Source organism: Polaribacter sp. Hel_I_88 (genome assembly GCF_000687935.1).
Taxonomy (GTDB): domain Bacteria; phylum Bacteroidota; class Bacteroidia; order Flavobacteriales; family Flavobacteriaceae; genus Polaribacter.
On the sequence record NZ_JHZZ01000001.1, the window covers coordinates 461,371 to 692,056 of the forward strand.

The following is a 230,686-nucleotide window of genomic DNA, read 5'->3' on the forward strand; positions in this document are numbered from 1 at the left end:
TCAAACTGCGTATTTAAAAGCTCATTATCCAGCAGAATATATGGCTTCTGTACTTTCAAATAATATGAATGACATTAAAGCTGTTTCCTTTTTTATGGAGGAATGTAAACGAATGGGATTAGCAGTTTTAGGTCCAGATTTAAATGAATCTTTCTTAAAATTTTCTGTGAATGCAGAAGGTGCTGTACGTTTTGGAATGGCTGCTGTAAAAGGAGTTGGTGCTGGAGCAGTAAGAGCAATTATAAAAGAAAGAGAAGAAAATGGCAAATATTCATCAATTTTTGATTTAGCAAAACGTGTAGATTTGAGAGCCGCCAATAAAAAATCTTTTGATAGTTTAATAAAAGCTGGTGCTTTCGATTCTTTTACGGATACACACAGAGCTCAATATTTTGCTACTGATGAAAAAGGATTGACATTTTTAGAACGTGCCATGAAATTTGGAAGTAAATACCAAGAAAACGAAAACTCTGCGCAAGTTTCTATGTTTGGTGAAGCATCTACAGTACAATTTCCAGAACCCGATATTCCTGAGTGTGACACTTGGGGAACCATGGAACTTTTATCACAAGAAAAAGAAGTTATTGGCATTTATATTTCTGCTCATCCTTTAGATGATTTTAAAAATGAAATGATTTTTTGCAACGCTTCTTTAAAATACTTTAAAGGTGATTTGGCAAAATTTGTTGGTATGAATTTGGCTTTTGCAGGTATTGTTACAGATGTACAACACAGAGTTTCTAAAGCTGGTAAAGGCTGGGCTGCTTTTACAATTGAAGATTATGGTGATAGTAATGAGTTTAGAATTTTTGGCGAAGACTATTTAAGAATGAAACACTTTTTAGTGCCAAATTCTTTCTTGTTTGTTCGTTCTACAATTCAACCTGGTTGGACAAATAAAGAAACAGGGGTTGCTGGAGAACCAAGATTAAAATTTACAGAAATGAAATTGTTACACGATATTATGGATGAATTGTGTAAAAAGATCACCATTAAAATACAACTAAACGAAATAAAAGAAAACACTATCTTAAATTTAGAAACTATTTTGAAAAATAATCCTGGCAAACAATCCCTAAATTTTACAGTTTGGGATGCTAAAGAAAAAATTGAGGTGAGTTTACCAAGTAGAAATACAAAAATTAATGTTTCTAATGAATTATTGGCAACTTTAGAGAGTCAGCAGATAGATTTTAAGTTGAATTAAAGAAAAAATCACACCTTATTTTAACAAAACACTTTTTAGATTTTATTGTTTTTATAGTTATTTTTATCAAATACCCACATAAATCAAGTATCATTACTGTTTTGATAAATAGTATGTACAAATTTTACATTTTACACATTTTGGTTTTTCTTAACACTATAAAAAACGAAATGACTGTAATTATTATGTAGTTTTGTTTAACCAAAAACAAATATCATGAAACAAAAAAACACTTGGGTAAGTTGGAACGAAAATGTACAACACAACTATTCATCATTATATAAAATAACATCAGAAGAAAAACTTAGTGAGGTAATCGCTGAAAATGACAAGATTCGTTTTTTTGGCAGCAAGCAATCTTCTGCAGACATTGCTGCAGGTACAGATGCTTTGATTGATATGACAAGTTACAACAAGATTGTTTCTTACGATTATAACAAAAAAACAGTTACAGTGCAATCTGGTTTAATTCTTGGCGATTTTTTAGAAGCTATTGAGGCTGTTGGATGGTGTATCCCTTGCTTACCAGACATCAACACCATTACTATTGGTGGTGCTTTAGCAACAGGAACTCATGGTACAAGTGGTAAATTATTATCTGAATATATGACCGAATGCACTTTGGTGCTTGCAGATGGAACCATAAAAACAGTTACTGAAGAAGATAATTTAATGGATGCTGTGAGAGTTTCTCTTGGAATGTTAGGTGTAATGTCTACCATTACTTTTAAATGCGAAAAAAGTTACACCCTTCATGTAAAAGAAAGACCAGAAAAAGATAGTGAATGGCTACCTAAAATTAAAAGTAGACTTAAAGATCACGATTTTTTAAGAATTTTATGGTTACCACATACTGATAAAGGGTATGTAATTACTGGAGATAAAATAAAACCAGACACAAAAATTATTGAAAATAATGGTCCTAAACATTTAAAACATAGAAGAAATGCATCTAAAATTTTATACAAATATTCTCATTTGTATCCTTGGATAACATCTATCGCAAATAAAATTTTAGCAAAAGCATTTTTCAGTTCTAAAAAAGAACATAAAGGAACTTTATACCAAGCTACTGTAACAAAATCTAGAGGATCTACTTTGGAATTAGCAGAATGGACTATTGCATTGGATAAATTTCCACAAGTTTTTGAAGAGATTAAAACAGAAATTAATAAGTGGAGCAATAAATCGTTTATTCATATTCCTATGGATGTTCGTTTTGTGCAAAAAGATAATTCTTGGTTAAGTTATGCGTATAAACAAGATACTGTAACCATGGGTTGTGTTTCTAGAAATGCAGCAACAGCAGATACGTACGAAGCTTTTAAAAGTGTAGAAAAAATATTTTTAAAACATGGTGGAAGACCTCATTGGGGAAAGCGTTTTGCTGCTAAAGATGCAGAATTATCACAAGTATATCCAAAATGGGAAGCGTTTAAAAAATTAAGAGCCGATTTAGATCCAACAAATAAATTCTTAAATCCTTATTTAACAAAACTAGTAAACGCAAAAGCAAAAAAAAGAGTGAATGAAGTTGCCTAAAGGATTTCTATTTGATTTTGATGGTGTTGTTGTCAATAGCTTTAAAAGTCATGGCAATGCTTGGTCTAGTGCTTTTAAAGAATTATTTAATCAAGAAATTGCCCCATTTCCTAAAAGTCATGCAGGTGGTTCACCTATGTTAATTGCCGAATATTATTGTAGCGTTATTGGTGAAGAAAAACGTGCTGAAGAGTTGTTTTTATTGAAAGATAAACATTTGGATGAGCAGTTTACTGTGCCTACTTTGTTGCCTGGTGTTAGAGAAATAACAGCTTTTTTAGCAGATAAAAATATTCCTTATGGAATTGCAAGCAACGCAACAAAACAGTTTTTAAAGAATAGTGTTCATCATTTAGAGTTAAATTTCCCTGTAGTTTTTGGAGTCCAAGATTACGAAAAACCAAAACCTGCTCCAGAAGCATACATTTCTTTAGCAACTGCTTTAGCTTTTACAGCGTCTGACTTTAAAGATATTTGGGTTTTTGAAGACAGTTTAGCTGGCACAACTGCTGCAAAATTAGCTGGAATGCAACCTATTGGAATCTTAACTCAATGTTCGGAAGAAGAATTAAAAGACGCTGGAAGTGTGCTGGTTTTTGAAAATTTGCTAGAAGCGTATCAATATTTGACAAAATAATATCTAAAATACTAAAAACGGCTACAATTAAAAATTGTAACCGTTTTTTTTATTTCTAAACTTTATGCTTCAAGTTTTCTTAGATTCTTTTTAGCCAAAATTTAAATTCACTTCGCTAGCGCTCGTTTTTAACGAGTGCCGTCAAAGATTTTAATTTATGGGTAATCGTTAAAAACGAGCACTAGCAGATTTAGGAGAAACCTCATCTAATTTGTTACAAAATTATGGGATTTCTCCTATCGTCGAAATAATAAATTTAACTAAAAACTAAAGTTTTAAATATAGTTTTAAGCAGTAACTTCTCTAAAAAGCGTTTCTAAATTTTTATTTTGAGCTGTTAATCCTAAAATTTTCAAGTTATTTTCTTGAGCGAAGTCGAAGATTTTAGAACGCATATCTTCATTAGAATTGAAGAATAATTGCCAAGTATTTTCTGATAAATTATTAAATGCTACTAAATTTTTAAGTTGATGAAATAATTTTTCATCAATCAACATATTAAAAGTAACTTCTATAACTTGCTGTTTATTTTCTTTTAAAGTTGATAGTTTTTTATCAACCAAAATCTCTCCTTTTTTTATAATGATAACTCGATCGCAAACAGCATCTACTTCTTGCATAATATGTGTAGAAAATAAAACGGTTTTCTCTTTGCCTAAGTCTTTTATCAATTGTCTAATTTCTACCAATTGATTTGGATCTAAACCTGTGGTTGGTTCATCTAAAATTAAAACTGATGGATTGTGCAAAATGGCTGCTGCCAAACCAACTCTTTGTTGATAACCTTTGGAAAGTTGATGTATTTTTTTATGAGCTTCTATTGTTAAACCAACTTTTTCGATGCAAATTTCTATCTGTTTTTTTGCTGTCATATCGAGCGCAGACGAAATATTAAAAATATTTGCTTGGAATTGTAAATACTCACGAACATACATTTCTTTATACAATGGATTTTGCTCTGGCAAATATCCAATTGTTTTTTGTGCTTCTAATGGATTTTTTAAAACATCAATTTCATCAACAAAAACTTCACCTGAATCTGGTTTTATAAAACCTGTTAAGATTTTCATCATGGTTGATTTCCCAGCTCCATTTGGGCCTAAAAAACCAATTATTTGCCCTTTTTCAGCTGCAAAAGAAACGTTGTTCAGTGCCTTTTGAGAACCATATACTTTAGAAATTTTAGAAACTTTAATAGACATTTTTAGTATTTAAAAAACACTTCGACAAGCTCAGTGTGACATTGTTAGTATGAATTGATAATGTAAAGTACAATTAATATTATACATGTAAGAAAATACATTTAATCTCAAAATGTCAGCCTAAACTTGTCAGAGACATTTTAATTTTCATGAAAAATTTACACTTAAATATAAAGAAATTTTTAATCTTAATCTTTAAAGAGCTAACTATTTTCTAAACGAATCTTCCTAATATTCTTCATGCGTTTCCAAGTAATTTTATGACGTTTTTTATATACCCATAAACAACCCAAATCTAATAAAAAATAAAACAAACTAATGCCACTTGGTGGGTTATAACTTGGCAAAAACGGAATCACATCAAAAGCTGTATTTGGCCACCACCAACATTGGTAATAGGTACCAATAATTTCTAAAACCGCTACTGAAATATACATGGTTACATAGAAAAGACGTTCTCTAGGTTTGTTTCTTAAAATTAGCAATGTTGCTATTGTCATTACAAAACCAAAAACATCATTCTCAAAAAATAAAAATGCACTTGCATAGATAAATATAGAAATTGCAAAAACTTTCTCTAATAAAATTCGATGTTTTTTTATAGATGCTGCTTTAGAAAAACACAAAACAGCAATGTACACAAACGCATGCCCAAAAGGAATATAAAGTGGCACATTACCCAATCTATAGGTATACATTCCTAGAAAAACGGAAAATAAATACTCCCCAAAAAAACCAATGAGCACTGCTGCTAGCATTTGTTCTTTTAATCGTTTTGGAACCTTAAAAAAAGTAATTACAAAAACTAAAAGCATCAATGAGTTTGCATAAAATTGAGCATTTTCAGTAATTTCTACCATGTAAAAACTATCTAAAAATAAGCCAATTACAAAAAATAAATACAACAAACCTAATGTTTTGTAAGTTGTATACATAGCAGATTTTGATGCAAATAAACTCATTTGGCTAAAATAAAAAAATGGCTCAAGATTGAGCCATTTTATATTTAAATATTTTTAAAAGAATTATAATTGATAACGTAATCTAAATGTAATCAACCTTGGTAAGATAAAGGTTTCGTTTATAGAGTTTGAAATATTTCCATTGTTCACTCTTATGTTAGATTCTGTTCCTAAAATGTTACTTGCTTCTAATTCATACTCCCATTTTGCATCTCTATCTTTTCTATAAGACATTGAGAAATCCCAAATTTTAAATGAATTTTGATGTTGACCATTTTGTCTTACTTCGTTATATGTAAAATCTGTTTTTACTGTTAACGAGTTCCAAATATAAGCATCAAAATTTAAAGAAGGTGCATGAGTAACAGTTTCAAAAGTAGAAATTATGCCGCTATTTAATTCTGTTCTATCTTGATCTGAAAATGAAGCTCTATAATTTAAACTTACATTTGGTGCTTTTCTAAAATTAGTTCTAATACTTGGTGTTAATGAATAATTTTTGGTATTTATTTGAGTTGTGGTTTGTCCAAATAGCTGAAAAAACTCAGCATCTGTATAATTAGCTCCTAAACTTGTTCTAATTTTACCAAAAGTTTTTGTTACACGTCCAAAAGCAGATATACTTTCTATATCAAAAGGTAAATTTAAATTGGTATTTGTAGAGACTATAGATCTTAAATTTGGATTATTTGCATCTGGCACAAAATCTGCAATTGTAGATATTTGCTCCATAGTTTTATTGTAAGTAAGACCCCCAAAAACAAATGTATTATTAAACAAATTAAAGCTTCTATAATTTAAACTTGCAGTTTGTACTCTAGCATTCATAATATCATTATTTCCAAAGAAAAAAGAACTGAAACTATTTGCTACAATACCTTGTGCAACTTGGTTTACATCTGTAAAATTAACTTGCTCTCTATAATTTAACTCTAAACTTTCGCTTTGTTTAAATTGAGCTATTATATTTAATTCAGGTAAAAATCTAGTAAAGCTATCGCTAAAATCAGGTGTTATGCCTGCTTGAGTATTATTCAAATTATAAGAATGTAGCGTAAATCCTGGTCTAAAGGTAAAGATTCCTGATTTTACTCTGTAACGCATTCCTCCATATAAATCTGTAAAATTATATTCTACATCATTGGTAGTACTGGCATTAGGTACATTTGGAATATTTAAACTTGGATTGAGAGTATTTTGATTATCTAATATTTGAAAAAATCTTGAGTCAAAGTTCTGTCTGCTTAAAATAGTCCCTCCAACAAAGTTAAAGTTACTCTTTTTATTAATGATGTAATAGTAGTCTAACTTCGCATCTAATTGATTAGACTTTACACGCCTGTCTTGTTCTAAAGTATAAAATTGTTGTGTTTTATCTAGCCCTAACACATCTGCTGCAGAATCAAATCCATCTGCATTATTATTTGGATCTTGGTCAAAATTTTCTAAAGAAGATACATAAAATGGATCTTCGTCTTGTATTTGATGCTGTACTTCTAATGCAAAAATGCTAGTTGCACTTGCTGTGTAAAAATAACTTAAATTCTGATTGATAGTAAATGGTGTTGCATTTTCATTTTCTAAAATTGGTACGTTATTACCAATCACTTGCGAAGTACCATTATCAGTTCTAAACTCATTTGTAAAACGTCCATTCAAATCATAATTTATTTGGTTATCTATATTTTTTTTATAAACTGATTTAAAATTAAATAATCCAGAATTACTAGTTTGATCTGTTGTATTATCTGTAACATCGTCTTGTATTGATGCATCATTATAGTTTATAATATTTCTATTACGTCGTCCATTAGAGTTTCCTGACCAAATTAAATATCCACTTAAATCTAACTTTGGATTTGGTGAATAACTAAAGTTTAACGCAGTTAACTTCGTCTCTATTCTATTTGCATTTCTGGCATTTGCAGTTAAAAAACCAATACCTGCACTAGCTAAATTAATATTTGTACCATTTGATGGACTTTGACTTCGAAAACCACCTGTAAAAGATCTTAAATCTCCTCTATCTAAAACAGCTTCTCCTATATTATTAATATCTCCAATAATATTAATTGTATATTTTGGAGTATAATAAAATAGTTTCGGTTGAAATAAATATAAACCATCATTAGGTGAGGCACCAGCCCCAGCATAAACATCACCAAACCAGAAATTCTTTTTACCTTCTTTTAGTTTAATATTGATAGCAACTCTGTTTTGATTGTCTTGTACGCCACTTAATTGGTTTACACTAGAAAAATTTCTTAAAACCTCAATTTTATCAACGGCATTAGAAGGTATGTTTTCTGTGGCTAACTTAGTATCTCCACTAAAAAATTCTTTACCATCTACCATTATTTTTTCTACAGGTTTTCCTTCAACTTCAATTTGACCTGCATCATTTATTTCAACTCCTGGTAATTTTTCTAAAACATCTTTTAGTTTTCTTTCAGACCCATTTTTAAAAGAATCTGCATCGTAAATAATAGTATCACCTTTTATTCTAACAGGCATTTTAGATACGATGTTAATACCATCTAGCATGTTATCTTCTACCATCGTATAAGTTTTAGTGATATTTTTATCACTAGTCCTTACAAATTCACTGATTTCTTTAAAACCGATATAACTTATTTTTATATTGTACGTAGTATTTTTTGCTAATTCTAGTTTAAAACTTCCATTAGCATCTGTAAAACCATAAGAAGCAATTCTTTTAGCAACAGTATCTAAAGCAATTACATTTGCCATTTCTAAAGGAGTACCAATAGAATCTTTAACAATTCCAGTTAAATTAATTTGGGCAGTTGAAACCCAAGACACCAAAAATATGGCGATTAGTAGTATTTTTTTCATGTGTAAAAATTAGTTGATATTTATATGTTTGGTTAAGAAGATTTAAAATCTACCTCTTCCACTACCTCTATTATTTTGAAAACGTTCTTTAAGTTCTTCTGTTTTTTCTTTGATAATGGCATTGTATTCGTCTCTATTCACTTCTTTACCTTTAGTAGGTTTATCAATTTCTACAGCATCTGAAGGGTTTAATACAATTTCTGTACATAACATTACAGTATCTCCAGCACTTAATTCTAAAATTAAACCAGGTAAGCCCCAATAAGATTCCGGACCTGAGCTTACAGGAATTTGTGGAGAATACCAAGCAGTAACGTTTAGTATCTTTTCAGCTTCTTTATCTTCTGTATTGGTAGTATCTTTTTCTTGATTTCTACCTCTTCTAAAAATTCCTCCCCAATCAATTTTTGTGTCAACAGTGGTCATTGTAGCTTTATAAACTGTGTACTGACCTATCTTTTTACTTTCTGTACCTAGTTCCCATTTTGGCTGCTCCATAGCTTCAACAATTAAAAAACGCTTGCTAAATTGCTCTACGTCTTCAATCATTTCACGGTCTTTTAAATTCTTGTAAATAGAACCTTGTCCATTACTAGCACCCCATCTTGAGCCTTGTGTTCCTGGAGCATCTAATTTTGCTTCTTCTTTAAAAGAAGATTCATTTTTATTAAATGTTAGAATGTATGTTTTTTCTAAAAAACTTTTCATACGCTCCATCATTTGTTTCTTTTGTTGCTCGCTCATTTGATTCCCAAATCTATTCATGTCCATTGATGTTTTAGACATATACGTAGCTTTACCTTGAAAATCTTTTTGAGCAAAGGTGGTAATCGTTAAGAATGCTATAAAGAATGTAAAAATTGATTTCATAAATTTTGTTTTAGTTTTCGTCAAAAATAATCTTATTACATAGGGTTAGACTTTGTAAAAGTAAAAAGTTACATGGACGTTTAAAACTTTAACACACTTTAACAAAATACTAGCCTCCCATCTTAATATTGATACCATTTCCTAAATCAATCCCTTTTCTACTTTTCATTTTCTCCATCAATTCGTCAGATTTTTCTTTTTGAATTTTTTTGTATTTCTTTAAAGAAACTACCTTCCCTTTAGTTGGTTCTTTAATTTCTGTTGCATTTTCTGGATTTAAAATAATCTCGGTACAAACAATCATGTTTTTACCATCGTTTATTTCTAAGATTAAACCTGGCAAACCTTGGTAATCAGCTGGTCCATTACTAATTGCAACTTGAGTAGTATACCAAGCAGTAGTAACTACGGTTTCTTTAGTTATGTTTTCTTTAGTTTTTCCATTTACCATACTTATCGTTTTATTTTCTACTTCTTTTGTATGAGTAGCTTTATAACAGGTATACTGTCCTATATTTTTTGTTTCAGATGATAATTCCCAATCATACTCCTTTAATTTATCTTTTACTAAAAAAGCTTTGCCCATAATTTCAGTTTTGTTTGCAAACTTTTTTTGTTTGATGTTTTTATAATAAATATCTGCGCTTCCTGAGCCTCCTAAAGAAATCATCTTAATTCCTGCAGAACCTACTTTTGTTTTTGGTGCTTCTAACTTTTCTTCTTCTTTGTAAATAGAAGTATTTTTATCAAAATTCAAAATAAATGTTTTTTGATTCATTTTTTGGAGTCTTTTTTGAAACTCCTCTCGCATTTTATCTGTTATTCCTTCTTGTCCCTCACCAAATTTTACATCTGATTTTTTACTGGTTTTATAAATTGCTTTACCTGTAAAATTTTGAGCATTTAATGCTGTAATAAAGACTAATGCTATTATTGTTATAATTGTTTTCATAATTTAGTTGTTTTCGTATTTGTTATATAATTTTATCAATCCGTTAATTCCTTTTTTAGATTTGGCAATTAAATCATCTATATTTTCAGATTTTCCTTCCACAGAAAATTTACTAGAAATAGATACCTTTTTATTTTCACTTTTTTTCAACTTTATTGCAAAACTCAATTTAATAGTTTCATCATCTTTATTACTTTCAAAGATAGTTTTTACTTCTTCCCAATTTATAGTTTCTAATTCTTTTACAGAGTTTACACTATAAGACATCGATGTTACTTTTACTTCTGTATCTGTGTTTAAAGATTCGCTAATTGCTATACTTTTATGTTGCCCAATAGTTATTGATGCAAAAAACAAGAGTACTAACGTTGCTAAATTTTTCATATTAAATAGTTTTTATTTGATTACACCACAAAGAAACAACATCAACTTACTTTTTAAGGTTAACGAACGTTAACGAGTGTTAACTAGCTAATTATTATAAATTTACTACTTATATTTGGCATATGGAAAATAAAAAATATTCTTGGATTTTCTACTTAATTGCTGTTACAGTGTTCACAACAATTGGAGTACAATTTTATTGGAACTTCAAAAATTACGAAGAAAACAAACAACGAGTTACTAACGAAATTCAGTTGAGCTTAGACAATGCTATAGAAGAATATTATGCAACGTTGGCTAAAAAAGACTTTTTAACCATTTTAAAACCAAGTCAAGATAAAATTGATATTAAATTTTCTTCTGAAGTGCCTTTTGACTCTTTAGTAAAGAACATAAAAAAAAATCAAACCCAAGGTATAAAACCAAAATTTACTATTAATGATATAAAAATAACTTCGGATGAAAATTTATCGCAAAAGCAATTAGATTCGATGATGTATGACATGAAGGAATTTGCAACCGAATTTAATGCGGATGATTCTCTTCGAAAAATCTCGAACAAAAAAATAGATTCTACCCTCTTATTTACCCAATTTACAGATGCTAAAAATGGTTTTAACATTAGTAAAACTGGGGTAAAAACCACTGTAAAATACTTTAAAGGAAAAAAATCTGCAGATAGTTTAAAATTGATTAAAGATTTAAAACCCATGTTTATATCTTTTTTTGACAGTTCTGTAGACTATCAAAAAATAGATTCCTTAATTGATGAACAACTTAAACAAAAGGGAATTGATATCAAAACTAGTTTTCATCACATAAAAAATGATACACTTTTTCACCAAACTAAAGACTCTATTTTAAATGATGAAACGTTTGTTGTAACATCAAAATCTACCTACGTAAAAGATGATCAAAATTTTAAATTGATGTATAACAATCCAAATTTTGAGGCTATTAAAAGAAGTTTTGGCGGTATTTCACTTTCACTTTTGTTATCACTTTTAATAATTTCTAGTTTATTTTATTTGTTAAAAATCATCAACCAACAAAAAGAGTTAGCCATTATAAAAAACGATTTAATTAGCAATATTACCCACGAATTTAAAACACCAATTGCTACAGTTTCTACAGCTATTGAAGCTATTGAAAATTTTAATGTTTTAGATGATAAAGAAAAAACCAAAAAATATTTAGCAATGTCTGGTGTACAGCTGAAAAAGTTACATCAAATGGTGGAGAAATTGTTAGAAACTGCTACTTTAGACAGTGAACAATTATTATTGAAAAAAGAAACGATAGATGTTGTTGAAATGACTGAAAGATTAGTTCATAAACATCAAATGTTGGCCAACAATAAAGAGCTCGTTTTTTCATCGAACTTAAAACCAATTTATTTGCATGTTGATGTTTTTCATTTTGAAAATGTGATTTCTAATTTGATAGATAATGCTATTAAATATGGTGGAAATAGCATTGAAATTAATATCAATTCCATTTTAAAATCTACAGAAATAACGATTGCTGATGATGGAAATGGTATTGAAAGAAATCAACAAGAAAAAATATTTGATAAATTTTATAGAGTCCCAAAAGGAAACACACATGATGTAAAAGGTTTTGGAATTGGTTTGTATTATTGTAAAAAAATAATCGATAAACATGCTGGAAACATCACTTTAAATTCTGACAAAAAACAAACCATTTTTAAAATAACAATGCCCCATGAGTAAGATAAAAGTACTTTTAGCTGAAGATGAAGCTAGTTTAGGAATGATAGTAAAAGAGAGTTTAGAATCTAGAGATTTTACTGTTTTTCATGCAGAAAATGGCGAAGAAGCTTTAGAAATGTATCAAACAAAAAAACCAGATATTTTGGTGTTGGATGTAATGATGCCCAAAAAAGATGGTTTCACTTTAGCTAAAGAAATCCGATTAGAGAATAAAGGAATTCCGATTATATTTTTAACGGCAAAATCGCAAACCTCAGATGTTTTAGAGGGTTTTAATCATGGTGGAAATGATTATTTAAAAAAACCTTTTTCGATGGAAGAATTAATTGTTAGAATAAAAGCGTTACTCAATAGAATCGAACTAAAAACAGACGTTGAAAATATTACAATTGGTGAGTATATTTTTAATTTAACAAAACAAACCTTAGAATTTTCATCGGAAACTGAACAACTTACCCACAGAGAAGCGCAATTACTTTTTTATCTCTATGAAAAGAAAAATGCGGTTTTAGATAGAACCTTTATTCTGAACAAATTATGGGGAAATGACGATTTTTTTAACGCCAGAAGCATGGATGTTTTTATTAGTAAACTCCGTAAAAAATTAAAGAAAGACAGTAACATTCAAATTTTAAATGTTCGAGGTTTTGGATATAAATTAATTTGTTAGCATTACAGAACTTATATTTTTTACTACTTTAGCATCTCTTTTAACCTTTTTAGAATTTAAGAATATGCACGTTGCAATTGCAGGTAATATTGGTGCTGGCAAAACCACCCTCACAAAACTTTTAGCCAAACATTACAAATGGAAACCTCATTTCGAATCTGTGGATGAAAATCCTTACTTAGATGATTTTTATGGCGAAATGGAACGTTGGTCTTTTAACTTACAGGTTTACTTTTTAAATAGTAGGTTTCGCCAAATTTTAGAGTTGAGAGAAACTGGTAAAAACATCATTCAAGATAGAACCATTTACGAAGATGCCAATATTTTTGCGCCCAATTTGCATGCAATGGGTTTAATGACCAATAGAGATTTTGGCAATTACAGTTCATTATTTGAGCTGATGGAAAACTTGGTAACTCCACCAGATTTATTAATTTATTTACGAGCGGATATTTCTACATTGGTTGGACAAATTCACAAACGTGGCAGAGAATATGAAAACTCTATAAGCATCGATTATTTAAGTAGATTAAACGAACGTTATGAAGCTTGGATATCAACTTACACCAAAGGAAAATTATTGGTAATTGATGTGGATCATTTAGATTTTGTGAAGAATCAAGAAGATTTAGGTTATATTATAGATAGAATAGATTCTCAAATAAACGGTTTATTTTAAAAAACCTATATTTTTGAGTATAAAATTGACAAACAAAAAACCAGTAAAATAAATTACTGGTTTTTTTAATTTTATATATTCTTGATGGTTTAAGCTTCGTCTTTGGTGTTTTTTACTAAACTAATTCCATAAACAAAAAAGATAAAACCTAAAATACCAACTACAATCATAGAAGTAATTGATCCTCCTTGCATTACTGTGTAACCTGTAAAAATTAATCCTGCAATTCCTAAAACTGTAAGAATTGTACCAAATGTTCTTTTTAAATTCATTTTTTTGTTTTTTAGTTAAACAAATGTATTTAAGTTAAACAGGTTTAATTTGCGCTAATGGTTTTATATTTAACTCAAAAAGTTAAGAATTATCGATTTTTTTATCTCTTGATGTATATATTAACCTTCACTTTTATCCACCAAAGTAACGTTCTGAAACGTTGGATAATTCTCTAAAATACTTCCTGCTCCTTTTTTATTTATTTTAAAAGTAAGATCTTTTGTAGTGGTAAAAAGCAAAACTGATAAAAATGGATTTTTAAGATGTGATTTCAGAATCGTAAAAGCTTCTTCTAAAGTATGTTCGGTTTCTGTATCTTCAGTTTCTCCAGATCTGTAGCTAAATTTCACCATAAGCTTTGCATCATTTTGAAAAGAAATTGGTCTTACAAAAATGTTTTTTAAATCGGGTTTGCCTATTGTTTTTGCCATGGTTAACTTGGCAAAACGATTTTCTTGAACGCTTTTTATAACTTCTTCCCAAAAAACAACAAAAACTTCTTGATATGATGACATTAAATGATGAACTGTTTTAAATTAATTTGATGAACTTAAACTTATAATATAAAATGTACTTATCCTTTAAACTTCATTCCTAAATGAACAACTTTTTTGGTTTCGAAAAATTCTTCATCAAAATAAGAAGGTAAATCGTAAATTGTTGCAGACGTATATTTTTGTAATTCTTCTGATAAATCACCACCTTTTAAATATAGAATTCCGTTTTTTAAATCGTGATTTTGTTTTTTTGCAATTCTTCCTTTTGTCCAACCCACAAAAGTTTCCATTTGGGCAACTGCTCTACTTACAATAAAATCGTACGTATCTTTTACTTCTTCTACTCTGCCATTAGTAGTTTTTACGTTTGTTAACCCTAAACCAGCCACAACTTCATCAACAACTTTTATTTTTTTTCCAATAGAATCCACCAAATGAAACTGAGTTTCTGGAAATAATATTGCTAAAGGAATTCCTGGAAAACCACCTCCTGTACCAACATCTAATACTTTAGAACCATTTTTAAAGCTGATGACTTTTGCAATTCCTAAAGAATGTAAAACGTGACGTAAATATAATTCATCAATATCTTTTCTAGAAACCACATTAATTTTTAAATTCCAATCTTGGTACAACTCTTGTAGTTTAGAAAACTGTTCGATTTGCGTTTCTGATAAATTTTTAAAATATTTGTGAATAATATCCATTTATGCTTATTTTTAGTGTTGCAAAAATAGTTATTTGAAATGAAACAATTCTAAACAAAAACTGACGTTTATCATTAATAGCAAAATTAAATAGATTATTTTTACACTTTTAAATTTTTACATGAAAACAATAAATTTCTCAAGAGTAGACAAAGCTAAGTTCTTTAGAACTCTAAATAAAAGAGTAAACAATTACTTTAAAGAAAACAACATTAAAAGAACTGGCAACTGGAAATTATATACAAAAGCTATCTTAATGTTTTCGCTTTTTTTAATCCCTTTTATTCTAGTTTTAACAGTTTCTATGCCTCAATGGGCCATGATTTTTTTAATGGTTATAACAGGAGTAGGAATGGCTGGTGTTGGTATGAATGTGATGCATGATGCCAATCACGAATCTTTTTCTAAAAGAAAATGGGTAAACAAATTAATGGGAAGTAGTATCTACATCCTTGCAGGAAACGTATATAATTGGAAAGTGCAACACAATGTTTTACACCATACTTTTACAAATATAGAAGGACATGATGAGGATATAGATGCTGGAAGAATTATTCGTTTTTCAGAGCATTCTTCATGGTTACCAATCCATAAAATTCAAAAATATTATTCGATTTTTTTATACGGATTATTAACAATAAACTGGGCAATTACTACAGATGTAAAGCAAATGCACAGATACTTAAAAAGAAAATTATCGTATGGTAAATTTCCAAATCCTACTACAGAATGGACTAAATTAGTAATATCTAAAATTGCTTATTACGCACTTTGGATTGTTTTACCTTTAGCTATTTTAGACATTTCTTGGTGGAAAGTTGTCCTTGGTTTTTTTGTAATGCACTATACAGCTGGTATGATTTTAAGCGTTGTTTTTCAATTGGCGCACATTGTACCAAATACAACAATGCCATTACCAGACAAAGAAGGAAATTTAGAACACACTTGGGCAGTCCATCAATTATACACAACCTCTAACTTTGCACCTAGCAATTGGTTGGTAAATTTTTATACAGGTGGTTTAAATCATCAAGTTGAACATCATATTTTTCCTCATATTTCTCATGTACATTATAGCAAATTGGCTAAAATTGTAAAAGAAACAGCAAGTGAATTTAATTTGCCTTACAACGAATACAAAACCATGAGTAAAGCATTTGTTGAGCATTTTAAACATTTGGGTGTTTTAGGACAAAAACCAGAATTAGCATAATTAAAAAGTTTTAGAAAAATGGCATATCCATTATCGGACAGAATTAAAAGTTTACCAGTTTCACAAACTTTAGCAATGGCTGCTAAAGCAAGAGAATTAAGAGCAGAAGGCAAAGATATTATTGGTTTAAGTTTGGGAGAACCAGACTTTAATACACCAGATTTTATTAAAGATGCTGCTATTGAAGCAATCAACCAAAATTATAATTCTTATTCTCCTGTAGATGGTTATGTAGAGTTAAAAGAAGCGATTTGTACCAAGTTTAAACGCGATAATAATTTGGATTACAAACCAAATCAAATTGTAGTTTCTACAGGTGCAAAACAATCGATAGCCAATGTTGCACAAGTACTTTTAAATAAAGGTGATGAAGTTTTATTACCTGCACCTTATTGGGTAAGTTATTCTGCAATTGCAATTTTAAGTGAAGCTACTTTTGTAGAAATACCTTCTACTATTGATACTAATTTTAAAATTACACCAGCACAATTAGAAGCTGCAATTACGCCAAAAACAAAAATGGTTTTCTTTAATTCGCCAAACAATCCTTCTGGTTCTATTTTTAGTGAAGCAGAATATAGAGCGTTGGCAAAAGTTTTAGAAAAACATCCACAGATTTATATTTTATCAGATGAAATCTACGAACATATAAACTACGATTGCAAACCTTTTAGTTTTGCACAAATCGAAAACATGTACGATAGAACCATTACTGTAAACGGTTTAGCAAAAGCATTTGCAATGACTGGTTGGAGAATTGGTTATTTAGGTGCTCCAGAATGGATTGCTAAAGCTTGTACAAAAATGCAAGGTCAAGTAACTTCTGGTACAAATTGTATTGCGCAAAGAGCTGCAATTACTGCTGTTTTAGCACCAGTTGAAAAAATTCAATTTATGGTTGATGAGTTTAAAACTCGAAGAGATATCATTATTGGATTGTTAAGAGAAATTGATGGTTTTAAAATAAACGTTCCTGATGGTGCTTTTTATGTTTTTCCTGATGTTTCTGCTTTCTTCGGAAAAACCATTGACGGAGTTACCATAGAAAACGCAGGCGATTTTTCTTTATTTATTTTAGAAAAAGCCAATGTTGCAACAGTTTCTGGAGATGCTTTTGGTGCACCTGATTGTATTAGAATGTCTTATGCAGCTTCTGAATTACAAATTAGAGAAGCCATTAAAAGAATAAAAGAAGCGTTGAGTTAAAACAAAACTATGCTTCTAAATTTATTTCAGAATCTAAAACAAGTTCAGATTGACAAACTCAAAAATTTATAAATTTAAAATCCATCTTTTTTAAGATGGATTTTTTTTATTTACGTTTAAGCCTATTTAAAAAGCAATCATAATTATTGCAAAAGCAAATAATGAAACTTGTAAAATTGTACCAGTTTGGCTTTGTACTTTTTCATGATGTCTATCAATGATAGATTTCATTTTATATAATGTTGTTCTTCTAGAGTTAGCAATATTTTCTCTAATTTCTCTTTTGTAGTTTGATGTTAAAATTCCTCTTTCAATAGTGTTAGTGTATGTAGTTTTCATAATGTTATATTTTGTTTGGTTATATAAGTAAGACGAAGTATAAATTATTTTGTTACATCCTAAAACCCTAACAAGCAAGGAACAAAAGGCATTTTTATAGATTTAATGGTTTACGACAATGAGAAAAAAAATTAAAAAAACTTTATTTTTCTTAAAATAAAACAAGAAAAAACCATCAAAAACTAAATTTTGATGGTTCTTTTTTTAGGGGTAAATTTTTATGAAAATCTCTTAAATAGGGAATTTTTTTAATTGATGAGTAATTTTTTAGGCTCATAGTTTCTGTAATCATTTGAGATTTTAATAAAATACAAACCTGATGATAATTCCTTTTTAAAGATTTCTATTTCATTATTTCCTATAAATGTTTCTATTGTTACCTTTTTTACTAAAAATCCTGCAGTATTATATACTTGAATTTTTGTTTCTGTTTCAATTTCTGAATAAAAACGAATAGCTGTTTTAAAATTCATAGGGTTTGGGTATAGTAGCGTTTCATTTTCTTGAATTATTTGATTATTTACACTTAATACCTTTTGAGTAAATTCTATATTTTCTATTTTCATTTTCTTTTCAATTACATCTGTTCCGTTTGAAGACATGGTAAAAACCATAGAAACTGCATCAGACAACTCTATATTTGTGCCATTTTTAGCTTTAAAAAACTCTAAAGGAATTGCATAGTGTGTTTGTGAGTCTGTTAATTTTATGGTTGTTTTAAATTGATTTTCCCAAACATCAATTCCTTCTTTGATGATTGCAATTTCTAAATCTCCTGTACCACTAGCATCTAATTCTAATACCTTATGTTCAGCTAGGTTTACTGCATTAAATTTGGGAGTAAAAGCTCTATAAGCTGCTACATATGTGCTTGTTGTTGCTTCTAAAGATATATTTCTTTCTACTCTATAACCACTTCCAGTATACATATTATCATTTTGAGAAATGGTAAAATCGTTTAACGTTGTTCCTTCAGAAGAATCATCTACTCCCCAAGGACCATCAGACATAAATAAATCATCTGGAGTTTGGTTGTTTTCGTTTTCTAATCTAAAACCAATATCAAAAATATTACCAGTTTCTATAACAATTGTACTTATGTAATTCCCATTTAATGGAATTGTGGCGTTAGAATATTCTGTTACTGAAGTTTCTGTTCGTTTAAAACCAGCATCAAAAGTTATGTTTTGAGTTCTGTTTTTATTAATAAGTACCAACTCTAAATTTCCGTTTTTGTAACTTCCTTTTTTTACAAAAACTGCTGGTGGTTCAGAATTATTATACGATGAAATTGCTCTTTGTGTATTTAACAAATCTAAAGCTTCTTCTCCTAAAGTAATTAAATCGTCTATACTGTTTGTCCAAATTTGAAAATTGTAAAAGGTTGCATTTTCTTCATATTTATCTATGTTCCAATGGCTTTCAATTTCAAAATTTGAATTATTATTGGTAACTTTTCCTGAAAAACTTAACACAAATTCTTTACTACCATCTGCGTTTTTTATAATCGATTTTATAAAAGTTTGCTCTCTAATTTCTATGGTTGAAACAGATAATAGTTCTGCTCCCAAAAGTCTATCGCAAATGTATTTTGTATGTTCATAAACGCCATTTTCTGTTTTAGTAGCTAAAACGACTGCTATTGTTTTATCATTCTTAATATAATCTACAGAAAAAAGTTCAGTTGCATTTGTAATGTTTATCAAATCAGTTGCAGAAGATTCTATTGCTTGCGTTTCAGGAATTACATCCATAGGAATTAAATCTTGAAGATTGAAACTACTGTTTTTAGAAACTGCTTTTTTATAGGATTTAGATTTGGTGATTTTTTTAGCATTTAACTTATTAAAAACATAGTTTGCTTTGCTTCTTAAATAGTTTCTTTTATTTATTTGGATTGATAAACGGTCGTTACTTTCCAAGCCTCCTGAGTTTCCTGTAGAAACTTGTGGTGCAATAATTGGGCAAGCTGCAATACCAGAACAAGCTGGATCATCACAATCTGACAAACCATCTCCATCATCATCAATTCCGTTTGCACAATCTTCTTGAGGAACAGGAGCTGTTGGGCATCTTGCTCCATCATTTGAAGCACTTGAAGGTCCAAAAGCAAATAAATTAGAATCCATTTGAGAATTAGGTTCTAAAGTTTGTACATTCTGAATAACATACACAGTTCCTGTTTGATTCGCAGAAACATAAAACCTTCCTGATTTATCAAAATAAACAGCACCATAGGTATAATTCAAACCTTTTAATACAGGAACTTCTCCTAAATCTGAGATGTTATTTGTTGTTGAATTAATTCTATATAAATGATTTGTTCTTTTCTCTACTGCATATAAATGGCCATCTACAGCATTAAAAGCCCAATCATGAATATTTAAAGTTTCAGATAAGTTTTCTTGACTTATAAATTGACCATAGTTTTCAGAATTTGGATTCAAATCAATTTTATAAATAGTTTTACCTCCTCCTTTTAAATAATAAATACCTTCTGAACTTACATCTCCAACATATCTATTAGTATCTGGTAATTCATCAATATAAAAAGTTTCCAACTGAAAATTTTTACCAATTTTCACAATTGTTTTAGCTGGCGTACTTAATGACGCCCAGATATAACCATCTTTAGGATTATAACCCACAGCATTTAAACTACCTGGAGCAATATCTTCCTTTACCAAATAAGAATTTCCTGAAGCTAAATCTAATGCATAAACGTCATTATATTGAAATAAATATGCGTTATAATCGCAATTAAATGGATCTTGCTGTGCATAACCAAATAAGCCTACTAATAAGATTAAAGATAAAATTTTAGTGCTTTTTGTAAATTGTAATATTGCTTTCATTTGTATGATTTTATACAAAAGTACTATGACACTTCAAAAAAATCGTGAAAGAACTGCCATCTTGCAAAAAGGTATCGATAAATGGTAAAATAATTATGATTAAGAGATTTTCTAAATAAATTCAAAAAAAAATCACATCCTTTTGAGATGTGATTTTTAAAAATTATAGATTTTTCCTTTAATCTACATTATCATGTAAAAAAGAATTGTTCGATTTAAAATCGATTCCATCTGAATCTTTATTTAAAATAGTTCTTGTTTTACTAATTGCACTATTTCTATCTAAATCTACCCCTTGTCTTTTATATGCTGGCTGACGCTCAATCTCGTCTATATTTTTGCTTAAATTTTCATTAAAGCTATAATTAAACTTCTTCATGTTTTTCCTTCTCTCTTCAGCTCTTTTTTGCAGTTCGCTTATTGTTAAATCTAAAGGAGAAACTTCTTCACTAAAAGTGTTTATATCATTTACTTCATCTTGAGACTTTTCAGTTCTTAACTCGAACTTAATTTCTTCTTCCATTACTTTTTTCTCAGTAATTTGAGAACTTTTTCTTATAGTAGGAGCCGAATCAAAATCTTCTAACACATAACGTGTTTCTTTTTTTTCTGCTATTTTTTGCGCTTCAAAATTTTCTGCATTGTGTACATTGTTAGAAATTGTATTTGAGTTCTGCTTTACTTCTTCCTCTTTTTTTATCTCTACAGATTGTTTTAAAGGTAAATCGAATAATAAATTTGCTTGGGTACTTTCAGGTTGCTCTTCGACTTGTGTTTCTTTTACAACATCAGTAATAATAAAATCTTCTTCAACAACTTTCGTTGCTTTCACTTCTTCGAAATTTACTGGCATGCTAGCAATAATAGGGTTTGTAGAAATCAAATCCATTTTTGGTGTTGAATCTGCAGTATCATCACTTAAAGTATGAACAATTTTTTGCTCAGTTTTATTTGTTAATGGAGTATCTAAAGACGGTGATTTTGTAATTGTTTTTTCACCAAAATTATAGGTTGCTTTTTGTTCGTCCTCTAAAGTATGTACTATTTTTTTCACCTCTGTATTGGTAATGGTACTTTGTTGATCTTTTGCAAAACCAGTTGCAACAATGGTTACAGCTATTGAATCTCCCAATTCTTCATCCTCTCCAATACCCATAATGATATTGGCATCATAACCAGCTTCATCTTGAATGTAGTCGTTAATTTCTCCAATTTCATCTAAAGTAACCTCACTTGTACCAGAAACAATTAGTAACAACACATTTTTGGCTCCTGTAATTTTATTATCGTTTAATAACGGAGAATCTAACGCTTTTACAATGGCATTTTTAGCTCTACTTGTACCTTCTTCTTTTGCAGAACCCATAATTGCTGTTCCACTATTAGAAAGCACTGTTTTAGCATCATGCAAGTCAATATTTTGCTTATAGTGATGTGTTATAACTTCTGCAATTCCTTTAGAAGCAGTAGATAAGACTTCATCAGCTTTAGAGAAACCAGCTTTAAAACCAAGGTTTCCATAAACTTCACGCAATTTATTATTATTGATAACAATTAAAGAATCTACATTTTGGCGCAGTTGATCAATTCCTAATTGAGCTTGAGATGTACGTCTTTTACCTTCAAAAGCAAAAGGCATGGTTACAATACCAACTGTAAGAATGTCCATATCTTTTGCAATCTTAGCAATAATTGGTGCAGCTCCAGTTCCTGTTCCACCACCCATTCCTGCAGTAATAAACACCATTTTTGTTTGGTTGTTTAGCATCTGCTGAATTTCTTGCATACTTTCTTTAGCTGCTTGTGCACCAATTTCTGGGTTTGCACCTGCACCTAAACCAGATGTAAGATTTGCTCCTAATTGTATTTTATTAGGGATAGGACTGTTTTCTAAAGCTTGTGCATCTGTATTACAGATTACAAAATCTACTCCATTAATGTGCTGCTGAAACATGTGGTTTACAGCATTACTTCCTCCTCCTCCAACTCCTATTACTTTAATAGTGTTCGATTGTGTTTTTGGCATTATAAAATCAATGTTATCAAAATCTGCGCTCATAATAACGTTTGTATTTTTGGTTGTTATTTTATTCTTTGTAATTCTTTACTTTTTTTTAATCTTGAAACTTTAGTCTTAACACTTATTCAGCATTATCTAAAAAATCCTTTAAGCCTTCTGTAAACTTTTCGAAAAAAGATTTTTTCTTTGGCTTTTTTGGGATTTCTACTTCAGGTTCTAACTCTTCTTCTTCATTTTCAATTTCTATATTTTCAGGAGTAATTTCCTCGACAACTTCTTCAGTTTTCGTAACTTTTACTTCTTTTTCTAAACTCTCCATTAACAAACCAACTGCTGTTGCATAAGCAGGACTTGATAATGCTTCTTCTGAGTCGCCAGCCAAATGCTCGTTTGGAAAACCAATTCTTGCATCCATACCAGTAATATATTCTACTAATTGGCGTAAATGTTTTAATTGAGCTCCACCACCTGTTAACACAATCCCAGCAATCAGTTTTCCTTTTTGCGTTTCATGCCCGTAATTTTTAATCTCTAAGTATACATGCTCAATAATTTCTTGAACTCTTGCATGTATAATTTTTGATAAATTTTTAAGCGTAATCTCTTTTGGTTCTCTTCCTCTTAAACCAGGAATTGACACAATTTCTGATTCTTTATTTTCTCCTGGCCAAGCAGAACCAAACTTAATTTTTAATAATTCAGCTTGCTTTTCTATAATTGAACAGCCTTCTTTTATATCATCTGTAATTACATTACCACCAAAAGGAATTACTGCTGTATGTCTAATAATTCCATCTTTAAAAATGGCTAAATCTGTGGTTCCACCACCAATATCGATTAATGCAACACCTGCTTCTTTTTCTTCTTGACTTAACACTGCTTCTGCAGATGCTAATGGTTCTAAAGTGATTTCGTTTAAATTTAAACCTGCACTTTTAATACATCTTCCAATATTTCTAATCGATGAAACTTGCCCAACAACCACATGAAAATTCGCTTCTAAACGACCTCCATACATTCCAATTGGCTCTTTAATATCTGATTGAGAATCTACTTTAAATTCTTGTGGTAATACATGAATAATTTCCTCTCCAGGCAACATCACTAATTTATGAACCTGATTTACCAAATTATAAATATCTGACTCTTCTATAACTTCATCTGCGTTATTTCTTGTGATATAATCACTATGATGCAAACTCCTAATATGTTGACCAGCAATTCCTACAACAACATCTTCTATCTTAATTCCAGAAACACTTTCTGCTTCATCTACAGCTTGCTGTATAGATTGTATCGTTTGTGTTATATTACTCACAACACCACGTTTTACCCCTAAACTTTTGGCTTTACCAATGCCAATAACTTCAATTTTACCATATTCGTTTTTACGACCAATCATGGCTACAATTTTGGTTGTACCAATATCTAAACCTACAGCTATTTTATTGTCTTCCATTTTAGGTTATTTAGTGCACACAACTTGGTTGTGATATTTTACATTTATTGTTTTATAAATCTGAATCGTTTCGTCTTCAAATGTTTTATTATAAAACGCTTTTAATTTTTTAAATTTTACATCAACTTCGGTTAATTTCCCAAAATCGATTTTATAATTTCCACTTCTTACGGAAAATTGATACTCATTCGCGTCAGATTTTGCAATTCCAACAACTTCTTTTCGCAAAAAATCATCCTTTAAAATTTTATCTATTAAAGGAATTATTTCACTTACATCATCGTCATTTTTTATGCCAGAAACCAACAATACTCTTGCTGAATAATTGTCTGACAAAGGCACTTTTACTCCCTGCTTATCAATATAATAAGAATCATTTTTGTTAATAACTCTTGCTATTGGAGTTCGCTGTTTTATCACAGATTTTAACACACCCTGAACTGTTAAAAAAACTGCAGCCTTTTCAACATAAGGGTTCTTAGAAACATTATTCTCTAGATTGTATAAATCTATTACAGATTTTGCTTGGTTTTGTACTGTTTCGTTATTTTGTATTAACAATTTATTAACCATTTCGTGCGTCAAAAAATTGTTTTCTCCATCTTCAAATTCAACAATTATTTCTGATACTTTTTTTTGTTGATTTCTGATAGATGTAAAACTATACAAAAAACCTAAAAAGCCTACTAATACTAGAAATAACGTGTATTTTAAAAACTTTTTAACCTTCATTTTCTTGTGGTTTTACAAGTTGATTTGTTACTTCATTTATCAGCACTCCAATATCACCTGCACCTAACATTGCCACTACTTTTGCTGATGATTTTTTAATATCTTTTAAAATAGTATGTTTTTGAACTAATTTTTTCTGCTTAAGATTAATTTTACTCAACAACCATTCAGAATTTACATTTGCTATTGGTTCTTCTCTTGCAGGATAAATATCCAACAACAAAACTTCATCAAATTTTGACAGAGCACTTGCAAAATCATCAATAAAATCTCTTGTTCTAGAAAATAAATGTGGCTGAAAAACAACCAGCACTTTTTCATCAGGATACATTTCTCGAATCGAATTTTCTACAGCATTTATTTCTGTTGGGTGATGTGCATAATCATCAATCAAAACCAAATTATCGGTTTTAATTTTATATGAAAATCTACGTTTTACACCTTTAAAAGTTGATAAACGCTGTTTGATATCTTCTAAAAAAACTCCATACACATCTGCCATAGCTAATGCAGCCAAAGCATTCATTACATTATGATTTCCTGGTAAATGAAACTCTATATTTTTTATAATTTCTGATGGTGTTTGTACATCAAAAATATATTTTCCACTTTCAATTTTTAAGTTGAAAGCTTTATAATCTGCTTCTTCATTTACAGCATAGGTTAATCCTTTTAAAGGCAAACCTTTGGCTACAATTAAAGTATCAGAAACTCTTTGTGAAAAATCAAAAAATGACTCATTTAAAGCTTCAGCTGCTCCATAAATATCCAAATGATCTGCATCCATAGAAGTAATACATGCAATATTTGGACTTAATTGCAAGAAAGATCTGTCGAATTCATCTGCTTCTACAACAGAAATTTTATCTTCTCCTAAAATTAAATTAGAATTGTAATTTTCTGCAATTCCCCCTAAAAAAGATGTTGCATTTACTGCTGCCATAATATGTCCTAAAATAGAAGAAGTAGTTGTTTTTCCATGTGTACCAGCAACTGCCAAGCAAAATGTACTTTCTGTAATTTTTCCTAAAACTGCGGCTCTTTTTAAAACAGTAAAATTATTATCTACAAAATAATTAAATTCGATATGATTTTTTGGAACTGCTGGTGTATAAACCACCAAAGTTGTATCCTTATTTAAAAAAGAAATCGGAATATTTTTTAAAGCGTCTTCAAAATGGATTTCCACACCCAAATCTTGCAAATCATTTGTAACTTGAGAAGGTGTTTTGTCATAACCAGCAACATTTTTTCCAACAGACGCAAAATAACGAGCAATTGCACTCATTCCTATGCCTCCAATTCCGATAAAGAAAATAGATGTAGCCCATCCTAAATCCTTCCCAAAAGGAAGGACTTTCTCACTGTTGTCTGTATGTTTGTTATTTTTTATCAATCTTATTTTCTCTTTATCTTCCTTACTCTTTTCTCTTTTCTCTTAGCTTCTTAATTATCAAAAAATAATTTATCCATAATATTATCTCTTCCCTTTATGAAAATTAAGATGGGACTTTTAATAATTTTTCAATTTCATTTACAATTGCGTTTGTTGCTCCAGGCAATGCTAATTCGTTTATATTTTCTGATAAATGCTCTTGCTTTCCTTTATCTTTTAACAACGTTTCAAAAACAATTGGAAACGTTTCTAATTCACTTTCTGGCAACAAAATTGCCCCATGTTTATCTGCAACTGATTTTGCATTTTTTGTTTGATGATCTTCTGCCACATTTGGTGATGGAATAAAAATTACAGGTTTCCCAACAATACACAATTCAGAAACAGAACCTGCACCAGATCTTGAGATTATAATATCTGAAGCTGCATACGCCAAATCCATCTTATTTATAAATTCATGTACTTGAACATGTTCTAAATTATCATATTTTTTATACTCTTCAAAATAAAATTTACCACATTGCCAGATAATTTGAACATCTTGCTTTTTAAAGAAATCTAAATTACTTTCTATTAATTGATTTATTTTTCTTGCTCCCAAACTTCCCCCTAAAACTAAGATTGTTTTCTTTTTTTTATCAATTTTAAAAAACTCTTTAGCTTCTTGAACCTTTGTATGAATTTGCAGTAAATCTTGACGAACAGGATTTCCTGTTTTTACAATTTTTGCAATCGGAAAAAAACGAGACAAACCATCATAAGCCACACAAATTTTATTTACACGTTTGCTCAATAATTTATTTGTAATTCCTGGATACGAATTTTGCTCTTGGATTAATGTTGGTATATTTCTTCTACTAGCCATTATTAAAGTTGGCCCGCTTGCAAAACCACCAGTTCCGATAGCGATATCTGGTTTAAATTGTCTTATGATTCTCCTTGCTCTCCATAAACTATCAATCATTTTAAAAGGAAAACCAAAATTTTTAGCGATTTGTTTTCTCTGAATTCCAGAAATCCACAAACCTCTAATTTCGTAACCTGCTTGAGGCACTTTTTCCATTTCCATTTTATCTTTTGCACCCACAAATAAAAAATTTGCATCAGGATAACGCAATTTTATTTCGTTTGCTATTGCAATTGCAGGATAGATATGTCCTCCTGTTCCTCCTCCAGAAATAAGTATATTATATGGTTTCATGCAAAATATCTAAAGGGTTATCATCTAAAATATCTTCTTCTGTTTCCTGCTTAGAAGCACTTACACTTAAAATCATTCCAAGTGCAAAACAAGTCATCCAAATAGAGGTTCCTCCACTACTAATTAGTGGCAACGTTTGCCCAGTTACAGGAAACAAATTGGTAGCAACTGCCATATTTATGGTTGCTTGAAATATGATTGGAAACCCAACTCCCAGAACCAATAAAGTTCCAAAAATTGTGGTTGTTTTTCTAACAACTACAAAGATTCTAAAAAGTAGTAAAAAGTAAATGGAAACAATTATAAATCCGCCAGCTAAACCATATTCTTCAATAATAATTGCAAAAATAAAATCTGAAGATGATTGTGGTAAAAAGTTTTTCTGAATACTTTTTCCTGGGCCAACACCAACTGCTCCTCCTGTTGCAATCGCTATTTTTGCTTTTTCTACTTGGTATGCTTCTTTACTATCTGCATCAGAAAAATTCTCAATTCTGTTTTGCCAAGTTTGTACTCTGTTAGGCATTACATCTGGAAAAGCTTTGGCTATCAACACAAAAAAAGCAAGTGCTAAAATACCAACTCCCAAAATAAATCCTAAATATTTTATTGGGTAACCTCCTACAAATGTCAGCGTTAAAATCATTGTAAAAATGATCGCTGTTGTAGAGAAATTTGCAGGTAAAATCAATATTAAAATTGCAAAAACAGGCAACCATAATTGCCATAAACTTTCTTTAAAGCGAATTTCTTTTTCTTTATTCCTTGCTAAATATCTTGCTACATAAACCATCAAAACCAAACCTGCCAAAGTTGATGTTTGAAAACCAATCCCTACAAACGGAATATGAATCCATCTACTTGCGTTTGCGCCACCAATTGTGGTTCCTTGCATCAATGTAAAAATCAATAATATAATTACTATTGGCAACATTAAAACTGATCCTCCAGAAAAATAGCGATAAGGAATTTTATGAACGCCATAAATAATTGCAAAACCCATTATTAATAAAACCATGTGTTTTATTAAATACCCAAATGTAGATCCAGAACCCACAACATACACCAAGTTTGTGCTTGCGCTATACACTGGCATAAAAGAGAATATTGCCAAAATAGCAACAATTGCCCAAATGGTTTTATCTCCTTTTATATGTTGAAAAATGGTTTTCATAAGCTTCTCTTAATCTCTCCAAAGGAGAGAAACACTCTTGTTTTTATACTCTTGTTTTATTACTCTTATGTCTAATTCATTAATTTTATCTAACCTCAAAATTGCTAGCTCCTTCCCTTTGGGAAGGTTGGGATGGGCTTTAAAGATTTCTAACCGCTTTTTTAAATTGACGACCTCTATCTTCGTAATTTTCAAATAAATCGAAACTTGCACAAGCAGGAGATAATAGAACAGCTTCTCCTCTTTCTGCCAATTTATGAGATACTTTTACTGCTTCTTCTGCTCCAGCAGTTTCCACAATAATATCTACTACATTACCAAATGTATTTTTAATCTTATCGTTATCAACACCTAAACATACAATTGCTTTTACTTTTTCTCTTACCAAAGGCAATAAATCAGTATAATCATTTCCTTTATCTACACCACCAACAATCCAAATGGTAGTTTTATCCATACATTCTAAAGCATAAAAAGTTGCGTTTACATTGGTTGCCTTAGAATCGTTTATATATTCTACATCTTTAATTTTAGCAACATTTTCTAAACGATGCTCTGCCCCTTCAAAATTGGACATGCTTTCTTTTATAAAATCTCTTCTAACGCTTAATAATTGAGCAGCCATTGCTGAAGCCATTGCATTTTTTGTATTGTGTTTTCCTTTAATTGATAAAGTTGATATTGGCATGTTAATTTTTTCTTTATTTAGGTTGATTATAATCTCGTTATTTTTAATATATGCTCCATATTCTAATTCTTTTTCAAGCGAAAACGGAACTAATTTTGCTTGTGTTTTATGTTCTTTTAACCAATTATTGATAGCTTCATCATCTGCATCATAAATTAAATAATCGGTTGCTTTTTGGTTTTTTGTGATTCTAAATTTCGATTCAATATATTTGTTAAAATCGTATTCATATCTATCTAAATGATCTGGAGTAATGTTTGTTAAAATCGCAATATGACTATTAAAATTTTCAATTCCATCTAATTGAAAACTGCTAATTTCTAAGACATAATTTTCGAAATTATTTTCTGCAACTTGTTTTGCAAAACTGTCTCCAATATTTCCTGCAATTCCAACATGTAATCCAGCATTTTTTAAAATATGATGCACTAATAATGTTGTTGTTGTCTTTCCATTTGATCCTGTAATTCCAATAATTTTAGCATTCGTAAATTGTGCTGCAAACTCAATTTCTGAAATCACAGGAATTGATTTTTTTAACAATTTTTGAACTAATTCTACTTTATCAGGAATTCCAGGACTTTTCATCACAACATCAGCAGCTAAAATTTTACTTTCTGTATGTTGATTTTCCTCAAAATCTATCTCGTTATTTAAAAGAACTTGCTTGTACTTTTTTGCTATTTCTCCTTTATCAGAAACAAAAACTTTAAATCCTTTTTGTTTTCCAAGAATTGCGGTTCCTACACCACTTTCTCCTCCACCAAGAATACAAAGCCCCCTTTCCCCCAAAGGGGGTAACACTGGAATCGTTTTGTTTTTTTCTTGGTTTTTCATTTTCTTTCTGTTCTCTTGTTTCTTGTTTATTAATTATAAAAATACTTTTCTTCACAAAATTGCTAATTCCCCCTTTGGGGGTTAAGGGGCTTCTACCTCAACTTCAACGTCACAATTGTAAAAACCGCTAGTAAAATTCCAACAATCCAAAAACGGACTACAATTTTACTTTCGTGATAACTTAATTTTTGATAATGATGATGCAAAGGCGACATTCTAAAAATTCGTCTTCCTTCGCCAAATTTCTTTTTCGTGTATTTAAACCAAGAAACCTGCATGATCACTGATAAATTTTCGATAACAAAAATCCCAGCTAAAATTGGTAGCAATAATTCTTTTCTGATTGATATTGCAATCACAGCTATAATTCCACCAATAGTTAAACTTCCTGTATCACCCATAAAAACCTGGGCTGGATATGTATTGTACCATAAAAAACCAATTAAAGCTCCTGCAAAAGCTAAAATAAAAACAGTCATTTCTCCAGAGTTAGGAATGTACATGACATCTAAATAATCAGCAAAAATGATGTTTCCAGAAACCCAAGCAAAAACAGCTAATGTTACTACTATAATTGCTGATGAACCTGCTGCTAAACCATCAATTCCATCTGTTAAATTTGCTCCATTTGAAACTCCTGTTACAATAAAAACAGTAATAAAAATGAAAATAATCCAACCATATTTTTCATAACCATCACCCAGAAAACTTAATGGTTTTGAGTAATCTAACTCGTTATTTTTAAAAAAAGGAACTGTTGTTTTTGTTGATTTATGCGCTTCTCCAAAAACTTGTGTTCTTCCATTTTCTTGAACAATTTGTTGATCAATTGGCAATTGCTCTTTGATAACAACATCGTCATTAAAGTATAACATAGATCCAACAATTAAACCTAAACCAACTTGACCTAAAATTTTAAACTTACCACTTAAACCGTCTTTATCTTTTTTAAATACTTTTATATAATCATCTAAAAAACCGATTAATCCCATCCAAACTGTGGTTATAATTAAAATGATGATATAAATATTATCCAATTTTGCTAATAAAACAGCAGGAATTAACGTTGCTAAAATGATAATAACTCCACCCATTGTAGGTGTACCAGATTTTTGTTTTTGACCTTCTAAACCTAAATCTCTTACAGTTTCACCAACTTGTTTTTTTTGCAAATAATTGATAATTCTTTTTCCATAAATTGCAGAAATTAACAAAGACAAAATAAAAGCTGCTGCTGCCCTAAATGTGATAAACTGAAACACACTTGCACCAGGAATGCTAAACTGACTCTCTAAATATTCGAATAAATAATATAGCATTCTAGTTCTTTTTTAGTTGATTGAAACAATTAGTAACTTCTTCTAAATCATCAAAATGAACGCGAACTCCGTTAATTTCTTGATAATTTTCATGCCCTTTTCCTGCAATCAAAATAATATCTCCAGTTTCTGAGATTTTGCAAGCAGTTTTAATGGCTTGCCTTCTATCTAAAACTGATAATGTTTTTTTATAATTTTCTGGAGAAACACCCACTTCCATTTCATCTAAAATAGTTTGTGCGTTTTCTGTTCTTGGATTGTCTGACGTAAAAATTGCTTGATTGCTTAATTGCGAAGCAATATGCGCCATTTTTGGTCTTTTCGTTTTATCTCTATCACCTCCACAACCTACAACAGTAATCACTTTTTCGTTGTTTGTTCTGATGTCATTGATGGTTTCTAACACATTTTTTAAGGCATCTGGAGTGTGTGCATAATCTACAATTGCTGTTATTCCATCCTCAGAAATAACGTATTGAAAACGACCACTTACACTCTCTAGCTGACTTACAATCGTTAAAATTTCTAGTTTTTCTAATCCTAGTAATTCAGCAGTTGCAATAATTGCTGTTAAATTGTAAATGTTAAAAACACCAATTAATTTAGTCCAAACCTCTGTACCATCCACAGAAATTAAAGTTCCAGAAAGTTGTTTTTCTAAAATTCTAGTTTTATAATCGCCAACCGTTTTTAAAGCGTAACTATATTTTTTAGCAACCGTATTTTGCAACATGAAGTTGCCATTTTTATCATCGATATTTGTTAATGCAAATGCCGATTTTGGCAAACCATCAAAAAACGCTTTTTTTACATCTCTGTATTCTGCAAACGTTTCATGATAATCTAAATGATCATGAGAAAGATTGGTAAAAATTCCACCTGCAAACGTTAAGCCTTCTGTTCTTTTTTGATGAATTCCATGCGAACTCACTTCCATAAAACAGAATTCTACACCAGCCTCTAACATCATATCTAAATATTTATTGATAGTTAAAGAATCTGGAGTGGTATGTGTTGCTTTAAATTCGGTTTCATCAACCAAAATTTTTACAGTTGATAGCAAACCAACTTTATACCCTGCTTTGTAAAATAATTGATATAAAAGTGATGCAATGGTAGTTTTTCCATTAGTACCTGTAACCCCAACAACTGGAAATATTGTAGAAGGATTTTCATAATAATTAGCAGCCATAATTGCCAAAGCAACATTTGCATCTGCAACTTGAATATACGTAACTCCTTCTTTTTTATCACTTGGAAAATCTTCACAAATAATTACACTTGCACCTAAAGAAATTGCTTTATCAATATATAAATGACCATCTACTTGAACACCTTTTTGAGCTACAAAAACATCATTAGGCTCAACTTTTCTAGAGTCGAAAACAATGTTATTTATATCAATATTTGTATTCCCAAATACTTGTTTGATGGCAACCTTATATAATATGTCTTGTAATTTTTTCAGTTTATGATAATTTTAAAATAATTGTGGTTCCTTTTACAAGCTTTTCGCCCTTTTTTATGGATTGTGTTTTTACTTTTCCTACACCAGAAAACTGAACTTTCATTCCTATATTTTCTAACATAGAAATAGCATCCATTCCATCCATTCCCTCTACATTTGGCACTTCTTTGTAATTCTTATACGCAACTTTATCGTACGCTTTGTATTGATTATCTAAAGTTGCATATGTTACTTTTTGATTCACAGTTTGATTATCAATAGGTGTGGTTGTATAAATTTTCTGTGCAATTTCTTTAAAAATTGGCCCAGCAACAGAAGCTCCATAATATCCCTTCTCTTTATCTGGGTCGTGAACTAAAACTATACAGGAATATTTAGGATTTTCTGCTGGAAAAAAACCTGCAAAAGAAGCTGCATATTTTTCTGTTGAATAATAACCACCTTCCCATTCGCCATTTTTATTTTTAACTCTTGGAATGTATTTTTTAGCAGTTCCTGTTTTACCTGCCATTGAAAAATTGGGAGAATAAATATTATCCGCTGTTCCTTTTATCACCACGTTTTCTAAAACTTTTCTTATTTTATTAATGGTTTCTTGTGATGCAATTCTTGGATTTACAACTTCAGTTTCAAAAACCTTTTCTGCTTTATCTTCTCTTCTTAATTCTCTTACAAAACGAGGTTTTACCATAACTCCATTATTAGCAACAGCATTGTAAAACATTAAAGTTTGCATTGGTGTTACAGAAATTCCATAACCCCAAGCCATCCATTCTAAAGAAATTTTACTCCAAGCTTTGTCAGATGGTTTTGGTATGTAAGGTTTTCCTTCTCCTTTAATTTGAAAACCAATTGGTTTTGTAAATCCGTATTTTTCTATTTTATCGATGAACTTTTCTGGTTGATGATCGTAATGTTTTTTAATCAACTTTACAATTCCAACATTCGATGAAACCTCAAAAACTCTTGCAGCAGAAATTTCTCCATAACCACCATGTTTTGAATCTTCAACTTTTCTGTTATTGACGTAAATTCTACCTCTTTCAGTATCTACAACTGTAGATGTATCAATATATTTATCATCTAAAACAGCCATTAAACTTGCTAATTTAAAAGTAGAACCAGGTTCATGACTTTCCCAAACTGCATAGTTTCTTTTCTCAAAATACGTTCCTTTTGATGTTCTTCCTAAATTAGAAATAGCTTTAATTTCGCCAGTGGCAGTTTCCATAACTACAGCACAACCATGCTCTGCATCAAAATATTCTAACTGACGCAACAAAGCATGGTGAGTAATATCTTGAATATTTACATCAATTGTTGTAATCACATCATGCCCATCAATAGGCTCTTTTTCATTAACATCAGAAATTGGTTTCCATTGATTTTTTGCGATTTTTTGTTTCCAACGCAAGCCATTTTCACCTTCCATAAAATCTGCAAAAGCACCTTCAATGCCAGCTTCTCCTCTAAAATCTGCATAGCCAATTGTACGTTCTGCAATTTTACCTATTGGATGCTCTCTTACTGTTTTATGCTCCGCAATAAAACCTCCTTGATAAACACCCAAATTAAAAATTGGGAATGATTTCATTTTCACGTAATCATTATACCCAACATTTCTGGCTATTAACAAATACCTGTTTTTACGTTTTTTTGCGTTTCTTAATTTTGTTTGATAATGGCTTGCAGAATAGCCAAACATTTTTGACAATTCTTTAGATAATGCTGCAATATTTTTTTCAAAAACAGTTCCATCTACTGCAACAACATCCATTCTAATGGTATATTTAGACATTGATGTTGCCAACAAATTACCATCCGCAGCATAAACATTTCCTTTATTCGCAGAAATTGTAAACTCTTTTACTGTAAGATCTGTAGAAAGTTTTCTGTATTTTTCTCCTTGAAAATATTGAATGTTTACCACACGAAAAATAACCGCAAACAAAATAAGCGTAATAAAACCAGCTACAATGTAGAATTTGGTAAGGATGCTTTTTTTGTGAGTTGCCAATTTGTTTTAGTCTTTATAGGTTACTTTTATTTTTTTTGGAGGATTTCCTGAAGGTTTCAGCCCTCTAGATTTTGCTTTTTCTCTAATGTTAGATTCCATCTTCATTCGCATTAAAATGGTTCCTGTATCTACATATTCTGCTCGTAATTCTCGTTTCTTTTTATTTAACTCCGATATTTCTATCACTTTTTTATCTGCACTGTGTGCGCTTGAAATCATAATTAACAAAAGCACAACTACGAATATGATGATTCGCCAATTTTTAAAAGCAGACTCATCTGTAAGGAAACTTCCTCGCAAAAAATCGTAAATACCTCTTTTAACTTTTGTCATACTTCTTTAATTCAAGGTTTAAGGTTTAAAATTCAAAGTTGATTGTGGAATCTGTACTTTTAAAATTTTATCTTGTTTCTTGTTTCTTGTTTCCTGTCTCTCTTTTCTTTACTCTTTTTCTTTACTCTTTATTCTATATTCTTCACTCTATTTTCTCTCTTCTTTCAAAGTTGCAATTCTTAATTTCGCACTTCTTGCTCTGTTGTTAATTTTGATTTCTTCTGGAGTTGGAATGATTAATTTCCCAACTCTTTTTAAAGGTTCATTAGATCTCCCAAAAGCATCTTTTTCTGGCTCACCCTTAAATAAACCTGTATGAATAAATCTTTTAACCAATCTATCTTCTAAAGAATGATAAGAAATAACACTCAATCTTCCTTCGTCATTTAATAAATTCGGAATTTGTAACAAAAACTCCTTTAAAACCTCCAACTCTTCATTTACCTCAATTCGGATTGCTTGAAAAATTTGCGCTAAAATTTTATGCTCTTTTGCGTTTGGTAAATATTTCTTTAAAATCGTTTTTAATTGAAAACTAGTCTCAATTTTTTCATTTTGTCTTTCTTCTACAATTGTTTTGGCAACATTCTTAGAATTTCTAATTTCACCATACATAAATAATATGTCTGCTAATTTTTCTTCTGAATAAGTGTTTACAACTTCTTTTGCTGATATTTTAGAACGTTGATTCATTCTCATATCTAAATCGCCCTCAAAACGAGTTGAAAAACCTCTTTCTGCTTCATCAAATTGATGAGAGGAAACTCCTAAATCTGCTAAAATTCCATCAACTTTTTTTATCCTATGGAATCTTAAAAACCTTGAGATATATCTAAAATTCTCTGGAATTAATACAAAACGCTCATCATCAATTACATTTGCTAAAGCATCAGGATCTTGATCAAAAGCGAATAATTTTCCGTTTTTGCCTAATCTTTTCAAAATTTCTTTTGAGTGACCTCCACCACCAAAAGTAACATCAACATACACACCATCTTCTTTGATAGCAAGTGCATCCACGCTTTCTTTTAATAAAACTGCATTATGATAACTCATCGAATTCTGTATTTCCCATTACTTCTTCAGCCAAATCTGCAAAATCATCTGCAGCATCGTCAATGGCTTTTTCGTACTTGTCTTTATCCCAAATCTCAACAATGTTTCCAGAAGACGACATCACTACTTGTTTCTGTATTCCAGCAAAATCGCACAAATCTTTTGGTATTTGAACTCTACCAGTTGCATCTAATTCCACCAACTTTACACCAGCCGTAAACCTTCTTATAAAATCGTTGTTCTTTTTTTTAAATTTGTTCAATTTGTTAATTCTTTCCATCATTATATTCCATTCTTTCATAGGATATAATTCTAAGCACTTCTCAAATACTGCTCTTTTCAACACAAAACCTTCTTGTAAAATTGGTTGCATTTGCTTTTTGAGAGCTGATGAAACCATCACTCTGCCTTTAGCATCTGCTTTACATTCGTATGTACCAATTAGGTTTATCACGTTTAAGAATTAATTAACATCAAAAATATGTAAATTTTACCACTTTTTACCACTTTTTACCACATTGTTAATAAAAACAACCAATAACCCTATTCTACATGAGAAAACCACTTGTTAACAACTGCATTCATGGATTCATGAAAACGATTTCCATCTAATAAAAAAGAATTACATTTGCCATCGAGAGCAATCAAACAAAATCAATGACTGACAAATTAAAAACCGAAGGTGATTTCACCTACGCAGAAGCTGGAGATGGACCTGCAATCATTGTTTTACATGGATTAATGGGTGCTTTGAGTAACTTTGGAGCTACTTTTGATCATTTTTCTAACAATGGATATAAGGTATTAATACCTGAATTACCTTTATACACTCTTCCACTTATAAAAACGAATGTTAAAAATTTAGCAAGCTATCTAAAAGATTTTTTAGAATTTAAGCAAATTGATAGCGCTATTCTTTTAGGAAACTCTTTAGGTGGCCATATTGCCTTGTATTTTACCAAACATTATCCTGAAAAAGTAAATACTATTGTACTTACAGGAAGTTCTGGTTTGTATGAAAAAGCAATGGGAGATAGTTTCCCAAAAAGAGGAAATTACGAGTATATTGAAAATAAAGCTAGAGAGGTTTTTTACGATCCAAAAGTTGCCACGAAAGAATTGGTAGATGATGTGTATGCTACTGTAAATGACAGAATAAAGGCTTTAAAAACCTTGTCTATTGCTAAAAGTGCAATTCGTCATAACATGAAAAATGATTTACCAGAAATGACACAACCTACGTGTTTAATTTGGGGAAAACAAGATGGAGTTACACCTCCAGAAGTAGCTGTGGATTTCCATAAATTATTGCCAAATTCAGATTTATTTTGGATTGATAAATGTGGACATGCTGCAATGATGGAAAGACCTGAGGAATTCAATCAAATTTTGTTTGATTGGCTAAAATCTAGAAATATATAAAACTTTTTTGTTGTGAAAATTAAGTCTGCTGAATTTGTAATGAGTAACAGCAATGTTATAAATGCACCCAAAGATAGGATTCCTGAATATGCTTTTATTGGGCGATCTAATGTTGGAAAATCTTCATTAATTAATATGTTAATGGAGCGTAAAGATTTGGCTAAAATTTCTGGTAAACCTGGTAAAACGCAATTAATAAATCATTTTAAAATAAATGATGAATGGTTTTTGGTAGATTTACCTGGGTATGGTTACGCATCTGTTTCAAAAAAGAAACGTGTAATTTTTCAGTATTTTATTGAAAACTATTTTAAGGAAAGAGAACAATTGGTTTGTACGTTTGTTTTGATTGATTCCAGACACGATCCTCAAAAAATCGATTTAGATTTTATGCAGTTTCTAGGCGAGAATCAAATTCCTTTTTGCATTGTTTTTACAAAAGCAGATAAATTAGGTAGTTCTAAATTGAACAAACAAATAACATCTTACAAAAAGAAATTACTACAACATTGGGAGTCTTTACCAATGAACTTTTTAACCTCTTCTCAAACAGGTTTAGGTAGAAAAGAGTTTTTAGATTTTATTGATGGCGTAAATAAAGATGTTGCCAAAGATTTTAAATAAAACTTTTCGACTGAGCTCAAAGTAACACGTATATGCATTCTACAAAACAAAACTTACAAGTACTTTTTGAAGATAATCATATCATCATCATTAATAAACGAGCTGGAGATATTACACAAGGTGATAAAACTGGCGATAAACCTTTAAGTGATGTTGTTAAAGAATACGTAAAAGACAAATACAACAAGCCTGGCAATGTTTTTATTGGTACTGTACATAGATTGGATAGACCAACATCTGGAATTGTTATTTTTGCAAGAACCAGCAAAGCTTTAGAGCGTTTAAATAAAATGTTGCGTGATAAAACCATCAACAAAACCTATTGGGCATTGGTTAAAAAGCAACCTAAAAAAGAAAGCGATAATTTAATAGATTTTCTAAAAAAAGACACTAAAAAGAACAAATCTTTTGTGTACAAAAAGGAAATTGAAGGCAGTAAAAAAGCGACCTTACACTACAAAACAATTAAAAAACTAGACAATTATACTCTGTTAGAAATTGATTTAGAAACTGGCAGACATCACCAAATAAGAACACAACTCTCTTATATTGGTTCTCCTATAAAAGGCGATTTAAAATATGGTTTTGATAGAAGCAACAAAGATGGCAGCATCAGTTTGCATGCTCGTAAAATTGAGTTTATTCATCCTGTTTCTAAAGAAAAAATTGCGCTAATTGCTCCAACTCCAGATGATGTAATTTGGAACGCTTGTAACTAAGTATTTTTTACTATTTTTAAGAAATATTTTTAAACAATGAAAGCGCTTAAATATTTCTCCATCTTAATTTTACCACTTGTCGTTTATATTTCTTTTACCAATAAGGGTTGGCTTACACATTTGCCTGCTTTGGTTTTCTTTGGCTTGGTTCCTTTTTTGGAGTTTTTCATCAAACCGAATAAAAATAATTTTACCAAAGAGGAAGAAATGGTTGAGAAAGAAAATAAACTATATACGTATTTATTATACGCAACTTTACCCATTCAAATTGTATTTTTATTTTTCTTTTTTGACGCCATTCAAGAACCTAACTTAACCAATTCAGAAATTTTTGGACGCGTTTTTGGGATGGGCATTATGTGTGGAGTTCTAGGTATAAATGTTGGGCACGAATTAGGCCACAGAAACAACAGATTTGATGAATTTATTGGAGAAATATTATTACTAACGTCTTTAAATACACACTTTTTACCTTATCATAATGGAGGACATCATTTTAATGTAGCCACTCCAAAAGATGCAGCAACAGCCAAAAAAAACGAATGGCTTTTTATTTTTTGGATTCGCTCTCACTTTTCAAGTTATTTAAAAGCTTGGGAATTAGAAAACAAACGAATAAACGAATCAAATCGTTTTTGGTTTCATCATCAAAATAGAATGGTTGTGTACACGATTTGTAATTTAACAATCTTGAGTTTGATTTACTTTTTCTTCGGACAATTTGTGTTATTTGCATTTCTTGGAGCTGCAGTTTCAGGAATTATTTTATTAGAAACTGTAAACTATATTGAGCATTATGGTTTGTTGAGAAAACAAAACGAACATGGGCGTTATGAACGTGTAAAAAGGAATCATTCTTGGAATTCAGATCATCAAGTTGGGCAGGTTTTGTTGTTTAATTTATCTCGTCATTCAGATCATCATTATAATGGTGCAAAACATTATCAACTCTTAAAAACAGTTCCAGAAAGTCCGCAAATGCCAACAGGCTACCCAGGCATGATGTTGTTATCACTCTTTCCTCCTTTATGGTTTTGGGTGATGAACAAAAAAATTAAACAAATCCAATCATAAATTATGTCCACAGAAAAAACGGTTTCTGAAGCAATTCATTATAGACGCTCAGTAAGAGTTTATGATGCAGAAAAACCAATTGATAAAAACATCGTAAAAAAATGTATTGAGCAAGCATCTTTAGCACCCAATAGTAGCAATATGCAATTGTGGGAGTTTTATCACATCACCTCAAAAGGCACTATTGCTAAAATTGCACCTTTTTGTTTTAATCAAAATGCAGCTAAAACTGCCCAACAATTGGTAATTTTTGTTACCCGAAAAGATTTATGGAAACAAAGAGCAAAAGCCAACTTACGTTTTATTGACAGTAATTTTGGCGCAAACAACCCAAAAACTGAACAAACTAAAAGAGAAAAAACAGCCAGAAGTTATTATGGAAAAATTATCCCTTTTGCGTATGCTGATTTTTTAGGGATTTTAGGATATTTAAAATATATGATGGTTTCCATCATCGGACTTTTTAAACCCATTTACAGACAAGTTAGAAAAAGCGATATGCGTATTGTTGCTCATAAAACCTGTGCTTTAGCTGCTCAAAACTTTATGATTTCTATGGCTGCAGAAGGCTATGACACTTGCCCAATGGAAGGTTCAGATACTTTGCGCGTAAAAAAATTGTTAGGATTGCCTTTTGGTGCTGAAATAAATATGATTGTTTCTTGTGGCATCAGAAAACCAGAGGGTGTTTATGGAGAACGTTTTAGAATTCCTTTTAAGGACGTTTATACCGAGGTTTAAAATTAATATATTTACAAAAAAAAACATGAAAAAAATTATAATTCTACTTATCCTTTTTTTACAATTCTCAACATATTCTCAAGAAGATTTTGAAGGTATTTTAAAATTCAAAATCAAAATACAAGATAAAACAGGACAAATGACTGACGAGCAAACTGATATGTATGTAGGTAATTTGCAAACATATTATCTTAAAGGTAAAAAATATAAATCAGAAATGAATGGTATGTTAAAAATGATGACATATCATGAAGGTAAAGACACTTTATTTACTAAAATGAATGGTGTAAACACATTAATGTATTCGTTGTCTGATGAAAGTGAAGAAAAAGTAATTTCTTACGAATTTAAAAAAACTGACAAAGTTGTTCTTGGCTATAAATGCGAATTACTTGAAGTAAAAACAAACAAAGGTTTTCATCAATATTATTTTAATAAAGATTTAAAAAATTCACCAACCGCTTACGAAAATCATAAAATGGGATTATGGGATTTTTTTACTGAAAAAACTGGTGGAGCGCTTTCTATTATTCAAATTTCTGATGTCGAAGATTTTAAAAGCTCTATTGAATTAATTTCTGTTGATAGAAAAAAATTAGACGACAGTACTTTTGTGAAACCTAACTTACCTATTGTTAAAATGCCAGAATAAAAAGTGAGAAATTAGAGGATTTGAAGGTGTTTATAGGGAATGTTTTAAAATTCCTTTTGAGGAAGTTTATTAAGAAGTTTAAATGGAAGAAATTTTTGGACTTGGAATTCTATGGTTAATATGTAATTTCATAGGTGGGACTTTAAGATGGATTTATGGTTCAGTTTGGAGAACTATTTTTAACAAACCTAAATTCAAATATAAAGAATATGTTTTTGGAGTCGAAAATACCAAAGATCATTTTGACGTTCATGGACATCATTTAAATAATATGATTATTACATTTATTTTTATAGGATTATCAGTTGCTATTCTTTCTTCAATTTAGCTTTTAGACTTCAACACCAACACATTTTCACTTCTTTTTATTTGAACCTGATTTAGTTTCATGTCTACAAATTCACCATTTACGAACTTTTGAGCTTGATCTTTATAATGAGGACTAAAAACATTGCCTGATTGTCCTGTTGGTACAATACCCAAACTATTTCCTATATCAGAAAAATCTATGACTCTTCTTGTAGATGGCCCAGCAGTAATTTTATAAACTCCTGTGCTATCTAATTTAAAAATTTGATTGTTGATGACTTCATTTCCACCAACAGTTTCAAAAGGCCCAACATTAAATATTGTACGCAAAACACCACCAGCTTTTCCAATAGCATGTTCATGTTCTACAGAAATTACTCTTTTCCAAAACCAATCATCCACATTTTTACCTAATTGATTTTCTAAAAACTCAAAACTACTTTTAAAAGAATTGGTTATAATTTCTTCTCTGTTTTCAACGTTTTCTAACGTAGAAACATCATCCCACCAAACAGAATTTGCTCTATTAATTTGAATTGGCAATGCTTGATCTTGCAATTGAGAGTTGATAAACAAATCAAAACTATTTCCTAATTCATCTTTATAGGTATTTGCCAAAACTTCATATAAAAAACGATTGTAAATTGTTGGAGCAACTGCCTCTTTCATATAGTTTCCATCCCATTTTTGTAAAATAGCAATCGCTTTTTTCTGTGAAACATTTAAATCAGATTCATTGATATTTTCAATTAAATCCGCAGCAATTTCAGAAACTGTAGATGATTTTACATCAAACATCATTTTTGCAACATCTTCTTTTGTAAAATCGTTTTTAGCCTCTAATAATTGCGTAATTCTTTTGGCTCTATCTTGTGGTTGATAATATCCAGGATACAATTTTCCTCTCACAGAATCTGGCTGATTATTTGCTGAATACACATAATTCCAACTTGGATTTATGGCTTGTGGATTTTCTTCGAAAGGTAAAAATTCAGTGATTTCATCTTTACCAGAAGCACCATCTAAATAGGTTTTAGAGGACACACTATCTCTTAATTGATACAATTTCGCAGAAGCAAACCAAGCCACATTCCCTTTTGCATCACCATACATTACATTTAAACCTGGAGCATGAATTTTAGCAACAGCATCTTTAAAATTGGTTAACGATTTTGCGTGAGACATTTCATAAGAAACATCTAATTGCTCGTTTTTAAGCTGCGTATACATCCAATTCATGGCAATGGGTCTGTCATCTTCTAAATGAGCAATAATGCCATTCATAATTGGCCCATGTTTTGAAACTTGCACTTGAAAAGTAGTATCTTTTTGGTCTTTTACGCTGATGGTTTTATCAATAATTGTATAATCTTTAAACCCATCTACAGTTTTATACTGATTGGAATTTTTAGAATTATTTTCTTCGATATAAAAATTTAAATCGTCGTTTGCCAACATTGTTAAACCATAGGCATACTCAGTATTATGCCCTAATAATGGAAAAGGCATCAATGCAATATTGAATCCATAAATTTCAAAATCGGGTGTTTTTATATGATTTTGATACCAAACAGAAGGTTGAGAAAACCCAATATGAGGATCGTTTGCAAAAATTACTTTCCCCTTTGCAGTTTTTTCTGGCGCAATTACCCAAGAGTTACTCCCAATAAACGTTGAAACAGGTAATTGATCCATCAACTTGCTAACAGCAGCAGACATTTGCCCTTTAATTTCTTTAGTTTCGTATTTGTTGATTGTTAAATCTCCAAAATCTGTAGTCATCACCTCATTAAAATAAGCATCTCCTAATTTCTCTTTTATTTCTGTTAAAAAAGGATCTGTTTTATGGGCGACTGCAAAGCTAAAAGCCATATAACCAAATACATTATATACGTCTTTTATGGTGTAATTTTCTTTTTCTACGCCTACTAAAGAAAATTCTAAAGGCGTTTTTCCATCATTTATATATTGATTAATTCCATCTAAATACGATTGCGTTAACATATAAGCTTCAGAGTTTTTATCCAAATTAGCAATTGTTTTTTCAGCAGCTTCTTCAATTCCTAAACCTGCAAAAAACACATCTGTAGCAAGCAAATCTTTGCCAAACATTTCAGACAATCTACCTGAAGCAATTCTTCTAATCAATTCCATTTGCCACAATCTATCTTGAGCATGCACATAGCCCAAAGCTACATAAGCATCTTTTTGGTTTTGTGCATTGATGTGAGGAACCCCAATTTCATCAAAATAAACAGTTACTTCTTCAGATAAATTTTTGATTTCTAATTCTCCATCATATTTTGGATGATAAGTCATGGAATACAACCAAACTCCAACAACCACAAGAACAATTACTAAAACTAAAAACTTTAAGGCTTTTTTGATAAATTTCATTTGAAAATTTTTGATGAGGCCAAAGATAAAATATTTATGTTGTATTTTTGATGTTTAACAATTTCATCATTTATGAAAAAAATTCAAATGGTTGACTTACAAAGTCAATATCAACAAATAAAAGAAACAGTAGATGCTTCCATTCAAGAAGTATTAAACACATCCTCTTACATTAATGGACCTTTGGTGCATGAATTTCAAAAAGATTTGGAAGATTATTTAGGAGTAAAACACGTAATTCCTTGTGCAAATGGAACTGACGCTTTGCAAATTGCAATGATGGGTTTAGGTTTAGAGCAAGGAGATGAAGTAATTACAGCCGATTTTACATTTGCAGCAACTGTAGAAGTGATTGCGCTATTAAAATTAACACCAGTTTTAGTTGATGTTGAAGCTGATACTTTTAACATTAATATTGAAGCGCTTAAAAAGGCAATTACTTCAAAAACAAAAGCCATTGTACCTGTTCATTTATTTGGACAAGTAGCCAATATGGATGCAGTTATGGAAATTGCCAAAGAACATAATTTGTTTGTAATTGAAGATAATGCACAAGCAATTGGTGCCAATTATACGTTTAAAGATGGTACACAAAAAAAGGCTGGAACTATTGGAAATGTAGGAACAACTTCATTTTTCCCTTCTAAAAACTTAGGGTGTTATGGAGATGGAGGCGCTATTTTTACCAATGACGATGACCTTGCACATACTTTAAGAGGTATTGTAAATCATGGCATGTACGAACGTTATTATCATGATGTTGTGGGTGTAAATTCTAGATTAGACTCTATTCAAGCTGGAGTTTTAAAAGCAAAATTGCCGAATTTAAACGATTATTGTAATTCAAGAAGAAATGCAGCTCGTTTTTATAATAATGCTTTTGCAAACAACCCAAACATTATAACTCCAACTGCAAAATCTAACAAAACAGCAAATTGTAATCAAATTTGTGATGTTTGTGATTGCCACGTTTTTCATCAATATACATTACAAATTACCAATGGAAAAAGAGATGAATTACATAAACATTTGTTAACGAAAGATATTCCAAATGCTATTTATTATCCTGTAGCTTTGCATTCACAAAAAGCTTACAAAGATGAAAGGTATAATGAAAGCGATTTCCCTGTAACCAATGAATTGGTAAAAACAGTAATTTCTTTACCTATGCACACAGAATTAGAGAAAGATCAATTGACGTTTATTACTGAAACCATCATCAATTTTTTAAAATAAATAACCCCAAATAACAAACAACCAATGAAGAAAATTTTAGTAACAGGAGGCCTTGGTTTTATAGGTTCTCACACAGTAGTTGAATTGCAAAACGAAGGTTTTGAAGTTGTAATTATAGATGATTTATCAAACACAACACTATCAGTTTTAGATAGTATTACAGAAATTACAGGCATTAAACCAACGTTTCATAAAGCTGATGTAAGAAATAAAAGCGAAATAAAAGCCGTTTTTGATGCGCATAAAATTGATGGAATTATTCATTTTGCTGCGTTTAAAGCTGTTGGAGAAAGCATTGCAAAACCTTTAGATTATTATGAAAATAATTTAAGCTCACTAATTTATATTTTACAAGAAGTTAGAGATCGTAAATTAGATAATTTTATATTTTCTTCTTCTGCAACTGTTTATGGAGAACCAGATTCATCACCAATTACAGAAAATGCTCCTGTAAAAAAGGCAGAATCTGTGTATGGAAATACTAAAAAAATTGGTGAAGAAATTATAAAAGATAGTAGTAAAGCTTATGGAATTAATGCAATTGCTTTGCGTTATTTTAACCCTATTGGCGCTCACCCAAGTGCAAAAATTGGTGAATTACCATTAGGAGTTCCTGCAAACTTAATTCCTTTTGTTACACAAACTGCAGCAGGAATTAGAAAAGAATTATCTGTTTTTGGTGATGATTACCCAACTGAAGATGGAACTGCAATTCGCGATTATATTCATGTTGTAGATTTAGCAAAAGCTCATATTGCAGCTTTAAAAAGGCTTATCAACAAAAACAATAAAAATACTTTTGAGTTTTTTAATATTGGAACTGGAAAAGGAACCTCTGTATTAGAAGTGATAAAAGCATTTGAAAAAGTTAACAATTTAAAGTTGAATTATAAAATTGTTGACAGAAGACAAGGTGATGTAATGACTTGTTATGCAGATACAGCACACGCAAATAAAGAGTTGAACTGGAAAACAGAAATTAGCTTAGAAGAAGCTTTACGTTCTGCTTGGAAATGGCAACAGAAACAATCTGCTTAAGATTAAAATTAACCATTAAAAAAGCTTCATAAATGTAATTTTATGAAGCTTTTTTAATTTTACGAAACTTTAATTTATCCTTTCACTGGCACTGAAACTATCGTGTTTCCCCAACCTAAATGCATAGTCGCATCTTCTTCTTCACCATCAAAAATAATAGAAAATGCTTCAATTGAGTCTTTAGATTTAGAAACTTTTCCAGAAACTCTTACAACATCTTCTTCCTTATCATAAAAATAAGAACCCCAAACATTTTTTTGGTTGCTTAAAATAAACGTCCAATCTGCATCTGTTGGAATTGTAAATAAAGTGTACGTTCCTGCTTTTACTGCTTTGTCTCCAAAAGTTACATCTTTATAAAAGGTAATTTCAGCAGCTTCATTTGCACCTGTTCTCCAAACTTTATCATTTGGCGCTAACTTATCTAGCGTTCTTCCTTTTAATTGCGGTCTACTATACACAACTTTTACAAGTTTGTCAGCATTTCTCCAATTTACTGGGTAAGATGCAGCATCCATAGGACTTTTATCCATTGGTGCCCATTCTTGAGCATTTGCATTTGTAGTGGAAATCAAAGCAATTGTAAAAATTGCAATTGATAAGATAGCGTTTTTCATATGATTTACTATTTAAATTTATTATGGATTATTAAGATTTCAAATTTATAAAACGTTAATTTCAAGATTCTTAATCTTCTGTTAAGATTTTAATGACAACCACAATCTGTACCACATTTGCTTTTTTTCTTAGCAGGAAAAAAATATTTCTTCACTAAAAAAGCGATTGCTACAAAAAGTAATATATATACAATAATTTCTTGCATTAACTTAAAATTTGATAGGTTAAAAAAGAGGCTAAATAAGCCAATAACCCCATACCAAACAATTGAATTAAAGGCCATTTCCAGCTTTTAGTTTCGCGTTTTACGATGGCCAAAGTTGCCATACATTGCATCGCAAAAGCATAAAAGACCATTAACGACATACCCACAGGAAAATTAAACAATTTTCCTCCTGAATCATTTACTTCTGCTGCCATTTTTTGTTTGATGGTTGTTGTGTTTTCATCATCTGCTTCTACACTATAAATAGTTGCTAAAGTACCTACAAAAACTTCACGAGCTGCAAAAGAGGTTATCAAAGCAATGCCTATTTTCCAATCATATCCTAAAGGTTTTATTGCTGGCTCTATAGATTTTCCCATAATGCCAATATAAGAATTCTCTAATTTTGCTGAGGCTATTTTTTGTTCTAACTCATCATCACTTAAATTTTGATTTACAACATTTTCTGCAACATTTTGCGCTGCATTTTTATAACTATCACCACCATTTGATGCTAAAAACCATAACACAATAGAAAGTGCTAAAATAATTTTACCAGCTCCAAAAACAAAAGCTTTTGTTTTTTCGACTACTTCATAAAATACATTTTTAAAAGATGGCAATTTGTAATTTGGCATTTCAATAACAAATAAAGATCTCGATTTTATTTGTAAAGTTTTGTGTAAAATATAAGCTGCTAAAATTGCGCTTACAAAACCTAAAGCATATAATAATAGTAAGACTAAGCCTTGTAAATTTAAAAATCCTAAAACCTTTTTATCTGGAATTACCAACGCAATTAAGATGGCATACACAGGTAAACGTGCAGAACAGGTTGTAAATGGTGTAACTAAAATGGTTATTAAACGCTCTTTCCAACTTGAAATAGTTCTTGTAGCCATAATTGCAGGAATTGCACACGCTGTTCCAGAAATTAACGGAATAATACTTTTACCATTCATTCCAAAACGTCGCATAATTTTATCCATTAAAAAAACAACACGACTCATGTAGCCTGTTTCCTCTAAAATAGCAATGAATAAAAATAAAATAGCAATTTGTGGGATAAAAATAACAACCCCTCCAATTCCAGGAATAATACCTTCCGTTAATAAATCTGTAAAAACACCAGCTGGTAAATTACTTTTTGCAAAATCTGATAATTGTGCAAAAGTACCGTCTATAAAATCCATAGGAACTGATGCAATATCAAAAATTGATTGAAAAATTAAAAGTAAAATCAGAAAGAAAAATAGATACCCAAAAATTTTATGTGTAAAAACTCTATCTAACCTGCCTCTTAAATCTTTGGCTTTTGTTTTATCAATTATATAGGTTTTCTTTAAAATTTTGTTGATTTCTTGATAACGAAAAATGGTTTCTTTATGCTGATATTTTTTTAATTTAGAAGTATCTTCTTTAAAAGCTAATAATGCTGCTTTTTCTTTTTGAGTAATGGTTTCTGGAAAATTATTTTGAGTAACCATTAACCATAATTCATACAGCGAATAATTAGGACTAATTTCTTTTAATTTATCAAAATAATCTGGATCTACTTTAGAATTTATGCCACATAAAGGTGATGCTTTTGCAGCAACATGACAACGAATAATCGCAGCTTTTACCTCATTTATACCTTCGTTTTTTCTTGCACTGATTAAAACAACTTCTGTATTTAATTCTTTTTTTAAAAGCGATAAATCAATAGAAATTCCTTTTTTATCCATTTGATCAACCATATTGATGGCCAAAACTGTTGGAATTTCTAAATCTTTAATTTGAGAAAATAAAAGTAAATTACGTTTTAAATTCTCTACATCAGCAACCACTAAAATTACATCTGGTGATGCTTTAATATCTTTATTTAACAAGGTTTTTAAAACAATACTTTCATCAATAGAAGTTGGATTGATACTGTAAGTTCCTGGTAAATCTGTAATAATTGCATTTTGAGTTGGCGATAATTTACAAACTCCTAATTTCTTATCAACAGTAATTCCTGGGTAATTACCCACTTTTTGGTTTAAACCTGTAAGTTGATTAAAGAGTGATGTTTTACCTGTATTTGGGTTCCCAATTAAAGCAACTTTTATATCGTTATTAGCCATTTACAAACTTGCTTTTAAGATTTTAATTAACGAAGCTGTCTCTTTTCTGATCGCTAAATGACTCCCATTAACACAAATATATAAAGGGTCTTTTAAAGGTGCAATTTGTACCAACTGCACTTCAGCTCCAGGCAAACAGCCCATTTCTAATAATTTTAAGGGAATAAAATCTAACGATTCTTCAGAAATATATCCTATTTCTCCAATGTATAATGTTGCTATTGTGCTCAAAGATTCTAATTTGGTGAGCAAAGATAATCATTTAGAATCATTCTAAACAAGTTATTTTCTGGTATATTCTTCTTTTAACAAAGCCACGTCTTTTTTTAACTTTTCCATGTCTTCTTTTTCGGTTCCATCATAATACCCACGAATGCGTTTTTCTTTATCAACTAAAATAAATTGCTCTGTGTGTATAAAATCGTCCTCACCTCCATCACCTTCTTCAATCACAGCAAAATAACTTTTTCTTGCTAGCTCATAAATGTGTTTTTTATCACCAGTTGTTACATTCCATTTACCATCAATTACCCCTTTATTATCAGCATATTCCCTTAACACAGCAACACTATCAATTGTGGGCGTTACAGAATGTGATAAAAACATAATATCATCATCATTTTTATAAAACTCTTGCAATTCGCTCATATTATAAGCCATCATAATACAGATGTTTGTGCATCGTGTAAAAAAGAAATCAGCTACGTAAATTTTATTTTCGTAGTTTTTATTGGTTACAATTTCTCCATTTTGGTTGATTAATTCGAAATCTTTAATCGTATGATTTTTAGTAACGTGCCTTAAATCCGTATCTACTAATTGAGGATTTACATCATTAGGATTGTAAATTTTTAATCTTTTATCAACCTTTACCAAATGATAAAAAACAGGAATAGAAATTGCCGAAAAAACAACTAAAAAGATAAGTGTTGCTTTACTTTTTTTAAAAAATTTTAAATCCATTAAAAAGATATTTTTGCAAATTTACGGCTTATAAAAATGGTAAAGAAATTGCGGAATCTAAAAAACATCTAAAATGTATGTTAAAATAAAAAGCTAGCTTTAATAGTTCTTTTTATACTCTCTATAAAAACGTACATTTGTGCGTTTTAAAAATTAAGATTTAACGCTGAATGGAAATATTAATAAAAGCATCACAATTTATTTTAAGCTTATCATTACTAATTGTTTTGCACGAAATGGGGCACTTTATCCCTGCAAAATTGTTTAAAACCAAAGTAGAAAAATTCTATTTATTTTTTGATTATAAATTTTCGATTTTTAAGAAAAAAATTGGAGAAACCGTGTATGGAATTGGTTGGATTCCTTTAGGTGGCTACGTAAAAATAGCAGGAATGATTGATGAAAGCATGGACAAAGAACAAATGGCTTTGCCTCCTAAACCTTGGGAATTTAGATCTAAACCAGCTTGGCAACGTTTAATAATAATGTTGGGTGGTGTTTTTGTAAATTTTGTTTTAGGAATTTTCATTTACATTATGTTGATGTGGTCTTATGGAGAAGAATATTTACCAAACGAAAACTTAACAGATGGTATTTGGGTGCAAGATTCTTTAGCGATGGATTTAGGCCTAAAAACTGGTGATAAAATTTTAACTGTTGATGGAGAAAGAATTAGAAAATTCAGCCAAATTACGTTAGAATTCATCAATGGAGAAAAATTTAGTTATGAAAGAAATGGAGAAGTTTTTGAGAAAAAATTACCTGTAGATTTCATCTCAAAATTAATAGATAGAAAGAAAAATGACGATGGCCCAATAGTTTCTGTGCGATATCCTTTTATGATTGGAAACATTCCTAAAGAATCTCATAATATTGATTCTCAACTTAAAGTAAAAGACTTAATCGTAGAAGTAAATGGTGCAAAAGCTGTTTATTATGATGAAATTGAAGATCGATTTTTAGAAAATAAAGGAAATAATATTACAATTTCTGTTAAAAGAGATAATGAAATTATTAACATTCCTGTAAAAATATCTGATGAAGGAAAACTTGGTGTAAATCCTGCTAATTTAAAATTAAGTGAAATTGGCAAATTAGGCTATTATGATTTGGCAAATTATCAATATACTTTTTCCGAGGCAATTCCTGCTGGTTGGAACAAATCTTGGAAAACGCTAACAGATTACGTAAAGCAATTGAAAAAAATATTTAACCCAAGCACAGGTGCTTATAAAGGTTTAGGTGGTTTTTATTCAATAGGTAAAATTTTCCCTTCCACTTGGAGCTGGGAAGCTTTTTGGAACATTACAGCCTTTTTATCAATCATGTTAGGGTTTATGAATCTTTTACCAATTCCTGCTTTAGATGGTGGACATGTAGTTTTTACACTTTGGGAAATGATTACAGGTAAAAAACCTGGAGATAAATTTTTAGAATATGCACAAGTTGTTGGTTTCATTTTACTAATAACCTTATTACTTTTCGCAAACGGAAACGATTTATACAGAGCTTTCTTTTAATTAAGAAAAATAAATAAGCTAAAGAGGTCGTCTAAAAAGCATTTTTTAGGCGATTTTTTATTTTGTTAATTTTTTCTTGCGATTTTTTAAGAATGATTTAAAAAATACTCAGATTTAAAAAAAGTATAGTTTTTCTAAATAGTTAAACTGTACTTTTTTAAGTTATGTGCCATTGCAATTAGCCCTATTTCAACATTTACTTTACGTGTTCCTCTTAGCATAAATCGTTTAAAGTTCATGTTTTGTTTGATATTTCCAAAAACAGCTTCTACATCCCAACAGCGTTGTTTTCGCTTTGCAATGCCTTGTTCAGAGTTGAGTAATATTTTAGCTTTTGATTTTAATCGTATTAAATTATAATTCCTTTCTATAACTCGATTTGTTTTTGATTTATGACATAGTGTTCTTAAAGGGCAACCTTTACAGTTTTGTGCTTGGTATCTGTGTATTTCTTGGATAAATCCGTTCTTAGTATTTCTTTTATAAGTATCTATAAGTTTCATTTCTTGTCCTATAGGACAGTAATAAAGATCTTTCTCTCTATTATAATGTAATTCATTAGGATGGAAAGGATTTGTTTTTCCTCTTTTTTTATCTAATTGCTCTTTATGGAAGTAATTGTATTTTACAAAAGCGGTAATTTCTTTATCTTCTAAATCTGTATAATTTTCTTCACTTCCATAGCCTGCATCTGCTGTGAGCGTCTCTGGAGTTTGGTCATAATTTTCGATATGATTGTTAAGGTGTTCTTTTAAAGTAGTGGTGTCTGCTGTGGTTTGTGCTAAAGTGTAATTGGTAAGGTATTGATTGTTGGTAGAGGCTTGTATATTATAGGCAGGTTTGAGTTGTCCATTTTGCATATGATCATCTTTCATTCGCATAAAAGTAGCGTCATTATCAGTTTTACTATAACTATTTCTACCCTGTAAAATAGCTTCTTGTTTTTCATATTTCGCTAAATTAGCTGGCCAGTTTTTCTTGGCATAATTCAGCTTCTGCTTTACTTTTTTATCAATTACTTTGCCTTGTAAAACTTCATTTATTTTATCAATTGTAGCTTCAACTTGCTCCGCATTTATCTGCTCAAAATCTGGTGTATTGGGTATATGTTGTTCCTCTTTGTAAACCTTCTCTACATAAGACCAAAGCTCTTTCAACTGTTTTTCAATGCGAGTTTTACTGGTTTTAATAGATTTACCCCAAACAAAAGTATAGCGATTTGCATTGGCTTCTATTTTAGTACCATCTACAAAAATATCTTTTAAACTGATAACTCCTTGCTCAACAAGCAGTAAAACTACTTGATGGAATATGGGCTTGAAATGTTCTTGAAGTCTTTTACCTCTAAAATCATTAATTGTGTTATGATCAGGTTTGTTTTGTCCACTTAACCACATAAAATGGATGTTCTCTGATAAAGCTTGTTCTATTTTTCTTGAAGAATATAAATTACGTAAATAAGCATAAATTAATATTTTTAGCAACATTCTTGGGTGATAGCTTGAGGTGCCTCCACCTTTATAACTCTCTTCTAATTTACTAATATCTACATGGTCTATAATCGTATTAACAATACGAACTGGATGATTCTTTGGAACTAAATCATCATAACTGGGAGGTAAAAGACTCAACTGATCTTGAGTGTAAGTCTTAAAAACAACTTTTCTGCTCATTCTTAAAAATACGAAATTCTTTAAAAATTTGCAAAAAAAAAGACTGCCTTTTCAGACAGCCTCTTTTTGTTAAACTCTTAAAGAAAGATTGACAAAAGGAAACCAAGTGTATTGTGCGTTGCATTTATCACAACTATAAGATCTACAACCTGGAATTATTTTAACAACACCTTTTCTTTTTAACCTATGCCTAGACACAGATTTGCATTTTGGGCAAGCTTTCATAGTAATTAGTTTTAGTTTGGTATTCGCAAGATACTAAATATCAACAAACTAAAATTAATAAAATATAAAATTGTTTCTAGAATATTTATTTTGTTCTCAAAATTGCTTGCTCATTTTTCCAATCAATCCACTTTTGCCCTTTCAATCTTCTCATCAAATTATCATAATTTCTCATAATTAAAACATTGTAAAGTGCTTTACCCAAATTTTTTGGGTTTCTAGCAATAGCTCTTAAACTCATAGAAAAGCCAGGTGTATTATATTTCATGTAATGCCAATAACCTTCTGGCATATATAGAACTTGCCCATGCTCTAAAGATGTTTTATATCCTTTTGCCTTTTTTAAGGCTGGCCATTTCTCAAAATCAGGATTAGAAAAATCAATATCTTCTCTTGTAATTAAAGCATGTGGAACTTTATATAAATGCTTATTTTGTTGTTGATCAAACAAAATAATTTCCTTTTTACCTTCAAAATGAAAATGAAAAATATTTGCCAAATCAATATCATAATGCATAAAAGTGTAGGAATCTGTACCCCCAAAAAATAACATTGGCAAACCTTTCATTAAACGCAAACCAAAATCTGGATATTTAAAATCTTTCTGTAAAACAGGCACTTCTTTGAGTACATTCCAAAGAAAAATTCTAAATTTTGTAGGTTCACGTTTCAGCAAATCTACATAATCTGCCATTTTCATTGTTCCATGAGGCTCATTAAAACCATCTTTAAAATCTACAGGTCTGTCATCATACAAAGGCACAGTTTTATCTCCAGCAACCTCTTTTATATAGGTTAAATTCCATTTTGAAAACGCAGGCCAATCTTCTATAAAACGTTCAATAACTACTGGTTTTTGAGGCTTAAAATAGTTTTTTATAAAATCTTGCTTTGTGATTGTTTCTACTCTATCTATTTGAGATAAATTTAAACTCATACTTTTAAATTTTAGGAGATCAAAATTAATAAAACACTTAAATATGAGTTGTTAATATAAATAAAAATTAATTATTATCTTTTTTGAATTATATAACAACTGAAAATTTAAAATTCCTACAAACAAAAATCACCAACTTTTTAGGTTGATGATTTTATAATATTTGTAAATTACAAATAGAAAAAACTAGCGATTTATATTACATCGTTAAACTTTCATCGTTTTTCCTTCTTGTTTCTTTACTTCGTTTCTTTCAATTTTATGTGCTGGTCTTGTCCACTTTGGTTTTTCTCCTAAAGCTTCAAATTGAGATTCTGATGCTTCTACAGTTTGTGGTTGTACTTTTTTAGTAAAAGGTTTCTGCGGATTTAAGCCCAACAATTTAAACATTTTCATATCCTCATTTACATCAGGATTTGGCGTTGTTAGTAATTTATCGCCTGCAAAAATAGAATTTGCTCCAGCAAAAAAACACATTGCCTGCCCTTCTCTACTCATTTGAGTTCTTCCAGCAGATAATCGCACTTGCGTTTCTGGCAATACAATTCTAGTTGTTGCAACCATTCTAATCATATCCCAAATTTCAACTGGTTTTTCGTCTTCTAAAGGAGTTCCTTCAACAGCAACTAAAGCATTGATTGGTGTAGATTCTGGTTGTGGATTTAACGTTGATAAAGCCACTAACATTCCTGCTCTGTCTTCTGCTTTTTCTCCCATTCCAATAATTCCTCCAGAACAAACTGTTACATTTGTTTTACGAACGTTATCAATAGTATCTAACCTGTCTTGATATCCTCTTGTAGAAATTACTTCTTTATAATATTCTTCTGATGAATCTAAGTTATGATTATAGGCATACAAACCAGCTTCTGCCAATCTTTGTGCTTGATTTTCTGTAACCATTCCTAAAGTACAACAAACTTCCATATCCAATTTATTAATGGTTCTTACCATATCTAAAACTTGATCAAATTCTGGTCCGTCTTTTACGTTTCTCCAAGCTGCACCCATACAAACACGAGAACTTCCAGATTCTCTAGCTCTTAATGCTTGTGCTTTTACTTGATTTACGGTCATTAAATCATTACCTTCAACATTGGTATGGTATCTTGCAGCTTGTGGACAGTACCCACAATCTTCTGAACATCCTCCAGTTTTTATAGACAATAATGTAGAAACTTGCACCACATTTGGGTCGTGTTGTTTTCTGTGAATGGTTGCTGCATCATACAACAACTCCATTAAAGGTCTATTATATATTTCTAAAACTTCTTCTTTCGTCCAATTATGTCTTACTTCGCTCATAAATCTTATTTCATTGAAAGCCCAAAAATACATTATTTCGTCTATTTCTCTAATCCTTTTTTCAAAACTTCTTGAATTCCAATTAAATTATCACTGAATTGCATCATTTGCGCCAAAACTTGCGTCATTTCATTGGCGTTTCCAAAACCTTTTAATTTGTTGTTTTTCACAAACGTAGTTTTAATAGATTCCCATCGTTGTTTTTCATCTGCAGTTAACAAACCACCCAATTCTTTATACTTTAATAAATTAGATTCTGCTGCACTTGTTAAGGTTTGCGATTCGTTTTCATAATGAGATAACAATAAAACTTCCAACTCTTTGTTATTCATAATCGGAACAATTTTAGCAACTAACTTATTCATATCTCTGTAAGATCCTTGTAATTTAAACGCTGGTTCTGTTCTGTTTTGCTCATCCATTGCAGCAGATTTTATATAGGCTGCATTTACTTCCATTACTCGATCTCTAATAATCATTACTTTTTCTAAAACCGATACATAGTCATTCAGTTCCTGTTTGGTGTAATTTCCTTTGAGTTCAACTCCTTCTCTATTTCCAGTTTCCACAATTTTTACCAATTGATACATATCATCAAAATGTGTGTTGGAAATTTGTGCTAAAATAGGGTTTGATGTCATCGAGTTTTCAATCAAACTCATTTTAAATAAAGATGCTGTATCTCCAATAATATCTCCCAAATTGTAAATATCGGCTCTGTTAGCTAACATATCTGGAATTTGAAATTTATCACCACTTTCTGTATACGGATTTCCAGCCATAATTACACAGAACTTTTTATCTCTAAAATCGTAAGTTTTTGGTTGACCATTATAAACCCCTTCAATTTTACGAGTTCCATCTGCCAACGAAATAAATTTCTGTAAAAACTCTGGATTACAATGTTGAATATCATCTAAATACAACATTACATTATTTCCCATTTCAAAAGCTAAATTTAACTTTTTTAATTCTTCACGAGCTGCAATATTTGTAGCAGACATTGGATCTACAGATGTAATTTCGTGCCCAATTGCTGGTCCATTTATTTTCATAAAAATAAAACCCAATCTGTTTGCCAAATATTCCATTAAGGTTGTTTTTCCATAACCTGGAGGCGAAACCAACAACAACATTCCCATTCTGTCAGTACGTTTGTTGCTACCAACACTTCCTAATTGTTTCGATAAATTATCTCCAAACAAAGGCAAATACACTTGATCAATTAACTGATTTCTTACAAAAGAAGTTAACACTCGTGGTAAAAATTCTTCTAATTTTAAATCTTCTTTTAATTCTTCTGTAATGTTGTGTTTTTCTTTTTTATATTGATGAAAACCAGGAATTTCAACCGTAGAAAAATGTGTTAATGTTGCTACAAATTGATGATAATCAAATAAAAGTTCCTGATTTTTTATAGACGAATGGCTACCAGATAAATCTTTGATAATTTCTTCTGCTTCAATATTTACAATGTTTTGTGAAGATTTATCTTCATATAAAAACAAGCAAACAATTTCATAAATATAATCTGAATATTTTTTATGTTCCGATTTTACAAAAGATGAAACCCATTCTGTTGCAATATCAATTTTGTAAGCTTCATTTTTAAGCAACTGTATTTCAGTTCTTAAATTATTTGCGTTCTTTTTTTCATTTAAAACTTTTGTAAATTCTTCAAATAAGGTAATTGCTTTCTGACTTACAGAGAAAGAAGTTTCATCACTTAATTCATCAAATAAATAGTTGGCAATTTCAAACTGACTCGTTTCTTGGTATTCCTTAATATTAACTAAAATCGCTACAAATGTTTTATGAATCGATTTTCCTAAGTCTGTAATTAACTGAAAATGACTTTCGCTTTTTGGAAATACTTTTAAAACTGCTGCAGACGCTTTTATTTTATCACTATAATAGGTTCTTTTTTCTTCTGATAAACAATGCCAAAATAATTGTGCAAATGCTCTAATTTTTGGAGCATATTTTAACAATCCTAAAGACGTTTCTTTGACTATAAATGTCTTTAAAATTTTAAACGCATCTAAATCGTGCACACCTTTTGTGTAGCCTTCTGTATAACTTTTGGATGCAACATTTTTTACCAAATCCAACAACGCTTCGTCTGTTAAATTATTTAAATCCTCAATTGAATGCTCTTGTGTTATTCTGTATGCTAAATAAGACGCTCTGTAGGCATTTTCATTCTCGGAAACAAAAGCTTGATTCCAGTATTTTTCTGATTTTAGTAAGATTTCGTTTTCTATTTCTTGGTAGAAATCGGTTCCTGTTAAATGGTAAAAAAGCGACTTGTTTTTATAAACAATTGTTAAATCTAACACCTGTTTGTTAACGCCAAATTTATGCTTTCCAAACTTGATGACATTTTCGCCATCTTCGTATAAATCTTGCTTGTCTTTTAGTTTCCTTGTAGCATCTTCCTTGGCAGTTTTTAAGCCAGTTTCAATCATTTCTGCTTTTCCACCATCTTGTAAATCATACAATTGTGTAATGATGTCTCGCAGTTTATTAATCATTAAATCGGATGCGAAATAACCATTAATTTCATTCTGAAATTTAAAGCTTTCTGCTTTTTTTACAACACCATTTAAGATTCGTTTTGCAGCCGTTTCTAGAGAAATTGCTTTCTTATTTCTGGCTTCAATAATACTGCTTTTTCGTGCCTGGAAAGCATTGTAAACCTCTTCTCTTTTTTCTAAAATATCAGCAATAAACTCATCATAATCTGCAAATCTACCTTCCAAATCTTCTAACTGAATCGCTACTTTGTTGAGCAGTTCATCTGTTTTTTCTGGAGTGGTTGCAATGTCTAAATAATTGACAATACTTTGATCGATCAACTTTATTTTAGAAGAAAAATCGGCACTTGCTTCAGCAGAACTTAAGCTCTTTATTTTATTCTTAATTGCTGCTTTTAATTGGTTGATTGTAGAGAAAATCAAAGAAATCGAATCAATAATTTTTGTGGAATGTGAAGTGTCTTCAATTTCTAAATTCGATACAATTTCAATCAACAATTCCAAATCAGCCACAATTTGATTGACTTCTTTTTCTAATGCTTTTGCATCAATTACTTTGCTGATTTTTTCTAATTCATCTTCCTTTTCAGCAACTCTTTTATTGTATGGTAACAACGCTTTTTCATCCAATAAAAAAGAAACACATCTTTGTGAAATGGTGTCTGTTTGTGCTGCAATTTCAGTTTCTAATTCTACTAAATATTCAACATTTACATAACGTACTTCTTTGTAGCCAATAATTTCGCCACGCAAAGTTCTTAATTGCGATAATGCTTGTACAAAATCATCAATAGATTTAAAAGAAGTACTTTTTATTTTACTGAAAAATGTGTTTGTTTTCCCTGCAATTTCTTGGGTAATTTTTGCAGCATTTTTTCGAAGTTGCACAACCTTATCAAACTCATCAATTGCCGAGTTTGCAGCCGAATTTATTTCTGCTAAAGGAATTGATAATTCAAACGTTTTTGGTTCTTTTATCCAATAATAGCTGTCAATAATATCTAAAGAATTTTTAGCGATATCTTCATACAAACCATCGTAATTGTCTTCTTTATTTAAAAGCGTAATTAACACTTGGCATTCAGCCATTGCTTTTACAATATCTTTATTCCCAATTTTGTATAAAAAAGAATCTTTGTGTTCTGAAGGAATTTCTGCACCTTGAATAAAAGGCGTTTGCCAAATCTGAATTACGTGATGCCTTGTTTGGTCTTCATTATCTTTAAAATAGCATAATTCGCCATTTTTTAAGAAGGTAAATCCGTTACAAATAATGGGTGTTTTTACTTCTTGCTCAATTACATTGTAAGACATCAACACATACAATCCTGTTTTTTCTTGATAAAAAACATAGAAAAAATCTTCACCATTTTGAGATGTTATTTTGTCTTGAAACTTTAAATCTTCTAACTGATTGTCAAAAATTTTAAAAGCTCCTGATTGCAAATAATATCCGTTAGAAAAAATAATTCCTTGATCATTTGGCAATAAAACAGCTGCATCTTTGATGGTATTGATGCGTTTAACTTCTTGTATTTTATGATTATACACAAAATAACGAGCCGCTTCTTGAAATGGTTTTATCTCTAAAACGATTAAATTTCCTAAATCTGCGAATCTATATTTTCCATCATCTAACGTTTGGTCTGCGTGAATTACATTTTCGTTGTAAATTCCTTTTCCATCTTCTGTATTATTCTCTATTTTAATGGTTAAATCGCCACCAACAGTTTCTACAAAAACTTTATCTAAAATACTAATATGTGGATGTTTTCCGTAAAAATGAGCATCTCTAGAAACCTCTTGCCATTGATATTCATGCTGATTTGGGAATCTAAATTCGTGCTCACTTCTATTATCAACATAAGTTAAAGAACCATCAGCAATCAACCATTTAAAGGTTTTGATGTCACTAACACTTTCACTTAATTGAAAAACCATGTGCAAATAATTGCCAACAATCGCAAATTTGCTAAAAATGGTATTTCTGTAATATTTATAAAGATTGGTAAAGTCTAAAATAAAGGTTTCATTCTTTAAAATGGACAATCCTTTGTTTACGAATTGTGTTCCATCATAAGAATAAATGCTAAAAACATCGTCTAATTTTATTTCAGTTCGCAAGCCAAAATGCACATTGTAACCAAACAATGTTAAGTCACCAATTGTTACTAAATCTCTTGCAATACAACTATTTTCTGTGTTAATTCTGTTGTTTGCAATCAGTTTTGTTTCTACACTACCAAAAACTTTTGCACGTTCTTGGTTTAGCTGTCCAAGTCTGTTTTGAAGTGCTTCTTTTTGCTTTTGAAGACGACTTTGAATAATTTCATAAGTGCCCTCTTCTAAAATATTATGTTGATTTTTTTCTTCTTTTTGCATTTGGAGTTTGGTCAATTATTCCTTTTATCCTGCAAGGTTTCAAAAACCTTGTAGGTATGTTTTAATTCTTGAGGTTTATTTTATTCTAAATTAGGTTTCTTGCTAATACCTACAAGGTTCAAAAGAAACCTTGCAGGATAGAAATAAGTAATTCTATTTTTTTTAGTTCACACCCCTCAAAGGGTTTGAAACCCTTTGAGGGGTAAACAACAAGTTACTTGTAAAGAAATTTTACCCCAACTTCTTATCACTTAAACCTAAACCTTTTGCTAAATTCATCAAGTTCGAAAACATATTGCTTTCGTCATTATCATCAGTTTTCGATTTTAAATTCATCAAAATATTAGCAACAGATAGGTTTTTTAAATCTTCTGATGATACATTATACTTTGTTGCAAAATCTCTCACTTTTTCTAACAAGTTTCCTTTTACATCATTGCTTCCTAAAATGGCATCTTTTACATCTTGAATGTTTTCAGAATGTTTTGTCAATCTATCAAAACCTTTTGCTTTGGTAATTTGCCCAATAATTTGATTAAAGAACATGGTTTCTCCACCAACAATATCAATTTTTGCAGCTTTTAAAGCTTCTCCAATTACACTTGCTTGTGCATCTGCAATTTCTTTTTGAATATTGATTTCAGCCAAATCAACTTGCAATTCTTTGTTTAAACGCAACTTGAATTCTTCGTGTTCTTTTCCAACACCATCTAACTTTTTCATGGCATTTGCTTTCTCTTCAATTCCTGCTGCATCTGCTAATGCTTTTTCTTTAATTACTGCTGCTTCAGCCATTCCTTCTTTTTGTATTGCTGATGCCTTTGCTTCAATTCCAACTGCTTCTGCCTTAGCTTTTTTCTCAATAATTAAGGCTTCCACTAAACCTTCACGTTCATGAGCATCTGCTTTTGCGTGCATTACTTGTGCTTCAGACATTCCTATAACAGCTTCTTCTTTTGCTGTTGCTTCCGCTAAAATTTTACGTGCTTCTGCTTCTTTTTCACTCGCCTGTTTTTTCGCTAAAGCTTCAATATTAATTTCTTCTGCTTGTTGAATTGCAGCTTGTTTCTGTGCTTCTGCAGCTTTAGTTGTTTTAATTAACGCTTCTTCTGCTGTTGCTTCTGCATTAGTGATTTTTACTTGCTTATCTCTATCCGCAGTTTTAAAAGCCTGAATATCTTTCATATTCTCTTGCTCTTGCACCACCCCTTTTTCTAAAACAACTCGATCTCTAATTACATCTTGAATGTTCTTTTTCTCAACTTCTAAAACTTTCTCTTTTTCAATTTGCGCCAAGGTTACAATTCGCTCTCTTTCAGTAGCCTCTAGCATTCTATCTTTCTCAACTCTTTCTGTTTCTACAACTTCTGTACGTTGCTTATTTTTAGCAGCAACTATTACTTGACGCTGCATATTTTCTTCGGCAACTTGTAATTTTTCTTCAGTTGATATTCTTGCAGTTTCAGATTTTAAACGCTCTTCTTCTTTAACTTTTAAGGTAGTTGCTTCTTCTCTAGATTTGATATTGGCAATTTCTCTTTTTTGTTGCTCTTCTTTTTCTGCTAATTGTTTGTCTAATTCTAGAATTGCTTCACGTGCTTCAACATCTTGTTTGCGGATGGTTTTTTGTTCATCACGCATAATTAAATTCGACTTTACATTTTGAGCCGCAGTTAATTCTGTAATTTTTTTGATTCCTTCAGAATCTAAAATATTATCTGGTTTTAAGAACGAAACTGGTGTTTGCTCTAAATAATCAATAGCACAATCCTCTAGAGTGTAACCATTTAAATCGGTTCCGATAATATCTACAATTTCGTCTCTAAACTCTCTTCTAGATTCATACAATTCGATAAAATGAAACTTTTTACCTACCGTTTTTAACGCTTCAGAAAATTTTGCTTCAAATAAATCTTCCAACGTTTTTATGTCTGACGCTCTTGCACAACCAATGGTTTGTGCTACCTTTTTTATATATTCTACTTCGTTATTTACGCGCACAAAAAAGGCAACTTTAATGTCTGCTCGCATATTATCTTTACAAATAAGGCCTTCGTTTCCTAAACGTTCAATTTGGATTTTCTTTACAGAAATATCCATAATTTCCACCTTATGAAAAACAGGAATTACATACATTCCTTTATCTGTAGCAACCTTTGTGCCTCCCATTCCAGTTTTCACCAAAGCTTGCCCTTGTGGAATTTTCTTATAAAACATTGCTATAATAGCAACAATAAGTACGATTAGGAATATTGCAACTCCAATAATAATTCCAATAAGTGGTGATAAATTTTCTGCCATAGTTTTTTAAAATTTAGTTAGTTAATTAGTTAGTTAGTTTTATATGATTGTGCGTAATAATAATTTTTATCTGTACTTTGTTTAATGATTAATATTGGATCTCTAAAGTTAATCTGTTCGCCATTTAATGATTTTACATAAATGGATAAAGGAGTTTTTTCCACAATAATTTCTGCAGAACCCATTTTATTATCTTTAATGGTTGATAAACAAACACCTCTTCTACCAATAATATCGATTGGTAAATCGCCTTCTTTGCTAAAGTTTTTAAAGAAACTTTTAAATGGCATTGTAAATATTTTATTGATAAATAACGATGGAATAAACGCCAACAACATGATTAAAACCCCAAAAGAATTATCGTAACTATTGGTTATTGTTGTTGTAACAGTTGTAAGTGCCCACCAAATAAAAATCCAACAGGTAAAAGCAAACATAAATGGCAAACCTACAAAGTTGAAATACACTAAAAATACTTGCCACCATTTTAAAGGCTTTCTGCGTTTACCAACAATGTGTTCTTTTTCAATTTGTGTATTTGATACATCTTCAAAATCTAAATTTCCACCTTCAATACTGGTATCAATATCTGCATCAATGTCAACATCTATATCCACATCAAAATCAATGTCGAAATCTGTTCCAGAAATCATGGTAACAATCCAATACAAAATAAGTATCAACATTAAAATGGTTAATGTAATGTTTACTTGAGAAAATAATATGTCTGTAAGTGTGTTCAATATTTTAAGATTTAATCGTTCGTAAAACCTAGTTTTTCTTTTAATTTTAACAACTCATTATTTGCTTTATCTTGTGTAAAATCGATGGCTTTATCAATTTTAGCATCTAAAGAAAAGTTAGCATTTGTGCTCTCTCCATAAGCTTCAGCCAACGCTTCTTCCTGTGTTACTTTATCCTTCATTCTTTCTAACATAGAAACTGTGCTAAAAGCATCAATATCCGCCATTTGTTTGTTCAGTTTTTGTGTTGCATTCGAAACTTTAACACGTGCTTTTAATGTTTTTAATTCGTTTTGCCATTTGTTGATGCTTTTTTTGATTTCAGCAACATTGGTTTCCAATTGATGCACAGAACTTTCAAACTGATTCGCTTCTTCTTTAGCACTTTTTGCTAATGTACTCGATTTTTCTTTTTCTACTAAAGCTTCTTTTGCCAACATTTCAGCAGCTTTCATTTCCAACTCTCCTTTTTTAGCTTTTGTTAATAATAACATTGCTTTTTCTTGGTAGTTTTCTACTTTAGCAACAAATTCTTCGTGTTCATTTTTTGCTCTAATTGATAACGCTTTTACTTGCGCCAAAGACTCTAAAGCATCTTCCAATTCTACTTTTAAATCTCTAATTCCTTGTTCAGTTAATCTGATTGGATCTTCCATATTATCTAAAGCAGCATTGGCTTCAGCTTGACCCATTTTGAATAATCGTTTAAAAAAATTCATAATTTTTAATATTTTGAAAAATTTATAATTTGATCTGAATATTCGCTCAACAACAAGCTCAACGAATTTAATGAGGCTTCTAATTCATTTAAATCCAGATTTTGTATTTGTAAAGTATCTCTAAAAATTACTTTTTGACCAGTTTCATCTAACACAAATGCGCCGTGAATTATATCTCTGTTTTTTATCAATAAATTTTTAAAAACTTCTTCGTTTTTATTTTTGATGTTAAAAATATGTTGCTCCATAATTAACATCGGTGGCGCAATTCCTAAAATCAAATTTTTAATCCCTTCACTTTCTTTGCTTATCATTAAAATACCATCTTCTTCGTTTTCATAAGTGATATTAAAATCGAGCTGCAATAAGTAATTTTTTATTTTTGTATTGTAATTTTTCATAGTAGAATGCAATGTTGTTTTTGAGGATTCGTTTTAATTAAACACACAACATTCAATATTACAAAAAGTTACATAAAATCGCTACAAGTTTTGTTACAAAAACAGCAATACTTGTTATTAATAAAATCATAGTTTAAAGTTTTTGGTTGATGAATAAATTGCTAATCATATTAGTTTTTCTTGTTAAATTGATCAAAAACCAGAAATAAAACTAATAAAATTAGCATAATTAAAAACAATTAGCTAATATTGTTAGCGTAAATATACAATTAAATTTCAATATTGCAAATAAAATTAGCAAAATATGTCTTTTTTTGGAAAAAACATTAAAAAAATAAGAACTGTAAAAGGACTGAGTCAAGCTGCTTTTGCAGAACTTTTTGGTTTAAAACGAGCTGCATTAGGCGCTTACGAAGAACAAAGAAGTGAACCAAAGATAGAAACCATTATTAAAATTGCTAACCATTTTAGCATAAAAATCGATAAATTGCTAACAAGCGAAATTACTGTTAATGAATTATTACAGTTTAAAGAGAATTTAACGATTGCTAATAATGATGTAAAAACAGCCCTTTTTGCAAAAGTGCCTTGTATTACAGAAAATAATAGTTCAGATTATTTGGCACATTTTAAAAACGATATTTTTATTGATGAATTGCCTCATCTTTCCCTCCCAATAAACACAACCAAAGTTTTTAGAGCCTTTACAGTTTCTAATTTAGAAATGACCAACCAAGACAAGGGTTTTTATCCAAAAGACATTGTTATTGGCGAACAAACACCAACTAACATTATTAAAAAACTCACAAATGGAACGTTGGTTTTTGCTATTGTTGATGACACAATTTTATTCAGAAGACTTTATGTTACCGATAATAATGTAATTTTTAGAGCCGATCATAAAAATATTGAAGACAAAATTTACAAAATTTCGGATGTTAAAGAATTATGGAGAGTTCGTTATGTTTTTTGCAAGCGAATTCCTGAATTCTCAACTTCTTTTGAAGATACACTAATGAATATGCAACAAGAAATTCTAAAAATGAAAGCTAAAATTGAGTAAATTTTGCAAAAATTTCAACAAAAATAAACTTAAAAAGCACTTTTATTTATAAAACAAAATAATAGAGATAAAAAATGCAGCTTGAATACAATATAAATACACTGCAAATTTATTTTCTTTATTAAAATTTGATTTTACAAATAAATATTGCAAAATTAAACTCCCAAAAAACCAGCAAACGTAATTATAAATCGGAATTTCTCCATAAGGAAACCATTGCCAAAAGTTTAATTTAATAGCTACAGGCTCTAAAAAACAATCTAATAAAACAGCTGCAAACGCTCCAAAGATTGCCAAAACATGAAACTCAACTTGCTTTGAAAGTTTTAAATTATAGGTTGCTTTCAACCAATTGTACAACTGAAAAGTTAAACTCCCAACACAATACATCGTCGTAAACCACAAATTACCTAATAAAACAGGAACACCTAAAATTTTGAAACCCATTACATCAGAATATTCATAATCACCAAAAAGTAAACCAGTATTAATGCCAATAATTTCGTAAAGCACACCAGCAACACTACAAGCTACAAAAAATATCCAAAACGATTTATTTATATATTGATGTGTAAAAAACACCAAAAGCATCGATATTATTAAATTTAAAGGAGTATTATCAATAAAAAAATCTTTGTAATCGGTAAAATTTAAACCAATAATACCACTTACATGAAACAATAAACTGATTCCTATTGCTAGCGAATATTTGTATTTAAACACATTATTTAATTGCATCTGCTACTAATTTTGCACTTTTAAAACATAAAGGAATTCCTCCTCCTGGATGCACACTTCCACCACAGAAAAATAAATTTTTATAACGCTTACTTGTATTTTGCTGTCTAAAAAAAGCAGCCATTTTACTATTGCTACTCGTTCCATAAAGAGACCCCATAAAACTTGCTGTTTTTTCTTGAATATTTAGTGGAGAAAGCGTGTTTTCCACAACAATATGCTTTTCAAGATTTGTATTTAACTGCTTATTTATTTGTTTGATGATAAACTTTTTCACTTTTTCCTTTTGTTCTTCCCAATTATGCTTGTCATGTGCAGGAGCATTTACCATTACAAACCAATTTTCACTTTTATTTGGTGCGTGATTTTTATCGTATTTCGAAGTTATATTCACATAAATTGTTGGCTCGACAGGTAAAATGGATTCTTCAAAAATTTCTTTGAATTCCTTTTTATAATCTTCACTAAAAAAGATATTATGCAATCCTAACTCTGGAAAATTAGTGTTAATTCCCCAATAAAAAATAAATGCACTACTACTTCTTTCTTGTTTTAAAACTTTAGCAGCAAGCTTTTTATTAGTAAGTAAGTTTTTATAGGTGTAATAAATATCCATATTACTCACTATCAAATCTGCTTCGTGGTTTTTTCCATTCACAGAAACTGATGTAACTGTATCATTTATAGTTTCAATTTTATCTACTTTACTATTTAAGTGAAATTTAACGCCAACATCTTTTGCAAGCTGAACCAAAGCATTGGTAATAGTAATCATTCCTCCATTTGGATAAAAAGTTCCTTGACTTTGTTCCAAGCTAGAAATCATGCTTAACATTGCTGGTGCTTTATAAGGATTACTTCCATTATAGGTTGCATATCTATTAAAAAGCTGCACCATTTCTGGTGTTTTAAAACTAGATTCGTTATAACTATTCAAAGATTTTACGATGTATGGAAACTTTACGCTAAACAACGCTTTGTATGTTTCGCTTTTAGTAATTAAGCTTACATCTAAAGGGAAATCTAAAAAAAGCTCTCCAATATCTTCGTAGGCTTTTTTACTATTTTTAAGATACTTTTTAATATTTTCTGCTGGTTCTCCAAATACCTTTTCTGCTTCTTCAGCAAAAGCTTCGATATTTTTTTGAGCAATTATCCTTTTTCCGTTATCGAAAAAATAACGACAACTTTCATCTAAATCATTGTACGTAAAATAACTATTGATATCTTTTTTTGCTAAAGTAAAAAGTGCTTCGATATTTTCTGGAGCTGTAAAAAGAGAAGGACCAGCGTCAAAAGTAAAACCATCTTTTTCAAAGGAAGATAATTTTCCGCCAAAATAAGGATTTGCTTCAAAAACAGTAACCTCGTAATTCTTTAAAGCCAAGCGAATTGAAGTAGCTAAACCTCCAACTCCACTTCCTATAATGGCTACTTTTTTCATTTGTTTTATGTTTTTACAAAAATATGAAACAAAATAGTTTTATTTACTATGTTTCTTTGATAAAATTTAATGTGAAGTTTTCATTTTTTAAAGACCAAATTAAAGATTTAAACGTTTATTTTTCGATTTTTTGTTTCACTATAAATCGTGTAAACATATCTTCACTATACCAATTTTGTTTTCTTGTTTTTTGAATTACAGCTTTATGTTGTGGCATTCTATAGGCAAATTTTTTCATGGCAGCTTTTGATTCCCAAATACTAAAAGTTGCTTGTTTTACCCAAGGAATTTCGCCAACTCCATAAGATGTTATAAAACCATCTGCAGTAACCATTTGTGATGCAATTGGCGCTACATTTTCCCAAAAATATCGCAATTTATTCAAGCGAATTGTGGCTCTTGTCAACACAGCAATTTGACCTTCATAATCGGTTGTTGGAGGTAACTCCCCAAAAACCTTTTTTTGATCCCAAAAACCATGACCTTCAATAGGTTGTAATATATAAATAGTTTGTTTTTTACAAAATAAATCGAACCATTTTAAAATGAAACCACCAAATTGTGCTTCCAAAGTTACCTCATCATTATAGGTAACTAAAATAGACCATTGAGATAAATCTGGAACTTTATCAAACGTTCCGTTTTTACCTGTTCCCATTAACTTATAAAATTGTATGTTTTTATTAAAAAACAGCGGAATTCGGAAAATTGCCATTGATAAAAAGCCAAAAATGGCAAAAATTGGTTTATATTTTACAATAATTAAAGTGGCTTTCAAGCTAGTTGTTTTTTACAATTAAAATACTCACAAAGATAATTAAAGTATTTAGGAAAGGCTGTGCTTAAATTAAATATAGCTTATTCATATTGGATACAAAAAAGGATTTTATTACGATTTTGTCAATAAAACAGAAACAGCATTTCCACCAAAACCTACAGCATTAATTAAAATATTTTTTATTTTTTTCGGATGAATTTGTTTGACTGCAAAAGGCACTTCAATTACTTGTTGATATTGCAACATTAGCAAGCCTAACTCTAAACTTAACATTCCTGAAGATCCAAAAGTGTGGCCAATTTTCCATTTGTTGGTGGTTAAAAAGGGTGTTTTTTCGCCAAAAACTTTTTGAATCGCATTCACTTCTGATTGATCTCCTTTTATAGTTCCTGGAGCGTGCATTACAATTGCGTCAATTTCATCTAAAGCAGTTTCACCCAAAGCCATTTTCATAGATTTTTGAAAACATTTTGCATCTGTAGAAATTGAAGTATTATGTTGTAAAACTTCTGTTGCAAAACCAATTCCTGAAATTGTTGCTAAAGAATTTTCTACAATTCCTTTTTCTAAACAAATTGCGGATGCTCCTTCTCCCAAAACCATCGTGTTTTGTTTTTTATTTAAGTCGAAAGATTTGCAGGGAAATTCTTCGACAAGCTCAGAATGACAGTTTGAATTTAAACTGGAGTTTTGCTTTGCATACACTTTTAAAGCCTGCATTTGTGCGATTGTAAAATCGGTTAAAGCAGCTTCACTTCCACCTACTAAAAACTTGTTAGACATTCCTGAGTTTATCCAAGCAACACCATTTAATAAAGAATGTAAAGCTGTAGAACAGGTTATTGAATGCGATATTTCTGGTCCAAATGTTTGTAAATCGTGCGAAACCCAAGAAGAAATATTCCCTAAAGTTGTGGTTGGTGAACTTAAGGTTGATGATTTTTGAGTTTCTAAAAACTCTTTGTGATATTTTTCAAACAGGGTTGTTGCCCCTCTTGAAGAACCAAAATTTACGCCGAAATTAGATTCTGATTCCCAATTTGAGCTTTTTACGGCTTCTCTAGAAACAAAAATAGCAAACAAAACAGCATCATCTAAACTTCTATATTTAGCATCTGATTTTCTTAATTCCGTAATTTTTTGTTGATTTTCTTCTGAAAGTTGCCCAACAAAAACTGGCATTCCATTGACCTCTTTTTCTGATAAGAAATGGTTGTTTAACAAGTAATTTTCCCAAATTTCATTTTGGGAACTGCCTATTGCAGAAATTGAAGCTATGGATGTTATGGAAATTGGTTGAATCATTAATTATTTTCATATTCAAGACCTGACAGGTTTTAAAAACCTGTCAGGTTTGATTGGAGGTTTAAACTTGTGACAAAAATAGTGTTTCTAAAAATGTTAACCACATAGTCACATAGAAAACATAGTTCTTAAGAATACTAAACGCGTTAAGGATTGAAGCTTTGTTGGAGCTCATTTTTGTTTTTTCAACAAAAATAGCGACTGCTGAAAGCCTGACGTTTTTTAACTTTAAAAGTTTTATTTCTAAACTTTTAAAGTTAAAAAAGGGAACGCCCTAAACAATCTCTAAACTTTCTTCAATAGTTTTGTAGACTTTTTGGAGTTCTTTTTTGGTAATTACGTAAGGCACTTGAATGTAAATTGTGTTTCCTAAAGGACGTAAAAAAACGCCTCTTTCCATAAAAAAAGCCAATAATTTATCTCGTAAACTTCCATAACGTGCCATTTTTGTATCTAAATCTAACGCAAAAATAACGCCTTGAGAACGTGTAGTTTTTACTTTTGGGTGTTTACTTATATGTTCCTCAAATTTTTTATGCGAAACTGATATTTCTTTGATATTTTGCTGAATTTCATTCGTTTGTAGCAATTCTATGGCAGCATTTGCAGCAGTACACGCAATAGGATTTGCAGAATAGGTATGACAATGGAAGAAGCCTTTTGCCATTTCGTTACTCAAAAAAGCTTCGTAAATTTTTTCTGTACAAGACGTAATTGCCAAAGGCACCAAACCTCCTGTTAAAGCCTTACTCAAACAAATAATATCGGGTTTTGTTTCGATAAAATCGGATGCAAAATTGCTGCCTGTTTTTCCAAAGCCTGTCATTACCTCGTCTGCAATTGTTAAGATATTATTGGTTTTGAAGAAGTTTAAAATCTCATTTAAACCATTTGCATCGTGAATTTTCATTCCTGCAGCTCCCTGAATTATTGGCTCATAAATAAAACCTGCTACTTTATAATTTACTGTATATTCTTTTAATTTTGCTAAAATTTCTTGTTGATTTTTGCCATTTGGAGTAGGAATTCGTTCAACTTTCATCAAAAAATCTTCGAAGGGACCATTGTAAACAGACAGTCCAGAAACACTCATTGCTCCAAATGTATCTCCATGAAATCCGTTTTCGAAAGCGATAAATGTGCTGCGTTTTTCATCTAAATTAAAATAGTATTGCAAAGCCATTTTAATTCCTGCTTCTACAGCTGTTGAACCATTATCGTTAAAAAAAATACGATTCTGGTTTTTTGGTAAAATTTTAATGAGATTTTCTGATAATTTAATAGCAGGTTCATGCGTAAAATCGCTAAACATTACTTGATCTAATTGTTGCATTTGGGCGTGCACTTTATCAATGATAAAATCGTTACAATGCCCAAACATACACGTGTACCAAGAAGAAATTGCATCTATATATTCGTTGCCATTTTCATCGGTTAAAATGCAACCTTTTGCTTTTACAATTGCTAAACTTTCTGGATGTGTTTGGTGTTGTTTTAAAGGATGCCAAAGGTGTTTTTTATCTCTTTCTTGAAGTTTCATTTTTAATTTCTTTAGTTTAAAATAGCTTAAAAACTTGGCTGTAAAGGTATATAAAAATCCCTATTTTTGTGTTGATGAAACTGCCAAAAAAGTTACAAGATAAATTAAAAATTCGTGAAGAAAATAATTCTTTACGAATCTTAAAAACACCCACAAATTTAGTAGACTTTTCTTCTAATGATTATTTAGGGTTTGCAAAATCATCTGCCATATTTGATAAAACACATCAGTTTTTAATTGATAAAAATAGCAAACAAAATGGCGCAACTGGAAGTAGATTATTATCTGGAAATCATAATTTATATTCGGAAGTTGAAAGCTTTTTAAGTGATTTTCATCAAACAGAAAGCGCAACAATTTTTAACTCAGGGTATGATGCCAATATTGGCTTTTTCTCTGCTGTTCCTCAAAGAAACGATATTATTTTATATGATGAATTTTCTCATGCTTCTATAAGAGATGGCATTCAATTAAGCAATGCTAAATCTTTTAAGTTTTTACATAATGATTTAGAGAATTTAGAAGCGATGCTGAAACGACCTTTCGACTGCGCTCAAGGTGACAATAATGTAATTTATGTGGTTACAGAATCGGTTTTTTCTATGGATGGAGATTCGCCAGACTTGGTAAATCTTGCTAAAATCTGCAAAAAATATAACGCTTATTTAATTGTTGATGAAGCACATGCTCTTGGTGTTTTTGGTAAAAATGGTGCTGGACTTGTTCAAGATCTGAATTTGCAAAATGATGTTTTTGCAAGAATTATCACTTTTGGAAAAGCGTTAGGTTGTCATGGAGCCGCAATTTTAGGAATCAAAGATTTGCAAGATTATATAGTAAATTTTGCTCGAAGTTTTATTTATACCACTGGTTTGTCTCCTCATTCTTTGGCAACTATTAAAATTGCTTATAATGAGATGTTGAAACAACCTTTCGACTGCGCTCAAGGTGATATTTTTCAGCAAGACAACATAAATTTGTCTGAAAATATTCATCATTTTTTAGAAGAAGTAAAAAGATTAAAATTAGATTTTATACCAAGTTGTTCTGCAATTCATTGTTGTATTATTTCTGGAAATGAAAATGTAAAATCCATATCAGAAAAATTTAAAGAGAAAGGTTTTGAGGTAAAAGCAATTTTATCGCCAACAGTTCCTCAAAATCAAGAACGTCTTCGTTTTTGTTTGCATAGTTATAATTCATTCGAAGAAATAAGTAGCGTATTAAATCTATTAGTTATTTTTACTACTACTGAAATTAATTCAGCGTTAAAATAGAGCTTAATTATGAACGATAATTTTAAAATTTTAGCTGTTTTTGAGTATTCTACAGAAGCTCATGTTACAAAATCAAGATTAGATGCAGATGGTTTTGAAACGATGTTAATGGACGAAAAAACGATTGATACAGATCCTTTAGTAAGCAATGCTATTGGGGGTGTAAAATTATTGGTTCATAAAAATGATTTTGAAAAAGCGGCTCTTGTATATCAAGAAATTAGAACCTATCAAAAAGATGCTCAGGGAAATGAGATGGCTTGTCCAAATTGTAAATCCAACAAAATACTAGTTGCAGAAGCACAAAGAAAAAATATATTTTATATGTTATTTCCATTTTTCGAAAAAACGAGACATATTTGCAACGATTGTAAAACAATTTTTTAATGCAAAAACAATATTTTATTACAGGAATTTCTACAGAAGTTGGCAAAACAGTTGCTGCAGCCATTGTTACTGAGGCTTTAAAAGCTGATTATTGGAAACCTGTTCAGGCTGGTGAATTAGAGGATTCTGACACGCATAAAGTAGAGCGATTTATATCGAACAAAAAAACAGTTTTTCATAAAAATGCCTATGCTTTAAAAACGCCAATGAGCCCTCATGCAGCAGCAGAAATTGATGGAATTAAAGTCGATTTTAAAAAAATTCAAGAACCGAAAACCGAGAATCATTTGGTTATAGAAGGTGCTGGGGGTTTGTTAGTCCCGTTAAATGATACTGATACAATTTTAGATTTGATAAAACCTACCTATAAAGTAATTGTGGTTTCTCGTCATTATTTAGGGAGCATCAACCATACATTATTAACTGTAAATTTATTGAAAGCTAAAGGTTTTGAAGTCGCTATTATTTTTTCTGGTGATGAACATAAATCCACAGAATCTATCATACAAAAAATGACAAATGTTACGATTTTAGGTAGAATTGACGAAGAACCTTATTTTGATAAAAATGTGATCAAAGAATATGCTGATAAATTTAAAGAATTATTGTAATTTGCAAGTATGATGACAATTTCTGAAAACCTTACTTTTTTTACACCAGATGCTACGTCTAACAACTTAGCAACTTTGATACATTGTGGCATTTCTGCCGGTTTTCCATCAGTTACAGAAGATATTGAAGGAGAAAAAATTTCTTTAGATGATGCCCTTATCAAAAATAAAGACACTACTTTTTACGCAAAAGTTAAAGGACAATCGATGATTAATGCTGGTTTAAATCATGATGATTTATTAGTAATTGATAGAAGTTTAGAAGCTACAGACAAAAAAATTGCTGTTTGTTATATTGATGGCGAATTTACCGTAAAACGCCTCCGAGTTCAAAATAACGAAATTTGGTTACAACCAGAAAATCCTGATTATCCTATTATCAACATTACAGAAGATAACGATTTTATGATTTGGGGAATTGTAACAAACGTGATTAAAAAAGTATAAAAAAATCAATCAAACTTACTATTTTAACTAAAAAAGACTGAAAGAATTTCAGCACAAAAAACTATGGAAAACACTTTTGAAAACAAAACTTTATTGATAGAATCTACAGATGAAGTTCGTGTAGCATTTTATAAGAAAACATATGCGCACGTTGCTGGAGGCGTTTTACTATTTGTACTTTTTGAATATTTATTACTACAAAGTGATTCGATTGTAGAATTTATGTTATCGATGACAGAAGGCTGGAGATGGCTTGTAATGTTGGGTGGTTTTATGTTGATTACTAGCTATGCAGAAAGTACGGTTTTAAAAACCGCTGATAAAAACATACAGTATATGGCTTATGCTTTATATGTTTTTGCGCAGGCACTTATTTTTGTTCCGCTTTTGGCAATTGCAATTTATTATACTGAAAGTGTAGATTTAATTCAGCAAGCTACAATTGTAACTTTAGGGTTATTTGTAGGAATTTCGAGCATTGTTTTTATCACAAAAAAAGATTTTTCTTTTATAAAAACAGGGTTAACAATCGGCTTTTTTATTGCTATGGGATTAATTATTGCTGGAACTTTGTTCGGTTTTAATTTAGGTTTGTGGTTTTCTGTTGCAATGTGTTTGCTGGCTGGGGGATCAATTTTATACCAAACTTCTAATTTGGTAAACAAATTCGGAACAGAAGATTATATTCCTGCTTCTTTGGGTTTATTTGCTTCTTTAATGCTACTATTTTGGTATGTTTTGCAAATCTTTATGTCTAGAGATTAACAAAAGAGTAAGCTCTAGTACGAAAAAATATATAGAAAATCAGGAGTTAACTACTTCTGATTTTTTTGTTCTTACTATTTACTTTTAACCTTACTTCCTTCTATTCTTCTGTTTAAATCTAAGTTATAGATACTATCTTCTGCATAAAATTCATACAGTAAATAAGAGTACAATCTAAATAAAACGAAAAATAGCGAAACTACTTTTATAATTCTTGCTTCAATTCCCTCCAAGAAAAAGAAACCTATAACTCCTAAGATAATGGCGAGTAAAGTAAATATGGTGTTTAATATTTTCATAATGTTTATTTTTATTCAAAGATAGTTCCTGTTGCTACTTTCAATTTTATATCATTTTTGAAAATTGTTATAGAATTCCTGAAATTAAAAAATAAAAAAGTTTTTTCAACTATAAAAAAATAAAATATTACCTTTTTAAAATATTTTATTATTGTTTATCAATAATTTTTATATATTTGTGATGTCAAATTAATAAAAATGAATTCTATTAATACCTTAGAAAAAAATTGGAGTACTACATCTAAAATTGTTTTTCGATTCACTTTTAGCTACTTTATCTCATTTATTCTTTTATTGTTTTTAGCACTATTCTTAGAAACTCCTTTATATTGGTTTGCAGACACTATACTTAATTGGGGAACTGATTTTAGAATAGAAAGTACAGGAAGTGGTGACAGAACTTTTGACTATGTAAGGTTTGGTTTTACTATCTTTTTAACCTTTTTTGTTAGTATCATTTGGAGTTTTTTAGACAAAAAAAGAGCATCTTACAACACTTTACAATATTGGTTTCAAGTTGTTTTAAGAATATTCTTATGCTTTGCCATGATTCTTTATGGTTTCGCAAAAATATTTAAAGGGCAGTTTGCAGACCCAAGTTTAGAATTACTTATTCAAAATGTTGGAGATATGTCTCCTATGGGTTTAGCTTGGACATTTATGGGACACTCAATGTATTATAACATATTTACAGGTTCTTTAGAAATTATTGGCGGTTTACTTTTACTAAATCGTAAAACAGTTTCTCTAGGTAGCTTAGTAATTGTAGGTTTTATGATTAATGTGGTTTTCATGAACTTTACATATGATATACCTGTTAAATTATTTTCTATACATTTAGTTCTGATGTCATTTTTATTATTAATATCTGATGGAAAAAGATTCTTGCAGTTTTTTATCAAAAATGAAAAAATAGAAAAAGTTGAGTACACCAATTATATAAAAAATAAACCTTTATTAAAAATAATTAGTTTTTTAAAGAAGGCTTTAATTACAGTTTCTATTTTAATAATTGTTATTCAATGCTTAATTCAATTCAAAGCAACAGAACAACTTAGATCAAAATCTAAATTAAGAGGTATTTGGAAAACCGAACTTTTTATAGTTGAAAAAGATACTATAGCACCATTAACTACAGATTCTAATAGGTGGAAATATTTTATAATTGATTATAAAGAAAAAGCTATTGTTAAATTGATGAATGATACAATAAAACGTTATTCTTTTAAAGAAAACATTGATACAGAAGAAATAGTTTTTAAAGGCATAAAAGATTCTATTTCTCAAAAATTTAAATATTCAATAGCTAATAAGAATAGTCTAAAACTAAAAGGTTTTTTAAACGGAAAAGAATTAAAAATTGAATTAAAAAAAGTTCCTAAGACAGATTTTAGACTCCTTAACAGAAAGTTTCGTTGGGTAAATGAAACTACTTATAATTATTAAAATCAAATTTTATGACACCTACATCTACACAAAGAACAATTAAAGGAGAAAAACTAACTTGTATTGTTTGTAAACACGACACATTTTGGGAAAGAGAAACTTTAATGAACACCAAAAAATTAACATTCTTTAAATTGGAATGGCTCAATAAAAAAGCACAAAACCTAATTTGCAATAATTGTGGTTTTGTTCATTGGTTCTTAAATAAATAAATTATGAAAACAGCAAAAATATTAAAAGTTGCAACCTTTTTTTCTTGGTTTGCATGCATAGGACTCACCATAAAAAGTGGTGCAATTTTAGTTACTTATTTATTAAGTATTTCTAATCCAGAAGCTTCTAAAAACATGTACGAAAGTTTAAACCTTTTTGAATACTACAATCATAGTTTTTTAAACTATTCTATCATCGTTTTTTACAAAATAGTATTGTTCTCTGTTGAGGCTTATATTGCTTATTTAGTAATTCAGCTACTAAAAAAACTAAATATTAAACAGCCTTTTAATATTGATGTCCATTCGTTGATGAGAAAAATAAGTTTTGCTATTTTTTATTTGTGGATCATAGCAATTGTTCACAATACTCACATTCAAATTATTGGTAAAAAACACAATTTTGAACTCAGTTTATTTTCTAGTGATTTTGTTTTTCTATCACTCGTAATTTTCATTTTTGCACAAATTGTAAAACGAGGTATTGAAATACAATCTGAAAACGATTTAACTATATAAGTATGAAAAAAATAAATATTTTAAAAGCGATTATAGATTTTATTTGGATTATTGCTGTTCCAATTGGAGCTCCACTAACTTTTATCTTTGTCATTTTTATACTCTTCCAAGGAGAAGTAAATATCGACTTTGATATTTTAGGAATTGGGTTAAATCTAAATAGCTTTTTTGCAAGATTATTGATTGCTTTATTAGGAATCAACCTAATATTGATGTTTTATAGTTTACACATTTTTAGAAACGTTTTAGGTTATTTTAAAAAATTAAAAATTTTTGATGATTATGTAATTGTTTCTTTTAACAAAATAGGAAAACTATTAATTATTTCAGGAACTTCTACCTTAATAATTGGGTTTATTGGTGGGCTTTATTTTAAAAGTGAGGTTTCAATATCATTAGGTTTTCATCCTTATTTGTTAGTTATTGGTTTGGGATTTTTCTTCCAAATTTTAAGTGAAATATTCAAGATTTCAAAACACCAAAAACAAGAAAACGACCTAACTATATAATATGCCAATCATTGTAAACCTTGATGTAATGCTTGCCAAACGCAAAATGCGAAGTAAAGAATTGGCAGAAATTATTGGTATTACCACTGCAAATTTATCCATCTTAAAATCAGGTAAGGCAAAAGCAGTTCGTTTCTCTACGTTAGAAGCTATTTGTGAAGCTTTAGATTGCCAGCCTTCGGATATTTTAGAATATCAAAAAGAATAAAAACAGAAAACTCCGAACTTTCATTCGGAGTTTTCAATTTATAATAATTTATAGAACTTTTAAAAAAGATAGAATTTCCCAACTTAATTTTCACAACAGTGAGAGTCCCTTCCCTTTGGGAAGGTTAGGATGGGCTTTTTAATTCTGTGGTTCATTCAAATTCATAAACATAAAATCTACATTGGTATTTTCTTTGCCTAATAAATACTTACTAAAATGATCTGCTCTTAACCAAAAAGAATATTCTGTCATGCTTCCAAAACCATGTCTTTGTCCTGGCATTGTCATAAATTTAAAACGTTTGTGCGCTTTAATTAATTCGTTTGCCATTCTTATAGTTCCTGCAGGATGCACGTTATTATCCATATCTCCATGAATCAACATTAAATGTCCTTTTAGGTTTTTTGCCAAAGATTGATTGTCATCAATTTTATATTTATGAGAAACTTTCCCTTTCTCGTCAATTTCTTCTTTTACTCCATGATGTGTTTCACTCCACCAAGAATTGTACACATTATTATCATGATTTCCTGCTGATGAAACTGCTGCCTTAAAGAAATCTGGATATACCAACATTGCAGCTGTAGACATAAAGCCTCCTCCTGAATGTCCGTAAATTCCTACTTTTTCAATATCGATAAATTTATGTTTGTTAGCCAATTGTTGTGCAACATATTTTTTATCAGCCAAACCATAATCACGTAAATTTCCATATCCATAATTATGATACCATTTAGATCTGTCTGGATGTCCTCCTCTATTTCCTAGCGTAATTACTACAAATCCAACTTGCGCCATTCTGTCTAAACGATCCATTCTGTAAGAAAAAGATTTGTTTACAGCTTCTGTTTGTGGACCTGGATATACATACTCCAAAAGTGGATATACCTTTGTTGAATCCATATCAAAAGGCTTATACATTACTCCATATAAATCTGTAATTCCATCATCTGCTTTTACTTTAAAAGTTTCTGGAAATTGATAACCAGAAGCAAATAATTGCGATAAATCTGCAGTTTCTAAATCCATTACTTTACGCCCATTTACATCTCTAATTTCTGATTTTGGCACTGTATTTACACGCGAATAATTACTCACAAAATACTCATTTGAATCTGCCATATTTGTACTTGCAGTATAATCCCCTGCATCTAAAGCACGCATTCCAGATCCGTTTAAATTTATTTTATACGTATGTAAATAATAAGGATCTTGATTTTTATCAACCCCATTTGCAGTAAAATATAAGGTTCTAGTTTTTTCGTCCAAACCTTCAAAACCATCTACATGATAATCGCCTTCAGTAATTTGATTTTTTAAATTTCCATCTGCATCATATAAATAAAAATGTGCCCAACCATCTCTTTCTGCCCAATGTAAAATTTCGGTTTCATTGTTGAATAAGATTAAAGGTCTAGACTCTATATACGTATTAAAACGCTCTTCTATAATTGTTTTATATTCACCAGTATTAATATCTGCAACATGCACATCAAACTTTTTTCTGTCTCTAGAAATAGTACTGAAATATACTTTTCCTTTTTTTGATAAAAGCAATGTTGGATTAAAATCATCACTATAACTAGACTTTTTTCTTGGTGCTCTATACACAGTAAGGCTTTGCTGCTTCATGGTATCTAAAGGAACCAATACATGCGTTTTTGTTGGAATGTCAAAAATCATTAATTCAGATTTATAAAATTCTTGTTCTCCTGGCATGTGGTACTTATAAGTTTCCAACGTTGGTCTTTTTTTACCCGTAGAATTTATGACCCATAAATCTTTAATATGTCTAGAATCTGATCTTTCAAAAACGAACTTTTTAGAATCATGAGACCAAGTTCCCCAAACTCCTTTTCTATCATCTTTCTTTTTTTCTACATCCTCATTATCATCTCCTCTTCCACCCCAAGTGTAGCCATAGTTTTCTTCACCATCTGTTGTCCATTGGTTTTCTACAACAGTGCTATCTTTTTCATCTTTAATAAACTTTTTAAAGTTGATTTTATCCATCCAATAGATGTTATGGTTTTTACCATATAAAACGATTGAACTATCTGGAGCTACATTTGCCCAACGAGTCCAAGGCTTTTTTTCCTCTTTTTTTGTATTGATGATTGTTAAACCATTTCCACCTAATCTATATTCTAAATAGTAGGTTTTCTTTTCCATTTTTGGCTTTTTCTTTTTTGCCTTTTTGGTAGCTGTAGAATCTTTCTCTACTTCTTTTTTATCCTCTTTTTCATCTTCCACCTCAACTTCTTCAGTAGATGTTACTCTAAAACGAAACGCATTTTCTGCTTCATTAAACTTAATATCTAAACGTGGTAAATGTTTTGCGTCATAAGGATCTTTGGTAATTTCCGTTAACCATTTTGCCATCTTAACATTGTCAAACAAAAGTTCTTTCGATTTTTTATCAATATCTACAATGTAATGATTTGAGCCTTCAGAAGTTTTATAGGCATACCAAAAACGGTTTCCCTTTTTTAACCAATTAGGATTTACACTAGTAGAGTGTACCATTTTTGCTAAATTTTTTGGCGAGTATTTAGCAGCCTGTCTATAATTTGGCTCTGGTGTTTCTTGTGCAGATACTACTGATACAGTAAATAAAAACACAAAAACTAAGATAATTTTTTTCATTTGAATTGCTTGTTAAATTTGAATTAGGAGCTAAAGTTCTCTAAAACAATTAACATCACAAATTATAAAGTTAATTTTTGTTAAAACATTAACACATTTTAACATTAATTCAAATTACGCTTTTCAATAAAAAAACGTTTTAATAATTGAGAACAGTCATTTTCCAAAATTCCTGAAACTATTTTTGTCTTTGGGTGCAGGGTTGTTTTTAAGTTGATAAAACCTCTTTCTGGTTCAGAAGCTCCATAAACAATTTTATCGAGCTGTGTCCAATAACTAGCACCAGCACACATTTGGCAAGGCTCTAGGGTTACATAAAGCGTGCAATCTTTTAGATATTTACCTCCTAAAAAATCGGCTGCAGCAGTAAATGCTTGCATTTCTGCATGCGCAGTTACATCATTTAAAGTTTCAGTTAAATTGTGTGCTCTCGCAATTATTTTATCTTTAAAAACAATTACAGCACCTACAGGAATTTCTCCTTTATCAAAAGCCATTTCTGCTTCTTGAAAGGCTTTTTTCATAAAATAAACATCATCAAAAGGTTGTATCATTTTTAAATCATTAAGTTTTCAATATTACAAAATCTTTTTGAGGTCTAAAATTGTATTTTTGTAATCAAATGAAAAATCTGTTAGACAACATAGCAACTCCTGAAGATTTAAGAAAATTAAATCAAGAGCAATTACCACAGTTGGCAAAAGAGTTGCGCAATTTTATTATTGATATTGTATCAACGAAAGAAGGGCATTTAGGAGCAAGTTTAGGTGTTATAGAACTTACAATTGCACTCCATTATCTGTTTGATACACCCAATGATTTATTAGTTTGGGATGTTGGGCATCAAGCCTATGGACATAAAATTTTAACGGGTAGAAAAGCTGTTTTTCATACCAATAGGCAATTTAAAGGTATTGCTGGTTTTCCTGCAAGAAAAGAGAGCGAATTTGATACTTTTGGAGTTGGGCATTCTTCCACTTCTATTTCTGCTGCTTTAGGAATGGCAATTGCATCTAATTTAAAAGGTGAAACAGAAAAACATCATATTGCTATTATTGGTGATGCCTCTATTGCAAGTGGAATGGCTTTTGAAGCCTTGAATCATGCAGGAGTTTCTAAGGCTAATTTGTTAATTATTTTAAATGATAATGCTATTGGAATTGATCCATCAGTTGGTGCTTTAAAAGAGTATTTAACAAAGGTTAAAACTGATAAAAAATTAGCAGCTCAAAACAACATCATCAAAGCTTTAAATTTTGATTATTCTGGTCCTATTGATGGGCATAATTTAGACAAAGTTTTATCTGAATTAAAAAGGCTAAAATCTGTAAAAGGTCCTAAATTTTTACACGTAATTACTACAAAGGGTAAAGGTTTACAAAAAGCAGAGGAAGATCAAGTAACGTATCATGCTCCAGGAAAATTTGATAAAATTTCTGGAGTACGAATTAAATCATCTGAAAATAAATACACAAAATATCAAGACGTTTTTGGACAAACCATTGTAGAACTAGCAAAACAAAACGATAAAATTGTGGCAATTACACCTGCAATGTTAACAGGTAGCTCTTTAAAATTGATGTTAAAGGAATATCCAAATAGAACTTTTGATGTTGGAATTGCAGAACAACATGCAGTTACTTTAGCTGGTGGAATGGCTACTCAAGGTTTAATTCCTTATTGTAATATTTACTCTACGTTTTTGCAACGTGCTTATGATCAAGTAATTCATGATGTTGCTTTGCAAAATTTACCTGTAGTTTTTTGTTTGGATAGGGCTGGTTTAGTTGGCGAAGATGGAGCAACACATCATGGTGTTTTTGATCTTGCTTTTTTAAGATGCATTCCAAACCTGATTATTTTTGCGCCAAGAAACGAAACTGAATTACGCAACATTTTATATACTGCTCAATTAGGTTTACAAAATCCGATTGCAATTCGTTATCCAAGAGGATATGGAAAAACTATCGATTGGAAAAAACCTTTTCAAAAAATAGAAATTGGCAAAGGAGTTAGTTTAAAAGAAGGAAAAAGCATCGCTGTTTTATCTGTTGGAACCATTGCTGATAATGTTGAAGAAGCAATTCTTTTATCAGAAAACAAAAAAGAATTTGCACATTTTGACATGCGCTTTATAAAACCTTTGGATAAAGAATTACTAAAAGAAATTTTTAGAAAGTATAAAAACATCATAACAATTGAAGATGGAGTTAAACAAGGTGGTTTTGGAAGTAGTATTTTAGAATTTGCTGCTCAAAAACATTATAAAAACAAAATAAAAGTTTTAGGAATACCTGATACTTTTATAGAACATGGAAATGTTTTAGAACTCCAAAATCAAATTGGCTTAGATGTAAAAAGCTTATTAGATATATTTTCTAAAACATAAAAAGAGGTCGTCTAAAAAGCATTTTTTAGGCGATTTTTTATTTTGTTAATTTTTTCTTGCGATTTTTTAAGAATGATTTAAAAAATACTCAGATTTAAAAAAAGTATAGTTTTTCTAAATAGTTAAACTGTACTTTTTTAAGTTATGTGCCATTGCAATTAGCCCTATTTCAACATTTACTTTACGTGTTCCTCTTAGCATAAATCGTTTAAAGTTCATGTTTTGTTTGATATTTCCAAAAACAGCTTCTACATCCCAACAGCGTTGTTTTCGCTTTGCAATGCCTTGTTCAGAGTTGAGTAATATTTTAGCTTTTGATTTTAATCGTATTAAATTATAATTCCTTTCTATAACTCGATTTGTTTTTGATTTATGACATAGTGTTCTTAAAGGGCAACCTTTACAGTTTTGTGCTTGGTATCTGTGTATTTCTTGGATAAATCCGTTCTTAGTATTTCTTTTATAAGTATCTATAAGTTTCATTTCTTGTCCTATAGGACAGTAATAAAGATCTTTCTCTCTATTATAATGTAATTCATTAGGATGGAAAGGATTTGTTTTTCCTCTTTTTTTATCTAATTGCTCTTTATGGAAGTAATTGTATTTTACAAAAGCGGTAATTTCTTTATCTTCTAAATCTGTATAATTTTCTTCACTTCCATAGCCTGCATCTGCTGTGAGCGTCTCTGGAGTTTGGTCATAATTTTCGATATGATTGTTAAGGTGTTCTTTTAAAGTAGTGGTGTCTGCTGTGGTTTGTGCTAAAGTGTAATTGGTAAGGTATTGATTGTTGGTAGAGGCTTGTATATTATAGGCAGGTTTGAGTTGTCCATTTTGCATATGATCATCTTTCATTCGCATAAAAGTAGCGTCATTATCAGTTTTACTATAACTATTTCTACCCTGTAAAATAGCTTCTTGTTTTTCATATTTCGCTAAATTAGCTGGCCAGTTTTTCTTGGCATAATTCAGCTTCTGCTTTACTTTTTTATCAATTACTTTGCCTTGTAAAACTTCATTTATTTTATCAATTGTAGCTTCAACTTGCTCCGCATTTATCTGCTCAAAATCTGGTGTATTGGGTATATGTTGTTCCTCTTTGTAAACCTTCTCTACATAAGACCAAAGCTCTTTCAACTGTTTTTCAATGCGAGTTTTACTGGTTTTAATAGATTTACCCCAAACAAAAGTATAGCGATTTGCATTGGCTTCTATTTTAGTACCATCTACAAAAATATCTTTTAAACTGATAACTCCTTGCTCAACAAGCAGTAAAACTACTTGATGGAATATGGGCTTGAAATGTTCTTGAAGTCTTTTACCTCTAAAATCATTAATTGTGTTATGATCAGGTTTGTTTTGTCCACTTAACCACATAAAATGGATGTTCTCTGATAAAGCTTGTTCTATTTTTCTTGAAGAATATAAATTACGTAAATAAGCATAAATTAATATTTTTAGCAACATTCTTGGGTGATAGCTTGAGGTGCCTCCACCTTTATAACTCTCTTCTAATTTACTAATATCTACATGGTCTATAATCGTATTAACAATACGAACTGGATGATTCTTTGGAACTAAATCATCATAACTGGGAGGTAAAAGACTCAACTGATCTTGAGTGTAAGTCTTAAAAACAACTTTTCTGCTCATTCTTAAAAATACGAAATTCTTTAAAAATTTGCAAAAAAAAAGACTGCCTTTTCAGACAGCCTCTTTTTTATGTTGATTATATCAAAAAATTAATATATCCTAATAATTAGATTTAGACATTGGTACATTATCTAAACTTACTTCTCTCTCTACTTTGTATTTCGCATACTTAACTTTATTCTCTTTTTTATAAGACAAAACAACTTCAAAAGGTTCTAATTCAAAGGGAAAATCCTCATCGATTTCTGAATTATTTTCTAATACAATCGCCTCAATTCCATATGGATTAGCAACTTCTTTCATAGGTATAAAGCTACCTCTAAAGTATAAACCTATTAATTCTGTTGTTGTTTTATCGAACTCTTTAAAATTTAAAGTAACTTTTACAGAGGATGTACCTTCTGCAATTGCAGGTGGTATTTCCTTATAAAAACCCTCTTCAAGCTTTATATCATTTGTTTTCTCTAATGTAAACTCTTGAGATTTACAGCTCCATAAAAACACTAAAGAAAACAATAAAATTGAATATTTCATAATCTAGTTTTTAACGAATTTTCTAGAAGTAGAAATGTTATTATGCTTCAAGTTTACAATATAAATTCCTTTATTTAAAGTAGAAACATCAATTGATTTATTATTCAAATTACCTTTTTTAACTTGCTTTCCGTTAATATCATAAATCAAAAACTTGGTGGTATTATCAATTTGAAAATCATCCGTTTCAAAACGAAGTTCAAATTGAGCAGGATTTGGATACATTGCCATTTTTACACCATCTAATGTATTACTTTGAACAGATAAAGAGGTACTTAAATTAGTTTCAAACATTCCATTACCATGAGTACCTACTAAAAGAACATTGTCAGAAGGTCTGTAAACCAAACCACTTACTAAAGATAAGCCTATTGTTTCTAAACCTTCAATCTCCCAATCATCATTTAAAGGATCTTCTGAGCTGTATAGTCCTCTTGCAGTTCCAACAAAATAAATAGTTTTGCCATTAACCTCTGCTATTGCTGCAGACCTAATTGAATGTGAACTTAAATTTCTCTCAACAACAGTCCAAGTAGGTCTAAATGATTTTGCATTTTTTGTTAAAAAAATATTTACAATACCATAATTAGAGTATGTAGCTAAAACAATATCAGGATTTGTTGGATGAATTGCCAAACCACTAACTATTGTTCCACTAGTTTTTGAAGCGGTAGGTGGTGTAATATCATCTGAAATTCTCAAAGTAGGTATGTTATGAGGATCTGTTAATTTAAATATATTACCAGCAGAACCTCCCATTAACAAATAACTTGAATTTGAATTGTAAACTCCTCTTGTAGCTGACAATGTTCTAATATTTTGAGGAGTAGGAAATGCTCCTAATTCATCCCAAGTAGAAGATGTTACATTTTCAGCATCATCTGTTCTATACAAATTATTTAAACCAGCATAATATAATACATTTGTATTATCTTGATCTAAATAGAAGTACGTTACAAATTGACTATCTGATCCATCAGGAGTAATTTCTCTAAAACTATTGGTTATACTTCTTGTGTAAATTGCGCCATTTTGAGTACCAAAAAAAGTTTGCAGTTGATTATTATTTGAAGTAAATCTTCTCAGTGCAACTGCAACACCATCTCCACCAGCTACAGAGCTCATTAATGTTTTATTTGACTGACCTACACTTAATCCGCCAATAGTAGTTCCATTATCTTGAGCACCTCCAATAACAGCATCTCCTCCTTCTACAGGATCTAATGCTACATGATAATACTGATATGTTTGATAATTATTATTTAGATTTTCCCACTCAATAGTTATTTCACTGATATCTGGTGCTTTATGAACACCTCCATCAGTTCCTGAGTATAATATGTTTGTATTTGTTTTATCAAACTCTAACGCATGAATATCTGGGTGATGATTTACACCACCAGCATTGTAAAGGCCATATCCTTGGTTATTTCTATATCCTCCAATTCTAGTAAAAGTTGATGATGTTAAAATATTTATTATCCTGTAAGCATTTGTACCACCTATTACAACAAAATTTTCATCATCTGGTTTTACATTAACCACTAAATCATATCCTCCTTGTATAGCAAAAGGATCGTTTCCTGATGAATCACCTCCAGCTTCGTCTGGCATTTTACTAGAAAAATCTGTCCAGTTTCCTGTAGCGTTATCATATCTCCATAAATCTGCTTCAATTGTACCACCACCAGATTGTGCTTCACCATTATCAAATAAGGCATACAAAATATTATCATTAGAATCTGAAGTTGCAAGAACTATTCTACCACTAGAAGACCAATCAAATGGATCAGAGTTTCTCGCTATTCTAGTAAAAGCTTCTACACCATCTGAAGATGTCCAAACGCCATTTTCATTAGTACTACTTCCATCTATACCAATATATACTCTACCTGAATTGGCAATTACAACATCTGTCCAATCATTACCAGAAGAAGTATCTTCTAATACTACACTTAAAGAATTACCTGATAACTTATAAACCGTATTTACAGTTGCAATAAATAAATCTCCAGTTATGGGATGTACATCAATCTTATTAATTAAATCAAAAGAACTATCATATATCGTAAAATCTGAGTCTGTTATTGAAATTTGATTCCAAGTTATACCATTATCTACAGATTTCCAAATACCATTTCCAAAATAGAAAGCTCCTAAAGAAGCACTATTTCCTCTAAATTCTCCAGTACTATAATACCATATGTTTTCAAAGCCTGCTCTTGTATCTTGTGCAATTGATGTAACATTGTGAATTTCGGTATTTGCAGAAACTTTCGTCCAATTTTGTCCACCATTAGTGGTTCTAAAAACACCACTACTTACACCTCCTGCAATAATAGTATTACCAGATGCATCAGCAACATCAATAGCAAGAGATCTTGTTCTTCCTCCTAAATTTGATGGCCCTCTAGACTCATAAATACCCACTGATTTAAGCTCATTTTGTTTTTGACTTTTTTTCCTAGCCAAAGAAACTTCCAGCTCTTCCTTTTTTTCATCTAAAGGAATCTCTCCTGTAACAGGATTCTTCTGCATATTCATCTCAAACATATCTCTTTCAATACTATAAAGTTGTCTTGAGTTTTCTGGCTTATTCTTCGGTTTTAAAACCCCTTCTGTTGTAACTTTAAAAGACACCTCTTCAGTATTACTTTTAATAGTTAAAATTAAGCTTACAAGTACTATTGATAATACTGATAGAAAAATTGTTGTGTTTTTTTTCATATTGATATTTGATAAATTTATAGTCTCAAAAATAGTGACTATTTTTATTGTTAAATAATATTTCCTGTTAATTTTTTATGTAGCCTTATTGCGTAACTGTCTGACATTCTTGAAACGTAACTACAAATTTGCATAATTCTATAAAAAACATCGTCAGTTTCTACTTGATATTCACTTGGTAATAAATTTAAAACTAAGTTATCGAAGTTAGATTCTTGTTCATTAAATTTATGATTGATAGCCGTTGTAAATACCTCTAATAAATCGGCTATAACTCTATAACCAGCTACTTCTTTTTCAATAACCTCTTTACTTTTATAGATTTTTTCGATGCTTATTTTTATTATGTCGTTAATCTGTGCCTCATACTTACATTTTTCTAGTAAAGATTTACTAAAACTTCCATTCAAAATAGCTTCTTCGTTTGCAAGAAAAATAGTTACTGCTTCATCAATTAAAGAATTAATAGCAATTGCTCTTAAATAGGCTGTTCTATCTTTGGTGTGTTTTAGTGCATAATATTTATCTCTGTTGATGCCATGAATTAATTTTGATAAATATTCCAAAGCATATTCTTCCTCAATTAAACCTAAGTTGATACCATCTTCAAAATCGATAATTGTATAACAAATATCATCTGCTGCCTCTACTAAATATGCTAATGGATGTCTATAATAGGAAATATCTGTTTCTGATTTCTTTTGCATACCCAATTCTTGAACAACATCTAAAAACTCTGTAGTTTCCGATTGAAAAAAACCATATTTTTTATCTGCAATATGATTTGTTGGCTTTTTGGGCAAACTTTCTTTCGGGTATTTTAAAAACGCTCCTAAAGTTGCATAACTTAATCGTAAACCTCCAAAAATTCCTTCTCTAGATTCTGTCAGAATCTTAAATCCGTTTGCATTCCCTTCAAAATCTATTAAATCTTGGTATTCTTTTGCTGATAATTGGTCTTTGTATTTTGCGCCTTTTCCAGATTTAAAATACTCTCCAATGGCTTTTTCTCCTGAATGTCCAAAAGGTGGATTCCCAATATCGTGTGTTACTGAAGCTGCTGCTACAATAGCTCCAAAATCGTTAAAGGTATAACCAAGTTTCACTAAATTTGGATGACGTTCTAACAACACTTTCCCAACTCTTCTTCCTAAAGTTCTACCCACCACAGAGACCTCTAAACTATGGGTTAAACGTGTATGTACAAAATCGGTTTGAGATAATGGAATTACCTGTGTTTTGTCTTGTAAACTTCTAAATGCTGATGAAAATATAATTCTATCAAAATCTACTTCGAAACCTAAACGTGTTTCATCTTGTGCTATTCTTGGTCGTTTTTCTGTATCGCCAAAACGTTTTAAAGAAAGTAGTTGTTCCCAGTTCATATTATTCTTTTAAATTTATTTTCCAATATCCTCTACTACCATCAATTCTTTTTAAATATCCTTTTTCTTTTAAGTAATTTAAGTGTTTTTGAATGGCAGATTCGTTAATGTTTAACTTTTTGGATATTTTTAATCTACTTATTTTATGATTATTATTTATAAGTTGTAAAACCTCTTTTTGTCTTTCTGATAAGTTTTTTAATTCTTTTATTTGATTAGCTATCTGACCACCTATCTGACCACCTATCTGACCACCTATCTGACCACCTGAAATTTTATCAAATGGAAAAGTCATTCTAAGAAAGTTATCAGAAAATTTAAAACATTTTTTAGTGTAAAAAGACAATATTCTAGGAATTCCAGAACCTAACTGCTCAACTAATTTTAAGTCTTTATAGATTCTGATTAATTGTTTATTTCTTGGAACAGAAAAACCTTCAAAAAATTCTTTTTCATTTAATCCTTCAGGCAAACCTCCTGCAGAAGTAATTTCTAATCTATCTGAAAATAGTTCAAATTTTGGCGATACTTCTCTGCTGTAATCATTATGAACAAAAGCATTAATTACTGCTTCTCTAATTGCTATTGAATTCCAAAGTTGATGTTGCTCTCTTTCTTTTGATGTGATTTTAATAAAAGTGGAATTTTCTATCGCTAATTTATCTAAAACTTGCTTTGTTGCTTTTACAATTGAATTGTAACCATATTCGTTATTTTCTATTAAATTAGTTCTATCTTTTGTAGCATATTTAGCTAATTTAATAGAAATATTATTAGTGTCTGACATTAAATATGCAACATAATTATACCTTTTATCCTCTGTTAAAAGTTCTAAATTCTGTGCAAATTGTTTTGGAAGTTTTATACCTGTTTCCTCGTAATAAATTTTTAACTGACTAAAAGATAACTCTTGAATGCTAGATTTTATTTTGCTAATCGAATTTCTGGTTCGTTTGGAAAATAAAGTATCAATATTTAGTTGTGATAATTGTTCTGCAGCTGTTCCTATTCTAATGAAACTTCCTTTTGGCGTCATTCCAAGTTTTGTGAAGTAATATGGTTTTTCTGTGCCACTTGCTACAATAATTTTTATAATTGGCTTGTTGTCTTTTTCTTCAACAACAATATCAAACAGTCCCATTGCAGAAGGGCTAATATTATTCTTTATTTTATCTTTTAAAACGAGTGCACTTTTATCTGCATTTTCTAGACCAACTGTATTCCCCTCATCATCAATACCAAAATAAATAATACCACCTTCTTTATAGTTTAAAAAAGCAATTATTTCTCTTTCTATAAACTTAGTAATTTCTTTTTTGTATTCTATTCTGTTGGTTTCCATTAGGGCTCGAAAATACGAAAAAGAATCTTTAATTTTGTTTTTTTAAAACTCACTTAATTCAAAAATTAAGCAAAAAGCATTTAAAGAATTTTAGCCCAGATTGAAACGACATCCTTTTTGCTTTTTCAGCAAAAAGATATAGCCTTTCGACTTCGCTCAAGATAAATTCCAAGCTGGAAATAGCTTCAAAAAAAAAAGAGAAACATTGCTGCTTCTCTTTCTATATTTTTAATTAATGAAGTATCTACCCTTCACAAGAAGCACATTCTTTCTTTTGCTTAAATTTTTGTGCAGCATTCATACTGTGTTGATAATACATCGATTTCACCCCTAATTTCCAAGCATTGATATAAATTGCGTTTACATCTTTAATTGGCATATCTGGATGTACCATAACATTGATAGATTGCCCTTGATCTATGTGGTTTTGTCTGTTTGCAGCTTGATACACAATTACATTTTGATCGATTTCTGAATAGGTTCTAAAAACTTCTTTTTCTTCGTCTGTTAAACAATCTAAATGCAATACAGAACCATCATTATCACGAATACTAGTCCAAATTTCTTTTGTATTAAAACCTTTTTGTTCTAATAGGTTTTCTAAAATTGGGTTTTTAATAGTCGTTTTAATCTTAGCAATATCTTTTACGTAAATGTTAGACCAAATTGGCTCAATTCCTTGAGAAACTTGTCCTAAAATAAATGCTGATGACGTTGTTGGTGCAATTGCATTTAAAGTTGTATTACGTCTTCCATAACCTTTTAACACAGCTGGCTCTCCATATTCAACAGCCATTTCTTCTGATGCTTTGTAAGATTTTTCTTTAATTATTTTAAAGATTTCACTATTCAAATCGTATGCTTCTGGACTATCAAAAGCCAACATTTTAGATTGTAATAAAGAATGCCAACCTAAAGCTCCTAAACCTAACGCTCTGTTTTCTTTTGCAAATTTGTATGCTTTTTCCATAAAACGAAACGTAAACTGATCATCTCTGCTTTCTGAATCTCTATAAACTTCTAACTTTGTAATAAATTCTTGCATTACAGCATCTAAAAAGTACGTTAGCGTTTCTACAGCATCTGTATCTTTCCAATCATCAAAATGTAATAAGTTTATAGATGATAAACAACAAACAAAAGACCAATCGTCATTAGATGGCAACATGATTTCTGTACATAAATTACTTGCGTAAATTTCGTGGTTTTTGTCTTTGTAAACATCTACAGTTCCATTATTTGCATTATCTCTAAACAAAATATATGGATACCCAATTTCTCCTCTTCTTTGTAATATTTTTGCCCAAATACTTCTTTTCTCTACATCTCCATCAATCATTTCTTGCATCCATTGATCACCAACAGTTACACCATGTGTTAATTCTTGAATTGGGTTTCCTTCTGTACCTATTTCTAAAAACTCTTTAATATCTGGATGATCTACAGGTAAATAAGGTGAAAAACGGCCACGTCTTACAGAACCTTGACTTACAACATCCACCATTTTTTCGAACAATTGCATAATGTGAACAGACCCAGATGATGAACCATTATTTTTAACATCTGCTCCTCTTTCACGTAATTTTCCGAAATAACCAGAAGTACCACCTCCTAATTTAGACATCATACCAACTTCTGATTGTGAGAATAAAATATCTCCCATATCATCAGCAACATGACTTCCAAAACAACTAATTGGCAAGCCTCTTCTTTTCCCAAAGTTACTCCAAATTGGCGATGCTAAAGAGTAATACCCAGCAGCCATATATTTGTAAAACTTGTCAGAAAAACCTGGTTTATTTAAAATACGCTCTGCATTGTCTGCAATTTCGCGAATTCTTTCTTCTGGGGTTGTAGTACCAGTTAAATATCCTGACTCTAAAAATTTACGGCTATTTTCTGTTAACCAAGTAATTTCTGGGGCTGTGTTTTTATCAAGAATTTCTTTTCTAGAAGCATTTCTAGCTTGGATTAATTTTTCGTGTTCTGTGAGTTCAGAAGTTTTTGTTTCGTTTAGGTTCATGTTTTTAAAATAAGTCGTCGCTAGTTATACTTTTTGTTCTTTTACTGTAGTTGATAGATCTTTTTACAAAGAAATCTCCATGTTTGGTTCCAATAATTTCATCATCAAACCAATCTGTTTCTGCTAATAAGTTTTGATCAATCTCAAATATTTTTGGAATTCCGATACTTTCTAAAGAGTTATTAAATCTATTTTTAATAAATTCTTTAATCACTGCTTTTGGTAAGAAATCTAATTCACCCCTTTCAAAAATCCAGTCGATAATTTTACTTTCAGATAAAAAAGCTTCTTTACAAGTTTCTTGAACTACTAAACTATTGTCTTCATCAAACCAATCTGGATTTTCTTCTTTAATAATTTTAATTAAATCGATTCCAAAATCTCCATGAATTTGCTCTTCTTTTGAGGTAGCTTCCACCACATTAGAAATCCCTTTTAACACATTTTTATGTTTGTTAAAAGCCATAATAATTAAAAATTGAGAAAATAAAGAAACGTGCTCAATAAATAAAGAAAACAAAATTATAGATTCTGAAAACTCCTTATTATCCTCGCTATTTACATTCTTTAATGCTAATTCTAAATAATTAACACGTCTCATAATTATAGGATTTTTCTTTAAGTTTTTAAACTCGTTGTTTAATCCTAAAATCTCTAATAAGTGAGAATATGCATCATGATGACGCACTTCACTTTCTGCAAATGTAGAACCTACTGAACCAATTTCTGGTTTTGGCATTTTTTTATAAATATCTCCCCAAAAAGTTTTTACAGCCACCTCTATTTGAGAAATTGCCAACATCGTGTTTTTTATGGCATTCTGCTCAACATCATTCAAAGTCGATTTAAAATCTTGTATATCGCTTGTGTAATTAAATTCGGTATGAATCCAATAAGAGTGCCTAATAGCATCTACATACTCGTTTAGAGCAGGGTATTCATAAGGCTTTAAATTCAACCTTTTTTCAAAAATATTTGTCTTTCTATTTCTAGTCTGTTCATCTCTATATAATATGTATGCTTTTGCAACATCATGAAAACGACTATCCATCAATTTATACTCAACAATATCTTGCACTTGCTCAACTGTTGGTGTATAATTAGGTTCATTTAACTTCCTTTCTAGTAAGGTACCATTTACAATATTTGTAATTGCAATTGCATCTCTTCTCGAGCCATTATTTACAGATAGCATCGCTTTTTCAATAGCACTTGTAATTTTTTCTAGCTCAAAATTGCTAGTTCCAGAGTCTCTTTTTATGATTTGTGTAATTTCCACGATGATGTAATGTTATTTAAAAGTTAATAAAGATGCTAACAAAGATTGCCCTTTTTAGTAAAAAAAGCAATCCATACTTATCCACAAAACAAGCGAGTTTTTAACAAAATGGTATTTTTATGAGTTTTAGTGTTAAAAAAAATACTTTTTCAATATACTGATTTACAGTTACTTAAAAGCTAAAAAACGCTACAACCTTTATTCCTATTGACATTCTTAAAACAAGATTTCTTTTTTTTATTTTGACACCTATTTTCAAAAAAAACTCCTTTTTTTAGAATAGATAAAATCACAATGAAAATAAATTAAATATGATTTGAACTAGATGTATTGAAATCAATTACAATTAATGTATATTTGTAATATTATTAACATTTATTATATATCAAAGTGAAAACAGGAACAATAAAATTCTTCAACGAATCTAAAGGATTTGGATTCGTAACAGAAGATGATTCAAACACAGAGTATTTTGTGCACGTATCAGGATTAATCGACGAAGTAAGAGAAGGTGATGCAGTAGAATTCGATTTAAAAGAAGGTAGAAAAGGTTTAAACGCAGTAGACGTTAGAGTTATCTAATATTATTTAGAATTTTTTTACATAACAACAAGTCGCTTAATTTATTTTAAGCGACTTTTTTTTGCAGTATTTTTGCATAAATTTTATTACTGATGAAAAAACGATTTCCTAAGATTGTACAATTATCTATAATTTCTGTTTATTTAATTTTCTTAGCTGGCTCAGTTGTTAGAATGACTGGCTCTGGAATGGGTTGTCCTGATTGGCCTAAATGTTTTGGATATTACATACCACCAACATCTGAAGAACAGATTACTTGGAAACCAAATACCGAATACAAAAAAGGCATCATTATTATTAAAGATGAAGTTTTATTTGTTGCTGATAAAGACATTACTACTGCTGATACTTTTACAATCAAAAATTGGTCTAAATACACCAAACACGATTATAATAAGTTTAACAAATACCATACTTGGACAGAATATATCAACAGATTGGCTTCTGTTTTAGCTGGTTTTGTATTTTTATTTTTAATCTACGCATCAACCAAATTCTGGAAAACAAATAGACGAATTCCATATTTAGCATTTGGAGCTTTCTTTTTAATGCTTGTAGAAGCAGTTTTAGGCAAAATGGTTGTTGACACTAACTTGAAACCAGAAATTATAACTATACATATGGTTATAGGGTTAATTATTATTGCCCTTTTATTACAGATAAAATTTATTATTTCTGATAAGAAAACCTATAATTACAATGCGTTATTTAATAAATTATTAATTATTTCTGTTATTTTCTCGCTAATTCAAATTGCCATGGGAACTCAGGTAAGGCAGTTTATAGATGAACAAGTAAAACTATTTGGTTTCGAAAACAAAAATTATAGTTTAATGAATCCTAGTTTTAAATTCTATTTTCATAGATCTTTTACCATTGCAATTGTACTTGTAAATTTTGGTTTATTTTACATCAATCAAGTTAAAAATCTTGGATACAAATTAGTAAATTGGATTGTTTTCTTAATCTTCCTAGAAACCATTACAGGTATTTTAATGTATTATGCAGAAATTCCTTTAGGAACTCAGGCTGTTCATTTATTAGCGGGTGCCATTTTATTTGGATTGCAATATTATTTATGGCTGCAAAGTAGAAAAACTTTAAATAATTAGTTTATTTTTAAAGCTATTTAAACGGTTTGTTTAACTTTAAAACTGAATATTTAATAATACTAAAAGGTTATCACTTTTATAGCATCACCAAAAAATATTGAGATTTTCAATAAATAATAGCTTTTTTAAAAAAATAAAGGCAGAATTAAAACGAATTTAAAATGGAGAAATCAGCATATAAAATACATATCATTGGTGCAGGAATTAGTGGTTTAATTGCTGCCCAAATTTTAGAGAATCATGGGTATCAACCAACTATTTTAGAAGCTACCAATTCTGTTGGTGGTCGTGTAAAATCGGATATTGTTGATGGATATACCTTAGATCACGGTTTTCAAGTTTTGTTAACTTCATATCCTGCAGCTAAAAAATATTTAAATTATGATGATCTAGAATTGCAAGAATTTTTGCCTGGAGCTACCATTTTTAAGAATAGCAAAATGCAAACTATTGGAGATCCACTTCGTAGTTTTTCATTGTTATTTCCTACTTTATTTTCTTCTATTGGTACTTTTGCTGATAAAGCAAAAATCTTAAAACTAAACACACTTTTAAAGAAGAAAAAAATTGCTGCGATATTTAAGACGAAAGAAACATCAACCTTACAATATTTGCAAGATTTTGGTTTTTCTGAGAGTATTATTAATGATTTTTTCAAGCCTTTTTTTAGTGGAATATTTTTAGAACCTAATTTAGAAACATCAAGTAGAATGTTTGAATTTGTTTATAAAATGTTTGGTGATGGTTTGGCTGTTGTGCCTAAAAACGGAATTCAAGAAATATCGAATCAGCTAAAATCAAACTTAAAAAACACTACTTTTAAATTTAATTCGCCTGTTAAAGAAGTAAAAGATAAAGAAATTATTTTACAAGATAAAGCTGTTTTAGAAAGTCATTTTAGCATTATTGCAACAGAAGCAAGTACTCTAATATCTAACTTAAAAAACCAAGAAACGGCTTGGAAAAGCTGTGAAACTTTATATTTTGAAACTGATAAAAGAGTTATCGAAAAACCTTTAATTGGTTTGATTGCTGATGAAAACTCGTTAATAAATAATATTTTTTATCACACAAGTTTACCAACATCAACTAAAAACACCAAAGAATTATTATCTGTAACTGTTGTAAAAGAACATAACTTAAGCGATTTAAATTTAATTTTAAGAGTAACAGAAGATTTAAAAAGGTTCTGTAATATTGATGTAAAAAAGTTCCTAAAGCATTATCATATTAAAAATGCATTGCCAAAATTAACAAACTTACAATATGAAATTTCCAGCACAGAAACTAAATTAAAAGCGACTGTATTTTTAGCTGGAGATCAATTGTTAAATGGTTCTTTAAATGCAGCTATGATTGCAGGAGAAAGAGCTGCTATGGGTGTAATACAAACCCTAGAAGATGGTTTAATTGTAGATGAATTAACATCAGAATATACTTCATAAAAAAACTCAAAGCAATTAAATTACTTTGAGTTTGTGACTCCAGCAGGATTCAAACCTGCAACCTTCAGAGCCGAAATCTGACATTCTATTCAGTTGAACTATGGAGCCAATTTAATGTCTAAAAACTATACCAAGTTCTTTTTCACTAAAGTAGATATTGTTTTTCCGTCTGCTTTTCCTGCTAATTCTTTAGAAACAATTCCCATTACTTTGCCCATATCTTGCATTCCTGATGCTCCTACCTTTTTAATAGTTGCAACCACAACTTCTTCAATTTTTTCTTCGGATAAAGCTTCTGGTAAAAATTGTTCTAAAACTGCAATTTCTGCCAATTCAGGTTCAGCCAAATCTTGTCTATCTTGTTTTAAAAAAATAGCAGCACTATCTTTTCTTTGTTTCACCTGCTTTTGAATAATCTTTATTTCTTGCTCCTCTGTTAATTCAGCCTGAAAACCTGTTTCTGTTTTAGCTAATAAAAAAGCAGACTTTACAGCTCTTAAAGCTTGCAAAGCAACTGTATCTTTTGCTTTCATAGCTTCTTTCATTTTATCCATTACTTGTTTTTGTAAACTCATTTTTCTTTAGTTTATATTGATTATTTTTTAGTCTTTTTTAAATACAACGTATTCTTATTGTAATCTATAAATGCTTTACCTTTTCTTAAAATATCTGCACCAATTATTCCATGTACTTTTTTGGCTTTATGTTGTGTTAAAGCAGTATTTACATGTGTTAAATCGAACAAAACCAAATGACATTTTTTCGTTTTCCAATCGCCAATTTTAAGTAAATTATTTTCTGATTGTTGTGTTTCCATATCAATAGCACCAGCTCCTGCTGCTTTGGTTTCGCTCTCTGTAGCATCTAAATTAAAATAGGAAATCATATCAATACCAACACAAGAATTAGAGGCTCCAGTATCTAAAATAAAATTCCCTTTTATACCATTAATTTTAGCTTTTAACTCTAAATGATTTGTGGCAATTTTTTTTAATTTTATTTTGATATATTTATTTTTCTTTAATATTCTTTTTATGCGTTTCATTGTTCATCATTTCTAAAAATCAAAAATACGACTTAAAACAATCAACTAAAAAGAGTTGTTCACTAATTTAAATTTATTAAAAATAATAACATTTAAGAATTCGCATTTTAAAATGGATTCTAATTTTATTATATTTATAAATGAAAAACATTACACATGAAAACGACTCAAAGATTAGAACATGCTTTGGCAAAACTATACAACGCATATCATAACAATCGGTTAAATCCAGAAGATTGTACAGCTTGTGCAGTTGGTAATATTTTAGACAATCAAGATAGTTGGAAACATCTTTCTAATGACCATGGTTCCTTACAATTGAGCTATGTAGGCAGAGTTCATCAAAGTTTAGGTAGAAAATTTAATGGGTATTCCCCTCAAGAAATTTTACAAATTGAAAAAGTGTTTTTAGATGCTTGTGGATTTAAAACTCCATTGTGTCATTATAATCAAAAACCTAAAAATCCAACATCAAATGATACTTTATTTAATGGTTTGGTGGCTGTTGTAGAACTTTTATGTGTGTTAGATAATCAACCTAATATAATGGATTATTCAAAACTTTTTGAGCAAGAAAATGGAGAACCTGTTTATCAACTTAAAGCATTTTTAGCTTAAATTATATTTTTTTAAAATGACAAAAACCGATTCAAATTTAATTGAATCGGTTTTTGTATTTACTATATATTTAAAATTTGGCTTATCCTCCAAAATCATCAAAACGTATGTTTTCATCTGGCATCCCAAAATCTTCACCCATTTTCTGAACTGCTTTGTTCATTAATGGTGGTCCACAGAAATATAATTCCATGTCTTCTGGCGCTTCATGTTTGCTTAAATAATTATCGATTACACAATTGTGAATAAACCCAACAAAACCATCTCCTGTTTCATCGTTAATATCTTTTTTTACTTTCCAATTATCTGACTCTAAAGGATCTGATAAAGCAATGTAAAAGTTAAAATTCGGAAAATCTTTTTCTAAAGCTCTAAAGTGATCAATATAAAATAATTCTGCTTTAGAACGTCCTCCATACCAATACGTAACTTTTCTTCCAGTTTTTAAAGTTCTGAATAGATGATATAAGTGCGATCTCATTGGCGCCATTCCTGCACCACCACCAACATATAACATTTCTGCTTCAGATTCATTAATGAAAAATTCTCCATAAGGACCAGAAATAACACATTTATCTCCTTTTTTCAAATTGAAAATATAAGAAGAAGCAACCCCTGGATTTACATCCATCCAACCTCCTTTTGCTCTATCAAAAGGTGGAGTTGCAATACGTACATTTAACATAATTTCTCTTCCTTCTGCAGGATAAGAAGCCATAGAATATGCTCTTTCTACAGTTTCGCTATTCTTCATTACTAAAGGTCTCAAATTAAATTTGTTCCATTCAGCTTCAAATTTATCTGGAGTTTCATGTTCTTCTGGGTGAGCAGTAATATCCATATCTTCGAATTTTACTTCACAAGGAGGAATTTCAATTTGAATATAACCACCTGCTTTATAGCCCATATCTTCTGGAATTTCTACTACAAATTCCTTAATAAACGATGCAACATTGTAATTTCTAACAACAACAGCATCCCATTTCTTAATTCCAAAAACTTCTTCTGGAATAGAAATATTCATGTTTTGCTTTACTTTTACTTGACAAGCTAAACGTGCTCCTTCTTTTAATTCTTTTCTAGAAAAGTGAGGAACTTCTGTTGGTAAAGCTTCTCCTCCACCTTCATTAACATGACATTCACATTGTATGCAAGTTCCACCTCCACCACAAGCAGAAGGTAAAAATATTTTATTACTACTAAGTGTTGTTAATAAAGAGTCTCCTGAAGCAACTTCAATTTCTCTTTCGCCATTAATCATGATCTTTACAGGACCAGATGGTGATAGTTTTTGTTTTACAAATAGTAAAACACTTACTAATATTAAAGTGATTAATAAAAATGCTGCTACTGTTGCTATAACAGTTCCTGTTGTTCCTGCTGCTAAAATCATATTATTGTATAGTTTTAGTATTTTTTGCTAATTCTTCTTTCACTTCCTTTTTTTCAACTTTTTCAATAGTAGCTTCTGGCTCTGTAGAAGGCTCTCCTTCTTCATCTCCTCCAGTTAACATTCCACCAAAGCTCAAAAAACCAATTCCCATTAAACCAGTAATAATGAACGTAATTCCTAAACCTCTTAAGGCTGGAGGAACGCTTGAATATCTAATTTTTTCACGAATTGCTGCAATAGCTAATATTGCTAAAAACCAACCAATTCCTGATGAAACTCCGTAATTTAAAGCCAATCCTAAAGATTCGATTTCACGAGATTGCATAAATAAACTTCCTCCTAAAATTGCACAGTTTACAGCAATTAATGGTAAGAAAATACCTAAAGAATTGTAAAGTGAAGGTGAAAATTTCTCCACAATAATCTCTACCAACTGAACCATAGTTGCAATGGTTGCAATAAACATGATAAAAGAAAGAAACCCTAAATCATAATCTGCGTACTCTGAGCCTAACCAAGATAAGGCTCCAGGTTGTAATAAATATTGATCTAACAGCCAGTTTAATGGAACTGTAATTGCCAGTACAAAGATTACTGCTGCACCTAAACCAACTGCTGTAGAAACCTTTTTAGATACTGCTAAATATGAACACATTCCTAAAAAGACAGCAAAGACCATATTGTCTATAAACACTGCTTTGAAAAATAACTCTAAATGTTCTATCATTTTTTTATTTTTTATGCTGAAGTTGCCTTCAGAAATTTATTTTAAATGCTATAAATAAGTCTTAGTCTTCGATTAAATCTTTGTTTCTACTTCTTTGAACCCAAATAATTAAACCAACAATTATCAAAGCCATTGGTGGCATCAACATAAAACCGTTGTTTTCATATCCTGTAGAAAATAAACCTGTCTTTTCAATTGGATCTCCTAAAACTGGAATTCCGAACAAAGTTCCAGCACCTAACAATTCTCTGAAAAAACCAACTAAAACTAATATTACAGCATACCCTAAAGCATTTCCAATTCCGTCTAAAAATGATCTATATGGACCATTTGCCAAAGCAAAAGCCTCAAAACGCCCCATAATAATGCAATTTGTAATAATTAGACCAATAAAAACTGACAAGGTTTTACTCAATTCAAAAGCATATGCCTTTAAAACTTGATCTACAACAATTACAAGAGATGCAACAACAATAAGCTGTACAATAATTCTAATTTTTGATGGTATTATGTTACGCATTAACGAAATTACTACGTTACCAACACCCATTACAAATAATACTGCAATACCCATTACTAGCGATGCTTTTAAATCTGCAGTAATTGCTAAAGCAGAACAAATACCTAATACTTGTATTGTAATTGGATTATTATCCGCTAATGGATCTGTAATTAATTTAGCGTCTTTTTTTGATAGTAAAGCCATCCTAGTTTAGTTTTGTATTTAATTCCTGAAAAAATGGCATATACAATTTTAAATCTTTCTTTATCATTGCAGATACACCATCACCTGTAATAGTTGCGCCTGCTAAAGCATCAACTGCATAATCGTCTTTTCTTTCGTTTTTAGGATCATTATTTCCTTTTGCAACATTTATTCCTTTGAATACACCTGCTTCCGTTAATAATCTTTCTCCGTAAAAATCATCCATAAAATAACGTTGTTTTATATTAGATCCTAACCCAGGAGTTTCACCTGCATGATCAAAAAACGTTCCTCTTACAACCATGTCTTTATCTAAAGCTACAAAACCCCATATAGCATCCCATAAACCTTTTCCTCTAATAGGTGCTATGTACACAGTTTCTCCTTCTTGAGTTCCAACAAAAAGTGGTAAAAATCTAGATTTACCTTCTTTTGCTCTTGTTTGCTGTTTTTTTACATCAATTAGATAAGGCTCCATTCCTTTACCATCGTCTTTAGAATCCATAAATTCTTGACGTGTCATTTTATTGATGATTTTTCCATCTTTATACTCTAAAACTAATTGTTCAGAAATATTTGTAGAAAATTTATTTGCAACTTTATCTGTTGATACAAAAGTGATATCACCTGTACCTTCATTTTCATTTACACCCATCGCATACAGAATATTCTGCTGCTTTTCCATTCGCTGATTCTCTTTAATTTGAGGCTTTAATGATGATGCTGTGAATGCTAAAAGCGATCCTACAACAACAACCATTATAATAGCAAATAGAATAGTATACGTATTTTTATCTGTGTTAACTGCCATAATTAAGCTGTTTTTGCTTTTAAACGTTTCATTCTTTTCTTAACATTTCCTTGAACCACATAATGATCAATTGTTGGAGCAAATACATTCATCAATAAAATTGCTAAAAATACTCCTTCTGGATATGCAGGGTTGAATACACGAATCATAATTGATATAAAACCTATTAAGAAACCATAAATCCATTTTCCTTTATTTGTTTGTGAGCCACTTACAGGATCTGTTGCCATATAAACAGCTCCAAATAAAATACTACCTATAATTAAATGTTGCCAAAAAGGAACGCTCATTAAACCAAAGAATTTACTTGAATCTGAAATCCAACCAGCGTTTACAACGCCGTTAAAAATTAATCCCATTGCTAATGCACCAACAATTGCAGAAAGAATAATTCTCCAACTAGCAACCTTTGTGTAGATTAAAAATAAACCTCCTAGAATAATTAGAATTTTAGAAGTTTCACCAACAGAACCTGGCATAAAACCAAAGAACATGTCCATTTTATCTACTCCTGCTAAAACACTGTTTCCTAATTCTGGTAAATTTGCATTTTGTGCATATGCTCCTAAAACTGTTTCTCCAGAAATTGCATCTGCAGTTCCTGTTCTTGCAGCAGCTTCATGAACCCAAACCTTATCTCCAGACATCCAAGTTGGATATGCGAAAAACAAGAAAGCTCTAATGGTTAATGCAGGATTTAAAATATTCATTCCTGTACCTCCAAAAACTTCTTTACCAATTACAACTCCAAAAATAACGGCTACTGATAACATCCATAAAGGAATATCAATAGGTACAATTAATGGAACTAACATCCCAGTAACCAAGTATCCTTCTTCTACTTCATGACCTTTGATAACTGCGAAAATAAATTCTACCAAAAGACCAACTCCATAAGAAACGATTACCAAAGGCAACACTGTCCAAGCACCTACTACAAAGTTGTCCCAAGTAATAAAATTACCTAAAAGTGATGCTTCTCTTACCACACCTTTTGCTGCATCAATTGCTGCATAATGTTGGTAACCTGCATTGAATATTCCAAAAAGTAAACATGGAATTAAAGCGATAATTACAATATTCATTGTACGCTTTAAATCGTCTGCTGCTTTTATATGAGTTCCTCCATGAGTAACTTCGTTTGGTAAATATAAAAAGGTATGGATAGCATTAAATGCAGGTGCCATTTTTGTTCCTTTATATTTCTCTTTTAAATTATGTAAGTTTTGTTTTAAGCTCATAATCTTATGCTAATTCTTGTCTCATTAAATCTAAACCTTCACGAATTATTTTTTGATGTGGTTGCTTTGAAACACATACAAATTCGGTTAATGCAAAATCTTCTGGAGCTACTTCGTAACCACCTAAAGCTTCCATTTCATCTAAATCTTTATACATAAATGCTTTTAGTAATTGCATTGGATAAATATCTAAAGGAAAAACCTCTTCATAAGAACCTGTTACAACAAATGCTCTATGTTCACCATTTGTGTTGGTATCTAAATCGTATTTTTTATTGGGTGTTAACCAAGAAAATGTAAGGGCTCTTGATGTTGATATTTTGTTGAAAACAGGTTTGTTCCATCCAAAAAACTCATAATCATCTCCTTCAGGAATTGCTGTAATTTGGTTGTCATAATATCCTAAAAAACCATCTTCTTTAACTTCTTTACCTGAAAGCACATTACCACTTATAATTCTAGTTCCAGTAGTTTCTGCATTTTTTGCAACAACATCAGCAATTGTAGCTCCTGCAATTGCAGTAACATACTGTGGCTTGCTAAATTTAGAACCTGTTAAAGCAATTGTTCTTGTAAGGTTAAATCTACCAGTTAAAAACAACTCTCCAATTACAACAACATCCTCAATCTTTAAAGTCCAAACAACTTCGCCTTTATTGATAGGATTTATTTTTGCAATTTGAGTACCAACATTTCCTGCTGGATGTGGTCCAGAAACTGTATGCAATTCAATGTTGGAAACATCCTTAAAAAATGAAGCTTCCTCTTTACCTGCACTCACATGCACTTTACCTTCTGTCAATTTAGAAATAGCTTCTAAACCAGCCTTTAATTCCAACTCTCTACCTTTTAAAGTATACGATAAATCTGGTGCTAAAGGTGCTGTATTGCTAGCAGAAATAAAAATTGCTTTTGGTGTTTGGTTAGGATTTGCAATTACATCGAAAGGACGTTGTTTTACAAATGGCCAGCAACCACCTAAAAATAGATGCTCTTTTACCTCTTCTGCAGACATAGATGATGGCGTTTTTACACCAAAATCTGTATGCTCGATAGTGGCATCAGCATTAATTTTAATTGCTAAAATTTTTCTTCTTGCTCCACGCAAAACCTCTGTTACTGTTCCAGAAACAGGACTTGGAAATAAAATTCGCTCATCGTTTTTATCATAGAACAATGCTTGTCCTGCTTTAACGCTTGCGCCTTCTTTAGCCAATAATTTAGGTGTAATTCCGTGGAAATCTTCTGGCTTTACAGCATATACACTACTTAAAGAAATATCAGTAGTTGTTTTTTCTGCCTCGCCAACAAGCTTAATATCTAAGCCTTTTTTAATACGAATGTCTTTTGACATAGTAGTTTGGAATTGTTAGTTATCTTTAAAAATCATGCAAATTTACGGATTTTAGCAACTATTTTTAATATAAATATGTTGTAATGTTGTTAAAGAAATACTATTTATAACGATTCTAAATTGATTAAAAATCAAAAAATATAATAGATTTTATTTTTGGCTTAAAAATTGATATTTTTGTAAGTATGATAAAAAAGATACTTTTAACTAGCTTCTTATTCTTTTTGATAAAGATTGATGCTCAAAACATTAAATCTATACAATTAAGACCTTTACAAGAAAATAATTACTCTGCAATTGTTCCTTTAGGTACTGTTTTACAATTATCTTTTGATGATTTAGAAAATGACAGCAAAGATTATCGATATAAAATAGAACACATGACACATGATTGGCGAAAAAGTAGATTACTTTCTAGTCAATTTGTAAATGGTTTTGATGAAAATACCATTATAAATGTTACCAATTCCTTTAATACTTTTCAAAATTACACACATTATGAAGTTAAAATTCCGAATGTAAATACCGTACTTACAAAAAGTGGCAATTACCTTTTATCGGTTTTAGATGATTATGATGAAGTAGTTTTTACAAGAAGATTTGTGCTGTATGAAAACGCTGCAATAGTTGCAGTTCAAGTTTCTAGAAGTAGAAATGCAAAAACAACAGATACTCAGCAAACTCTAGAATTTACAATAAATCACCCAAACATAAGAATTAACAATCCACAACAAGAAGTAAATGTAGTTATTCTTAAAAACGAGAATTGGAACGAAAAAATAACCGATTTGCAACCTACTTTTTTTCAACAAAATCAATTGAGATATACCTATACAAATAAAACCAATTTTTGGGGAGGCAACGAATATTTGAATTTTGACACCAAACTCATCAGAAATAAAAGTTTGAATGTAGTTCGTATAGAAATGAAGGATGTTTTTCATCATTATTTATATCCTTACACCTATAATGCTGATTTAGAATACAGATTTAACCCTGACATTAATGGGCAATTTGTTTTTAGAACTTTAGAAGGAAACAACCCAAACACGGAAGCAGATTATGCAATGATGCATTTTACTTTGTATGCAGATGCGCCTTTTTTAGATAAAAGTGTGCACGTTTATGGAGCTTTTAATAATTTTGAAATTGAAGAAGATACAAAATTAGAATATGACTTTGAAGATAAAAGCTACAAAGGAGCTATTTTAATGAAACAAGGTTTTTACAACTACACCTTTGCAACTGTCGATAAATTTAACAAAGTTGACACTAATGAAATAAATGGAACTTTTTTTGAAACTGAAAACCAATATACAGTCATTACTTATTTTAAACCTTTGGGTGGATTGTATGATAGAGTGATAGGAATTGGAACAGGTTTTTACAATCAAGATCGATAAAAAAATGATTTGCGTTTTTTAAACAAAAAAACTACATTTACCTTTCATGGTAGAGCAAATTACAAAAGGGATTAAAATTATTGTAAAAACAAAATACAATGGCACTAGCACTAGAAATGGTAGGCAGTACTATGTTTTTGCTTATTTTATAACTATCGAGAATAATTCTGAACAAATTGTGCAGCTTACAGACAGGTTTTGGCAAATTTTCGATTCGCTAAACATAACTGAAATTGTAGAAGGAGAAGGTGTGGTTGGACAAACTCCAATTTTAAAACCAAATGATAATTATTCCTACAGTTCTGGTTGTTTTTTAGAATCTAACTTAGGTTCTATGAAAGGTTTTTATACGATGCAAAATATTGATACTTTAGAGCGATTTAAAGTAATAATTCCTACTTTTCAACTCTCAACACCAATATTATCAAACTAAACAGCCCAAAAAGTAAAGTCGCCAAAATTAAAGATGCTGCCTGCTTAAATTGCGGACATCCTTTTAGCGGACATGAAAGATTTTGTCCAGAATGTGGGCAAGCCAATAAAGGGAATATAATAACCTTTAAAAGTTTTGTGCACGAAGTTTTTAACGGTTTGTTTAATTTTGAAGCCAAATTCTGGAATACAATTATCCCACTTTTAGTAAGTCCTGGTAAAGTTTCTAGAGATTATATTGATGGTAAAAGACAACGTTATTCCAATCCTTTTCGTTTTTACTTAACAGTTTCCATTATTTTTTTCTTGTTGATTGGATTATCAAAATCTATTGATAAATATGAAGCACTAGCAGATGAAAGCAAAGCAGACATAACCAATGTGCTTAAAAAAAACACGAATTCAAAAGATAAAAAAGAAGAAAAACCAACAGAAGAAAAAATAGATTCAATTATTAAGAATTTAGATGAAGATTTGAGCAAGTCTTTTATTCCTATTCCTGCCTCTGCAAAAAAGAAAATTTTAGAAGAAGTTAAAAAAGAAGCCAAAGACACTACCAAAACAAAAAAATCTAACAACAATAATGTTATTTTTAACTTTGGTGGAGATACAAGGTTAGATGAATTTTCTCTTTACATTAAAGGGAATCCTGATGCAAATATTAATACTGCTTTAGATTCTTTAGGATATGAAAAGAATTTTACAAATCGGTTTTTGCTAACAAAGACCAAAAGTTTGTATGCATTTACAAAAAGTGAAGAAACTAGAAATCAATTTTTTAGTCAAGTACTTTCATATGGTTCTGTAGCATTGTTTATTTTCCTGCCATTTTTTACTTTATTTTTAAGATTTTATTACATCCGAAGAAAATATACATACATAGATCATTTAATTTTTGTGTTCCATGTACAAACCGTATTTTTTATGCTGTTCTCAATTTTTATTCTATTAAGACTTTGTAGTTTAGAACCTCACATTTGGATTTTCGCCATTTTATTTCTCATATACCTATTTATAGCTATGAAAAAATTTTACAAACAAGGTTATGTAAAAACATTTTTAAAATTCTTACTTTTAAACCTAAGTTATATGATCGTATCAAGTATTGGTATTACATTTCTATTTATATTTTCGTTGATGCTTTTTTAGGAATAGTTTGTTTACAAGTAACCAAATTTTATTTTTAAATTTTTCCTAAATATGGATAAAAATTATTTCAATAAAAAATAACTAAATATCAAACACTTTATCATTCAAAAAATCAAAATACTTCATAGACACCTTTTCTTCTATTTTTTTGATGGATGTTATACTCACAGTTTCCACAAAAACACGTTTCATTTTTGGTGAAATTTCGGCATTTCCTAAAGTTTCTGATGTATGAAATTCAATAATTTTTTCTTGAATAAATTCTTGGTTTTCATTTAGCCAATTGTCAAACCAATCCTTACGTAATTTCTTCATTTCATCAGTATATAAAGGCGATGATGACCAAATTCTTGGTTCTTGTGCTAATTTTGTGAAGTGTTTTGTTTTTCCATCCCAAACCAATTCATAGGCTTCTAACTGCTTATTCCAATCAACTAATACAATTGTAAAGGGCTCAATATCATCAAAATTAAATTCTTTTATATAAGAAACAGCATCATTAGCAGTAAGTATATTTTTAACAATAATACCTCTACTCATTTTGTAATTTGATTTTCTAATATGTTTTTCAAATGCACCATTTAACAAACAAACTAACATTTTTTTATTACTGGTTCCGATCCAAGTTCCTCCAGCCAACTCATCTTTTGGATATGTTAATGCTACACCATTTTCTGTATATGTTTTTGGAGGAATAGTTTTTCTTAAAGGAGTTTCATCTCTACTAGAAGTTAAGATAAAATTATTGTTAGGTAATGGAAGATAAGTTACTGTACACATTTATTCCTCGGAAATTTGGTTTTCAAAATTACGAAATCGATTTATAAAATTTGTAACTTTACAACTTTAAAAATTTAGACAAATTAAAACCGTACAGAAATGGCAAGAGGATTTTTCAATGTTCCAATAGCAGTTAATGAACCTGTTAAAGATTATAAACCTGGTTCACCAGAATTAAAAGAAGTTTTAGCAACCTATAAAGAAATGTATAAAGGAAAAGCAGATATTCCTATGTATATTAATGGTAAAGAAGTTAGAACTGGAAATACTAGAAATATTACACCTCCTCATGATCATAAACATGTTGTAGGTCATTATCATATTGCAGATAAAAGCCATGTAGACGAAGCAATTTCTACAGCTTTGGCTGCTAGAGAAGCTTGGTCTAGCGTTTCTTGGATGGAAAGAGCTTCTATTTTCTTAAAGGCTGCTGAACTTTTAGCAGGCCCTTATAGAGCAAAAATGAATGCAGCAACAATGTTAGCACAATCTAAAAACGTATTTCAAGCAGAAATTGATGCAGCTTGTGAAATGGTAGATTTCTTTAGATTTAACGTACAATACATGACTGATATTTTTAAAGATCAGCCAGCATCTGCACCAGGAATTTGGAACAGAGTTGAGTACAGACCTTTAGAAGGTTTTGTGTATGCAATTTCTCCTTTCAACTTTACATCTATTGCAGCAAATTTACCAGCAGCAGCAGCTTTAATGGGGAATGTTGTGGTTTGGAAACCTTCAGATCATCAAGCATATTCTGCACAAGTAATTGTAGATTTATTTAGAGAAGCTGGTTTGCCAGATGGTGTGATTAATGTTGTTTATGGAGATCCTGTTATGATTTCTGATACTGTTTTAGCATCACCAGATTTCTCTGGATTGCATTTTACGGGTTCTACAACCGTTTTCAAAAATCTTTGGAAACAAATTGGAAACAACATTCACAACTATAAAACCTACCCAAGAATTGTAGGTGAAACTGGTGGAAAAGATTTTATTTGGGCTCATAATTCTGCATTTCCTTTGCAAGTTGCAACAGCAATTACAAGAGGTGCTTTTGAATACCAAGGTCAAAAATGTTCTGCTGCTTCACGTGCTTACATTCCTGCTTCTATTTGGGAAGAAGTTAAAAAACATTTAGTAGCACAAACATCAGAATTAAAAATGGGTGCTCCTGATGACACAAAGAATTTTGTAAACGCAGTAATTCATGAAGGTTCTTTTGATAAAATTGCAAAGTATATTGATGCTGCTAAAGCAGATGTAAATGCCGAAGTTATTATTGGTGGAAATCACGATAAATCGAAAGGTTATTTTATTGAACCAACTGTAATTTTAGCAAAAACGCCAACTTATGAAACCATGACTACAGAACTTTTTGGGCCTGTAATCACTATTTATATTTATGAAGATTTAGAATGGGAAGCTTCTTTAAAGTTAGTGGATGAATCTACAGAGTATGCTTTAACTGGCGCTATTTTTTCTACGGATAGATATATTGTTGAACAAGCTTCTAAAGCCTTAGAAAACGCTGCTGGAAACTTCTACATTAATGATAAGCCAACTGGAGCAGTTGTTGGGCAACAACCTTTTGGTGGAGCAAGAGCCTCTGGAACGAATGACAAAGCTGGTTCTGCTCAAAATTTATTAAGATGGACGTCAGTTAGGTTGATTAAAGAAACGTTTGTAACGCCTCAAGATTATAAATATCCTTTCTTAGGATAAGAAAATAAACATCAAAAAAAAGAGGTCGTCTAAAAAGCATTTTTTAGGCGATTTTTTATTTTGTTAATTTTTTTTTGAGTTTTTTTTAAGAATGATTAAAAAAATACTCAGATTTAAAAGAAGTACAGTTTTTCTATATAGTTAAACTGTACTTTTTTAAGTTATGTGCCATTGCAATTAGCCCTATTTCAACATTTACTTTACGGGTTCCTCTTAGCATAAATCTTTTAAAGTTCATGTTTTGTTTGATATTTCCAAAAACAGCTTCTACATCCCAACAGCGTTGTTTTCGCTTTGCAATGCCTTGTTCAGAGTTGAGTAATATTTTAGCTTTTGATTTTAATCGTATTAAATTATAATTCCTTTCTATAACTCGATTTGTTTTTGATTTATGACATAGTGTTCTTAAAGGGCAACCTTTACAGTTTTGTGCTTGGTATCTGTGTATTTCTTGGATAAATCCGTTCTTAGTATTTCTTTTATAAGTATCTATAAGTTTCATTTCTTGTCCTATAGGACAGTAATAAAGATCTTTCTCTCTATTATAATGTAATTCATTAGGATGGAAAGGATTTGTTTTTCCTCTTTTTTTATCTAATTGCTCTTTATGGAAGTAATTGTATTTTACAAAAGCGGTAATTTCTTTATCTTCTAAATCTGTATAATTTTCTTCACTTCCATAGCCTGCATCTGCTGTGAGCGTCTCTGGAGTTTGGTCATAATTTTCGATATGATTGTTAAGGTGTTCTTTTAAAGTAGTGGTGTCTGCTGTGGTTTGTGCTAAAGTGTAATTGGTAAGGTATTGATTGTTGGTAGAGGCTTGTATATTATAGGCAGGTTTGAGTTGTCCATTTTGCATATGATCATCTTTCATTCGCATAAAAGTAGCGTCATTATCAGTTTTACTATAACTATTTCTACCCTGTAAAATAGCTTCTTGTTTTTCATATTTCGCTAAATTAGCTGGCCAGTTTTTCTTGGCATAATTCAGCTTCTGCTTTACTTTTTTATCAATTACTTTGCCTTGTAAAACTTCATTTATTTTATCAATTGTAGCTTCAACTTGCTCCGCATTTATCTGCTCAAAATCTGGTGTATTGGGTATATGTTGTTCCTCTTTGTAAACCTTCTCTACATAAGACCAAAGCTCTTTCAACTGTTTTTCAATGCGAGTTTTACTGGTTTTAATAGATTTACCCCAAACAAAAGTATAGCGATTTGCATTGGCTTCTATTTTAGTACCATCTACAAAAATATCTTTTAAACTGATAACTCCTTGCTCAACAAGCAGTAAAACTACTTGATGGAATATGGGCTTGAAATGTTCTTGAAGTCTTTTACCTCTAAAATCATTAATTGTGTTATGATCAGGTTTGTTTTGTCCACTTAACCACATAAAATGGATGTTCTCTGATAAAGCTTGTTCTATTTTTCTTGAAGAATATAAATTACGTAAATAAGCATAAATTAATATTTTTAGCAACATTCTTGGGTGATAGCTTGAGGTGCCTCCACCTTTATAACTCTCTTCTAATTTACTAATATCTACATGGTCTATAATCGTATTAACAATACGAACTGGATGATTCTTTGGAACTAAATCATCATAACTGGGAGGTAAAAGACTCAACTGATCTTGAGTGTAAGTCTTAAAAACAACTTTTCTGCTCATTCTTAAAAATACGAAATTCTTTAAAAATTTGCAAAAAAAAGACTGCCTTTTCAGACAGCCTCTTTTTAATTTAAACCATTTTATTAATTAACTGTAAAAGTCCATATTTGGCCAATAGATTTTGCACCATTTTGATCTTTCACATTTACTTGCCAAGAATATGTTTTGCCAGCTTCTGCAGTAATCTCATAATTTTGTGAGGTTAAATTACTATCCACTAATACCAAATTATCATTTTCTCCAAAATAAAGCTCATAAGTTAAAACATCTGCTGTGTCAATGTCTTCTGCAATCCATCGTAAAAAAACAGTGCCAGCATCTACAACTGTATTATTTTCTGGAGTAATTACTTTAGGTGAAAATGGTGCATAATTTTCGATAACAGTTCCTTGTGTATAAAATGCGTACGTTTCTGATGAAGTCCCTAAATTATTATCGATATCTAAAGCATCTACCTGCCAATAATAAGCAGTAGCTTTCTCTAAATTAAAAGTAATTTGGCTAGCAACTACTGTTCTACTTTCAACTATATCCGTCAATCCTCTATCTTTGGCAACTGTAATTTTGTATTCAATTTCATTCGCTTCTGGATCAATGGCATCACTCCAATTAAAATCTACAGTATTATCAATACATAATAAATTTTCAGAAGGGAAAATTAATGACACTACTGAAGGTGCTTGATTTTCCTCTTTTTTAGAACATTGCATTGCTAATAAACTAAATAAAAACAGAAATAATATATTTTTTATGTGCCTCATTATTGCTTTAATATTTTTATTGGTTTAGCATTTTTTAAAGATAATTTTAAAATATAAATTCCTTTAGAAAAGTTACTAAATGGTATTTTTAGTTTTTCTGAAACGATAGCATTTGTTTGTTTATAAACCATTTTACCTGTCATATCAAAAATTACAGCTTGTACATTTTTGTCTTCAATAGTAGAAGGAACATAAATTTCGATAAAGTCTTTTACAGGGTTTTTTATAAGAGATACGCGTAATTCAGGATTATTAATTGATAATAAATCTCCAATATTTTTCTCATAAATACCTTCACAATCTTTGGCTGTTTTTACTTTTAAAATGCCTCTTTCAAAAATTTTAAAATTAAACTCTCTTTGACTTGTAATACCCACTAAGGTTTCATTAATAAAAACCTCAAAAGGTGGAGTTCCTTCATCAATCTTAAAAGAAAAATTATTAGATTCTTTTTCTGCAGTTACTTTTAAAGAAATTGGTGTTGCTTCTATTATATTCACTTCAAAACACTGTGTTTGGTTTAATTCTTCGATATTAACACAAACTAAATAGGTGCCTGGAGCTAAATTTGAAAACTGAAAACCACTAGCTGGAATGTTTTGAGAAATATTTGTTGCTTCTCCAGTTACTGTTGCTACATACGTATAATCAGCTAAATTTACATCAATTCTAATAAGTCCATCATTGGATTCTGGACACGTTTCTGAAGCTGTAAAAACAGAAAAAAGTTCGGAAATAGTTACTGAATAATCTTCAGTTTCTCCCCATTCTGTAAGATGATCTGCATCACAAGCTCCAAGTCCAAAACCATCTGAAGGATCATCATACTCTATAATAACACGCATTCTGGTTTTCCCAATTTTAGCATTATTTGGCACTGTAATAGTAAATGTTGCAGTAGCAACATCTTCAGTTCTGGAGCCTAAATCATATCTTTCTGTATCGTTATCAAATTCAAAATCTTGATTCCAATCAATAAAAACATAACAATGATCTTGGAAACCTCCTGTATCAAAAGTTACACTAATCTGCTCAGCCTCACCTCTTAAAAGATTGGTATTTATAGCTGTAAAATCTTGATAACCATCTATTATATCGTTCCCAGAATTATTATTAATAGTACCAAAAGTAACATTTGTTATATGTTCTGTTCCACCAGCTTCATCTGTAAAAGTTGATGCACAATAAGCAGCTACTTTTGTTGTAAAACTAAAAACTGTAGAAAAAACTCCTTCTCCACAATTGTTTTTAGGCTTCACTCTCCAAAAATATTCAGTTACTCCAACAAGATTTGTTGTTGTATAGATGTTTGTTGCAACATTTCCTGTAGAAATTATATTAGAAAACTCACGATCAGTAGCAATTTCAACATCATAAGAAGTTGCGTTTGCATCATCATTCCATTGCAATTCTTCTACTAAATTTAAATTTGTAGCATTGTTTGCAGGAGAAGAGAGCGTTAATTCATTAAAATCGGCTGAATTTAATTTAAAATCTACCTTAAGAGATTGGGTTAAAGTTGCAGAAGTTGATGAAACAATAATTTCATAATCTTGTGGAGTTACATCGTCAAAATTAGAAACTGTCATGGTAATATTACCATCAGCATTAATTGTTGAAGCACTAAATGACACATTAGAACCAGCTGGTTCTCCAGATGAAGATAGAGAAACAGCTTCAGAAAATCCATTTACAAAATCGAAATTTAAATTATAACTTACTGTTTGATTCCCAGTATTACAAGCACTTTGTAAACCATCTGTATTGTTTACGATAAAAGTTGGTACTGTTGAATTAATTGTAAAATTTGTTGCGTTGATATTGTAAAAAATATTATCAGCAGCTTCTACCATTATTCTTGCAGCACTAGAAGCATTATCAGGAATAATTATTTCCTCTGTTCCATCATTAGCTGTATTCGATTTTAAAATTATAGGAAAAGTAAGTCCTCCATCTATAGATAATTTTATATTTACAGTGGTACAATTTATGGGAGCAGCGTTTGTTGAACCATTGTTCCAAGTAATAGTTTGTGTGCTTCCAGTATCCCAAGTTACTGATGTATTTGGTGCAGTAACTGTAAAAGGAGTTGTATCAACCACATTAATTTTCATATCATCTCTAGCAGTAGCACCTGCACCAGGATTATTATCTCTAACTATAAAAGAGAAATTTAATTCTCTAGCAACAGAAGGAACAACCTCCCAAGTAGAAACTAAACTTCCATTTACAACAGTTTCTAAAGCTGGCATATATCTAACAGGAACATTTTTAGAAGGTAAAGATCTAAATGCTGGACCACCAAAACTCGAGGAAACTGGTGGCATTGTTGCAATTTCATTATCTAATTGCTCCCAATTATAGGTTAATGAATTTACGCCATCTGCATCATTTCCTGTACCAATTAATTTAAAAGGTGTAGATTTCGGAATGCTATAATCTAATCCAGCATTAGCAGTTGGTGCTGTATTGTTGGTGTTTGTTAATACTGCACAATCTCCTGATGATTGAATTACTGCCCAAATTTGTGCAAGACTAACTGCATGAAAATAATCATCACTATTTCCATTAGCATTCCCAGATTTTACGTTGGGTGAACAAATACCTGCATAGCCCATAATTGTAGAACCACTTCCAGGTTCTATAGCAGTAGAATTTGTTCTATTACAAGGATTATTTTGTGTGTGGGTTGCACCAAATTGATGACCTAATTCGTGCGCAACTAAATCAATATCATAAGGATCGCCAACTGGAGAACCTAATCCTGTTACTCCTCTTGCTTTTTGCCCAGTTACACAAACAACACCTAAACCTGCTAAACCAGATAAAGTACCTCCAGATGTACTAAACACGTGCCCAATATCATAATTTGCATTTCCAATTTGTGCATCACAGATAGTTTGTACTTCATCTATCAGTTCATCAGGATCGTCATCTGTCATTCCATCTGTAGCAGCATCTAAAAAAATGATGTCTTCATTATTGGTTACCAATTCAAATTTTACGGCTAATTCTCTCTCAAAAACACCATTTAATCTTGTTAAGGAAGTATTCATAGCAGATAATACTGCCGCTTTTTTTACTTGATCTGAAGCAGAACTAGCTATATTTTGTTGACTAGCACCTAAATGAAATTGCGCATATTCTCCACTACAAGCCAAAGCTAATCTGTATGTTCTTAAGTTACCATCATTTACGTTTTTTGAAAAATTGGTATTCAAAAATTCTTTGTTTGCAGCCTCTTCTACCTCACATTGAAAACTTAAATCAACATCATTTAAACTGCTTTTTTTGTAAATAATATATTCTTTTTGATCTCTAGTATAAGGATCTATATAAATAGTTTCTTTAGCTTCTGAATAAATAACGGCATGAAAACCATCTGATCCTATGCTTATTTTTGCGTTTGCTGATGTATCATCTATTCCTTTTGCAGTGTAGGATTTTACGTTTGGAAATTTTGCCTGTAATAGGGCATCAAAATTAGAGTTTTCTTGAATTGAGAATTTCGACAAGCTACCATCTGCATTTGGCAATTCTATAATAGTGTTAGCAGATGCTGATTTTCTAGTTAATTTATCTTCAAAAACACCACTATTTAAAGTAACAATTTCGTAGTTTGAAGGGAAATTTTTCTTTTGAAAAGTTGCTTTCTTTTGAATAGATGGGTTTTCTTTTTCCTGCTTTTGCCATAATTGTTGTCCATAAAAAGTAGAACTACTAGCACATAAAATTGCAAGAAAAAGAATAAAAGATAATCTGTTTTTCATAAAAGTATATTTAAAATACAATTTTGGTTTTCAAATATAATGAAATATTTACCTTTGTAGTCGTAATTATGAATAGAAACATACAGCTAAAAGACCTTGGTCTTAAAGATTATAAAGAAACTTGGGAGTATCAATCTGAACTATTACAAGAAATTGTAGATGTTAAAATTGATAATCGAAGAAATGATAAGACTACAACAACTCAAAATCATTTTTTGTTTGTAGAACATCCTCATGTATACACGCTTGGTAAAAGTGGTGATTTGAGCAATTTACTTTTAAATGAAAAGCAATTAGCAGAAAAAGAGGCTACTTTTTATAAAATAAACAGAGGTGGAGATATTACCTATCATGGTCCAGGACAAATTGTTGGCTACCCAATTTTAGACTTGGAGAACTTTTTTACGGATATTCATAAATATCTTCGTTTATTAGAAGAATCTATAATTTTAACCATTGCAGAATATGGTTTAAAAGGCGAAAGAAGTGAAGGTGAAACTGGTGTTTGGCTAGATGTTGGAACACCTTTTGCTCGTAAAATTTGTGCCATGGGAATTCGTTCTTCTAGATGGGTAACCATGCACGGTTTTGCTTTAAATGCAAACGTTAATTTGGGTTATTTTGACAATATAATTCCTTGTGGAATTCGTGGTAAAGCTGTAGCTTCTATGGAAGCTGAATTGGGCAAAAAAGTAAATGAAAAAGAGGTTAAAGAAAAAATTCTAAAGCATTTTAAAGTGCTTTTTGAAGTTGATGAGATTATTACAGATTAATCGTAAAAAAACAATTACATTCCTTTATCTAAATCTTTATCAATAGACACCAAAACTGCTTTTTTTATTTTTTGAACTATTTCGTTTGTAATTAGATAAAACTCTTCTAAAGTTTTTTCTTTAAAATTAAAATATCTATCGTTAATATGCTCAAAAAAATCCTTAACTCCATGCTCAGCTATTAAAGAATATTTTGCATCGTCAGCATATATTTGAACCCGAAAGCACTCCTCTAAATACCTGTCTGTTTTCCAATTTATTTTCCAGAACATATTTGGCTCATAAATGGTAAGGTGAAAATTTTTATCGGGTTTTATTTTATTTAATTGATCAACCAAACTTTTTAATTCCTTAGACATATTAGATACAAGTATATTTTTTTGATCTTGCATGTGCTCAATTATTTATCTGAAAAATTTCGTAATTATTAATATTTCTACAAAGCCTACTTCTCTTCGTTAAAATACACTTTGTAATATTTCATTTTTTTCTCTTCATCATATCCTCTTTCTAGATACTCTGAAGCTGCATCTGGTGCATCCACATCTAGTTTTATAGTGATGTTTGTATCTAACTTAATCTCCGTTTTTAGCTTGTTTTTTTCTTTCTTTAAAACAACTCCAGAAACATCAAAATTGTTTCTGATTAAAACATCATTCAAGTTTTCATAATGTTTTTTATAATCTTCAAATAGCTCTTTATGCTTTTCGTCTTCAAAAATTTCGTCCTTGAATTCTTGATAATCTACAGCTTCATGTTCTTTGAAATAATCTACAGTATTTGCTAAAAAATTCCCTTGTTCTTTCATGCCCAATTCTGGCTTAATTACTTCTTCAGAAAATTCTTTACACAACTCTAAATAATTTTGTGTGTGCGAATTATAATCATCTGCTAATTTTACAGCTAGGAAATTTTTAATCCAATATTGTGCATCGTAATTATTGTTATCTACTGAAAAAACAACGGTACCTTCTGTATCTGAAGTATTTAGAATTAAACAACCTTTGTCGATTCTTTTTGTTGAGATTCCTTTTTGAACTACCACATCAAAACTCTCATTATCATCCAAGTAGGTCTGGAAAAAATCGACTTTATTTTCTATTTTAAAGATTCCAACTGCTTCTGTTAACACATCTTTATATTCTATACCTTCTATAAAAACAACAATTACATCTCCAGTTTTTATTTGTGCTGAATTAGATTGCTCAAACAAATGATTTACGATGTTTTTAGAATATTCCACAAACGAACTTTCTTCTTTAAAAACTTCGGAAGCATAATTATTCAATTCATTTAAACGTACATCTGCATGATGAGTAAAACGATAGCTTTGTGTTAAACTGCCAAATGGTTTTAATAGAAAATTCTTCATTAAATCGTAGCTTTCTTGATCAAAACGAATTAAATCGTCTGAAAAAACATTCTGACCACTATTAAATTTATTCGCTACTTTATGAAGAATACATTTGGTAATTTCTGCTCTTGTTTTTTTAATCATCTTTTGAGATTTTGGAGCGTAAAAATAGAAAAAGTTTGTGGATGATTTGGATTTAAATTATGTTTCTGTGATTTTTTTTTGACACGGATTTTACGGGTTTTAAATAATAATGCTCTCGATAAAATTGCCACAAATTCACGAATTTATATGTTTGGAATTAAATTATGGTTTTGATATGAATATGTTTTTGATACGTATTTTACAGATTTTTACTGATAATTCTTTTGATGAAATGCTCTTTATAAAATGCCACGAATTCACGAATTAATTTGGTTGGAGTTAAGTTATTCTTTGGTGTATTTTTTTTGATATGGATTTTCACTAATAAATTATTCAAAAATTATTAAAGAATAAAAAAAGAAAAAATCACTCTAAAAGTTAGCAACAGTTTTAGCCCTGATTGCAGCATTTGTTTGAGCTCTTTTTGCCTTTTTCAGGCAAAAAAGCGAGTGCGAAAAGCAGGAAATAGCTTCAAACGAAATTAAATCTTCAATTTTAATTGTTCTGGTAACAATTTAAATGATTTTCTGTGATGGATATTTGCACCAAATTCGCGAATTGCATTTCTGTGTTCTTTGGTTGGATAGCCTTTGTTTTTTGCCCAATTGTACATGGGGAATTCCTGATGAATTTTCTCCATATATTCATCTCTATACGTTTTTGCCAACACAGATGCTGCTGCAATACTTAAATATTTAGAATCGCCTTTTACGATGGTTTTATGTGGAATTTCTTTGTAATCTTTAAATTTATTGCCATCAATAATTATAAATTCGGGTGCAATTTTAAGTTGCTCAATTGCTCTGTGCATGCCAGTAATTGAGGCTTGCAAAACGTTTATTTTATCAACTTCTTCTTGCCAAATGAAAGAAACGCCAAATGCGAGTGCATTTTCTTCTATAAAAGGCCTTAGTTCTTCCCTTCTTTTTTCTGATAATTGTTTGGAATCGTTTAAAAATGGATGTGTAAAATCTTTAGGTAAAATTACTGCTGCTGCCACAACTGGCCCACATAAGCAACCTCTGCCAGCTTCATCTGTGCCAGCTTCTAAAGTAAAACCACTAAAATTAGATAGTAACATGCTGCAAAGAAAAGAAAACTTTTTATTTTTAGAGGATGCTCTTAAAAGATTGAGTATTTTTTATCAATTTAAACATCCTTTTATAATTAACATTTATCACCATAATTATTAACGACACTTTTCGTTTAATTATTTTACATTTGCTTCTGCAAGATTTATGATGACAAAAAAATTATTCTTAACCTTTTTACTGATTAGTTTTTCACTTACCACTTTTTTTGGCCAAAGAAAATTAGGTGAAAATGCTTTAAGAGAAAACACCTATTTAAATGGAAATGGTGAGGTTGACACTTTACGAAATACAGGAGCTACAAAGGTAATTTTATCTGGAAAAACCAAATATACAGATTATAAGATTTTTTCTCATGATAGAGATACTTCCTATATTGACACTACACTTACACTACAAAAAGAATATAAATTTAATTTTTTAAGAAAAGATAATTTTGAGTTATTAGCTTTCCATAATCAAGGACAAACTTTTAATAATTTGGGCTATAGTTTCGATAATGTAAGTCGTTTTTCTGACATTGGTTTTAGTGCTAAACAAGTAAGTTATTTTGAAATTGATGATATAAAATACTACGAAGTTCCCACACCAACCACCGAAATTTTATACAGAACAGGTTTGCAACAAGGGCAAGTTTTAGATGCACTTTTTACACTAAATTTTTCAAAAAGGTTAAATGTATCGCTTTCTTACAAGGCAATTCGTTCTTTGGGTGCTTACAGAAGAGCATTGGTAAGTAATGGTAATTTTAGAGGAACTTTTCATTATAGAACTGAAAATAACAGGTATGAAGTTAGAGGTCATTTAGCTGCTCAAGACTTTTTTCATCAAGAAAATGGGGGGTTAACTGAGGAAGCTTTGCAAAGTTTTATTGATGAAGATCCAAACTTTGAACAACGCTCTAGATTAGACGTAAATTTAGAAAACGCAGAAAGTCAGTTTGATGCTAGCAGAGTTTATTTGGAACACAGTTATAAATTACTCGCAAAAAAAGACACTTTAAACGATAAGGACTTTAGCAATTTAAAAATTGGTCATGTTTTTACAAGTGAAAACAAAAGCTATAATTTTAACCAAACTGGAACAACAACCAATATTTTTGGAAGTGCAAATCCCTCTGGTACAACCAATAACGATGCTGAACACTCTATTACAAATAATGAAGTAAATTTAGAATTTAACTCAAAATATGTTTTAGGTAAATTTAGAGCCAAAGCAAATCTTACCAGCTATTCTTATGGTTATGATACTATTTTAAATAGCAACAGTAGCTTAAATAAACTAAGATTAGAAGGAAATGCAATTGCTGTTGGTGCAGATTGGAAAGCTAAAATTAAAAACTTTCAATTAAATGCAGATGCTTCTTTAACTCCTGGTGCTGGAAGACTGGCTGGAAATTATTTAAAAGGAGAAGCAGTGTATAAAAAAGACAGTTTATATACGCTTAAAGGAAGTTTACTAATCAGTTCTAAATTACCAAACTTTAACACCCTTTTACATCAAAGTAAGTATGATGATTACAATTGGCAAAATGATTTTAGCAACGTAAACACTAGAGATTTAGGCTTTTCTATTGCTTCAAAATGGATAAATGCTGACTTAAATTTCACGAACATTGATAATTATACGTATTTTAATGAAAATAATTTACCTCAACAGTTTGAGAATCAAATTACGTATTTAAAAGTGAAAGCGAATCGTGAGTTTAAATTGGGTAAATTTGGGTTGGATAACACCCTAATGTATCAAAATGTAAGCAGTGGAAGTTCAGTTTTTAGAGTGCCAGAATTTGTAACCAGAAACACGCTTTATTATACTGATAATTGGTTTAAAGGCAAACCAATGTTGGTAAATATTGGGGTTACTTTTAAGTATTTTACCAAATACAACGCAAACGCTTACAATCCATTATTAGCTGAATTTACACTACAAAATACTGAGGAAATTGGTTTCCCAACTTTTGATGTTTTCTTTAATGCAAGAGTTCGTAGAACGCGTTTGTATTTAAAGGTGGATAATGTAACCTCTAGCTTTACAGAAAAGAATTATTTTTCTGCACCTAATTATCCATATAGAGATTTTACAATTCGTTTTGGATTGGTTTGGAATTGGTTTATATAAAACAGCCTAGAGCCCATCCTAAATCCTTCCCAAAGGGAAGGACTTTTTAGCAAGTTTATGAAGAAGTATTATGAATAAAAACTATCATATTATATTTGAAGAAAATTATTTGAAGAATGAAAATTTTGGACAAAGAGATAGTTCGCATCTAACTTGGAGTTTTAAACCCTTAAATAATTTTGATTTTAAATTTGGAGGAAAATTACAAAATGGCTTAAATCGTTTAATTTCTTTCGATAATTTTTTTGGAGAAGATATTGGTTTAAATAATAAAAGTTTTGCTATTAATTTTGAAGATTTCTTTAATGCTCAACTCAATCAAAAAAATTTATATTATCATCATCTAGACAATGATATAATAAAACCGTTACATAAAATTAATATTGAAAACAGATATTCAAATTATCCTTTAAAGGAAACAAAAATAAAAATAGCTTTAACTCCTAAAGAATTTTTGAATCAGGATTGGGAGGGTAATTTGAATAGAATTGGAGAAAATCCAATTTGGGTTCAAACACCTGAAAGTCTTCATTGCCCTTTATGTGAAAGAGAAATGAGTTTTATTTTTCAACTTGATAGTGGATTACCAGATTTAAATCAAAAAAACAATTACGAAATAATGTTTGGAAATGATGGAGTTTGCTACGCTTTTTGGTGTATAAAAGATAAAATAAGTGGTTACTTATGGCAATCAACTTAATGTTATGAAAAATCAACTTAAAAGCAACTGGAAATTATTTTTAATTGCGAGTTTAACTTTGGGTTTAGCTCCTTTTAATCCTCCTCATATTATTGGAAAACTACAATGGATTTTTGGTGGAAATGCTTTTTCTTCAGAAAACGGAATGCAATTTCAAGATTGGTTTGATGTTTTATTGCATGGTTTACCTTGGCTTTTATTGTTGATTTCTATATTGCTGAACATCACCAGTAAAAAGAAAAAAGAAATTTAGGTTGCTGGGTCTTCTTTAAAAATTTTGATAATATTCAATATTAAGATACAAAACACCACCCAAATAAAACCTGCTGCAAAACCACCTACAATATCGGATGGAAAATGAACTCCCAAATAAATTCTACTGATTCCAATACTTAAAATAAGAAAAGATAATAAGGTTATAATCGTAATTTTAAGAGGTTTGTTAAATTTAAAAGTAACTATTAAATAGATTAAAAAACCGTAAAAAGCCATGGCTGTCATAGCATGTCCACTTGGGTAACTCAACGTTTTTACGGTTACCAAATGCTCTAAAGTTGGTCTTGCTCTGTTTATTAATTGCTTTAAAAGTAAATTAGAACTCAATGCTAAAATTAATATTAAAGATAATTGTATAGTATATTTCCATCTTTTTAAAAAAAAGTAAAAAAGAATTGCACAAAGTGTAAACGAAATTAAATATCCCCAAACATCACCTACATCTGTTATAAATGTAAAATAGCTGGTTAACGTTGGTGTTCTAAAAGATGCTACATATTCGCTTATTTGTGTATCAAAATCAGTTAAAATAGCTGTTTGTAAATTTTCTGTGAGTTCAACAAAAAATTGAATTCCTAAAATAACAATCACCAAAGCAATGGTAATTATAATAGCATAGGGAATTTTGCTATCGTATTTTTTTAATTTTATTGCTAAGTATTCTTTAAGAAGTTTTAAAAATTGGAGCATTTTATAATCAGAGATAAGTTCTTGAATTTCTTACAAAACTAAAACGTTTTTATCTTTTTAAGTAACGTGAATGATTTTTGTTTTAATACAATCACAATAAAATAGTTAACAACTAAAGCTAAAACTGATTTAACAAACTTTTAAAAAAACTAATTATTGAGAAATTACTCCCAATTTAAAGGAAGCATCAAAAAAAGTGACTTTGCATAAGATTGATATTGTATTGTTACAAATTAATCTGATTACTAGAAATGGAATTGATATTCTAAAAATCTTTATTTTCATAAAACTACAACGAATTACAAAAGCGAATATGCTTAAATTTGTAAAACATAAATACAACAAGCCATTTTATAGGATGTTTAAAACGGATTGTATAGCAGAAAAAAATAAGATGAGTACATTGAAAAAAATTCCAGAAGTTTCTTTTATTAAATTTTTAATGAATGCAAAAGCTATTTTAAAAAACCCTTTGCCTTTTCATGCAAAAAACTTTGAAACTTTAGGAGATATTTTTCGGTTAAAAATTGGTTTTGGACAATCTGTTATATTTTGTAGAGATGCTGGTATTTTACAACATGCGCTTCAAAAGAATCAAAAAAACTATACCAAATCTTATATTCAAACCAAAGATTTAGTAAAATATGTTGGGAAAGGATTGTTAACTGCTGAAGGAGAACATTGGCAAAAACAACGAAAATTAATTCAACCCGCTTTTCATAAAGGGCAACTTAAACTATTGGTGGATACCATTCAAGAGACCATTTTATCAGAATTAAAAAAAATCAAAACAGGAAAACCAATGGATGTTTTTCCTGTTTTTAATGATTTGGCTTTTCAAACTGTTATCAAATCTATTTTTAATGTAAATATTTCTGATGATGACATGAATTCTTTGCAACATACTACAGAAGCTACTCAAAAAATGTTAGTTCAAGAACTAAGACAACCTTTTTTGGTTTGGTGGTTTAATCTTTCTGGTAAAACACAAAAGCATTTAGATTTGACTCAAAATTCTAGAACAATCTTAAAAAGATTGGTGGAAGAAAGAAAGCAAAGTAAAAACAATCATGATGATTTATTAGACATGCTTTTAAGCGCAAAATATGAAGATGGATCTAGTATGGATGAAAATCAATTGGTAGACGAAATATTAATTTTATTTGCAGCTGGCCATGAAACAACGTCTAATGCACTTACTTTTACATGCGAATTATTAGCCAGAAATCCTGAAGCACAATCTAAAATAGTAGCTGAAATCAAAAAAATAAAAAGCGAATCTACAGATTGTATGCACTGGATAAAAAATGCGAGTTACACAAAATTGGTTATTGAAGAATCTATGCGTTTGTATCCACCAGCCTATTTTATGGATCGCGTAAATATTGAGGAAGACACTTACAATGGAATTATTTTACCCAAAGGTTCAAATTTGTTGTTTTCAATTTATGAAATTCATCGTCATTCAGATTTTTGGAAAAAGCCAAATGAATTTATTCCTGAACGTTTTTTAGATGAGAATATTAAATTTTCAAAGAATTATTTTCCTTTTGGTGCTGGCCCTAGAATGTGTATAGGTAATAATTTTGCGATGTATGAAATGATTTTAGCCATTATTGCTTTGATAGAAAAGTTCGAAATTATTGAAAAGAAAAAACCGATTCAAATAAAACCTTTGATAACGCTAAAACCACAAAATGCTATTTTAGAGTTTACAGATAGAAATTAATTAAAACATGAAATATTTAATTGCCGAAGATGAAACTGATTTGCAACAAGCTATTGCAAACTATTTACAAAAAGATAGTAATATTTGTGAAGTAGCATCCAATTTTGAAGAGGCTGTTGAAAAAGTTTCAATATATGAATATGATATTGTTATTTTAGACATTAATCTAATTTCTGGCAGTGGAATTGACATTCTAAAAATTATCAAAAAAAATAAAAAACGTGCTGGTGTTATTATTATTTCTGCCAATAATTCTCTTTCTGATAAATTAGAAGGATTAGATTTAGGAGCCGATGATTATATGACAAAACCATTCCATTTGGCTGAACTAAATTCTAGAATTAAAGCAGTTTTACGTCGTGGAAAATATGGTGGAGATGAAATAATCGAGTTCAATGAAATAAAAATCGATACAAAATCTAAAACCGCTTTTATTGCTGATAAAGAAATGGCATTAACCAAAAAGGAATATGATTTATTAGTGTTTTTTATTTCAAATAAAGGGCGTATTTTATCCAAAGAAATTATTGCAGAACATCTTTGGGGAGATGATAGCGATTTGCTTGATAATTTCGATTTTATTTATGTTCATATTAATAATTTACGTAAGAAATTAACTGCAGAAGGAGCAAAATATATAAAAACTGCTTACGGAAGTGGTTATAAATTTATAGAAGATTAAAAAGTGAATAAAAAGATAAAACTTATCAAAAAAACGTCTAAAACCTTTTTATTTACAGGTTTATTCTTAATTGTTTTAAGTTCGATTGTATTGTATTTCTATACCAGAAATCTTTTGCAAAACGAAGTTGAAGAAGTTTTATTTTCTACAGAAGCAAGAGTTGTTTTTGCATTAGAAAACAATAAAAACCAATATTCTTTACCTCCAGTTATAGAAATTAAAAAAGTTGCTCTTTTAAAGAAATCGTTTTTAAAAGACACTATTATTTATGACCCTTCACAAGATGAAATGGAACTTTTTAGAGAACTTTCTACCTTTAAAAAAATCAACGAAGAACAATATCAAATTACGGTTCGTAATTTAGTAGTAGAAACCGAAAATATTTTAGTTGCCATTGTAGTTTCTTATTTCATCATCTTTTCATCAGTATTTATGTTCTTATTTTATTTTAACACGAAAAGGAACCTTACTTTATGGAATCCTTTTTTTAAGAATTTAGAACAAATGAAAAACTTCTCTTTAACCTCTAAAGAGCCTATTCATTTGGTTGAAAGTGATATTTTAGAGTTTTCAGAATTAAAATCAGAAATTGAAACCTTAACAGGAAAAGTTAAAAAAGATTATGAAAATCTGAAACAATTTACGGAGGATGTTTCTCACGAAATACAAACTCCTTTAGCCATAATACAAGCTAAAATTGATACGATTATTAATGAAAGTACCATTAATGACAAACAATTTAACCAAATAACATCAATTCAAAAAGACATTCAAAGATTAAAACAACTCAATAAAAAAATTACTATTCTTACTAAAATTGATAATCACCAATTTATAAATTTAAAACAAATAAACTTAACGGATTTAATTAACGAGAAAATAAATAATTATAAAGAACTGACATCAAATAGCATTCAATTTAATTCAACAGAAATTTTAATGGTTTCTATGGATGTTTTTTTAGCAGATATTTTAATTAATAACTTAATTTCTAACGCCTTAAAATACAGCTCAAAAAATGATGCTGTTTTAATTTCTACTGATAAAAATTCTTTGGCAATTTCTAATATTGGCGAAAAAGCAATTTTGCATCCAGAGAAATTATTCCAACGTTTTTATAGAGAATCTAACAAAAATCAATCTACAGGATTGGGCTTGGCAATTGTTAAAAAAATCTGCGATCTATATCATTTTGATGTTTCTTATCAGTTTCAAAAAAACCGACACACTTTCTCCCTTCAATTTAAAAAGTAAAATTATTACCATTAACGCTATTTCTTTAAAATCTCTTTAGATTTCAATATTACTTTTGATGTATCAAAATAAAAAAATAATATGTTTAGATACACTTCTACAATTCTTCTATTGTTATTTAGTTTATGCGTAAATGCACAAAAAACGATTACAATTACAGGTCAAATATTAGATCAAGAAACAAAAGAAACCTTACCTTTTGTTACTATTTCTATAAATGATGAAGCTACCAACAAAATAATTACGGGTGCAATTTCAGATGATGCTGGTCGTTTTGAAATAAAAAACTTAGCAACAGGAAAATATACTGTAAACATCTCTTACCTAGGTTTTAAAACTGTAAAAAGAACTATAAATTCTGGTGGCTTAAATCCTATTTTCGATTTAGGAAAAATAGAATTAATGGCAGCAGCTGAATCTTTAGATGGAATTACAATAGAAGCAAAAAGAGCGACAGTAAATGCGGCTTTAGATAAAAAATCTTTTAGTTTAACTAATAATATTGCACAATCTGGAGGATCGGTTTTAGATGCTATGAAAACAATGCCTGGTGTTGCTTTTGATCAAGATGGAAAAGTAGTTTTACGTGGAAGTGATAAAGTTGTCGTTTTAATTGATGGAAAACAGTCGAGTTTAACAGGTTTTGGAAATCAAAAAGGGCTGAGTAACATTCCTGCTTCTAACATAGAACGAATTGAAATTATCAACAATCCATCAGCAAAATATGATGCGAATGGTTTTGCAGGAATTGTAAATATCATCTACAAAAAAGAAAAACAAACAGGTTTAAATGGCGATGTTGGTTTGTCTTTTGGTTTAGGAGCTTTATCAAAAAGAAAAGAAGATACACCAACAGATTTAGGAAGTTATGCTGTAAACCCGAAATTAATACCGAGTTTAAATCTAAATTATAGAACTAAAAATCTGAATTATTTTTTACAATCAGAATTCATCATTCAAGAAGCGTTACCAAATAACGAATTCACTACCAGAAATTATGATGATGGACGAAATATCATTTCTCAAGTTCCTGAAAATAGAAGACAATTTCGCTCTATAATTACTGGTGGAATTGATTGGGAATTAACCGAAAATGATGCCATCACAATTGCTGCAATGTTTGATCGAGAAAAACACATAGATACATCACAAGTAGCTTTTATCAATCTTAATAATCGTGTTAGAAATCGTTTATATACTTGGAAAGAAGAAGAAGTTACCAGCTATATAAATGCATCTATAAGTTACAAACATAATTTTGAACAGGCAGGACATTCCATTGCTGCAAATGCACAATATACAAGAGGTTTAGAAGACGAAAGTTATTTTTTAAATGATAGTTCTGCCATAAGAATTGGTAGAGATATGACCAATATTCGAGCTATTGAACACACCACAAGTGTTTCTACAGATTATACAAAAGCATTAAGTAATGGACGTTTAGAATTGGGTGCAAAAGCAAGATTTAGAAATTTGCCTGTAGATTATACCATAAATCGCGGAAATGAATCTATTATTTACCCAGATTTGGGTGATTTTTCTACTTGGAAAGAAAACTTATACGCTTTCTATGGAAATTTTTTATTAGAAAAAGAAAAGTTTGATGTGGAAGCTGGTTTAAGAGCAGAACAAACGGATGTTTCTTATGAGTTAGATCCTGTAAATATTTATTATGCTACAAATGATGCTTATAATTATTTTGAACTGTTTCCAAGTGTGCGTTTTACTTATAAAATAAATGCTAAAAATAAACTTTCGTTATTTTATAATCGAAGAATTGACAGACCAGGAGAACCAGAATTACGCGTTTTTCCTAAATACGATGATCCTGAATTGTTAAAAGTAGGAAACCCATACTTACGTCCACAATTTACCAATAGTGTAGAAGCTGCACATCGATTTAGTTGGGAAACTGGATCCTTATTTTCGGCAGTATATCATAGACAGATAACAGGAGCTTATCTGCGTATTTTTAGTATTGACAATAGCAATCCAGATTATGATATTGTAAACAGAATTTATCAAAATACTGGCGAAAGTACCAATGCAGGAATTGAATTATTATTCAGCCAAGACCTGACAGAAAATTGGAAATTAATTGCAAGTACAAACGTTTATCAAAATAATATAAATGCGTTTCAAGGTACTTTACTGTTTCCTTTTGAAAGAACTTTTTCAATTGAAAAAACCTCTAATACAACAGGCGACTTTAAATTAACAAACTCATTTACACTTCCCTTACATATCGAAGCTCAAATTACAGGTTTGTATTATTCTAAACGTAATATTCCACAAGGAGAAGAATTGGCACGTTCTTCAGTTGATTTAGGTTTAAAGAAATCTCTTTGGAATAAAAAAGGAGAAATCACTTTAGCTGTAAGCGATTTATTTAACAATTTTGGTTTAAGACAACGTATTAAAGACAAAGCTTTTTCTGCTTTGTATGAGAATTATTATGAAACTCAAATTGTACGTTTAGGGATGAAATATAAATTTTAAAAAAAATTTTAAAAATAATGATTAACAAACTAAATCCATTATTATCGGTTTTTATTTTTGTATATATATTGACTACGCCACTTTTTGCGCAAGATACAAGTGTCACAAAACCAAAAATTGGTACAACTCAAAAAATTGGCGATATTTTATTGTTTACTTTACCAGTTGCTACCTTTAGTACAACTCTAATTATTGGCGATAAGCAAGGTTCTTGGCAATTTACAAAAGGTTTTTTGCTAACAAGCGCAGTTACTTATAGTTTAAAATTAGGGGTAAATAAACAAAGACCAGATATGAGTAATGATAACTCTTTCCCTTCTGGGCATACTTCTACAACTTTTCAAAGTGCAGGTTTTATTCACAAACGTTATGGTTTTAAATATAGTATTCCTGCTTATGCTATAGCAGGTTTTACTGCAGCAAGTAGAATTGATTCTAAAAAACACGATATTTTAGATGTTTTAGCAGGAGCAGCCATTGGTTTGGGTAGCAACTTATTGTTCACTACAGAATATCAACAAAAACATATGGAACTTACATTTTATAGCAACCGAAAAGAATTTTTAATAGGCTTTAATTATAATTTCTAAAATAAAATTTAAAGCATTTCAGAATTATTTCTTAATAATCATTCTAATCTTTATATTAAAAGCAGCAAACAATAACGTCATTATAGGACTTAAATAGTTAAAGATTGCGTAGAAAAAATAATCACCAACATCAACTCCCAAAACTCCAGATTGGTACGCTCCACAGGTATTCCATGGAATTAAAACTGAAGTTACTGTTCCTGAATCTTCTAAAGTTCTACTTAAATTTTCGGGAGCTAAACCTTTATCTTCATACGCTTTTTTAAACATTTTACCAGGAATTACCAAAGCCAAATATTGGTCTGAAGCTACAATATTTAACCCCAAACAACTTACAACTGTGCTGGCAAACAAACCAAAAACAGAAGTTGCAACAGCTAATAAACTTTTTGTAATTTTTGCCAAAGCACCAATAGCATCCATAATTCCACCAAAAACCATGGCACAGACAATCAAGAAAATCGTCCAAAGCATTCCATTCATTCCACCAGAAGAAAATAGTTCCGACAATTTTTCATCATCAGTTTGAATATTTGTATCCACTAAAATTGAATTGATAATGGCTTGAAATTTTGATGTTGATAAACTTTCTAAAACATCACTTTGAAAAATAAAAGCAAAAACGGCTGCTAATAAAACACCAACTCCCAAAGCAACCAATGGTTTTGTTTTTAGTAAAATCATGGCAATTACAATTCCTGGCACTAAAAATAACCAAGGTGTAATATTAAAAGTATTATTAATTGACGCTAATAAATTGCTAATATCTGCATTTCCTGTAGTATCAATTGTGCCACTTAAAATTGCAAAAACAATTAACGTAACTGTAATTGTTGGCACAGTTGTATATGCCATGTATTTTATGTGTGTAAACAAATCTGTACCAGCCATTGCAGGTGCTAAATTTGTGGTATCAGAAAGTGGAGACATTTTATCACCAAAATAGGCGCCAGAAATTACAGCTCCAGCAATCATACCTGTTGGGATTCCTAAAGCACTACCAATACCTATTAGTGCAATACCAACTGTTGCAGAAGTTGTCCAAGAACTACCAGTTGCAATCGAAATTATAGCTGCAATAATTACAGATGCTGGTAAAAATATGGCTGGACTCAAAACTTGCAATCCATAATAAACCATGGCTGGAATAATACCACTTACCAACCAACTTCCTGCTAAAGCTCCTACCAAAAATAATATCATAATAGGCACAAAAACACTTTTCCAGTTTTCCCAAACTTCAGTTAGCATTCTTTTTAAAGATACTTTATTAAAAAAACCAACTGCTGCTGCAATTGCACCTCCAATTAATAATATATATTGATTTGTATACGCTCCAAACCATTCTTGACTTTCTACAAAAAAGATATTGTAAGCCAATAAACTCATCAATAAAACTACTGGAATAAGCGATTCAAAAAGATTCAGCTCTTTATTGTCGATAATTTTTTGATCTTCCATGTCTATTTCTGATAATTTTTTGTTGTCTGCCATTCTATAATTTTTCTAGTGTAATGTTACGATTTTACAGAATGTTATGCAAATCAAATTCCTTAGCTTATTTTAGCAAAATGGATTCATTAACTCAAATTGTTTTAGGTGCTGCTTGTGGAGAAGCAATTCTTGGTAAAAAAATAGGAAACAAAGCACTATTGTTTGGAGCAATTGGAGGCACAATTCCAGATTTAGATGTTTTTATTGGACGTTTTCTGTACAGTAATGAAATTCAAGCGATGGCTTTTCATAGAGGTTTTATGCACTCTATTTTATTTGCTATTTTGGGTTGTTTTTTCTTTGGATGGATTACTTACAAACTCTACAATTCAGGAAAAAGAACAGCAACTACAAATCTAAAAGATTGGATTTTATTATTCTTTTGGGCAATATTTACACATCCACTGTTAGATTGTTTTACTCCTTATGGAACACAATTATTCGCACCATTTTCTGATTATAGAGTTGCCTTTAACAACATTTCTGTAGCAGATCCTTTTTACACACTTCCTTTTTTAATTTGCATGATTGTTTTAATGTTTTTGAAAAGAACAAATTACAAAAGACAATTTTGGTTAAAAGCAGGAATTTACATCAGCTCAACTTATATGATTTTAACCATCTTTAATAAGTTTTATATGGATGCTGTTTTTAAGAAATCTTTTGAAAAAGCAGGAATTTCTTATACTCGATTTACAGCTCAACCCACTATCTTAAATAATATTTTGTGGTATGCAGTTGCAGAAACTGAAAACGAATATTATTTTGCTTTTTATTCTTTATTTGATCAAAGTGCTATCTCAGAAAAGATTATCAAAATTGATAAAAAGCACGATATTATTGACATGAATGATCCTAATTTACAAACCCTTGCTTGGTTTAGTAATGGATATTTTAAAATCACCAAAAAAGAAAAAATAGGGACTTATAAATATATCGATTTACGGTATCCGCCTTTAAATCCTGATGATGCCAATACCTCCGTTTTTAACTTTACACTTTATAACGAAAGCAATGAGTGGGATATATTGCCATTTAATGGAAATCCGCCAAATGGAGAAGATTTTAGTAAGTTTATTGAGCGAATAAAAGGGATTTAGAGTTATGAGTTATGAGTTATGAGTTATGAAAATTTTAGAATTAAAAGAGTTCTCTCCCGAAATTTCGGGAAATAATTTCACTCGAACTGACAAAATCTTATTTCTCTCAAATTTTGAATTTTGAATTTTGAACTTTGAACTTTGAACTTTGAAAACTCATGTCTACAAAACGCCAACCTCAACCATACAGGCTTTCATCATGTTATAAGTGCGTTCAATATCGTTATCTAAACCAATTGAAAAACGAATTAAACCATCTGTTAAACCCATTTCTTTTTGTTCATTTTCTGGTATTTCTGAAGATGTAGAACTTCCTGGAGCAGAAAATAATGTTTTGTAGAATCCTAAACTTACTGCTAAATAGCCTAAGTTTTTGTGTTGCATCAATTCCATCAACTCATTTGCTTTTTCTAAAGAACCAGCATCAATAGTTAACATGCCTCCAAAACCATATTCTGCATTCATCATGGTTTTAAAAAGTTGATGAGAAGGATGACTTTCCAAACCAGGATACACAGTTTTTAATCCATCCGCTTCAAATTTATCTGCTAAAAAAGCAGCATTTTTACTGTGCTGTTTCATTCTGATGTGTAGCGTTCGCATGTTTTTTAAGATGGATGCAGCTCGCAAACTATCCATAGTGGAACCTAACAACATACATGCTCCATCATTTACATTTCGCAAGTCATTAATGAATTCTTGCGTTCCACAAACAACGCCACCAACAGTATCTGAAGAACCGTTGATAAACTTTGTTAAACTGTGACAAACGATATCTGCACCCAATTTTGCTGGAGAAATTGATAATGGGGAAAATGTATTATCTACAACTAATTTTAAATTGTATTTTTTTGCTAATGCTGATAAACCTTTGATATCAGCAACTTCTAAAAGCGGATTGCTTACAGATTCGCAATATAAAATTTTGGTATTTTTGGTAATAGCTGCTTCAACTACATCTAGTTTTGTGATGTCTACAAAAGTCGTTTCAATGCCTAATTTTGGTGTGAAGTTTTTTAAGAAAGCATAGGTACCTCCATAAATTGTTCTGCTAGAAACAATATGATCTCCTGCATTGCATAACTGTAATAAAACTGGCGTAATTGCACCCATTCCTGAAGCTGTAACATTGGCTGTTTCTGTACCTTCCATTGCTGCAAGAGCTTCACCTAAATATAAATTACTAGGTGTAGAATGACGTGAATATAAATAACAACCATCAGCATTGCCTTCAAAAGTATCAAACATTGTTTTTGCTGATAAAAAGGTATAGGTAGATGAATCTGAAATGGATGGATTTACGCCTCCAAATTCGCCAAAATACTGTAAATCTTGAATATTATCTGCTGGATTGAATTTCATAATACATAGTTTTATCTATTACAAAATAACAGATATTAAGAAATAATATCAACCCAAACCAAAATATATAGATTTTTTATATAAATTTGATATATTTATCAGTTTTTAAAACCAAAAACAGTTCATCTTTTCCTGATTTTTAGAAAATTTTAAAGTATGCAATTAGATTCTACAGACAAAAAACTCATCAACTTACTACAGAATGACAGTAAGCAAACCACAAAACAGTTGTCTTTACAACTTAATTTATCTGTAACTGCTGTTTATGAGCGTATTAAAAAATTAGAAAATAATAAAGTAATCGATAAATATGTAGCAATTATCAATAAAAACAAAATTGAAAAATCTTTTTTGGTTTTTTGTCATATAAAATTAGTGCAACACACTAAAGAATATGTAACTACTTTTGAACGTGAAATTTTAAAATTGAATGAAGTTTCCGAGTGTTTTCATGTAAGTGGAGATTATGACTACATCTTAAAAATTTACGTAAAAAACATGGATGAATACAGAAATTTTATGGTTACAAAACTCACTGCTATAAAATATATTGGCAGTACTCATAGTATTTTTAGTATTGAACAAGTTAAAAATACAACAGTTATTAATTTATAAAAAAACCTCAAATTAAAAATTTGAGGCTTTATATATTTAGCTTTTTATTAAAACTATTTTCTCTGTTTGTTTATCAACTATTTTACCATAAAAATCTTTTAGAAAAGAATAATATTGAGGTGGAATTATAGACATATTAAATTCTAAACTAGATATTGTTTTAATTTTATTTCCATTGTGTGTAACTTGATATTTAAAAACACCTAAGTTATCTGGCAAAGCAATAGCTAAAGACTCTGGAAGACTTTCTACTGCATATCCTTTTGGAATTTGTATTGTTATTTTATTTTCATTTTTCCAAGCTGATACAAAATCTATAGGGAATTTTCGTTCATCTAATTTAAAAGGATTTTCACGTTTAGTTAAAAATAAGTTAGGTTCTATATACAATTTATTACCAATTTTTTCTATTAAATCTTCACTCGAAAATTTTACGTTTCTTACTATATCTTTATAAATATCTTCTTGATTTGATATTTTAAATTCTTCGGTTTCTAAATTATTATTTTCTTCATAATTTTTAATAAGCTCTTCCTCTTTGATATGATTATAATTTTTTCTAAAATCTAAAGCATTTAAATTTTCAAATTTTGTTCTTATAAAACCTTCTACCATTAAATCATCAGAAACTTTTACCATCATCATATTTTCTTCAACAGCATGTCTAGACGAAGTTAATTTAACCCAAGATGAATTTCCATCTTTAGTAACCCTTCTTCCATTCCAATTTAAAACTCTTACTGGCAGAATATTTGGTGTACTATATATTTCTGTAGCATCCAAAAGCAATATACCTCCATTAGCCATCTCTACAGATGCGATTACATAGTTAAAACCATCTAAAGTTGGATAAATTGGTACACCATTAGATCTTGTACTTACTAAAACCGGATCTGCATTCAGACCTGCATAACGTAACATAGATGTTAGCATTAAATTAATATCTGCAGCATTACCTGCACCATCTTTATAGGCTTTTTTTAAACCTATGTCTGATGTTTTACCAAAATAACTATTCCATTTTATCTTTGTTTTAACAAATGTAAAAATTTTAGCAATTTTTTCAGCATTGTTAGAAACACCTACAAGTAAAGTTTCTAAATCATCTTTATAGTAATTTGTTTTATCTAACTCATTCCCAAAACCCTCGGATTTATAGATTTGTTTAGAGACGTCTTCCCATGTATTTGAATAGTATTTAGAAAGACCTCCTATTTTGGAAAAATTTGTCGAAGATAATTCAAACTTTACACCTCCTCTATAATTATTAATATTACTCACAAAAGGTTCATTATCTTTTAATGCTGGTATATTTTCTGACTCAAAAAGATAATTTTGAACATCAAACTCTAATTTATCACTACTAAAAGCTGTGGAACTAATCCTTGCCCCAGATCTTTCTCTTGAAGTAATTGTTATTGAACTAGAATTTCTGCTAGATTTTGGTGTAATTGGAAAATAGCCCTTAGTAAGTAATTTAAAAATATAAAATTCTGGTATTGAAACGTTATAGATTATTTTTTTAACTGGTACATCAAACTGAAAATCCAAATCATCAATTTTGTAATAATATGGTGAACTAAGGGTATATTTTATATCTATGACACTACCTTCTTTAACATTAGGCATTGTAATTTTCTTTTGATACCAAAATTTACTTATCTCTTCCTGAAAAACATCATTATTTTGTAATTTATCCTTTTCAATTTTATTTTTCTGCAAGTTAAAGGTGTAAGCTTTTAATGATGATATTTTTTCATCTTCTCCAATTTCAGGATGATAATAAGGTATTATTTGTGTGGCTTTATCAAAACCTTTTTTATTATATATTTTAATTCTTAAAAATACATCAGTAATGATGTCAAAACCATCCTGATTCGAGTTTAAGATATAATATGAGTTTCTTTCTCTATATAAATAAGCAGCATCAGCAGTGGAATCTTGAGGATAAAATTTTTCTTCAATTTCTTCTTTAGAAACTTTACCAAACCTATAATCTTGAGCTACAACAGTTATTTGGCAAATTAATGCCATCAATAAAATTATCTTTTTCATTTTTTAATTATTTTTTAATTAGTGCAATTCTTAAATTTTCTGATTTTGCGATGCTTCTTCTAAAGCTTCTATAATCTTTATAATCTTCTTTAGGATAAACTCCTTCTTTAATAATAATTTCTTTCTTATAAGAAATAGTTTGTTCGTCTATAATCTTAAAATTGATTTTATACGTTCCAAATTTGGTTACTATTTCTTTGTTTTCTGGAGTATAATTTAATTTATAAGTATCTGGAAGATGAATTTCATATTCATCTACATCCTTATAACCAGTGCTAATTTTTAAAGGTAAATTTCTATCTCTATATCTTTTTGGCACTTCGTTTTCTGTATTAAAAATATTTACTCTAAATAGATATTCAGTGTCATTTACAGACGCATAATTTGCAATAGAAACCTCTAAATCTTCTGTAAAAACAATATTTTCTTTATCATTTTTTAAACGATGCTCATTGATTTCTAAATTGTTATTATAACTCCAAGTTCTAGATTTATAATTTTTTATCAACTCTTCATCAGTAAAAGTATCTAAATACGATTTATCATCATATTGCAACCCTTTAGAAACTCTATTTAGAGATGCTATTACATTGCCTTTTGGTGTAAGTTTAATTTTACCAAGGGTTGTTTGCAAGTTTGTTTCATCTTTATAAATAGCCGTTCTTTTAATGATACCACCTTCTGGAGTTACTACTAAAACATCTCTATCATCTGTAAAATCACCTAAAAAACCAAAAGGCATTGTTTGACTTGTGCACTCTAGCCAAATATCTTTTCCTTCATTTGGAATGTTTAAAATAACGTGATTACCTTGAAGTGACGCAAAATCTTTGTCTAAATTTCTCTTTTCACTAGCATAAACAACTGTATAATAAGAGGTAACACCAACTACATCTAATAATGCTTTTGTGTAATTTGTAAGCCCTTTACAATCTCCATAACCAACTTGATCTACTTGGTTTGCTGCAATAGGTTCCCAACCTCCAATACCAACTTGTACACTAATATACCTTGTTTTATTTTGCATAAATTCATACACAATTTTTGCTTTTTCAACAGGACTTTTTGCTTCTTTAACTAAATCTAAAATTTTTATTTTTGTAGCTTCATCTATTACATCTCTACCTTCTAAAAGCGACTTATGCATCCATTGCCCAAATTCTTGCCAATTTGTTGCTTCTCCATAAACACCTTTTAAATAAAATTTATCTAAAGCAACTTTAACAACAGGTAAAATATCTCTAGATGAAATGGTATTATCTTCATAATCGTAAGCCTTTTGATTTTTTATAAGGTATTTTAATTCAGAATCTGTTTCAGTTTTATCAATATTAAAACCCTCAAAATGCGTTTCTTTTTTACGCCAAGGAATTGATTTTGGATTGTTTAACGTGTAAGAACTTTTTTCCACAGAAACATAATACCCATTTATTGGATACCAAGTAGGAATAAAGCCAGTTGTAGAGGTTTTGTATTCGCTTTCTAATACCAATGTATAAGGGTATGAAACTGGTGTATACTCTATATATTTTACTCTAGAATCTGAATATAAGGTTCCACCATCTACTGCACTTACATCTAAGAAATCTCGTTCTTTAAATTTTTTAATTTCGTTTCCAAAGGCATCATAAATAAGCGCAGAAAGTTCTGTTATTTTCGTGTCATCATCATAATGCTGATAAATACCAGCATCTGCATTGCCTAACTTGTTTAAAACAGTAACTATTTTCTTCTCATAAATCACCATTTTATCAAAATCATCGATGGTAATTTCTATGGAACTATTTCTAACCACTGCATTTGCATTTTCTTTTAACTCAGCAGGAATTGTAAAAACAGTTAATTCAGCACTTTGAGAATAGCCTAGAAAAATATTAAAAAATAGAAGTAAGACTAATTTGAGGGGCTTTTTTATAGACATATCTTTTTTATAGAATGCCAAAGTAAAAAAGAAAACCCAAAACTAAAAGCTTTGGGTTTAAAATAATTTAAAATTTATTATTTGTTTGCATGTGATCCATCACAATTTCCATCTGGATCTGATGTATTTCCACATCCACAAGGTCTTGGCATTTTGTACGTTTTCATAATTTGTATAGTCTTATAATTTATAATTATGCTTTCGTTTTTACCTCAAAAGACATTGCAATTAAATCATCGATAAATTTATCTTGTAAATCATCAAAGAAAGATTTTGAACCATATTTAACGTTAAAATCTGCTCTGTTAATATTAAAAGTTTCACTCTTAAAAGTAGTTACACCACCTTCTGTAGTAACCATTGCTGGTATTGTAATGCTTTTAGTAACGTCTTTAATTCTTAAATTTCCTGTTACGTTGTAACCTGTTGCTGTTTTTTCTGCATTTGTAATTACAAATCTAGATGTTGGGTATGTTTCAATATCAAAGAAATCTGCGGCTTTTAAATGGCCTTCTAATTTTCCAGCACCTTCAGTTCCTTCTAAATCTTTATTTGTAATTGTACTCATGTCAATTATAAACTCTCCACCAACTAAATTTCCTTCGTTTATTAATAAACCTCCAGTTTGTAAAGAAACGATTCCATTATGTGCACCAGTTGGTTTTGTTCCTTCCCAATACAAAACAGATGCATCTGTATTTACGTTATCTAACTCACCAACGTTTACGTCTACAACTTTTGCTTCGTCAGTTTTTACTGATTCTTTTTTTTCTCCTTTACAAGCAGTTAATACTGATGCAAATACTACAAGCGATAAAATTATTTTTTTCATTATTAAAGTGTTTTAAAATTTTGTTTTAATTTCTTTGACAAATGTATAACAAATTTATTTTCCTTGGAAACTATTTCCTACTTTTTTAAAATAAAATTTATAACATGAGCTGCTGCTTGCAAACCGAATGCTGCTGGCATAAAACTGATAGTGCCATAATAAGATTTTTTAAAATTAGTACCATCTGTTACTTTTAAACTCTTAGAAATCTGTATTTCTTCAGAATAAACTGCCTTAACTCCTTTATCTACTTTTCGCTCTTTTAAGCGTTTGCGTAAAACTCTAGCCATTGTACAATTTTTAGTTTTGCCAATATCTGCAACTTTAATTTTGGTAGCATCTAACTTACCTCCTGCTCCCATAGACGATATTATTTTTACCTTTTTTCTTCTTGCAGCCACAATTAAGTTTACTTTTGGTGTAATCGAATCGATACAATCCAGAACAAAATCAAATTCTTTTGTTACAATTTCGTAGGCGCTTTCTGGTGATAAAAATTCCTCTATAACTTTTAGCTGAATATCTTTATTGATGTCTTTTAATCTAGCAGCCAAAACTTGCGCTTTCGATTTTCCAATTGTGGAATCTAAAGCTGGTAATTGTCTGTTTTTATTGGTTTCATCAAAAACATCACCATCTACAATAGTCATTTTATGGATGCCTGCTCTAGCAATAAACTCTGCAGCATACGATCCTACTCCACCCAAACCAACCACTAAAATATTGGCTTTTTGTAGTTTTTCAATTCCTTCTTTTTCAACTAATAATTCTGTACGTTCTAACCAACTCATCTTTTAAAAATACGTTTAAAATTTTGTGCTATTTTTTGTTGAAGTGCTGAAACTTCAATATTTTTTATGGTTGCTATCTTTTGATAAATCTCTTGAATGTTTACCTCAGCATCATCTGATTCTAATACAATACTATCTAACGAAATATTTAAAATAACTTCTTGTAATTTTTTATTGTTGATGATAGCAGCACCAACAGATAAAACAAATCCATTTTTAAGAAAACTGTGTGCAACTTGTTCGTTTTTGTTGAATCCATGTAAAATCCATATTTGTTTTGGTTGTAACGATTGTCTGAACTCAATTATTTCTTGAAATGCTCTTACACAGTGAATTATCAAAGGTCTTTTATATTTTTCTGATAAAAGAATTTGCTTTTTGAAAACTAACTTTTGAAGTTCGAAATCTGTTTTTGTAATTTTATCCAAACCACATTCGCCTAATGCAAAACAGTTTTTGTGTTGTAATTTTTCTTCAACAATTAAAAGTTCATTTTCTAAATTTTCTTTGCTGATAAACCAAGGATGAATGCCAATGGAAAATGACTGAGAAAAATCAGTAGAATTTGGATAGGTATTTACAATTGAAAACACATTTTTATCCGAAGAAATTGTATGTGTATGCACATCAAAAAAAGTCATTAAAACTTATGCTATATTTTTAGAATGATAAAGCCCCTAAATCCCCAAAGGAGACTTTTACTGTAAGCATTTTTTTAAAATTTTTCATTTTATTTATCAAATAGAAAGTGAATTTTTAGACGGTCATGAGTATTTTTTTTTTGATTTTCATCTTTTCTCCTTCATCTTTACTCTTTCATCTTTTCTCTCTTTTCTCTAATCTTTTTTCTCTATTCTCTATTTTTAGAATCGATAATAATAGTAACAGGTCCATCGTTTACTAATTTAACTTTCATGTCTGCACCAAATTCGCCCGTTTGTACTTTTTTGTTCATTTCTTTTTCAAGTGATGTAACAAAACTTTCATACAAAGGAATTGCAATCTCAGGTTTTGCAGCTTTTATATAACTTGGTCTGTTTCCTTTTTTAGTGGCTGCTTGCAACGTAAATTGACTTACCACAATTGCATCTCCATCTATATCTTTTAAAGATACATTCATTACCTTATTTTCATCATTAAAAATGCGCAAATTAGCAGTTTTTCTGATTAAATAATCGATATCTTCTTGAATATCATCATTTACAATACCCACTAAAACTAAAAGTCCTGTTTTAATTTTTGCAACCTTTTTTTGATTGATGGTTACACTTGCAGAACTTACTCTTTGGATAACAATTCTCATAGGCCCATCCTTAGTCCTTCCCAAAGGGAAGGAAACTCATGCTCTTTATAAATTCTTTTAAAAATACATTTCTTAATTTGAAAATAAATAATTTATAACTATTTATATATGGTATTAGCAACTGGCTTTTTTATTCCATAGTTTCTTCATTAATAAAATCAAATTCTTTCTTTATTAACATATTTAAATACTCATCAAAACTATCTGCTATTACTTTTAATTCATCTGGGTCGTGTAAATATCTTACTACTTGACCTTTAATTCCTTTTTCAGATGGACAAAAATCAATGTACAATTGAGAAGTTCCACCATTATTCATACAGTCTGAAAAATGTAACCATTTAATTGATTCGGCTTTATCAATTATTTTATCATCAACTTCAAACTCATCATATTTTCTTTCATTATATTCTAAAAAGAATTCTCTTCCTTGTTGTTGATTATTAATTATTTCTTTTGTTGATAATAAATAGTATGGATATTCGAGCATATCAGAACCTAAAAGGAAGAATATTAATTCCTCTTTTCCATATTTTCTCCAATATGTACCATCTACATATTCAAGAAGATTAACTAAAGTATCAGGAATTTCAGGATAGATTCGTTTCAGTTTATTAATATCTTTTTTCTTCGCACCACAAATTACCTTCTCAAAAAATCCCCAATCTTCTTTCCCATTGTTTCTGAAATAAGCATTTTTAAGACCAGTTATATAATTATTAATAATAGGATTTAGTTTATTTTGTTTTTTACTTTCTACCTGTTCAATTTGATCAATCTGTTTCACGTGTTCTATTTGTTCAACGTGTCTTTCATTTTGTTTTTTTCCAAATATTTTTTTCCAAAATCCCATTTTTGATTGTTTTCGTTCTGTGCTTGTTAACAAAACGTTTTAAAAGTAACAGTTTTCCCCTTTGGGGAATTAAAGGGGCTATTCATCCCAAACATCAGTTCTAAAATGCTCTTTTTCGTCTTCGCCTTCTAAAATTTGAATGTAGCTTTTATAACGAGACCAAGAAACCTTATCTTCTTCCAAAGCTTCTTTTACAGCGCAATTGGGCTCTTTTGTATGAATACAATTGTTGAATTTACAATCTTGTTTCAAGGCAAAAAACTCTGGAAAATAATCTCCTAATTCGTATTTATCAATATCTACAACACCAAAACCTTTAATTCCTGGTGTGTCTATAATTTTAGCGTCAAAACTTAAATCGAACATTTCTGCAAAAGTTGTAGTGTGTTGCCCTTGTTTATGTTGCTCTGAAATTTGTTTCGTTTTTAAATTTAAACTTGGCTCAATAGCATTGACTAAAGTAGATTTGCCAACTCCTGAATGCCCAACAAACATCGAAGTTTTGCCTGTCATTATTTCTTTAATTTCAGACACGTTTTTGTTTTCTGTAGCAGAAACCTCCACACATCTATAACCAATGGCTTCGTAAATATCTTTTAGATATAAAATCTCGGCTCTTTCTTCAATTTCATACGAATCTATTTTATTAAAAACTAAAATCGTATCAATTCTATACGCTCTTGTAGAAACCAAAAAACGATCTATAAACGTTGTAAATGTTGGTGGATTGTTAATGGTGATCAGCAAAAAAACCTGATCGATATTGGCTGCAATAATATGTGTTTGTTTAGAAAGGTTTACAGATTTACGGACAATAAAATTATCACGATCTAAAATCTTTTTAATTACACCAGTTTCTTCATCGCCTTTTTTTTCTAAATCGAACACAACTTTATCGCCAACAGCAATTGGGTTGGTGCTTTTGATGCCTTTTATTCTGAACTTGCCCTTCATTCTACATTGATGAAACTTGCCATCAGCAGACTTTACAAAATACCAACTTCCTGTAGATTTATATACGATTCCTGTCATTACTACAAAGATGCAGAATAATTATTGATTTAGAAAAAAATGTTAACACAAGAAAAAATGACCTTAAAAAAAAAGCTTCTCAAAATTGAGAAGCTTTATCTAAAAATACTATTTTTTACTCCTTTGGCTTGAACACAATCTCATAAGATTTGCTGTCTTCTAGTAATTCTTCAGTGATATTTTTTATATCCTCAATTGTTATAGAGTTTACAATATCTTCATAATTCTTTGGGTCATTCATATTATAACCTTCTAAGACAGAATTTTGTAACAAACTCATTTGGTATCTGTTATAATTCTTACTTTCTTCTCTACTTTTCAAGAAATTTGTAAGTGTTTTATCTAAATCTGCTTGTTGAATATCTCCATTTTTAAGATTGTCAATTTCTTTATGTACTATGTCAATTAATTTTTCAGCTAATTCTGGGTTACAATCAAAACTTACAGAAATTGTTCCTTCTTCATCTGGTCTTTTAGATAACGATCCTCTTGCTCTTGCACCATAAGTACCTCCTTCTTCTTCTCTTAAAGATTCTGTATAACGTAATTGTAAGATATCACCTATAGCTCTCATTAAAATTGAATTTTTTAAAGAATATTCCATGTCGTTTTTAATAACCAAACGAACATTCGTTTTAGGATCTTTCATCTCTAAATACACATCTTTATCAATCTTATTAGTAACCCAATCTACAGAATTATCTTTCCAATTTTCTTTTTCATCTGTTGTTGGCAAACTAGCAATATACTTCTCTAACAATGGTTTAATGGTTTCTTTCTCTACATCACCAACAATAAAAAATGTAAAATCACCTGCATTGTTAAATCTTGATGTGTATATCTTTTTCATTTTATCAAAAGACATATCAGCCATAAATTCTTTGTCGAACAAACGTTCTGTAGGATGATTTTTTCCATATAAAATAGTTGTTACACTATCTTGCATTTTAGACTGAATTTGCTCACTTTTTCTTATTAAGAAAGCATCTACTTGTTGCATCATTACATTGTAAGAATTTTCATCAAAACGAGGTTTCGTAAAACGTAAATTTACCAATTGCATCATCGTTTCTACATCTTTTGTAGAAGAAGACCCAGAAACAGTTTCAGAAGTACTACCAATACTTACTCTAGAATTTGCTTTTTTACCTGCTAATATTTTTGGTAAATCAATGGCAGAAAACTCACCTAATCCTGACATTTGGACTACATTACCTAATAAGGCTGTAGATGGTAAATCTTCAACCTCTAATAAAGATTGTCCTCCATAACTAACCGCACTTAAGTTTACGTCGTTCTTATTTTTATCAGCAAATTTATAATGTACTTTAATACCATTACTTAATGTAAAAATTGTTGAACCAATTTCTTCATCTTCCTTTTCTGATACAATAGAACCCGAAACCAAATCAACTCCAGACATTAAAGGTTTTACATTCGTTTCTTCTTTGTAACCCTCTAAAGTTTTATCATTTTCTACTTTATTGATAATTGCAAGAGCATCTTCTTTAGTTAAATTTTTATTTCCTTCTACACCTGTAACTACTACAGACCTGTTAGTTGTAAGATATAATGATTGTAATTGTGCTAACAATTCTTCTTGAGTTAATTGCTTAAAAAGGACTTTAGCAATTTCAAATTCTTTTTTAATATCTGTTAGATGCGAATTTTCTAAATAGTTTGTTTGAATTCCTCTTACAATCTGACCATGACTTCTGTTACCAAAACCGGCAATTTGGTTTTCATAAGAGCTCGTATATTCAGAAACTACTCTATTCATCTCTGCTTTGGTAAAGCCAAATTTTACAGCTCTATTAATTTCCGACATTACCAATTCAAAAGCTTCATATTGCATGTTTGGTTTTGGAACAATTTGTGCACTAAACTGATTGTTAAGTCTTGAAAGACTTCCATAACGAACGCCTGCAAATAAAAGTGGTGAATCTGCATTCTGACTTATTTCGTTTAATCTTGTAGAAATAATTGATGTTGCCATTCCATTTAAAAGACTTTCTTTTAAATCTCCTAAATTTTCATTTTTTAAAGATTTATCATGACGAATTGCAAAAGAAATGTTAGAAGAAGTTACTTCTTTATCCATTCCAATATCGTAAATAAGTTCTTCATTATCTTCTATACGAAATTCTGTACGTTCAATAGGATTTTTTACAGCAGGAATGCTAGAAAACAATGCTTTTATTTTTGCTTCAATTTCTGCTACATTTACATCACCAATAATAGCAATCGCTTGTAAATCTGTTCTGTACCAATCATGATAAAAATCACGTAAAGCCTTGTATTCAAAACCTTCTATAACATCCATTTTACCTATTGGCAAACGTTCTGAATAAATAGAATTATTAAATGAAGTACCAATAGTTTGTTGTAAAACACGCATTCCTCCACTTTGACGAGTTCTCCATTCTTCTTTTACCACTCCTCTTTCAGAATCTATTTCATCTTCTGTTAATGATAAATAATTAGACCAATTATGTAATATAGACAACCCTGTGTCTATCAATTCTGGTGTTGTAGGAATGTTGTTAACATTATAAACTGTTTCATCAAAAGATGTGTATGCATTAATATCTCTTCCAAAAACAAGACCATGTTCTTGCATCTTATTTAAGATTCCTTTTCCTGGAAAATCTCTTGTTCCATTAAATGCCATATGTTCTAAGAAATGTGCTAATCCTTGTTGATTATCTTTCTCTAAAACAGAACCAACATTTTGAATAATGTAATAACTTGCTACATCTTTAGTTACTTTAGTATCGTGAATGTAATAGGTTAAGCCGTTTTCTAAAACGCCTTTTTTAATACTTTGCTCTTCTGGCAAAGGCATTTCTAAATTAAGAGTTTGTGCTATTGCAATATGATTAAATGCAACACAGAGGGTAAGTAGTAGAATTTTTTTCATAGTTTTTTTGTTTTTATTATTAAATTCCTCCAAATATAAAAGTTTTGATATGAAATGTACCTAGAACATGGATTTTATTTAGCTAAAAATTGATTTTTTCGTAAATTATTTAAACTTACTGTAGTTTATCTCGTTAACTTTTAAAAGTTAAAATCCGCTTTAAAGAACTCTAAAACTGTTTACTAATTTGGAAGAATTTTGAATTGTACCATGATGCCAAAAAAAAATTCTAGTTTGAAATTCACGTTAAGGATTGAGCATTTCGTCAAGCTCAAGACAGGCTATTTGTTTGAGCTCTTTTTTGTTTTTCACAAAAAAAGCGAGTGCCTTTCGACTTCGCTCAAGATAAATTACAGCCTGACCAAACTTTTTTGTTTAGAAACGCCAAAAAAAACCACAAATTCAGAAATAATTCTAGAATTTGTGGCTTGAAAATAAGACCTACAAGGTTTTTAAAACCTTGCAGGATGAATGTTATAATTATTATCCTTTTATAACTTTTTCTTGATGATTGATAGATTCTTGGTGAATTGCCTTGAACATTCTCAATACAAATTCTTCGCTTAAACCTTTGCTTTCACCTTCTAAAATCATGTTTCCTAAAATCTCGTTCCAACGTTTAGATTGTAAAACTGCTACATTTTTTTCTTTCTTTAAAGCACCTATTTGATCTGCAATTTTCATACGTTTTCCTAAAGTCTCTAGCAATTGTGCATCTGCAACATTAATTTGCGCACGTAAATTACCTAAAGAACTTGTGTAATCTTCTTCGGAATTGGTTTCTTTTCTGATTTTTAAATCTTGCATAATTTGCTTCAACTTTGTTGGTGTAACTTGTTGTGCAGCATCAGACCAAGCATTGTCTGGATCAAAATGGGTTTCAATCATTAAGCCATCAAAATTCAAATCTAACGCAGTTTGGCAAACGTCAAAAATCATTTCTCTGTTTCCTGTAATATGAGATGGATCGTTGATTAATGGTAAATCTGGAAACTTATTTTGGAACTCAATAGCAATTTGCCATTCTGGAATGTTTCTATATTTAGATTTCTCATAGGTAGAAAATCCTCTGTGAATTGCTCCTAAGTTTTTGATTCCTGCTGTATATAAACGCTCAATTCCACCTAACCATAAAGCTAAATCTGGATTTACAGGGTTTTTTACCAGCACTATTTTATCTGTTCCCTGCAAAGCATCAGCAATTTCTTGCATAATAAATGGTGATACTGTAGAACGTGCACCAATCCATAATAAATCAACATCATTTTCGATGGCTAATTTACAATGTGCAGCATTGGCAACTTCTGTACAGGTTTTCATACCTGTTTGCTCTTTTACCTTTTTTAACCAACCTAAACCTAAGGCACCAACACCTTCAAAATTTCCTGGTCTTGTTCTTGGTTTCCAAATTCCTGCTCTAAAATAATTTACATCAGAATCTTTTAATTCGTGTGCAATTTTTAAAACTTGTTCTTCAGTTTCTGCACTACAAGGCCCTGCTATTACTAGAGGATGATCTAGTTTCATATCATCCAACCATGTTCTTAATGCTGTTGTATTCTTCATTTTTCTACTTGTTTTGGCATTTACTTAATACCGTTTAAAATTTGTTTTATATAGTTTGTACTCTCCATCTCATTAAAAATTTCGGAGAAATTATCTTGTTGCATCAACTCTTTAAAATGTTGTAAATTGTTGATGTACTCTTCTAATGTTTCTAATATATTTTCTTTATTCTGTTTAAAAATTGGTGTCCACATTGCTGGACTACTTTTTGCCAAACGAACTGTAGATTCGAAACCAGAACCTGCCATATCAAAAATATCGCGTTCGTTTTTTTCTTTGTTGATGACCGTTTTTCCCAACATAAATGCGCTAATATGCGATAAATGCGAAACATACGCAATATGCTTATCATGCGAAACTGGATCCATATAACGAATACGCATTCCAATGTCCGTAAAAAGTTGTAATGCTTTTTCTTGCAGCTTAAAAGTTGTTTTTTCAACTTCGCAAATAATGTTCGTTTTTCCTTTATACAAGCCAGAAATTGCTGCTGTTGGCCCCGATTTTTCTGTTCCTGCAATTGGATGGCAAGCTAAAAAATTTCTTCTTTTTGCATGATGTTCAACCACTTTACAAATTGCTTCTTTTGTAGAACCAGCATCTACCACCAAAGCATTTTCTGAAATTTCATCTAAAATAGTGGGTAATAATTTTACAGTGGCATCTACAGGAATGGAAACAACAACCAAATCTGCATTATCTAAATCGTCTAACGTTGCTTTTTTATCTATAACACCAATTTCTTTAGCTTCATTTAAATGAGCTTCATTGGCATCTATTCCGTAAATTACAACTTCTGGATTGTGTTTTTTAATATCGATAGCAAAGCTACCTCCAATTAAACCAACACCAATCATGTATATGTTTTTCATTTTTTAAATGCTTTATGCTTTAAGCTTTAGGCAATATGCCAAGAGCTTAAAGCTTACTGCTTATAGCCTATTTATTGCTTCTTTTATCACCTCTGATGTAACACACAAAGAAAAACGAATATACCCTTCTCCTTGAGATCCAAAAATGGTACCTGGTGTAATAAAAATATCTTTTTCGTACAGTATTTTATCTGTAATTTCTTCGGATTTTTTTCCTTCAGGAATTTTTGCCCAAACAAATAAACCTGTGGAATTTTTATCATAAACTGCGTCTAACTTATCTGCTAATTGCCAAATTAAATCTCTGCGTTCTTTGTAAATTTTATTTTGATCAGAAAACCAATCGTTTGATAATTGCAAAGCTTCAATAGCTCCTTTTTGAATTCCGTAAAACATGCCAGAATCCATGTTCGATTTTACTTTTAAAACTTCGTTGATATATGTTGCATTTCCTAACAACATTCCAACTCGCCAACCAGCCATGTTAAAAGTTTTGCTTAAAGAGTTCAATTCTAAAGCAACCTCTTTTGCGCCTTCAATCTGCAAAATACTTATTGGATTCTCGTTTAAAATAAAACTATAAGGATTATCATTAATGATTAAAATGTTGTGTTTTTTTCCAAAAGAAATCAACTTTTTAAACATTTCTAAAGTTCCATTGGTTCCTGTTGGCATGTGTGGATAATTTACCCACATAAGTTTCACCTTACTCAAATCTTGACTTTCTAATGCATCAAAATTTGGTTGCCAATTTGTTTCATCACTCAAATTATAAAAAAGTGGCTCTGCACCTACTAATTTTGTGACTGATGTATACGTTGGATAGCCAGGATTTGGAATTAAAACTTGATCTCCTTCGTTTAAAAAAGCCATTGAAACATGCATAATTCCCTCTTTACTTCCCATTAAAGGTAAAATTTCGTTTTCTGGATTTGCATCCACAGAAAACTTATTTTTATAAAAAGTTGCAATAGCATTTCTTAATTCTGGTAATCCCTGATATGATTGATATTTATGCGCACTTGCATCTCCCAAACTTCCTTGAATTGCTTCAATTACTTTTGCTGGTGGTTGCAAATCTGGGGAACCAATTCCCATATTAATAATTGGTTTTCCATCTGCCATCAAACTACGCACTTCTCTTAATTTTTTAGAGAAATAGTATTCTTGAACTGTATCTAATCTTTTGGCTGCTTTAATCATATCCTTCCATTTTTAAAAACTCCTAAAACCTTAAATTCTTCTGCCATAATTTCTATCAAAGAAATCGCTTTTTTATAATCATTATAATCTTCAAAAGTAACATCAACAAAAAAGGAATATTTCCAAGGTGTTTCAATTACAGGTAAAGATTGAATTTTAGTCAGGTTCATTTTACAATCGCTCATGGCATTTAAAATGGCTGCTAAACTGCCTCTTTTATGACTCAATTGAAATTTTATAGAGGCTTTATCTACAGTAACATCTTCTGCAGGTTTGTCTGTTTGTACAATTACAAAACGTGTTGAATTGTCTTTTATCGTCTGAATTTCATCTTCTAAAATTGACAAACCAAAAATTTCTGCGGCTATTTTTGGAGCAATTGCTGCAATACCCACTAAATTTTCTTTGGCAATTCTTTTCGCAACTTCAGCAGTATCAACATCTTCTACTAATTTAATATGCGGATATTTTTTAAAAAATTCTTTACACTGTAACAAAGCCATTGGGTGTGAACAAACTTCTTTAATATCTTCCATTTTTTGACCTTTTAAAGCCATTAAATGATGATGAATATTTAAATATTGTTCTCCAATAATGTGTAAATTATTGTTATCAATTAAAGCATAATTAGGAATGATGGATCCTGCAATCGTGTTTTCTAAAGCCATAACTCCCAAATTTGCAGATTTATCTATCAAACTATCCACCAAAACATCAAAAGACATACATTCTTTTAACGCAATTTTACTTCCATAAAAATCTCTTGCAACTTTATGGTGATTTGAGCCTTCTGCTCCTTGTATGGCTATTATTTTTTTCAACTTTTATAGTGATATCAAAAAAAAAGCCTCGAATTAAATTCGAGACTTTATATTTTATGTGTATTTGTTAACAGCATACAAAGTCTCTCCTTTTATTAAAAAAATAAAAGTAAAAATAGAAACTTGTAAAATTGTTGTTTAACATTTTTATTTTCTTTGTTTGTTAAGCAAATCTAAAGATTTAATTTAGCTACACAAATATTATCAATAAAGATTAAATATTTTTACGAATAATACTTTTTTATTATTTTATATTGTTGATAATTTAAAAAAAAGTTACATTTTATTAATTATTATCAATATCTAAATTTACCTTTTATAGATTTATAAATATTATAATAAATCTTTTAACCTTTTTGCAGCTATTTCTGCTGTTATATCTCTTTGAGGCGATCCAAACATCTCATAACCAACCATAAATTTCTTAACAGTTGCACTTCTTAGTAAAGGTGGATAAAAACTCATATGAAAATGCCAATGTTTATTTGCTTCTCCATTTGTTGGTGCTTGATGAATTCCACTTGAATATGGAAAAGAGGTATTAAACAATTTATCATATGCTTTTGTAATGACCGAAATTGCTTCAGCATAATTTTTGGCTTCTGTATCTGATAATTCTAAAATATTCTTTTTCGCTTTTTTAGGAGCAATCATTGTTTCAAAAGGCCAAACTGCCCAAAAAGGGATTAACACCACAAAATCATCATTCTCAAAAATAATACGTTCTTGTACTTTTAATTCTTGCTGTAAATAATCGCCTAAAAGACTGGTTTTATTTTTATCAAAATATTCTTTTTGATGCTTGTCTTTTTTATCAACTTCATTTGGTAAGGTAGATTGACTCCAAATTTGTCCATGAGGATGTGGATTACTACAACCCATAACAGCACCTTTGTTTTCAAAGATTTGCACGTAATTAATCATCTTATTACTCCCTAGCTCTGTGTATTCTTTTTGCCAAGCTTTTACAACTTTAGCTATATCTTCCACTTCCATTTCCGCCAAACTTTTAGAATGATCTGGGCTAAAACAAATTACTTTACAAATACCTGTTTCGCTTTTTGCTTGGAATAATCCGTCATTTACATGAAACGAAGGGGAATCTTTTTGAAGCGCAGCAAAATCGTTTGTAAATACAAAAACATCTTTATAATCAGGATTTATATCACCAGAAATTCTTGAATTTCTTGCACATAAATAACAACTCTCATCATGTGTTGGTCTTTTTTCTGTTGATATTTCTTCGTTTTGACCTTGCCAAGGACGCTTTGCTCTGTGAGGAGAAACTAAAACCCACTCACCTGTTAATATATTAAAACGCTTGTGAGAATAATCTTGCAAATTTGTATTTTCCATGTTGATATTATTGTTGATTATGATTTTCTGTTTTTGATAAATATTATTTTAAAATTTTAATGTGTTCTTGATAAAATTTCGATGAAAAACCGAAATAACTCGAACTGACATCTAAAAAAATTATTTTACCAAATGTGTGCCATCAGAAAGTTTTATAAAATATACAGAACATTCTTTATGAAACTTATTTTTGTATGCTTTTGATACTGATTTACCAAATGCTTTTGCCTCTTCTTTTGCAATTAAATTAATGGTACAACCACCAAAACCACCACCCATCATTCTTGCACCCAAAACTTTTTTATTCTTTTTTGCTTGATCTACCAAAAAATCTAATTCTGCACAACTTACTTTATATTGATGTTGCAAACCACTGTGTGAACCATACATTAACGCACCCAATTTTTCTAAATCGTTGTTTTCAATAGCTTTTGCCGCTTTTTGAGTTCGTTCAATTTCTTGAATTACATACAATCCTTTTTGGTAGTTTTCTGGAGTTACTTTATCAATAATTTGCTCTAAATCTTGTTCAGTTGCTTCTCTTAATGTTTCAATTTGTAACATATCTGCAATGCTTTCGCAAGCAGAACGCCTATCATTATAAGCACTATCAGACAAACTATGTTTTACGTTTGTATTGATAAGCATTAATTGATGTTCTTTAAAATCGATTTCATAAGCTTTAGATTCTATAGTTCTACAATCTAACAAAAGTGCATTGTTTTTAATACCAAACATGCTTGCATATTGATCCATAATTCCACATTTTACACCCACATAATTATGTTCTGCTTTTTGTGAAATTAAAATCATTTCTGTTTTTGTCAACCCTAAATCAAACAATTCATTTAAACCAAAAACCACACTGTTTTCTAAAGCTGCAGAAGATGACATACCTGCACCTCCAGGAATATTTCCTTTAAAAATGATGTTGAAATCGCCAATAACTTTGTTTCTATTCTGTATTTCTGCAACTACTCCAAAAACATAATTTTCCCAACTACCTTCTTTTGAAGGTTTCAATTTATCGAGCTCAAACTCAATAGTACTATCTAAATCTAAGGCAATTGCTGTACAATTTCCAGCATCACTTTTTTGAATAGCAGCTGCAATACCTTTATCAACAGCAGCAGGAAAAACAAAACCTCCATTATAATCTGTATGTTCTCCAATAATATTAATTCTTCCTGGAGAAAAAATTAAAAGTGGATGTGTTTTAAACTTTTTAATAAAATGTTCTTTTACTTCCTTAACTAATGTTGCACTCATATCATGTTGATTTTTAATCTGCATTAAATTTTAAACCCCAATTTAAAACGTAAGTTTTATCGGCTTCTAGAACTTGGATTCCTATTTTATTATTAAACGTATCAGAAATGCCAGTCATGGGTTCTATTGCAATAATATCTTTGCCTTTTGGTGTATATAATTGTAAAAAATTCTTTTCTGAATCTGATGTAATTTTTATCTTGTAAGTTGGTGTTGAAAATGAAACTTTATCATCTTTTAAAATAAAACAATCATCTAATTGTTGGTCTTCAATTTTAAAAACTTCTGGTGTTTTTTGATCTTTTACCTTTTTTGTAATTAGGTTTTTACTAAACTTAATTTTTTGATCACTTTTAAACGATAAAGTACTGTTTTTTAAATCTGATGAATTAAAATAAGGATGCCAACCCAAGGTAAAAGGAAAAGATTTTATATCGGTATTTTTAACGGTAATTCTAACTTTTAAACGGTCTTCAAAAAGTGTGTAGGTTACTGATAAAAAATAGGTGAAAGGAAAACCTTTACTTTCATTTTTCTCATAATAATTAAAGGTTGCAGAGCAATTGTCTTTATGTTCTTCTGGCTCAAAAAGTTCAAACTTTTTGTTGTAAACCAAACCATGCAAAGCATTATCACCATCATTTCTTTCTAGTTGATACTCATTACCTTCAAACGTATATTTGCCTTCTTTAATTCTACTTGCAAAAGGAAACAAAATTGAAGATGCATAAGAATCTTTATAATCGAAATCTGGTTGTTCTTTAATAATAAAGTTATCTTTAAATTTTAATGAAACTATTCTAGCTCCTTGGTCTAAACAAATTTTTGCTTTGGTGGTTTTTGATGGATTTTGCAATTCAACATAGTTCAACCCTTTTTTCTTTTTACTGTTGATTTTAAACATTTTTACAACGATTTTCTTAAAATTAAACGACTCGGATTTTCAACCTTTATTTTGTCATCATTTAAAATCATTTCAGCTAATTTTTTCCCCATTAAATTAAAATCTGTAGAAATTGTAGTAATTCCGTTTTCTACTACTTCTTTTAAAATAGTATCGTTTACAGAAATAATTCCTACATCTTTTGCTAAAATTAGTTGTTCTTCTTTTATTTTTTTGATGACTCTAATAAGGTTCTTATCGTCTAAAATAATAAATATTTCTCCTTTTTTAGGTTTTCTGTCCTGTAAAGATTCTAAGATTTCACTTTGTAAATTGTATTGTTTACAAAATTTCAGAAATCCGTTTAAAATCCCTTTAGGTTGTTTGTCATCATTATACAATAGAATTAATTTTTCATAATCAACTAACTTCTTTAAAACAGTTTCTAATCCCGTAAAAATATCTTTTTCAAAATTCTGATAAATTGCTGGGTATCCAGTTAAATCTTCATGAATTTGATCTAAAATAAACACTTTATCTTTTGGCAAATTTTGTATGGAATTATGCGTGTTTTTTAAATTAGCAGGCATAATTACGTAGCTACTATAATTACCAGCATTTTCGTTTATCAACTTGTTAAAAACGTTGATATTAAAGTGATGAAAATAAATTTCAACATCAATATGAGACCCTAAATTACTTAAAAAAGCGTTGTATAAATCCTCTTTAAACGAATTCAATTCATCAAAGAGAACAAATATTTTCTGCTGTAATTTTACATCAACAGAAGAAACATAAAAACCTTTACCAACTACAGAGTTGATAATTCCTCTGTTTTTTAAATCATTAAAAGCCGTTAAAACTGTGTCTCTAGAAAGGGAATGCTTGTTTTTAATAACATTTAAAGAAGGCAACTTATCACCTTTTTGTAAATCGCCTTTTACAATAGCATTTTCAATAGAAGCAATAATTTGCCTATATTTTGGTGTTTTACTTTGCTTTTTTAATTTCACGATTTCCATATTACAAATATATACTTTTTCAACAAATAAACAACTAGTATGTACTGGTAGTTTATTTTTGCAAAAAATAGCGATTAATAGTCCATCGTATCAAAAGGAATTATTACCTTTATCGCTCTAAAATTTACAAAAATGTTTGTCTTTAAAAAAAATGTTCTAAAAACATATAGTTTGCTTTTTATGGTTTGTGTACTTGCTTTAAGCAGCTGTAAAAAAGAGAAATCAACCACAAATTCATCCGAAGAAAAAAAGGAAAAAATTACTGTAAAAACTCCTGAAAACATGATTTGGGTAGAAGGAAAAACGTTTTTACAAGGCGCAAAAGAAACCGATACATATGCAATGCCAAGAGAAAAACCTGCTCATAAAGTTACTGTAGATGGTTTTTTTATGGATGTAACAGAAGTTACCAACAAACAGTTTGCAAAATTTGTTGATGAAACTAAATATATTACTGTTGCAGAACGCAAAATTGACTGGGAAGAAATGAAAAGTCAAGTTCCTGAAGGCACTCTAAAACCTCACGATTCTATTTTACAACCTGGAAGTTTAATTTTTAATAAGAATGTAAACGCAGTTGTAAACATGAATAATTATACACAATGGTGGACGTGGAAAATTGGTGCAGATTGGAAACATCCTGAAGGACCCGATTCTACTATTGATGATAAAGAAGATTTTCCTGTGGTTCATATTGCTTTAGAAGATGCTTTGGCTTATTGCAAATGGGCAAATAGACGTTTGCCAACGGAAGCTGAATGGGAAGCTGCAGCACAAGGAAAAAATACGGATGCCATTTTTACTTGGGGAAATGACACCACAATTTTAGATGCCAATGCCAATACTTGGCAAGGAACTTTCCCTTCAAAAAATGAATCTACAGATGGTTTTGAATTTATTTCTCCTGTAAAATCGTATCCTGCAAATAGCATTGGTTTATACGATATGACAGGAAATGTCTGGGAAATTACAAGCGATTTATTTAACGTAAATCATTACAAAGAAATTGACATTTCTAAACCAATCATAAATCCTAAAGGTGCAGAAAAATCATACAGTCCAAGCAATCCTTACCAAGTTGAACATGTTATGAAAGGTGGTTCTTTTTTATGCCACGAATCCTATTGTGCAAGTTTTAGAATCTCTGCAAAAATGGGAGTTGCTATAGATTCTGGTTCAGATCACGTGGGTTTTAGAACAGTTGCCACTCCAGAAATGTTAGCTTCAAAATAAAATATTTATGAAAAATCAGTTGAAAAAAACATTATTTATCATTTTATTTTTGTGCGCAAATCAAACTGTATTTGCCCAATTAACAGGAAAAATTATTGATCAAGAAGATGCAACCCCACTTGAATATGCTACAGTTGCTTTGTACAATCAATCGCCCAAAAAATTAATTTCGGGAGTTATTACCAATGAAAAAGGTATTTTTTCTTTTGATAAACTAAAAGCAGGAACTTATTTTATTGAAATTTCTTTTATTGGCTATCAACCTAAAAAAATAGAAAATATTGTTTTTTCTGGGGATGAAAAAAATCTTGGAGATTTACAATTGTCTTTAGGAAATTCTTTAAACGAAGTTGTCATTAAAGGCGAAAGAGCTGCTGTGGTTAGTAAAATTGATAAGCAAGTTTTTGATGCCACAAATTTCCAAAATAGTCAAGGAGGCACAGCAACTGAAGTAATTAAAAACCTGCCTTCTGTTTCTGTAAATGGAATTGGAGAAATTTCTGTAAGAGGAACTACTGGGTTTATTATTTTATTAAATGGCAAACCTGTTCAGGGAAATCCTGCAACAATTTTAAGTCAATTACCTGCAAATGCTATTGATAAAGTGGAAGTAATTACGGCTCCGTCTGCAAAATACGATCCTGAAGGAAAAGCAGGAATTTTAAATATCTTCACTAAAAAAGGTGCTTTAAATGGCACTTTTACACAAATAAATACACGAATTGGTGCTCCATCAATTGAAGATTACAACAATTCTGAAAGTGCAAAACGTTATGGAATTGATGCAACTTACAATTATAGAAAAGATAAATGGAATTTTTCTTTAGGTGCAAGTTACCAAAGAAATGATATTTCTGGTCGAAGAGAAGGTGATGTTTTTACGATTATTAATGATGTTAAAACAAGTTTTCCTTCTGATGGAGAACGCTCTTTTGATGAAGAAAACTATAGTGGAAATATCACTTTAGATTATACACCCAATAAAAACAACGAATTTTCTATCGGATTTTTTGTAGGAAAAAGAAGCAAAGACAGAACCGCTGATATTTTATATTTTGATAACAATGCTGTGCAACCTGCAGATAGCAATAATCGATTATACACGTTTCAATATTTTAATGAAAACCTACGAATTAGAACAAGCGATTTTGCTTTAGGTAGTTTTGATTATGCGCATACATTTGTAGATGAATCAAAAATATCGACTTCTTTTTTATATGAATATACGCTTTTAGGTGGCCCAACAACCAACAGGAATTTAGGATTTCCTGATACTTCTCAAATTCTTCAAGATGAATTTAACACGAATGATAATCCACTTTTTGGAACCTTATTTCGATTGGATTATGAGTTTGCTAAATTCTCTTTTGGAAAATTAGAAACTGGTTATCAATATCGTTTTTTAGATCATAAAGGCGATTTTGATTACACAAGAAGAAATAACGCCACTGGTATTTTTGAAACTGTGCCTGAATTTACAAGCCAAATTGATTTAAAAAGAACGTTGCATTCTGGTTACGTAAATGTATCTAACAAAAAAGAAAAATGGGAATATGTTGCTGGACTTCGATTGGAAAAAATGGATAGAGAATTGACTTTGCAAGGCGAAAACCAAACAGCACCAGAAGTTATAAATTACGATTATTTGCAATTATTTCCTTCAGCAACTGTTGCCTATACTTTAGAGAATAAAGCAATAATAAAAGCAGCTTATAGTAAAAGAGTGCAAAGAACAACTACCTTTAAAATGAATCCTTTTCGTGAAAGAGAACATTCTGAAACTTTAGAACAAGGGGATAAAAATCTACTTCCAGAGTTTGTGGATTTAGTTGAAATCGGGATTTCCAAACGAACTAAAAAAGGGAATTCTGTGTATGCAACTGCCTATTTAAGAAATGTAAAAAACTTGGTAAACAGAGTGAACAAGATTTTTAATGATACTATTTTAGACAGAATTTACACCAATGTTGGTACAGGAAGGTCTTTAGGTTTAGAATTAGGAGCGCAATTAAATCCAACAGAAAAATGGAGTAATTTTATTGGCTTTAATGTTTTTAATTTAGATATTAATGGCGATTTTGTGTATGAAGAAAATGGAGTTACGTTTACAGAACCAATTGATAATAATTCAACACAATATTCCATCAATTTAAATTCTACGTATCAATTTAATACAACCTCTTCTTTGCAATTTTCGCTGAATTATTTATCAGAAAGAGTTACTGCACAAGGAAAAGATTCCCGTTTTTATTCACCCAATTTAACGTTTAGAAAAACATTTTTAGACGATAGATTAGCAGCTACTTTACAATGGCAAAATATAGATATGGGCTTACTAAACACCAATGAACAAAGAATAACAACTTCGCAACAAAATTCGTTTTTTACAACTACAAATTATGTGTACGAAGTTGATATGATCAGTTTAAATGTGTCTTATAACTTTAATTCTAATAAAAATAAATCGAAATTTATTAAGAGTGAATTTGGTGCTAAAGAGTTTTAAAGTTTGATAAATAATTATCTGTAATTTTCCTCTTTTTCAACTTTATCGACATCATTTCAACTTTTCCAATAGGATGATCTTCGTAAAAATCATCAAAAGTTTTATTGGTAGCATACGTGTCTTTTAAAACCTTATACACCATTAAAATAACAAAAGCTTGACCAATTAACGAAGCATAAAAAATCCATTTAAACTCAAAGTCCATTGCACTAACAATAGTAACACTAATTAATAAAAGTGTACCCAAAATGATATAAATGTAAGCAGATTGTTTCATGATTTCTTAATTTTTGTTTAAATTTAATTAATTTTAGCTAAACAAAATTGTTTTCCTATACAGAATAACAGATCTTTAACGTTTTTAGAATTATCTTGTTAAAAAACACAAAATAAATTTGACGAGTCAAAATTTAAAAAAATTACATATTGTATCTTTATAAAACTTAATAAAAACCACATTACTTTGGAATTAAACATTTTAAACACACCTTTAGAATCTTGCTGCACAGCACCTGCAACTGGTTATTTTAGAGATGGATTTTGTAGAACAGCTGCTCACGATGTTGGCACACATACAGTTTGCGCAATTGTTACACAAGATTTTTTAGAATATTCAGCCTCAAAAGGCAACGATTTAATGACACCAATTCCACAATGGAATTTTCCTGGTTTAAAAGCTGGTGACAAATGGTGTTTGTGTATATCTAGATGGTTGCAAGCAGAAAAAGCTGGCAAAGCACCATTTATTGATTTAGAAGCAACACACATAAAATCTTTGCAATACACAACTTTAGAGCTTCTTCAAAAATATGAATTTCCTAAACTAAGCTAAATTTTGGAAACTCAAGAAATCATAACACAAATATCGTTATTAGCGGATGCTGGTTTGGTTGTTTTAATCTGGATGGTACAACTAATTGTATATCCAAGTTTTTTGTATTATCAGCCTAAAGATTTAGTTTCTTGGCATCAAAAATATACCAACAGAATTGCAGTTGTTGTAGTTCCTTTAATGGTATTGCAATTAGTTATTGCTTCTTATGATGTTTTTAATCTATTTGATATGCTAAATACCACTAGATTTTTATTAGTTATTTTTCTCTGGATCTTTACATTTACTAGCTTTGCTCCTCTTCACTTTAAAATAACAAATAATAATTTTGATGAAAAACTTTTAAATAAATTGATTCAAAGAAACTGGTTACGAACTTTATTATGGAGTTTGTTATTAGGAATAGGTCTTTGGAAATATTTTGTATAATAAAGAATAATAAAAATTTATTTACTAGTGATATCTAAATAATTACGTTTTACAAACGCTAAAATAGTTTCTAAAATTTCACCCATATTATTACAGTCTTTAAACTTTACATCACCCACATATTGTATTAAATGTTTTTTGAGGAGTTCTACATTTTCTGGAAATGAAATTGTATCTTTTTTCATACATTTTATCAAACGAGCAGTTCTTCTTGGAACAGTAATCATTCTTTTTGCCATATAAGAACGTTCTTCTAACTTATATTGTCTTATAGAGTTATTTTGTAATTTTTTACTCACCATTTCTACCATTTTGAAATTCTCTTTCATAAACTGTAGATTGTAAACTTTTAAATTCCCTTCAAAAGATTGCTGATCAAAATCGATGGCTCTAATTTTATAAATAATCTGGTCAAAATCGTGCGTAGGTGTTATTACGTAATTATAAGAACGCATATCTCCTAAAAGCCTCACCAAACAACGCTCTTTAAATTTTACAAATTCTTTTGCAATTTGTGCTTTTTCAGCTTCAGTACATTTTGGTAAAAAATCATTGATAAAATCGTCTCCAGGAATCCCTGCAATATGCTCTTCAATTAAAGTGTCTTTATACACTAAAAAATTCATACTATGAGGAGATAGAATATGCTCTAACTCCAAGCCATAAACTCTAGAAGCATCTGCTTTTTTAACGTAAAAATGGGTGTAGTTATCATTTAAAATATTCCTAACTTTTACTCGAAATGGTTTCGAATTCCCAAAAGTGCAATAGTCAATAGAATCTATATTTAAAAACGGAATGGCTTCGTCATTTCCATCCGAATGCAACATTGTATAAATTTTCTTTAAAGAATTATCAATCTCAACTCTATCCCATTCAGAATAATAGGTTCTTACCCAAAGTGTGTCTTCGTCATTTTTATCAAAAACGGTTATCGAACCTTGAAAGCGAAGTAAATCGTCATAAAAAATAGGTATTTTTATATTTCGATTGTATCTTTTTAAATATCCATCTAAAGCTTCACTTATTGGAAAAGCTGGTTTTTTTTTGGACATTAATTTTTTTTCTACTGCCATTTTTATAGGTTGATTTTCATCAAAAATAAGAATAATTAAAAGAATTAATAAATGCGAATTATTAAAGATTTTTAATTGCTTCGAATTTTGTTTTATTTAGATAAAAAATGCCACGAATTCACGAATAAAATCAACATAATCTTTAAGAATTATTGAATTTACACCAATTCAAAAAGCTTTCCTGGTAAAGGTTTTGTGATTCCTTTCATTTCCATTTGCAACAATATTGATGACAACTGATAAATAGGAATATTACATTCTAAAGAAATCACATCCAATAATTGTTGTCCTTTATCACTTAATAAATCATAGATTTTCTGTTCACTTTCGTTTAAATCTATAAATAATTGTTTTTGAATTACTTTTTTTGGTTTTTCTTGAATGTCCCAATTAAGCATTTTTACAATATCTTCTGATGATGTTAGTAAAGTTGCTCTATTATTTTTAATTAAATTATTACAACCTTTACTATAAATATCGGTTGTTCTGCCAGGAATTGCAAACACATCTCTGTTATAAGAGTTGGCAATATCCGCAGTTACTAAAGAACCACCTTTTTCTGCACTTTCTATAATGATGGTTGCTTTAGAGATGCCTGCCACAATTCGATTTCTTTTTAAAAAATTTTCTCTTAAAGGTTGTTCTTCACTCCAAAATTCGGTTAAAAAACCACCATTTTCATTTACTTCATTGATATACTTTTTATGAACTTTAGGGTAAATTTGCTCAAATCCATGAGCCAAAACTGCAATGGTTTGTAACTTATTTTTAATAGCGATTTTATGCGCGCAAATATCAACTCCGTATGCAAAACCACTTACTATAACAGGATTGTATTGTACCAAATCTTCAATTATTTTTGTACATAAATCACGCCCATAAGAACTCATATTCCTAGTACCAACAATCGAAATTATTTTATCATTATTTAGATTGATATTGCCATCTTTAAAAATTAAAATAGGACTATCAATACAATTTTGAAGATTTACAGGGTAATCATCTTCCAAAAAATAAGTAAACTTAATATTGTTGTTTTTTATGTAATTTAATTCTTGTTCAGCAGCTTTTAGGTTTTTTTCATCATACAGGTGTTTTAAAACATGACTTCCTATTCCATTGATTTTTTGCAAAGTAGCTGATTTTTCATTAAATATTTCCTCGACATCACCCACATTTACAATTAGTTTTTTTGCTAAGATATCGCCAATTGCTCTGCTTTTTTGCAATCGTAAAATAGCCAATAACTTTTCATCTTTCATTTCGTAACAATTTCATTGTCAATATATAACTTTTTTGTTGATAAAAATTATGGATAAAAGAACATTTAAAAGACAAAAATTTTATATTTGTTATTATGATATTAGCCAACTACATTAGCGATTTGCTATACAGATATGAATGCGTAATTGTACCCGATTTTGGTGGTTTTGTAACCAACAAAATAGGCGCAAAGATTAACGAACTTGATCACACATTTTATCCACCCTCTAAACAAATTACGTTTAACAGTCATTTAACTGTTAATGATGGTTTGTTGGCAAATTATATTGCTTCGTCAGAAAATATTTCTTTCGAAAAAGCTTCTAATGCTATTGCTTTGTCTGTAATTAAATGGCAAAACCAACTACAAACAAAACCTTTAGAAATTGGTTCTATTGGTGTTTTGTCTTTGAATGAAAATGGACAAATTATTTTTGAACCTAACCATACTACTAATTATTTAGCAGCTTCTTTTGGTTTATCAACTGTTAATTCTCCAGCTATAAAAAGACATAAAGAAATTGTAAAACCTTTAGTTCCTATTGATGAAAAATCAACTAAAAAAGGAATACCTACTTTTATTAAATATGCTGCAACTGCTGCTATTTTATTAACATTAGGAGGTGTTGTTGGTACTAATATTTATCAACAAAATAAGCAAGAAGTACTTTTTGCAAATCAAAAAGATGCTTTAGATAAAAAAATACAAGCAGCTACTTTTGTAATTTCAAACCCTTTACCAACTCTTGAGCTAAAGATTGTAAAAGAAGAGAAAGTAATAAAACCTTTTCATGTGGTTGCTGGCGCGTTTCAGTTTCCAGAAAATGCCGAAAAGAAAGTAAATGAACTTAAAGAATTAGGCTATGAAGCTAGTATTTTGGGTGTTAACAAATGGGGATTAACAGAGGTTGCTTTTAATAGTTTTTCTGATAAAAATGATGCGATAAATAACCTTTACAAAATACAAAAATCAGTTTCTAAAGATGCTTGGTTATTGGTTAAAAAGTAACGTTTATTAACACGCTATTCTTACCTTTGCAAAAATTTTAAAAAAATGGATGCAAAAACAGCCAAAGAATCTTTAACTGTACTGACGGATTTAGTTTTACCTGGAGATACTAATTATTTAGACAACCTTTTTGGTGGCGAATTATTGGCAAGAATGGATAGAGCTTGCAGTATTGCTGCAAGAAGACATTCTGCCAGAATTGTGGTTACTGCTTCTGTAAATCATGTTGCTTTTAACAAATCTGTGCCAGTTGGGAGTGTGGTTACTTTAGAAGCCAAAGTTTCTAGAGCGTTTAAATCTTCTATGGAAATTTATGTGGATGTTTGGATTGAAGACAGACAATCTGGTTTAAAAACCAAAGTAAATGAAGGTATTTATACCTTTGTTGCTGTAGATGAAACTGGAAAACCTGTTCAAATTCCGCAAATAACACCTGAAACTGATTTAGAAAAAGAACGTTTTGAAGGTGCTTTAAGACGTAAACAACTAAGTTTAGTTTTGGCAGGTAAATTAAAACCAAATGATGCCACAGAATTAAAAGCACTTTTTAAATCTTAAATTATGTTAGAATATTTAAATCATTTTAAAATTATAGAATCTCTAATAATCATTATTATTGTTATTTTTTTAAAAGTGATGATTACAAATTCTTTGAGAAAAATCCGTATTAAATTCGGATTTCAAAAAACAAGAGTAATCATTATTAATAGGGTGATTACTTTTATTTTATATGCTTCTGCCATTGTTATTATTGCTTTTATTTGGGGTGTAGATGAAAAGCAATTATTGGTATATATATCATCGTTTTTAACCATTTTAGGAATTGCGTTTTTTGCACAATGGTCTATTTTATCAAACATTACAGCAGGTTTAATTTTATATATTAATTATCCTGTAAAAATTGGGGATAGCATTACTGTTTTAGAAAAAGACAATAACGTTACTGGAGAAATAAAAGATATTGGCGCTTTTTTCATCACACTTAAAACCAAAGAAAACGAGTTAATTACCATGCCAAATGCCATGATCCTTCAAAAAAACATTCGTTATTTTACTGAATAACTTTAAATTAAAAACACATAAAAATGCCATTTAAAGCTGATAAACTCAATTTTAAATGGCATTTTTTTATCTTAAATCTTTAGGGTCAATAATTTTTTGCGCTAACAATTCTTTCATCACAATCTCTGTCATATCACTTTTAAAAGCAAATTCGTAACGAATATCTACAACATACGCCTTTAAACGCATTTTTAAATAAGAACGCCCTTCTTTTACTTCATTAAAAAATAGTACGTAAATGGGTTTGTTTAAGTAGATATATTTAGAAACCTGTGCAGATTCATTAGCTAATTGACGCACACGTTTTGTATCAACAGTAATTGGCAGATAAATTTCGGCAACCACTTGGCAATTGGCTTCACCCGTATTTGAGTTAGAAACAGATTGATTCATCAATTCACCATTTGGAATACTAACCAAAGAATCGTCTGCAGTTACAATTCTTATAGAACGCAAACCAATTTCTACCACTTCTCCATAATGACTGCCAACTTCTATTTTGTCACCTACCATAAAAGGCCTGTCTAATAAAATAATAACGCCACCAAAAATGTTTTTAATAATATCTTGTGATGCAAAACCAACTGCAATTCCTAAAGATGCAGAAACTGCTAGAACTGTTGATTGTGGTGGCTGAAAAATACCAACAATGATTAAAACCATAATCGTTATCCACCCAAAAATCTTTACAATAGGAATAATTCCTTTGATGGTAATTCGTTGATTTGTAAATTTTTCCGCATATTTTTCTAGCAATGAAATTGTAAAACGAATTATTAAATATCCTACAATTATAAAAATTAAAGCCCAAAATATTTTCCAAAAAGAAAACAATTCCCAAATTGCTGGTGGTTTTAAGTTTTCTACTATTTTATCTTTTGTGGCTTTATCAGCTGTTTTTACTTTATTTTCAGTTTCGTTTTTTACAGGTTCTATAATTTTTGTAGCATCTATTTTTACAGTATCTATAGGTTGCTGAATTGGTATTTCAGGTTCTTGAAACGCTGTGTTACTTTCTTTTGCAACCATAAAGCTGGCTGAAATAAAAAGAAATATAAATAGTATTTTTTTCATAATTTCAGGCTTAATGTATTACGTTTTTACTCTTTAACAACGAAGTTATTTGTCGATATAAAAATATGTTTATTGTATAGAATTTTTCGTTATCCATCGTTAACAATCCATTTTCAAAAAGTGCGTGTACAATATTTTTAGTTTGCTGTTCATTTAGGCTAGAAAGTTCAATAAGATCTTCTAAAGACAATCTTTCTTGCAACAAAATACTATTTAAAAAAAGCAATTTTATAGGTGATAATTTATTTAAAAATGATGTATCTATTGTTTTTAAAGAACGCATATAAATAGTACTTCCAGAAACTTTTACTGTAGAGCGAATCCAATACATAAAAGCGATTCTAAAGTTGCTTTGTGCAATTTTATTAATGTCACTAAAAAATTCTTCTCTTAAAATTTCTTGCTGAACTTCTTCAGGAGATTTTAAAAATTTACTAGATAAATATGCAACTGGTGGTTGCTCGAAGTGTAAATTATAACCACTAATTTTATGTCTTTTTATCAAAGCATCTTTCATGGTTTCTTTATCCATTTCTAACATTTGAATGTTAAAAGCAAAAAGTTCTGATATTTGAATGGATTTATCTAAATATTGAAAAGCATATTTGGCTGAGGTAACAATCCAAAAAACACTATTTTTTGTGGATGCAATTAAATTAGAAAGCTGATGCAATACATTAAAACCACCTACTTTTCTAAAGTAAAAATATTGAATATCTTCTAATACAATCGTCCTCTTTTTACCACTATTAAAATAAGCAATCCATTCTTCTATCGTTGTTAATTCTTTATCAAAAGAATCGTTTAAAAATGCCATTAACTCATAATGTTCGCTAAGATTTTCTTTGGATGACAAAAAAGTTGTTTTCGCTAATTTTTTGTTTTTATTGATAAAATTATGAACTAAAGAAGTTTTTCCAGAGCCACGTTCACCAATAATTACAGTTGCTGCATATTGATTGTTTTGAAAAGCATTATACGCTTTTTGCAAGCTATCTAAAGCATTTGTTCGCCCAATAAATAAAGTTTCATTTTGTAAAGTCTCAGATCTAAACAATCGCTGATACACGTAAGGCAATTCATCTAATGCTCTTTCTGCCTGTTTTAAAAACTCAGATAAATCGCTTGTAACACCTACTGGTTCTTTGTACCAACCATTTCTTAACAGCATACTTTTTACAGAAGCTACAGTTTTTTTATACTTGGTTTTACCATAAAGCATGGCAACAGGAACAAAGTTTTTTACATTATTTAGTACCTTTTCTTTTAGTAATTTACTTTTTTCAATAGATTTTGCCTTGGCAATTGTTAATCTAATTTCAGTAATATTTTCTGTATCAGTTAACTCTAAAATACTTTTGTTAAACTTGGCAATACTAGGAAGAAGTAATTCTCCATTAGCTGTATTTAAATTAACTAATGTGTTTTTTAAATCCTCAATTTTTTCTTCACTTCTTTCCAATCCCTCTAAAGCTACTTTTTTAGGTGTATTTTCTTTGGATGTATTCTCTTTGGTTTCACTCTCAAAAAGTGATAATGCAGACTCTAAATTAAACTCACATACTTGGCTTAAAGCGTTAATATCATCAACAAAAGTGGTTACTTTTAAATTAAGATCTAGTTTTACTTGCTTAATTTTTGCTGCAAGACTTGGCCAACTTTGGTAAGAAACCAATTCATAAGGAGAAATATAATTGATTGAAGAAGCAACTGTTTTTGTAGTATAATCATTATCTGAACTTATAGCTCTCTTTGTTGAAAGTGTCTTTAAAACATTTAACGCATTTTCTTCAAAATCATTAATTTGTAACGGAATTTCTTGATTGGTGATTCGAATAGTAGTTTCTTCAATAAGTGTATTAAAATCTTTACTTAAATTCTTTAATTCACTTATTATAGCTGCCTTTAAGGCTGTTTTTGTGTCGGAATTAGCAATAGTGCTTTTTACATTTGTAATGTAATTTTTAAGAACTGTTAATTCCTGTCCAATAAGCTCTGAACGTTTTTCAATTGATTTTCCAAGCTTATCATAAGTAAACATTACATGAAAAATAATGGTAAATATTTCGATATCTAACTCCCAATCACTTTCAAAAACACTAAACGTATTTTGCCAAAGAAGTGCATTTTTATGGCTCTTTTCTAAAACATCTTTTTGATATTTTGCAATATTTTGTGCTCTAAAAAAGTTTGCAGACAATTCAATTGTATCTGCTTTATAAAGTGCATTTGTATAATTTAAAATATTCGCCTCAAATATTTCTTGAAACGTTTTTTTATGATTTTCAATTCGTGCCTCTAAAGAAGGAATTGTTTGAACATTGGTAGACAACTCTTCAGAAAAATCTAAAACCGTATTATTTTCTAAATAAAGTTCAATTTTTTCGTCGATTTTTTTATCTATTGACCAATAATTGTCTGTGATTTCAGAAATCTCTTTATAAATAGCCTCAATAACTTCATTTAAATTATGGATAAGCTCGCTTTTAAAATAGTATTCAGTAACATTTTTAAAGGGAATTTCTTGTTGCCAATAAACAATTTCCTTTTTTGTTTTTCTAAATACATTAGCTGTTTTTAATGGCAGTTTTGAAACGGTAAACAGTGATTTTTTTACGCCCTTTCTAAACTTTAATAATTTCGAATCGCCATCTAATTTTAAAAATCGTTCTTTATCTTGTACACGTTTAATCGTTTCATCTAAAGTTTCTAAATGCGTATTTAACTCTCTAAAATAGGCATCAAACAACAACTCATCTCCTAAATTTAAAGTCGAAAAGTAACTGGAAACAATCTTTTCTAACTCAGTTTTGTACTCATTTAACTTTCTAAAAACTAAATTTTTATCATCTTTCTTAAAATTGTGAGCAATTAATTTATTTTGAAGTTCATTTATCTCTAAAATTACTTTGTGATGTGCTTTAATTTTATTGAAAAAAACAGGCAACAATGTTTCATTGAATAGTGCTGCAATAGTGTGTTGTTGTAAAGAAATAATTTCTTTCATAAATTATCTTGAAATATAAAGGTATTTAATGTATGCCTTTATTTAAGCGCAAATTACAAAAGAATTTTGATACTATTAAAAATATTATTTGTATTCATTATTCTAAATATTTTTGAGCAAAAAAAAAGTGCAGTTTAAAAACTACACTTTTATCATCTTTATTATTGAGGATTATGCCATTTGTTCTTCATGTTTCCCTTCATATACTTCCTCTACTAATTTTGCATTAAATGCTGGTAAATCGTTTGGGTTTCTACTAGTTACCAATCCAGAATCCACTACTACTTCTTCATCTGTCCAGTTTGCACCAGCATTTATCATATCTGTTTTAATAGATTTATAGGATGTGATATTTCTTCCTTCTAAAACGCCTGCTTCTGCTAATAACCAAGGTGCATGACAAATTGCTGCTACTGGCTTACTATTTTCAAAAAACGATTTTACAAAATTTACAGCATTTTTATCGGCTCTTAATGTATCTGGATTTATAACGCCTCCAGGCAACATTAAAGCATTATAATCTGCTTGTGTAACTTGGTCTAATGTTTTATCAACTTTATAGGCTTTTCCCCAATCTCCATCTGCCCAAGATTTAATTTCACCAGATTTTAAGGATATAATATGTACGTTTGCTCCTGCTTTTTCCAAAGCTTTTTTAGGCTCTCTTAATTCGCTTTCTTCAAAACCATTTGTTGCTAAAATTGCAACATTCTTTCTATCTAAATTTTCCATTTCTATGTTTTTAAGATTAAAATGAGATTAGTGCTTTACTAACTCATTTCAAAATTACAAATAATTTGAAAGTGTAATTTGCTCAAAACATATTAAATTTAGCACAAACACTATTTTAAAAAATTTTATCTTTTTAATATCCAAGCAGCAGGATCTAATATTTCAGTATTTTTTAAAAGCACAAAAACCAACTTAGTTTTACCATTTATCTTATCCGTAAATATCTTCCCTAAATTTTGTCCTATATCAACTTTATCGCCTTTTTTAACTAAAGAATTTTCAAGATTATTATAAGAACTTATATAATTTCCATGACGAATAAAAACGTTTTTTGTACCATCAGAACCCACCAAAACATTTAAAACTTCGCCACTAAAAATAGCTTCTGCATTGCTTCCTCTACTTGTTACAATATGCAAACCAGTTCCATTAATTATAATTCCAGGAAATGTAGGATCAGGTTGTTTTCCAAACTTTCTAACCACCAATCCTTCTTTTACAGGCCAAGGTAATTTACCTTTATTTAGCTCAAATTTTGTTGCTAAAGCTTTTGCTTCTGGCGTTAAAATAAACTCATTTTTCTTAGTCGCTGTTTTAGGTTTATCTTTTAATTTTGATAAAGCCAATCTGTTTGCTTTCTCAATTTCATCTCTAATAATTTTATCTATTTGAGCAGCAACTCTCCTATCTTCTTTTACGTTTTTTTCTATTTCTCTTTTGTATTTACCTTCTGTCTTTTTAATGATAGAAAGTAAATTTTCTTGCTTCTTTTTATCAGCTTCAATTTCTTTTTTCTGATTTTTTTCTGCTAAAAGTAACGTTTCTTTATTTTTCTTTTGGATAACCAAAGAGTCGTTCTTTTTTTCGATAACACTTGTTTGCTCTAAAATTTCTTCACCTTGTTTTTTTCTGAATTGGGTATATTGTTTCATATACTCCAAACGTTTGTAAGCTTGATAAAAATTCTGTGAAGACAACAAAAACATTGTTCTGCTTTGTTGGGATTTACTTTTGTAAGATTTGTAAATCATCTCACCATAATCGGCTTTTAAGGCTTTTAAGGCTTTATTTAATTTTGCAATTTCTCGTTCGTTTGTTCTTATTTCGTTAGATAAAAGTTTCGCTTCTAAATTAATCGTGTTTATTAGTTTGTTTCTTACTACTATTTTTTGGTTGATATCTTTTAAATCTTCTAAGGCGTTTTTTTCTTTCTTAGTTTCATTAAAAAGTAATCTATTTAATTTTACAATTTCTGCCTTATATTTTTCTCGCTGATTTTCCAACTCTCTTTTTGTTTGACTAAAAACAGACAAACTCATAAAGAAAACCATAGAAAAGACAATATGAAACTTTATATTTTTCATTAAAATGTAAGCTGTTTATAACCACTAGGAATGCTAAAAGACATTTCTACATCTGTATTGAATTCCACAGATTTATACTCTAAATCAATGGCAGTAACTTTTTTTGCGTTTTTTGCTTTGATGTTAATTTCTGAAGGAAAAATAACGTTATCAATAATGTTGTATGATGGATATTGCACATCTAAACGTAAATCTTTCTCTGCATTTACAATAGATTGTTCGTCTAATTTAAAATGTGCAGGATTTATAGTAAAGAAAATATCAAACAATGCAGCTTGTTTTTCAGGTGATAAAATATATCGATTGTCCACAACTTCCACATTTTGATCTTCCTCTTTTAAATTTAATAAAGATTGCCCTAAAAATAGATTTTGTAGTTGTTCAAAATTAATTTCTACACCTAGAAATTCTTTCATCATTGAAAAATCACCTTCAAAATAATGTTTAAAGACAGAGGAGTAATATTTAACAGAGGTTGGTGTAATTTCGGCTTTAAAAACAGTGATAAACTTGGTTCCTTTTAGCCAAATAACCTCATCTTTTTTCATTTTCATTTGCACAGATAAGCCTTGATTGGTTTTTCCATTATCAAAATTCACTTTTAGTTTGGCATCCAATGTTTTCTTATCAAAATTAGCAGCCATGTGTTTTTTTGCTACTTTTTTGGCAGAAATATCTTTGGCTGTTGCATTTGCATCAATCATATTTTTTGTTGTTTTACAAGAAGTAAAAATTATTGTAAAAAGCAGTATGTATTTAAAGTACTTCATTTTTTAACTTTTCAATTTATCAGCTTTCTGTTGATATTTATTTTCTTCAATCAAATTACCTAAACCTTTGTAGGCCTTAGCCATTTCTATATAAAAATTGGCTTCCATGTTGTCTTCTATCACAAAATCAAACCCATTCTCTAATACAGATAACGCTTCTTTATGATTTTTCTGATAATTTAATGCTTTTCCTTTCATTAAATATACAAAAGGTTGGGCAGGAAACAACAAAATACCTTCGTCACTTAATTTTAATAGTTGAGTTGCATTGTCCTCAGAAATCTTTAAAATTTGCTCTAAAATAGTATACGATTTTTCTGTTTCAAACTGATTAATTAAAGAGGTAATATCAGATAATTTCTTTTCTTCAGCTTTTGGTTTTTTTCTCTTTTCTAAACTTGCTTTCAAACTTTTTAAATTCGCCGAAAGTAAATTTTCATCTTCCAAGGTATTCATTAAAGAAATGGCTTCTTTATATTGCCTATTATATAAATAAAGACGCACTAAAAAGGCTCTTTCTTTAGGATTTAGAGCAACTATTTTTTGTTGTGTATTGATAGCTGCTTCTAAATTATTTTCCTGTTGATAAATTTTCACCAAATGTTTTAACATCCAAACATTATCCCCATCTTTTTGTAAAGCTCTTTCTATATATTCTTTGGCTAATAACGTATTTTTTAATAAAAGATAATTTTTAGAAAACTCAAAAAAAACAGCCATATTATTCTCTAACAGTTGGTTGCAATTTTCTAAATTTTCTAGCGCTTTTTGATAGTTTCCAATCGCTTTTTCTGAAAGTGCTTTAAAAAAGAATTGTTGAAATTTTAATTCTGCTTCTTCAGATAAATCTTGGTTTGCAGGAATGCTATCTTGTGAAAAAGATGAAAAAGAGAAAAGAAAAAAGAGAAAAGAGAAAAGAGCCAATCTTATAGCATAAAACTGTCTCTCTTTTCTATGTTCTTTATTCTTAAATCTTATATTCATTAAGTTAATTCTGTATAATCTCCAATACTCACAGAGGTATATGCTGCATTGTATTTTGCATGATTTCCAATCATTGCATTCGTTAAATTAGCATTCGAAATTTCTACATTTTTCTGAATTAACGAGTTTGTAATGGTAGAATTTGAAACCACACTATTTTCACCTATAGAAACATATGGGCCAATTTTAGTGTCTTTTAAAACTACATTTTTACCAACATAACAAGGTTGTATAATTTCTGAATTTTCTAAAACCACATCATCAGCAACCAAATTATTACCAGCTTCATGCTCAAAAGCAAGAGTTTGTTTGTTGGTATCTACAGTTGGATCTTTTTTACCACAATCCATCCAAGCAGTTACTTTTCCTGGTAAAAACTTAGCTCCTTGTTGTTTTAAAGATTCTAAAACATTTGTTAGTTGATATTCGTCGTTTTCTTTTAAATCATTATCAATTAAATATTGAATTTCCTCTAAAAGTTTTTCGCCACTTTTAAAGTAATAAATTCCAATAATTGCTAAATCAGACACGAATTCTTTTGGCTTTTCAATAAAATCTGTAATCACACCATCTTCTAATTTCACTACTCCAAAAGCACTTGGGTTTGCTACTTGACTTACCCAAATTGCTCCATCAGCATTTACATCTAACTTAAAATCTGCTTTAAACAAAGTATCTGCATACGCAACTACACATGGCCCACTCAAAGATTCTTTTGCGCAATAAATTGCATGCGCAGTTCCTAATGCTTGCTCTTGCACATACACTGAACCTTTTGCACCTAACTCGTCTGCAATTTTTAATAATTTTTCTTCTGTATCTGTAGGAAAACCTTTGGCAGTTGTACCAATTACAAAAGCTATTTCATCAATTTTTTCATCAATAACAGAGGCAATATCTTCTACTAAACGTTGTACAATTGGTTTCCCTGCTATTACTGTTAAAGGTTTTGGAACTGTTAAAGTATGTGGTCTTAAACGAGATCCAATACCAGCCATAGGCACTATAATTTTCATAAACTATTTCTTTAAAATATGCCTGCAAGATAGTATTTATTGAGGGACTTAAAAAATTGTTTTTCAGTTTAAAGGTCTATAAAAAATGTTTTCAATTTATTTTGAGCCTCCCCCTAAAGGAGGAGGACGCTCCTCCTTTAGGGGGAGATGAAATTTACCCCTTTAGGGGGATTGACTGGCTTTCTTATTAGTAGTAATTTTACATTGTAAAAAAGTAATAAAATAAGAATCCCCCAATAAAACCATCCCCCAACAAATCGTTTGTTCATAAATGATTACGAAAACCCAAGTTAAAACTTGGGTTTTTCGTTTCTTTGCAAAAAATATAACTTGTGAATTATTTATCTGTAGAAAACATTTCTAAGTCTTATGGAGAAAAGGTACTTTTTGAAGACATCTCCTTTGGAATTAATAAAGATCAAAAAGTTGCTTTCGTTGCGAAAAACGGAAGTGGCAAAACTTCAATTTTAAATATTATTGCTGATTTAGATGTACCAGATTCAGGGCAAGTTGTTAGCAGAAAAGATATTAGTATTGCATATTTGGCTCAAAAGGATGATTTAAACCCCAATTTAACCATCGAAGAAACCATTTTTGCTACTGACAATAAAATTCTAAACATCGTAAATCAATATGAAAAAGCGTTGAAAAATCCTGAAGAAGCAGAAGCTTATCAAGCAGCTTTTGATTTGATGGATCAGTATAATGCTTGGGATTTTGAAACACAATACACGCAAATTTTATCAAAATTAAAGTTAGATGATTTATCCTTAAATGTTGGAAAACTTTCTGGAGGACAAAAAAAACGTCTTTCTTTAGCAATCGTTTTAATTAACAAACCAGATTTATTAATTCTTGATGAGCCAACCAACCATTTAGATTTAGAAATGATTGAATGGTTAGAAGCGTATTTTGCTAAAGAAAAAATCACCCTTTTTATGGTAACGCACGATCGTTACTTTTTAGAACGTGTCTGTGATGAAATTTTAGAGTTAGATGAAGGTAAAATCTACAAATACAAAGGTAATTATTCTTACTATCTTCAAAATAAAGAAGAGCGATTAGCTTTAGAAGCAACCAATTTAGGAAAAGCAAAAAGTTTATTTAAAAAAGAATTGGAGTGGATGCGTAAGCAACCTAAAGCAAGAACAACAAAATCAAAATCTAGAATTGATGATTTTCATCAAATTAAAGACAAAGCACATCAACGTAGAAAAGACCATAAAGTTCAGTTAGAAATTAATATGGAACGTTTAGGTAGCAAGATTTTAGAACTTCATAAATTGCAAAAATCGTTTGGTGATAAAGTTATTTTAGATGGTTTCGATTATGTTTTTAAACGTGGAGAACGTATTGGAATTATTGGTAAAAACGGAACAGGAAAATCTTCTTTCTTAAATATTATTACAGAAAAAGCACCTGTTGATGGTGGAAAAGTTGTGGTTGGAGAAACCATAAAATTCGGTTATTATACGCAATCTGGAATCACCATAAAAGAGGGACAAAAAGTAATTGAAGTTGTAAAAGAATTTGGTGAATATATTCCACTTACTAAAGGTAGAAAAATCTCGGCATCGCAATTATTAGAACGTTTTTTGTTTGATAAAAAGAAACAATATGATTTTGTTGAAAAACTTTCTGGTGGTGAGCAAAAGCGTTTGTATTTATGTGCTGTTTTAATCCAGAATCCTAACTTTTTAATTTTAGATGAGCCAACCAACGATTTAGATGTGGTAACTTTAAATGTTTTAGAAGAGTTTTTATTAGATTACCCTGGAAATTTATTGGTAGTTTCTCACGATCGTTATTTTATGGATAAAATTGTTGATGCTCTTTTCGTTTTTAGGGGAGAAGGTGTTGTGGAGAATTTTCCTGGAAATTATTCTGATTTTAGAGCGTATGAAAACTCTAATGAAGCAGAAGAAGCACCTGTAGAAAAAGTGATCGAAAAAAAGGTTGAAGAGAAAAAGAAATCAAAAAACGCCTTGAGTTTCGATGAAAAAAGAGAATTTGGTGCTTTAGAAGTTGAAATTGAAAGGCTACAAAAAAGAAAACTGACTATAGAAAATCAATTTTTAAATGTAGAAATTGCAACAGACGATATCCCTAAAAAATCTGAAGAATTACAAGAAATCACCAATGAATTAGAAGAAAAAGAGGAACGTTGGCTAGAGCTATCAATGAAGTTAGAAGATTAGAAAAATGAGAAAAGAGTTTTTATTATTTTTATTTATAATTGCTGTTTGTTGTTCAAAAGACAAAGAATGTTCAGATTTTAAAACTGGAACTTTTGAATATTCTAATCAGTTATACAATGGGTTAAAAGTTGTTCGAACAGATTCTACTCAAATAGAAAAAAGTATCAAAAATGGATTAGAAATACATAGTTCAATAAAATGGATTGATGATTGTAATTATGTTTTAACAATAACAAAAGTACTAAATGAAAATTTAGATAGTATTATTGGAAAAAAATTCACAGTCGAAATTATAGAAACTAAATTAGATAGATATAGGTTAAAATCTAAAAGTGATGCTGGTGACATGGAGTTAGAGTTAATTAAACTTAAATAACTTTTGTACTAAAATTACTAAGCAGCTTAAAAGACCTTAATTACTAAATTACATTTCAGCTAAAATTTAAAAAACCTCAAAGGTTTTAAAAACCTTTGAGGTTTGATACTTTTTAAACACTTACAATATCTTTATCTTCAATTAAATCCTCATTATTAAAACGCAATAAAATTTGTGCAACTGCAATGGTGTCTTTTTCACAATAGGTTACGATTCTTTGGATGTTTTTTTCTTTGTAATACACAGTTGCTACTTCACTTCCATCAATATCGTCTTTTGGAGAAGGAATTCCTAAAATAGACGTTAATAACTTTAAAGAGGTATAATGTTTATAATCACCAAATTTCCACAATTCTAAAGTGTCTATATGTGGAACTTCCCAAGGTTTTTTCCCAAATAAATTTAGTTTTTTAGGAAGTTCTATTTTATGAATAATCATACGTCTTGCTATAAACGGAAAATCGAATTCCTTTCCATTGTGTGCACAAAGTACATTGTCTTTTTTGGTGAAATGTTTATCTAATAAAACTTTAAATTCTGATAATAATTTATGTTCGTCATCACCAAAAAAAGAGGTAACTCTAAGTTGTTTTTTTGTTTCAACATCAACAAAATACCCAACTGAAATACAGATTATTTTACCAAATTCTGCCCAAATACCTGCTCTATCATAAAATTCGGCTGCTGTTTGTTCATCCTTTCTTTGGTATTGCGTTTTCTTCTTAAAAAGCTCTTGTGTTTCTTTTGATAATTCCTCCCAACTTTCTTCTTGAGGAACTGTTTCTATATCTAAAAACAGAATATTATTTAATTTATACGTAAGATTCATAGCGTTCTTTTTTCATAAATATAGTGAAAAAAGAAAAAGCTCTGAAAAAATCAGAGCTTTTTAAAATTTAAAAAATCAATAATTTATTTAATTACTAATTTTGAAGTTGCTGTTTTAGTTCCTTCTGTTACTTTTAAAATATATAAACCAGCAGAAATTGTAGGAATATCAAAAGTTGACTTTGAATCGGAAAAAGAAGTAGCAAATACTTTTTTTCCTAAAACATTATATATTTCCACTTCTTTTTTATCAGTACTATTGGTAGTAATTGTAAAACTTTTATTTGTTACAGGGTTTGGGTATGTTGCAAAACCTTCGATTTCATTTTTTACTATACTTAATGTAAAGCTATTTGCAGCACCTGGAGTTCCTAAATCTCCGTTAGCAATAATCTCTTGCGTTGCTTCTCCCCAATTAGCACCATTGTCATTATCAGTAGCAGAATATTTATCAGTAGCTAATTCCATACTTGCTCCATTTGGATCTGGAAAAGTTGCTCCATCATCCCAAGAAACACCATCAATTATATTTCCTCCACACTCTAATGCAATTGAATCAGAACCGTTTCCTAAAAATATTTTAGAATCATATTGATAGTCTACTGTAACACCCCCATTTGTAGAAATATCTGCGTTTTCACCAAATACAACATATCCGTTTGCAGGAACAATTAAAGATGTTTTTATAATATCATCTTTAGAATCTGTCGTTAAAGATTTAATCGTCCAACCTTGTAATTCTATTGGAGAGTTTGTTGTATTATAAACTTCAAAATACTCACCATTATCATCAGATACTGCACTAGGGTTTTGCATAATTTCTGTAATAATCAAAGCGCCAACTGCAGAACAAGTAGCGTCTGGTAAACAAACTGCACTTGAAATACTTCTTGTAATATCACAATTACTATTTGTTACATCTCCTTTTAAGGTAAACTCGATATCTGTACCTTCTGGAATATTTGAAATCGTAATTGTTCCAGAAGCAGAAGTAGACGGATTGTCTCCACCAATTGTACCAAAATCTGAAGTTAACGTGTATGTAGAAGTATTACCTCCAGTAAAAGGTATAGAAACATTGTAGGTATCTTCTCCAGTTGTATTAGCATCACAAAGAGTAACTGCAGCATCTAAAGTTATGTTACATGGAAATTCAACATAAAAAGTTATAGTTGATTCTACTTTTGGTGATAAAGATGCTCCACTATTATCAACTAACTCTGCAGTTACTTCATAAGTAGTTCCTGGTTCTGCATTATCTATATCAGGTCCAGTTGTAGAAAATATATTCGCAGTTCCGTCAACTACGCCGTTTTTCTTTAAAGTTCCTAAAATATATCCATCTCCACTGTTATCGGACATTTCTGAACCATTATCTCCAGAAAGTGTAAAATTTAAAACATTAAAACTAATTGGAATTGTAGTAGTTTCTGCAGGAAAAACTGCATTATCTTCTGGTGATATAATAGCAATTGTAGGATCTGAAGTAAAAGCATTTAAACTAATATTTCTTAAACGAACTCCTCTCCCACTTTCTCCATTGTTTGAGATGCGTATTTGTACTTGATTAGAAAGACTAGATATCGTGAATGTACCCCCATCTATATAAGAAGAGCTTGTTGTAACTGTTCCTAAACCCAAATCATTAAAAGTCGTTCCTCCATCAGTAGAAACTTCAATTTTTGCTTGATTATGAGTTCCACTTCCAAAAGAAGCCACATCCAATTTAAACTCTGCTGTAGCGTATGAAGATAAATCAATTGAAGTAGAAGTTATAATATCTGATGGTGAACCAGCATCTACAACATAATAAGAACCTTTATCAATATCATTAGTTGAAACGTTATTTGTACCAACCCAACCAGTAGGAAGTGCTCCTCCTCCAGCAAGATTAAATATTTCTGTTTGTCCAAAAGACAAAAAACTAAAACAGAAAGTAAAAATTAAAGTAAATAAGTAATTTTTTTTCATATTGTAAAATTTAAATGGTTAAGCATCAAAGTTAAAAAAATAAAATGCCTTTTCACTTTTTTAAAATTAATTTATTGTTATGATTAAAAAATTACAAATCATTAAATTATAAGCTTGTATATAATCCTAATATTAACGAATTGTAAAATTAGCTATCAAAAACCATACATTTACTAAAATTAGATTTTAAAACCCTATTTTTGATATGTACTTATTATTAAATAACTATGAATAAAAGCGATATTAAAATTTTATTAGTTGATGATGAGCCAGATATTTTAGAAATTGTTGGCTACAATTTAAGAAATGAAGGCTATCAAACTTTTACTGCAGAAAATGGACTAGAAGCTATAAAATCTGCAAAAAAGAATATGCCTCATCTAATTTTATTAGATATTATGATGCCAGAAATGGATGGAATTGAAGCTTGTGAAAAAATCAGAAAAATAAAATCTCTAGAAAACGTACTCATCGCTTTTTTAACTGCAAGAGGTGAAGATTACTCTCAGGTTGCTGGTTTTGAAGCTGGAGCTGACGACTATATTACAAAACCTATAAAACCAAAGGTTTTAGTAAGTAAAATAAAGTCTTTATTAAGAAGATTAAAATCTGAAAAAGAAAGTGAAGATTCTCTTAAAATTGGAGATATTGTAATTGATAGAGATGAATATGTGGTTTATAAAGCTGGAGAAAAAATTTCGCTCCCTAGAAAAGAATTCGAACTATTTTCTTTGTTAACCTCTAGACCAGGAAAAGTTTTTAAAAGAGAGGTTATTTTAGATACAGTTTGGGGTAATGAAGTTGTTGTTGGTGGCAGAACTATTGATGTTCATATTAGAAAACTCCGAGAAAAAATTGGCGATAATCACTTTAAAACGGTAAAGGGAGTTGGCTATAAATTTGTTTTGCTAGAAAAAGAAAAGTAAAACCAAACCAATTGAAACTAAAAAAAACATATTCCTACGCACTTTGGTCTGCACTTTATTTAACACTGCTTAGTGTAGCTATTGCAACTGTAACATATTATGTAATAACTGAGCATTTTGGTTATATCACCATCATTTTTTCAATTATTATACTTTTTATAATTTCTTTTTTTATCACTCAATATAGAGCTGAACATTTTATATACAGAAGGTTAAAAAAATTATATCAAGAAGTATCCATTTTAAATGTAAACGACCTAAAAAGAGATTCTGCAACTACAGATATTGACAAATTATCTAAAAGTATGCAGAAATTTGTAGAAGGAAAACGATTGGAAATCAAAAGCTTAACAGAAAGAGATTCTTTTAGGCGTGATTTTCTTGGTAATGTTGCTCACGAATTAAAAACACCCTTATTTACAGTTCAAGGTTATATTCTTACCTTATTAGAAGGTGCTATTAATGATAAACAAATACGCATGAAGTATTTGGATAGAGCAAACAAAGGTGTAGAAAGATTGGTTGCTGTGATTAAAGATTTAGATATGATTGCTAAATTAGAAAACGATGGTTTAAAATTAAATACAGAGGTTTTTAATATTCTTGAATTGATTCAAAATGTGTTCGATTTATTTGAAATGAAAGCCAAAAAAAGGAACATTACGTTACGATTTGATAAAGTTTATGAATTTCCTGTTTTTGTAAAAGGTGATATTGAAAAAATTGAACAGGTTCTTATCAACCTTATTGTAAATTCTATAAAATACGGAAAACCAAATGGCACCACTATTTTAGGAGTAGATGATTTTAATGATAAAAAGTTTATTGTTAAAGTAATTGATAATGGTGAAGGTATTAATAAAGAACATTTACCACGTTTATTTGAACGTTTTTATAGAGTAGATCAAAGTAGATCTCGAGAACAAGGAGGCTCTGGCTTAGGACTTTCTATTGTAAAACATATTGTGGAAGCTCATAATCAAAAAATACTACTTAAAAGTACTTTTGGAAAAGGTTCGGAATTTTCATTTACGCTTGAAAAACCTAAATAAATAAAGAGTTTTACATTAAATCGAAACCAATATCTTTTCTGTAATTCATGTTTTCAAAATTGATTTGATCAATACTATTGTAACTCTTTTTTAAAGCATCTTGAATGGTGTCTCCAAAAGACGTTATTGCCAAAACTCTACCTCCACTTGTAACTACTTTATTATTATTAATAGTAGTTCCTGCATGATATACAGTAGATTCGCTAATATTTTCAAAACCTGTAATTTCTTTATTTTTTTGATAAGCTTCTGGGTAACCACCAGACACCAACATTACAGTTGTTGCAATTTTATCTGACACAGAAAACGATTTTTCATGTAAGGTTTGATTTGCAACACCTTCAAACAAATCAAATAAATCTGAATCTATTCTTGGCAAAACAACTTCAGTTTCAGGATCGCCCATTCTTACATTATATTCAACCACAGATGGATTTCCATGATCATTCATCAAACCAATAAAAATAAAGCCTCTATAATCAATTCCGTCTTTTTGTAAACCTAAAATGGTAGGTTTTACTACTAGTTCTTCAACTTTATCTAAAAAAACTTTGTCTGCAAAAGGTACAGGAGAAATTGCACCCATTCCACCAGTATTTAGACCTGTATCTCCTTCTCCAATTCTTTTATAATCTTTTGCTGATGGTAAAATTTTATAGCTTTTTCCATCTGTCAAAACAAAAACAGAAAGCTCAATTCCTTTTAAAAACTCTTCGATAACCACTGTAGATGAAGCTTCTCCAAATTTTTGATTCGAAACCATTTCTTCTAACTCAGCTTTTGCTTCTTCTAAAGAATTTAAGATTAAAACGCCTTTCCCAGCAGCCAAACCATCTGCTTTTAAAACAAAAGGTGGCTCTAAAGTTTCTAAAAAAACATAGCCATCGTTTAAATTATCTTTTGTAAAAGATTTATATTTTGCAGTTGGAACTCCATGTTTTTGCATGAATTGTTTTGAGAAATCTTTACTACCTTCTAACAAAGCTCCATCTTTTTTAGGACCAATTATTGGAATATTTTTCAATTCATTATCAGCTAAAAAGAAATCATGAACACCATTTACTAAAGGTGCTTCTGGCCCCACAACTACCATTTTAATATCGTTCTTTAAAACAACTTCTTTAACTGCGTTAAAATCTGTTGGATTGATATTGATATTTTTGGCAATAGCATGAGTTCCTGCGTTTCCTGGAGCTACAAAAAGTTGTGTTACTTTATTACTTTTATAAAGTTTTAAAGCAAAAGCGTGTTCTCTACCTCCAGAACCTAAAATAAGTACATTCATGTTTATTGTTTTGTTAGGATTGCAAATATATTTTAATTTCTTTGGATACTAAATTTATGAAGGAATTGAATTTTAGGAATTTTATCTTTTGAGAAAAAATGAAGCTAAAACCCCCATTTTAAAAAGTATTTTATGGCTGATGAAGTGTGTCTGAAAAATAATTTTATACTTTTTGATGAACCTTGTTGATGGTGATGAACAATTTCAACTTTTGGATAGTAAAGAATTTTTTTACCTAAATTATCAATTTTCCTACAAATATCAGCATCTTCCATATACAGAAAAAAACGTTCATCAAAACCTTTAATCAATTTAAAATCTTTTGTTTTAAAAAGCATAAAACACCCATGAATAAATTCAGGATAAAATGGTTTTTCTATATTTTGATTTCTATATTCATTTTTAAAAAGTTGGGTTTTAGAAATCTTAAGCTTTCTATTTATCAAGTCAAAAAAAGTAGGATGCTTTCTGCAAACATATTGGGTTTCCTTATTAGGATAAACTACTTTAGGTGTAATAAAAGATACATCATTTAAATTAGATATTTCTTTTATTAAAGTTGGAATTACATCCGAAGTAAACACTACGTCAGGATTTAAAATTAAATGAAAATCTGATTCTATTTTGTTTAATACTAAATTGTGGGCTGCACCAAATCCAATATTTTCACCAACAAAGAAATATTCAATTTCTGGATTGTTAAAATGTTTTTCTAAAATATTAGAAGGAGAATTATCGATTAAAAAAAGCTTTTTTTTTAGTGGTGTTTTTAAAAAAGAATCAATCGTTTTTTGAAGTATTTCTAAATTTTCGTTATATAAAACAATTGCTGCAGTTATCATTTTAGTAGGCTTTTTCTTCTCCTTTAAAAACGTTTAAAATAGTTTGAATAATAATTTTAATATCTAATAAAAAAGACCAGTTTTCTATATAAAAAATATCCAAGCGAACTCTGTTTTTAATATCAGATTTTCGTTTAATTTCACCTCTATAACCACTAACTTGTGCCAAACCAGTAATACCTGGTTTTACAATATGTCTCTTTAAATAATCTTCTACATCTTTTTGATATTCTAAAGATAAACTTTCTAAATGTGGTCTTGGTCCAACAATGCTCATATCTCCTATAATAACATTAAAAAATTGAGGTAGCTCATCCATACTTGTTTTTCGTAAAAATGCCCCAATTTTAGTTACACGTAAATCACCTTTTATTGCGTGGATTTTATCTGATTCCTCATTTACTTTCATAGATCTAAATTTGTAACAAACAAAGTGATCTCCATTTAAACCTTCTCTTGGCTGACTGAAAATTAAAGGTCCTTTAGATTCCATTTTCACAAAAACCCAAATAATTGGAATTAACCAAGAAAGTATAAATACACATACAAAAATTGAAAAAAAAATGTCGAAAATTCTCTTTATATAAAAATTCTCAGCAAATTCAAAGGGTAATTTCTGAACATTTAAAACCATTAAAGCATCATCATAATACTCAATACTTTGATTTTTACTATACAATTCGTTAGAATTTGGAATCAATTTTAGAACAATATCTTTTTCTAAAGCGAACTTATTAATTTTTTTAATTTGATCTTTAGACAGCTTTGATAAAGAACAATAAATCTCATCAACAAGATTAGTTTTTGCATATTCAAAAACACTATTTATATTTCCAAGATATTCTGAACTTTCAACTGGCTTATTGGAGAAAAAACCTAAATATTTATATCCTAAATTTGATTTGCTTTTAAATAACTTAATAATGTTTTTAGAAGAATCATCAAAACCAACTACTATTGTGGTTCTAAAATTATTTCCTAAAGCTCTATATTTTTTTAGGAAAATAAACCACAAAAATTTAGCAATTGAAAGGGTGAAAATAATAGTGGTTAAAATTAAAAATTGATTATTAACAATTTCACCTTCTCTAAAAATACCAAAAAAAGCAAAGTAACCAAGTATAAAAATTGAAAATTGTCTTATTAAAAGAGATAATATACGAAGTATTCTTGTGTATCTGTATACTTTATAAAAGCCAAATAAATAGGAAGTTAAAAGCCAAAAAAGAGAAATATAGGATAAAAAATAAGAATTTAAATATTGTTTATCGTAAATTAAATAAACTATTAAATTTATTAATAATACATCTAAAAATATTTGCAAGGGTCTAATAAAGTGGGAGTATCTTTTTTTCAAGAATTGAATTAGTTAAATATAAATTGCATTTATTAAAATATTATTTGATTTTTTTTTCAAAAAAAATTCTAAAAGACAAATGAACAAATAAAAATAGAATCATGAGCAAAAAACTAACTATTATATTCTTATTTAAGTGAGTTCTATAAAATTTAAAATTTTCCTTTAGTAGTTTTATTTTATTTTTACTTAGCGAATCATTTGATGTTCTGAAATATGCTAATGGAACTGGTAAACAATAAGCTTTTTTCGTTTTTTCTAAAATATTGAACCACAACCCCCAATCTTGTCTTTTTCTAAAATTAGGCATAAATATTTTACTTATTCTTTTGGTGTCATATATGGCTGTTGGTGTTTTAATATAATTATTAAATAATAATGCCAACGAACTGACACTTTTGGGAGGTAAAAGAACTTTGGAATCATTATCATTCTTGTCTAATTTTACTGAATATGTATAAGAAAATTCAATTTGTTTTTCAAGCATAAACTCCACTTGCATTTTTAACTTTTCTTTATGCCAGTAATCATCACTATCTAAAAAAGCTATAAACCTTCCTGTACTAATTTCGATACCTTTATTTCTGGCAACTCCTGCACCTACATTTTCTTTAAAAAAAAAGGATTTTATCCTGTTATCTGAAGCTACATAATTATTTATCATTTTAACAGATAAGTCTGTAGAACAATCATCTACAAGAATAAGCTCCCAATTTGTATAAGTTTGACTTAATATTGATTGCACACATTCATCTAAAAATTCTTGGCGATTATATACAGGTGTTATTATCGAAACCATCTTAAATTTGATTTAAAAAATTGAAAATATGTAGCATAAATAAAACAAACAAAAATTAGCCCCCACTGTCTATAGAGTAGTGATTCAAATAAAAAATTAAAAATAATTAAAATAATTAAAAACTCTAATTCATATTTCTTTTTAGTAGGATTTTTACTCAATAAAAATGGGCTTATTAAAAACAATATAAAAATTACAAAACCTAAAATACCTGAATGGTAAAATGATTGTAAAAATTGGTTATGAGCATTGAATTTATATTTAAGTTTTGATTCTATTGTGTTTTCTCCATTTTTATATCCATAACCAAACATTGGTCTGTTTGCTATTAGTTCAAGGTAAGTTTTATAAATATAAAATCTATTATTAGTACTTAATGTTTTTAAATCTCCCATTTCTTCTCCTGAGCCAATGTTTTCTATTGTTTGATACATGTCTAAAAACCGTTCTTTTAAATGCCCATTAAAACTTATAAAAAAACCAACAGTTAAGAATACTAAAATGAACTTAAATTTGGAATAATTTAATATAAAATATGCTGGCAAAATCAAACCAACACTAATAATAATAGCCTTTGAAGCTAAAGTTATAATGATAAAAAAAACTATAAATATTGACGTAATTCGTACTATTTTGTGTAAGGATTTATTAAAGAGTAAAACTATTAAAGCAAAACTAAAAACTAGACCAAAATAAGTGGTATGCGCATAATTCTCTAAGCTACTAAAGCTTGTTATAGCATATTTTAAAATACTTTTTTCTTGCAATAAAGTATTACCTTTTTCTAAAAAAAGTTTAGGCGGTTTTATTTTTACTTGAACTTCGTTACTTAAATTATCACTCCAATTATAACTTCCGTTTTTAGAAACAAAAGAAATATAAAACCAGTCTCTTGTAGCATTTGATTTTATGGTATTAGCAAAAGTAAATTTATAGAAGCCTTTAGATTGTTTTTCTGATTTTACTTTTGCGTTTCCTATTACAAAACCAATTGCGCCATTTGCTACGTTGAACCAAGCTTTACAATCCCCATCTACATTTCTAAATAAGACCCAAGTGTTTTTGTTGTTATTTTCTGTTTTAATATAAATTTGCCTTACTAGGGTATTGCCTGGTTGTGCTTCTTTAAACATAACCACTTTTCGAAGACTTGGTTTCTGAGCTGATGCGTTTATAATTGCATCAACAGTTGAATTTTTAGTGTAATTTTCGGCAATTGTTACTTCATTTTTAAACCAATCTTTTTTTAAAAATTCTTGTTTATTAATGTGTTTATTATATCCAAATAACCATAATAGTAAAAAAAATACTCCTGTAATGGTAATTAAAACAGAGGTTAATTCAAATAATTTTAAAATTTGTTTTTTAGAAAAATTAGATGAAAAAATAAATAAAGGAATGATTAGTAATGATAAGTTTCTTACTAAGTAAATAATACTAAATTGATTATAAAACAAATCTATTATAAAAGAAAAAATAATGGATAAATAGTACACACAAAAGGGAAGTAATAATTTCTTAAAAACTATTTTTTTCTTATTCCTATAAATTACGTTATATAAAGTTGCTACACTAGCAATTATAAGCATTAAACTAGAGTATTTAACTGGAAATAGAAGTGATGGTAAAATTAGACTACCAATTAATACATTTATCTCCTTATATTTTAAATTGTGTAAAATATTCAATACCTAAATTTTAATTTAATATTACTCTATTCGCTTCCCATAAATTTAAAGCTGCATGTTCATCAATTCTTTTATAATAAACCTGTTTATTTTTTAGCACTTCAAGAACAGCTTCAGAAAAATGAATAACATTATCTTTTTCTACAATATTAGCTAAACCTTTATCTCCGAAAAAGGATTTAAAATTGCCCACATTATAACCAACAAATGGTTTTCCTAAACCTATAGAAGTGTAAGAAATACCACTTTGACTTATCTTTTTATATGGCAACCATAACATGGTTGATTTATTAATTTCATTTATAAATACTGCTGTAGGTACTATTTCAGGTATTATAGTAACCTGATTACCAATATTAAAATCATCAATAATTTTATTCAACTCAATTAAATAGTTTTGATCTGCCAAACCCATAATCTTTAAGTGAATAATTGTGTTTTTTTCTTTTAAGATTTTGACAACTTTTAAAGCATCCTCTATACCTTTATATCTTAAAATTTGACCAATCATCAAACATTTATTTTCTTGTAATAAAGAAGTTTGTTCTCTAAATTCATCAAAGAAATACCCATGTTGTATTTTTAAAATATTGATTTTCGGGTTAATTTTTTTTAAGTCTGATTTCATTTCATATGTATGAACTGCAATATTTTTACAAAATTTGTAAAGTTTATTATACCTATTTATAATTTTAGGATTGGTATTGTTATGCGGATAAAGATTGTGTAGTATATACACCAACTTCACTCTCTTTTGAAAAAATTTAATAAATTCAACTTCAATACTTGTATATTTTAAGAGTTGAAGCCATTGTATAACAATGATATCAAATTTTTTATAATTAAATAGTAACCAAATCCAGTTTAAGATATAATCTAAAAACTTTACACCTGTATTAAACCCTAAATAAACGTTTAAATTTTTAAAAAAATCTAGAAAAAACATTTTCTTTTTCCCAAGAATTTTAACATCATTATTTTCTTTTAAGCCCTGCGCAAAATAATGTGTATATACAGATGTTGTTCCATTAAAATCTACTACTAAAATTTTTTTCATTACGAGTAATAATTACAACTTTAATCAAATGGAGGCATCCATTTACATGAATAATTCAGCTCTTTATTTCGTTTTGAAATAATTTTGGCAGGCACACCTGCAACAACACTATATGGAGGAAAAGATTTTGTTACTACAGCTCCAGCAGCAACCACGCAACCAGTGCCCAAACTAACGCCTGGTAAAATAATTGCTCTTGTACCTACAAAAACATAATCAGCCAGAGAAATTGGTGCAGTTTCGTATTCAAAAGAAGTACTGTTAATATTATGCTCTGCTGTTATTAAATGTACTTCTGGAGAAATAGTAATATTATCTCCAATTTTTATTCCACCTCTACTATCTAGATAACATTTTCTATTAATTGCAGTATTTTCTCCAATTTCTATATTAAATCTATTGATAAAACAATGTAAATGGATACTGCTTCCCTTACCCATTTTTAGTTTGTAAACATTTCTATATAGAAAATGCCTGATAAAATAAAAAGGGATTTTATTTAAAAAATGATTTGGAATGTAATTTCTATAGAAATAAAAGAAGAATTTTACAATTTCAAATAAATGTGATTTCATTTTGTAAAATTTTAAATTAACACTGTTTGCAATTGTTTTTTTCATAAGAAGGCTCTTTTTAAAGCTTTATCTTATTATTTTTTTAAAAGGTGGACTAAGTTAACCAACAATTTAGGATATCCGTTTTTAAGTAATGCTTTTTTATATTCTTTTTGTGCTTTTTCTCTAAACTTTGTACTTACACCTCCAATTCTCATATAAACCTCTTGATTTCCTTTTAAGAATTTCACATTGTTTTTTAAACATCTTAATAAAAAATCTGTATCTATACCTATTTTATAATCTGTATTAAAACCTCCTATTTTATCGTAAACTTCTTTGGTACAAAAACAAGTTGTGAAAGAAAAACCAAAATCCCAAAACACTCTTTGTTTAAAGAATTTTTTCTGAAAACTCTCTAAATAATTCTTATTTTCATCTACTCTGTTGCAGATACCATATGTAATTTCTTTTCTATTTATAGTTAATCTTTTTGATGCTTTAGTAACAGTATCTGAAGAAATCCAATCATCAGAATTAAGAAAAAAAATAACATTTCCTTTTGCTAGTTTTAATCCTTTATTCCAAGCATCTGCAATTCCCTTATCTTTTTCTATCAAAAGTTTAAAAGATTTAAATTTAGCTCTGAACTTAGCCTTGTAGTTTTCTATAATATCTAGAGTACCGTCTGTAGAGTATCCATCAACAATTATATATTCAATATTAGAATAATTTTGGGATAAAACCGAATTAAAAGTATCTGTAATAGTAGATACATTATTAAAACTTGCAGTTATTATAGATACTTGTTTTTTACTACTCATTGGATTTAAAGTCTTTTGGTGTTTTAAAAAGAAAGGTTTGATAAGGTAGGTTGGCATCTTTTATTTTATGTTGTGAACCTATGTACAAATTAATGAAAAAGAAACAAAAACAAATAATTGCAAAACCTTCTTGTATAATTTTATACTCTTTAATTTTTTTCTTGAGATGAGGTATTAATAGTATTGTAAAACTCATATAATACAAACTGCCTCTTATACCTGCATGACCGAATTTAGATAAACTTGCCCAAATAAAAAGGCCAATGAAATAGGTTAATAAATAAAAATTAAAATCTTTATCATTTTTATCTCTAAAATTATAGACTAATGGAAGTAATAATAAGCCAATAAATTGAAAAACAAGTAACATTAAGTTGCCTCCTTCACCAGAAATTCTGGTAAAATAAATACTATATCTCTCTGAAAATAATTGTATCACAAAAGCCAATAAGTCTGAACTAAAGAAACTTAAAATAAAAATAGCTAAAATAATTTTTTTGTTTATTAAATTACCATATAAAAAGTACAAAGGCAAAGCTAAAATAAATGATTTATGTATAAAAAAACACAAAGTAACTACAGCTAAATATCGCCAAATCTGTCTTTGTTTTATGTATTTAAAAGAATAAAATAGTATAGCTACTGCTAGATACTGCCTAACTATTGAAAGTGACATGAAATAAAACAAAGGAAAACAAACAAAGATTAAGGTAGAGATCCATTTATCTTCACTATTTTCCTTAATACCTTTATAAAAGAAAAAAGTGATTAAAAAAGAAGTTAAAATAAAGAAAAATTGATAAAAATGTATAAAATTTGAAAATACAATTAACTGTCTTGGTAAAAATTCAATTCTATTGATTTGGTCTGTATACCATCTTATATTTCCTTCAATAAGCTCATAATACATAGAGTAGTCATACCCAACATCAAATCTTAAAGCACTTAAAATAAAGATTACAATAAAAGCTAGTGTAAAGCCTTTCACCTTAAGCCCTTTAAGGATTTTTATTTTACCCATTTTAGGTAAAATGAAAATAAAAATTACAAATAGAATATATACTAGCATTTATTTAACTCTGTAAAGATGTTTCATTTAATTTTTTAATAATATTATGAGATTGTAAAGGCATTAATATAAATAAAGGTAAAAAACATATTATTGTAGATAAAATAACACCAGTACTATTTCCAATATAATTCACGAGAAATATAGAAAGAGGTACATTTAGTATGGCTCCAAAAACATAAAGGTACATTTGTAAATTCATTCTATTAGAAGCGTTTATAAAAAACATGTAAATATTTGTATAACAAAATAATAATACATAAATTAAATTAAAAAACGCTAAATTCTCTGGCAATTTAATTACGTTTTCACCAATCCAAATATTTAGGATATCTTCAATAAAACAAAAAATTAAAAACCCAAAAAATAGGATTCCTAAAAAATAAAAATTCATTTTTTTAAAATTTTTCTTAATCCAAATAAAGTCTTTATTAATTATTGCATCAGAATACAAACTCCAAGAAGATGTTAAAACTACAGTAAAAACAACAATTAAAAATTGAAATGCTTTTTGAACTGTAAAATAATCCGTAACAAAACTTGGGCCTAAAAGTTTTGATATTATAATATTATCTGTTGATAAAATAACCAACAAACACATATTAATTATAAAAAATTTAATTCCTAGACCAAACAATTGTTTACCTTCTGTAAAGTTGAAGTTGTAAAATGAAAAAGCAATCTTTTTTTGCAATTTAAAAAATACTATTGTTGCTATTACAGCAACAATACAATTACCTAGACCAAAGATTATTATTAAACTAATTAAACTTTTTTCTAATTCAAAAAACATCCATAATAAAACAACAGCTAAATAAAAAATCTGAAAAAACAGATTGATAACCTCAACACTAAAAGACTTATGTACAGATAAGTATAATTTTTTATAAAGACTTAAGATAAAATTTATCACTGTAAAAAAAAGCGATAAAAAAACAAATTTTTGCAAAAATGAATTTGTTTGTTCTTTATAATTTAAGATGTCTTGAAAATTTAAAAAATAAATTAAAAGGGATCCTATTAAAAAAATAACAATAGAAAAAGCAATAATAAAAATATAGGCTGTTGCTACAATTTCACTTGCTTTTTTATAATTATTGACTGATAAAGCCTCTGTTAATTTATTTCTAAGTCCTTGTCCAATACCAATATCAAAAGTAAAAATCCAATTAATTATTGAAAATACAGTTACCCAAACTCCATATTCCGTTTTCCCTAAAAACAGGATAAGCATTGGAACAATCAAAAAACTCAAAGAAATACTAATTCCTTTGAAAGTTAAACCCAAAAGAATATTTTTTCTTTGAATTACGGTTTTGTTCATTTTATATCTTGTCTAAATTTGAGGTGAACTCCTGAAATGTTCTTAATTTTTTATCCTTTTCTGATAAAATAATTTCATCTTCGTTTAATTTCCAATCAATATTTAATTGAGAATCATTATACAACACACCATCTTCGGCATCTACATTGTAATAATTATCGCATTTATAAGCTACAATTGTATCATTTTCTAACACTGAAAAACCATGTAAAAATCCTCTTGGAACAAATATTTGCTTGTTATTTTCTTCTGATAAAATACAAGAAAAATGTTGTCCATAAGTTTTAGAATCTTTTCTAACATCTACAACAACATCTAAAATTTTACCTTTTACTACTCTAACTAATTTTGCTTGTGCAAACTCTCCTCTTTGTAAATGCAAACCTCTTACAACACCAAATTGTGATGTAGATTGATTTCCTAAAACAAAATCAATATCTAACCCTGTTTTTTCTTGAAACTCTTTTTTATTGTACTCCAATAAAAAGCAACCTCTATGATCTTTAAAGAAAGTGGGCTCTATTACAAAACAATCTTTTAATGGCGATTCTTTTACAATCATTTAATATCTAATAAGTTTTTACCATAACCACTTTTTAGTAATGGTTTTGCTAATTGTTGTAATTCTTTTTTATTTATAAAACCACTAGTAAAAGCAGCTTCCTCAATAGAGCCAACTTTTAAACCTTGCCTTTCTTCTATAACCTCTACAAAATTACTTGCTTGCATTAAAGATTTAAAAGTACCTGTATCTAACCAAGCAATTCCTCTATCTAATATTCTAACAGAAAGATTTTTATCTTTTAAAAAAGCTTTGTTAATATCTGTAATTTCTAACTCTCCTCTTTTACTCGGTTTTAATTTTTTTGCTTTTTCAATCACAGAATTATCATAAAAATAAATTCCTGGAACAGCAAAATTAGATTTTGGTTTTAAAGGTTTTTCTTCAATTGAAATGGCATTTTGATGCTCGTCAAACTCTACAACTCCATATCTTTCTGGGTCGTTTACGTGGTACGCATACACAATTCCTCCCTCTAGATTTGTGTTTTCTTGCAATAATTTAGACAAACCTGTACCATAAAAAATATTATCGCCTAAAATAAGCGCAACTTTATCATCACCAATAAAATCTTCTCCAATTAAAAATGCTTCTGCTAAACCATTGGGATTCTCTTGTATTTCATATTCAAAATGACAGCCTATTTGGCTCCCATTTCCTAATAACTTTTTAAATAATGGTAAATCTTGTGGTGTAGAAATTATTAAAATCTCTCTTATTCCTGCAGAAATCAGAGTGGATAAAGGATAGTAAATCATAGGTTTGTCATACACAGGCATCAATTGTTTGCTTACTGATAAAGTAAGAGGATGCAATCTTGTACCAGAACCACCTGCTAAAACTATTCCTTTCATTATTTATATTTTTTTAAATACCAATTAATGGTTTTTTTTATTCCTGACTCAAAGTTTTCTTGTGCTTCCCAAGCTAATTCTTTTTCTATTTTTGATGCATCAATTGCATATCTAAAATCATGTCCTGGCCTATCTTTTACAAATGTAATTTGATTTTTATACGAAGTTTCTTTGGGAGAAATTTCATCTAACAAAGCACAAATTGTATTTGCAATATATAAATTATCTCTTTCGTTTTTTCCTCCAATATTATAAGTTTCTCCTAGTTTCCCTGTTTTAAAAACCAGTTCAATTCCTATGCAATGATCTAACACATACAACCAATCTCTAATATTTTTACCATCACCATAAATAGGAATTTCTTCATTAGAAATAGCTTTTCTGATAATTGTCGGTATTAATTTTTCATCATGTTGTTTTGGTCCATAGTTGTTAGAGCAATTTGTGGTTACAACATTTAATCCATACGTATGAAAATAACTTCTTACCAAAAAATCAGACGATGCTTTTGAAGCACTATAAGGGCTGTTTGGAGCATAAGAAGTTTCTTCTGTAAACAAACCTGTTTTGCCTAAAGTTCCATAAACCTCATCTGTAGAAACATGTAAAAATCTTGAGTTTTCAAATCCTGCTTTATAAACATTTGGAGATTCCATCCAAAAATTTTTAGCGACATCTAACAAGTTAAACGTACCAAAAATGTTGGTTTTTATAAAAGCATCTGGGTTCTTAATAGAATTATCTACATGAGATTCTGCTGCAAAATGTAAAACACTTTTAAAATTATATTTTTTAAAAAGCGATTGTATTAAATTTCTATCGCAAATATCCCCTTTAACAAAAATATAATTTTCATTATTTTCTACTTCTTGCAAATTTTTTAAATTTCCAGCATATGTCAATAAATCTAAATTTACTACCTTAATTTCCTTGTTTTTTTCTAAGAAAAACGGAATAAAATTAGACCCAATAAAACCTGCGCCACCAGTTATGAGAACTGTTTGCATGCTTTATTTTTTATAGTTGTCTAAAAATTTATTTAACTGCAATAGTAGTAAAACAATAATGGTAAAACCAGCTCCTAAAAGTGCTAGAATAAAAGCATAATTTTTAGTAATTCCTTTTATTTCATAACCAACAGGCTGAAAATTAGAGATTACGTTAATTACTTCATATTGATTAGATTTTTCTGAGGCAATACTCCTTAAATCTGCATTTATTTGTCGGTTTTTTTCAAACAAATCTAATTCTTTTGAGCTTTGTTTGTCTGAACCAAAATCGATATTTGTTCCTGTCGATTGCTTTTTGGCTTCTTGTATCATTACTTCAATATATACTTTTCTTAAAGAGTCTATTTGAGATAAATTTTCACGATATAAAGAATCTGTTCTGTTTAAGTTTTCATTTGTTAAAACCTTTAGTCTATTAAAATATTTATTATCCACAACAGATGAAATAATAACATCATCTAACTTGTCGAAAATATTATTTTTCTCAGCAATAACTGTTATTCTATGAACTTTATAATCATATTTAGTAAAAGCTGCTTTATAATCTTCAAACTTATAACTCTTTATGGTTAGAGTATCTACTGAAAGCACTAAACTATTATACCCATTAATTAAATCACTATCAACTCTTAAGGGTTCTATTTCAAACTTTGTTAAAGAGGTAGCCTCTTCTTTATCTAAATTAAAAGTTCTTTGTAGGGTTGTAATATCTTTTTGCTTTACTAAATCATTATAATAATTCACGTTATTATACAATTGCCTAGCACTACTAAAATTAGGCTCTACTAACAAATTAGATCCATAAGTACTTGGCTTATCAATTTCTAGAAATAACCCTACTGCAAAACCAACTATCGCTACAATTACTATTTTTAAAATGTGTTGTTTAAAAAAGAGCAGAACACTAATAAAAAAATCAAAAATTCCCTTAAAAATACTTCCAATAAATTTAAAAAAGTTAGAAAAACCTTTTCCTATAATTACAAATAACGACCCTAAATCTACTTCCTCTTCGTTATTTTTTTTTTGTTGGTTTGTTGACATTGTTTGTTTGGTTATAAATCAGTTTTTAAAAAAAACTGTTAAAAAATTTGTTCTAATATTTTTTGTGTTATAGCATAAGTTGGTGTTACACCTGTCATCCCTAAACCTCCAGATGCCAATGTTGCTCCAGTTTCTAAAGGGTTATCAGAAGCATAATATGCATATCTTACTTTTACATCTTCAGAAATATTTCCTCTAATTTTTGAGGCAGATTGTATGGCTTTTTGGTAATGTGCGCCCTCCATTTCTAACCCAATTACATTCCAAGTAGAATCATGAAAAAATTTCAACAAATCTTTATTTTGTAAAGATGTTCCTAAAACCGAAATCATAGAACCATCAAAAGATTTTACGCCAAAACCTTCTAAGTCTTCTTTCTTTAATTCGTTTTTAAATGGATAATTATCTGCTGTTCCTTCAAAAATATGTGCAGTAGGAATCATGATATCTCCTTTTCCACCTTCTAAAATACCAGCTTTCCCCATAATAGAAACCGACTTCACATCTAAATGAACTTTTTCATTATCAGCTTCGTAAGGTTTTAGTAACTCATCCATAGTTTCAAAAGCTTGCTCACCAAATGCGTAATCCATTACTATAATTACTGCATTTTCTTTAATAGAGTTTACTTTTTGAAACGGAGAAACATCATAATTTATTTTATCAGTATCAATTATTTGTACATTAATATTGGTACCTGATGTATCTTTTACATAAATAAGTCCGTTTTCTGAAGCATAATCTTTTACTTTTTTCTGTAATTCTTTGCTATTTACATTGCTTAAAAGTCTGTACAACTCAAAACCTTTTGAATTTTCAGCTTCTTCAGGCAATGCACCTTTTGCGTAAATAGAATTCAAAACACTGTGCATATTGGCACTAATAATATGAATTGGTCTTTTTAAAAGATTGTATTCTTTTAAAATGTGTTTGATGTCATTTGCCCATATTTCACCATAAATGTGATGTCCAATTTCTTCGATTAAAAGCGAGCTAAAAGTTACGGTTCTTTTCTCATTAGTATACACTTCTTTAATGGCCAATTTACCCAACCAATAAATTAAATTGAAAAATTTATGTGGATTTTCTTCAGTTGCAAATACCTTATAAATGTGTGAAACTTCGTCAAAAGTTCTTCCAAGGATATTGCCCATGTGTACAATTAAAACTTCTCTTTCTTTATCGTTTATTTTCTTTTGATGTAAAACAATATCTTCTAAATGAAGCCATTCTCTTATAAAGTTTTCACCTTCGTTTAAAGAAACACGTTCTTGAATTTTATGAGATTCTATGAATAAAAAAGTTAAATGTGTTAAAATATCATAGATTTCAGATCTTCCTCTGGTAATCTCAATATTCATTTGATCCTTGTCTATTCTATAACAGTTTCTTCTTCTTTTTGGAGGAATAATCGGTTCAAAATGAGAGTTTTTATACCCTTCATCCGCAGTTAAATTTATAAACTGACATTGCTCAATGCCTTCAGGCAGTCTTTCAATAACATACACTAAACCATCTAATTCTATTTTTTCTTCTGCAATAGATCCATAAATTTCTGGACGTAAAAGCAATAAGGATTTGCGCAAAGTTTCACCAGAAACTCCCATAGGTTTGTAAAAACCTCTACTAAATAAATGACGCATAGAAATGTATAATTTTTCTATGGCGTTTGTAGATTCTTGCGCTCTTGTTCTATCTATATTTTTTGTGTGTAGCATTTCTTTTTTTGAGGTGCAAATATAAAATTATTTCGCTGATAATATTTGATTATAAGAAGGTTCATTTTTCATCAATTCTACAGCCTTAAAAATGGTTGCATCATTTTTTAAATGATGTTTAAAAACGCCTTCTTCATAATAATAATTCCTAAGAATTTGATCTTCTAACAACTCGTTAATAATATCTTTATTTTTAGAAATTTCTTCAATCTTGTTTTCAAATAATTTCTCTTTAATTTTTTCGTATTCTTTGCTAATACTATTATTTTCTGTTGATAAGTAGGCTTTTTTAAACAAACTTTCTTGCTGAGTTACAAAAGTAGTATCGTTCTCTAAAAACTTTGTAAAGGCTCTAAAATCTGAATCTTGAATCTGAAAATCTTCAGCAGCAGCTATTTCTTTATTTTTAGCAACGTAATCAATAGCAAAATTAAAAATAGCTTTAGAATTTACAAGATTTTCAGTAGCAGCTGTTTTTTTTGAAATTTCAATTTGCACATCTGGCATAACGCCTCCTCCATCAAACACAGTTCTTCCATTAGCCGTTTTAAATTCGTTAATTCCGTTATCAGAAAATTTAGGAACTTCGCCTGTTTTAGGATTTCTGTTGGTATAATCTAACTCTTGAATACATCTTCCACTTGGTGTATAATATTTAGAAATCGTCAATTTTAGTTGTGTTCCATAGGTTAATTCTTTTTGACGCTGAACTAAACCTTTTCCAAAGGAACGTTCGCCCATAATTACTGCTCTGTCATAATCTTGTAAAGAACCACTTACAATTTCAGATGCTGATGCAGAACTTCCATTGATTAAAACTACCATTGGCAACTCTAAATCTAAAGGTTCGTTAGAAGTTTTATAAGTATTGCTCCATTTTTTAATTTTGGCTTTTGTAGTGACTACCACTTTTCCTTTCGGAAGAAAAAAGTTAGCAATATTGATGGATTCCATTAAAGAACCTCCAGGATTTGATCTCAAGTCAAAAACTAACTTTTTCATACCTTTTTTTTTCAAGTCTTTAAAAGCTTTTTTTACTTCGGATGAAGCTTTGTTGTTAAAACGAGTTAAGGTTATGTAACCTGTTTCTTCATCAATCATATCATAAAAAGGAACCGGATTTATTTCTACTTTTTCCCTTTTTAGCTCCTTTTTTAAAACTTCTCCTTGACGTTTAATTTCTACAGATACTTTGGTGCCTGGAGTTCCTTTTAAGAACATAGAAAGTTGCTCTCTTTCCATATTTTTAAGTGATTGTCCGTTTGCAGAAATAATAACATCTCCTGCTTTTAAACCAACTTTATCAGCCGAAAATCCTTTATAAATTTCACTTATTTCAATACCTTCTTCTGTATAAAAAACAGAAACACCAATTCCTGCATATTCTCCCTCTCTTCTAATTCTAGCATCTTCTACATCTTGTTCGTTGTAAAAATTAGTATAAGGATCTAAATCTTTTAAGGTATTTTTTATAGCTAAATCCGTTAATTCAGCTGGGTTTATTTCATCAACATAATACATATTCAATTCCTTGAATAAAGAATTGTAAATTTCTATTTGTTTGGCAACTTCAAAGAATTTCGATTTAAATGAAAACGACAAAAAAATCGTCGCTACTAAAAGTACGCCAATTATTTTTTTTGATGCTATATATTTTTTCATATTTATTATTTTAACAAGGGGTTTTAACCCCTTGCTATTGATTTTTATTTTTCTTTGTTTCTTCTACAAATAACTTCAATAATTTCTCCATTTTTGCATGCAAATCTTCATAACTCCACTTATCTCTGCCAAGATACGAAATCATAAAAACATAAGGTTCGTTTAAATTATCATACACAATAGCTTTTTGCAAACGATACGTTTCACGCATTAACCTTTTTAATCGGTTTCTATCAGGTGCTTTTTTAAAGTTTCTTTTTGGCACAGAAACACCAATTTGTGCAGGAAAATCGGATGTATGCGTAGTTTTTAAATACATCATTCTTAAAGGAAACGCTTTTACAGAATTCCCTTCTTTATAAAGCTTTTCTATTAGCTTTCTACTTTTTAATCGTTCCTGTTTTCCGAGTGTAAATTTCATTGCTACAAACTTAAATGAAAACTACAACTTTTTGATGATTTAATGAACTGAACTTTAAAAAATGCTTATTTTTATTCCCTCAAATTAACAATCCTTTATTAGTAATTTATAATCAAAATTAAACAATTATTGATATTTTTGTTAAATAACAAACAGTATTACATCAGTTTTAAATACAAACCATATGAAACCAGATTTATTTCAAGCTCCAGATTACTATAATATTGATGATTTATTAACGGAAGAACACAAATTAATTCGTGATTCTGCAAGAGATTGGGTAAAACGTGATGTTTCTCCAATTATTGAAGAATATGCCCAAAAAGCTGAATTCCCAAAACAAATTATTAGTGGTTTGGCAGAAATTGGTGCTTTTGGTCCATACATTCCAGAAGAATATGGAGGTGCAGGATTGGATCAAATTTCTTATGGTTTGATTATGCAAGAAATAGAACGTGGAGATTCTGGAGTTCGCTCTACAGCTTCTGTACAATCTTCATTAGTGATGTATCCAATTTTTGCATACGGAACTGAAGCACAACGTAAAAAATATTTACCAAAATTAGCTTCTGGAGAATGGATGGGTTCTTTTGGATTGACAGAACCAAATCATGGTTCAAATCCTGGAGGAATGGAAACCAATTTTAAAGATAAAGGTGATCATTACTTATTGAATGGTGCAAAAATGTGGATTTCAAATGCGCCTTTTTGTAATGTTGCTGTAGTTTGGGCAAAAAACGAAGAAGGTAGAATTCATGGTTTATTAGTAGAACGTGGCATGGAAGGTTTTTCTACACCAGAAACGCATAATAAATGGTCCTTAAGAGCTTCGTCTACTGGAGAATTAATTTTTGACAATGTAAAAGTGCCAAAAGAGAATTTATTACCAAATAAATCTGGATTGGGAGCACCTTTAGGTTGTTTAGATTCTGCAAGATATGGCATTGCTTGGGGAGCTATTGGTGCTGCAATGGATTGTTATGACACTGCTTTACGTTATGCAAAAGAGCGTGAGCAATTTGGAAAACCAATTGGACAGTTTCAATTACAACAAAAGAAATTAGCTGAAATGATTACTGAAATCACCAAAGCTCAATTATTAGCTTGGAGATTGGGAACTTTAAAAAACGAAGGAAAAGCAACAACAGCTCAAATTTCGATGGCAAAACGTAACAATGTAGATATGGCTTTAAAAATTGCTAGAGATGCAAGACAAATGTTAGGTGGAATGGGAATTACAGGCGAATATTCAATTATGAGACATATGATGAATTTAGAAAGTGTTGTTACGTATGAAGGAACGCACGATATTCATTTGTTAATTACTGGCTTCGATATTACTGGATTGAATGCTTTTAAATAAATAGATTATTTAGTAAGTTTTTTAGTAGTTTTCAGACAAAATCAACATGAGAAAAATAATTTATTTTTTTAGCATTTTTGTCTTATTGATGAGTTTTGGTTGTGAAAATAACGACGACCAAATTTTAATTGTTGATGATATTCCTATTGTTGATCAGAAAAAGGAATATAAAATTCTTTCTTTGGGAGATAGTTATACGATTGGTGAAAGCGTTTGTGAAACGTGTAGATTTCCTGAACAACTAAAAGACAGTTTATCCATCACTTTTAAAAAAGACACTACTTTTAGTTTACAAGTTATTGCCAAAACTGGTTGGACAACCACGAACTTAATAAATACTATTGAACAGAAAAATATTACTGATGATTTTGATTTGGTGACCTTGTTAATTGGTGTGAACAATCAATTTCAAAACAAGAATTTTTCGATTTACGAACAAGAGTTTCCTGAATTGATAGCAACATCTATCAGAGCTGCGAATAATACAAAAGCGAATGTAATTGTAGTTTCTATTCCAGATTATGCGTTTACACCTTTTGGAAGAGGAAGTGCATCCATATCAACAGGAATTGATAAATACAATGAATTTGCAAAAAGTTATTGTGATCAGAATGGAATTACTTTTGTAAATATTACTGACATTACACGTCAAGGTTTAACAAATCCTAATTTAGTAGCTTCAGATGGTTTGCATCCATCAGAATTGGCCTATACAAAATTTGTTGAAAGAATTTTGCCATTAGCCATAGAAAAGTTAAAAGATTAAATTTTAATTTCTTGGAACATTACTAAAGCTTCCACTACCAAAGGCTTTTGAAGAATTCAAATTTTCATTTCTCCCTATAAAACTGAACGTTCCAGAAACAGTATTATTGGTGAAATTTATTTCTGAAAACTGGATATTTCCTCTGCTTGTAGTTGCATTTAAGGTGGTCCACATATCAGTTGTTGTTGCATTACTGATTAGGTAAGTTGCAACATTTTGCTCGCCTTCAAAGCTAAAACTTGCATCATTAAAATCATCAACCTGTAAAGTAATCGTTTCGTTTGTTACTGTTCTTGAAGCAGTAATTAGTAATTCTTGGTTGTTTACAGTAAAGTTTACATCTGTTGTTAAAAAAACTTCTCCATCAATAATTACCTCAAAGTTACCTTCTATATTTTGTTTTACAGGAATAAAAATACCATTTTCTTGACAAGAAGTAATTGTAGCAAAAATTGTAAAAATCAATAAAAAATAAGCGAAAGACTTCATAAATTAAATAAACAACAAAAATATATATTTATTGTCTTATTTATGGACGAAATATGAGAAATTAACGAGTACTGAAGAAATACCTTAAAGAATAGAAACGAATAAAGTTATGATGCTGATTTTAATAAAATATGTGGGCATCTTTTACAGTTAATCCCTTTCTTTTTATATTTATTACAACATTTACTTTTTGGAGTAATACAATTTGATGAGCAAACATTGCTACAAATAGAATTATTTGCTAATTTAATTGTAGGTTTTGCGATGGTTGAAGTATAAAAAACAATCATTCTAAAAAATTATACTGCAAATATAATCGTTTATTTAGAATAAATAAAAATAACTTACTTAAAGTTTTAATAAATTTAAAAGAGGTTATTTAAAATAAAATAACCTCTTTTATAACCTACATTTATTTTTTTACACCTAATTTTTGAAGAATTACTTCTAACAAACACCATTTCGTTAGCGCAGATTGTATTAAATTTAAACCAATAAATACACCCAACCACAGCCAATATATACTTACAAAATAGGTTAATACTACTGTCAATAAAACCATGACACCCACAATAATTCTAAAATATTTATTTAACATTTTGCTTTTTTTTAATTATATAAATTTTTCGATAGGAACAACAATCGCTTTTATTGGATTATTGGTTTCTAAATTTTCATTAAACTCTTTTAATAAACTGAACAAACTCTCTATATGTTCTTCATCTGTAAATGAAAAAAACATAGTTGATTCATTTCCATTTTTTTCACCAGAAAACCAGTTAGAAGCTTTTAACAATTGAGGTGTATTTTTATGTCCGTCAATTTCAGAGCTACTAAAATTCTCAATATTTGCTTTTTTGAAGAGTTTTAAAACATCTTTTTGAAATTCTTCTACTGCTGTTACGATTACTAATTTCATATGGTCAATTTTTATTTATAATTCTTTTTTTCAATCATATAATACACTAATGGCACAACTAATAAAGTTAATACTGTAGAAACAATAGTTCCACCCATTAAAGAAATCGCCAAACCTTGAAAAATTGGATCAAAAAGAATTACAAAAGCTCCAATAACAACAGTTCCAGCAGTTAATAAAATTGGTGTTGTCCTTACTGCTCCAGCTTCAATACAGGCTTGTTTTAACGGAATTCCTTCATCAGTTCTTAAGTTGATAAAATCAATCAATAAAACCGAATTTCTTACCATAATTCCAGCCAAAGCAATCATCCCAATAAAAGATGTTGCTGTAAAAAATGCACCCATTAACCAATGTCCTAAAATAATTCCTATTAAAGATAATGGTACTGCAACCATCATTACAATTGGTGCTTTAAAGTTTTGAAACCAACCTACAATTAGAATGTAAATCAAGATTAATGCGCCCAAAAATGCGATTCCTAAATCTCTAAACACTTCTAAAGTAATTTGCCATTCTCCATCCCATTTTACTGTATAATCGTCTTCAAAATCTGGCTGACCTAAATACATTTCGTTTAATTTATAGCCTTTTGGAAGTTGTATTTCATTTAATTTTTCTCCAATTCCCAGAATTGCGTATGCAGGACTTTCTAATTCTCCAGCCATATCTGCCATTACATAAACTACCCTTTTCTGATTTTTTCTGTAGATACTTTTAGCAGCAATGGTTTCTTTTATTTCTACCAAATCTGCAATCGGAATCATAGTCCCCATTTTAGATTTTACTTTTAATTGAGAAATATCTGAAATAGTAGATTTTTCCTTTTCATCTAAACTCAACACCAAACCAATTTGATTTACTGCATCTTCATCATACAAAGTGGTTATTGGGTTATTAGACAAAGCCATATTCATAGTGTAGGCAATCTGCTGTGGAGCAACTCCATACAACATGGCTTTTTCTTTATTGATTTCAAATTGATATTCTGTTTGATCAGCTTCCACCATAAAATCGACATCAACTACATCAGTAGTATTATTTAAGATATTCTGAACATCATTTGCAATTCTAATTTGCTCTTTATAATCAGGTCCATAAACTTCTGCAACTATGGTAGATAAAACTGGAGGTCCAGGAGGTACTTCTACCAACTTTACATTTGCATTGTATTTTTTGGCAATTTTCTGAATTTCTGGTCTCAATAATTTTGCAATGCCATGACTTTGAATTTTACGCTCTCCTTTATCAACCAAATTCACTTGAATATCAGCCATATTAGATCCTCCTCGTAAATCGTAATGACGCACCAATCCATTAAAAGTGATTGGTGCAGAAGTACCTACATAATTTTGATAATTAACCACTTCTGGTCTTGTAGATAAATACTGTGCAATTTCTTGTGTTACAACGCCTGTTCTTTCTAAAGTTGTGCCTTCTGGCATATCAATTACTACTTGGAACTCATTTTTGTTATCAAAAGGCAACATTTTTACAGCAACAGAATTGGTTACAAATAATCCCATAGTTGCAATTAAAACAATAAATGTTCCTCCTAAAAACAACCATCTTTTTGTTCCGTTTTCTAATAAAGGTCTTTCAAACTTATTATAAACTTTATAAATAAAAGTTTGTTCTAAAGGTTTTTCTGATTTTTCTTTAGCTCCTTTTTTGTCTTTTTCTCTTAAGAAAATATAACCTAAATAAGGTGTAATTGTCAAGGCTACAAATAATGATAAAATCATAGCAATTGATGCTCCAATTGGCATTGGTGCCATATAAGGCCCCATTAAACCAGATACAAAAGCCATTGGTAAAACAGAAGCAATAACCGTAAACGTTGCTAAAATAGTTGGATTCCCAACTTCATTAATGGCATATAATGCAGCTTGTTTAAAAGGCAAACGCTTCATTTTAAAATGCCTGTGCATGTTTTCGGCTATAATAATGGAATCATCAACTACAATTCCTGTTACAAATACCAATGCAAAAAGTGTGATTCTGTTTAGGGTATAATCTAACATATAATAACTCAACAACGTTAAAGCAAACGTAATTGGCACAGATAAAAACACGACTAATCCACCTCTCCAACCCATAGCTAACATTACTACTAATGTTACAGCAATGATAGAACCTATAAGGTGTAATAATAATTCTGACACTTTATGAGAAGCAGTTTCCCCATAATTTCTAGTAACTTCTACATGTACATCATCTGGAATTAAAGTTGTTCTTAAATGATCTACTTTGTCTATAATTACCTCTGCAATTTTCATGGCATCAGCTCCTTTTCTTTTCGCTACTGAAATAGTTACTGCAGGATATTCAGATTTGTATTCAGTAGATTTTTCACTCGCTTTTCCAAAACCTAAAGACACATAATTTTGAGGAATTTCTGGTCCATCAACAATATTAGCAATTTGTTTTAAATAAATAGGTTGATTCTGCTGTTCACCAACCACCAAGTTTTCAACATCAGTAACAGAAGCTAAAAACTTACCAGTGTTTACTAAAAACTCAGTATCATTTTTATCAAAACTACCAGAACTTAATTGTGTGTTATTGGCTTTTATCATTTCTGAAACCGACAAGAAATCCAGTCCACTTGCAGCCAATTTATCTTTGTCTAAAACCACTCTTAACTGACGATTTCTTCCTCCAATTTTATGTGTGATAGAAACATCATTTACCTTTTTAATTTCGCTTTCTAACTCTTGAGCCATTTGGCTTAATTGGTAATCGCTGTAATTTTCGCTCCACAAGGTTAAACCTAACATTGGCACATCATCAATAGCACGTGTTTTAACTAATGGAAATGTAACACCTTGTGGCATTTGATCCATGTGTTTGTTAATTTCGTTGTACAATTTTACAAACGAACGCTCAATATCTTCGCCCACATAAAATTGCACAATTACCATTGCTTTTTCGTTCATAGCAGTAGCATACACATACTCTACACCTTTAATATTCGAAATTAATTTCTCTAAAGGTTTTACTACCCTATTTTCAACTTCTGTAGGACTTGCACCAGGATAACCTACAAAAATATCTGCCATTGGCACATCAATTTGTGGTTCTTCTTCTCTAGGAATTAAAAACGAAGCATATACTCCAACAACCATAAACACGATCATCAGCAATACTGTCAATTTAGACCCTATAAAGACTTTTGCAATTTTTCCAGCTAAACCTTCTTTCATTTCTTTTAAGCCCCTTTTAATTTCCCCAAAGGGGAAAAACTGATTGGGAATTTTTACAGTTAATTTTTTATTTTTTTTAGTATGTTTCCATTCTGACTTCCTTCCCTTTGGGAAGGATTGAGGATGGGCTTATTTTACTTTAGCTCCATTATATAATTTCCCATCAGCAGAAATTATGTAAGATTCATCTGCATTTAAACCTGATAAAACCTCAACTTGATTTCCATAAATCCTTCCCAAACGCAACCAACGTAACAAAGCTGTATTACTTTCACTTACTGTATAAACACCAGTTAATTGTCCATTTTTTACAAGAGCTTCTTGTGGAATTAAAACCATAGAAGAAGAAGCTGATTTTCTTTCTATAGGAAACTGAATTGTAGAAAACATGCCCGATAAAATAGTTGCTTCTGTTTTTTCTAAATCAATTTTAACTAAATATTGTCCACCTGTATTTTTTGCAGATGTACTTACTTCGCTCACTTTACCTTTAATTGTTTTATCAATTGCTTTTACTAAAACATTTACTTCAGTACCTTTTTCAATTTCTGATATTTCTGTTTCTGGAATCATTGCAATTACTTCAAAATTGCTTGGGGTTTCTAAACTAATTAAAGGCATTCCTGGATTTGCCATATCTCCAGTTTCAATATTTTTATTGGTAATTATTCCGCTAAAAGGTGCAGTAATATTACTGTAAGAAAATTGTGCATTAATTTCGTTTTTCATCTGTTTTGCTGATTCTAAGCCAGCTTTTGCCATTTGGTAATTTGCTGTCATATCATCCATCTCTTTTTGAGAAATACTATTATTTGCCATTAAATTTTTAAAACGATTGTAGTTTTTTTCTGCATTTATAAAAGCAGTTTCTGCTTGCGTAATTCCTGCATTTACTTGCGCTTTTTTTGCTTGTAAATCTGCATTATTAATAGATACTAACAACTGACCTTTTTTAACATTATCGCCAACATTTACATGAACTTTATCAATAAAACCCATCATTCTTGTGCTTACATCTGCACTCTTAGTTGCTTGTATTTTTCCACTTACAGACAAAAATGGATTGTTGTTGTTTACTGCTACTTTGTTAACTTTTACAGTTATTGCAGGTGAATTATCTACTGCAACTTTTTTGTTTTCACTATTACAACTTACTATAAATAATGATGCTGTAAAAAATGCTATGATGTGTATGTATTCTTTCATTTGTTTTGATTTTTCCTATCCCTAACCCTTTCCAAAGGAAAGGGAACTGTTATGTTAAGGATTCGTGTTGTTTTCTATTTTAAAATGATTTTATTATTATTCTATGACTAACTCTATCCGAAGGAAAAAAGTAAGGACTAGATTTATCAGCAAACTTGCTAGTTTCCCCTTTGGGGGTTAGGGGGCTGTCAAAAATTCTAAATACTTTTGTGTAAAATTATATTCGAAAATTGTTTGATAATATTCTAATTGCTTTTGTGAAAATTGAGATTCAGCTACTAATAAATCTGATGCTTTTTCTAAACCTTCTTTAAATCTATTCTTTGTAATTCTTAAAGATTCTTCAGATTGTTTTACTGCTAAATTTGTTAATGCTAACCTGTTTTTAGCATCTAACAATTGGCGTTTTGCTTTGTTTAATTCTAAATTACTTTTAGATAGATATTGATTATATTCTAACTTCGATTTTTCGAATTCAGCTTTACTTTTTTGTGCTTTTCCAAAACGTTTAGATCCTTGAAAAATATCCCAGCTTAATTGTGCACCAATTACATAACCACTGGCATCTCCTTGAAAAATGTTATTATCATACATTTCGTAACTTCCAAAGGCATTTAATCTTGGTAAAAAAGCCATTTTATCTGCTTTATTCATAGCTTCAAACCCTTTTAAGGCAAGTTCCATAGCTTTAATATCAGATCTGTTTTCAGAGATGTTTTTATTATCAATACTAACATTAATTAGCTTTAAGTTTTCTGATGGTATATAAATAACATCAGTCTTATCATTCATTAAAAAAGACAAATAATTTGAAGCATTTTGCACATTACTTTTTGCGTTTTGTAATTGATTTTTAACTTCTGTAATTCGAATTTCTACGTTTAAAACATCTGCTCTTTGCAGCAACCCTTCTTTAAAACTATTTTCTGCTAATTCTTTATTAACTTCAGAGGCTTTTAAAGCTTTTTCTAAAACTTCTACAGCTTTATAGGCTAATTGCAGTTGCATATATGCTTTTTCAACTTCAAACACTAAATAATCTTGTGTTCGAGCTGTTTTTAAAGACATAGCTTCCATTTTATTTTTTGCTGCTTTTCGTTGATAAAAGCCATCTAAATTTATTAAAGGCTGTTCTACTTTTATAATTGTTGCAAAATTTTGAGTAGTTGTAGGGTCATTTAACAAAGCTGGATTAAAATCGTTTTGCGTTAAAATTCCTTGATTTAACTTAGACCCAAAAGCCATTAAAGGGTTTGTGGTAGAAATACCTGTATGACTTGCAGTAATGTTTGGTAGAAAAACAGCATTGGTTTGATTATAATCTGCTTTTGCTGCATTAAACGCTTCTTCAGAAATTTTAATTGCTGCATTATTCTCAGAAACTTTCGCTAAAACTGCTGCTTTTGAAATTGGAGTTATTTCTTGAGCTTGTATTTTAAAACTTATTAAATATAAAAAGAGGAGTAAAATATAGGATTTCTTCATTGATTATCTATTTATAGTACAAAAATAGAATGAAGAAATATTCCTATAAGTAACAAAGGTTACCAACTAAAAAAAGGCATTTATAATTTCTTATAAATGCCTTTTCATTTGAAAATATTTTTATATTACTTAAAATCTTTTACATTATCACTTAAGTCATAAACAGCAACACTATCAATTAATTTTGAAATAACACTACTACCAGCTGCACTTCTATAACCACCTGCACAATGCACCACAATTGGCTTTTTAGTTGGTATTTTTTCTACTGAATTTCTTAATTCATTTAAAGGAATTGAAATTGCATTTTCAAAAAACATACCTTCTGCAACCTCACTTTTATTTCTGATGTCAATAATTGTATATTCAGTTGGATTTTCTTTAAAACTATCGAGATCTAAAGATTCAAATGTTTTAAAATTATCTTCGCCTAAAGTAATAACTGATTTTATTTGTTTTTCATACCCAATTTTGGCAATTCTACTTAAAATTGTTTCTCTATCTGAAATACTATTAATTACTAAATGAAAATCTTCATTAGGTTCTACAATAGCACCTAACCAAGTTTCTAATTTATCGTCTTCAGTTTCTGCAATAATATTTACACTTCCTTCTATATGATTCTTCTTATAGTTTGCTGCACTTCTTACATCAATAATTAATTGATTATCGTTTTTAAAATCTGCAATTCCAAAATTTAAAGGAATATTGCTAAATGCAGTTTCAGAATTTGTTGCACCTTCTTTATTGATATCAACATTAAAACCAAAATAAGAAGGGATAAAAGGTTGATCTTCTAAAATAGTTTTTACAAATTCTTCTTCAGTTACATCTTGAAAAGCCCAATTTTCTTTTCGCTCTTTTCCTAATGTGCTTGATGCAGCATCACTCATATTTTTACCACATAAAGAACCTGCTCCATGAGCTGGATATACAATAGTTTCATCTGGTAAATGATTGAATTTATTTTTTATAGTTTGATACATACTTTTTGCCAAATCTTCTCTTTTGGCTTTCATATTACCTGCTTTTTCTCTTAAATCGGGTCTCCCAACATCGCCAATAAATAAAGTATCACCAGAAAACATTGCATAATTATTTGCATCATCTTTTGCAATAATGGTAATACTATCTGGAGAATGACCAGGAGAATTTATGGCAGAAAATGTACTATTTCCTATTTTTACAGTATCTCCATCATCAAAAGATTGATGTGGATAGTTAGCTTCTACCAATTTACTAGCATAAATTTTTGCGCCAGTTTCTTTATGAATTTGCAAATGACTGCTCACAAAATCTGCATGTGGATGCGTTTCGAAAACAGCAATTATGTTTGCATTATGCTTTTCTGCTAACTCATAATAAGGTTTTGGATCTCTTGACGGATCTACAATTGCCATTTCATGATTACTAATAATTGCGTAAGAATAATGCGCTAATGGTTTGTCTTGAAATTGTATAATGTCCATAATTTTTATTTTTTTATTAAACTAATAAATAATTCCATTCCTTGTCTGTTAGGATAAGAATTATAACATTCTGTAAAAATATTTAGAGTAAAATAAGATTCAAAATAATCCAAATATTCTTCTTTATTGCCACCAAAAGGTGGATGATCTTCGTTGAGTTTTGCATCAAAAAGTAATCCAACTAGTTTTCCTTTTTCTTTTAAAATTGATTGCATTTTTTCTGCATATTTTGGTCTTAATTCTGGGTTTATGGCACAGAAAAAAGTTTGTTCAATTACTAAATCAAAGTTTTTTTCTACATCGAAAAAGTTAGCAAGGATTAATTGTGATGTCGGAAAATCTGGAACTCTTTTTTTAATATTATCTAAAGCAATTTGAGATACGTCTACCACAAAAACATTTTTAAAACCTTGGTTATAAAGATATTCTGCTTCGTGAGAATTACCTCCACCAGGAATTAAAATTTTCAATTCCTTGTTTTCTATTTGATCAAAATAGGTTTTTAGTGGTGGAGAAACTTCGCCTAAATCCCAACCAATTTTGTTGTTTTTATATTTATTATTCCAAAAATTTGCTGATAAATCCATATATTAATATTTTCTTCATAAAAACACCTGCTTTTTATAAAAACAGGTGCTTTCCCCAACTAACTATAAAAACTAACTAAAACTTTTAATAATTTTTATCAAATCGTTTTTTTGAAGTGCCCCAGATTGTTTCCAAACTTCTTTGCCTTGTTTATACAATACAAATGTTGGTACACCTCTCACTTGGTACTTTGCAGCTAAAGCTTGGTTTTTATCAACATCAATTTTAATGATTGAAATTGCATCACCCAAAACATCTTTTACTTCTTTTAAAATTGGACTCATGGTTTTACAAGGGCCACACCATTCTGCAAAAAAGTCTACTAAAACTGGTGTATCTTGATTTATTATTTCTGAAAATTTACTCATAATTTAAATTCATTTATTTTGAAAGCTTTCCAGTTGCACAACTTACAAATGATTTTGCTTTTGATGAAAAAGAATTAGCATCCTCTATTGATGGATATCCTAAGTTTTTCAACTTTTCTTTCACTTTAAAAGCATCTTCTTCATTTGAATACTCAAAGGAAACTTTACTTTGCTCTACATTTACTTGTAATTTACTTACATTTTTTATGGTTGCTAATTTTGTAGAAATTGTGTGTGCACAACCTCCGCATTTTAAATTTTGTACTAAAATTGAAGTTTTCATAATTTACCTATAGTTAAGAATTCCACCTTTCAAATCATAGATTTCTTTAAAACCTAATTTTGATAATTTTTTAGAAGCTCTTTTGCTTCTAGCTCCACTTCTACAATACAAATAAACTGGTTTGACTTTATCTAATTTATCAGCCTCTGTTGAAAATTCTCCCGAGAAAATATCAATATTTTTAGCTTTATTAATACAACCAGATTTATATTCGTTAGCAGTTCTTACATCTATTAATTGTACCTTTTTATTAGAAACAGCTTGTTTAAAAGTTGAAGCATCTAAAACTTTTATATTATTATTGGTTTCTGAATTTATACCAAAAAGGTATTTCAAAATTGTTATCATTAAAAAATAGTTTTATTATTTACGTACTCAAAGATAAATAATTAACGTATTTTTTTTGGTAACATAAGTTACACTAGCCTTAAAAGAAGTTAAAAATTATTCTAGAAAAATTATACTATTTACAATTCTAAAACTCTAATACTGTTTCTAAATAATTTTATTTTATGCTCATTTTCGAGCTTTTTTAAAAGTCTAGAAACAACAACTCTTGAGGTATGTAAATCTTCAGCAATATGTTTGTGTGTGGTGGCTAGCTCATCATTATTATTCACCATTGCTTTGTCTTTTAAGTATTTAAAAATGCGTTCGTCCATTTTTAAAAAAGCAATTGTATCTACAGCTTGCAAAAGCTCTTCCACTCTGTTATGATAACTTTGTAATATAAAAGATTGCCAAGTTTTATAAGTGCTTAGCCAATCTGTCATTTTTTCTTTTGGTAAAAGAATTAACTCAACATCTGTTTCTGCAACAGCTCTAATTTTACTTTTAGTTTGCCCCATGCAACAAGAAAGTGTCATGGCACAAGTATCTCCTTTTTCTAAATAATATAAAACTAATTCATCTCCATTTTCGTCTTCTCTTAAGATTTTTATGGCACCAGAAATTAGCAAAGGCATCGATTTTATAAAATCTCCTAATTCTATGATTGTAGTATCAGCAAAAAACTTTTTAGGAATACCAATTTGTGCAATTTCTTCAATTAAATCTTGCTCAAATAAATAGCCAAAATTAAGTTGTAAATCACTTTTCATTTCAAAATATAATTTAACTATAAATTTAATGAAATGATTTGAAAGCCCCTAAAAAAGTGTTGCTAAATATCTTGCTTCTCTTTTGCTTTTTTATCAGTATTCATCAACATAAAAACTGCTGCAACCAAACCGATTACAACTAACACAAAAAAACCAATTACAATGGTTCCATTTAGCCAAGAAACAAGTGGAATGTTTAAAAAATTCATAAAGCGTTTAATTTAGAGCGTAAAATTAAAGCTTATCAGATTCTTAAATTATGATAAAAGTCAGTTTCTTAAAATTTGATATTCATAATATCGCCACTTAATTGCAATAATTGAAGCTCAATTAATTTCGCGTCAAACTTGGCGTTGTTATAAGCTGTTTTAGAATTGATCAAGTTAATTTGTGCTTGTCTAAACTCTACAGAAGTTATTTGACCCAATTTAAAACGCTCTTGAGTTCTATCGAAATTATTTTGATTTGTAAGCACATTTTGCTCTTGTGCAGTTAAAATAAATAATTGATTATTGTAGTTTTCCCAAGTGTTTTTTAAATTATTTTCGATGTTTACTTTTTGTTGCTCTAATAATATTTGCTGATTATCTAAAGCTATTTTTGCATTGGCAACTCGTGTTTTTGTACTTCCACCATCAAAAATATTCCACGTTAAATTGATGCCTGCATTTAAACCATCAGAAGTAATTAATTTTGCCCCAAAAGGGTTAATTAAATTTTCGTTTTCTGTTCTGTTAAATCCATAAGAAGCATTAAAACCTAATGATGGTAAAAAGTTTGCTTTGTTTATTTTAATGTTAAATTCACTAATGGCAATATTGGTTTCTCCTTGTTTTAGAAGTGCATTATTGGCTAATGTTTTATCTTTTAAATCGCCATAATTCAACATGGTATTATAATCAACTTCTGTTTCTACCACATAATTAATATCTTCTTTAGCCCCTAAAATTACATTTAAACCACGTTTTGCAGTATTTAATTGTTGCTTGGCAGTAATTAAACTAATACTATCATTATTTACATCTACTTGAGCATTTAAATACTCTAATCTTGTAGATTGCCCATAATCATATTGATATTGTGCGCGTTTTAACCTTGTTTTAGAAATGGTTAAAGCTTCAGACAAGTTATTGGTATTTTCTGACAAACGTGCAATTTGAAAATACGTTGTAAATAACTGTAAATAGGTATTCTCGATAGTTTCTCTAGCTTGTACTTCTGTTAAATTATAGGTTTTTTGTAATTGTTGGTAATTGTATTTTCTGCCTAAACCATCAAAAATTGTATAGTTTACACCTAAGGATGCACTATATGTTTTTGTTACAACTCCATTTCCTGAAATCTCTGCGTCATTGCCTGTATCTCTATCAGTAAATATAAGACTTTGATTGTTTCTTCTATAATCTGCACCCGATGTTAAAGCCACAGTTGGTAAAGCACCTCTGTTATAAATACTTGTATTATTTTCGGCAACTTCTAAATTATTATAGGCAATTTTAATCCCGAAATTATTTTCTAAAGCTATGGCTAATGCTTCTTCTTTGGTTAAAATTTCTTGTGCAGAAACTTGTATCGAAAGTAAAAAACAACCGAATAAAATTAGTTTATTAATGTTCATTTTCATCGTATTTAGAATCTATAACTGCTCTTTCTACTTCTTCTTTAGTAATTTCGTTTCCAGTTTTTAACCACTTTATTTTTACTTTAATCCAGTTGGATGTTGACAGTAATAATGGCAACATTACCAGCGTTAAAACAGTGGCAATTGCAATTCCGTAAGCTATAGAAATTGCCATCGGAATTAAAAATTGTGCTTGTCTACTTTTTTCGAAGATTAATGGTGCTAAACCTGCTATTGTTGTTAAAGAAGTTAAGAAAATTGCTCTAAAACGAGATTGGCCAGCTGCTATTAAAGCATCATCATATTTCATACCTTCTTTTAAATAGGTATTAAATTTACCAATTAAAACCAAACCATCATTTACCATAATACCTACCAAAGCAATAATTCCTAAAAAGGATAAAATACCAATGGCAAAATCATGAATAAAATGTCCCCAAACCACACCAATCATACTAAAAGGAATCATAATAATTAGCAAAAGTGGTTGTGAATACGACCTAAAAGTAAACGCAATTACAATATAAATTAATCCTAAAATTATAAACGCAACTCCATTTACAGAATCTGTAGTTTTGTTTCGTTCTCTGTTTTGTCCATCGTAAATTGGGGTAACTGTAGAGTGTTTCGCCAAAATTTCTGGCATAACATTGTCTTTAATGTCTTCCAAAATTTCTGCAGCACTTCCTTTTAATTCTTTTAAATCTGCTGTAACTTGAATTTCTCTTTTTCCATCTAAGTGATTAATGGCAATATCTCCTCTTACAATCGTATAATTTGCAATTTCAGAAAACGGAATTCTTGTTCCATTGGGTGCAACAATTCGCATATCATCTAAATCTTTTATGGTAGATCTATCCTTTTTGTCATAACGAACCCAAACTTTTATTTCATCTTGCCCACGTTGAAAACGTTGTGCTTGAAAACCAAAAAATCCATAACGAACCTGCTCCATAATAGCTTGTAAATTCAAGCCTAACAAATACGCATTATCTTTTAATTGTATGCGCACTTCTTTAATTCCTGCAGGATCATTATCTGCAACATCTTTTAATAATGGATTGTTTTCTAACGCTAATTTTAGCTCTTCTTTTACGGCTTTTAGTTCACTAATATTATTCCCTAATAAAGAAATAGCAACAGGACTTCCTCCAAAATTTCCTCCAGAACCAAAAACTAAACTTTCTACACCATACACTTTCCCAACTTTATCACTTATAGAATTAGTGATTTCTGGTGATGAAAAATCTCTAGCTTCACCTGGTAAAAGGTTTACTGTTAAAGTTGCATTAGCACTACCTGGCCCTACTCTTTTAATAACATTTTCTACAACTTGAAGATTTCCTGATTGTTTAGCAGAATATTCCTCATTAACCAACCAAACTTTTTCTTCTATGGATGAAATAATAGAATCTGTAATTTTATCATTGGTTCCTTGTGGCATTTTTAAATTAATCTGAACTCGATCACTCGCTATTCTTGGAAAAAAAGCGGTTCTAACAATGCCACCTTCAATAGACATAAAACTGAAAAGTAAAATGGCAATAGGAACACTAAAAGAAAATACTTTGTTTTTTAAAGAAAATTTTAAAAATGGAACATAATACGTATCTCTAAATTTTGACAAACCTGCATCTGCAGCTTTGTTTATTTTTTTAAACAACGCATCTACTTTATTGGTTTTTTTAACCTCACCATTTTCCAGACGTTTTCTATCTAACGCTTTAGAATGTGCAATATGTGCAGGCAAAATAATTAAGGCTTCAATTAAAGATACACTTAACGTTAACAATACAATTGTAGAAACTTCACCAAAGAAACTTCCTATTCTACCATCCACAAAAAAGAAAGTAGAAAACGCAATAATTGTTGTTAAGATTGCTGATATAATGGGTGGAATTACTTCCATAGTTCCATCAATAGCAGCATTTATTTTAGATTTTCCTAAATCGTAATAATGATGATAAATATTCTCACCAATAACAATTCCATCATCCACCAAAATACCAATTACAATAATCATCCCAAAAAGTGATAATACATTGATAGTAACATCAAATTGAGCCGCGAAAATAAACATCCCAAAGAAAGCAATTGGCAAACCAAAAGCCACCCAAATTGCCAATCTTAAGTTTAAGAATAACGCTAAAAAGAAAAGTACTAAAAGAATACCAACAACCCCATTTTCTATTAATAATTTTGTTCTACCATTTAAGGTAATAGAGGCATCACTAGAAACATTTAATTGTACATTTTGTTGTTTTTGATTGTACTCATAAATGTAGTCTTTAATTTTATCTGCGGATGAAATTAAATCCTCATTATTTGTATTACTTACTGTAATATCGATGGCTAAATTACCGTTAAAAAAAAGTCTATCTGGGTTTTCTGACCAAACATCTTTTACTTCAGCAATATCTTTTAAACGGATAATTGTTCCATTTTGCTGAGTTCTAACAATAATATTTTGAAGTTCAACTCCATAATAAGAACGGTTGCTTGCTCTAATTAAATAATCTTCTTCAGCAGTTTTTATATTACCACCTGTAATTAAAATATTAGAGTTTCTTACAGCATTTGCAACTTCTGTAAACGATAAATTATAGGCACGTAAATCGTTTTCACGAACAGCAATTTCTATTTCTTCATCAGGAAAACCAGAGATTTCAACTTGAGAAATTCCGTCGATTCCACGAATATCATTTTCTACATTTCTAGCATATTGCTTTAAAGATTTTAAGGAAACATTTTCACCACTTAATGTAAAACTAATGGTTGGTCTTATACTTTCTACTTTAGCAATCACTGGAGGTTCCATACCACTAGGAAAAGAAGGCACCCTATCTACTGCGTTTTTTACATCTGATAAAACAACATCTATATTTTTACCTTTTTCAACTTCGATACTAACAGCCGCAGAATTTTCTTGAGAAACCGAGGTTACTCTTTCTACACCTACAATTCCTTTTAAGTTGTCTTCTATTTTTAGTACTACACCTTCTTCCATTTCTGCTGGTGAAGCTCCTGGATATGCTAAATTAATTCTAATTAATTGCGAATCTACCAAAGGGAAAAAGGAAGATTTCATGCTTAAAGCACCCACAGTACCAAAAGCTAAAAATGCGATAATAACCACATTTACGGCAACAGGATATTTAATAAAATAACTAATAATTTTTCTCATTATATGCTGAATTTACTAAAACTGAAATTACTTCAGCTTTTAGTATTTGTTTATTCTAAACTTTTTTTATTCTCTAAATAATCTTTTGCAGAAAGTTTGTTTACCACTTTTTTTCCTGTTTTCTCTTCAATTTCTTTTCTTGTATTTCCTGCAATTGTGCCTCCTTGATTGGCAATAGTTTTATTTTCGTTAAATGTTTTCGGCTTTTTCTCTTTACTAATTTCTGTGGTTGTAGCCTCTGCAAGCATATTTAAAACCAACTCTAAATTAGACATATTGTCTCTTAAATTTTCTTTTTTTAAGCCTTTTAGATTTTTGTAATTCTTAACATCTAAACCACTCCAAGCTTTTGTAATTTCGTTGGTTAGAATTGCATATTCTTGTCCTTTTTCTACGCCTCTATGTTCCCATTCGTCTGTTAATTCTTTACGGACTTCTATACTTTTTAAACGTTGATTAATCCAATTTTTACTGTACCCTTTATTAAGATACGTTTCCATTAATCTATCAAAACCAAATTCTGGGTTTTCTATTTCGTCAATACGTTCTTTGGCTACTTTTGCAATCCATAATTTAAAAGGTTCTGCTTTTGGTGATGGTATAGATTGAATTAAACGAAATAACTGTTCTGTATTTGCAACGTCTGTAATACGCATTTTACCATCTTCAGCTTGCATTTTCAACTGTCCCAAATCTTGGGACAGTTCACTCCCTTCTTTCTTTAATTTTGATTTTAATGCACTCCAATACTTTCTAGGTCTTGGACTTTCGGTTAAAATAGCAACAACATCAATAATAGAAAAAAACCATTCTTCTTGGATTTCATCCCAATGAGTTCTAACTTTTTGTTCTTCAAATAATTTTATGGCTTGGTCTTTTTTCAAGGCTTTTATTTATAGAAATTATATCAATCTTCTTTGCCAATATTCACAATCATGCCATCAAAAGCACCTGGTAAAGGTTGTGCTAATATTTTATCATTGTTTTTCAGCCCTTTAATCACAACTTTTTCTGCACCAAAATAAACAGGATTTATTTCTGACAACGTTAAGATGCTATCATTTTTAACAGTGTACACAGCATTGTTATTGACCAACAATTTTCTGGAAATTTCAATAGCATCTTTTTCTGATTTTGCGATTAAACTCGCTTCTAAAAACATACCTTCCTTTAAATCTGTGTCTTTTACTTGAATATAAGCATTTATTGTTTGCGATATTTGGTCGATTCTACCATTTACTCTCACAACTTTGCCTTCGTAAGTTTTTGATTTGTTTAGGCTTTTAAGTTCAACTGCATTCCCAACTTTTAATAAATCTGCGAATTCCGAATTTACAGAAACTTCCAACTCATAAATATCGGTATCTATAAACTCGCCTAATTTTTGCCCAGATCTTACCAAAGTTCCAGAAGTTACCAAAGTTTCGATTAAAACCCCCGTAAATGGAGCTCTAATTAAATGTTTAGATAAACGAACTTCTAAATTTTTAACATTGTAATAAGCTGTTAAAATTCCGCGACCAGAAATAAAATATTTTTCTTTGTCTGATGTAAAACTTGGTAGTTCTGGAATCGATTTATCAATATCGAAACTTTTTAAATAGTCTTCCCATTTTTTAAATTCAGAAGCAAAATCTAAACGTAAATCTGGTAAAACAGCCGTAATTAAATTAAATAAATTACTTTTTTGTGATTTTAAACTTGCTCTAAATTCATCGCTATTAATACTCAACAAGATTTCGCCTTTATTATAAGAAGTTCCTGGTTTAAAAGGCTTATTAGAAGTATTTAAAACCCCTTGAACTTCAGAGAAAATATCAATTTTATTTTTGGCAACTAAATTACCATTAGCTGTTAAAACAATAGGAACTTCCGTGTTTTTGACAGTATTTACATAAATTGTATTGATACTTTTTTTGAAAGTTGGTTTTGGTTTTTGATTATTATCGATAAAATAATTTCCTAAAAAAACTGCACCAATAATTAATAAAACTCCTAGAATTGCTAGAATAATTTTTCTCATTTTTATTTAGTTGAAGTAAACTTGACCCAAAAAGATCATATTTAAAATATGTTTGCAAAGATACTTTTTAACTTACTTTAGTGAGATGAACTTATTTTTTTTTTGTTAAAGAAACGTTATAATTTTAATTTTTAAAATCTTAATTTTTAAAACGAGTTATTTTTAAGAACTTTGCAAGACTAATAAATAGTAAATCAATTCCTTGAATTTCTGTAAAAAAAGCGAAAACGCACTTTTTTTTTCTTCTATTAATGAAATTCCAAATACTATTTGGGATGATCTTGATTGTGCAGAAAACAACTATTTTAGCAAAAAATTTTTAGCTTCTGTTGAAAAAAATCACTCACAGATTAACTTTATCTATATTGTTTTAGTGGATGACAAAAAACAACCTAAAGCGTTTGCATCTATACAAATTGTTGATTTTTATTTAAATTCTGTTGATAATAAATTTGAAAATTTTACAAGCAAATTAAAAACGGTTGCTCGTAAACTGCATATTTTCCCCGATAAAAAACCTTTAAAATTATTAATTTGTGGCAACACCTTTGTTAGTGGTGAACATGGTATTTTTATCAAACAAAATAATGATAAAAAAATAGTGATTAAAGAATTAGCAAAAGCAATTTTACATTTTGTTACTGCTGATAAAAATCTAAAAATTGATGCATTCCTTCTCAAAGATTTTATAAATGAATCGCTTTTTATTGCTGACGAATTAAAAGATTACAATTACAATCCTTTTTCTGTAGAACCTAATATGGTTTTGTATATAGCTAAAAATTGGCGAAATTTTGATGATTATTTAGCAGCTATGAAAACAAAATTTAGAGTGAAGGCAAAAAAGGCTATTCAATTAAGTGCAACACTGCAAATTGAAAATGTAACTTTAGAAAATATCGACATTCAATTGCCAAAAATGACTGAATTGTACAAAAAAGTAGCTACAAACGCGGCTTTTAATTTGGGTGATTTCAACTTAGCTACCTACAAAGATTTTAAAGAAAAACTAGGCGAAAATTATATTCTAAAAACCTATTGGTTACAAGATAAAATGGTTGGTTTTATGTCTGGCATTATCAACCAAAATTCTTTGGACGCACATTTTGTAGGAATTGACTATCAACTAAATAGAGAGTTTGCTATCTATCAAAAAATGCTTTATGACTATATAGAAATCGCCATCGATAAAAACTTAAAAACAATTAATTTTGGGAGAACTGCAAGCGAAATTAAGAGTTCTGTTGGTGCAGAACCACAAGATTTAACCATGTATCTTCGTCATAAAAAAAGCATCACAAACAAAATTTTAAAACTATTTTTGCAACGTGTACAGCCTACACCTTTTCATCAACATTTTCCCTTTAAAACTTTAAACCCTCATGAAAAACAGTAAAGAACTTATAGAACTTTTAGATTTAACGAACTTAGAAAAAAATAAATTTTCTGGCGAAAGCGTAACTATTGGAAGTAAAATAGTTTTTGGCGGACAAGTTTTAGCGCAAGCTGTAAATGCTGCTTACAGAACAATTCCTGAAGATAGATTTTTACACTCACTACATTCTTATTTTTTAGAAGCTGGAGATTTAACAGTACCTATTGAGTATGATGTTGCTGAAATGAGAAATGGTGGAAGTTTTTCTACAAGGAGAGTTACTGCAAGCCAAAAAGGAAGAACTATTTTTATTTTGGCGGCTTCTTTTCATAAAAAAGAAGATGGTTTTGAGCATCAAACAGACATAAAACCTGAGATTAAACAACCTGAAGAATTGTTAAGTTGGGAAGAAATGGTTGTAAAGTTTGGTGACTTTTTACCAAAAAGAATTTCATCTTTTTTAAGTATTGAAAGACCCATCGATTTTAAACCTGTTCATGTTCCGAATTCTTTAGAACCGAAAAATTTACCTGCAAAAGAGGAAGTTTGGTTTAAATTAAAAGGTGATATTCCAACAATGGATTTGCCATTGAAACATCAAATTTTAACCTATATTTCTGATTATAATGTTTTAAATGCAGCTTTTAATCCGAATGCAAAAGATTATAATTTTGGCAATACTATGACAGCTAGTTTAGATCATTCTATGTGGTTTTTTAGAGATTTTGAATTTGATGACTGGATGCTTTTTTCAGCAGAGTCTCCAAATGCATTTGGTGCAAGGGGTTTGTGTAGGGGAAATATTTTTACAAGAGATGGTAAATTAGTGGCTTCTTTTGCACAAGAAGGGTTGATGAGACCTGTTAAAAAGTAGTTAGTGGTTAGTGGTTAGTGGTTAGTGGTTAGTGGTTAGTGGTTAGTGGTTAGTGGTTAGTGGTTAGTGGTTAGTGGTTAGTGGTTAAATATTTTAAAAATAAAATACAATGAGTTCATTTATATATGTTTTAACAACAAATGGAGTATTATTCCTAATAAGTGTTATTTTTTGGAAATTTCCGCCAAAAAAAATAAACAGACTTTATGGTTATAGAACTCCGAAAGCAATGCAAAATCAGCAAATTTGGGATTTTGCAAACACTACTTTTAATCAAACATTTTTAATGTATAGTGGCTTTTCCTTACTAGGAGGTTTGTTGTTAGCTAACTTTTCTGTGATAGAATTAACCTGGGAACCAATGGTTTTAGTAATGCTATCGCTTGTTGTAAGCATTATAAAAACGGAACGCGCTTTGAATGATAATTTTTCAGATGAAGGAAAAAGGAAAAAGTAGCCTATTTTTTCATAAACTTTTTGGTTATTGCTACATTATTAGCTCCTAAAATCTTTAAAAAATAAACTCCTTTAGACAGTTCTGAAATATCAATTGATTTTATATCGGTTGATTTTTTTAGTACTTCTCTTCCTTGAAAATCAATAATTGAAATTTCTGATAATACTATTGAAGCTGATTTCACATCAATATGAATAATATCTTTTGTAGGAGTTGGATATAATAAAATTGATTTTTCGAAACTATTTTCTGCAACACTTAATACTTTTTGAGTAAAATAAAGTTTGTGGTTTTCATCAATCCATATTGATATTCCTTTTTTATCTTCTGTAAATTCATAGAAAACTTTATCAGTAGTTTCAGTATAAGTAATTTGCCCTTTAATTGGAAAAAAATAATCTAAGTCTTCATCTCCACCACAATCAGATAGTGTTGTTGCTCCCCTTTGTATAACTTCTAAATAATTCTTAAAAATTTTATATGTAGCTTCAGTACCATTACAATAACCATTAATAATTGCCTCTAATTGATTTTCGTCAGCACTAAATTTAAATTCAACAAAAGGGATTTCTCTACTTGTATTTCCTGATGGATCATTAGGATTTTTTACATCTAATTCTTCAACTTGTCCATTTTTTACAAAGTGATTTAGTTCAAAAGTTTTGCCTTAAAATAGAATGGATATTTCTTGACAGTGTGTAGATACTGTAAAAAAGAAAACTAAGATGTAGAAAAGATTTTTCATTTGAATTTTTATTTAAAAGTAAACATAAAAATCCAAAATAAAAATTAGTCTAATTTAGTATAGTCTAAAACAAAATATAAAATAGTAAAAGGTAAAACTATACCTAAATAAGAAATATCAAAATAACTTTTATACAAAGCATTATCGAAACCAAATTTAAAACAAACGATTGCAAAACTAACAAAAAGTAAAATTGACAGTAAAATAAGCAAATAATAGACCTTTTCTTTTATTTTTAATCTTTTTAAAGCTATTAAAAATGGCAGTAGGATAAAAAGTATTTGCACAAATTTTGGCGTAAACTTTGTTTGATGATTAAATGGATTGTGCTCAATTATAGTTTCTGTATTTGGCAAATTTATAAGTATAGGCAAACAAATTACTATCGAAAAAATAGTAAAACCAACTATAAATTTCAGTTTAGTTTTTAGGTTAGAATCTAAAAAACCTCTAAACAAAAATAATGTTAAAGGAATAACTACAATGCCTCTTGTTAATACAAAGAACGCACAGAAAAATGACAATAAAAGAGGTTTTTTAAAATAATTATTTTTGAATTTATCATCCCAAAAAAATAAAAATAGAATCAGTAAAATAATATTACTCATCAAATCGCTTTTTGCAATGATTTCCCATAAATAAGAAGGAGACATCAGCAACAAAAAAAGAACAATTACTTTTTTATGAATTGCTATTTTAGATTTGAAAAGAAAAAGGCTAATCAATAAAAATACAAAGGGTTGCAACAAACCAACATCGCCTAAAAAATAAAAAGGCAAGCCAATATAAAATAACGCTGGTAAATTAGAGGAAGTTTGCCCTAAATGATCTTTCATTCCATAAGGATATTCTCCGTTTAAAATGCTTGCTATAGTTACATCCATAGCAGACCACCTATCTGCATTTAAACTATTGCCATCAATATAAAAATTGATAAAAACAAACAGTAAAAAAACAACAAAACTTAGTCCTAAAACATAATAATTTGCCTTTTTTATCCTATTTATAATTGCACTAAACTTATTTAAATAAAATATTCCTAAAAAAACAATTACTAAATACATTAACAAAACAAGGTATTTAGAGACAAAATCTTGTCTGTCAAAATATTTTAATACAAAAAAAGTATTTATCAATAGATAAAATACTAGCGCAACTTTATTCGTGTTTTTTATTGATTTTAAGAAACTAATCATAAATTATTTAAAAATTAGCCATTAAAGAAACCGATAAATTTCTACCTGGAGAAGAAACTCCTGATGCAAATTCTATATAATGTTCGTCTAAAATATTATCTAATCTAGCTTGTAAAGAAAGGTTTTTATTTACGGTATAACTTCCATTTATGCCAAAAGTCATCCAACTTGGGGTTCCATAAAACTTATCTACATCATTTGGCGCAGTTACATCTACAATGGGTGTTAACTCATGATTATCTATACCTTCAGTAAAGTTAAAATCTTCGATATCTTTTTTACTGTTGAATCTAAAAACGGCTCCTAATTCTATTTTATCTTTTGCATAATTAACTTCAAATTGTCCAAATAAAGGCGGAATTGAAGACATTGGTTCTTCAGTATCATAGGTTCTTCCTTTTGTATAAGTAATGAAACCTGATGTATTTATTGTTTTATAAATTTTACCCAAATAATTTAAAGTGTAGCCAAAAATGTACGCATTTCCTTTATTTTGATTGTTTACAGCGTTTCCTAGTTCGCCATCAAATTCTACTTGTTTTATACTTCCATCAGCATTATATACAAAATCTCTTTGGATGTAATTGTCTAATAAAGTGTAATACATATTTGCTCCTAATCGAAATTTTCTATTATTAAAATATTTTAAAATTCCTATTTCTGCATTATAAGCAAATTCTGGATCTACCATAATATTTGGCACAGTTACATTGCCTGCTTTTTCACGAACTCGACCAATATCATCTATATTTGGTGAACGAAAACCCGAAGATAAAACACTATTTAATTGCCAATTTCTGGTTGGTTTATACACATACCCTAAAGTTGCAGTAACAGCAGAATTATTTCTACTTAACGTTAACGATTCGAAATCTAAAAAAGTTTCATCTACCCAAGTAGCATTTTTATTGGTGTTTGTAAATCGTAAACCTGTATTTAAAGTAGATTTTGCGTTTAAATCTTGTCTGTACCCAACATAAACTGCTGATGTTAAAAAATTACTTCCTCCATCTGGATAACGTGATTGCACCTTGAAATCGTTGAAAAAACCAACAATTTCATTATCAACAATATGTAACGTTTTACCAAAAGAATTTGAGCCAACATCATTATAGGCAACTTCAAAACCATAGGAAAGTATTCTAGTTTTATTTTCTGTTAAAGGCACAGAAAAATCACCATTTACACTAAAAACATTAACGGTTTCTTCTCTATAAGACCTATCTAAACTCCCAAATTTACGTTGAATTCTACTTTCTTGTATGTTTTGATACGCTGTTGTAATTGTACCACTTTCTAGCCAGTTTTTATTTGGATTGATGAGTAGTTGAGACGACAATAAAAATCTTTTTTGAGGGCCATAATACCATTCTGCAAATTTTAAGGAAGATGGATCTGTAAGATCTGTCAACTCATTTAAACGATCAAAACGTGGTATATCTGAAGATGTGGAATATTGTAAATTTATTTTTAAATCCGTATTTTTTGATAATGGAATGTAAAACTTTTGCAAAAAATCTGTTTGATTATATCCTGTATTTCTCAATAAATTAGGGTCTGAATTTAACGTAGGGTTTTCTGCATAATTACCATTTACATTCTCAGAATAATAAAATACTTTTCCCCAATCAGCAAAACCATGACGCCTATTTTCACCTGCTCTTAAATCACCAAAATCTGAATATGAAATACTTGTAAAAGACGCCCAATTACTAAAACTTACTTCTGCAGAAACATTGGTTGTAATTTCTTGATTTACGGTTGAAAATCTTGAAAATAATTCGCTTTGTACAATTGTTTCTTCCGATAATTTTGGTGTTTTTGTGTAATAATGAATTACACCACCCAAAGCATCACTTCCATAAATTACAGATGAGGGCCCGAAAATAACTTCTGTTTTATCTAATAAATTGGGTGATAATGTAATTGAGTTTTGTAAATGCCCTTTTCTGTAAATTGCATTGTTCATTCTAACACCATCAACTACCAATAAAACTCGGTTAGATTCCATTCCACGAATTACAGGACTTCCTCCTCCAAACTGAGATTTTTGCACTTTAATTCCTGGAATGGCAGCCAATAAATCTGCGGATGTTTGTGGTGATATTTTTTGAATTTCTTTCGTATTTAAAACAGCTATCTGTTCTGCAATTCTCTTTGATTTTTCATCACTTTTAAAAGCAGAAATTACAACTTCATCCAACTCTTCAGATTCTTTTGTAAGATAAATTGTAAAATCTTTATTATTTAACGAAGATTTTTTGATTTTATATACTGCATAAGATAAATGAGAAAAAAAGATGATTTCGTAGTTTTTTATAGAAGAAATATCTATAAAACCATTATTATCAGTAGTTAAACTCACAGTATTTGCTTCATTAAAAACAGTAACATTTTTAACTCCTTTACCTGTTTCTTCGTCTAAAACTTTAACTTTTTGCGCAAAAGAAATGGCACTTGTTACACAAATAAATACAAAAATTAAATTCTTCATCATCAACTAAAAATTGTTTCTAAAACTTGTAAAGATTTTGGTTTTCTAAAACTGTCCAAATGTAATTTAAAATACTCAATTATCATTTGCAAAACCAACTGCCTTTCGTCTTTACTATAAGACACATTTTCTATTGTATCAAAATTTATGCCTAACAGCTTTTTAAATTGATAAAAATCATTTTTAAAAAGCACATTTTTATCAGCAGTGTTATTAGAGAAATTGCCTTCTAAAAGATTAAAACCAATTTTATCTTTTTGAGATGTATCAGGATAAAACCCTAAAAATCCAGTTAAATTTAATAAAAAAAGTAAGTGGAAATTTGCAATTTTATCATGTACATCTAACCAAGTAAAAGCAGTTTCTAAATAGCTGTATAATGTTTTATTTTGTTCTTCTTCTTGTATAGAACTCGCTAATATTTCTGATAAAAAAAACACCACAGATTGTTTAACAATATCTGTATGAATTGTTTTATAAGGATTTACAACTTGTACTTCTTTAATAGCATTTAAAGTGCCTTTTGTATTGTGTTTTGCAATTATTTTTAGCTGGGTTAATGGCTGAAAATAAGCTGATTTTATTCCTGTTTTTTTTGGTTTTAAAACGCCTCTTAACAAATAACTTTTTACACCTTCTTCTTCTGTGTAACATTTTACAATTAGGCTTGTATCGCCAAATTTTAGCGAACTTAAAACAATTGCTTTCGTATTTACAATGCCCATTAATTTACGATTGCAATTTTTGTTGTAGCATTTTCAGAACCATCATCATTGGTTAATAAAACAATATATACACCAGAAGCTACACTTTTACCAGCTAAGTTTTTTTTGTCCCAAACTACTTTACCTCCTTGCAATTGTTGGCCTTCTACAACATTGGTTTCATATACCAAATTACCTGCAACATCTAAAATTTTTACATTGGTTCCTTTAGGTAAATTTGTTCCATTTCTGCCATCAATAGTTACAGTTTCATGATTTTTTAAGGCAGGATTTGGATACGCATACACATCTCCTAAAGTTTCTCCAAATGGCGAAACGTTACTATTATAAGCTACAATACCCTTGTCTGTGGCAAAATAAACTTTCCCATTTGTATTATCAACTTTGATTTTTAAAATTCTGTTTGATGGTAAAGGAGAATTAGATTTGCTGAAGTTTGCTAGCGTTGTTTGCCCTGAAGGATTTGTATATAAAACGCCTCCATTATCTGTGCCGAACCATTTATTATCTGCACCATCTACAAAAATAGTGTTAATTCTTTGGTCTCCTAACAAACGCTCTCCTACTCCATTTTCTTCGATAATTACAGGTTGTGCATTTAAAACTTCTGCATCAAAAACGGTTGATGCGTTTCTAAAAACAACCATACCATTTCTTGTACCTAACCATACTCTATTACTCCTATCAATAGCAACTGTTAACACATCTGTATCTGGTAAATTTCCAAGATTTGGAGTAGCAATCAAAGCTGCTTTTCTATTGCCATTTTCATTAAAAGCATACACACCATTTCTTCTTGTACCCATCCAAACAGTATTGTTGTTATCTATAGCAATTTCACTTAAACCTAATTGTGTTGGAATTGTTTTAAGAGCACTTAAATCGTATTGACTCCATTGTCCTGAAGGCGTTAATTTTTTTAATTCTCTTTCTCTATGGATGTTTGAAACCCATAAATTTCCTTGATTATCAAACACGGATCCACTAATTCGTAAAGTAACCCTATCTGGTTGCGTAGGTTCTAAATCTTCTAAACCACTGTTTAAATGATTGTAAAAAACTTTTATTTTATCATCTTCTACAACAAGTAAACCACCTGTAGAAACCGAATTAATTGATCTAGTATCTCCAAAAGAACTTATGTATACTCTATTTTCTGCATTCGGATCTATAACAACGTGATTCAAATCGATTACAGGAAAATCAGGATCAAATGACGTATTTAACCATTCCTCTCCATTATAATGACTAAAACCCATTCTTCTAAAAAGAGATCCATAAAATGAATTATAACCTCCATAAACCACCCAAAGATTATTATTTTTTACATCAATAGAAAAAACATCATTAGCACTTGGGCCTTCAGGATGAATTTCTTGGTAGTTGCTACTTTGATTACTAGTTGTACTTAAAATTCCAAACTCTTTTGTGCCTAAAAAAACAGTATTGTTTTCGTAAAAAGCACTGTTTACTGTATAATCGAAACCTGAAGTTGTCGTAAATTCAGCAATTTGATTTTGTGAATCATCTAAAACAATTACTTTTTTATTTAAAGAAATTACTAAATTAGAAAGCGATGAATTTACACTAACTATAGGTTCTAAAAAATTTCTTACTAAAGTTAAAACACCATTATTTAATTCAAATAAGTTATTGTTTTCAGACACATATATTTTATCATTAAATACAATAATATCGTTGAAATTACGACCATTAAACTGCTGTTGCCAATTATTAAAATCAATTAAAAGATTACTAGTAACATTTGCTTTAAAAATGCCATCTTCTGTAACTGCATAAATTATATCATTAAAAATTATGGTTTTGTTGATGTTTAAAGAAGTAGAAGCATTTCCTATAAAAAAAGTATCTCCAAACTCTAAATTTTCTATATTATACTCAACAATTGCAAATGGTGTAGATAAATATAAAATGTTACCAAAACCTGATATATGGTTAATTCTCTTTTGTCCTGATTGATTAAAATTCACAATATCTGATGAGATACTTATCGAATTATCCTCAGCTATAACTTCTACAAGACCATTTTCATAACCAATAACCACTCTTTTAAAAGTGTCGTTAAAAAAAATGGCTGACGTAGTTTCACCAGACAAGCCTTGTATTGATGAAAATTTATTACTTTCTAGCGTTGTTTCGTTATATGTAAAAACAGCATTATCTACCAAAGCATAAATAATATGATCAATTTTT

204 protein-coding genes and 1 tRNA gene (2 of these 205 running past the window's edge) are annotated in these 230,686 nt (G+C 29.7%); 65 read left to right on the plus strand and 140 right to left on the minus strand.

All coding sequences use genetic code 11. From position 1 onward, the window contains the following. From dnaE to P161_RS0102070, 3 genes are all read left to right on the plus strand, one after another. Positions 1–1,207 carry the end of a DNA polymerase III subunit alpha gene (gene dnaE / locus P161_RS0102060; RefSeq protein WP_026775425.1) on the plus strand. It extends 3,134 nt beyond the left edge of the window, so the window shows 1,207 of its 4,341 coding nt (coding positions 3,135–4,341); its start codon lies off the left edge, out of view; it ends in the stop codon at positions 1,205–1,207. 216 nt (positions 1,208–1,423) lie between these two features. Beyond that, positions 1,424–2,749: a D-arabinono-1,4-lactone oxidase gene (locus P161_RS0102065; RefSeq protein WP_231494691.1), complete on the plus strand. Its 1,326-nt coding sequence runs from the start codon at positions 1,424–1,426 to the stop codon at positions 2,747–2,749. Then, positions 2,736–3,386, plus strand: coding sequence for an HAD family phosphatase (locus P161_RS0102070; RefSeq protein WP_026775427.1), 651 nt, complete (start codon positions 2,736–2,738; stop codon positions 3,384–3,386). The genes P161_RS0102065 and P161_RS0102070 overlap by 14 nt, the downstream gene beginning before the upstream one ends. A 287-nt stretch (positions 3,387–3,673) precedes the next feature. On the opposite strand, the gene gldA is transcribed toward P161_RS0102070, so the two are convergent. The 6 genes from gldA to P161_RS0102100 all read right to left on the minus strand — a co-directional run bounded on the left by gldA (position 3,674) and on the right by P161_RS0102100 (position 10,612). After that, positions 3,674–4,588: a gliding motility-associated ABC transporter ATP-binding subunit GldA gene (gene gldA, locus P161_RS0102075; RefSeq protein WP_026775428.1), complete on the minus strand. Its 915-nt coding sequence runs from the start codon at positions 4,586–4,588 to the stop codon at positions 3,674–3,676. 203 nt (positions 4,589–4,791) lie between these two features. Beyond that, positions 4,792–5,550: a hypothetical protein gene (locus P161_RS0102080; RefSeq protein ID WP_026775429.1), complete on the minus strand. Its 759-nt coding sequence runs from the start codon at positions 5,548–5,550 to the stop codon at positions 4,792–4,794. Between the two features lie 63 nt (positions 5,551–5,613). Beyond that, the gene (locus P161_RS0102085) at positions 5,614–8,406 is read right to left on the minus strand and encodes a carboxypeptidase-like regulatory domain-containing protein (RefSeq protein ID WP_026775430.1); all 2,793 of its coding nucleotides are present in this window, start codon (positions 8,404–8,406) and stop codon (positions 5,614–5,616) included. 42 nt (positions 8,407–8,448) lie between these two features. Then, the gene (locus P161_RS0102090; RefSeq protein WP_026775431.1) at positions 8,449–9,276 is read right to left on the minus strand and encodes a GLPGLI family protein; all 828 of its coding nucleotides are present in this window, start codon (positions 9,274–9,276) and stop codon (positions 8,449–8,451) included. 109 nt (positions 9,277–9,385) lie between these two features. Next, positions 9,386–10,228 (minus strand): GLPGLI family protein, encoded by an 843-nt coding sequence (locus P161_RS0102095; RefSeq protein ID WP_026775432.1) that lies wholly within the window; start codon positions 10,226–10,228, stop codon positions 9,386–9,388. A gap of 3 nt (positions 10,229–10,231) precedes the next feature. Next, the gene (locus tag P161_RS0102100; RefSeq protein ID WP_026775433.1) at positions 10,232–10,612 is read right to left on the minus strand and encodes a hypothetical protein; all 381 of its coding nucleotides are present in this window, start codon (positions 10,610–10,612) and stop codon (positions 10,232–10,234) included. A gap of 122 nt (positions 10,613–10,734) precedes the next feature. Between P161_RS0102100 and P161_RS0102105 the strand changes: the two genes are divergently transcribed. The 3 genes from P161_RS0102105 to P161_RS0102115 all read left to right on the plus strand — a co-directional run bounded on the left by P161_RS0102105 (position 10,735) and on the right by P161_RS0102115 (position 13,694). Continuing rightward, a complete protein-coding gene (locus P161_RS0102105; protein ID WP_026775434.1) occupies positions 10,735–12,345 on the plus strand; it encodes a sensor histidine kinase KdpD in 1,611 nt (536 codons plus the stop codon). Then, positions 12,338–13,015 carry a response regulator transcription factor gene (locus tag P161_RS0102110; protein WP_026775435.1) on the plus strand — a complete coding sequence of 226 codons (678 nt, stop codon included), beginning with the start codon at positions 12,338–12,340 and terminating at the stop codon, positions 13,013–13,015. The genes P161_RS0102105 and P161_RS0102110 overlap by 8 nt, the downstream gene beginning before the upstream one ends. Before the next feature lie 64 nt (positions 13,016–13,079). Further along, entirely contained in the window at positions 13,080–13,694 is a 615-nt protein-coding gene (locus P161_RS0102115; protein ID WP_026775436.1) for a deoxynucleoside kinase, read from the plus strand. Positions 13,695–13,783: 89 nt separating this feature from the next. Here P161_RS0102115 and P161_RS0102120 read toward each other — a convergent pair whose 3' ends face one another. The 3 genes from P161_RS0102120 to rsmG all read right to left on the minus strand — a co-directional run bounded on the left by P161_RS0102120 (position 13,784) and on the right by rsmG (position 15,171). Further along, positions 13,784–13,966 carry a hypothetical protein gene (locus tag P161_RS0102120; protein ID WP_026775437.1) on the minus strand — a complete coding sequence of 61 codons (183 nt, stop codon included), beginning with the start codon at positions 13,964–13,966 and terminating at the stop codon, positions 13,784–13,786. Between the two features lie 120 nt (positions 13,967–14,086). Then, positions 14,087–14,482, minus strand: coding sequence for a hypothetical protein (locus P161_RS0102125; RefSeq protein ID WP_026775438.1), 396 nt, complete (start codon positions 14,480–14,482; stop codon positions 14,087–14,089). A gap of 59 nt (positions 14,483–14,541) precedes the next feature. Continuing rightward, complete coding sequence (gene rsmG / locus P161_RS0102130) at positions 14,542–15,171, minus strand: 16S rRNA (guanine(527)-N(7))-methyltransferase RsmG (protein WP_026775439.1); 630 nt, start codon at positions 15,169–15,171, stop codon at positions 14,542–14,544. 121 nt (positions 15,172–15,292) lie between these two features. On the opposite strand from rsmG, the gene P161_RS0102135 reads away from it, so the two are divergent. Then, a complete protein-coding gene (locus P161_RS0102135; RefSeq protein ID WP_026775440.1) occupies positions 15,293–16,384 on the plus strand; it encodes an acyl-CoA desaturase in 1,092 nt (363 codons plus the stop codon). 18 nt (positions 16,385–16,402) lie between these two features. After that, positions 16,403–17,590, plus strand: coding sequence for a pyridoxal phosphate-dependent aminotransferase (locus P161_RS0102140; protein WP_026775441.1), 1,188 nt, complete (start codon positions 16,403–16,405; stop codon positions 17,588–17,590). A 126-nt stretch (positions 17,591–17,716) separates the two neighbouring features. On the opposite strand, the gene P161_RS0102145 is transcribed toward P161_RS0102140, so the two are convergent. The 15 genes from P161_RS0102145 to mraZ all read right to left on the minus strand — a co-directional run bounded on the left by P161_RS0102145 (position 17,717) and on the right by mraZ (position 36,938). Then, positions 17,717–17,929: a hypothetical protein gene (locus P161_RS0102145; RefSeq protein ID WP_026775442.1), complete on the minus strand. Its 213-nt coding sequence runs from the start codon at positions 17,927–17,929 to the stop codon at positions 17,717–17,719. A 248-nt stretch (positions 17,930–18,177) separates the two neighbouring features. Then, positions 18,178–20,784 (minus strand): T9SS type A sorting domain-containing protein, encoded by a 2,607-nt coding sequence (locus P161_RS0102150; RefSeq protein ID WP_026775443.1) that lies wholly within the window; start codon positions 20,782–20,784, stop codon positions 18,178–18,180. A 178-nt stretch (positions 20,785–20,962) separates the two neighbouring features. Continuing rightward, positions 20,963–22,843 (minus strand): cell division protein FtsZ, encoded by a 1,881-nt coding sequence (gene ftsZ, locus P161_RS0102155; RefSeq protein ID WP_026775444.1) that lies wholly within the window; start codon positions 22,841–22,843, stop codon positions 20,963–20,965. 82 nt (positions 22,844–22,925) lie between these two features. Continuing rightward, the gene (gene ftsA / locus P161_RS0102160) at positions 22,926–24,263 is read right to left on the minus strand and encodes a cell division protein FtsA (RefSeq protein WP_026775445.1); all 1,338 of its coding nucleotides are present in this window, start codon (positions 24,261–24,263) and stop codon (positions 22,926–22,928) included. 6 nt (positions 24,264–24,269) lie between these two features. Then, on the minus strand, positions 24,270–24,995 hold the full coding sequence (locus tag P161_RS0102165; protein WP_026775446.1) for a cell division protein FtsQ/DivIB: 726 nt from the start codon (positions 24,993–24,995) through the stop codon (positions 24,270–24,272). Then, complete coding sequence (gene murC / locus P161_RS0102170) at positions 24,985–26,313, minus strand: UDP-N-acetylmuramate--L-alanine ligase (RefSeq protein ID WP_026775447.1); 1,329 nt, start codon at positions 26,311–26,313, stop codon at positions 24,985–24,987. Before murC ends, P161_RS0102165 begins: the two co-directional genes overlap by 11 nt. Before the next feature lie 181 nt (positions 26,314–26,494). Further along, positions 26,495–27,592, minus strand: coding sequence for an undecaprenyldiphospho-muramoylpentapeptide beta-N-acetylglucosaminyltransferase (gene murG / locus P161_RS0102175; protein WP_026775448.1), 1,098 nt, complete (start codon positions 27,590–27,592; stop codon positions 26,495–26,497). Then, the gene (locus tag P161_RS0102180) at positions 27,579–28,766 is read right to left on the minus strand and encodes an FtsW/RodA/SpoVE family cell cycle protein (RefSeq protein ID WP_026775449.1); all 1,188 of its coding nucleotides are present in this window, start codon (positions 28,764–28,766) and stop codon (positions 27,579–27,581) included. The genes murG and P161_RS0102180 overlap by 14 nt, the downstream gene beginning before the upstream one ends. A 139-nt stretch (positions 28,767–28,905) precedes the next feature. After that, a complete protein-coding gene (gene murD, locus P161_RS0102185; RefSeq protein ID WP_036841161.1) occupies positions 28,906–30,291 on the minus strand; it encodes a UDP-N-acetylmuramoyl-L-alanine--D-glutamate ligase in 1,386 nt (461 codons plus the stop codon). Positions 30,292–30,383: 92 nt separating this feature from the next. Beyond that, positions 30,384–31,610 (minus strand): phospho-N-acetylmuramoyl-pentapeptide-transferase, encoded by a 1,227-nt coding sequence (mraY, locus tag P161_RS0102190; protein ID WP_026775451.1) that lies wholly within the window; start codon positions 31,608–31,610, stop codon positions 30,384–30,386. Position 31,611: 1 nt separating this feature from the next. Beyond that, positions 31,612–33,078, minus strand: a complete 1,467-nt coding sequence (locus tag P161_RS0102195) for a UDP-N-acetylmuramoyl-L-alanyl-D-glutamate--2,6-diaminopimelate ligase (RefSeq protein ID WP_026775452.1) — start codon at positions 33,076–33,078, stop codon at positions 31,612–31,614. A 1-nt stretch (position 33,079) separates the two neighbouring features. Next, positions 33,080–35,095: a penicillin-binding protein gene (locus P161_RS0102200; RefSeq protein ID WP_026775453.1), complete on the minus strand. Its 2,016-nt coding sequence runs from the start codon at positions 35,093–35,095 to the stop codon at positions 33,080–33,082. 6 nt (positions 35,096–35,101) lie between these two features. Next, positions 35,102–35,428 carry an FtsL-like putative cell division protein gene (locus tag P161_RS0102205; protein WP_026775454.1) on the minus strand — a complete coding sequence of 109 codons (327 nt, stop codon included), beginning with the start codon at positions 35,426–35,428 and terminating at the stop codon, positions 35,102–35,104. Between the two features lie 147 nt (positions 35,429–35,575). Beyond that, on the minus strand, positions 35,576–36,484 hold the full coding sequence (rsmH, locus tag P161_RS0102210; RefSeq protein WP_026775455.1) for a 16S rRNA (cytosine(1402)-N(4))-methyltransferase RsmH: 909 nt from the start codon (positions 36,482–36,484) through the stop codon (positions 35,576–35,578). Further along, positions 36,471–36,938 carry a division/cell wall cluster transcriptional repressor MraZ gene (gene mraZ, locus P161_RS0102215; protein ID WP_026775456.1) on the minus strand — a complete coding sequence of 156 codons (468 nt, stop codon included), beginning with the start codon at positions 36,936–36,938 and terminating at the stop codon, positions 36,471–36,473. The genes rsmH and mraZ overlap by 14 nt, the downstream gene beginning before the upstream one ends. A 203-nt stretch (positions 36,939–37,141) precedes the next feature. Here mraZ and P161_RS0102225 point away from each other — a divergent pair, with 203 nt between their 5' ends. The 7 genes from P161_RS0102225 to P161_RS0102255 all read left to right on the plus strand — a co-directional run bounded on the left by P161_RS0102225 (position 37,142) and on the right by P161_RS0102255 (position 42,044). Then, a complete protein-coding gene (locus tag P161_RS0102225) occupies positions 37,142–37,906 on the plus strand; it encodes an alpha/beta fold hydrolase (RefSeq protein ID WP_026775457.1) in 765 nt (254 codons plus the stop codon). A gap of 12 nt (positions 37,907–37,918) precedes the next feature. Then, complete coding sequence (yihA, locus tag P161_RS0102230) at positions 37,919–38,530, plus strand: ribosome biogenesis GTP-binding protein YihA/YsxC (protein ID WP_026775458.1); 612 nt, start codon at positions 37,919–37,921, stop codon at positions 38,528–38,530. Between the two features lie 32 nt (positions 38,531–38,562). Next, positions 38,563–39,249 (plus strand): RluA family pseudouridine synthase, encoded by a 687-nt coding sequence (locus P161_RS0102235; RefSeq protein WP_026775459.1) that lies wholly within the window; start codon positions 38,563–38,565, stop codon positions 39,247–39,249. Positions 39,250–39,285: 36 nt separating this feature from the next. Beyond that, positions 39,286–40,323: an alkane 1-monooxygenase gene (locus P161_RS0102240; RefSeq protein WP_026775460.1), complete on the plus strand. Its 1,038-nt coding sequence runs from the start codon at positions 39,286–39,288 to the stop codon at positions 40,321–40,323. Positions 40,324–40,326: 3 nt separating this feature from the next. Further along, entirely contained in the window at positions 40,327–41,064 is a 738-nt protein-coding gene (locus P161_RS0102245; protein WP_026775461.1) for a nitroreductase family protein, read from the plus strand. 25 nt (positions 41,065–41,089) lie between these two features. Then, positions 41,090–41,716, plus strand: a complete 627-nt coding sequence (locus tag P161_RS0102250) for a hypothetical protein (RefSeq protein WP_026775462.1) — start codon at positions 41,090–41,092, stop codon at positions 41,714–41,716. A gap of 82 nt (positions 41,717–41,798) precedes the next feature. After that, on the plus strand, positions 41,799–42,044 hold the full coding sequence (locus P161_RS0102255) for a hypothetical protein (RefSeq protein WP_026775463.1): 246 nt from the start codon (positions 41,799–41,801) through the stop codon (positions 42,042–42,044). Here P161_RS0102255 and P161_RS0102260 read toward each other — a convergent pair. After that, on the minus strand, positions 42,041–44,422 hold the full coding sequence (locus tag P161_RS0102260; protein ID WP_026775464.1) for a penicillin acylase family protein: 2,382 nt from the start codon (positions 44,420–44,422) through the stop codon (positions 42,041–42,043). The two genes, P161_RS0102255 and P161_RS0102260, sit on opposite strands and share 4 nt — an antisense overlap. Before the next feature lie 72 nt (positions 44,423–44,494). Between P161_RS0102260 and P161_RS0102265 the strand changes: the two genes are divergently transcribed. Further along, positions 44,495–45,658: a DegT/DnrJ/EryC1/StrS aminotransferase family protein gene (locus tag P161_RS0102265; RefSeq protein WP_026775465.1), complete on the plus strand. Its 1,164-nt coding sequence runs from the start codon at positions 44,495–44,497 to the stop codon at positions 45,656–45,658. Positions 45,659–45,682: 24 nt separating this feature from the next. Beyond that, entirely contained in the window at positions 45,683–46,696 is a 1,014-nt protein-coding gene (gene galE / locus P161_RS0102270; RefSeq protein ID WP_026775466.1) for a UDP-glucose 4-epimerase GalE, read from the plus strand. 74 nt (positions 46,697–46,770) lie between these two features. On the opposite strand, the gene P161_RS0102275 is transcribed toward galE, so the two are convergent. From P161_RS0102275 to P161_RS0102295, 5 genes are all read right to left on the minus strand, one after another. Then, positions 46,771–47,313 (minus strand): DUF2911 domain-containing protein, encoded by a 543-nt coding sequence (locus P161_RS0102275; RefSeq protein ID WP_026775467.1) that lies wholly within the window; start codon positions 47,311–47,313, stop codon positions 46,771–46,773. 89 nt (positions 47,314–47,402) lie between these two features. Further along, complete coding sequence (locus P161_RS20035; RefSeq protein WP_368086201.1) at positions 47,403–47,597, minus strand: FeoB-associated Cys-rich membrane protein; 195 nt, start codon at positions 47,595–47,597, stop codon at positions 47,403–47,405. Further along, positions 47,519–49,627: a ferrous iron transport protein B gene (gene feoB, locus P161_RS0102285; protein ID WP_026775468.1), complete on the minus strand. Its 2,109-nt coding sequence runs from the start codon at positions 49,625–49,627 to the stop codon at positions 47,519–47,521. Before feoB ends, P161_RS20035 begins: the two co-directional genes overlap by 79 nt. Then, positions 49,628–49,858, minus strand: coding sequence for a FeoA family protein (locus P161_RS0102290; RefSeq protein WP_026775469.1), 231 nt, complete (start codon positions 49,856–49,858; stop codon positions 49,628–49,630). Positions 49,859–49,909: 51 nt separating this feature from the next. Continuing rightward, complete coding sequence (locus tag P161_RS0102295) at positions 49,910–50,590, minus strand: SCO family protein (RefSeq protein ID WP_026775470.1); 681 nt, start codon at positions 50,588–50,590, stop codon at positions 49,910–49,912. A 170-nt stretch (positions 50,591–50,760) separates the two neighbouring features. Here P161_RS0102295 and rseP point away from each other — a divergent pair, with 170 nt between their 5' ends. Next, positions 50,761–52,110 (plus strand): RIP metalloprotease RseP, encoded by a 1,350-nt coding sequence (gene rseP, locus P161_RS0102300; protein ID WP_026775471.1) that lies wholly within the window; start codon positions 50,761–50,763, stop codon positions 52,108–52,110. 134 nt (positions 52,111–52,244) lie between these two features. On the opposite strand, the gene P161_RS0102305 is transcribed toward rseP, so the two are convergent. The 8 genes from P161_RS0102305 to P161_RS0102340 form a co-directional block, all read right to left on the minus strand. Continuing rightward, entirely contained in the window at positions 52,245–53,783 is a 1,539-nt protein-coding gene (locus tag P161_RS0102305; RefSeq protein WP_026775472.1) for an IS1182 family transposase, read from the minus strand. Between the two features lie 310 nt (positions 53,784–54,093). Further along, entirely contained in the window at positions 54,094–54,945 is an 852-nt protein-coding gene (locus P161_RS0102310; protein ID WP_026775473.1) for a cupin-like domain-containing protein, read from the minus strand. Between the two features lie 207 nt (positions 54,946–55,152). After that, entirely contained in the window at positions 55,153–56,250 is a 1,098-nt protein-coding gene (bioB, locus tag P161_RS0102315) for a biotin synthase BioB (protein WP_026775474.1), read from the minus strand. A gap of 41 nt (positions 56,251–56,291) precedes the next feature. Beyond that, positions 56,292–61,169, minus strand: coding sequence for a DNA repair ATPase (locus tag P161_RS0102320; protein ID WP_026775475.1), 4,878 nt, complete (start codon positions 61,167–61,169; stop codon positions 56,292–56,294). A 231-nt stretch (positions 61,170–61,400) separates the two neighbouring features. Further along, a complete protein-coding gene (locus tag P161_RS0102325; protein ID WP_026775476.1) occupies positions 61,401–63,470 on the minus strand; it encodes a flotillin family protein in 2,070 nt (689 codons plus the stop codon). Positions 63,471–63,499: 29 nt separating this feature from the next. Beyond that, a complete protein-coding gene (locus P161_RS0102330) occupies positions 63,500–64,156 on the minus strand; it encodes a hypothetical protein (RefSeq protein ID WP_051605802.1) in 657 nt (218 codons plus the stop codon). Between the two features lie 68 nt (positions 64,157–64,224). Then, positions 64,225–64,932 carry a PspA/IM30 family protein gene (locus P161_RS0102335; protein ID WP_026775478.1) on the minus strand — a complete coding sequence of 236 codons (708 nt, stop codon included), beginning with the start codon at positions 64,930–64,932 and terminating at the stop codon, positions 64,225–64,227. A gap of 5 nt (positions 64,933–64,937) precedes the next feature. Then, positions 64,938–65,333 carry a hypothetical protein gene (locus P161_RS0102340; RefSeq protein ID WP_026775479.1) on the minus strand — a complete coding sequence of 132 codons (396 nt, stop codon included), beginning with the start codon at positions 65,331–65,333 and terminating at the stop codon, positions 64,938–64,940. Between the two features lie 304 nt (positions 65,334–65,637). Between P161_RS0102340 and P161_RS0102345 the strand changes: the two genes are divergently transcribed. Beyond that, on the plus strand, positions 65,638–66,396 hold the full coding sequence (locus tag P161_RS0102345) for a helix-turn-helix transcriptional regulator (RefSeq protein WP_026775480.1): 759 nt from the start codon (positions 65,638–65,640) through the stop codon (positions 66,394–66,396). A 42-nt stretch (positions 66,397–66,438) separates the two neighbouring features. Here P161_RS0102345 and P161_RS17905 read toward each other — a convergent pair whose 3' ends face one another. The 5 genes from P161_RS17905 to bioA form a co-directional block, all read right to left on the minus strand. Continuing rightward, complete coding sequence (locus P161_RS17905; protein WP_051605640.1) at positions 66,439–67,134, minus strand: carotenoid biosynthesis protein; 696 nt, start codon at positions 67,132–67,134, stop codon at positions 66,439–66,441. After that, positions 67,121–68,578 (minus strand): 1-hydroxycarotenoid 3,4-desaturase CrtD, encoded by a 1,458-nt coding sequence (gene crtD, locus P161_RS0102355; RefSeq protein WP_026775481.1) that lies wholly within the window; start codon positions 68,576–68,578, stop codon positions 67,121–67,123. The genes P161_RS17905 and crtD overlap by 14 nt, the downstream gene beginning before the upstream one ends. Before the next feature lie 115 nt (positions 68,579–68,693). After that, on the minus strand, positions 68,694–69,356 hold the full coding sequence (locus P161_RS0102360; protein WP_026775482.1) for a hypothetical protein: 663 nt from the start codon (positions 69,354–69,356) through the stop codon (positions 68,694–68,696). Positions 69,357–69,467: 111 nt separating this feature from the next. Next, on the minus strand, positions 69,468–70,661 hold the full coding sequence (locus P161_RS0102365; protein ID WP_026775483.1) for a beta-ketoacyl synthase N-terminal-like domain-containing protein: 1,194 nt from the start codon (positions 70,659–70,661) through the stop codon (positions 69,468–69,470). 274 nt (positions 70,662–70,935) lie between these two features. Further along, entirely contained in the window at positions 70,936–72,201 is a 1,266-nt protein-coding gene (gene bioA / locus P161_RS0102370; RefSeq protein WP_026775484.1) for an adenosylmethionine--8-amino-7-oxononanoate transaminase, read from the minus strand. Positions 72,202–72,275: 74 nt separating this feature from the next. Between bioA and P161_RS17910 the strand changes: the two genes are divergently transcribed. The 5 genes from P161_RS17910 (at position 72,276) to P161_RS0102395 (ending at position 75,688) form a co-directional block, all read left to right on the plus strand. Next, positions 72,276–73,478 carry a pyridoxal phosphate-dependent aminotransferase family protein gene (locus P161_RS17910; RefSeq protein ID WP_036841166.1) on the plus strand — a complete coding sequence of 401 codons (1,203 nt, stop codon included), beginning with the start codon at positions 72,276–72,278 and terminating at the stop codon, positions 73,476–73,478. Between the two features lie 9 nt (positions 73,479–73,487). Beyond that, a complete protein-coding gene (locus P161_RS0102380) occupies positions 73,488–73,865 on the plus strand; it encodes a hypothetical protein (protein ID WP_026775485.1) in 378 nt (125 codons plus the stop codon). Further along, entirely contained in the window at positions 73,865–74,476 is a 612-nt protein-coding gene (bioD, locus tag P161_RS0102385; protein WP_026775486.1) for a dethiobiotin synthase, read from the plus strand. The genes P161_RS0102380 and bioD overlap by 1 nt, the downstream gene beginning before the upstream one ends. A gap of 12 nt (positions 74,477–74,488) precedes the next feature. Next, the gene (locus tag P161_RS0102390; RefSeq protein ID WP_026775487.1) at positions 74,489–74,923 is read left to right on the plus strand and encodes a LexA family transcriptional regulator; all 435 of its coding nucleotides are present in this window, start codon (positions 74,489–74,491) and stop codon (positions 74,921–74,923) included. Between the two features lie 63 nt (positions 74,924–74,986). Beyond that, complete coding sequence (locus tag P161_RS0102395) at positions 74,987–75,688, plus strand: Bax inhibitor-1 family protein (RefSeq protein ID WP_026775488.1); 702 nt, start codon at positions 74,987–74,989, stop codon at positions 75,686–75,688. A gap of 74 nt (positions 75,689–75,762) precedes the next feature. On the opposite strand, the gene P161_RS0102400 is transcribed toward P161_RS0102395, so the two are convergent. Next, positions 75,763–75,987, minus strand: a complete 225-nt coding sequence (locus P161_RS0102400; protein ID WP_026775489.1) for a hypothetical protein — start codon at positions 75,985–75,987, stop codon at positions 75,763–75,765. A 198-nt stretch (positions 75,988–76,185) separates the two neighbouring features. Between P161_RS0102400 and P161_RS0102405 the strand changes: the two genes are divergently transcribed. The 5 genes from P161_RS0102405 to P161_RS0102425 are packed head-to-tail and all read left to right on the plus strand — an operon-like array spanning position 76,186 to position 78,881. Next, a complete protein-coding gene (locus tag P161_RS0102405) occupies positions 76,186–77,433 on the plus strand; it encodes a hypothetical protein (RefSeq protein ID WP_026775490.1) in 1,248 nt (415 codons plus the stop codon). Positions 77,434–77,444: 11 nt separating this feature from the next. Further along, the gene (locus P161_RS19645; RefSeq protein WP_026775491.1) at positions 77,445–77,645 is read left to right on the plus strand and encodes a hypothetical protein; all 201 of its coding nucleotides are present in this window, start codon (positions 77,445–77,447) and stop codon (positions 77,643–77,645) included. 3 nt (positions 77,646–77,648) lie between these two features. After that, a complete protein-coding gene (locus P161_RS0102415) occupies positions 77,649–78,164 on the plus strand; it encodes a DUF2975 domain-containing protein (RefSeq protein ID WP_026775492.1) in 516 nt (171 codons plus the stop codon). 2 nt (positions 78,165–78,166) lie between these two features. After that, positions 78,167–78,673: a DUF2975 domain-containing protein gene (locus tag P161_RS0102420; protein WP_026775493.1), complete on the plus strand. Its 507-nt coding sequence runs from the start codon at positions 78,167–78,169 to the stop codon at positions 78,671–78,673. A gap of 1 nt (position 78,674) precedes the next feature. After that, positions 78,675–78,881: a helix-turn-helix transcriptional regulator gene (locus tag P161_RS0102425; RefSeq protein ID WP_026775494.1), complete on the plus strand. Its 207-nt coding sequence runs from the start codon at positions 78,675–78,677 to the stop codon at positions 78,879–78,881. Positions 78,882–79,019: 138 nt separating this feature from the next. Here P161_RS0102425 and P161_RS0102430 read toward each other — a convergent pair whose 3' ends face one another. Both P161_RS0102430 and P161_RS0102435 read right to left on the minus strand, forming a co-directional pair. Then, positions 79,020–81,527, minus strand: a complete 2,508-nt coding sequence (locus P161_RS0102430; protein WP_026775495.1) for a DPP IV N-terminal domain-containing protein — start codon at positions 81,525–81,527, stop codon at positions 79,020–79,022. Positions 81,528–81,631: 104 nt separating this feature from the next. Beyond that, positions 81,632–82,081, minus strand: a complete 450-nt coding sequence (locus P161_RS0102435; protein ID WP_026775496.1) for a nucleoside deaminase — start codon at positions 82,079–82,081, stop codon at positions 81,632–81,634. Between the two features lie 68 nt (positions 82,082–82,149). On the opposite strand from P161_RS0102435, the gene dxs reads away from it, so the two are divergent. After that, on the plus strand, positions 82,150–83,916 hold the full coding sequence (gene dxs, locus P161_RS0102440; protein ID WP_026775497.1) for a 1-deoxy-D-xylulose-5-phosphate synthase: 1,767 nt from the start codon (positions 82,150–82,152) through the stop codon (positions 83,914–83,916). Positions 83,917–84,030: 114 nt separating this feature from the next. Here dxs and P161_RS0102445 read toward each other — a convergent pair whose 3' ends face one another. The 7 genes from P161_RS0102445 to P161_RS0102475 all read right to left on the minus strand — a co-directional run bounded on the left by P161_RS0102445 (position 84,031) and on the right by P161_RS0102475 (position 94,859). After that, the gene (locus P161_RS0102445; protein ID WP_026775472.1) at positions 84,031–85,569 is read right to left on the minus strand and encodes an IS1182 family transposase; all 1,539 of its coding nucleotides are present in this window, start codon (positions 85,567–85,569) and stop codon (positions 84,031–84,033) included. Between the two features lie 99 nt (positions 85,570–85,668). Continuing rightward, a complete protein-coding gene (locus P161_RS0102450) occupies positions 85,669–86,103 on the minus strand; it encodes a hypothetical protein (RefSeq protein WP_026775498.1) in 435 nt (144 codons plus the stop codon). 3 nt (positions 86,104–86,106) lie between these two features. Beyond that, entirely contained in the window at positions 86,107–88,830 is a 2,724-nt protein-coding gene (locus P161_RS0102455; protein ID WP_026775499.1) for a T9SS type A sorting domain-containing protein, read from the minus strand. A gap of 50 nt (positions 88,831–88,880) precedes the next feature. Continuing rightward, positions 88,881–90,215 (minus strand): deoxyguanosinetriphosphate triphosphohydrolase, encoded by a 1,335-nt coding sequence (locus P161_RS0102460; RefSeq protein WP_026775500.1) that lies wholly within the window; start codon positions 90,213–90,215, stop codon positions 88,881–88,883. Position 90,216: 1 nt separating this feature from the next. Beyond that, positions 90,217–91,557, minus strand: a complete 1,341-nt coding sequence (locus tag P161_RS0102465; RefSeq protein WP_026775501.1) for an RNA-binding domain-containing protein — start codon at positions 91,555–91,557, stop codon at positions 90,217–90,219. Between the two features lie 244 nt (positions 91,558–91,801). Beyond that, entirely contained in the window at positions 91,802–93,580 is a 1,779-nt protein-coding gene (locus P161_RS0102470; protein WP_026775502.1) for a ribonucleoside-diphosphate reductase subunit alpha, read from the minus strand. 4 nt (positions 93,581–93,584) lie between these two features. Continuing rightward, the gene (locus P161_RS0102475) at positions 93,585–94,859 is read right to left on the minus strand and encodes a ribonucleotide-diphosphate reductase subunit beta (RefSeq protein WP_026775503.1); all 1,275 of its coding nucleotides are present in this window, start codon (positions 94,857–94,859) and stop codon (positions 93,585–93,587) included. 390 nt (positions 94,860–95,249) lie between these two features. On the opposite strand from P161_RS0102475, the gene P161_RS0102480 reads away from it, so the two are divergent. The 3 genes from P161_RS0102480 to P161_RS0102490 all read left to right on the plus strand — a co-directional run bounded on the left by P161_RS0102480 (position 95,250) and on the right by P161_RS0102490 (position 97,998). Next, on the plus strand, positions 95,250–95,441 hold the full coding sequence (locus P161_RS0102480; RefSeq protein WP_026775504.1) for a cold-shock protein: 192 nt from the start codon (positions 95,250–95,252) through the stop codon (positions 95,439–95,441). A 92-nt stretch (positions 95,442–95,533) separates the two neighbouring features. Next, positions 95,534–96,553: a heme A synthase gene (locus P161_RS0102485; RefSeq protein ID WP_026775505.1), complete on the plus strand. Its 1,020-nt coding sequence runs from the start codon at positions 95,534–95,536 to the stop codon at positions 96,551–96,553. 161 nt (positions 96,554–96,714) lie between these two features. Then, complete coding sequence (locus P161_RS0102490) at positions 96,715–97,998, plus strand: FAD-dependent oxidoreductase (protein WP_026775506.1); 1,284 nt, start codon at positions 96,715–96,717, stop codon at positions 97,996–97,998. Between the two features lie 34 nt (positions 97,999–98,032). Here the strand turns inward: P161_RS0102490 and P161_RS0102495 are convergent. The 3 genes from P161_RS0102495 to P161_RS0102505 all read right to left on the minus strand — a co-directional run bounded on the left by P161_RS0102495 (position 98,033) and on the right by P161_RS0102505 (position 99,043). Further along, positions 98,033–98,106: transfer RNA gene (locus tag P161_RS0102495), tRNA-Arg, on the minus strand. Positions 98,107–98,123: 17 nt separating this feature from the next. Further along, positions 98,124–98,573, minus strand: a complete 450-nt coding sequence (locus tag P161_RS0102500; RefSeq protein WP_026775507.1) for a GatB/YqeY domain-containing protein — start codon at positions 98,571–98,573, stop codon at positions 98,124–98,126. Positions 98,574–98,593: 20 nt separating this feature from the next. Further along, complete coding sequence (locus P161_RS0102505; RefSeq protein ID WP_026775508.1) at positions 98,594–99,043, minus strand: retropepsin-like aspartic protease; 450 nt, start codon at positions 99,041–99,043, stop codon at positions 98,594–98,596. A 156-nt stretch (positions 99,044–99,199) separates the two neighbouring features. On the opposite strand from P161_RS0102505, the gene P161_RS0102510 reads away from it, so the two are divergent. Continuing rightward, a complete protein-coding gene (locus P161_RS0102510; protein WP_026775509.1) occupies positions 99,200–99,661 on the plus strand; it encodes a hypothetical protein in 462 nt (153 codons plus the stop codon). Positions 99,662–99,743: 82 nt separating this feature from the next. Here P161_RS0102510 and nqrF read toward each other — a convergent pair whose 3' ends face one another. The 6 genes from nqrF to P161_RS0102545 form a co-directional block, all read right to left on the minus strand. Next, positions 99,744–101,054, minus strand: a complete 1,311-nt coding sequence (gene nqrF / locus P161_RS0102520; protein WP_026775510.1) for an NADH:ubiquinone reductase (Na(+)-transporting) subunit F — start codon at positions 101,052–101,054, stop codon at positions 99,744–99,746. A 1-nt stretch (position 101,055) separates the two neighbouring features. After that, positions 101,056–101,781 carry an NADH:ubiquinone reductase (Na(+)-transporting) subunit E gene (gene nqrE / locus P161_RS0102525; RefSeq protein ID WP_026775511.1) on the minus strand — a complete coding sequence of 242 codons (726 nt, stop codon included), beginning with the start codon at positions 101,779–101,781 and terminating at the stop codon, positions 101,056–101,058. A gap of 61 nt (positions 101,782–101,842) precedes the next feature. Then, entirely contained in the window at positions 101,843–102,487 is a 645-nt protein-coding gene (locus tag P161_RS0102530) for an NADH:ubiquinone reductase (Na(+)-transporting) subunit D (RefSeq protein ID WP_026775512.1), read from the minus strand. Between the two features lies 1 nt (position 102,488). Beyond that, the gene (locus tag P161_RS0102535) at positions 102,489–103,298 is read right to left on the minus strand and encodes a Na(+)-translocating NADH-quinone reductase subunit C (RefSeq protein ID WP_026775513.1); all 810 of its coding nucleotides are present in this window, start codon (positions 103,296–103,298) and stop codon (positions 102,489–102,491) included. Between the two features lie 2 nt (positions 103,299–103,300). After that, the gene (locus tag P161_RS0102540) at positions 103,301–104,539 is read right to left on the minus strand and encodes an NADH:ubiquinone reductase (Na(+)-transporting) subunit B (RefSeq protein WP_026775514.1); all 1,239 of its coding nucleotides are present in this window, start codon (positions 104,537–104,539) and stop codon (positions 103,301–103,303) included. Between the two features lie 4 nt (positions 104,540–104,543). Further along, a complete protein-coding gene (locus P161_RS0102545; protein ID WP_026775515.1) occupies positions 104,544–105,893 on the minus strand; it encodes a Na(+)-translocating NADH-quinone reductase subunit A in 1,350 nt (449 codons plus the stop codon). 185 nt (positions 105,894–106,078) lie between these two features. Here P161_RS0102545 and P161_RS0102550 point away from each other — a divergent pair, with 185 nt between their 5' ends. From P161_RS0102550 to P161_RS0102560, 3 genes are all read left to right on the plus strand, one after another. Then, positions 106,079–107,296, plus strand: coding sequence for a DUF5103 domain-containing protein (locus P161_RS0102550; protein WP_036841171.1), 1,218 nt, complete (start codon positions 106,079–106,081; stop codon positions 107,294–107,296). 46 nt (positions 107,297–107,342) lie between these two features. Further along, on the plus strand, positions 107,343–107,729 hold the full coding sequence (gene apaG / locus P161_RS0102555) for a Co2+/Mg2+ efflux protein ApaG (protein WP_026775517.1): 387 nt from the start codon (positions 107,343–107,345) through the stop codon (positions 107,727–107,729). A gap of 137 nt (positions 107,730–107,866) precedes the next feature. Further along, entirely contained in the window at positions 107,867–108,877 is a 1,011-nt protein-coding gene (locus P161_RS0102560; protein ID WP_197026318.1) for a DUF3667 domain-containing protein, read from the plus strand. Positions 108,878–108,958: 81 nt separating this feature from the next. Here P161_RS0102560 and P161_RS0102565 read toward each other — a convergent pair whose 3' ends face one another. Continuing rightward, the gene (locus tag P161_RS0102565; RefSeq protein ID WP_026775519.1) at positions 108,959–109,657 is read right to left on the minus strand and encodes an NRDE family protein; all 699 of its coding nucleotides are present in this window, start codon (positions 109,655–109,657) and stop codon (positions 108,959–108,961) included. Between the two features lie 99 nt (positions 109,658–109,756). Here P161_RS0102565 and pruA point away from each other — a divergent pair, with 99 nt between their 5' ends. Beyond that, on the plus strand, positions 109,757–111,382 hold the full coding sequence (gene pruA / locus P161_RS0102570) for an L-glutamate gamma-semialdehyde dehydrogenase (RefSeq protein WP_026775520.1): 1,626 nt from the start codon (positions 109,757–109,759) through the stop codon (positions 111,380–111,382). Between the two features lie 133 nt (positions 111,383–111,515). On the opposite strand, the gene P161_RS0102575 is transcribed toward pruA, so the two are convergent. The 3 genes from P161_RS0102575 to P161_RS17915 all read right to left on the minus strand — a co-directional run bounded on the left by P161_RS0102575 (position 111,516) and on the right by P161_RS17915 (position 117,585). After that, on the minus strand, positions 111,516–113,054 hold the full coding sequence (locus P161_RS0102575; RefSeq protein ID WP_026775472.1) for an IS1182 family transposase: 1,539 nt from the start codon (positions 113,052–113,054) through the stop codon (positions 111,516–111,518). Between the two features lie 83 nt (positions 113,055–113,137). Beyond that, complete coding sequence (locus tag P161_RS0102580; RefSeq protein WP_026775521.1) at positions 113,138–113,815, minus strand: hypothetical protein; 678 nt, start codon at positions 113,813–113,815, stop codon at positions 113,138–113,140. Beyond that, positions 113,815–117,585: a reprolysin-like metallopeptidase gene (locus P161_RS17915; RefSeq protein ID WP_051605641.1), complete on the minus strand. Its 3,771-nt coding sequence runs from the start codon at positions 117,583–117,585 to the stop codon at positions 113,815–113,817. The genes P161_RS0102580 and P161_RS17915 overlap by 1 nt, the downstream gene beginning before the upstream one ends. Before the next feature lie 68 nt (positions 117,586–117,653). On the opposite strand from P161_RS17915, the gene lipB reads away from it, so the two are divergent. Further along, positions 117,654–118,358 carry a lipoyl(octanoyl) transferase LipB gene (lipB, locus tag P161_RS0102590; protein ID WP_026775522.1) on the plus strand — a complete coding sequence of 235 codons (705 nt, stop codon included), beginning with the start codon at positions 117,654–117,656 and terminating at the stop codon, positions 118,356–118,358. A gap of 14 nt (positions 118,359–118,372) precedes the next feature. On the opposite strand, the gene P161_RS0102595 is transcribed toward lipB, so the two are convergent. The 3 genes from P161_RS0102595 to P161_RS0102605 form a co-directional block, all read right to left on the minus strand. Continuing rightward, positions 118,373–118,750, minus strand: a complete 378-nt coding sequence (locus tag P161_RS0102595) for a hypothetical protein (RefSeq protein WP_026775523.1) — start codon at positions 118,748–118,750, stop codon at positions 118,373–118,375. Between the two features lie 53 nt (positions 118,751–118,803). After that, positions 118,804–119,856: a nucleoid-associated protein gene (locus tag P161_RS0102600; RefSeq protein ID WP_026775524.1), complete on the minus strand. Its 1,053-nt coding sequence runs from the start codon at positions 119,854–119,856 to the stop codon at positions 118,804–118,806. Positions 119,857–120,337: 481 nt separating this feature from the next. Further along, entirely contained in the window at positions 120,338–120,937 is a 600-nt protein-coding gene (locus P161_RS0102605) for a ribonuclease HII (RefSeq protein ID WP_026775525.1), read from the minus strand. 157 nt (positions 120,938–121,094) lie between these two features. On the opposite strand from P161_RS0102605, the gene P161_RS0102610 reads away from it, so the two are divergent. The 3 genes from P161_RS0102610 (at position 121,095) to P161_RS0102620 (ending at position 124,021) form a co-directional block, all read left to right on the plus strand. Then, positions 121,095–123,068 (plus strand): putative porin, encoded by a 1,974-nt coding sequence (locus tag P161_RS0102610; RefSeq protein WP_231494692.1) that lies wholly within the window; start codon positions 121,095–121,097, stop codon positions 123,066–123,068. A 70-nt stretch (positions 123,069–123,138) separates the two neighbouring features. Then, positions 123,139–123,768: a hypothetical protein gene (locus P161_RS18925; RefSeq protein WP_051605642.1), complete on the plus strand. Its 630-nt coding sequence runs from the start codon at positions 123,139–123,141 to the stop codon at positions 123,766–123,768. 4 nt (positions 123,769–123,772) lie between these two features. Next, positions 123,773–124,021, plus strand: coding sequence for a hypothetical protein (locus P161_RS0102620; protein WP_026775527.1), 249 nt, complete (start codon positions 123,773–123,775; stop codon positions 124,019–124,021). On the opposite strand, the gene P161_RS0102625 is transcribed toward P161_RS0102620, so the two are convergent. Continuing rightward, complete coding sequence (locus P161_RS0102625) at positions 124,018–124,734, minus strand: phosphatase PAP2 family protein (RefSeq protein WP_026775528.1); 717 nt, start codon at positions 124,732–124,734, stop codon at positions 124,018–124,020. The two genes, P161_RS0102620 and P161_RS0102625, sit on opposite strands and share 4 nt — an antisense overlap. A gap of 394 nt (positions 124,735–125,128) precedes the next feature. Between P161_RS0102625 and P161_RS0102630 the strand changes: the two genes are divergently transcribed. The 5 genes from P161_RS0102630 to P161_RS0102650 all read left to right on the plus strand — a co-directional run bounded on the left by P161_RS0102630 (position 125,129) and on the right by P161_RS0102650 (position 131,488). Then, positions 125,129–126,463, plus strand: coding sequence for a cytochrome P450 (locus P161_RS0102630; protein WP_026775529.1), 1,335 nt, complete (start codon positions 125,129–125,131; stop codon positions 126,461–126,463). Positions 126,464–126,470: 7 nt separating this feature from the next. Beyond that, a complete protein-coding gene (locus P161_RS0102635) occupies positions 126,471–127,145 on the plus strand; it encodes a response regulator transcription factor (RefSeq protein ID WP_026775530.1) in 675 nt (224 codons plus the stop codon). Between the two features lie 3 nt (positions 127,146–127,148). Next, positions 127,149–128,399 carry a HAMP domain-containing sensor histidine kinase gene (locus tag P161_RS0102640; protein ID WP_026775531.1) on the plus strand — a complete coding sequence of 417 codons (1,251 nt, stop codon included), beginning with the start codon at positions 127,149–127,151 and terminating at the stop codon, positions 128,397–128,399. An 81-nt stretch (positions 128,400–128,480) separates the two neighbouring features. Next, positions 128,481–130,898, plus strand: a complete 2,418-nt coding sequence (locus tag P161_RS0102645; protein WP_026775532.1) for an outer membrane beta-barrel family protein — start codon at positions 128,481–128,483, stop codon at positions 130,896–130,898. 17 nt (positions 130,899–130,915) lie between these two features. Further along, positions 130,916–131,488, plus strand: a complete 573-nt coding sequence (locus P161_RS0102650; protein WP_026775533.1) for a phosphatase PAP2 family protein — start codon at positions 130,916–130,918, stop codon at positions 131,486–131,488. Between the two features lie 24 nt (positions 131,489–131,512). Here P161_RS0102650 and nhaC read toward each other — a convergent pair whose 3' ends face one another. Beyond that, positions 131,513–132,982 carry a Na+/H+ antiporter NhaC gene (nhaC, locus tag P161_RS0102655; protein ID WP_026775534.1) on the minus strand — a complete coding sequence of 490 codons (1,470 nt, stop codon included), beginning with the start codon at positions 132,980–132,982 and terminating at the stop codon, positions 131,513–131,515. 77 nt (positions 132,983–133,059) lie between these two features. Between nhaC and P161_RS0102660 the strand changes: the two genes are divergently transcribed. Continuing rightward, positions 133,060–134,082 (plus strand): metal-dependent hydrolase, encoded by a 1,023-nt coding sequence (locus P161_RS0102660; RefSeq protein WP_026775535.1) that lies wholly within the window; start codon positions 133,060–133,062, stop codon positions 134,080–134,082. 162 nt (positions 134,083–134,244) lie between these two features. Here the strand turns inward: P161_RS0102660 and P161_RS0102665 are convergent, their stop codons facing one another. Then, entirely contained in the window at positions 134,245–135,444 is a 1,200-nt protein-coding gene (locus P161_RS0102665) for an aminotransferase class I/II-fold pyridoxal phosphate-dependent enzyme (RefSeq protein ID WP_026775536.1), read from the minus strand. 156 nt (positions 135,445–135,600) lie between these two features. Here P161_RS0102665 and P161_RS0102670 point away from each other — a divergent pair, with 156 nt between their 5' ends. After that, entirely contained in the window at positions 135,601–136,059 is a 459-nt protein-coding gene (locus tag P161_RS0102670; protein ID WP_026775537.1) for an Lrp/AsnC family transcriptional regulator, read from the plus strand. 36 nt (positions 136,060–136,095) lie between these two features. On the opposite strand, the gene P161_RS0102675 is transcribed toward P161_RS0102670, so the two are convergent. From P161_RS0102675 to P161_RS0102760, 17 genes are all read right to left on the minus strand, one after another. Beyond that, complete coding sequence (locus tag P161_RS0102675; RefSeq protein ID WP_026775538.1) at positions 136,096–138,114, minus strand: DUF3857 domain-containing protein; 2,019 nt, start codon at positions 138,112–138,114, stop codon at positions 136,096–136,098. A 7-nt stretch (positions 138,115–138,121) separates the two neighbouring features. Further along, a complete protein-coding gene (locus tag P161_RS0102680; RefSeq protein ID WP_036841176.1) occupies positions 138,122–140,035 on the minus strand; it encodes a DUF3857 domain-containing protein in 1,914 nt (637 codons plus the stop codon). A 193-nt stretch (positions 140,036–140,228) separates the two neighbouring features. Continuing rightward, complete coding sequence (locus P161_RS0102690; RefSeq protein WP_026775540.1) at positions 140,229–140,867, minus strand: YceI family protein; 639 nt, start codon at positions 140,865–140,867, stop codon at positions 140,229–140,231. A 77-nt stretch (positions 140,868–140,944) separates the two neighbouring features. Beyond that, the gene (locus P161_RS0102695; protein ID WP_026775541.1) at positions 140,945–141,658 is read right to left on the minus strand and encodes a ThiF family adenylyltransferase; all 714 of its coding nucleotides are present in this window, start codon (positions 141,656–141,658) and stop codon (positions 140,945–140,947) included. After that, positions 141,655–142,299 (minus strand): TatD family hydrolase, encoded by a 645-nt coding sequence (locus tag P161_RS0102700; protein ID WP_026775542.1) that lies wholly within the window; start codon positions 142,297–142,299, stop codon positions 141,655–141,657. Before P161_RS0102700 ends, P161_RS0102695 begins: the two co-directional genes overlap by 4 nt. A 209-nt stretch (positions 142,300–142,508) precedes the next feature. After that, positions 142,509–142,961 (minus strand): D-aminoacyl-tRNA deacylase, encoded by a 453-nt coding sequence (gene dtd / locus P161_RS0102705; protein WP_026775543.1) that lies wholly within the window; start codon positions 142,959–142,961, stop codon positions 142,509–142,511. Positions 142,962–143,091: 130 nt separating this feature from the next. Beyond that, on the minus strand, positions 143,092–143,814 hold the full coding sequence (locus tag P161_RS0102710; protein ID WP_081816969.1) for an SMI1/KNR4 family protein: 723 nt from the start codon (positions 143,812–143,814) through the stop codon (positions 143,092–143,094). 78 nt (positions 143,815–143,892) lie between these two features. Next, positions 143,893–144,846, minus strand: coding sequence for a ribosome small subunit-dependent GTPase A (rsgA, locus tag P161_RS0102715; RefSeq protein WP_026775545.1), 954 nt, complete (start codon positions 144,844–144,846; stop codon positions 143,893–143,895). Between the two features lie 115 nt (positions 144,847–144,961). Next, positions 144,962–147,766: a pitrilysin family protein gene (locus P161_RS0102720; protein ID WP_026775546.1), complete on the minus strand. Its 2,805-nt coding sequence runs from the start codon at positions 147,764–147,766 to the stop codon at positions 144,962–144,964. Between the two features lie 483 nt (positions 147,767–148,249). Next, on the minus strand, positions 148,250–149,332 hold the full coding sequence (locus tag P161_RS0102725; RefSeq protein ID WP_026775547.1) for a bifunctional 3-deoxy-7-phosphoheptulonate synthase/chorismate mutase type II: 1,083 nt from the start codon (positions 149,330–149,332) through the stop codon (positions 148,250–148,252). A 20-nt stretch (positions 149,333–149,352) separates the two neighbouring features. After that, complete coding sequence (locus P161_RS0102730) at positions 149,353–150,204, minus strand: prephenate dehydrogenase (protein WP_026775548.1); 852 nt, start codon at positions 150,202–150,204, stop codon at positions 149,353–149,355. A gap of 60 nt (positions 150,205–150,264) precedes the next feature. Beyond that, positions 150,265–151,407 (minus strand): pyridoxal phosphate-dependent aminotransferase, encoded by a 1,143-nt coding sequence (locus tag P161_RS0102735; RefSeq protein WP_026775549.1) that lies wholly within the window; start codon positions 151,405–151,407, stop codon positions 150,265–150,267. Then, complete coding sequence (locus tag P161_RS0102740) at positions 151,404–152,228, minus strand: prephenate dehydratase (protein ID WP_026775550.1); 825 nt, start codon at positions 152,226–152,228, stop codon at positions 151,404–151,406. The genes P161_RS0102735 and P161_RS0102740 overlap by 4 nt, the downstream gene beginning before the upstream one ends. A gap of 333 nt (positions 152,229–152,561) precedes the next feature. Next, entirely contained in the window at positions 152,562–153,584 is a 1,023-nt protein-coding gene (locus P161_RS0102745) for a UDP-glucose--hexose-1-phosphate uridylyltransferase (protein WP_026775551.1), read from the minus strand. Between the two features lie 120 nt (positions 153,585–153,704). Further along, positions 153,705–154,853: a galactokinase gene (galK, locus tag P161_RS0102750; protein ID WP_026775552.1), complete on the minus strand. Its 1,149-nt coding sequence runs from the start codon at positions 154,851–154,853 to the stop codon at positions 153,705–153,707. A gap of 13 nt (positions 154,854–154,866) precedes the next feature. Beyond that, positions 154,867–155,757, minus strand: a complete 891-nt coding sequence (locus P161_RS17925) for an aldose 1-epimerase (RefSeq protein WP_051605643.1) — start codon at positions 155,755–155,757, stop codon at positions 154,867–154,869. 2 nt (positions 155,758–155,759) lie between these two features. Further along, positions 155,760–156,758, minus strand: a complete 999-nt coding sequence (locus tag P161_RS0102760; RefSeq protein ID WP_026775553.1) for a GntR family transcriptional regulator — start codon at positions 156,756–156,758, stop codon at positions 155,760–155,762. 132 nt (positions 156,759–156,890) lie between these two features. Between P161_RS0102760 and P161_RS0102765 the strand changes: the two genes are divergently transcribed. Then, positions 156,891–157,991 carry a formylglycine-generating enzyme family protein gene (locus P161_RS0102765; RefSeq protein ID WP_051605644.1) on the plus strand — a complete coding sequence of 367 codons (1,101 nt, stop codon included), beginning with the start codon at positions 156,891–156,893 and terminating at the stop codon, positions 157,989–157,991. Between the two features lie 7 nt (positions 157,992–157,998). Further along, positions 157,999–160,497: an outer membrane beta-barrel protein gene (locus tag P161_RS0102770; RefSeq protein ID WP_036841182.1), complete on the plus strand. Its 2,499-nt coding sequence runs from the start codon at positions 157,999–158,001 to the stop codon at positions 160,495–160,497. Here the strand turns inward: P161_RS0102770 and P161_RS17930 are convergent. Further along, complete coding sequence (locus tag P161_RS17930; protein ID WP_197026319.1) at positions 160,484–160,774, minus strand: hypothetical protein; 291 nt, start codon at positions 160,772–160,774, stop codon at positions 160,484–160,486. The genes P161_RS0102770 and P161_RS17930 overlap by 14 nt on opposite strands. 186 nt (positions 160,775–160,960) lie before the next feature. Here P161_RS17930 and P161_RS0102780 point away from each other — a divergent pair, with 186 nt between their 5' ends. Together P161_RS0102780 and P161_RS0102785 are read left to right on the plus strand one after the other, a co-directional pair. Next, positions 160,961–161,329 (plus strand): DUF2237 family protein, encoded by a 369-nt coding sequence (locus P161_RS0102780; protein WP_026775556.1) that lies wholly within the window; start codon positions 160,961–160,963, stop codon positions 161,327–161,329. A 3-nt stretch (positions 161,330–161,332) separates the two neighbouring features. Continuing rightward, positions 161,333–161,758 carry a hypothetical protein gene (locus P161_RS0102785; RefSeq protein ID WP_026775557.1) on the plus strand — a complete coding sequence of 142 codons (426 nt, stop codon included), beginning with the start codon at positions 161,333–161,335 and terminating at the stop codon, positions 161,756–161,758. Between the two features lie 17 nt (positions 161,759–161,775). Here P161_RS0102785 and P161_RS0102790 read toward each other — a convergent pair whose 3' ends face one another. Together P161_RS0102790 and dprA are read right to left on the minus strand one after the other, a co-directional pair. Further along, positions 161,776–162,834, minus strand: coding sequence for a hypothetical protein (locus tag P161_RS0102790; protein WP_026775558.1), 1,059 nt, complete (start codon positions 162,832–162,834; stop codon positions 161,776–161,778). A 158-nt stretch (positions 162,835–162,992) separates the two neighbouring features. Next, positions 162,993–164,096 (minus strand): DNA-processing protein DprA, encoded by a 1,104-nt coding sequence (dprA, locus tag P161_RS0102795; RefSeq protein ID WP_026775559.1) that lies wholly within the window; start codon positions 164,094–164,096, stop codon positions 162,993–162,995. Between the two features lie 95 nt (positions 164,097–164,191). On the opposite strand from dprA, the gene P161_RS0102800 reads away from it, so the two are divergent. The 3 genes from P161_RS0102800 to P161_RS0102810 are packed head-to-tail and all read left to right on the plus strand — an operon-like array spanning position 164,192 to position 166,168. After that, on the plus strand, positions 164,192–165,106 hold the full coding sequence (locus P161_RS0102800; RefSeq protein WP_026775560.1) for an HU-CCDC81 and SPOR domain-containing protein: 915 nt from the start codon (positions 164,192–164,194) through the stop codon (positions 165,104–165,106). 45 nt (positions 165,107–165,151) lie between these two features. Further along, positions 165,152–165,664 carry an acyl-CoA thioesterase gene (locus tag P161_RS0102805; RefSeq protein ID WP_026775561.1) on the plus strand — a complete coding sequence of 171 codons (513 nt, stop codon included), beginning with the start codon at positions 165,152–165,154 and terminating at the stop codon, positions 165,662–165,664. A gap of 3 nt (positions 165,665–165,667) precedes the next feature. Further along, positions 165,668–166,168 carry a mechanosensitive ion channel domain-containing protein gene (locus P161_RS0102810; protein WP_026775562.1) on the plus strand — a complete coding sequence of 167 codons (501 nt, stop codon included), beginning with the start codon at positions 165,668–165,670 and terminating at the stop codon, positions 166,166–166,168. Positions 166,169–166,234: 66 nt separating this feature from the next. On the opposite strand, the gene P161_RS0102815 is transcribed toward P161_RS0102810, so the two are convergent. The 7 genes from P161_RS0102815 to P161_RS0102845 all read right to left on the minus strand — a co-directional run bounded on the left by P161_RS0102815 (position 166,235) and on the right by P161_RS0102845 (position 175,115). Next, on the minus strand, positions 166,235–167,242 hold the full coding sequence (locus tag P161_RS0102815) for a mechanosensitive ion channel family protein (RefSeq protein ID WP_197026320.1): 1,008 nt from the start codon (positions 167,240–167,242) through the stop codon (positions 166,235–166,237). Between the two features lie 10 nt (positions 167,243–167,252). Continuing rightward, complete coding sequence (locus P161_RS0102820; RefSeq protein ID WP_026775564.1) at positions 167,253–170,249, minus strand: ATP-binding protein; 2,997 nt, start codon at positions 170,247–170,249, stop codon at positions 167,253–167,255. A gap of 171 nt (positions 170,250–170,420) precedes the next feature. After that, positions 170,421–170,981, minus strand: coding sequence for a type 1 glutamine amidotransferase domain-containing protein (locus P161_RS0102825; RefSeq protein WP_026775565.1), 561 nt, complete (start codon positions 170,979–170,981; stop codon positions 170,421–170,423). Between the two features lie 125 nt (positions 170,982–171,106). After that, the gene (locus P161_RS0102830) at positions 171,107–172,345 is read right to left on the minus strand and encodes a murein hydrolase activator EnvC (protein ID WP_026775566.1); all 1,239 of its coding nucleotides are present in this window, start codon (positions 172,343–172,345) and stop codon (positions 171,107–171,109) included. Further along, on the minus strand, positions 172,345–173,115 hold the full coding sequence (locus tag P161_RS0102835) for a DUF4292 domain-containing protein (RefSeq protein WP_026775567.1): 771 nt from the start codon (positions 173,113–173,115) through the stop codon (positions 172,345–172,347). Before P161_RS0102835 ends, P161_RS0102830 begins: the two co-directional genes overlap by 1 nt. 3 nt (positions 173,116–173,118) lie before the next feature. Continuing rightward, positions 173,119–174,099: a lipopolysaccharide assembly protein LapB gene (locus P161_RS0102840; protein WP_026775568.1), complete on the minus strand. Its 981-nt coding sequence runs from the start codon at positions 174,097–174,099 to the stop codon at positions 173,119–173,121. Beyond that, positions 174,099–175,115: a sugar phosphate nucleotidyltransferase gene (locus P161_RS0102845; protein WP_026775569.1), complete on the minus strand. Its 1,017-nt coding sequence runs from the start codon at positions 175,113–175,115 to the stop codon at positions 174,099–174,101. Before P161_RS0102845 ends, P161_RS0102840 begins: the two co-directional genes overlap by 1 nt. Before the next feature lie 332 nt (positions 175,116–175,447). On the opposite strand from P161_RS0102845, the gene P161_RS0102850 reads away from it, so the two are divergent. Together P161_RS0102850 and P161_RS17935 are read left to right on the plus strand one after the other, a co-directional pair. After that, positions 175,448–177,313, plus strand: coding sequence for an ABC-F family ATP-binding cassette domain-containing protein (locus tag P161_RS0102850; RefSeq protein ID WP_026775570.1), 1,866 nt, complete (start codon positions 175,448–175,450; stop codon positions 177,311–177,313). Between the two features lie 4 nt (positions 177,314–177,317). After that, positions 177,318–177,689 carry a hypothetical protein gene (locus tag P161_RS17935; RefSeq protein ID WP_051605645.1) on the plus strand — a complete coding sequence of 124 codons (372 nt, stop codon included), beginning with the start codon at positions 177,318–177,320 and terminating at the stop codon, positions 177,687–177,689. A 112-nt stretch (positions 177,690–177,801) separates the two neighbouring features. Here P161_RS17935 and P161_RS0102860 read toward each other — a convergent pair whose 3' ends face one another. After that, positions 177,802–178,518 (minus strand): 3'-5' exonuclease, encoded by a 717-nt coding sequence (locus P161_RS0102860; protein ID WP_026775571.1) that lies wholly within the window; start codon positions 178,516–178,518, stop codon positions 177,802–177,804. Positions 178,519–178,601: 83 nt separating this feature from the next. Then, on the minus strand, positions 178,602–180,488 hold the full coding sequence (locus P161_RS18930) for a T9SS type A sorting domain-containing protein (RefSeq protein WP_051605646.1): 1,887 nt from the start codon (positions 180,486–180,488) through the stop codon (positions 178,602–178,604). 227 nt (positions 180,489–180,715) lie between these two features. Between P161_RS18930 and P161_RS0102870 the strand changes: the two genes are divergently transcribed. Together P161_RS0102870 and P161_RS0102875 are read left to right on the plus strand one after the other, a co-directional pair. Then, positions 180,716–181,414 (plus strand): response regulator transcription factor, encoded by a 699-nt coding sequence (locus P161_RS0102870; RefSeq protein WP_026775572.1) that lies wholly within the window; start codon positions 180,716–180,718, stop codon positions 181,412–181,414. 11 nt (positions 181,415–181,425) lie between these two features. Continuing rightward, positions 181,426–182,466, plus strand: a complete 1,041-nt coding sequence (locus P161_RS0102875) for a cell wall metabolism sensor histidine kinase WalK (RefSeq protein ID WP_026775573.1) — start codon at positions 181,426–181,428, stop codon at positions 182,464–182,466. 10 nt (positions 182,467–182,476) lie between these two features. Here P161_RS0102875 and purD read toward each other — a convergent pair whose 3' ends face one another. The 17 genes from purD to rnpA form a co-directional block, all read right to left on the minus strand. Continuing rightward, positions 182,477–183,751 carry a phosphoribosylamine--glycine ligase gene (purD, locus tag P161_RS0102880; RefSeq protein ID WP_026775574.1) on the minus strand — a complete coding sequence of 425 codons (1,275 nt, stop codon included), beginning with the start codon at positions 183,749–183,751 and terminating at the stop codon, positions 182,477–182,479. A 104-nt stretch (positions 183,752–183,855) separates the two neighbouring features. Next, entirely contained in the window at positions 183,856–184,593 is a 738-nt protein-coding gene (locus P161_RS0102885) for a glycosyltransferase family 2 protein (protein WP_026775575.1), read from the minus strand. A 1-nt stretch (position 184,594) separates the two neighbouring features. Further along, entirely contained in the window at positions 184,595–185,950 is a 1,356-nt protein-coding gene (locus P161_RS0102890; RefSeq protein WP_026775576.1) for an exopolysaccharide biosynthesis polyprenyl glycosylphosphotransferase, read from the minus strand. Between the two features lie 40 nt (positions 185,951–185,990). Beyond that, the gene (locus P161_RS0102895) at positions 185,991–186,749 is read right to left on the minus strand and encodes a glycosyltransferase (protein WP_036841185.1); all 759 of its coding nucleotides are present in this window, start codon (positions 186,747–186,749) and stop codon (positions 185,991–185,993) included. Continuing rightward, positions 186,737–188,437, minus strand: a complete 1,701-nt coding sequence (locus tag P161_RS0102900; RefSeq protein WP_155810405.1) for an O-antigen ligase — start codon at positions 188,435–188,437, stop codon at positions 186,737–186,739. The genes P161_RS0102895 and P161_RS0102900 overlap by 13 nt, the downstream gene beginning before the upstream one ends. Before the next feature lie 10 nt (positions 188,438–188,447). Then, a complete protein-coding gene (locus tag P161_RS0102905) occupies positions 188,448–189,494 on the minus strand; it encodes a glycosyltransferase (RefSeq protein ID WP_026775579.1) in 1,047 nt (348 codons plus the stop codon). A gap of 20 nt (positions 189,495–189,514) precedes the next feature. Next, the gene (locus P161_RS0102910) at positions 189,515–190,069 is read right to left on the minus strand and encodes a DapH/DapD/GlmU-related protein (protein ID WP_051605804.1); all 555 of its coding nucleotides are present in this window, start codon (positions 190,067–190,069) and stop codon (positions 189,515–189,517) included. Positions 190,070–190,143: 74 nt separating this feature from the next. Beyond that, positions 190,144–190,872: a glycosyltransferase family 2 protein gene (locus P161_RS17945; RefSeq protein ID WP_051605647.1), complete on the minus strand. Its 729-nt coding sequence runs from the start codon at positions 190,870–190,872 to the stop codon at positions 190,144–190,146. Next, complete coding sequence (locus P161_RS0102920; protein WP_026775581.1) at positions 190,865–191,893, minus strand: EpsG family protein; 1,029 nt, start codon at positions 191,891–191,893, stop codon at positions 190,865–190,867. The genes P161_RS17945 and P161_RS0102920 overlap by 8 nt, the downstream gene beginning before the upstream one ends. Positions 191,894–191,945: 52 nt before the next feature. Continuing rightward, positions 191,946–193,265, minus strand: coding sequence for a hypothetical protein (locus P161_RS0102925; protein WP_026775582.1), 1,320 nt, complete (start codon positions 193,263–193,265; stop codon positions 191,946–191,948). 1 nt (position 193,266) lies between these two features. Beyond that, complete coding sequence (gene rfbC, locus P161_RS0102930) at positions 193,267–193,827, minus strand: dTDP-4-dehydrorhamnose 3,5-epimerase (RefSeq protein WP_026775583.1); 561 nt, start codon at positions 193,825–193,827, stop codon at positions 193,267–193,269. Further along, positions 193,824–194,681 carry a glucose-1-phosphate thymidylyltransferase RfbA gene (rfbA, locus tag P161_RS0102935; protein ID WP_026775584.1) on the minus strand — a complete coding sequence of 286 codons (858 nt, stop codon included), beginning with the start codon at positions 194,679–194,681 and terminating at the stop codon, positions 193,824–193,826. Before rfbA ends, rfbC begins: the two co-directional genes overlap by 4 nt. After that, positions 194,681–195,688, minus strand: a complete 1,008-nt coding sequence (gene rfbB / locus P161_RS0102940; RefSeq protein WP_026775585.1) for a dTDP-glucose 4,6-dehydratase — start codon at positions 195,686–195,688, stop codon at positions 194,681–194,683. The genes rfbA and rfbB overlap by 1 nt, the downstream gene beginning before the upstream one ends. 3 nt (positions 195,689–195,691) lie before the next feature. Then, positions 195,692–196,735, minus strand: coding sequence for a hypothetical protein (locus P161_RS0102945; RefSeq protein ID WP_026775586.1), 1,044 nt, complete (start codon positions 196,733–196,735; stop codon positions 195,692–195,694). 38 nt (positions 196,736–196,773) lie between these two features. Next, positions 196,774–198,453: a hypothetical protein gene (locus tag P161_RS0102950; RefSeq protein ID WP_026775587.1), complete on the minus strand. Its 1,680-nt coding sequence runs from the start codon at positions 198,451–198,453 to the stop codon at positions 196,774–196,776. 27 nt (positions 198,454–198,480) lie between these two features. After that, positions 198,481–200,115: a S41 family peptidase gene (locus tag P161_RS0102955; RefSeq protein ID WP_026775588.1), complete on the minus strand. Its 1,635-nt coding sequence runs from the start codon at positions 200,113–200,115 to the stop codon at positions 198,481–198,483. Positions 200,116–200,149: 34 nt separating this feature from the next. Beyond that, positions 200,150–200,536 (minus strand): ribonuclease P protein component, encoded by a 387-nt coding sequence (gene rnpA, locus P161_RS0102960; RefSeq protein WP_026775589.1) that lies wholly within the window; start codon positions 200,534–200,536, stop codon positions 200,150–200,152. A gap of 184 nt (positions 200,537–200,720) precedes the next feature. On the opposite strand from rnpA, the gene P161_RS0102965 reads away from it, so the two are divergent. Then, positions 200,721–201,899 carry an acyl-CoA dehydrogenase family protein gene (locus P161_RS0102965; protein ID WP_026775590.1) on the plus strand — a complete coding sequence of 393 codons (1,179 nt, stop codon included), beginning with the start codon at positions 200,721–200,723 and terminating at the stop codon, positions 201,897–201,899. A gap of 46 nt (positions 201,900–201,945) precedes the next feature. Further along, positions 201,946–202,665 carry an SGNH/GDSL hydrolase family protein gene (locus P161_RS0102970; RefSeq protein WP_036841188.1) on the plus strand — a complete coding sequence of 240 codons (720 nt, stop codon included), beginning with the start codon at positions 201,946–201,948 and terminating at the stop codon, positions 202,663–202,665. 3 nt (positions 202,666–202,668) lie between these two features. Here P161_RS0102970 and P161_RS0102975 read toward each other — a convergent pair whose 3' ends face one another. From P161_RS0102975 to P161_RS0103060, 17 genes are all read right to left on the minus strand, one after another. Then, the gene (locus tag P161_RS0102975; protein ID WP_026775592.1) at positions 202,669–203,154 is read right to left on the minus strand and encodes a DUF6252 family protein; all 486 of its coding nucleotides are present in this window, start codon (positions 203,152–203,154) and stop codon (positions 202,669–202,671) included. A gap of 412 nt (positions 203,155–203,566) precedes the next feature. Continuing rightward, positions 203,567–203,752 carry a DUF2892 domain-containing protein gene (locus P161_RS0102985; RefSeq protein ID WP_026775593.1) on the minus strand — a complete coding sequence of 62 codons (186 nt, stop codon included), beginning with the start codon at positions 203,750–203,752 and terminating at the stop codon, positions 203,567–203,569. A gap of 15 nt (positions 203,753–203,767) precedes the next feature. Next, positions 203,768–204,073, minus strand: coding sequence for a hypothetical protein (locus P161_RS0102990; RefSeq protein WP_026775594.1), 306 nt, complete (start codon positions 204,071–204,073; stop codon positions 203,768–203,770). A gap of 11 nt (positions 204,074–204,084) precedes the next feature. Next, positions 204,085–207,279 carry an efflux RND transporter permease subunit gene (locus P161_RS0102995; protein WP_026775595.1) on the minus strand — a complete coding sequence of 1,065 codons (3,195 nt, stop codon included), beginning with the start codon at positions 207,277–207,279 and terminating at the stop codon, positions 204,085–204,087. A gap of 129 nt (positions 207,280–207,408) precedes the next feature. After that, the gene (locus tag P161_RS0103000; RefSeq protein ID WP_026775596.1) at positions 207,409–208,485 is read right to left on the minus strand and encodes an efflux RND transporter periplasmic adaptor subunit; all 1,077 of its coding nucleotides are present in this window, start codon (positions 208,483–208,485) and stop codon (positions 207,409–207,411) included. Positions 208,486–208,662: 177 nt separating this feature from the next. Next, on the minus strand, positions 208,663–209,970 hold the full coding sequence (locus tag P161_RS0103005; RefSeq protein ID WP_026775597.1) for a TolC family protein: 1,308 nt from the start codon (positions 209,968–209,970) through the stop codon (positions 208,663–208,665). A 125-nt stretch (positions 209,971–210,095) separates the two neighbouring features. Then, the gene (locus P161_RS0103010) at positions 210,096–211,439 is read right to left on the minus strand and encodes a rhodanese-like domain-containing protein (RefSeq protein ID WP_026775598.1); all 1,344 of its coding nucleotides are present in this window, start codon (positions 211,437–211,439) and stop codon (positions 210,096–210,098) included. Positions 211,440–211,444: 5 nt separating this feature from the next. Continuing rightward, positions 211,445–212,026: a methyltransferase domain-containing protein gene (locus tag P161_RS0103015; RefSeq protein WP_026775599.1), complete on the minus strand. Its 582-nt coding sequence runs from the start codon at positions 212,024–212,026 to the stop codon at positions 211,445–211,447. Positions 212,027–212,098: 72 nt separating this feature from the next. Beyond that, positions 212,099–212,395, minus strand: coding sequence for a thioredoxin (trxA, locus tag P161_RS0103020; protein WP_026775600.1), 297 nt, complete (start codon positions 212,393–212,395; stop codon positions 212,099–212,101). 13 nt (positions 212,396–212,408) lie between these two features. After that, positions 212,409–212,678 carry a heavy-metal-associated domain-containing protein gene (locus tag P161_RS0103025; RefSeq protein ID WP_026775601.1) on the minus strand — a complete coding sequence of 90 codons (270 nt, stop codon included), beginning with the start codon at positions 212,676–212,678 and terminating at the stop codon, positions 212,409–212,411. A gap of 3 nt (positions 212,679–212,681) precedes the next feature. Continuing rightward, positions 212,682–213,026 carry a rhodanese-like domain-containing protein gene (locus P161_RS0103030; protein WP_036841189.1) on the minus strand — a complete coding sequence of 115 codons (345 nt, stop codon included), beginning with the start codon at positions 213,024–213,026 and terminating at the stop codon, positions 212,682–212,684. Between the two features lie 119 nt (positions 213,027–213,145). Beyond that, the gene (locus P161_RS0103035; RefSeq protein WP_026775603.1) at positions 213,146–213,778 is read right to left on the minus strand and encodes a Crp/Fnr family transcriptional regulator; all 633 of its coding nucleotides are present in this window, start codon (positions 213,776–213,778) and stop codon (positions 213,146–213,148) included. A 62-nt stretch (positions 213,779–213,840) separates the two neighbouring features. Next, positions 213,841–213,987: a hypothetical protein gene (locus P161_RS19650; RefSeq protein WP_197026321.1), complete on the minus strand. Its 147-nt coding sequence runs from the start codon at positions 213,985–213,987 to the stop codon at positions 213,841–213,843. Positions 213,988–214,055: 68 nt separating this feature from the next. Continuing rightward, complete coding sequence (locus tag P161_RS0103045) at positions 214,056–215,396, minus strand: TolC family protein (RefSeq protein ID WP_231494694.1); 1,341 nt, start codon at positions 215,394–215,396, stop codon at positions 214,056–214,058. Further along, entirely contained in the window at positions 215,386–218,583 is a 3,198-nt protein-coding gene (locus P161_RS0103050) for an efflux RND transporter permease subunit (protein WP_026775605.1), read from the minus strand. The genes P161_RS0103045 and P161_RS0103050 overlap by 11 nt, the downstream gene beginning before the upstream one ends. 50 nt (positions 218,584–218,633) lie before the next feature. Next, complete coding sequence (locus tag P161_RS0103055; protein ID WP_026775606.1) at positions 218,634–219,467, minus strand: Bro-N domain-containing protein; 834 nt, start codon at positions 219,465–219,467, stop codon at positions 218,634–218,636. Positions 219,468–219,490: 23 nt separating this feature from the next. Next, positions 219,491–220,606: an efflux RND transporter periplasmic adaptor subunit gene (locus P161_RS0103060; protein WP_026775607.1), complete on the minus strand. Its 1,116-nt coding sequence runs from the start codon at positions 220,604–220,606 to the stop codon at positions 219,491–219,493. A 202-nt stretch (positions 220,607–220,808) separates the two neighbouring features. Between P161_RS0103060 and P161_RS0103065 the strand changes: the two genes are divergently transcribed. The 3 genes from P161_RS0103065 (at position 220,809) to P161_RS0103075 (ending at position 223,312) form a co-directional block, all read left to right on the plus strand. Then, positions 220,809–222,002 carry a peptidogalycan biosysnthesis protein gene (locus tag P161_RS0103065; RefSeq protein WP_026775608.1) on the plus strand — a complete coding sequence of 398 codons (1,194 nt, stop codon included), beginning with the start codon at positions 220,809–220,811 and terminating at the stop codon, positions 222,000–222,002. After that, a complete protein-coding gene (locus P161_RS0103070; protein ID WP_026775609.1) occupies positions 221,989–222,855 on the plus strand; it encodes an acyl-CoA thioesterase II in 867 nt (288 codons plus the stop codon). The genes P161_RS0103065 and P161_RS0103070 overlap by 14 nt, the downstream gene beginning before the upstream one ends. A 109-nt stretch (positions 222,856–222,964) precedes the next feature. After that, complete coding sequence (locus P161_RS0103075) at positions 222,965–223,312, plus strand: SdpI family protein (protein ID WP_026775610.1); 348 nt, start codon at positions 222,965–222,967, stop codon at positions 223,310–223,312. Between the two features lies 1 nt (position 223,313). Here the strand turns inward: P161_RS0103075 and P161_RS20040 are convergent, their stop codons facing one another. The 5 genes from P161_RS20040 to P161_RS0103100 form a co-directional block, all read right to left on the minus strand. After that, positions 223,314–223,880 carry a T9SS type A sorting domain-containing protein gene (locus P161_RS20040; RefSeq protein WP_081816974.1) on the minus strand — a complete coding sequence of 189 codons (567 nt, stop codon included), beginning with the start codon at positions 223,878–223,880 and terminating at the stop codon, positions 223,314–223,316. A gap of 221 nt (positions 223,881–224,101) precedes the next feature. Further along, positions 224,102–225,121: a hypothetical protein gene (locus tag P161_RS0103085; RefSeq protein WP_155810409.1), complete on the minus strand. Its 1,020-nt coding sequence runs from the start codon at positions 225,119–225,121 to the stop codon at positions 224,102–224,104. 139 nt (positions 225,122–225,260) lie between these two features. Next, a complete protein-coding gene (locus P161_RS0103090) occupies positions 225,261–227,750 on the minus strand; it encodes a TonB-dependent receptor (RefSeq protein WP_197026322.1) in 2,490 nt (829 codons plus the stop codon). Next, positions 227,750–228,472, minus strand: a complete 723-nt coding sequence (gene recO / locus P161_RS0103095; RefSeq protein WP_026775614.1) for a DNA repair protein RecO — start codon at positions 228,470–228,472, stop codon at positions 227,750–227,752. The genes P161_RS0103090 and recO overlap by 1 nt, the downstream gene beginning before the upstream one ends. Then, positions 228,472–230,686 carry the 3' portion of a hypothetical protein gene (locus tag P161_RS0103100; protein WP_026775615.1) on the minus strand. Its footprint extends 116 nt past the window's final position, so the window shows 2,215 of its 2,331 coding nt (coding positions 117–2,331); its start codon lies off the right edge, out of view; its stop codon occupies positions 228,472–228,474. Before P161_RS0103100 ends, recO begins: the two co-directional genes overlap by 1 nt.

What these genes read in the sequence shown, in the direction of transcription:
- P161_RS0102885 (WP_026775575.1), bottom strand. Translation starts at nt 184,593, where the DNA reads ATGATAACTGCAGCAATTGTTTTATATAACGAAAATTTAGAAATACTT.
- bioD (WP_026775486.1), top strand. Translation starts at nt 73,865, where the DNA reads ATGCAAAAACAATATTTTATTACAGGAATTTCTACAGAAGTTGGCAAA.
- P161_RS0102180 (WP_026775449.1), bottom strand. Translation starts at nt 28,766, where the DNA reads ATGAAAACCATTTTTCAACATATAAAAGGAGATAAAACCATTTGGGCA.
- gldA (WP_026775428.1), bottom strand. Translation starts at nt 4,588, where the DNA reads ATGTCTATTAAAGTTTCTAAAATTTCTAAAGTATATGGTTCTCAAAAG.
- rnpA (WP_026775589.1), bottom strand. Translation starts at nt 200,536, where the DNA reads ATGAAATTTACACTCGGAAAACAGGAACGATTAAAAAGTAGAAAGCTA.
- P161_RS0102435 (WP_026775496.1), bottom strand. Translation starts at nt 82,081, where the DNA reads ATGATACAACCTTTTGATGATGTTTATTTTATGAAAAAAGCCTTTCAA.
- P161_RS0102580 (WP_026775521.1), bottom strand. Translation starts at nt 113,815, where the DNA reads ATGAGGCACATAAAAAATATATTATTTCTGTTTTTATTTAGTTTATTA.
- P161_RS0102860 (WP_026775571.1), bottom strand. Translation starts at nt 178,518, where the DNA reads ATGAATCTTACGTATAAATTAAATAATATTCTGTTTTTAGATATAGAA.
- P161_RS18930 (WP_051605646.1), bottom strand. Translation starts at nt 180,488, where the DNA reads ATGAAAAAAAATTACTTATTTACTTTAATTTTTACTTTCTGTTTTAGT.
- P161_RS0103070 (WP_026775609.1), top strand. Translation starts at nt 221,989, where the DNA reads ATGAAAAACAGTAAAGAACTTATAGAACTTTTAGATTTAACGAACTTA.
- nqrF (WP_026775510.1), bottom strand. Translation starts at nt 101,054, where the DNA reads ATGATTTTAGCAGCAGGAACAACAGGAACTGTTATAGCAACAGTAGCA.
- P161_RS19645 (WP_026775491.1), top strand. Translation starts at nt 77,445, where the DNA reads ATGACACCTACATCTACACAAAGAACAATTAAAGGAGAAAAACTAACT.
- P161_RS0102250 (WP_026775462.1), top strand. Translation starts at nt 41,090, where the DNA reads ATGAAAAAAATTATAATTCTACTTATCCTTTTTTTACAATTCTCAACA.
- P161_RS0102725 (WP_026775547.1), bottom strand. Translation starts at nt 149,332, where the DNA reads ATGAAGAATACAACAGCATTAAGAACATGGTTGGATGATATGAAACTA.
- P161_RS0102535 (WP_026775513.1), bottom strand. Translation starts at nt 103,298, where the DNA reads ATGGCAGTTAACACAGATAAAAATACGTATACTATTCTATTTGCTATT.
- nqrE (WP_026775511.1), bottom strand. Translation starts at nt 101,781, where the DNA reads ATGATAGAACATTTAGAGTTATTTTTCAAAGCAGTGTTTATAGACAAT.
- P161_RS0102550 (WP_036841171.1), top strand. Translation starts at nt 106,079, where the DNA reads ATGATAAAAAAGATACTTTTAACTAGCTTCTTATTCTTTTTGATAAAG.
- P161_RS0102835 (WP_026775567.1), bottom strand. Translation starts at nt 173,115, where the DNA reads ATGAAGTACTTTAAATACATACTGCTTTTTACAATAATTTTTACTTCT.
- P161_RS0102540 (WP_026775514.1), bottom strand. Translation starts at nt 104,539, where the DNA reads ATGAGCTTAAAACAAAACTTACATAATTTAAAAGAGAAATATAAAGGA.
- feoB (WP_026775468.1), bottom strand. Translation starts at nt 49,627, where the DNA reads ATGGCTAATAACGATATAAAAGTTGCTTTAATTGGGAACCCAAATACA.
- P161_RS0102255 (WP_026775463.1), top strand. Translation starts at nt 41,799, where the DNA reads ATGGAAGAAATTTTTGGACTTGGAATTCTATGGTTAATATGTAATTTC.
- P161_RS17945 (WP_051605647.1), bottom strand. Translation starts at nt 190,872, where the DNA reads ATGAGTAGTAAAAAACAAGTATCTATAATAACTGCAAGTTTTAATAAT.
- purD (WP_026775574.1), bottom strand. Translation starts at nt 183,751, where the DNA reads ATGAATGTACTTATTTTAGGTTCTGGAGGTAGAGAACACGCTTTTGCT.
- P161_RS0103030 (WP_036841189.1), bottom strand. Translation starts at nt 213,026, where the DNA reads ATGATAACAATTTTGAAATACCTTTTTGGTATAAATTCAGAAACCAAT.
- mraY (WP_026775451.1), bottom strand. Translation starts at nt 31,610, where the DNA reads ATGCTATATTATTTATTCGAATATTTAGAGAGTCAGTTTAGCATTCCT.
- P161_RS17910 (WP_036841166.1), top strand. Translation starts at nt 72,276, where the DNA reads ATGAAACTGCCAAAAAAGTTACAAGATAAATTAAAAATTCGTGAAGAA.
- P161_RS0102320 (WP_026775475.1), bottom strand. Translation starts at nt 61,169, where the DNA reads ATGCAAAAAGAAGAAAAAAATCAACATAATATTTTAGAAGAGGGCACT.
- P161_RS0102545 (WP_026775515.1), bottom strand. Translation starts at nt 105,893, where the DNA reads ATGTCAAAAGACATTCGTATTAAAAAAGGCTTAGATATTAAGCTTGTT.
- P161_RS0102380 (WP_026775485.1), top strand. Translation starts at nt 73,488, where the DNA reads ATGAACGATAATTTTAAAATTTTAGCTGTTTTTGAGTATTCTACAGAA.
- P161_RS17930 (WP_197026319.1), bottom strand. Translation starts at nt 160,774, where the DNA reads ATGAAACAATCTGCTTACATTTATATCATTTTGGGTACACTTTTATTA.
- P161_RS0102985 (WP_026775593.1), bottom strand. Translation starts at nt 203,752, where the DNA reads ATGTTAAATAAATATTTTAGAATTATTGTGGGTGTCATGGTTTTATTG.
- P161_RS0102965 (WP_026775590.1), top strand. Translation starts at nt 200,721, where the DNA reads ATGAAACCAGATTTATTTCAAGCTCCAGATTACTATAATATTGATGAT.
- P161_RS0102765 (WP_051605644.1), top strand. Translation starts at nt 156,891, where the DNA reads ATGTTTGTCTTTAAAAAAAATGTTCTAAAAACATATAGTTTGCTTTTT.
- P161_RS0102465 (WP_026775501.1), bottom strand. Translation starts at nt 91,557, where the DNA reads ATGGAAACCAACAGAATAGAATACAAAAAAGAAATTACTAAGTTTATA.
- P161_RS0103000 (WP_026775596.1), bottom strand. Translation starts at nt 208,485, where the DNA reads ATGAAAGAATACATACACATCATAGCATTTTTTACAGCATCATTATTT.
- P161_RS0102145 (WP_026775442.1), bottom strand. Translation starts at nt 17,929, where the DNA reads ATGAAAACTACATACACTAACACTATTGAAAGAGGAATTTTAACATCA.
- P161_RS0102695 (WP_026775541.1), bottom strand. Translation starts at nt 141,658, where the DNA reads ATGAGTTGGTTAGAACGTACAGAATTATTAGTTGAAAAAGAAGGAATT.
- P161_RS0102070 (WP_026775427.1), top strand. Translation starts at nt 2,736, where the DNA reads ATGAAGTTGCCTAAAGGATTTCTATTTGATTTTGATGGTGTTGTTGTC.
- P161_RS0102955 (WP_026775588.1), bottom strand. Translation starts at nt 200,115, where the DNA reads ATGAAAAAATATATAGCATCAAAAAAAATAATTGGCGTACTTTTAGTA.
- P161_RS0102825 (WP_026775565.1), bottom strand. Translation starts at nt 170,981, where the DNA reads ATGGAAAATTTAGATAGAAAGAATGTTGCAATTTTAGCAACAAATGGT.
- rsgA (WP_026775545.1), bottom strand. Translation starts at nt 144,846, where the DNA reads ATGACAGGAATCGTATATAAATCTACAGGAAGTTGGTATTTTGTAAAG.
- P161_RS0103010 (WP_026775598.1), bottom strand. Translation starts at nt 211,439, where the DNA reads ATGGACATTATACAATTTCAAGACAAACCATTAGCGCATTATTCTTAC.
- P161_RS0103085 (WP_155810409.1), bottom strand. Translation starts at nt 225,121, where the DNA reads ATGTATTTAGTAATTGTTTTTTTAGGAATATTTTATTTAAATAAGTTT.
- P161_RS0102510 (WP_026775509.1), top strand. Translation starts at nt 99,200, where the DNA reads ATGAAAACGACTCAAAGATTAGAACATGCTTTGGCAAAACTATACAAC.
- ftsZ (WP_026775444.1), bottom strand. Translation starts at nt 22,843, where the DNA reads ATGAGCGCAGATTTTGATAACATTGATTTTATAATGCCAAAAACACAA.
- P161_RS0102450 (WP_026775498.1), bottom strand. Translation starts at nt 86,103, where the DNA reads ATGAAATATTCAATTTTATTGTTTTCTTTAGTGTTTTTATGGAGCTGT.
- P161_RS0103050 (WP_026775605.1), bottom strand. Translation starts at nt 218,583, where the DNA reads ATGAGAAAAATTATTAGTTATTTTATTAAATATCCTGTTGCCGTAAAT.
- P161_RS0102950 (WP_026775587.1), bottom strand. Translation starts at nt 198,453, where the DNA reads ATGCTACACACAAAAAATATAGATAGAACAAGAGCGCAAGAATCTACA.
- P161_RS0102090 (WP_026775431.1), bottom strand. Translation starts at nt 9,276, where the DNA reads ATGAAATCAATTTTTACATTCTTTATAGCATTCTTAACGATTACCACC.
- rfbB (WP_026775585.1), bottom strand. Translation starts at nt 195,688, where the DNA reads ATGCAAACAGTTCTCATAACTGGTGGCGCAGGTTTTATTGGGTCTAAT.
- P161_RS17925 (WP_051605643.1), bottom strand. Translation starts at nt 155,757, where the DNA reads ATGTTTAAAATCAACAGTAAAAAGAAAAAAGGGTTGAACTATGTTGAA.
- P161_RS0102995 (WP_026775595.1), bottom strand. Translation starts at nt 207,279, where the DNA reads ATGAAAGAAGGTTTAGCTGGAAAAATTGCAAAAGTCTTTATAGGGTCT.
- P161_RS0102625 (WP_026775528.1), bottom strand. Translation starts at nt 124,734, where the DNA reads ATGCTCCAATTTTTAAAACTTCTTAAAGAATACTTAGCAATAAAATTA.
- P161_RS0102245 (WP_026775461.1), top strand. Translation starts at nt 40,327, where the DNA reads ATGTCCACAGAAAAAACGGTTTCTGAAGCAATTCATTATAGACGCTCA.
- P161_RS0102345 (WP_026775480.1), top strand. Translation starts at nt 65,638, where the DNA reads ATGTCTTTTTTTGGAAAAAACATTAAAAAAATAAGAACTGTAAAAGGA.
- P161_RS0102620 (WP_026775527.1), top strand. Translation starts at nt 123,773, where the DNA reads ATGAAAAATCAACTTAAAAGCAACTGGAAATTATTTTTAATTGCGAGT.
- P161_RS0102745 (WP_026775551.1), bottom strand. Translation starts at nt 153,584, where the DNA reads ATGGAAAATACAAATTTGCAAGATTATTCTCACAAGCGTTTTAATATA.
- P161_RS0102420 (WP_026775493.1), top strand. Translation starts at nt 78,167, where the DNA reads ATGAAAAAAATAAATATTTTAAAAGCGATTATAGATTTTATTTGGATT.
- P161_RS0103045 (WP_231494694.1), bottom strand. Translation starts at nt 215,396, where the DNA reads ATGAACATTAATAAACTAATTTTATTCGGTTGTTTTTTACTTTCGATA.
- P161_RS0102140 (WP_026775441.1), top strand. Translation starts at nt 16,403, where the DNA reads ATGGCATATCCATTATCGGACAGAATTAAAAGTTTACCAGTTTCACAA.
- P161_RS0102720 (WP_026775546.1), bottom strand. Translation starts at nt 147,766, where the DNA reads ATGAAAAAAATTCTACTACTTACCCTCTGTGTTGCATTTAATCATATT.
- P161_RS0102390 (WP_026775487.1), top strand. Translation starts at nt 74,489, where the DNA reads ATGACAATTTCTGAAAACCTTACTTTTTTTACACCAGATGCTACGTCT.
- P161_RS0103015 (WP_026775599.1), bottom strand. Translation starts at nt 212,026, where the DNA reads ATGGATTTATCAGCAAATTTTTGGAATAATAAATATAAAAACAACAAA.
- P161_RS0102455 (WP_026775499.1), bottom strand. Translation starts at nt 88,830, where the DNA reads ATGAAAAAAAACACAACAATTTTTCTATCAGTATTATCAATAGTACTT.
- crtD (WP_026775481.1), bottom strand. Translation starts at nt 68,578, where the DNA reads ATGAAAAAAGTAGCCATTATAGGAAGTGGAGTTGGAGGTTTAGCTACT.
- P161_RS0103090 (WP_197026322.1), bottom strand. Translation starts at nt 227,750, where the DNA reads ATGATGAAGAATTTAATTTTTGTATTTATTTGTGTAACAAGTGCCATT.
- P161_RS0102430 (WP_026775495.1), bottom strand. Translation starts at nt 81,527, where the DNA reads ATGAAAAAAATTATCTTAGTTTTTGTGTTTTTATTTACTGTATCAGTA.
- P161_RS0102445 (WP_026775472.1), bottom strand. Translation starts at nt 85,569, where the DNA reads ATGAGCAGAAAAGTTGTTTTTAAGACTTACACTCAAGATCAGTTGAGT.
- P161_RS0102100 (WP_026775433.1), bottom strand. Translation starts at nt 10,612, where the DNA reads ATGAAAAATTTAGCAACGTTAGTACTCTTGTTTTTTGCATCAATAACT.
- rfbA (WP_026775584.1), bottom strand. Translation starts at nt 194,681, where the DNA reads ATGAAAGGAATAGTTTTAGCAGGTGGTTCTGGTACAAGATTGCATCCT.
- P161_RS0102530 (WP_026775512.1), bottom strand. Translation starts at nt 102,487, where the DNA reads ATGGCTTTACTATCAAAAAAAGACGCTAAATTAATTACAGATCCATTA.
- P161_RS0102115 (WP_026775436.1), top strand. Translation starts at nt 13,080, where the DNA reads ATGCACGTTGCAATTGCAGGTAATATTGGTGCTGGCAAAACCACCCTC.
- P161_RS0102690 (WP_026775540.1), bottom strand. Translation starts at nt 140,867, where the DNA reads ATGAAAAAAATAATTTTATCGCTTGTAGTATTTGCATCAGTATTAACT.
- P161_RS0102205 (WP_026775454.1), bottom strand. Translation starts at nt 35,428, where the DNA reads ATGACAAAAGTTAAAAGAGGTATTTACGATTTTTTGCGAGGAAGTTTC.
- P161_RS0102945 (WP_026775586.1), bottom strand. Translation starts at nt 196,735, where the DNA reads ATGTCAACAAACCAACAAAAAAAAAATAACGAAGAGGAAGTAGATTTA.
- P161_RS0102925 (WP_026775582.1), bottom strand. Translation starts at nt 193,265, where the DNA reads ATGAACAAAACCGTAATTCAAAGAAAAAATATTCTTTTGGGTTTAACT.
- P161_RS0102760 (WP_026775553.1), bottom strand. Translation starts at nt 156,758, where the DNA reads ATGGAAATCGTGAAATTAAAAAAGCAAAGTAAAACACCAAAATATAGG.
- P161_RS0102830 (WP_026775566.1), bottom strand. Translation starts at nt 172,345, where the DNA reads ATGAAAAATATAAAGTTTCATATTGTCTTTTCTATGGTTTTCTTTATG.
- P161_RS0102325 (WP_026775476.1), bottom strand. Translation starts at nt 63,470, where the DNA reads ATGGCAGAAAATTTATCACCACTTATTGGAATTATTATTGGAGTTGCA.
- P161_RS0102120 (WP_026775437.1), bottom strand. Translation starts at nt 13,966, where the DNA reads ATGAATTTAAAAAGAACATTTGGTACAATTCTTACAGTTTTAGGAATT.
- P161_RS17935 (WP_051605645.1), top strand. Translation starts at nt 177,318, where the DNA reads ATGAGAAAAGAGTTTTTATTATTTTTATTTATAATTGCTGTTTGTTGT.
- P161_RS0102820 (WP_026775564.1), bottom strand. Translation starts at nt 170,249, where the DNA reads ATGAAAGAAATTATTTCTTTACAACAACACACTATTGCAGCACTATTC.
- P161_RS0102365 (WP_026775483.1), bottom strand. Translation starts at nt 70,661, where the DNA reads ATGATTCAACCAATTTCCATAACATCCATAGCTTCAATTTCTGCAATA.
- P161_RS0102150 (WP_026775443.1), bottom strand. Translation starts at nt 20,784, where the DNA reads ATGAAAGCAATATTACAATTTACAAAAAGCACTAAAATTTTATCTTTA.
- ftsA (WP_026775445.1), bottom strand. Translation starts at nt 24,263, where the DNA reads ATGGAAGACAATAAAATAGCTGTAGGTTTAGATATTGGTACAACCAAA.
- murG (WP_026775448.1), bottom strand. Translation starts at nt 27,592, where the DNA reads ATGAAACCATATAATATACTTATTTCTGGAGGAGGAACAGGAGGACAT.
- P161_RS17915 (WP_051605641.1), bottom strand. Translation starts at nt 117,585, where the DNA reads ATGAAAAACAGATTATCTTTTATTCTTTTTCTTGCAATTTTATGTGCT.
- P161_RS0102425 (WP_026775494.1), top strand. Translation starts at nt 78,675, where the DNA reads ATGCCAATCATTGTAAACCTTGATGTAATGCTTGCCAAACGCAAAATG.
- P161_RS0102310 (WP_026775473.1), bottom strand. Translation starts at nt 54,945, where the DNA reads ATGAGTTTAAATTTATCTCAAATAGATAGAGTAGAAACAATCACAAAG.
- P161_RS0102235 (WP_026775459.1), top strand. Translation starts at nt 38,563, where the DNA reads ATGCATTCTACAAAACAAAACTTACAAGTACTTTTTGAAGATAATCAT.
- P161_RS0102635 (WP_026775530.1), top strand. Translation starts at nt 126,471, where the DNA reads ATGAAATATTTAATTGCCGAAGATGAAACTGATTTGCAACAAGCTATT.
- P161_RS0102840 (WP_026775568.1), bottom strand. Translation starts at nt 174,099, where the DNA reads ATGAATATAAGATTTAAGAATAAAGAACATAGAAAAGAGAGACAGTTT.
- P161_RS0102275 (WP_026775467.1), bottom strand. Translation starts at nt 47,313, where the DNA reads ATGAAAAACGCTATCTTATCAATTGCAATTTTTACAATTGCTTTGATT.
- P161_RS0102710 (WP_081816969.1), bottom strand. Translation starts at nt 143,814, where the DNA reads ATGGGATTTTGGAAAAAAATATTTGGAAAAAAACAAAATGAAAGACAC.
- P161_RS0102730 (WP_026775548.1), bottom strand. Translation starts at nt 150,204, where the DNA reads ATGAAAAACATATACATGATTGGTGTTGGTTTAATTGGAGGTAGCTTT.
- P161_RS0102470 (WP_026775502.1), bottom strand. Translation starts at nt 93,580, where the DNA reads ATGAACCTAAACGAAACAAAAACTTCTGAACTCACAGAACACGAAAAA.
- P161_RS0102460 (WP_026775500.1), bottom strand. Translation starts at nt 90,215, where the DNA reads ATGAACTGGGAACAACTACTTTCTTTAAAACGTTTTGGCGATACAGAA.
- bioA (WP_026775484.1), bottom strand. Translation starts at nt 72,201, where the DNA reads ATGAAACTTCAAGAAAGAGATAAAAAACACCTTTGGCATCCTTTAAAA.
- bioB (WP_026775474.1), bottom strand. Translation starts at nt 56,250, where the DNA reads ATGAGCGAAGTAAGACATAATTGGACGAAAGAAGAAGTTTTAGAAATA.
- P161_RS0102970 (WP_036841188.1), top strand. Translation starts at nt 201,946, where the DNA reads ATGAGAAAAATAATTTATTTTTTTAGCATTTTTGTCTTATTGATGAGT.
- P161_RS0102295 (WP_026775470.1), bottom strand. Translation starts at nt 50,590, where the DNA reads ATGGATTTAAAATTTTTTAAAAAAAGTAAAGCAACACTTATCTTTTTA.
- P161_RS0102800 (WP_026775560.1), top strand. Translation starts at nt 164,192, where the DNA reads ATGATATTAGCCAACTACATTAGCGATTTGCTATACAGATATGAATGC.
- P161_RS0102080 (WP_026775429.1), bottom strand. Translation starts at nt 5,550, where the DNA reads ATGAGTTTATTTGCATCAAAATCTGCTATGTATACAACTTACAAAACA.
- P161_RS0103060 (WP_026775607.1), bottom strand. Translation starts at nt 220,606, where the DNA reads ATGAGAAAAATTATTCTAGCAATTCTAGGAGTTTTATTAATTATTGGT.
- P161_RS0102105 (WP_026775434.1), top strand. Translation starts at nt 10,735, where the DNA reads ATGGAAAATAAAAAATATTCTTGGATTTTCTACTTAATTGCTGTTACA.
- P161_RS0102895 (WP_036841185.1), bottom strand. Translation starts at nt 186,749, where the DNA reads ATGGTTTCGATAATAACACCTGTATATAATCGCCAAGAATTTTTAGAT.
- P161_RS0102735 (WP_026775549.1), bottom strand. Translation starts at nt 151,407, where the DNA reads ATGATTAAAGCAGCCAAAAGATTAGATACAGTTCAAGAATACTATTTC.
- P161_RS0102680 (WP_036841176.1), bottom strand. Translation starts at nt 140,035, where the DNA reads ATGTCTATAAAAAAGCCCCTCAAATTAGTCTTACTTCTATTTTTTAAT.
- P161_RS0102805 (WP_026775561.1), top strand. Translation starts at nt 165,152, where the DNA reads ATGGATGCAAAAACAGCCAAAGAATCTTTAACTGTACTGACGGATTTA.
- P161_RS0102645 (WP_026775532.1), top strand. Translation starts at nt 128,481, where the DNA reads ATGTTTAGATACACTTCTACAATTCTTCTATTGTTATTTAGTTTATGC.
- apaG (WP_026775517.1), top strand. Translation starts at nt 107,343, where the DNA reads ATGGTAGAGCAAATTACAAAAGGGATTAAAATTATTGTAAAAACAAAA.
- recO (WP_026775614.1), bottom strand. Translation starts at nt 228,472, where the DNA reads ATGGGCATTGTAAATACGAAAGCAATTGTTTTAAGTTCGCTAAAATTT.
- trxA (WP_026775600.1), bottom strand. Translation starts at nt 212,395, where the DNA reads ATGAGTAAATTTTCAGAAATAATAAATCAAGATACACCAGTTTTAGTA.
- P161_RS0102920 (WP_026775581.1), bottom strand. Translation starts at nt 191,893, where the DNA reads ATGGGTAAAATAAAAATCCTTAAAGGGCTTAAGGTGAAAGGCTTTACA.
- P161_RS0102260 (WP_026775464.1), bottom strand. Translation starts at nt 44,422, where the DNA reads ATGAAATTTATCAAAAAAGCCTTAAAGTTTTTAGTTTTAGTAATTGTT.
- P161_RS0102905 (WP_026775579.1), bottom strand. Translation starts at nt 189,494, where the DNA reads ATGAAAAAAATTTTAGTAGTAGATTTTAATGGAACAACATCTGTATAT.
- P161_RS0102610 (WP_231494692.1), top strand. Translation starts at nt 121,095, where the DNA reads ATGATGACAAAAAAATTATTCTTAACCTTTTTACTGATTAGTTTTTCA.
- P161_RS0102395 (WP_026775488.1), top strand. Translation starts at nt 74,987, where the DNA reads ATGGAAAACACTTTTGAAAACAAAACTTTATTGATAGAATCTACAGAT.
- P161_RS0102485 (WP_026775505.1), top strand. Translation starts at nt 95,534, where the DNA reads ATGAAAAAACGATTTCCTAAGATTGTACAATTATCTATAATTTCTGTT.
- galE (WP_026775466.1), top strand. Translation starts at nt 45,683, where the DNA reads ATGAAGAAAATTTTAGTAACAGGAGGCCTTGGTTTTATAGGTTCTCAC.
- P161_RS0102700 (WP_026775542.1), bottom strand. Translation starts at nt 142,299, where the DNA reads ATGACTTTTTTTGATGTGCATACACATACAATTTCTTCGGATAAAAAT.
- P161_RS0102665 (WP_026775536.1), bottom strand. Translation starts at nt 135,444, where the DNA reads ATGAAATTCAATCCAGCAGATAATATTCAAGATTTACAGTATTTTGGC.
- P161_RS0102405 (WP_026775490.1), top strand. Translation starts at nt 76,186, where the DNA reads ATGAATTCTATTAATACCTTAGAAAAAAATTGGAGTACTACATCTAAA.
- P161_RS0102505 (WP_026775508.1), bottom strand. Translation starts at nt 99,043, where the DNA reads ATGAAACGCATAAAAAGAATATTAAAGAAAAATAAATATATCAAAATA.
- P161_RS0102605 (WP_026775525.1), bottom strand. Translation starts at nt 120,937, where the DNA reads ATGTTACTATCTAATTTTAGTGGTTTTACTTTAGAAGCTGGCACAGAT.
- P161_RS0102660 (WP_026775535.1), top strand. Translation starts at nt 133,060, where the DNA reads ATGGATTCATTAACTCAAATTGTTTTAGGTGCTGCTTGTGGAGAAGCA.
- P161_RS0102225 (WP_026775457.1), top strand. Translation starts at nt 37,142, where the DNA reads ATGACTGACAAATTAAAAACCGAAGGTGATTTCACCTACGCAGAAGCT.
- murD (WP_036841161.1), bottom strand. Translation starts at nt 30,291, where the DNA reads ATGAAAAACCAAGAAAAAAACAAAACGATTCCAGTGTTACCCCCTTTG.
- nhaC (WP_026775534.1), bottom strand. Translation starts at nt 132,982, where the DNA reads ATGGCAGACAACAAAAAATTATCAGAAATAGACATGGAAGATCAAAAA.
- P161_RS0102990 (WP_026775594.1), bottom strand. Translation starts at nt 204,073, where the DNA reads ATGAAATTAGTAATCGTAACAGCAGTAGAAGAATTTCAAAAAGATGTT.
- P161_RS0103025 (WP_026775601.1), bottom strand. Translation starts at nt 212,678, where the DNA reads ATGAAAACTTCAATTTTAGTACAAAATTTAAAATGCGGAGGTTGTGCA.
- P161_RS0102600 (WP_026775524.1), bottom strand. Translation starts at nt 119,856, where the DNA reads ATGATTAAAAAAACAAGAGCAGAAATTACCAAATGTATTCTTCATAAA.
- rsmG (WP_026775439.1), bottom strand. Translation starts at nt 15,171, where the DNA reads ATGGATATTATTCACAAATATTTTAAAAATTTATCAGAAACGCAAATC.
- P161_RS0102870 (WP_026775572.1), top strand. Translation starts at nt 180,716, where the DNA reads ATGAATAAAAGCGATATTAAAATTTTATTAGTTGATGATGAGCCAGAT.
- P161_RS0102240 (WP_026775460.1), top strand. Translation starts at nt 39,286, where the DNA reads ATGAAAGCGCTTAAATATTTCTCCATCTTAATTTTACCACTTGTCGTT.
- P161_RS0102675 (WP_026775538.1), bottom strand. Translation starts at nt 138,114, where the DNA reads ATGAAAAAGATAATTTTATTGATGGCATTAATTTGCCAAATAACTGTT.
- dxs (WP_026775497.1), top strand. Translation starts at nt 82,150, where the DNA reads ATGAAAAATCTGTTAGACAACATAGCAACTCCTGAAGATTTAAGAAAA.
- P161_RS0103005 (WP_026775597.1), bottom strand. Translation starts at nt 209,970, where the DNA reads ATGAAGAAATCCTATATTTTACTCCTCTTTTTATATTTAATAAGTTTT.
- pruA (WP_026775520.1), top strand. Translation starts at nt 109,757, where the DNA reads ATGGCAAGAGGATTTTTCAATGTTCCAATAGCAGTTAATGAACCTGTT.
- lipB (WP_026775522.1), top strand. Translation starts at nt 117,654, where the DNA reads ATGAATAGAAACATACAGCTAAAAGACCTTGGTCTTAAAGATTATAAA.
- P161_RS19650 (WP_197026321.1), bottom strand. Translation starts at nt 213,987, where the DNA reads ATGAATTTTTTAAACATTCCACTTGTTTCTTGGCTAAATGGAACCATT.
- P161_RS0102400 (WP_026775489.1), bottom strand. Translation starts at nt 75,987, where the DNA reads ATGAAAATATTAAACACCATATTTACTTTACTCGCCATTATCTTAGGA.
- dprA (WP_026775559.1), bottom strand. Translation starts at nt 164,096, where the DNA reads ATGAAAGATGAAAAGTTATTGGCTATTTTACGATTGCAAAAAAGCAGA.
- P161_RS18925 (WP_051605642.1), top strand. Translation starts at nt 123,139, where the DNA reads ATGAATAAAAACTATCATATTATATTTGAAGAAAATTATTTGAAGAAT.
- P161_RS0102630 (WP_026775529.1), top strand. Translation starts at nt 125,129, where the DNA reads ATGAGTACATTGAAAAAAATTCCAGAAGTTTCTTTTATTAAATTTTTA.
- P161_RS0102770 (WP_036841182.1), top strand. Translation starts at nt 157,999, where the DNA reads ATGAAAAATCAGTTGAAAAAAACATTATTTATCATTTTATTTTTGTGC.
- galK (WP_026775552.1), bottom strand. Translation starts at nt 154,853, where the DNA reads ATGAGTGCAACATTAGTTAAGGAAGTAAAAGAACATTTTATTAAAAAG.
- P161_RS0102845 (WP_026775569.1), bottom strand. Translation starts at nt 175,115, where the DNA reads ATGAAAATTATAGTGCCTATGGCTGGTATTGGATCTCGTTTAAGACCA.
- P161_RS0102975 (WP_026775592.1), bottom strand. Translation starts at nt 203,154, where the DNA reads ATGAAGTCTTTCGCTTATTTTTTATTGATTTTTACAATTTTTGCTACA.
- P161_RS0102085 (WP_026775430.1), bottom strand. Translation starts at nt 8,406, where the DNA reads ATGAAAAAAATACTACTAATCGCCATATTTTTGGTGTCTTGGGTTTCA.
- P161_RS0102910 (WP_051605804.1), bottom strand. Translation starts at nt 190,069, where the DNA reads ATGAAATCACATTTATTTGAAATTGTAAAATTCTTCTTTTATTTCTAT.
- rseP (WP_026775471.1), top strand. Translation starts at nt 50,761, where the DNA reads ATGGAAATATTAATAAAAGCATCACAATTTATTTTAAGCTTATCATTA.
- rsmH (WP_026775455.1), bottom strand. Translation starts at nt 36,484, where the DNA reads ATGAGTTATCATAATGCAGTTTTATTAAAAGAAAGCGTGGATGCACTT.
- P161_RS0102490 (WP_026775506.1), top strand. Translation starts at nt 96,715, where the DNA reads ATGGAGAAATCAGCATATAAAATACATATCATTGGTGCAGGAATTAGT.
- P161_RS0102110 (WP_026775435.1), top strand. Translation starts at nt 12,338, where the DNA reads ATGAGTAAGATAAAAGTACTTTTAGCTGAAGATGAAGCTAGTTTAGGA.
- P161_RS0102790 (WP_026775558.1), bottom strand. Translation starts at nt 162,834, where the DNA reads ATGGCAGTAGAAAAAAAATTAATGTCCAAAAAAAAACCAGCTTTTCCA.
- P161_RS0102065 (WP_231494691.1), top strand. Translation starts at nt 1,424, where the DNA reads ATGAAACAAAAAAACACTTGGGTAAGTTGGAACGAAAATGTACAACAC.
- P161_RS0102335 (WP_026775478.1), bottom strand. Translation starts at nt 64,932, where the DNA reads ATGAATTTTTTTAAACGATTATTCAAAATGGGTCAAGCTGAAGCCAAT.
- P161_RS0102815 (WP_197026320.1), bottom strand. Translation starts at nt 167,242, where the DNA reads ATGAAAAAAATACTATTTATATTTCTTTTTATTTCAGCCAGCTTTATG.
- P161_RS0102575 (WP_026775472.1), bottom strand. Translation starts at nt 113,054, where the DNA reads ATGAGCAGAAAAGTTGTTTTTAAGACTTACACTCAAGATCAGTTGAGT.
- P161_RS17905 (WP_051605640.1), bottom strand. Translation starts at nt 67,134, where the DNA reads ATGCAATTAAATAATGTGTTTAAATACAAATATTCGCTAGCAATAGGA.
- P161_RS0102500 (WP_026775507.1), bottom strand. Translation starts at nt 98,573, where the DNA reads ATGAGTTTACAAAAACAAGTAATGGATAAAATGAAAGAAGCTATGAAA.
- P161_RS0102265 (WP_026775465.1), top strand. Translation starts at nt 44,495, where the DNA reads ATGAAAAAAATTCAAATGGTTGACTTACAAAGTCAATATCAACAAATA.
- P161_RS0102330 (WP_051605802.1), bottom strand. Translation starts at nt 64,156, where the DNA reads ATGTTGATACTTATTTTGTATTGGATTGTTACCATGATTTCTGGAACA.
- P161_RS0102305 (WP_026775472.1), bottom strand. Translation starts at nt 53,783, where the DNA reads ATGAGCAGAAAAGTTGTTTTTAAGACTTACACTCAAGATCAGTTGAGT.
- P161_RS0103075 (WP_026775610.1), top strand. Translation starts at nt 222,965, where the DNA reads ATGAGTTCATTTATATATGTTTTAACAACAAATGGAGTATTATTCCTA.
- P161_RS0102340 (WP_026775479.1), bottom strand. Translation starts at nt 65,333, where the DNA reads ATGAAAAATTACAATACAAAAATAAAAAATTACTTATTGCAGCTCGAT.
- rfbC (WP_026775583.1), bottom strand. Translation starts at nt 193,827, where the DNA reads ATGATTGTAAAAGAATCGCCATTAAAAGATTGTTTTGTAATAGAGCCC.
- P161_RS0102810 (WP_026775562.1), top strand. Translation starts at nt 165,668, where the DNA reads ATGTTAGAATATTTAAATCATTTTAAAATTATAGAATCTCTAATAATC.
- P161_RS0102095 (WP_026775432.1), bottom strand. Translation starts at nt 10,228, where the DNA reads ATGAAAACAATTATAACAATAATAGCATTAGTCTTTATTACAGCATTA.
- P161_RS0102125 (WP_026775438.1), bottom strand. Translation starts at nt 14,482, where the DNA reads ATGTCATCATATCAAGAAGTTTTTGTTGTTTTTTGGGAAGAAGTTATA.
- P161_RS0102165 (WP_026775446.1), bottom strand. Translation starts at nt 24,995, where the DNA reads ATGAAGGTTAAAAAGTTTTTAAAATACACGTTATTTCTAGTATTAGTA.
- dtd (WP_026775543.1), bottom strand. Translation starts at nt 142,961, where the DNA reads ATGAGAATTGTTATCCAAAGAGTAAGTTCTGCAAGTGTAACCATCAAT.
- P161_RS0102670 (WP_026775537.1), top strand. Translation starts at nt 135,601, where the DNA reads ATGCAATTAGATTCTACAGACAAAAAACTCATCAACTTACTACAGAAT.
- P161_RS0102415 (WP_026775492.1), top strand. Translation starts at nt 77,649, where the DNA reads ATGAAAACAGCAAAAATATTAAAAGTTGCAACCTTTTTTTCTTGGTTT.
- P161_RS0103035 (WP_026775603.1), bottom strand. Translation starts at nt 213,778, where the DNA reads ATGAAAAGTGATTTACAACTTAATTTTGGCTATTTATTTGAGCAAGAT.
- P161_RS0102565 (WP_026775519.1), bottom strand. Translation starts at nt 109,657, where the DNA reads ATGTGTACAGTAACTTATCTTCCATTACCTAACAATAATTTTATCTTA.
- P161_RS0102650 (WP_026775533.1), top strand. Translation starts at nt 130,916, where the DNA reads ATGATTAACAAACTAAATCCATTATTATCGGTTTTTATTTTTGTATAT.
- P161_RS0102135 (WP_026775440.1), top strand. Translation starts at nt 15,293, where the DNA reads ATGAAAACAATAAATTTCTCAAGAGTAGACAAAGCTAAGTTCTTTAGA.
- P161_RS0102595 (WP_026775523.1), bottom strand. Translation starts at nt 118,750, where the DNA reads ATGCAAGATCAAAAAAATATACTTGTATCTAATATGTCTAAGGAATTA.
- P161_RS20035 (WP_368086201.1), bottom strand. Translation starts at nt 47,597, where the DNA reads ATGGCCTTTAATTCAATTGTTTGGTATGGGGTTATTGGCTTATTTAGC.